Raw genomic sequence first — 178,791 nt, 5'->3', positions numbered from 1 at the left:
TCGAGGCGGCCTGCTGAGCACTGGTCCCGCACGGTCCGAGTTCGTCGGTCCCGTTGCCCGTGAGGAAGACTTCCCACTCGAACATCTCCACGGGCACCTGGCCGCCGTCGCAGTACAGGCAGTCCTCCCGCGACGAGGTCGCCAGCCCCAGCGACACGGCCGCCACCTGTCCGCGCCGGGTGACAATCTTCCAGCCGCGCCCGTCGCACGCGGTGCACTTAACTGGTGTGGTCATGCCGAAAAGAATGGATCGCCAAGGAATCCAGTCCTATTCCCCTGGGATATATCCATTGGAGATATAGGGTCTTCAGCAGACGCGATGCACCACCAGCCCGGGAGAAACGACCGGAGGCCGGAATGCACGGGAACGCTTTCGAACCGATCCAGCTACCCGACTGGGTGTGGGACCGCGACGAAAGCCGCGAAATCCTGAAGAAACGCGACATCGCAGGTCTGTTCGGTCTGGCGGTCAAGTACGCCGGGGCCAGCCAGGTCCGCCTCAGCGCCGCCACCGGCATAGCCCAGGGCCGCATCAGCTTGCACATGCGCGGGCAGCGCCAGGTCACCGACCTTGAAGTCTATGAGCGCATCGCCGCCGGCCTCGGCCTGCCCGACCACGCCCGCATGCTGCTCGGCCTCGCCCCGCTCGACATCGCCTCACCCACCGGCAACCACGGCGACGAGCACCAGGAGCAAACCGCCGAACTCACCGCCCGCATCGAAGCCGCCGCCGCCATCGACTCGACAATGGTGATGATCCTCAGCACCGACACCAACAACCTGCGCCTACTGGACCGCCGACTCGGCAGCGCCGCCATCGCCGACAAAATGCGCGCCCAAATCTCCCAAATAGAGCGCGCCCACCATCACGCCATACGACCCGGTATACGCGTCAAATTGGCGCATGTGCTCTCCGAGACGGCAGCTCTCGCCGGATGGCAGGCCATCGACACGTGCGCACTCAACGACGCCTGGGACTACCACGAGCGCGCCATAGCCGCAGCACGCGAAACCGACGACCCAGCACTACTCGCCTACGCCTGCGGCCAGCAGGCATACGTTCTGGCCGACCTCGGAAGGCCGGCAGAGGCCACCGAACTCCTCCAGTACACCCGGGCCTCATACGACCGCCGCGTCCCCAGCCACCTACGCACATGGCTCGCCGCCGCCGAAGCAGAGGCCGCCGCCGTCCTCGGGGACGAGACGACCTGCCGCACCGCTCTCGACCAGGCCGCCGCACTACTTCCCGAAGGAGACGCGGACCCGAGCCTGCCGTATGTCTCCCTCAACCGGCACCACCTCGCGCGGTGGCGCGGCAACTGCCTCGTCCGCTTCGGTGATCCCGAAACCGTCGAGGACCTACGCTCAGCTCTCGCAGGCATGGACGGCACCTATAACCGGGCCGAGGCCGGATTGCGCTGCGACCTCGCTCACGCCCTGCTCGCCATGGGCCAAGTGGACGCCGCTCAACCGCACCTCTACCGGGCCGAGCAACTCGCCACGATGATCGGCTCTCGCCGGCACGCCCGACGCATCGCTGAACTGACCCGGGCCGCTACCCGCGCGACCCGTTGAGCCGCTCCCGCGCGTACAGCAGCCCGATCAACACCCCGGAGTTCCAGACGTCCCCACGGGCGATCATGTCTGGAATCTCCTTCATCGGGATCCACTCCAGCCGATCGGCCTCCACCTCGCCGACCGGCTCACCGACCAGTTCGGCACCCCGTCCGAGGAACACGAGGTGTTCGGAGTCAACCATGCCGACCATGGGCTGAAAGGTGATCAGATGCTCGATTTCCTTGGGCCGGTAACCGGTCTCCTCTTCCACCTCGCGCACGGCGGTGTCCTTCGGGTCCTCGCCGACCTCCACCAGGCCCCCGGGCAGCTCCCAGCCCCACCGGTCGAAGAGGAAGCGGTGGCGCCACATCATCAGCACGCGATGTTCGTCGTCGACCAGCACCGTCATGGCCGCACGGCCCAGATGCACCGCGTGATGCTCGAAGCGCTCCCCGTCAGGGATCTCAACGTCGACCAGGCCCAGGCGGATCCACTCGTTGTCGTAGATCAGCCGCTCACCATGCACGACCCACCGCGACCGCTCTTCGTTGGTAGCCACACAGCGAAACTACAGCCCCGAGCTTCCGCCGTACATGCAGAAGATCGATTCGGGGCTTTCGGCTGGCTTCACCTAGTCGGGCCATCCGGTCAGGCTGTACACATCTAGCGCGGCCGAGGTCGCTGCCTGGACATCTCGCTTGCGAAAGGCGTCGATCAGCCGGGACCGCTGCTCGACGGTGAGAGTCTCAGGACGTGGCACAGGGATACGTCGAAGGTACTGAGCTTGGAATCGGAGCGTCTTTCCACGCATCTTCACCGCGTATGCGTCTACGAAGGCTTCCGCCACCTTGGAGAGTAAGAGCCCCCCGAGCACTTCTAGATCCCACGTCGCGGAGGTGATGAAGTACAGGTTGTGATGTGGGTAGTAGCCGCCCTTGTCGAGAACAGGATGGCTGCTTAGCTTCATGTCGGGGAACAGCAGCTTGGGGCGCTGAGCAAGGCCGGGCTCGACCTTGTCGATGGTCTTGTACCACTTCTCCGGGTTCTTCTTAGCAACGTAACGGCCTCTCAGTGCAGCGCCGTTCCTTTCGAAGTAGACCCGGAGCTTGGGATATTTGTCCAGATCGACTAGCTCACCGTCCGTACCCCAGGGATTGACGAGGTAGTGCCGGGACCACTCGAAGTTCCCGCTCGTGGTGTCGCGCACCATCGACAGCCGAAGCAGCCGCTCAGCCTCGACCACATCGGGATCACGGGTGATGAAAACCTTGTCCGCACCCGTCGCAACGCCGATGCCAACCCTGACGCCCGAGGCGCGGTCTCCCATGACTGTGAACCGCTCCGTCAGGTCTTCCAGTACGGCAAGGCGCGCCGGAGAGCCTGTCGGCCACAGGTCCGACCCTGAGAACCAATGGGGTAGGCGTGCGGCTTGGTAGGAGGCCGCCCGCGCTGGGCTGTCCTCACCGCCCCGGATCCATGCCGTGAGTTCGTGCGCGGCGGATTCACCGAAGTCTCGCGTTGTGTCCGCCGCTACCGCGGACTCCTGGCGGCCTTGTCGGATCACAGTCACCGCCGGATAGGCGGAAACCTGTTCTTCGAAGGCGTCCACATCGTGCATGGTCACGCACACGTCCACGGCGAACTCGTCGGCGACCAACCGGCGGAGCTCTCTGCCGTACTGGTTACGCATCCAACGATCAGCACAGATGAAGCCGAGCCGCCCGCCGTCACGCAACGAGCGTAGGCCGGCCTCGAAGAAGCCGATGTATATATCCGCCCTTCCCACCATGGTGGGATACAACGCGCGGTAGAGACTCGTCCGGTCCTCGGGTACATCCTCTAGTCGGATATAGGGAGGGTTGCCCACTACGAAATCAACCTGCTCTGAGTTTGTCTGCCCCAGCAGGTAGTCAGCCCGGTGAACCCACGCATCAGCCACCGTTTCGGCTTCCCCCCTGTCCCATCCCTCGTCGGACAGAACCCCGGTGACCAGGTCTCTCGCTTTGGCAACGTTCCTGGGCAGCAGGTCGAAGGCCCGGACAGCGCCCAACGCGTCAAGGAGAGGCCGCTCACGCTTGCGGCATGACTCGCTCACGCGCCGCGCGATGACGCCGAGGAAGGCCCCGGCTCCGCAGGCGGGCTCGACAAGGCGAAGCGCCGACAGGTCCCGATCGGGCCGGTAGTCCACGAGATCAAGGATCATCTCAACGATCCATCGGCGGGTGAACACCTCTCCGTGCTCTACCGCTTCGTCGGGGATCTCAGCGAGCGCCACCGAGGGAACGATGCCCGCATTTGGGACGAGAGGTTGCATATCGCCACCTTAGGGGGTTGTGGTGATCAACAGTCGCACAGGCACCTGTCGAACAACCAGGATCAGGGGTAAAGCGGCCCCGGTCACAGACTTGACTGTGGTTTGAGAAGACTGCCCGCCTGTACTCTTGATCGCCATCGAAACCCATGAGGTCGGGCCAAGGGGAACACCAGGCGTGCACAGAGAAGACGTTCAACGGGTAGTCGAAGCGTTCTGGACCACGCGAGGAGCACAGGAAGCCGCACTTGATGACCAGGGACGGGCAGGTGGTTCCGCCCGAGCCAATGGCCACATGAGCGCAATCACCAAACTAGTCGCACAAGAATTTATTAAAGCCGGAATTCCCGAGACTTGCATTATCGAGCGACAGCCATATCTTCCCGGCTACTACCGAGTACGCAAACAGTGGGACTTAGTTGTGGTTTGCGACGAAATCCTAGTTGCGGCGATCGAATTCAAGTCTCAAGTCGGCAGCGTCGGCAAGAATATCAATAACCGATTCGAGGAAGCGCTAGGCACGGCAACGGATACCCATGCCGCACAGACGAAAAACGAAGCGTTTGGGCAGGTCCCGCCGTGGCTAGGGTACGTGTTCGTGCTGCAGGAGACAAGCGAAACCGAGCAAGAGAACCGATCGGTCCGAGCTTTGTTCCCGACAGACCCCGCGTTCAAGGGCATGTCCTACAATCAGCGATATCAGGAGATGGTGAAGCGTTTTATCGGTGATGGCGTCTACCAAGCGGGATGGTTTATGGCCACGAAGCGCACCGAGGAAGGCATCACCTACACTGAGCCCCTTGCGACCGCCACCGCAGAGGCGTTCGGCGTGCAGATCAGAGGCCGCGTGGAGTACGTGAATGCCGTGCGCAGAGCCAGGTGACCCGCAGCACTGCCGAATAGCGCTAATAAGAATCAAGGCGGCGGCGCGTGCCGCGCCGCCGCAACGGCCCATCGTCGCGGCACCCGTCCGGGCATGCGGCCTGGGGGCCGGTCCCGGCCGGGGCCGCACTCGGGCCGCGCACCGCGTCACAACCGCGCCGTACCAAACGAACCCACCGACGATGGGCCCGCGCCACCGCCCAGCCTGCAAAACGCGCGGCGGCGGGGCCGGCGGAACTCGCTTCGCTCGCCCTTCGGGTGCCTTCGGCGTTCCGCCGTCCCCGCCCAACCGGTTGCCGAGCCTCAGCCATAGAAAAGGCCCTTCCATGCTCGACACTCCACATGGAGATGTCGGCGCCGGAAGAGCCGAGGAGACCTGGTAGCAATCTCGCGAAGAGAGTGTCACCTTCCCCGCGCGGATGAGGTGCCACCAATTCCTCTTTACTGTTCACAGCGTCTTCGAGACTCGATGAGATTGAGGCACACCCCATTACTCGAACAGCGCTCTTTGTACAGGCTGTCCCGGCTCATCGACAAGCCGCGCTGGCAGCGCACCCTCTGCTGACCTAGAGCGCGGACTTAGAGGCAGGCTCCCTAAGCTTGGCCCCATCGGACCGGCATGTACAATGCGTGGGGAAGTCTACGGGGGGAGAGAAATTGCGATAGTGATCCGACTTCTGATGCGCTACCGACTGCCGAGGTGACGACCGAAGAGGGATTCTTCAATTTCACGAAGAAGGCGAATGACCTCTCCCGCACTTTCCTCAAATGCACCTCTCGCTGTCGCTGGATCCCGATCACACCACTCCTTCACGTCTTCGAGTAGTTCCTTTTTCGCTACTCGCTTTTCTTTGTGCGGCAGGGCAAGAACTTCCGTCGCCTGATCGGTAAAGCGACTGGGATAGTAGAGCTCGAAATCGGACTCCTCGAACGTGCGGAAGTGATCAACCGGCCAAGAACCCTGATACTTGTCCCGAAGCTTTTCAATCACTGCTTGCCCTGTAGCGTCGCCATCCACAACCACCCATGCCCGCCCTCGGTACTGTGGTTCGAGGTGGGTGAAGAGAAACAGTCGACGGAAGTCATCGAAAGTGGCCTCAACCCTGCCTGTCCCGTTAGCCGATAAAGTCCTGAGCCGAGAAAGTTTAGGTGCGAACCAGGGAATGAGATAGTCTTTGATGATGACTTCCGCTGACGCCTCCTCCAGGATCAACCAGCCTTCCCAGAGGTCGAAGTCATACAGCTCGTAACCTAGATCGCGAAGAACGACCATGCGAGCTTCCGGAGTCGGCTCTATAGGCCGGATATGCGATTTCGGCAGCCCAGCACTGTCATAGCTAGAAGTAACGGACAGAATTTTGCTGCCAGGCGCAGAGCCTAGATACTTCACTACTATGTTGGAGTGAGTTGAGATAATGAATTGATTATTTCGAGACTTCGCAACTATAGCTTCGAGGATCGCCTTGAGTCCTTCGGGGTGGATATCATTTTCCAATTCCTCTATTAGGAATAGGTTGCCATCCGCCATACACAGATCCGCTATTAAACCCAGTAGGCTTGACACCCCTTCGCCCATCGCTTCAATCGGGATATGGTCGAACCTACCTATGGGAATTCCCGCCTGCATTCCACCCGTAGCAGCGTGAGCGCTTACTTCGAACCCGAGAACCTTACGGCACAAAGCGGAATACTCCCCCGACCTTTCATGGGAAGCATTCGCCAGTCTCGCAACCTTTGACACGAGGTAGCGTAGATCGTCTGGTACGCCCCGGGTTCTGTCAATATCTACTGTTCGATCAAACTCCACCACCTTTCGCTTCGCAAGGTACGTATAGAGAAAGTTTCTCGGCTCCTGCGCCGGCACAAGCCCGACGTTCGCCGCGCCTCCCTGCAAGAAGGTAAGCCTGGGCGCCGTCGGCATAACCGGATTCCTTGAGTCCGCCATCCTGTCTAACTGCAGCACAAGAGTCGCCTCGGGTGAATCAGGTAACTGACGAGACCAATCGAAGTACCTGCGGGACACATGTTCAAGCCTAAACTCCAAGGTGCATCCGCTTGCCCACAGGCGTATATCCCCCGCTTGGGCATTGTGGTTTTCCTGCATGAGGCGAATAGCCCGGATGAACGCAGACTTTCCCGCGTTATTCTTGCCCACTAACACATTGATTCGGTCAAGATCGATTGGCCCGCTACTTTCGAAGCTCTTGTAGTTCTCAATAGCGACGCTTGTGATAATCATGCTCGCAGATGGTAGCTAACGACAAGCCGTAGGTAAAGGCGTCCCGATTGGGACTACCTGTCTCACCCACGCAAGGGCCTATAGCCTCCGGCGGGGGCTCCGGCTCCGGGAGCGGCCCGCTCACGTTGCCGAAAGACCGTAGCGGGCTGAGGTGGGAGGCCGGTCGTCCCGCCAGCCGTCGCCCCTGGGCAAGCCGAGCAGACCGAGGGTCAGGGCGCAAGGTCGTTCGTCCGGTTGGGCGCTCCACCTTGCGCCCTGCCCCCCGGCCCGCTTGCCCTGAAAGCGGTGCGACGGCAGACGGGACGACCGGACAGGGGCGAGCTATGTGGGTTATAGCTTGACAGTCGGCTGCCCGACCTCGACGTGCCCCACCAGCTGTCCCCTTCCCGACTTCGCGGAGAGGCTACATGCCGCCTTCCAGGCCCGGCACTCCATTTTCGCGTGGCGTGCCGTCGCCGGATCGCCGTACCCGAAGGACGGACAAGACCGCACTCTCGCGGATTCACGCCTCGGGCGGCCGCCCACACAATGACGCTGGCATGTTCTCCAGCGGCAGGGGTGCGCGATGGGACGTACAACCGGTCACGCCGTGGTGCTCGGGGCGAGCATGGGCGGCCTGCTCGCCGCACGGGCGCTCACCGAGACGTACGCCCGGGTGACGCTGGTCGAACGGGACGAGCTCCCCGCGGAGCCGCTGAACCGGCGCGGCGTGCCGCAGGGCCGGCACGTCCACGTCCTGCTCCCGCGCGGTTCCCAGGTCCTCGGCTCGTTCTTCCCGGGTCTCGCCGGCGAGCTCGGCCTGGCGGGGGTGCCGCACACCCAGCTGGCCCGGCAGATCAGGTTCGTCGTCTCCGGCCACCGTCTGACCCGCGGCCGCCCCGGACCGGTCATGCTCCAGCCCACCCGCGCCACCCTGGAACACGCCGTACGCCGCCGGGTCGCCGCCCTGCCCGGTGTGGAGTTCGTCCAGGGCTGCGACGTCTCCGGCCTGGTCGCCTCCGCCGGCCGGGTCACCGGCGCCCGCTTCGTCCGCCGCTCCGGCGCGGGCGGTCAGGAGGAGACCGTCGAGGCCGACCTGGTGGTCGACGCCCTCGGCCGGTCGGGCCGGTCCGTCGAATGGGTCTCGCGGCTGGGCTATCCCGCCCCGGCGGAGGAACGCATCAAGGTCGGCATCAAATACGTGAGCTGTTTCTTCCGCACACCCCCCGGCGCTCTCACGCCCGAGCAGGGCGTCCTGGTCGGGCCGGTCCCCGGCCGCACGCGCGGGATGGCCTTCATGGCCTGCGAGGGAGATCGCTGGCTGCTCACCGTCGCCGGCATGGCGGGCGACCATCCGCCCACCGACCCCGACGCGCTGGTCGACTTCGCCGGGACCATCGCCCCACGCGACGTCCACGACGTCATCGTGAGGTCGGACCGCCTCTCCGACCCGGTCACCCACGCCTTCCCCTCCAGCGTCCGCAGACGGTACGAGAAGCTGTCCGCGTACCCGGAGGGTCTGCTCGTCTTCGGGGACGGCCTGTGCAGCTTCAACCCCATCTACGGTCAGGGCATGACCGTGGCCTCTCTCCAGGCCGAAGCCCTGCGGGCCTGCCTCGCCGCCGGGCGCGGCGACCTGGCCCACCGCTTCTACCGCGCGGCGGCGAAGGTCATCGATCCGGCCTGGCAGCTGTCCGCCGCGGGCGACCTGGCCCTGCCCGAGATCACCGGGCCCCGCCCGCTCCTCACCCGTCTGATCAACCGCTACGTGGCGAGACTGCACCGCGTGGGCGCGACCGACGTGGCCGTGGCCGACGCCTTCTGGCGCGTGGCGGGCTACCTCGACCCGACCCCGGCCCTGTTGCGTCCCCGCGTCGCCCTGCGTGTCCTCACCCGGGGGTAGGACGTGCGGCCGTGATTGGCCGCCGCCGGCGTGGGCACGATGGGGCGGAGGCGGCCCGTCTCGCGCAGTCTTTGCCCAGTACCGGATTTTCTTGACCCGGTGGCGAATCGCACGGAAATAGCCTGGCTTTTCAGGGCATTTTCAAGCCAAAGGGGCGGGATATGGCAACAGAACAAATCCTCGACTGCCCGCTCGATCAGGTCCCGGAGGGCCCGGAGTTCCTCGAGGCCGCCATGCGGTGGCATTTCAGCCCCGAGACCGGCTCGCCGTACTGGCTGGAGCGGGCGAAGACCCTTGGTTTCGACCCGCGCGAGGACGTGCGCACCTTCGACGACCTGCGCCGGTTTCCCAACGTGGCCAACGAGCTGCGCGACGTCCGGGTGGAGGACCTGATTCCCCGCGGCTACGGCCCGGACGCCGACGTCGTCGGCGTGTTCGAGAGCGGCGGGACGACCGGGCCGCCCAAACGCGTCGTGGTGCTGCGGGACTGGCTGGAACGGCTGATGCACCGGACCGAGCAGGACCTGCAGGCCAGGGGCTACCCCGAGAGCGGCCACTGGCTGTCGCTCGGGCCGACCGGGCCGCACGTCTTCGGCGAGCTGGTCCGCTGGCAGGCCGCGCGGCGGGGCGGCATCCGGTTCACCGTCGACATGGACCCCCGGTGGGTCAAGCGATGCATCGCCGAGGGCCGCGCCGACGAGGCCGAGCGCTACGCCGAGCACCTGATCGACCAGAGCGCCTACATCCTGGAGACCCAGGACGTGCGGGTGCTGGTGACCACGCCGCCGCTGCTGACCCGGCTGGCCCGCAGGAACGCGCTCGTCGACCTGGTCAACGCGAAGATCGCCGCGATCAGCTGGGGTGGGGCGCACATGGACCCCGACACCCGCTATCTGCTCCGCACCGAGGTGTTTCCCGGCGTCAAGCTGTACGGCACGTACGGCAGCACGATGATCCTCGGCGGCCTGGCCGAGCGCGTCACGTCGCCGGACGAGGACATCGTCGTCTTCGACACGTTCTCGCCCTACATCACGTTCTCGGTGGTGGACCAGGAGACCGGCGAGGTCGTCCGGTACGGCGACCGCGGTCAGGTGGTGATGCACCACGTCAGCAAGAGCTTCCTGCTGCCCAACAACCTCGAACGCGACCTGGCCACCCGCGTGGCGCCGCCGCCGGGACAGATGGGCGACTCCGTCGCCGACGTCGGCCCGCTCCCCACCTTCGACAACGAACCGGTCATCGAGGGGGTGTACTAGATGGAAGAGCTGATCCTGCTCGACGCCCTGGGCGCGGGCGGGCCGTACCACAGCCGCAGCCGGCAGACGATCACGGAGCTGACCGGTACGCCGGTCGCCGAGCTGAGCCTGGTGCCGCGCCTGTTCGTCCAGCGGACGATGGCGGCCCTGCGCGAGGCGCGGGCCCTGCCGCCCCACGATCGGGCGGGGGCCCTCGCCCGCGCGGGACGACTGTTCGCGACCGGCACGGTGAACGGCATTCCGGCGGAGGAGTACCAGCACATCGTCAGCCGCGTCTCGGGCATGCCGATCACCGTGGTCCGTTCGGCGACCGCGGGCATCGGGCGGCGCGCCGGCGAGGCGTACCGCACCACTCGGCACGCTCGGCCCCAGGGCGCGGTGGACGACTGGCGTGACCCGCTCACCTGCGACGGCCACGCGGTCTGGACCCGGCGCGGCGACGTCTTCGCCGTACACGCCGCGGGCAACCACCCGGGGGTGCACACGTTGTGGCTGGAGGCCCTGGCGCTCGGTTACCGGGTCGCGGTGCGCCCCTCGCGGCGCGAGCCGTTCACCCCGCACCGCCTGATCACGGCGCTGCGGGAGTCGGGGTTCGGCGAGGACCAGGTGGTGCTCCTGCCGACCGACTACGCGGTGGCCGACGACATCATCCGCGACGCGGATCTCGCCATGGTGTACGGCGGTGAGGAGGTCGTGAACAAGTACGGCAACGACGTCAGGGTGCTGCCGCAGGGCCCGGGACGGTCCAAGATCCTGCTCACCGGGGACGACTGGGAGCCCCACCTCGGCACGATCGTGGACTCGGTCAGCGCCTTCGGAGGGACGGCCTGCGTGAACACGACCGCCGTCTTCGTGGAGGGCGATCCCGCGCCGGTGGCCGAGGCCGTCGCGGAACGGCTCGCCGCGATCCCGAGCCTGCCGCCGGAGGACGACGGCGCGGTGCTGCCCGTCCAGCCGGTCGCCGACGCGCGCGCGATCGAGAAGTACCTGCTCGACCACGTGGACGGCGCGACGCCGGTGCTCGGCGGCGACGGCGTGGTGGACGAGCTCGGCGACGGCAGCGGGGTGCTGCGCCCGGCCGTCTTCCGGGTGGACCGGCCGGACGCGCCGCAGACGGGCATCGAGTTGTCGTTCCCCTGCGTGTGGTTCGCGCCGTGGAGCCGGGCCGACGGCATCGAGCCCCTGCGGAACACGCTCGTGCTGACCGCGATCACGAAGGACGACGGGCTGATCGACCGCCTCGTGGAGGACCCGTCGATCAGGAACGTCTACCTGGGCGACACCCCGACCTACCTGATGCCGCCGGGGGTCCCGCACGACGCCTATCTGGGCGAGTTCCTCATGCGCACGAAAGGAGTCATCCGCACCTGAACCACTACCGCACTTAAACAGGAGGAAAACGCCCAGTAGATTCTGGGCATGCTCAGGACGACACGATGGCGGCGCCGCCTGTTGTGGAGGCTCGCCGTCGTCGTGGTGCTCGCGGTGGCCGCCGTCGGCGGTGCGGGCTGGTACTACTCCGGGCTCGTGATCGACCCCGACCACACCTCCGGCTATCCCCTGGAGGTGACGGCCGTCAGCGGCGACCAGGTCACCATCAAGGGCGGCACCGACACGGGCGCGCCCGGCACGTACGGCCTGACCTGGGCCGACGGCAACGCCGTCCTGGGACCGGCGATCGTGGCCGGGCCGGGCACGGTGACCAGGAGGGTCACCGAGGTCGTCCGCGGTGAGCTGCGCCCCGGGGTGCGCGCCTACCTCGACCGCTGGATGTGGGGCCACGCGACCCCGGCCGCCGCCGGCGTGCCGTACCAGGACGTGAAGATCCCCTCACCGCTCGGCGACTTCCCCGGCTGGCGGACCGAGGGCACCTCGGCGACCTGGGTGATCGCCGTGCACGGCCGCAACGGCGGCCCGGCCGAGGCCCTGCGCGTGCTGCCGGTCTTCCACAGCCTGGGGATGCCGGTGCTGGGCATCACCTACCGCAACGACGAGGGCGCCCCGGCGAGCCCTGACGGCAAGTTCCACCTCGGCGCCACCGAATGGCAGGACGTGGCCGCGGCCATCACGTACGCCAGGACGCAGGGCGCGACCGGCATCGTCCTGTACGGCTGGTCGATGGGCGGAGGCATCGTGCCGATGGCCGTACGCAACCTGCCCGGCGAGCCGATCAAGGCCATGATCCTCGACAGCCCGGTCATCGACTGGCGGGCGCCGATCGCCCTCGGGGCCGAGCAGATGGGCGTGCCCGGCTTCCTCGTGACGGTGGGCGAATGGGTCGTCGAGCGGCGTACCGGCATGTCGTTCGACGACGTCGACCACCTGCGGCACGCCCGCGAGTTCAGGATCCCCACGCTGGTCTTCGTGGACGACGGCGACGCGACCGTGCCGGTCGGCCCGGCGCTCCGGTTCGCCGAGGCCCGCCCCGACATCGTCAGGCTCGTACGGACGAGCGGCGGCGGGCACACCGGCTCCTGGAACGCCGACCCCGCACGTTACGAGCGTGAGCTCAAGGAGTTCGTGACGGTCAACTCGGGATGACCACGGTCATCGAGCTCGAGACCAGGGTGAAGCCGAGCCGTTCGTACACGCGTCTGGCCGGGTTGCCCTCGCTCACGACCAGGCCCAGCCGCTCGCATCCGTCGGCCGCCGCCCTCACCCGTACGGCGGCGAGCATGCGGGCGCCGAGGCCCGCGGGCGTGTGCGCGGGGTGGCGGAAGACCTCGACCACCCAGGGCCGGCCGTGGAAGAGGGTGACCACGACGCCGCCGGCCACCGCGTCGTCCCCGTCCACGGCGAGCAGGCCCCAGGGCAGGATCTCGCCGGTGATCTTCCCGCCCAGCAGCGGGGTGAGGATGTCGCGCAACGCGGCGGCGTCGTCCACGCCCCGGTGGTCGGGGTGGCCCGGCGGGTAGGCCGCCCGCCACGCCGCGAACACCTCCTCGGGCGACCGGTCGCAGGGCACGAACCGGAAACCGTCGGGCGCTGTGGCCTCGGCGGGCGGCGCCGTACCCAGCTCACAGGTCATCTCGTGCGCGTGCCGCATCACGCGGGCGCCGCGCGCGACGAGCGCCTCGCCCAGGTCGACCGGCCCCGCCACCGCCCAGCCCGGCAGCTTCGTCATCACCGCGTCGGCCGCGCCCGGGCCCACGACCTCGATCAGGTCGGCGCACGGCAGCCCGTTCCGTCTGTCCTCGACATAACTGATGGCCGGGACGCCGTCCGCCCCGGCCAGAATCACTCGCTCCACAAGAGGGGAGGCTTTCGCAGCACCGGGGATGTGGCAAGGGATTTTCCCCAATTCGAATCGCGCTCAATCGCCACAATTCGATCTTCATGTGGATAAGGTGCCTCTGGTTTGTCGGGCGGACGGGGAGCGACGTCATGTGGCGGACACGGGGTTTCCGGCTCTGGGTGCTCGCGATCGTCATGACACTGCTGCCCCTGGCGCCGTCGGCGTTTTCCGAGAGCATGGTGTCCTTCGGATTCACGACGTACGGCGTGCCGGACTGCCCGGCGTTCGATTTCCAGACGACGTTGTTCTCCGCTCCGATCATGACCTACCTGCTCGGGTGGCATCTTTTCGCCGTTCCTCTCGCCTTCGCGTTCTGGCTGGTGACGCGCGGCGGGCGGGCAAGCCGGGTGACGGGCCGCGTCGCCGCCTGCTACGTGCTGCTCCTGGCGCTCGTGAACCCGGCGCTCGTCGCGTACGACGTGGTCACGGCCGGCTCCGGCTGCTGGCGGCTGTGGGAGCCGCTCGCCGTGTGGAACCTGGGCGTGAGCGCCTGCGACGTGACAGCCGCCGCCCTGGTCCTGTGGGCCGTCCGGCCCGCCGGGTCCCGTCCGCACGCCCGGCTGCGCCGTACGGCCGGGGTCTTCGGGGTGTGCTGCCTCCTGCTGGCGGCGCCCGTGGCCGACCGGGGCGCCGACGACCGCTACACCGGCCTCGACGTGGCCATGCGCGTCTACGCCCAGGACCCCGGCACGGACGGCTCGTCCGAGACGGAGCGGCTGTTCGCGGCCATATCCGCCTACGAGAGGGCCGCCGAGGACGAGGGTGGGCTCTCGGAGGGCGGGCTCTCGGAGGAGGACGACTGCGGCACGTGGACCGTGCTCCACCAGTCCTACGGCGACACCCCGCCTCGCGACCGTGAGCGCGCCTTCCTCTGCACGGCACGGGACGTCGCGGGATACGCGCCGCGGCTCGTGACGCTGCCCGACAGGGAACTGCTCGCCTTCGGCCGGGCGCTGTGCGGCGTCGCCGGACGGCCCTCCACCGAGCCACGCGTCCGCACCCTGCTCGACCAGGCCGGGGCGTACGACTGGAGCTGGTCGCTCATGAACGCGCTGGTGTTCCTGTGCCCGGACGCGGTCGCCCCGAAGTGGCCCGATCTGGTGCTGTCGGAGGCCGAGGGGCGGAAGAAGGAGGACGACTACCGGGCGAGGATGACCGCCCACTGCTCGGACCCCGCACGCCGCCTGCGGGCGGTGCGGCAGGCGACCACCGCCCTCTCCGTGGGCGAGGGCGGCGGCTACCTCGTCGAAGGCGATACGTACGGGAGCGGCGTGGGCGGACCACGTCGGCTGGACCGCGCGTTCGACCGCGTCATCGACTGGCTGACCACGACCGCCGTCTCGGTCGGCACGGCAGTGGAGAACTCCCCGATCTGCCTGACGGTCAAGGCGCTGAACCAGGCTCCTCGCTCACGGCTCAAGGGCTGGGACAAGGTGACCGAGACCGGGATCTCCAGTGTGGACGGCAGGATCGAGCTCCTCTGGGAGGGAGACGGCTCCCTGCCGAACCTCGCCGTCGCGGGGTCCGGCCGCTACCGCGTCCGCGTCTACGTGCGCGGACAGGAGAAGGCATTGGCGTACGCGTCCGAGGGACCGGTCGAGGAGCACTTGGTCCTCGTCTTCCCCGGCTCGTCCGGGAAGACCCTCTTCCTCCGTGGTTGAGCACCGGCTCCGAAGATCGGCCCGAAAAAGATGGCGTGGCCGGGGAACAACAGGGGCGGACACGTGGTTGGATGAAGCGTGGCCGGTGTGCAGGTGTCCCCGGGCCTCACCTAATTTGCCTTCGCGGACTACCGTTCGGCTGGAGCCGCGTTGTGCCTTTCGCCGAGAGGCGACCCGGCACCGGCACCACACGTGCGGGACCCCGGCAGGAGATCCTCCTGCCGGGGTCCTGGCGTATGCGGGGCCGTCCGGTCGGGTGAACGGTTCAGCTCCGCGGTCCCTCCGATCTCTGCGGATGCCGTCCGCCTTACTCTTCGCATCCGGTTTTGTCGGACGCTGGTGAAAAGATGCGTCCGTGCCCGATCTGGATCCCCAGTCGATCGCCTCCTACTGGGACGCGGAGGCCGACACCTTCGACCACGAGGCCGACCACGGACTGCGCGACCTGCGGGTCCGCGCGGCCTGGGCGGGACGGCTGCGGTCCTGGATGCCGCACCCTCCGGCCGACGTCCTCGACCTGGGCTGCGGCACCGGCTCTCTCACGCTGCTGCTGGCCGAGCAGGGACACCGGCCGGTGGGCGTGGACCTGTCCCCGAGGATGGCCGAGGCGGCCCGGCGCAAGCTCGCCGCCGCGGGCTTCACGCCCCCCGTCCTCACCGGTGACGCGAGCGATCCGCCGGACGCCGCCGGGACCTCCTTCGACGTCGTCCTGGCCCGGCACCTGCTGTGGACCCTGCCCGCGCCGGAACGGGCCCTCCGCACCTGGATGGGCCTGCTGCGCCCGCACGGCCGACTGATCCTCATCGAGGGCAACTGGCGGGCCTCCGGGGACGGCCCGCCGTACGTGCCGGGCGCCGGCTCCCTGCCCTGGCTCGGCGGGGTGAGCGCCGAGCCCCTCGTGGAGGTGCTGCGGCCGTACGCCACGAGCGTGCGGGCGGAGCCGCTGACCGATCCCGTGCTGTGGGGCAAACCCGTCCACGACGAGCGCTACGCCGTCATCGCCCATCGCTGAGCGGCTCTTTCCGGAACAACGCGCAATACCGAATTCGTAAACGTGTCGGCACGGTTGAAAGCCCATCGTGCACGGAACAGAGGGGCAAAACGGAGCATGGTCATCGGCCGCGCCGCCGATAGCCACCCCCATTGGCGCTCATGGAGTGCGACAGCGAACGTCCCGGGACGGGTCAACTCGCCTGGACGGGCTCCGGCCGCGGTGCCAACGATTGAGATACGACCCGATCGCTGATCGGAGAGGAGTATCTCTATGCACGGCACTCGATTCTCATTACTGCTGGGTCCGGCAGTCCTGTCCGCCGTCACGCTCTGGCCGGCCATCGCATCGGCCTCCACCGCCGCCCAGCCCTCCGGCCTCGCCGCCGCGCTCAGCGCGCCGCGGGCCGAGGAGCCGGGCACCAGCCTCGGCGAACAGTCGGAGGAGGCGGCCGAGCAGAGCAGGCGCGCGTACGAGGAGGAGAGCGGGTACGGGCGGGAGAGCGCCCAGGAGGGTTCATCGAGCGAAGAGTCGAGCGAGGAGTCGAGCGGCCAGTCCGGGAGCAACCTCGCCTACCACTCACGGTCCTCACTGGGCCAGTCGTCCCTGCACAGCCGCAGCAGCAGCCTGGCGCTCGGTGAGCAGGCCTCGTACAGCCGTCCGATCAGCTACACGCGGACGATCACCTACCAGCGGCCGGTCACGCAGACGCGCATGGTGACCGAGAGCCGTCCGGTCACGTTCACCCGGCAGGTCACCTTCCAGCGCCCGATCACCGAAACGCGGATGGTCACCCGGATGCGTCCGGTCACCGAAACGCGCCAGGTGTCCTACCAGCGCCCCGTGACCTACACGCGCATGATCACGGAAAGCCGGCCGGTCACCCGCCAGGTGACCTACCAGCGCCCGATCACCCAGACGCGGTTCGTCACCGAGTCGCGGCCGGTCACGCGGTACGTGACCTACCAGCGTCCGGTGGTGCGCTACGTCACCGAGAGCCGTCCGGTGACCCGTCAGGTCACCTACCAGCGGCCCATCACGGAAACCCGGTACGTCACCGAAAGCCGCCCCGTGACCCGTCAGGTCACCTACCAGCGGCCCATCACCGAGACGCGGTTCGTCACCGAAAGCCGCCCGGTCAGCTACACCCGGATGGTGCCGGAGAGCCACGCGGTGAAGTCCACGCGGTTCGTCACCGAGAGCCGTCCGATCAGCTACACACGCATGATGACCTACCAGCGTCCGATAACCGAGACGCGGTACGTCACCGAGTCGCGGCAGGTCAGCAGCTACAGCCGGCCCATGATGCACTCCAGTAAGGACTGCGACCCGTGAGCCGGGAAGCGAGGTCCTGACAGCCGGTGAGGGCCACGAGGGGCACGGGCGTTCCCGCCCGTGCCCCTTCCGCGCGTCCGCACGCGCTCAGCGTCCCCTCGGTCCGAGGGGCCGTTCGCTTCCGATCCTCGGTCGGCTCAGGCCTCGCCGGCGTGGGCCGCCAGCACGCGCCAGCCGTACTCGTCGGTGTGCACCCACGTGCGGGTGTAGCGCAGCCGGCCGGCGAACGGCTCCCCCGCGTAGGAGCCTTCGAGGGTGCCGAGGAAACACGTGACCCCGGTCGTCCCCGAGACGACGACGGTGAGGTCCTCCTCCGCCACCTTCGTCATCACCTGTGTACGTGAGCGGTGGTTGTGGAGATCGAGCTGCTTGGCCTCCGTGTGCAGCCGGCCGTCCGGCGGTCCCGTGAACACGAGCCGCTCGTCGAGCAGCCGGTCGAGCTCCTCCACGTCGCCGGTGAGCTGCGCGTTCTGCAGTCGCCGTTCGGCCTCGTACAGCTCGTCCAGGAGGGTGCGGCCTGCCATGGGGGTCCTCTCCGTCGTGGCGCGTCTTCGGCACGACGGTAGCCCCGGCGGCCGCCGTCCTGCCATGGGGCGCGGGCCACGGCAGGACGGCCACCGGTCTCAGCGGGTCACTTCTTGCCGGCGCCCTGCCTGCTCTCCGGCGTGCAGTACGGGCAGAACGGCTCGCGCTGGACGCAGACCTTGACCGCGTCGCTGTCGTTGTCCGGGTCGAGGTCGAGCTCCTTGCCGCCGACGGTGGCGGTGTTGACCGTCTCCCCGATCGCGGTGGCCTTCGCGTGGACGACCAGCGTGGCCGTCGCGCCACTGGCCAGCGTGCCCACGGTCCACGTTCCCCCGGCGTACGTGCCGGTCGAGGGCGTGGCCGACAGGAGAGCGAGGGTGGCCGGCAGCGCGTCCTTGACGGCGACGCCGGTGGCGTCGTTGGGCCCGGCGTTGGCGACCGTGACGCGGTAGGTGACGGTCTCCCCCACGGTGACCTCGGTCTTGTCGGCGGACTTGACCACGCTCAGGTCGACGGCCGGGTTCACCTTGGTGACGGTGTCACCGCTGGTGGAGGCCAGCGGCTCGAGGTCCGGGCCGAGCCGGTTCTCGTAGTCGACCGCGCTCTGGTTGACGAGTTGCTTCCCGGCGGCCGCCCTGCCGACCTTGACCCGGAACTCAGCGGTGGTGCCGTCCGGCAGGGCGGTGTCGTTGGGCAGCCGGCCCGCCGCCGCGCCGGTCGCGCCGTCTCCCAGCCTGAAGGAGACGACACCGGTGGCGGCGTCGAACTCGGCCTGGTCGTCGCCGGCCTGGTCGGTCATGGCGCCGCTGTTCGGGCCGTCCACGATGCGGAGCGAGCCGGGCACGTAGGTCGTCCCGGCCGGGATCCTGTCGGTGAGCCTGACGTTCTGCGCCACGTCGCCGCCCTTGTTGACGGCGGTCACCCGGTAGGTGATCTCGGCACCGACGTCGACCGGTCCCTGCGGGCTCGCGGACTTGCCGACGACGACGCACGGCGGGGTGCCGAAGAAGACGTCGTCGAGGAAGTTGCCGACCGCCGCGTTGCCTCCGGCAGCGGAGATGGAACGGAAGGCGAACCTGGTGGTCGTCTGCCCGGCGGGCACGGTGTAGGTGCCGTGGTAGGTGCCCCACTTCGCGGTGCCGTCGGACATCGTCCCCTGCTGGGCGGGGCCCGAGGGAGCGCCGATGTCCAGAGCCATCTGGTCCGTGCCGAGACGCCCGCGGTGGGACAGCCGCCAGTACAGCTTCTGCCCGGGGGTGGTCGGGCGGTCCTGGTAGAGGGTCGAGACCTGGTTGGCGTTCAACTCGGCGAACTGCGCGCCCTCGACCGCCGGAACGCCCATGCGGGGGCTCCAGATCTCGATCATGTGGTCGGTGGCGCTCGTCCGCCAGCCCGGCACCGCGTTCGGGTTGTTCTGCGAGGCGTCGGGGAACGAAGCCCAGGTTCCGGCGACGACGGGCTTCTCGAAACCGCCGTTGACCAAGGCCACCTGCTCGGGGCACGACGCGGGGTTCGGCGCCGCGGCCACCGTCTGCGCGGGGAGGGGCGCGGCGCCGGCCGGGACCGGCCCGGACAGCGTCAGCGGGACAGCCGCCGCCACCAGGGCGGCGACGGGATAACACATCCTGGGGATGTGCCTCATCATGAAGGTCCTCTCGTCGTGACGATCGACCAGGCCGTACGACCGGCGCTGGCACCGCAGGGAAGATTCGTCCGGCGGAGAGGCGTGGCGCGGGACGACACGTGTGGCCGTGCCGACAGTTGGCCGGATCTTGTTATCTCCCGACCCCGCACAGGGAAGATCTAAATCTAGGTCGAGCCCCCTCGCGGCCAGAACTGGGCCAGGAACTGCTCTCGCGGATGCGCTTCGTCGTCCGCCCGCGTGTACACGCGTACGTTCCAGGACCGCTCTGGCTCACCCAGGAGCAGAAATCCGTCCTGGACATCCGTCACGCGAGATCAGTGACATGCCGGTCGCCTTCCGTGTCGAACCTGCGAGGCCGGTGGCGTACGACCGCCGCGCCCAGCAGCCGGTCGTGCAGGACCTGCCCGTCGGCGTCGAAGAGCGCCGCCAGTCCGCCGGCGAACAGGAGCACCAGCCCGACGTCGGGAACGACGGCGAGGAAGGGGAAGGCCAGCGTACGGAGGGCGACCCTGCCCGCTCCCAGCCGTCCGCCCGTCCGCGCGTTCACGAGGCGCAGGCGCAGCAGCCACTTGCCGGGCGTCCGGCCCCACACGGTGTGCTGCAGCCAGAAATAGAGAAGCCATGAGGTCAGCGCGAGCACCTCCCCGGGCTTCACGGTGCTCTCGAACACCTCGTCGAGCCGTCCCAGGAGCCCTTGGCGGAACCAGGGAAACCAGAGGTAGTCCGACCCGATCAGGGCCCAGGCCGGTTCCACGACGACGCGGAGAGCCACGACGACGATCACGTAGTCGATGAATGCCGCCACCGGACGACGCCAGGCCGCCCCGGTCGCGGCCACGCCCGGCTCCGCGGCGCGCCGCCGCGTCCGGGACGCGGCGTATACCAGCGCCGCCGCCGGCAGGAGGCACAGCTGGTTCGCTCCCCAGTTGCCGAGCACCCGCCCGAACCAGTCGGCGCTGAGCAGCGGAACCGTCCCGCCGCAACCGCCCGGCTCGCTGTACAGCGGAATGAGAGGCTCGGCGACGGCGGTCAGGACGAGGAGTCCCGCCACCCGACCGCCGGCGACCTCGGGGTCTTTTCCTCGCACGTACGCGAGGAGCCCCAGGAACACGGCCAGAGCGGGGACCGCCCAGCTCTCGGCGGTCTCCACCACCCTCGACAGGTCATCACGGATCGCGGCGAGCGGCCATTCGTCGGCGCCGAACATGCGAACGCACCCGTAGATCTCGAAGGACCCCTCACCGCCCTCGAGGAATCTCTCCAGCTCCCATTTCTCCCGCCACAGTTCCCAGGTCGGCACGGCGGCCAGAGCTACCGCGGCCAGCAAGGCCGGGATGGCGAGTGACGACAACCGGCTCGGCGGCGGCACCGTGATCCTTTCGTCGGTCCGACGGCACCGATGACGCCCGGGCCCGCCGTTTCGCGGCCGAGTTCGGCGAGGGCGGCCGCGCTACGGAAGATCAGAGATTCGGGGATCACCGTAGGGGCCGGCGCGAACGTCGCGCCACCAGATCGGCCAGGTATCCACGAGATAGACGACGAAGGGGATCCACCAGATCAGGTCGTTGGTGACGACGAGGATTCCGGAGGAGATCGGCCACTGGCCGGTGGAGACGAGCCACAGCCAGCCGAGAGGGCCGAAGATCTTGCCCGCGAGCCCCACGGCCGCGATCAGGAAGCCCCGCTCGGGCCGCAGCGCCACGTCCAGGTACAGCACGCCGTACAGTGCCAGGACCATGCCGAGGGTCGTGAAGATCTGCGGATGGTTCTGGAGCGGCATGTCGGCGAACCGGAAAAGCCACTGCGCGTCCAGGGCCGCGTACGCGCCCCAGGCGATGTTGTAAACCCCGGCGGCGGCGAAGACGGCCCGATGCAGACGCCGGCGTCTCACCGCGATCTCACCCCGTGTCGCCTCGTCATCCGGCACGCCCCTCACCTGTCATCCCGCTTCCCGATGTCTCATACGGCGGCGAGCAGCGCGTCGAGCGGCCGAGGCAGGCGGTCCCGGCCGAGCGCCGCCTCGACGAGCAGCCGTGCGTACCGGAACTTGCGGCGCGCGCCGCTGCCCAGGAACCGCCGGATCTGCGCTTCCGGCTCCCGGCCGCGCCAGGCGGGCTGGCTCTGCAACGAGCGGAACGACCTGAGATCGCCGTGGGAGTCGAAGAGCGCCTCGATCTCCGCGCTGCCCACGGCGCGGATCAGCTCGTCCTCCAGGTCGTTCACGCAGACGAAGAACCCGAGGTGCTCCATGTCGGCGCGCGTGCGGGGCGAGCCGACCCGGTTCGCGACCATCGCGCGCCGGAATATCTCCTCCTCGTGCAGGTCGCACAGACCCGCGAGACGCACCCGGGTGTCCGGCGGGCCCAACCCCGCCAGGAATCGGCCGATCGCGTGCGCCCCGCCGATCGGCACGATCACGACCCGCTCCGCCTCGAGATCCCGGCCGCGGCCCACAGCGGCCGTTTCCAGTGCGATGTGGTCGCTTGGGCCCTCGACGAGCACCATGGTCACGGCGTCACCGGCCTTCGCCAGGGCCCGCTCCATCGCCCGGAGCGGAGCGTCAGGGCCACTCACACAGCCGTCGAGCACCCGGCCACGAAGAGCTTCGACCGGCATGCCGCGCTCGTCACCCATGCCGGTTCGCCGTGTCGTAGCCATGGCCGCATCATCGGCGACGCGCAAGGCGGCCGACAAACGATTAACGAGGGGCACAGCCAGACGAAAGCGTACGGACGGGAGCGCGGCGGCTCAGCGGCGGCTCAGCGGTCTGCGCGCACGACCTCCCGCGCCGCACGGGCGAGCTCCTCGTCGTACGGCCGGCCCAGCTCACGCGCGAGCCCGATGGCCCGGTCGAGCAGCGCCAGCGCCTCGTCATGGCGGCCCGCCACGCGGCACGTCTCGGCGTAGGTGTGCAGGCAGTCCATCTCCAGCTGCACCTCGGCCAGCGGTTCCAGCAGCTCGAAGGCCCTGTGGTGGTGTTCGAGCGCTTTGGCGGGCGAACCCGTGATCCGCAGAGCCACCCCGAGATAGTTGTGGCACCACGCCTGGTTGTGCTGGAGATTGTGCTGCTCGGACAGCTCCAACGCGTCGTGCAGCCTTCGCAGCGACTCCGCCGGGTCGTCGGGTGCCAGCGCGAGACCGAGGGTGACGAGCCCGGTGACCTGTGCGGGCCCGTCCGCCAGGGCGACGGACGCCCGGGCGAGTTCGACGGCTTCCGCGCGCCGCCCGAGGTGAAGTGTCACCCATCCGTCGAAGGCCAGCGCCTGGGACTGGCCCGTGCGGCGCCCGATCTTCTCGAACAGCTCGTGTGCCCGCCGGAAGTGCGCCTGTGCCGCTTCGAGGTCGCCGAGATCCCGGCGTACCAAGCCGATGCGCAGTGCCAGGCCGGCCGCGATGTCGTCGTCCGGCGGCCCCGACCGCTCGGCCAGTTCGTACGCGGACAGCGCCGCGGTGAGGCGTCCGGCGGCGGCGCGGGCGTAGCCGAGGTCCGCGAGCAGCGAAGCCCGCTCCTGGTCGCGGCCGAGACGTGCCGCGGCGGCCGCGGCGGCTTCGAGCAGGCGCGCCTGGTCGTCGGTCCCGCGATGCCGGAAGAACCAGACCCGCATGGCCTGCGGCAGCTCGGCCACCACCTCGTCCTCGCCGAGCCGTACGGCGGCGTCGAAGCAGGCCACCAGGTTGACGTACTCGAGGTCGAACCAGGCCATGGCCTTCGCCGGATCCCCCGGCGCGGGTTGCCCGCGCTGCGGCGAGGGCAGCGTCCGCTCGTGGGCGACGGCCCGCGCCAGATAGTGCCGCAGAACCCGGCGCAGGGCGTCTTCGGCCCGCGGCTCCTCGTCGGCGGCGATGTCCGCCGCGTACTGCCGGATCAGATCGTGCATCCGGTAGCGCCCGGGCGAGGGCTCCTGGACCAGATGGGCGTCGACCAGCTCCTCCAGCGCGGCGCCGGCCCGGTCCGGCGGCATGTCGGTGAGCGCGCCCGCCACCGCCGCGTCGAAGTCGGCCCCCGGCAGCACGCCCAGCAACCGGAACATTCGACGCTCGACCGCGTCGAGCTGATGCAGCGACATGCCGAAGACGGAGTCGAAGCGGCTGGGGGTGGCGCGCAGCCGCTCGGCCAGCACCCCCACCGTCCAGCCCGGGCGGTGGCGAAGCCGCGCGCCCGCCATCCGCAGCGCCAGCGGGAGCCCGCCGCACTGCCGCAGCACCTGGCCGAGCGCCTCTTCTTCGGTGAGCGCGAGCCCGGCCGCCCGGGCGAACAGGTGCACCGCGTCGCCGTTGGCCAGCGGCTCCAGGGACACCGGCGGCACTCCGTCCAGGCTGACCAGCCGGTGGCGGCTGGTGATCAGGACCGCGGACTTCCCCGCTCCGGGGAGCAGCGGGCGCACCTGCTCCGCGTCCACCGCGTTGTCGAGCACGACGAGAACCCGCCGGCGGGACAGCTCCGACCGCCAGAGCGCCGCGCGTTCCGCGGTGCCGGCCGGGGGGTGCGTGACGTCCAGCGCGTCCAGCAGCCGGCCCAGCGCGGCGTGCGGTTCCAGTGGCTCCTGACCCGGGGTGAAGCCCTGGAGGTCGAGGTAGAGCCCGCCGTCCGGGTACGAAGGAGCGAGCCGGTGGGCCACGTGCACGGCCAGGCTCGTCTTGCCCACGCCCGCCATGCCGTCGACCGCGGCCGCGCCGGTGGTGCGCAGCAGCTCTTCGACCAGCGCGGACTCCGCTTGCCTGCCGGTGAAGTCGAACAGGTCGGCCGGCAGGTCGTTGCGGCGCCGGGCGGGCGCCGCGCCGGCTTCGGTCGCCTCGGCCCACAGCGCGCGCAATGGCCGGGGATCGCGTCCCACAGCCCGGCACAGCGCCACGACGGCCTCCCACGGCGGCACGAGCTGTCCGGTCAGGTACCTGGACAAAGACGAGCTGCTCAGACCCGTCTGGCGGGCGAGGGCGCGCAGGCTGAGCCCGCTCAGCTCCTTGATCCGGGCGAGCTGGGCCACCAGTCGCTCCTGGGGGCTGGACACGTGCAACACCGTACCCGTCCCGGCCCACGGAGACGGATCAGCGATACGTTTGCCCTGCTCAGCCGGGTTCTGCCTGTCCCACGGTGTCCCACGGACCAGGCGGGCCCCGGCACGCCGATGGTCAGATGACTCCTGTCGGAAACACCCGCGACGAAGGAGAAACGATGTCGACCGAGCGCATGCCGAACCCGGCGGCTTTGATCCCCGAGGCGATGCAGGCCCTGATGGCGGTCAGCAGCGCCGTCGCGGGCGCCGGAGTGGACGGCAGGCTGCTGGCGCTGAGCCACCTGCGGGCCAGTCAGATCAACGGCTGTGCTCCGTGTGTGGCCGGGGGCGTCCACCAGGCCCAGCGGCACGGCGTGACCGCCGACCAGGTGCACGCCGTCGCCGCGTGGCGGGAGACGCCGTGGTTCAGCGACGAGGAGCGCGCCGCGCTGGCCCTGACCGAGGCCGTGACCCGGCTCGCCGACCGGCCGGACCCGGTGCCGGACCAGGTGTGGGACGTGGCCGCCAAGCACTTCGACCAGAAGGAGCTGGCCGCGCTGCTGCTCAACATCGCGATCGCCAACGCCTTCAACCGGCTCAACGTGCCGACCCGCCAGCAGGCGGGCAAGTGGTGACACCGCTCCCGTCCAGCACCGCCCGAAACCGTACGCAGCAGAGAGAGGAAGTCGTCATGCCGACCACGCCGAAGACCACCACCAAGGGCGCTTTCACCGAGCAGGAGCGCGACGCGATGAAGGAGCGCGCCAAGGAGCTGAAGAGCGCACGGCGGGGCGCCAAGGCCGACACGGAGAGCGAGGTGCTCGCGAAGATCGCCGAGATGCCGGAGCCCGACCGGGTGATCGCGGAGCGGTTGCACGCCGTGATCAAAGCCAACGTGCCCGCCCTCACGCCGAAGCTGTGGTACGGAATGCCGGCGTACGCCCACAACGGCAAGATGATCTGCTTCTTCCAGCCCGCGGCGAAGTTCAAGGCCCGGTACGCGACACTCGGCTTCAGCGACGCGGCGAACCTCGACGACGGCGCCATGTGGCCGGCCTCGTTCGCCCTGACCGAGCTGACCGCCGACGTCGAGGAGAGGATCGGGGCGCTCCTGCGACAGGCGGTGAGCTGAGGACCGGGCACTCCTCAGCGGACTACCGGCGGCCCTGCCCAGCCATCGCGACGCAGGGCCGCCGGTCCCGGTTCAGTCGGAAATCGGGCCGAGCCCGAGAACGGCGCGCAGAGCGTTCTCCAGGTCGGTGGCGCGATCGAAATCGCCGGCATGGCCGGTGAGGAAGGCGAAGGTGTAGCCGGCGGCCCCGGCGTAGTTGCCGCCCAGGCCGCCCATGCCGTAGTCGTCGCCGTCGATGCCGAAGCCCAGCCCCCAGGTCGCCTGCGTCCCGAGAACCGCGTCCACCCCCGAGCATTGGGCGGTGGTGGCCTCGGCGAGCAGGCCGGCCGACAGCAGCCGCGGCAACGCGGCGTAGAACCCGGCGGCCGCACGGGCGGTGCCGTGGCCGTTGACAGCGGGGATCTCGGCGGCCCGCCAGGCGGCGGAGTTGACCACAGCCGGGTCCTGGGCACCGGGCGGGTTGCCGATGGCCCGCCGGTAGAGGTCGGGCCTGCCGTCCAGCGCGGCGGCCCGGTAGGCCGCGGTCAAGCCGGTCAGTTCGATCGCCCGTGCCTGTTCTGCGGGGCCGAGGCCGATGTGGAAGTCCAGCTCGTGCGGGCCGCAGATCTCCTCGGCGAGGAAGCGGCCGAGCGTCCGCCCGTCCGTGCGCCGGACCAGTTCGCCGAGCAGGTGCCCGTAGAACAGCGCCGACTCGCCGTGCGCGGTGCCCGGCTCCCACGACGGCTCCTGCGCGGCGAGAAGCGCGCACATCCGGTCCCAGTCGTAGAAGGTCTCGGTGGGCACCGGTCGGTCCAGCGCCACCACGCCCGCCTGGTGCGACAGGACATGCCGTACGGTCGCCGGCGCGGTGAACTCGGGCCAGTAGCGCCGCATCGGAGCGTCCAGCTCCAGCACGCCCCGGTCCACGAGGAGCAACACGCAGACCGCCGCGAACGGTTTGGTCACGGAGTACGGCATGACGATGCTGTCGCGGGACCAGCCGGGCCCGCCCCACAGGTCGACCACCCAGCGGCCGTCCAGCCGCGCGGCGACCGCCGCCCCCGCTCCTGGGGCCTGCCGCTTGAGCACATCCGCGAAAACGTCCCGTACCTGCTCGAAACCAGGTTCAACCGTTCCATCGATCACGGCCACCCACCCTAGGAAGGCAGCTCAGCCAGAGGCAACCGGCGTTCGGCCCCGAGAGCGTTGTGACGCTGGGGCAGTCGGCGGCTCGATGCCCGTGGCCGTAGGGGCGGCTCGGCCGAACAGCGGCCACCCGCGATGGCGTTGTGCCGGGAATGTACGACTCCTATACGCGGCGCCCCTAATCTGCGGGAAGACCGGCAGGCCAGGATGCCCACGTCACGGGCGTGGTCCTCCCGGTCCCGCGACCCCGGGTCCCCGATCGAAAAGGGCTGGCGGCATGCCGTTCCCCGTCACCGCGCCACCGGCGTCCGCGTTCGCCGCCGCGACCCGCGAGGCGGAAGGCCGCGCGCGATGAGGGACGCGCTCGGTCTCGCCTGGCAGGCCGGCCGGTTTCGCCTGGTCCTGTTCGCCGCGCTCACCGTTCTCGCCGCCGCGGTCCCACTCGCCGTCGCCTGGCTGACCAAGGTGACGCTGGACCTGATCGCGCACGGCGACGCCACGATCGCCCTGGTGGTCACGCTGGGGACCGCCCTGGCGGTGTGCGGAGCGGGCGCCGCGGCGGTTCCCGCGATCACGCACTACCTGCGCGAGGAGACCGGGCGGCGGGTGAGCCGGATCGCCCAGGACCGCCTGTTCCTGGCCACGGAACGCTTCGTCGGTCTGGCCCGGTTCGAGGATCCCGCCTTCCTCGACCGGCTGCAGCTGGCCCAGCGGCACGGCGGGGCCACTCCCGCCCTGCTCGTCGCCGCTCTCCTCGGGATCGCCAGGAGCGCCCTGGTCGGGGTGGGTTTCGTGGCCTCGCTCGCGGCGATCAGCCCGTGGATGGCCGTCCTCGTGCTCGGCTCCGCCGCCCCCATGCTCCTGGCCGAGCTGTGGCTGTCCCGGCGGCGGGCGACCATGCTGTGGGACATAGGCCCGCATGAGCGGCGGGAGATCTTCTTCCGTGAGCTCCTCGTCAACGTGCGGGCCGCCAAGGAGATCCGGCTGTTCGGCATCGCCGGCCACCTGCGCCGGCTCATGATGGACCAGCGCCGGGCCGCGGACGCGGAACGCCGTCGTACCGACCGGCGCGAGCTGGCCGTGCAGACCTGCACCGGTCTCGCGGGCGCGCTGGCGGCCGGGGCCGGGCTGCTGTGGGCGCTGGTGGGCACCCTGGGCGGCGGCCGGACGATCGGCGACGTCTCGATGTTCGTCGCCGCCGTCGCGGGGGTGCAGGGCTCGGTCACGGGCCTGGTGACCGAGGTGGCCCAGGCGCATCAGCACCTCCGGCTGTTCTCCCACCACCTCGCGGTGACGTCCGACCGTCCCGACCTCCCGGTCGCGGCGAGGCCGCGGCCCGTCCCCGCGCTGAGGCGGGGCATCGAGTTCCGGGACGTGTGGTTCCGTTACTCCCCCGGACAGGACTGGGCGCTGCGCGGGATCAGCTTCGACATCCCGTACGGCGCGGCCCTCGGCCTCGTCGGCAGGAACGGGGCGGGCAAGAGCACAGTGGTGAAACTGCTGTGCCGGATGTACGACCCGGAGCGCGGCGCGATCCTGTGGGAGGGGGTCGACCTGCGCGACATGGCGCCGGACGAGCTGAGGCGCCGCGTCGGCGTGGTCTTCCAGGACTACATGGAATACGACCTGACCGTGGCGGACAACATCGGATTGAGCGATCTCGCCGTGCTGGGCGATCGAGACCGGATCGTCGCGGCGGCACGTGCGGCGGGTGCCGACTCCTTCGCCGAGAAGCTCCCCCGCGCCTACGACACCCTGTTGTCGCGCATCTTCCTCGACGGGGACGGCGGCGAGCACGGTGTCCACCTGTCCGGCGGGCAGTGGCAGCGCCTGGCCCTCGCCCGGGCGTACCTGCGCGGCGAACGCGACCTGCTCATCCTGGACGAACCCAGCTCCGGGCTGGACGCCGAGGCGGAACACGAGATCCACACCGGCCTGCGCGAGCACCGGGCCGGACGCACCAGCGTGCTGATCTCCCACCGGCTCAGCGCGGTGCGGGACGCGGACCTGCTCGTCGTCCTGGACCGGGGACAGGTGGTGGAGCAGGGGACGCACGAGGCGCTCATGGACGCCGGCGGCGTCTACGCGCGGCTGTTCACCCTCCAAGCGCGGGGCTACCAGTTCTCCGAGCCGGGGCATCGGGACTGACCATCAGCTATGCCGGATATGTCCTTTACTTGAAATACATTCTGTCGGAGTTTATATTTTCTGCGATTGCCCGAAAGTTTCCGGGGGCTTACGGGGTCTTCATGGGGTTTGAGTTCCGGTTATTGGGTCCACTCGAAATTCTCAATGGGGCACAACCGATTTCGCTGACCGCCCATAAGCCCCGGGCGCTGCTCGTGATGCTGCTGCTGAACTCCGGAAAGCTGGTGCTGTGGCACCGGCTGCTGGAAGAACTGTGGGACGGCGCCCAGCCCGCTTCGGCGATGTCCAACCTGCGGACGTACGCGACCGAACTACGCCGGGTCGTCTTCGACGGCGGGCCGCAGCTCGTCTCGGACCCCGACGGCCTCCGGCTGCAGGTCGACAGGGAACAGATCGACGTCGACGTCTTCGCCGACCTGTGCGCCCGGGCCAGGAACGACCAGATGAACGGCGACCTGCCGGCCGCCTCCTCGGCGTACGAGCGCGCGCTCCACATGTGGCGCGGGCCCGCGCTGACCGGGCTGCGCCGCGGGCCCATCCTCACCGCCACCGCGACCGCGCTGGACGAACGCCGCATCGGAGTGCTGGAGGACTGGTTCGACGTCCGGCTCGACCTGACCGCCACCGACCGGTGCAGCGGGTCCGCCCTCGCCGCCGACCTGCGCGGGCACCTCGCCGAGCACCAGGTGCGCGAGCGCCCGCACCGGCAGCTCATGGTCACGCTGTACCGGCTCGGCGACGTCGCCGGCGCGCTCCAGGCGTGCGCCGGCGCCCGTGAGGTGCTCCGGCGCTCGCTGGGACTCGATCCGGACGACCGCGTCGAGTGGCTCCAGGCCGCCATCCTCCGGCGCGACCCCGGCCTGCTCCGCCCGGGCGTCCAGAACAGAACAGGCGACGCGCTTCGGCTTTGAGCCGCCCGAACGGTCAGCGCGCGGTGTCGTCGACGATCCGGCCGTCCCGGATGCGGATGATCCGATCGCAGTGCGCGGCCACCCCGTCGTCGTGGGTGGCGACCAGCAGGGTCAGCCCCTGCTCGGCGACCAGGCGGTCGACCAGCTCCATCACCTCCCGGCCGGTCGCCGAGTCGAGGTTGCCCGTGGGCTCGTCGGCCAGGATCAGCCGAGGGTCGCCGATCAGCGCACGCGCGACCGCGACCCGCTGCTGCTGCCCGCCGGACAGCTGCGACGGCACGGCGTGCGCCCGGTCCAGCAGGCCCACGGCGGCGAGCAGCTGCCGGGCCCGTTCCGTACGGTCGAAGTCCACCCGGCGGGGCAGCACCGGGGCGAGGACGTTGTCCAGGACGGTGAGCGCGGGCAGCAGGTGGAACCGCTGGAAGACGAAGCCGACGCTGCGACGGTAGACCGACAGCTCACGGCGGCCGAGCGCGGTCACCTCCCGGTCCCCGACCGTGATCGTGCCGCCGTCCACCCGTTCCATGCCGCCGATCAGGTGGAGCAGGGTGGACTTGCCGGAGCCCGAAGCACCCACCACGGCGACCCGCTGCCCCGCCGGCACGTGCAGCGACACGTCGTCGGCGGCGACGATCCGGCCGTCTCCCTGACCGAAACGCTTGGTCAGTCCCCTGATCGTCACCTCGACACCGCGCCGGGTGCCGGTCGTACGCGCCTCCACCTTCACCTCTCCGTCCTCACTCCGCCCTCGCGGCGGGTTCCGGGAGCCGGTCCACTCCCGTGGCCACGGCCGCGACGCGCCCGTCCGCGTCCAGCACGCACATCGCCGGGAAGCCCCGTACGCCGAAGGCCCGCTGGACCGGGCCCTGATCCGGCTCGACCAGCACCCGCGCGACCGGATCGAACAGCGCGACCAGCTCGCCCACATCGTCCCGCGACCCGACCACGACCACCAGCGCCCGGTCGCGGCCCAGGGACCGCGCGCGTTCCGCGAAGGGCGACGCCTGCGCGCGGCACGGAGCACAGGTCGGCGTGAAGAACCCGAGCATCATGCCGCCGGTCAGGGAGTCCCTGTCCAGGTGTTCACCACCGGTCGTCGTGACCTCCCCGAAGTCCTCCGGCGCCGACCCGGGTCCGGTCATGACCTCCTCCGGATTCGACGGCAGGACGGCCCGCAGGGTCGCGAGTTCACGGTCCTGCCGGGCCAGGCGCCGGACGACGCCGTACGTGAACACCAGGTTGAGCACCGCCACGAGTCCCACGAGCACGAGGGCCGCGACCACGTATCCCACAACGCACCTCCGCACATTCAGTTCACTGGGCCGAACAGGTCGGCGACGTCGTCGAAGCGGATGACCAGGGCCGCCGCGAGCAGCGCGACCCCGGTGGCCAGCAGGACGCCGGGGCCGCCGATCCCGGCGCCGCCCGGCAGCACCGCCGCGGCCAGGCCCAGCGCGGCCACGCCGAGCAGGGCGAGATTGCGCACCACGTGCCGCGTGCCGAGGTCCGCCTCGCCGCCGCCGAAGCACCGGCACCGTACGGCGAGCCCCCGGCGGAGCACCACGACCACACCCGCCGTGAGCACGGCGACCGCTCCGGCCGCCAGCGCGAACCCCGCAGGCGGGGCCACGGCGACCAGCGCAGGGACCAGCGCCTCGGCGGCGCACAGGGCCGCGGCCGGCCAGGTGCCGCCTCCGGTCAGCGGCTCGATCGACCGGCGGAACCGCCGGAACGCCTCACGGGAGGCCAGCTTGCTCACCGCCGACCAGCCGAAGACCACGGCGAGCAGGATCTGGCAGCCGAGTTCCACGTGCCTCATCGACGGCCTCAGTCCTCTGCCAGCACGGCGGCGAGCGGCAGGCGGCGCATGAGCTGCGCGGGGATGGCGGCGGCCAGCACCGCGAACGCGGTTCCGGCCGCGGCGACCGGGAGCGTGGCGCTCACGGTCGCCCAGGTGAGGCCGCCCAGGAACGCGGCCAGCACGCCGAGGCCGAGACCGGCCCCGAGCACCGCGCCGGTCAGACCGAGCAGCGCGCCCTCGGTGACGATCAGGCGGCCGAGCTCCCCGTCGGACCACCCGCACGCGCGCAGCGCGGCCAGCTCGCCGCTGCGTTCCCGGACGCTCAGGTAGAGAGCGTCCGCGATGGCGAACACGCCGAGCGCCACCGTGGTGACGGCGGCGGCCAGATCGACCCCGCGTACCTGGAGCGAGACGGCGTCGCCCAGCAGCGTGCCCTGGGCCTCGCCGTGGAACCGCCAGGTGATCACCAGCAGTGTGGACACCGCCGCCACTCCGGCCGCGAGCGCCAGCACGCCGACCAGGCTGCGGGTCGGGACCCGGACCAGGTTGCCCACCGCCATGCCGTACACCGTCCGGGCCCGGCGTGCCCGGGTGCGGGTGACCACGGGGGGACGTATCGCCGCCATCGGGTGCGCCCGCCCGGCGCGCAGCGCGGGCACCAGCCCGCCGAGCAGGGCGATCCCGCAGGCGACCGGTACGGCCAGCAGCGCGTGTCCCGGGCTCACCTCGATGCCGGTGGCGGCGGCCAGCGGCAGGGACACGGCGGCGCCCAGGATCCCGGCGACCAGGCCGACCAGCACCACCTCCCCCAGCACCAGCGCGGCCAGCCGTCCGGCCGGCCAGCCCAGACAGCCGAGGACGGCCAGCTCGCGCCGCCGCACGCGGACCGACGCGGCCACCGCGTTGCCCAGGAACAGCACGCACACCACGAGGATGAGGCCGAACAGCAGCGCGCTCTTCTGGTCGACGGCCCTGGTCAGCGCGACCGCCACGCCCTTGGTCGTCCAGTTCTCCAGCAGCCGCAGCCCGGGGCGGCCGAACGAGCCGGCGGGCAGCTCGACCGGGCGCGGGGCCGGGGAGGAGCCGATGGTGATGTCCACCTCGAGCCCGGTCGTGGTGGCGATCTTCTCGGCGACCGCGCGGATCCGCTCCTGGGACAGATCGTCCAGCCCGGCGACCCCGGCGACCCGCACCCGGATCGCGGAGACCGGCGCCTCCTGCGCCGGGTCGTCGCCGCGGATGAGCATGGGCAGCGCGGTCAGCGTCGTCAGGAGCTGGGGCGGGGTGGCCAGGTAACCGCCGGGGTTGCCGTTGGGCAGCAGCGGGCGGCTCCCCAGCGCCGCCCGCGCGGCCTGGTCCGCGCCGGTCGCGCTCGCCGGCTGGTACGTCTCCAGCGGCACCGCGGACAACGCGGAGTACTCGGTCAGCCCGGCCGCGTCGAATCTGCCCACCACCTGCGGGAACGCGTATATGGATACGCCACCGGGGCCGGCCAGTTCGCGTTTGGTCAACGGCCGGAGCGCCCGATCGTGCGCGAACAACGGGGCCGAGGTGTCCACGAGGGAGTTCTCCTGCCGCCACACCTCGTCGAGGTCGACGGTGACGGGATCCGGCTTCAGCGCCCCCTCTCCGCCCCCATAGCGCGGGCGGCCGGACTGGATGACGCGGTCCACGTTGAGCCACGTGTCGCCGGGGTCGGTGATCGGGCGCTCGCTGACCTGCCGGTAGACGCTCTCCGCGTCGACGCGCACGGTCGACGTGCGCCGGGCCGGCTCCGCCCGTAGCCGCTTCCACAGCTCATCGCCGCGCAGGCTCGCGATGTCCGGCGGCCGGTCCAGCCGGGAGACTCCGGCGGTCAACTGCTCGTCGATGTGCGCGGTCGACGAGAGCAGCATGGGAACATCGGCGAACAGCGCCCACTTGGTCGGCGTCGGGCCGTCGTTCGCGCGCAGGTAGCGCCCGGTGACCACGGCGCGATCCAGCCCGACCAGTTCCGCCTCCTGCACGGGATCGACGGCCGCCAGCAACAGCGGCACGGGCCAGCTGACGGGGAGCGTCAGGCGCGGCAGCCGTACCTGCCTGGGAATGATCCCACCGCCCGCGTCGCCGAGCCGGGTGCGGAAACCGCCGTCCGGCAGCATCTGGTAGACGTCCACGCGGGACCGGTCCGCCGCCGTGAGGTAGGTGCGTCCGGGCTCTCGCTTGCGCGCGGTGGGACAGATCGGCCGGATCCGTCCGTCCGGGAGGACTTCGGCCGCCGGGTAGCCGGACGACATCCCCGGGCGGTCACATACCGCGTCGTCCACTCGCACCTTCCGGCCCTCGTAGCGGTAGCCGGCGAACTCCACGAAGTTCGCCTTGCTCGTCGTGAACCGCGGCCACAGCACGGGGTTGCGGGTCACGTACACGTACCTGTCACCCGGGTCGTCGATCGTCGACAGTCCCCGGTCGCTGGTCCAGGTCCTGTCCACCTTGAGCAACTGCTGTCGTGCCCCTCGGTCGAGCTGCTCCGTGAGGTCGATCTCGGCGGTCGCCGTCACGTCGACGTACCCCACCATCGCCACCGGAGCGGCCACCTCGACGCCGGGCAGCGTGAGTATCCGCCGCCACTGGTCGAGCGTGATGCCGCCGAACTGGCCGGACAGGAAGTTCGGGCGCACCTGCCCGTGCGTGAGCTCCTGCGCGTCCCGGCTCCCCTTGGGCCGCACCAGCACGTCGTACGTGCTCCGGTAGTTGTCGTCCACGGTCCCGGTCACGCGCAGGCGTGAGGTCTCCACCGAGCCGGTGAGCAGGGTGAACCCGCTCGTGGCCAGTAACACGCCGAGCAGCATCGTCATCGAGCGCACCGGCTGGCGGCGTAACTGGCCGATCATCAGCCTCAGCATGAATCCCCATCAGACGGTCACATTCGCCGGATCACAACACCCAGCAGACGCTCTCCTGCGACGTACCCGTAAAGGCGGGAGTCCCGGCTCACCACCGGGTTGTCCCCGAGCACCACCAGCCGGTCTGCGGGGACGGACGTGGTCCCCCCGGCCAGCACGGGCACGCGCATCTCGGGGACCGGGTCTCCGGGAACGGCTATCGCCCGTTTCACCACCCACACCGTGCGGGGGCCGTCGCTGTCCGCCGCCCCGGCAGGCACCGGCACGGGAGGCGCGTCGATCACGTCGGCGAAGACGACCAGGTCGTCGGGGCGGACCGCCGTCACACCGCGTCGCCGCACCAGCACCCGGTCACCGTCCCGGAGCGTGGGCTGCATGCTCCTGCCCCGTACGGTCACCACGACGAAGGCCCGGCGCATCCCCAAAGTCACCGCCGCCAGCGCGAGGGCCGTCATCGCCGGAACGGTGAGCAGAAGCGACAACCGCCATCCCCCTCGTGTGCCGCCGGACCCGATGGTCGCACCGGGTCCGGCTCGGTCACCCGGTCACGCGCCGCCCGTCAGCAGCCGGCGTGCGCGTAGTAGGTGCAGCGGCCGCAGTAGTAGAGATAGATGTCGCCGCCGACGCACTTGCAGTAGCCCTCCCACCCGCAGGCGCGGGCTTCGGCGTGCGGGACCACCTTGTCGACCATCCTGTCGGCGGCCCGTCTGATCAGCGCTCTCATGACCACTTCCTTTCACCGGACGTGATTGACCCCGATCGTAAAGAGCGGGGGTTCAGCGGGGATACAGGCTCCGTACAGCGCGCGGCCTTGCGGCGGTCGCCGAAGAACGAGTCATATTCCTCCACACCTCGCCGGCGATTGTTCTATAGATAGACAGGAGGCGAGGAGGACGGATGGGCGCGACGTTGTGGGCGGAGAGCGTCAAGGCAGTTCCCAACCTGGTTGTCGCCCTGTTAACCCTCGCCCTTGGATGGCTGGTGGGCAACCGGCTCACCGCTCGCTGGGACGAGCGGAAAAAACGCCGAGAGCTGGATCTTCTGGCTCTCGGCGTTTTCTATGAGATTTACGGGGAGTTCTTCGCCGTCTGGAAACTGTGGAACAACGCTCCGATGCGCGTTCGGGATGACGATGGCTTCCACCGCACACTCCTCGACCGCGCTGCGGAGACAGAAGGCAAGCTAGAGTCCTTACTCGTCCGGCTGGCGTCCGAGCGCAAGCTGTCCGATCGTGACTGCACTCTTCTCGGTTGCTTCAGACAGGCGGTCCAGAGCCTCCGCGAATCGGTAAGGGAGAAGGCGGATCTACGATCGCGGGTGATCTGGCGGGGTCAACAGGTGATCTCCATCCCCTGGTACGGCTCAGAGGCGCCGCCCTACCTCGCATTCAAGGCCCTCGCCGCCTTCGCCGCCGACCTTCTCTCCAAGAGCAGCGACCTCGACACCAGGGCCGAGACCGCCTACTCCGCCCTGAAAATGATCACAAGCAACAGACTGGAGCGCACCTGGCTTCAGGAGGCATCCGTTCTTCTCCCACTGGACGATCTGCCAGGATCAACGGCCTGACCCTGTTAGCAGGAGTGTCACCGAAAGGCCATCCCGGGTGGTCCGGGAGGGCCTCTGTAGTGGAGCCGCCTAAGGGAATCGAACCCTTGACCCCTTCATAACGAGCAATGCGGAAACGTTCCTCGTCCTGCTCGCGCGGGTGCGTGACCTCTCCAGACCGTCCATCGCCGATCGTGGGTGTCCACCATCGTCCGTGGGTGTTGTCACGCAGTTCGTCACGCGGAGACGCTTTGCCGACTGCGACCTCATCGCGCGGGTCAGATCGCCGAGACCTGATCCGTCCTGACGGCTGACCTGCGGGGACTGCCCAACTCATGCGCTGAGGCGGACTTTCAGCGTTCGCCGCTTTTCATCGTTTCGCGCTGCTTTTCGCGCTCATGTGCCCTGGCTGTGCCCGCCAGATACAACGCCCAACCTCGCAGGGTGACGGGACAACCCTGCCCCGCCCAACCTGAGTCGCCCCGGCTTCGGTGGAGACCAGACCTGGGTCGGTACTTCCGCTCTGAGGGCCGAGATGGAATGATCCTTCTTTGCATCGGTGATTAGAAGGATCAGGTATGTCCAGCAGAGCGATCGCGTTCATCGCGTTCATCGCCTTACTGTTTATTGGTGCCGGTGTGCTTGCTGGTGTGATGCCCCTCACCGAAGGCGGCTCGGAGTGCGGTTCGGCCTTCGTCTCGCCGTCACTTGCCGCCGGCCAGGACCATGTGAACGAGTGCGAGGATGTTCGCAATCTGGTTCAGATCCCAACGACGATTTTGCTGGCCGTCGGCGGTGTGTTGCTACTCGCGGCCTTCTTCTTGGATGTCCGTTCGACTGTGGAGAGACATCGAAGAGAAGAGCAGCAGCAAAGCGCAGCACCGGGGGATTCGTGAACCGCCGCTGCCCCCAGCCAAAGCCCTGATAGAGGCAACGTAGCCATGTGCGGCTCTGCATACTCGCCCCTGCCCTGATCTTCCCGTCTGCCTTCGACCCGCCTGCCGGGAAGCGCTGGCAGGAACACGGTCTCGTGTTCGCCTCGACGGTTGGCACACCGCTCGACGCTCACAACGTCCGGAGGGCGTTCCGTGCCGTGATCAGACAAACCGATCTCGACCCGAAGGAGTGGACTCCCCGGGAGCTTATTCAAGGAGTGATCGGGAACGGTAGTCACGTAGATAGACACGCAAAGGCCCTCGCCGGTGGTCCGGGAGGGCCTCTGTAGTGGAGCCGCCTAAGGGAATCGAACCCTTGACCCCTTCATTACGAGTGAAGTGCTCTGGCCGACTGAGCTAAGGCGGCACGCCGCGAGCGGCTTCGCACAGTCTACAGGGTCAGCGCGGTTCTCGTGCACCCGTCACCGTCCGGAGCGGCGTGCCCCTCGGAGCGGCTCCGGAGCCGGGCAGGTTCCATGGAGACCGGTAAAACTTCCCCAGCCGTCCGACGGCCCTCCCTTTACCGTACGACCAGCGGAAACGGGGCGTACCAGACGCATCTGTCACGGGAGAAGCGCCCTGTCCCGCCTGACGGCGCCGACGGGCCGCCAGACATTTGACCTCATCCTTCGCCACCGTGGCCGGTACGTCACCGCCCGTCCTCCGCAGGCGGCATGCTGGTCCTCGTCACGCAGGCGACGGCAGGGGAAACGACGGGTATGCGATCGGCCGGGCAGAAAGCGAAGGTCACACCGTCTCGTACGCGGTACGGCGGCGGTCCGAGCCGGCGAATGGCGGTCGCGGCGCTGGCCGCGCTGCTGCCGTTCACGGCGTGCTCCACCCACACACCGGCCACCTCCGATCAGCCGAGCACGGGCGCGCAGGCGCAGCCGCCGGTCGAGGCCCCCACGGCGGAGCTGCGGCCGTTCTACGCCCAGCGGCCCGCCTGGCGCGACTGCGGTGACGGCTTCCAGTGCGCCAAGATCCAGGTGCCCCTCGACTACGAGAAGCCCACCGGCGAGCGCATCGACCTCGGCGTGATCCGCCTGCCGGCCACCGGCAAGCGCGCCGGCTCCCTGCTGATCAACCCCGGCGGGCCCGGAGGCTCGGGCATCTCGTACGCGCGGGCGGCCCGGTCCGTGGTCAGCGACAGGGTGCGGGCCCAGTACGACGTCGTGGGGTTCGACCCCCGCGGCGTGGGCGAGTCGACCCCCGTCACATGCATGACGGCCTCCCAGCTCGACGCGTACATCGGGATGGACTCGAGCCCGGACACGCCGGCGGAGGTCACGGCGCTCGACAAGGCGTCCAAGGAGTTCGCCGACAGCTGCGGCGCCAAGGCGGCCCGGCTTCTCCCCCACGTCGGCACGGCCGACGCGGCCAGGGACATGGACGTCCTGCGCGGCGTCCTCGGCGACCCGGGTCTCACCTATCTGGGCAAGTCGTACGGCACCTTCCTCGGCGCGATGTACGCCGACCTGTTCCCCAAGCGCGTGCGGGCGCTCGTGCTCGACGGCGCGGTCGATCCGGCAGTGCCGTCGCTGAAGTCCAACGAGGTGCAGGCCAAGGGCTTCGAGCGGGCGCTGCGGGCCTTCGTCGAAGACTGCCTCCTCAGCCGTTCCTGCCCGTTCAAGAGCCGTACGGTGGACGGCGCGTTGCAGGAGATCAGCGACCTGCTGGTGAAGGCCGACCGGCAGCCGTTGAAGAACGTCCTCGGCGACGGCCGGAAGGTCAACGAGGCGTGGACGGTGATCGGCATCGCCACCCCGCTGTACGAGCGGGCGGCCTGGCCCCGGCTGCGGGAGGCCCTGGGCAAGGCGATCAACGAGGGCGACGGGACCGACCTGCTCCAGATGGCCGACCTGCTGGTCGACCGGCAGCCCAACGGCTCGTACTCGAACCAGACCGAGGCGAACATGGCCGTCAACTGCGTGGACCACCCCTACCCGAAGGCGCTCGACGCGTACCGGCGGGCCGCGGGTGAGGCCGCCAAGGCGGCGCCGCACTTCGGGCCGTTCGTGATGTGGGGCTCGCTGCCCTGCGCCTACTGGCCCGCGAAGTCGGTCGGCGCCGACAAGCCGCTCAAGGCCGAGGGCGCGCCGCCGATCCTCGTCGTCGGCACCCTGCGCGACCCCGCCACGCCGTACGAGTGGGCGCAGGGGCTCGCCAAGGAGCTGACCTCTGGCGTGCTCCTGGGGTACGACGGCGACGGGCACACGGCCTACCGCAGCGGCTCCGCCTGCGTGGACAGCGCGGTCGACGACTACCTGCTCGCGCTGCGCTCGCCCAAGAACGGCACGGTCTGCCCGAAGACGGGCTGAGCCCCCTCAGGGCCTCGAATGGTGCAGCTCGGTGATCTTCGCGGTCGTGTCGAAGCCGAGCACGGGATCGGGGGCGCCGGACAGCAGGCTCTCGTACAGCGGCCGGTGCCGCGCCGTCTTCCTGGGCGTGCGGCCGTCGTGGCCGTACGCCGCGAGCAGGGTGCCCGCCTGTGCGGCGAAGCCGGTGTTCGCCGTGTGGTCGATGACCACCTCGACGTCGGTCTCGCCGAGGGTGAGCGTCGTCCCCTTGCTGCTCTCGCCCGTGAGCCAGCTCGATCGCAGCGAGGCCAGGCCGGTCCTGCCGCGGGAGCGGAACTCGCACGTGGCCCAGGCGCTCGCGCCGCCGTCCATCTCGCGGAGTGAGGTCAGCGCGGCCGGTTCGGCGAAGCGGGCGAGCATGCTGAGCTGGTTCACCCCCGAGTCCGTCCAGCTCGACACGTAGGACGCGAAGGCCTGCTCGCCCCGCAGGACGTACGGGTCGTAGAAGGCCGAGGTGACCCGGGTGATCGGGCCCCACTCGGGATGCCCGGCGATCTGCTCGGCGGCCCAGCGGACCTCTGGCGCGAACGCGAAGTGGTGCGCGGTGAACACCCGGCCGCGTACGTCGGTCTTCCCGTCCAGTTCGCGGAGCCGGGCGAGCGCGGCGAGGTCGTGCACGAGCGGCTTCTCCACCAGCACCGTCGCCGACGACAGCGTCAGCGCCCGCACCGTCAGGTCCAGATGGGTCCGCGTCGGGGTGGCGATCACGAGCAGGTCCGGCTGGTGGGCGTCCAGCGCCTCGTCGAGGTCGGGGTAGTGCGCCGGCGTGGTCTCGCGGAACGCGGGCGGCTCGGTGACCTTGGGGTCGACGGTGAACTCCAGGGCGACCTCGGGCCGCTGCTCGAGCACCGCGAAGTGGCTGCGGGAGGTGATCCCTAGCCCGACGAACCCGACCCTGACCCGATCACCCATGAAGGCCGTCCTCCTCGCTCGACGCGGTCAACCGTACAGGTGAGTACAGATCCGTCCTCAACTCCTTTTTCGGGCGGGCCCGCCTGTCCGTGTCCCTACAATGCGGGCGCATGGAAGATCCTTACCGGCGCCGCTCACGCGGGCCGACCCTTCCAGCGACCATGGTCACGGCCCTGGCGGTGTCCGGATGCGGCCTGCTGGGCGGTCCTGCGACGGCCCCTCCGGCGTCCTCCCCGGCGGGCACACCACCGGCGCGGCCCTCGTCGTCCGTCACCGTCGCGGACACCGGCCTGGCCAAGGATGGATGGTTCGGCCTCACCCGGCCCCTGCACGCGCGGGTGGAGATACGCGCCGTGGAGCGGCTCGGCGACAGGTCCGTCCTCCGTCTCACGGTCACCTCGCTCGAGGGCGAGGCGCGCCACGCCGGGAACTCGTTCGGGACGGCGGCCGGCGACCTCGGCAGCTACCGCATCCCTCTCGTCGACCCGGTCGGCCGCAAGGTCTACCACCCCCTGACCGACCGAGTGGGGACGCTGGGCAGCAAGCCCGGGTACTACCAGCCCGGCGTGCGCTACGAGACCGTGGTCTACTATCCGCCGATCCCGGCGGACGTCCGTACGGTCACCGCGATCACGGCGGGAACGGCGGGCGAGTTCACCGGTGTGCCCGTCGTGGACGGGACCGGTTCCGGCGGTCCCCAGGCGCCGGCTGCCGCTCCCGGCGGTACGCCGGCGCCGGGCGCCACGGTGTCCTGGCCGGTGCGGGAGCCGTCCGGGCAGGTCACCGGCAGCGTCCAGGACCTGTACGGCATCGTCGAGGGCGCGGAGAGGACGACCGCCGCGAGCGGCAGCGACGAGACGGTGGGCCTGCGCACCGACGTGTTGTTCGCCTTCGACTCGGACAGGCTCACGGCGCGGGCCGAGGCCGTGCTCGACGACGTCGCGGCGGAGATCCGGGAGAAGGCCGACCCGGGCACGCCTCCCGTCCTCGTCGAGGGCCACACCGACGGCAAGGGCACACACGCGTACAACATGGCGCTGTCCCTGCGGCGTGCGCAGGCCGTACGCGGGGAGCTGGCGGCCCGCCTCGGCGGGGCGTACCGATACCGCACGACGGGCAGGGGCGAGACCGAGCCCGTCGCCCGGGAGGGCGGGGTGAACGACGAGGAGGCGCGCGCCAGGAACCGGCGCGTCGAAATCTCCTACCGGATCAGGCAGCGGACCGGCGGCCCCGCGTCCGCGGGAGCCGGCGAGACCGGCGCCGCCGGGGGACGGCCGGCTCCGTTCCACGCCGAGGACGGCGAGACGGTCGCCAGCCGGACCTCCACCGGGCGACCGTCCGGTCAGCGGCTCCGCATCGACGTGAAGCCCTTCTACCGCGACGGCGCCTATCTCGTCGCGGTGTTCGACATCGTCAACCTCGGCCCGGGGGACCTCGGCGCCGGGACGGGATACGGAGGGGACGTCGCCTACATCGGCGGCTGGTACACCGCCTTCTCCGTCGTCGATCCGGCGTCGCGCACCGTCTACCGCGCCGTGCGGATGGGACCGGACGATCCGCGAGGCCCCGACGACTACGTGGACCCGGGCTGGGCGACGTTCAACGTCAAGCCGGGCACGGGCAACCGCGGCTTCTTCTACGTGCCGGCACCGCCGCCGGGCGTCACGAGCGTGACCTTCGACGCCGGCCCCTTCGGCAGGATCGACGCCGTCCCCGTACGTTAACTCCGTCAGAGGGTGAAAGTTTCACATTCCAGCGGGGATCGGCGACTCGCCCGACGGGGATCCGGAGCCAGCTCAGCGCCACTGCGCGGATCGGCGCTCGCGCGCCCCACACAGGCCCGCACAGGTTCGCGACCTTGACCGTCCCCCGCGCCTGAGGTTGGCTCCGCCGCATGACCACGGTCGCCCACCATGAATTGTTAACGCTCACATTTCGATGAGACGTTAACGCTCACATGAGGGTGTCGACGGCCCGGCGTGCACGGTGAGCGACCATCACATCCGGAGGCGCATGTGAGATACGCGTTTTCACTGTCCAGGCGCACCGCGACCTGGATTGTGGGCCTGCTGTGCATGCTGGCGTTGCTCCCGGCCACCGCGGCCAGGGCGGACAACCCGATAATCCAGACCATCTACACCGCCGACCCGGCGCCGCTCGTCCACAACGGCCGGGTCTACCTCTACACCGGCCACGACGAGGACGGCTCGACGTGGTTCACGATGAACGAATGGCGGGTCTGGTCGTCGGCCGACATGGTGAACTGGACCGACCACGGCTCGCCGCTGAGCGTCGCCAGCTTCAGCTGGGCGAAATCCGACGCGTGGGCGGGCCAGACCATCTACAGGAACGGCAAGTTCTACTGGTACGTCCCCACCACCAGCCGGGCGAGCGGCAGGATGGCCATCGGTGTGGCCGTCTCCGACAGCCCCACCGGCCCCTTCAAGGACGCCCTCGGGCGCCCGCTGGTGGAGAACGGCGAAATCGACCCCACCGTCTTCATCGACGACAACGGGCAGGCCTACCTCTACTGGGGCAACCCGAACCTGTGGTACGTCAAGCTGAACGCCGACATGATCTCCTACTCCGGCAGCCCGACCAAGGTCAACCTCACGACCGCCGGGTTCGGCACCCGCACCGGTGACGCCAGCCGCCCGACTCTGTACGAGGAGGGCCCCTGGGTCTACAAGCGGGGCAGCCTGTACTACAACGTGTTCGCGGCGAAGTGCTGCTCGGAGTTCATCGCCTACTCCACGGCCCCCAGCGCCACCGGGCCGTGGACCTACCGGGGCACGGTCATGCCCACGCAGGGCGGCAGCTTCACCAACCACCCGGGGATCGTCGACTTCAACGGCGGATCGTACTTCTTCTACCACAACGGCGCGCTGCCGGGCGGCGGCGGTTTCACCCGCTCGGTGGCCGTGGAGAAGTTCAGCTACAACGCCGACGGCACGATCCCGACGATCAACATGACCACGACCGGGGCGCCCCAGATCGGCACGCTGGACCCGTACGTCCGGCAGGAGGCCGAGACCATCGCCTGGGAGTCCGGCGTCGAGACCGAGCCGTCCAACGAGGGTGGCATGAACGTCGGGTTCATCGACAACGGCGACTACATCAAGGTCAAGGGCGTCGCCTTCGGCACCGGCGCCAGCTCCTTCAGCGCGCGGGTCGCCTCGGGAGCCAGTGGCGGAAAGATCGAGCTACGGCGGGACGGCGTCAGCGGCACGCTCATGGGGACGTGCGACGTCCCGGGCACCGGCGGCTGGCAGACCTGGACGACCGTCTCCTGCCCGGTCACCAACGCGACCGGCACCCACGACCTGTATCTCAGGTTCACCGGCGGGAGCGGCTACCTGATGAACGTGAACTGGTGGCAGTTCAGCGGCAGCGGGCCGACGTCCTCGCCCTCTCCCACTCCCCCGGCTTCACCCTCTCCCACTCCCCCGGCTTCGCCGTCGCCCACGCCGCCGGCCTCACCGTCGCCGGCCGGCGGCGCCTGCAGCGCGACCTACCGCACCACCAACTCGTGGGGCGGCGGCTTCCAGGGCGAGGTCACGGTGACGGCCGGCGGTTCGCCGATCAACGGCTGGACCGTCAAGTGGAACCTGAGCAACGGCCAGACCATCAGCCAGGTCTGGAACGGCACGCTGAGCACCAGCGGCTCGGCCGTGTCGGTGAGAAACGTCTCGTACAACGGCTCGCTGGGGGCCTCCGCCTCGACGACCTTCGGTTTCACCGCCGGAGGCACGCCGTCGACGCCGTCCCTCACCTGCACGAGTCCGTGAGCACGACAGCGGGAGACCGCTGAAGGACGAGTGGCGAACCCGCGGACCCCGGCGAGCGCCGGGCGCGCGCCGGGCTGTGGGTTCGCCGCCGTCAGACACCATGGGGGAACCCCCGTCAGAGGAACCGCCGTCAGACGGGTTCGCCGCCGTCGGCCGGGCCGCCCCGGCCACGAAGACGACGGTGCTCGTCAGCTCTCGGAGGCGCCCTCGGCCGCCGGCTGCGCTTCGCCGTACATGGAGTCGTGGGCCTTGCGGGGCGCGCAGACGCTGGCCTTGGAACACGCGCAGCGGCGGCCGCCCTCGTTGAGGCGGACGATGACGGAGTCGGACGGCACGTTGTGGCCCACCACCGTGCCCGGGCCCTGTGGGGTGTCCACCGTGAGGCCCGCGCGCGGCGCCGACGCCCGGAACTCCTGATAGAGCGGGTGCTCGTACTTCAGGCAGCACATGAGCCGGCCGCAGGCGCCCGCGATCCTGAGCGGGTTGACCGGGAGGTCCTGGTCCTTGGCCATCCGCACGGAGACCGGCTCGAAGTCCTTGAGGAACGTCGCGCAGCACAGGTCGCGGCCGCAGGGGCCGATGCCGCCCTGGAGCCTGGCCTCGTCGCGCGGGCCGATCTGCCGCAGCTCGACCCGGGCCCGCAGGTTGCGGGCCAGGTCACGGACGAGCGCGCGGAAGTCGACCCGGTGAGGCGCGGAGAAGTACACGGTGTAGACGTTGTCGGCGTCCAGGTAGTCGACTCCGACGACCTTCATCGGCAGCTCGTGGCGCTTGATCAGGCGCTTGGACACGCTCCTGGCCTCCGCCCTGCGGCGGCGGTTGGCCTCGTCCCTGGTCAGGTGCTCCTCGGCCGCGATGCCCTGGCAGACGGGCAGGCCCTCGACGTCCTCGCTCACGTACTGCGGCGCCCACACGCACTCGGCGACCTCCGGGCCCGAGTCGGTCGGCACGAGGACCTTGTCGCCCACCTTGGGAGAGTGGCCGCCGGGATCGAGGTAGTAGAGCCGTCCGTAGCGGGTGAAGCTCACCGCCATCATCATGCCCAAGCGCCGGCCCTCCTCGATCCTGTACGGCTAACGCGTCCGAACCCACCATACGTGTCGTACGGCACCGGCAATCATGGCCTGTGGACAACCTCCGGAGGGCCAGGCGGACCCGGCCCGCCGGCAGACCGCCTACCAGACCGCCGTCGGCGGGCCCCCGGCGTCGTCCGCGAACAGAATCCGATATCCGGACCGTGTGATCCGGCCCAGCTCACCGGCCCGGGAGACCAGGACGTTGTCGCCGGTGCCGTCCACGTCGATCCACCTGACCGGCGCCTTTCCGCCTTCGCCGCGGTAGAGGACCTCGACCTGACGCCCCTGGAGGTCGTAGGCCACGACACCGTCGAAGCCGCCGTTCCTCGCGGCCTCCTTGGTCGTGGTCAGTCCGTAGGTTCCCTGCGCCGCGATCACCCGAGAGCCGTCGGGTGTGATCGCGACCCCGGCGACCAGCGCCGGGAACGTCCCGGCCGTGGGCACCAGTCTGATCACGCGGGCGTCGTCGAGCGTGCCGGCGAGCCCGGTGTCGAGCAGCAGCGGGTCGCGCGGACCCGAGCAGGACCATGTGACCGTCCCCCCCGATGGATCGGGGCTCTGGCGCCCCGAACTCGCCGGCCGCACGGTGCATCCCCACTCGGCCGGCAGCGACCGCGGGGGCGTGGACGAGCCGTCAGTCCCGGGACTGACCGGAGCGGCCGTCGCCGGCGCTCCCGTCTCCGGCTCTGCGGGCGCACCGGCTTCGGCCGGCGCAGGCGCCGCCGCGGGGGCGGCGGGGGTCGTCTCGGACGGCGTTCCCGGCGTGCCCGACGGACCCGTCCGCGGATACTCCCTCGGCGCGCCGTCCGGTGCCCGCACAGCGGCCGGGGCCGACGCGGGCTCCGCGGGCCGGGCCGGGGTGGCGCCGGGCGACGGCGCCTTCGAGACTCCCGTGATCACTCCCGTGGCCCTGCTGAGGAGCACGCGGCGCCCGTCGTCGGTCAGGGACAGATCCCGGACGACCTCCGGACGCGTGGACGTCCACGTACGGCTACCGCCGGTCGCGGTGTCCGTCACGACGAGGGACGCGCCCCGCCCCGGCTCACAGGAGGACAGGCCGTACGCGAGCGTGGCCCCGTTTCCGCTCACCGCGAGCGCGGTGACCCTGGCGCGCTCCGGCGGCGCGAACGGCAGCTCGGCACGCGAGGCGACCCGTCCTTCCCCGTCCAGGGTGAACTGGTACAGCCGCGAGCGGCAGCCGTCCCCTCCGGTGGCCGCGTAGAAGATCCGGTTGTCGCGCGCCGCCTGGACCGCGGCGAACGGCCCGTCCTCGGCGGGCCGCGGCACGACGTCCGTGATGTGCCCGTCGGCGACGCTTCTGATGGTGATGTCGCCGGGCCCGCGGATCTGGGCGAGGAAGGAGGGGGCGACGGCGGGGCCCGCGGCCGGGCCGGCGGCCGTGTCCACGGCCCCGCCTCCGTGGCGCGCGACGGCCGCGCCGCCCGCCACCGCGAGCGTCACGGCGGCCGCCGCCGCGACCGGCATCAGCCACGTCCTGCCCCGTCCAGTGCCCACGCGCGTACGGCGGCGGGCCGGGGTGGCCTCCGGGCCGAACGGCGGGACGGCGTCGACCGTCTCTCCCACCGCGTGGGCGGCGTCCTGCAACCGGCGGATGACGTCGTTCATCGGGTCTCTCCCAGGAGGCGGCCGAGCGCGTCGAGCGCCCGGGAGGTGGTGGACTTGACCGTGCCCCGGCTGATCTTCATGACCCGCGCCGTCTCCTCTTCGGACAGCTCGGCGTAGTAACGCAGGACCAGGGCCTCCCGCTGGCGCCGGGGCAGGCGGTGGAGGGCCTCCATGACCTCCCGCCGCTCGGCGCCGAGGATCGCGGCCGACTCGGCCGACCAGACGGGCGGGTCGTACGTGCCGGCGAACCAGGACGGCAGCCGCCGCCTGCGCAGCACGGTGCGGGCGTTGTTGAGCACCGCGGCGCGCACGTAGACGAGCGCCTTGTCCCGGTCACGCAGGCCGTCGAAGCGCCGGTGCAGACCGAGGAACGCCTCCTGCACCACGTCTTCGGCGCTCTCCCGGTCGCCCACCATGATCAGGGCCAGCCGGGTGAGGCCGAGGGCGTGCTCGGCGTAGAGACCGCTGATCGTGTCGTCGGCGCCCGCCGACAGGGGCGGGACGCTCACGGGCCCCCCGGGTTGCTGGTCGAGATCGAGCGTTTCGGCCTTCATGTACCAGAGACGCCGTACGCCCGCCGGGGTTGCTTGCGTCCTACGCGGGAGAGCGGAGGGCGAGGGTCATGGCCTCGACCGCGATCTGCGGGTTCACGTTGGCCGCCAGCCGCTCCCGGCACTGCATGATCGCGTCCGTACGGCGGACCGTCTGCTCGGGGGTGGACGCCCGCGCGACGGCCTCCACCTCGTGCCTGCGGTCCTCGTTGGCCAGCTCGACCGGCGCACCGAACTGCACGGCCAGCACGTCGCGGTAGAACGCCACGAGTTCGAGCAGCGCGAGGTCGAGGGAGTCGCGCTTGATACGGGTCGCCCGCGACTTCTGCATGGTCTCGAGCTCCTTGATCGCGCCCGCGCCGCCCCGGACGAGGCCCTTGTTGAGCCCCTTGCCTGAGGAGCCCTCGCCGTAGACCTTGCGCAGCTCGGCCGTCTCGGCCTCGTTCAGCGCGGTCGTGGCCGCGTCGGCGTCCTCGGTGGAGGTCTTCACCAGCCGCTCGGCGGCGGTGATGCACTCCGCCACACCCGTCAGCGACCGGGGGATCGACAGCACCTCGTCGCGCCGGCGCCGCGTCTCCTCGTCCAGCGCGAGCCGCCGCGCCCGGCCGATGTCCCCCTGGGCCGCCCGCGCGGCGTCGAGCGCCACGTCGTGGGGCACCCCGTCGCGGGTCACCAGCACGTTCGCGACGGCCTCGGTGGAGGGCGTGCCCAGCGTCACGACCCGGCAGCGCGAGCGGATCGTGATGATCATGTCGTCCGGGGAGGGCGCGCACAGCAGCCACACGGTCCGCGGCGGCGGCTCCTCGATGGCCTTGAGCAGGGCGTTGGCCGCCGCCTCCGTCACCCGGTCGGCGTCCTCGAACAACACGATCCGCCACCGGCCGAGCGTGGGCGCCCCCGCCGCCTTGAGCACGAGATCGCGCGTCTGCCGCACGCTGTACGACAGGCCCTCGGGCCGGACGAACGTGACGTCCGGGTGCGAGCCGACCTCGACCTGATGGCAGGCGTCGCAGTGGCCGCAGCCCTGCTGAGTGCAGAGCAGCGACGCCGCGAACGCCTTGGCGGCCGTGGACCGCCCCGATCCCGGCGGCCCGGTGAACAGCCAGGCGTGGGTCATGCCCGCGCCGCGGCCTCCGGCGACGACCTCCGCGGCGGCCGACGCGGCCCGCCGCATCACGTCGATCGCCCGGTCCTGCCCGATCAGATCCCCGAAAACGGTCATGTGCCGCTACCCGAAGTCGCGGATGGCGGGCATCGTGCCGGTGGCCTCCTCGGCCTCCTGCGGCACCGGGTCGGGCAGGATCTCCCGCACCCGGTCCTGGATCAGGCGCGTCACCTCCCGCTGGTCGAGCGTGCCGTCCACCATGAGGTAGCGGTCGGGGTCGGCCGCCGCCAGCGCCCGGAACTCCCGCCGCACCCGCTCGTGGAACTCCAGCGGCTCGGCCTCGATGCGGTCGGCGGGCGAGGCCATCCGCCGCAGCCCGACCGCGGGCGGCACGTCGATGAGCACGGTCAGGTCGGGGACGAGGCCACCCGTCGCCCACCTGTTGATCCTCGCGACGTCCTCCTGGTCGAGCGACCGCCCGGCGCCCTGGTAGGCCAGCGACGAGTCCACGTACCTGTCGGAGATCACCGTCGAGCCGTGCCGCAGGGCGGGCCTGATGACCTTCTCCACGTGCTCGGCCCGGTCGGCGGCGTACAGCATCGCCTCGGCCCGCGGGGACAGGCCCTGGTGGGCGGCGTCGAGCAGGATCGCCCGCAACCGCATGCCGACCTTGGTCGAGCCCGGCTCGCGGGTCTGCACGACGTCGAAGCCCTGGTCGCGCAGCCAGATCGCGAGCAGCCGCGACTGGGTGGTTTTGCCCGAGCCCTCGCCGCCTTCGAAGGCGATGAACAGACCGCGCTCGGGGTCGGTCTCCTCCGGCTCGAATCGCCGCCCGCGCAGGGCGGTCAGCAGGTCGACCGCGATGGGAACCCCCCGCCGGTCGTCCATGTGCCGCAGCGCGACCACCCCGACGGCGATCGCGAGCAGCGCCCCCAGGAGCAACACGAGGTTGGTGCCGTCGAAGCGGTAGCTGATCCCGGCGATCCGGACGACGTGCGCGCCGAACAACGCCGCGAGGGTGGAGGCCAGCGCCACGACCAGCAGCAGCACCACCCGGGCCAGCGACTGCAGGAAGGAGAACGTACGGCCGCGCAGCCCGTCCTCCACCTCCAGGCCGATCACCGTGTAACCGATGATCCAGGCGATGCCGGCGCAGGCGCCCAGCACCACGGTCAGCACGACGACGACCACGAGGTTCTGGATGAGCGAGACGGCGGCCAGCGTCAGCCCCGCGAGCACGATCGACAGCCCGAACAGCCGCCGCCTGGACAGCCCCTTCAGCAGCCGCAGGCCGAAGAACATGCCGAACGCCATGCCGAGGAAGACGGCGCAGAACACCGCGCCGTACCCCGCGTCGCCGCCGCCCATGGCCTGCACGTACGCCTTGGCCACTCCGACGACCGCGCCGCCGGCGGCGAAGGCGCCGAGCATGCCGATGATCAGGCCGCGCACGATCCGGTTGCCGCCGACGAACCGCCAGCCCTCGGTGATCTGCCGGAGCACGGACGGCGCGGACACGTGCCTGACGTGGTTCTTCGGGATGGCCCGCAGCGTGAAGACCATCGCGGCGGAGGCCAGGTAGGCCAGCGCGTTGGCGTACAGCGCCAGGCTGGTGGCCGCGACGGTGAACGACGGGACGGCCGCCGAGATCGTCGTCACCACGGCCGACACGATCGCGAACAGCGCCGCGGCCACGGGGGCCGTGCCGTACGTGACGAGAAGGTTGAGCTGGTTGGCCTCCTCGAGTCGCTCCTTGGGCACGAGGTTCGGCACGGTGGCGTCCTTGGCGGGCACCCAGAAGAGGTTCACGCACTCGACCAGGAACGTCGCGACGATCACCCACTGGTAGACGCCGACCAGCGGGATCGACAGCACCACCGCGAACCTCGCGAGGTCGGCGACGACCATCGTCAGCCTGCGGTCGAACCGGTCGGCCACCGCTCCCGCGAGCGGGCCGAGCAGGATCGCGGGCAGCATCTTGGCGACGAAGACGCCGCCGATGGCGAGGCTCTGCGCCTGGAAGCCGGATCCGGCGGTGAGGTTACCGGCCAGGGCGGTCAGCGCGATGATGTTGAGCCAGTCGCCGAGGCTGCACGTCGCCATCGCCGTCCAGAGCCGGCGGAACGGCGCGTTCGCCAGCACGTGCGGCTGCTTGCGTCGCGCGGCGGCGGCACGGCCAGGGATGCTCATGATGTCAGCGTATCCAGGTGCTCGCTGGGCTTGGGAGACGGACGAGCGGGCCACTGGGGCCTGCTCGTCGCCTGAGGGTATTACGTCCGCCTCGTCCTCGCTGTCGAGATGGCGCCAATGTTCTGCCCGATTCCCCCGTTCCGGGGGTGCGGTCAGGCCCGCAGCTCGACGAGGGTGATCTCGGGCGGCGCGCCGACCCGTACCGGCGGCCCCCAGAAGCCCGCGCCACGCGTGACGTAGACCTGGGTGTCGCCGCCGCCCGTGCGCGGCACGCTCGCCAGCCCCGCCACCATGGGCTGCTGCAGCGTCACCAGCAGGTTGAACGGCGCCATCTGACCGCCGTGGGTGTGCCCGGACAGCTGGAGGTCGACGCCGTGGGCCGCGGCCTGCGTCACCTGGACGGGCTGGTGGGCCAGGAGCACGACGGGCCGGTTCGCGTCGCGGCCCCCGAGGGCCCTGTCGAAGTCCGGGCCGTCGCCCGACGGCACGCCGTACAGGTCGTTGACCCCCGCCAGGTCGAGCACGGCTCCCGCGTGACGGATCTCGACCCGCTCGTTGCGCAGTGGCCGGACGCCCAGCGAACGCAGCTCCTCGATCCATTCCTGGGGGCCCGCCGCGGTGTAGTACTCGTGGTTGCCGGTCACGAAATACGCGCCATAACGGGATTCGAGGGACCTCAGGGGCGTGGCGAGACGGCCCAGCTCGGCGACCGTGCCGTCCACCAGGTCGCCCACGATCGCCACGGCGTCGGCCTCCAGACCGTTGATCATCCGGACGATCCGCTCGGTGTGGCCCCGGCCGGTCAGCGGGCCGAGGTGGATGTCGCTGACGACCGCGATGCGCAGGCCGCTCATCCGGGGGTCGAGCCGGGGCAGGCGGACCGGCACCCGCTCGATCACCGGGTCGCCGAGGGCGCGGCTCACGCCGTAGCCCACGGTCGCGACCGCACCCGCGGCCACGACCGCGGAGGCCGTACGGGAGATGAACAGCCGCCGGTCGATCTCCGGCACGCCCGCGCCGGCCCCTTCCGCCGCATGCCCGCCGGTCGTGGCCGTGCCGTGCGCGGGGGAGCCTCCCCCGGCCGCCGCACCCGCGAGGACCACCTCGTCCACCGGCGCCGCCTCCCCCTCGGCCCGCCCGCCCGCGGCCACGGCCGTCGTACGGCGCCGCCTGGACACGAGGAACGTCACGACCGCCCGGGGCACCTCCATGACCAGCCCGAACACGAACAGGTAGAACATCGTGGCCAGCCACAGGTAGCCGGGCCAGGCCACGACGTGCTCGACCTCCATGCCGATGCCGAGCCGGCTCCCCCCGAAGGTCACCACCATCAGGGCCGCCAGGGCCACGAGCACCCACGTCAGCACCCGGCGCGAACGCGATCCCGGCGTCGTCGACGCCCTGACCAGCCGCCGCCACAGATAGAGGTGCACGACGACCACGGCCGTAAGGATCATGCCCACGAACCCCACGAGAACTCCCCTCGACCGGCTGGCGATCAAGGGCCGGCTGACGACGATGCTACGAGCTCATACCGGCAGCCGCGTTTCCGCGTGCGACGGCGAGAATCGGCGCCCGCTGAAATTTTCACCGTCGAGTCGGCCTCATGCCGTACCACCACCGTTGATCTTTGCCCACCGCGGAGAACGGGCGGACGATCGCGGCTGGAAGCGTCCTGGAGACGATGCCTCCGGCAGATCTCCGGGGGCGGACGACACGAGGTGACACATGAGAAGCCCCCGGCATTTGGCATGGATGGCCGCAGGAGGGGTGGCCGTCGCGGCGATCGCGCTCCACGGCACGCCCGCCGCAGCGGTGGACGCCACGCCCTCCCCCACCCCGCGGACCAGCGTGAGCCCGTCGCCGAACAGCGATCCGGCTGTGCCGACCACGCCGCCGAACGTGCGGCTGTGCCCGCCGCCGGTGCCGGCCGGCACCACGGAGGGATACGTCGGCCTGTGCTGGAGCGCGTCCACCGACGACGTCGGCGTCACCGGCTACGAGGTCTACCGGCTCACGGCCGACGGCTTCGTCAAGACGACGTCGACCACCGGCACCACCGTCATGATGGGCGGCCTGGCGTACGGCCGGACCTACACCTTCTACATCGTGGCCAAGGACGCCGACGGCCACACCAGCCCGCCGACGGCGCTGATCAATGCGCAGGCGGTGACCGGCGTGGTGGTCAGCCCGAGCCCGGTCACCGGAGACACCACCTCGCCCAGCAAACCCGCCGGGCTGCACGACGGCTGCGTGTACGACTTCCCCGGCACGGGGTTCTGCTGGTCGGCGTCGACCGACAACGTCGGCGTCACCGGTTACGTCGTCTTCCGGCTGACCGCGACCGGATGGGTGCGGGCCGGCGCCACGTCCTCCCCCTACTTCACGGAGGGCAACCTGGTGACGGGCCACAAGTACACCTACGTGGTGGTCGCCAGGGACGCGGCCGGCAACCTCAGCCTGCCGTCCGACCCGATCACCACTGTGGCCCAGCAGGGGTTCCCCACGTACAGCCCGTCGCCGAGCCCCTCGGTGAGCCCCTCGGTGACTCCCGCTGCCACCTGCGAGGTCGACTACAGCCAGTCGGCGTGGAGCACGGGCCTCACGGCCGACCTGGTGATCAAGAACACGGGCACCACGCCGATTTCGGGCTGGACGCTGCGGTTCGCCTTCCCGTCCGCGGGCGAGCGCATCGTCCAGGGCTGGTCGGCCGACTGGAGTCAGGCGCCGGGGAACACGGTCACCGCCACCAACCTGCCCTGGAACGCCACCCTCGCACCCGGCGCGTCCGCGCGCATCGGCTTCAACGCCTCCCACACCGGCGTCTCCGCCCCGCCGAGCGCTTTCACGCTCAACGGCACGACCTGCACTACAGCCTGACCTGCGCAAGCACGGACAGCGCCCGGGTGGCGGCCGTCGGCCGCCACCCGGGGCCGTGGATCACGACTTCGTGGCGGGCTTCTTCGCGGCGGCCGTCCTGGTGCGGGTCGTGCGCTTGGCGGCGGGGGCCCGCTCCCGCCGCTCGGCCAGCAGCTCCGCCGCCCGCTCCAGCGTGATGTCCTCGACCGTGTCGCCCTTGCGCAGGGACGCGTTGGTCTCGCCGTCGGTGACGTACGGGCCGAAGCGGCCCTCCTTCACCACGACCGGCTTCTTGGAGTTCGGGTCCTCGCCCAGCTCGCGCAGCGGCGGAGCCGCGGCGGCACGGCCGCGTCCGCGCGCCTTCGGCTGCGCGAACAGCTCCCTGGCCTGCTCGATCGTGACCGTGAGCAGGTCCTCCTCCGAGGCGAGCGAGCGCGAGTCGGTCCCCTTCTTGATGTAGGGCCCGAACCGGCCGTTCTGCGCGGTGACCTCCTCGCCGTCGATCTCGCCGACGACCCTGGGCAGCTGGAGCAGCTTGAGCGCCTGGTCCAGCGTGATCGTGTCCAGCGACATCGTCTTGAACAGCGAGCTGGTCCGCGGCTTGGGAACGTCCGCCTTCTTCGTCCGCTTCTTGCCCTCCGCGGGCGCGGGCTCCTCGGGCAGGACCTCGGTGACGTACGGGCCGAAACGGCCGTCCTTGGCCACGATCGTCCGGCCGGTCGCCGGGTCGACGCCCAGCTCGCGGTCGCCGCTCGGGCGCGAGAACAGCTCCTCGGCCTTCTCGGCGGTCAGCTCGTCGGGCGCCATGTCCTCGGGGATGTTCACCCGGGCGCCGTCGCGGTCGAGGTACGGCCCGTAGCGGCCGACCCTGATCACGATGTCCGTCCCCTTGATCGGGAACGAGCTGATCTCCTTGGCGTCGATCTCCCCGAGGTCGGTGACCATCTCCTTCAGGCCCTCGTCGCCGTCCTCGCCGCCGAAGTAGAACCTGCGCAGCTCGGGCACCCGCTCGGCGCGGTCGTTGGCGATGTCGTCGAGGACCTTCTCCATATCGGCGGTGAAGTCGTAGTCGACCAGGTTGCCGAAGTGCTGTTCGAGCAGGTTGACCACGGCGAACGCGAGGAACGACGGCACCAGGGCGGTGCCCTTCTTGAACACGTAGCCCCGGTCGAGGATCGTTCCGATGATCGACGCGTACGTCGAAGGCCGCCCGATCTCGCGGTCCTCCAGCTCCTTGACCAGCGACGCCTCGGTGTAGCGCGCGGGCGGCTTGGTCGAGTGCCCCAGCGCGGTCAGCTCGGCCGCCGTGAGCCGGTCGCCCTCGGCCAGCGTGGGCAGGCGCTTCTCCGAGTCGTCCCGGTCGGTCGAGGGGTCGTCCGCGCCCTCGACGTACGCCTTGAGGAAGCCGTGGAAGGTGATCGTCCGTCCGGTGGCGCTGAACTCGACGTTCTCGCCGGCGCTGGACGCGCCGCCCACCTTGACCGACACCGACTCGCCGACGGCGTCCTTCATCTGGGAGGCGACCGTACGCTGCCAGATCAGCTCGTACAGCCGGAACATGTCCCCGGACAGGCCGGTCTCGCCCGGCGTGCGGAACTCCTCGCCGGACGGCCGGATCGCCTCGTGCGCCTCCTGGGCGTTCTTCACCTTGCTGGTGTAGACGCGCGGCTTGTCCGGCACGTACGCCGAGCCGTACAGCTTGATCGCCTGGCTGCGGGCGGCGGCGACGGCGGTCTCCGACAGCGTGATGCTGTCGGTACGCATGTAGGTGATGTAGCCGTTCTCGTACAGCCGCTGGGCCACCTGCATCGTGTACTTGGCGGAGAAGCCCAGCTTGCGGCTCGCCTCCTGCTGCAGGGTGGTCGTCCGGAACGGCGCGTACGGCTTGCGCGTGTACGGCTTGCGCTCGACCGAGCGCACCGCGTAGGAAACGCCATCGAGGCGGGCGGCGAGGGCCCTCGCGGCGGCCTCGTCGAGGTGGAGGACGTCGGAGCCCTTGAGCCTGCCGGTGGAGGCGAAGTCGCGGCCCTGGGCCACGCGCCTGCCGTCCACACCGGTGAGGGTGGCGGAGAACGTCCGGGGGTCGTCGCCGGCGCGGCCGGTGTCGAACAGCGCCTGCAGGTCCCAGTAGTTGGCGGCGGTGAACGCCAGCCGCTCCCGCTCGCGCTCCACGACCAGCCGGGTCGCGACCGACTGGACACGGCCGGCGGAAAGCCGCGGCTTGACCTTCTTCCACAGGACCGGGCTGACCTCGTAGCCGTACAGACGGTCGAGGATGCGCCGGGTCTCCTGGGCGTCGACCAGGCGGAGGTTGAGGTCGCGGGGGTTGGAGACGGCGTCCCTGATCGCGTGCGGAGTGATCTCGTGGAACACCATGCGGTGCACGGGGATCTTGGGCTTGAGCACCTCGCGCAGGTGCCAGGCGATGGCCTCGCCCTCCCGGTCCTCGTCGGTGGCGAGGTAGAGCTCGTCGGCTTCCTTGAGGAGCTGCTTGAGCTTGGACACCTGCGACTTCTTGTCCGGGTTCACGACATAGAGCGGCTCGAACTCGTGGTCGACGTTCACCCCGAGGCGGGCCCAGCCCTCGCTCTTGTACTTCTCCGGGATGTCATCCGCCTTTTCCGGCAGATCCCGGATGTGGCCGATGCTCGATTCGACGATGTAGCCGCGCCCGAGGTACCCGGCGATCGTCTTCGCCTTCGCGGGCGATTCCACGATCACCAGGCGGGTTCCGCCGGCGTTGCCGTTGTTGGCTGGCACGCTGCTTCCTACCTCGCTGTCCGCTGTCATTCCCCGTGCTGCCGGGCTTCGTGGTCCCGGCTCATGACACCCTCGTCGTCCGGGCCGGAGGCGATTACCCCCTTGGGGCGCCGAGGAGGCGCCGCTTTGAAGGTACCTGCCGCCGCACGTTCCTCCCCCTCGGGCTACCCGGTTATGTCCGGGAATGTAACCCGCCTGGCGCTGTTATCCACGGAGACGCAGAATAGAGCCCAACGAGTTCCCTAGCACGCCCCGGAGACCAATGGCTGTGCTCGACTACTCCTACCTGGACCTGTATCTCCCTCGGGACACCCCTCGTGAGGTGGCGAGGCAGATGCTCACCGAGCATGCCGAGCACGGGGACTGGGAACTGGAGCGGCTACGCCTTTATCCCGACGGCAGCAGGCGCGTCCGGCTGCGTCGGAAGATCATACGGGCCGCCAGGACCATGTGAGCCGCCGGGACGCGGACGCGCACGGTCAAAAGGGCTTTGCCCGTTCCCGGTCCGCCGGCGCGCGAATTGCTCGTGCGCCGACCCGTCTTTCGAAGACTACTCGGCAAATGAGCTTTGCCCGCCCCGGGCCGCGCCCCCGGAACGGGCAAAGCGTTGGTGCCTCCATCCACTGGCGGTGGTGAAGCGTCCTGGTCGCCCGCGCCGGGCGACACCGCGACGGCCGGTTCGCCGCCGCCGCGCCTGGCGCGGGCGAGTGATATCCCTCGCCTCCGTCAGCCGCGCGCCGCCGGATCACATCCGTGCGGCCGTCGCCGCCGGAGATGTTCCCGCGCTGACACGCGCGGCCGTACGGCTACTTGCGGCCGAACCGGAAGCGGCGGGTGACGGCGAACAGGCTCGCCGAAGCGGCGAACATGGCGCCGAGGGCCAGGGCGAGGAACGAGGCCGGGTTCATCCCGGTCAGGCCGACGGGCTGCTCGGCGCTCATCAGCTTGAGGCCGCTCAGCTTGCCCAGCGGCAGCACGTCGGTGCTCTTGCTCAGGTCGCCGGTCGGGAGGCTGCGCGCCGTGTCGGCGACGGGCAGCGAGGCGGTCGCGTCCTCCAGCGTCTGCTGGGCGGGCAGCGTACGGGTCGCGTCGCCGAGCACGCCGCCGGCCTTGGAGACGGCCGCCGGGGTGCTGCCGGCCTTGTTCCCGTTCTCGGCGGGGGCGCCGGGCAGGCTCGGCGTCTCCGGCAGGCCGAGCATGTTCGGCAGGTCGCCGATGACCGGAGCGGAGGGAGCGGCGGCGGCGCTCATCGGCTGCACCGTGTGCTTGCCGGACAGCACCGACGCACCCGGCATGGCGGGCATGACCGCGCCGCGGGCGGCCTTGTGCTGCGGGTGGGCCCAGTAGCCGTGGTGCTTCCAGCCGCCGCCCACCTGGGCACCGCCCAGGCACCCCGCGGCGGCGTCGCCGAGCACGGCGACCGAGTTGCCGCAGACGTTGATCGGCGCGGTGATCGGGGCGACGATCTGGTTGCCCGCGAGGATCCCGTGCCTGCCCGAGGTGATGTTGCCGCCCGCGCCGACCCCGCCGCCGAGAACCGAGGCGCCGCCCCGGCAGCCCGCCTGGGACCGGCCGATGACCGACACCGCGTTGCCGCAGACGTTGACGGGGGCCGTGATCGGGGCGACGATCTGGTTGCCCCCGAGGATCGAGCCACGACCGGACGTGACGTTGCCGCCGGCACCCCGGCCGCCGTGCTTGTTCCAGCCGCCGACCACCGTCGCGCCGCCGCGGCAGCCCGCGAAGGCGTCGCCGACGATCGCGACGGCGTTGCCGCAGACGTTGACCGGCACGGTGATCGGCGCGACCACCTGGTTGCCGCCGCCGACGCTGTGCACGCCGCTGGTGCGGTTGCCGCCCGCTCCGCCGCCGGACCAGCCGCCGTGACCGCCGTGGCCGCCGTGACCGTGGCCGCCGTAGCCGCCCTTGCCGCCGTGACCGGGCTTGGAACCGCCCTGGCAGTTGCCCGAGCCGTTGCCGCAGACGTCGGCCGGCGTGACGATCGGCGCGACCACCTGCGTGCCGCTGCCCACCGAGAAGCGGCCGTCGTTGTCGTGTCCCGTCGAGCCGGGGCGGTGCGTGTGACCGCCTCCGTGGTGACCGCCGTACCCGCCGTGGCCGCCGTGACCCCCATGGCCGCCGTGACCACCGTGACCACCGTGACCACCGTGACCACCGGAGCCGCCCACGGACGAGCCGCCGTGGCAGCCCGAGAACGCCTCGCCGATGACCGCGACGGAGTTGCCGCAGACGTTGATCGGCGCGGTGATCGGGACGACCACCTGGTTGCCGCCCAGGATCGAGCCGCGGCCGCTGGTGCGGTTGCCGCCGGCGCGGACGCCGTCACGGCCGCCGCCGACGAAGGCGCCGCCACGGCACCCGGCGGTGGCGTCGCCGAACACGGCGATCGAGTTGCCGCACAGGTTGATCGGCGCGGTGACCGGCGCGACCACCTGGTTGCCGCCCCCGATACTGTGCACACCGCTGGTGCGGTTGCCGCCCGCGCTCGAGCGCTGTCCCGAGCCCTTGACCGCCGCGCCGCCGCGGCAGCTCGCGTCGGACCGCCCGATGACCGACACCGCGTTGCCGCAGGCGTTGACCGGGGCGTTGATCGGCGCGACCACCTGGTTGCCGCCGAGGATGCTGCCCGCTCCGGAGGTCTTGTTCTGCCCGGCGCCCACGCCCGCGCCCTGCACGGCCGCGCCGCCCAGGGAGGAGGCCCGGGACTCGCCGACGACCGCCACCGCGTTGCCGCTGATGTCGATCGGCAGGGTCACCGGGATGTCGACCTGGTTGCCGCCGAGCACGGAATGGCTGCCGTCGGTGTCGGCGAAAGCCGTACCGCTGCCAAGGGCCATGACGCCGGCGGCCAGAAACGCCGCGGAAGCCGAGCCCTTCGCCCACGTTCGCATGATGAATGCTCCTAGTGGTTCTTCTAGGGGGTTACCTGACAGCTCGCGACGCATGTCCAGGCTGTATGAGCACAGCGGAGCCGTGGACGGTCACGAGGATGGAAGATTCCGCGTCACCCGCGGGAGCCTGCCGCCCGGGCACCACGAGCGAGGGCAGGCGGTGGCACCGGTCGCCGTACGACGGGGACCGGCACGAAGGCGGGATCAGTCAGGAGAGAAAGACGGGTCGTCCGCCGCTGTGCGGACCACCGGGGGAACAACCGCCGCCAGTGGGGCGGGCAGCTTGGTGAAGCGCGGTTCGAACACATCCCGCGCGACATCCCCGAACAGGATGTTTCCACCGCTCGACTGCGGGACCAGACCCTGGTCTGCGGGCGCGTGGTCCGCGGTGGAGGGCGGCGGGAGCAGAGGCTTCGACTGGCTCGTGAGCCCGTCGACCGTGCGCCCCGCCATCGCCTCGGCGTTCACCGAGACGTCGTCTGTCGCCGTGGGGAAACCGTCGGTGCTCTTCCCGTGAGACCCGGCCGCGCCCGGTGAGGACGTCAGGCCGAGGTCCGGACCTGTGAGACGGTCGGGAAGAACCGACCCGGCGACATCATGTGAGGGTGCGGCCCCGGCCACGGACGTCGCCGTGCCGAAGACGCCGAAGATCACGCCGAGCAGCCATCCGGCGGCGATCAGCCCGCCGATGACCAACAGGCGGCCCAGACGGGAACCGGCCGCGAACCGCGCCATCCGGCCCCGCTCGACGGAGCCGGGAGACGTGACGCGCACGCCGGGAGCGGCGGCGGGCCTGTCGGCCCCCCACTGCTCCTGCGACGTGCGCGTCACGCGACCTCCCCATACCGCTGAGTCGAACAGTCCGCCGGGTCAACCCGGAGCGGATCCAACCCCCAACGGAGAGTTACTGTAGCGGCACGGCACGTGATCGCAAGAGCTTTCTCAGCAGTATTCGAGGAAACGGTCAAGGACCCGGACGCCAAAGCGGAGCGAATCGACCGGAACCCGCTCGTCGACGCCATGGAACATCCCGGAGAAGTCCAAGTCTTCGGGAAGCCGCAGCGGCGCGAAGCCGTACCCGCTGATGCCGAGACGGCTGAACGCCTTGAGGTCGGTGCCGCCGCTCAGCGTGTACGGAACGGCCCGCGAGCCCGGGTCCTCCTCGTGCAGCGCGTCCGCCATCGCCTTGACCAGCGGGCCCTTGAAGGGGGTCTCGACCGCCACGTCGTGATAGACGAACTCCCGGGTCACGTTCGGCCCGAGCAGCTCGTCCACGGTCTGGAAGAACTCGTCCTCGTAGCCCGGCAGGAACCTGCCGTCCACGTGCGCGCTCGCGATCTGGGGGATGACGTTCGCCTTGTACCCCGACTGGAGCATGGTCGGGTTGGTCGTGTTGCGGAGAGTCGCGCCGATCATCCGGGCAAGCGGCCCGAGGGTGGCCACCGCCGCCTCCGCGTCCTCCGCCTTGACCTCCGTGCCGAAGACCTCCTCGAAGAACGCCTGCACGGTGGGCGTGAGCCTCACCGGCCACTTGTGGCGGCCGATCCTGCCGACCGCCTCGGCGAGCTCGGTCACGGCGTTGTCGTCGTTGAGCATCGAGCCGTGCCCGGCCCTGCCCTTGGCGGTCAGGCGCATCCAGGCGATGCCCTTCTCCGCCGCCTCGATCAGGTACAGCCGGCCCTTCTCGGTGGTCACACTGAAGCCGCCGACCTCGCCGACGGCCTCGGTGCAGCCCTCGAAGACCTCCGGGTGCCGCTCGGCCAGCCACTGGGCGCCGTAGTGCCCGCCGGCCTCCTCGTCCGCGGTGAAGACGAGCACGACGTCCCTGGGCGGCCTGCGCCCCTCGCTCAGCCGCCGCCGCACGACGGCGAGGATCATCGCGTCCATGTCCTTCATGTCGACCGCACCGCGGCCCCAGACACACCCGTCGGCGATCTCGCCGCTCAGCGGGTGATGGGTCCAGTCGGCGGCGTCGAACGGCACGACGTCCAGATGGCCGTGGAGGACCAGGGCGTCCCTGCTCGGGTCGGCGCCCTCGACACGGGCGACCACGTTCGCCCGCCCGGGGTCGGACTCGAGGATCCGCGGCTCCAGGCCGACCTCCGACAGCTTTCCGGCCACGTACTCCGCGGCCTCACGTTCCCCGGGCCCCGCGTTGTCCCCCGCGTTGACCGAGTCGATGCGGATCAGGTCGCGGCACAGCTCGACGACCTCGTCCTCCCCGTAGCGTGGGGTCATTGCGCCTCCTCCTGCCGGCGGATCCGTCCGAGGTCCGGCCCGCCCTTTCACGTCGTACGGCTCGCGCCTCCATCCTGCCGCCGTACGGGCGTGGCGTTCACCCCCGGGCACCCCCGGGCACCCCCGGGCCGCCGCGAGCCGCGCGGGGCGGATTCCCGGTATGAAGCAGGGCGGAGAGAGTGCTAACCTGTATCCGCCGACGCGGGATGACGATCCTGCGTAAGGCACCACGTCCGGGTGGCGGAATAGGCAGACGCGCTAGCTTGAGGTGCTAGTGCCCAGTGATGGGCATGGGGGTTCAAGTCCCCCCTCGGACACAAACCTCTCATCATGTGAGGGCTGAGAAGCATCTCGGCCCTCACTTTCGCTTTTCCGGGGTGATAGGTCAGCCGCAGACCGAGGCGCTGGTAGACCGGCGTCTTGAGATCGACCGGGGCCTCGCTGATGGCTCTGTCCTCGCGCGGGTAGACGTTGCGGAGGTGTTCCAGCTTGTTGCCGATCGCGTACTCGCGGGGGAAGGTGCAGCGGAAGATCCTCCGGACGACCGGAGCGGCATACGGTCGTCGCACGGCGGGCGGCTCATCTCCAGCACGAGCCGAAGCAGCGCCCTTCCCACCTCCGGCGACAGCTCGGCCGGCAAGTCCGGCAACTCGACGTCGACGTCCCGTCCCGGATCCTGCCGCCCCGTTTCCCGATCAGGCCGACCCAGCGGCGAATAGTCCTTCGCGACCCGCGTCCGCTTCAAGGGAGGCCGTGGACAACCTGCGAGTTCCCGATCGCAGGTCATCAGTGGCGGGCGACGCTCCGGCAATCCATGTGCCGGCCTTCTTCAGTCGCCGGCGGCCGGCGCCTCATCGGCGCCGAGAATCCGCAGGATGTCGACCAGCGTCGACAATTGCTCGGGAGTGAGGGGTCTGAACAGCTCTTCGGCCGCCAGTTCATAGCTGGTCGTCCAGTCCTGGGCCAGGGCGGCCCCTTGCTCCGTTACTCGGAGGAGTACGGACCGGCGGTCGTCCGCACTGGCCTGGCGTTCGAGCAGGCCGTCGCGGACGAGCGCGTCGACCAGGGTGGAGGCGGTCCCCTGGGCGATGCCGACCGCGAGAGCGAGTTCGGTCAGCCGGACAGGCTGCGAACGCGCCACCTCCACCACCAATCGGGACCGCGGCGTCGACACCCCGTGCTCGCCCAGACGCTCGTTGAAGTGACGTACGAGAACCTTCGCCGTACGGCTGAACTCGTCGGCGACCTGTGCCGCGGTCAGGCCCTGGTTCGCGTGTGGCATCGCCCACCTCCCACTTGACGCACCCATCGTACGAGGTTACATTGACGCCAATGCATTGATATCAAACCATTCGACGTCAATGTATGTACGCGGAGCGGCCGGTTGCGTGCCGAGCGACAGCGGAAACCGGGCTTGCACGAAGAGTGCGTTCTCAATCACCAGGAGTCGAAGAATGAAGATCTTCATCACCGGCGGCAGCGGATTCGTCGGCGGAACCCTCGTCCATCGCCTCGTCGCCGAAGGACATGAGGTCATGGCACTGGCCAGATCGGGCTCGAGCATCCAGCGGGTACGCGCCGCCGGAGCCGATCCCGTCCCCGGCGATCTCGCCGAGCTCAGCCGGGCCGGCTCCCCCGCGCCGACGTGGCTCGCCAAGCTGCGCGAGGTCGACGCGGTCGTGCACGTCGCGGCCCAGATGGAATTCTGGGGGCCCGACTCGCTCTTCGAACAGGCCAATCACGTGCCGACGGTCGCCCTGCACGCCGCGAGCGTCGCGGCCGGGGTGCGACGCTTCGTGCTCATCAGCGCCGCGTCCGTCTCCACGGGCAGCCAACGCCGCCCCGTCGTCGACGAGTCGACACCGGAAGGCCGGCCGAACATCGCCTACAGCCGCGTCAAGCTGGCCACCGAGCGCGCACTCCTGAACGCCCGCAGCGGGAAAACCGAGCTGGTGGTGCTGCGCCCGCCGTTCATCTGGGGCCGCGGCATGACGACGATCAACGAGATGGTCGAGGTCGCCGAGGCCGGACGGTTCGCCTGGATCGACAACGGCAAGCACGTCGTCGACTTCGTGCACGTCGAGAACCTGGCCGGTGCCGCGATCCTCGCGCTCACGCGGGGCCGCCACAAGGGGGTCTACTACGTGACGGACGGCACGCCGATGCCCATCCGGGACTTCCTCACTCCCCTGCTGGCGACCCGCGGCGTGGATCTGTCCAAGAGCCGCAGCGTCCCCCTGGCGATGGCGGCGCCCTTGGCGGCGATGATGGACCGCACGGCACGCCTGCTTCGCCGGAAGTCGGCGCCGCCGCTGACGAACTGGCTCGTGAGCTTCACCGGGCGTGACCGTTCCTACGACATCACCACCGCGAGGAAGGAGCTGGGCTACTCGCCTGACGTGACGCTGGAGAAGGGCCTGGCGGAGATGCGCTTCTCGTGAGGTGACGACCTCTCGGTCTCCCCGCCTTCGCCGTGGATGCGGTGCCTCGCGTTTCCCGTACGCGGTCCCTTGACGCACCGTCGTCCATGGCAGGCCCGGAGACGGCCGGATGTCGGCCGGGCTCAGTAGGTGTAGAAGCCCCCCCGGTCGTGGTGCCGAGCTTGCCCTTGTCGATGTACTGCTCCTTGAGCGCGGCGGCGAACGCCTGGACGTTCGGGTCCGGCGTGCCGGCGGCGACGTGGTAGGCGGTCTTCAGGCCGATGACGTCGAGGGTCTGGAAGGGACCGAACGGGCGAAAGGTGCGTTCAGCCTCGGTCACGATGCTTATGGAGATGCGGTGGTTGACGTCGGCCGCGAAGCCTGCTTCCCAGCCGGACAGCTTGCGCAGGAGCCGCTTGGCGGACTTGGTGCCCTTGCTTTGCAGGCGGGCGCGCAGGCGGCGGTTGCGGTGCCGTACCTGGTTCAGGTGCCTGCCCACGTGGACGGCGCCGTCGCTGGTGGTGGCGATGTTCGCGATCCCGAGGTCGACGCCGAGGAACCCGTCCGGCTCGATCAGTTCGGGCTCGGGAACCTCGCAGGCGGTCGCCCGTGTTGCCCGCATCCCAGCGGCACATCCACCGGCGGGAACCACAGATCACATTGCGCCAGCTCGCCGGGGAGATAGCTGGTCCGCGACGCCGGGTCCGGCGGCGCATACAGCGGCCGCAGTTCCCGGATGCGTTTCTTCAGCACGGTCAGCCCCCGCTGCCAGCCGATCCGCTCGGCGATCACCGTCTGCCTCATGGGCCTAGATCGGGAAGGTGCTGAGCGTGGAGGACTGGGCGGAGATACGCCGGCTGCATAGAGCCGAGCAGATGCCGATGCGGGCGATCGCCCGCAAGCTGGGCGTGGGTCGCAACACGGTGCGGCGGGCGCTGGAGTCGCAAGGACCCCCCAAATACGTGCGCAAGCCGTCCGGTCAGCCACGCTACATGCGAGCGCGGCCACGATCCGCCAGCTGGGCCGACAGTGACGGCGGCGCTCCAATACTGGACCAGTGTCGACGCTCGAAATGCATGTGCCTGAACGACACGACCGCCGCGATCAGCGCCAGTAGCGCGACACCCGCGATCGTCGTACGCCGGATGCGGCGAACAGCGTGAGTGCTTGGCTCTCCCACCACTCAGGCTTCCCGACCAGGGAGAACAAGAGTGGTGGACGTCCGCGCGTCCGGTCCGTTACATCCCCGCCATCCTGCGGTCGGCGCTTCAGGCCGCCGTCGATGCCGAGCCTGCCCTTCTCGCCAAGAACCCCGCTGACAAGGCACACCCGCCTTCTTTCTCCGACATCACATACAGCGCCGTGATCTTCGCGGAGGTGAGGGAAGCCAGAGGGATGCTGCCGATGTACGGCTTGAGGTGCAGCCGGATGTTCTTCTTGTACGAGGCGAGGGTGCTTTCCGCCTTCCGCAGACCGCTCACCCACTCGTTGCCTGGCCTGCTCCTGCGTCCGAGCGAGGGGCGCCGGTGATCTTCGAGGTTCCGCATGGCCCAGGGGCGTAGGGCGGCGCTTTCGGGGGTGAAGCTGCTAGCGGTCGAGGACTGTCAGGTGGCGGCGGGCGGTGCTGGCTGCGACGGGCTCCATGGAGTCTGGAGCGTAGGGGCGAACCAGGTTCTCGCCGGAGGAAGCAGGAGCAGAGTCACGATGAGCGCTGACCAGGGTGCGGTGAGGACCCAGTCAAGGGTGTCCTCAATCAGAAAGTGGATGAAGTCGAGCAAGGGGATGGCGAGCTGGACGGCGATGGTGGCGAGACGGACCCGCGGGCGTCGGGTGTGCCACTGATTCGCCAACCAGCCGGCAGCGAGTGGCGGGAGGTAGACGAGGGCGTAGAGCAGGTCCTCAAGGAAGTCGTTCGGGTCGAGAACCAGCCCCAGGATGAGCAGAACGACGCTGATCAGGGCGAGTGTCGCCTGGAACCAGATCAGGTTCCGGACGACCCTTACAGACAGGGGCATACTGGGGGATCTACTCTCAGTTCTCGGAAGCGCGGCGGAGGCGTCCGCGCGGACGGCTCGCCGTACCAATAGTCCCATTTCTTTTGAGGCGGTTGATCGCGTCCGCTCGGGGCAACGAGGAGCGGAATCCGGGGCCGCACCTGATACTTCGCGTGATACCGCCGCCTATGTATCCGGATGCTTTCCGGTGTGCACAGCAGAGATCGGAGAGTGCTCCGCAGCAGCTCACGGCGGTTGCGGGTGTAGCCGCATGGCCCCCGGAGTCCCCCAGGTGCCGAGAGTTCATGACGCCCTCGACGAAGCACGCCGCCCGGTTCTCGACAGTCTCTCGGGGATCGACCGCATGAGATTTACCGGCCTTGATCGGGAGCCGCGGGGCGGCTCAGCCGTACCGGAGGATGAAGTCCTTTTCCGAGTCCTCGCTGTCGCCCATCATTCGGCCGACCGCCCACATGCCGCTCGAACCGGGGATCGCGCCGATCGTCGCATTCCGCACCGGAAGCCCCAGCTTGGGGCCGTACGACGTGGTCCAGGCGCCCTGCACATACCGCATGAAGAGGACCTGCTTCGGGTGGGAGGGGTCGACGCCGCTCACCCAGATGTTTCCGGAGGCGTCGGCGGTGAGGCCGGTGATGCGGCCCTTCGACACCGGGAGGGGCACCTGGCTCCACGACTTGCCGTCGAAGTGCAGCGCGAGCGGCTTGAAGTCACTCCAGTCGTAGGGGTTGCCGATCTGACCGACCGCCCAGACGTCGTCGGCGCCGATCGCCCGCACCTGGTTGAGCTTCCCCTCGGGAATCGCCGGGGTCCGGCTCTCCTCCCAGCGGACCCGGCCGCCCCGCTCGGTCCCCCGCACGACCAGCGGTCCGGTCTTCTGCGAGCCCACCGCCCAGATCTCACCCGTCCCGGGACGGGCCGACAGCGCGGCGAGCGAGCCCTTGTGGATGTACTCCCTGGTGAACCCGGCGCTGCTGCTCCAGCTCAGGACGACCGCACGGTCACCGGTCTCGCTGAGACTTCCGGTGAACCACACCCGCCCCCGGCCGATCCCGACGTCGGACAGGCTCGTACTCCCGGCCTTCCCGAACGGCCGGTACATGCTCCAGCTCCTGCCGTTCCAGTGCCCGACCCGTACGCCCAGTCCGTTGCCGACCACCCAGACGTCGTGGGCGGAAGCCGCGCTGACGGCGTTGAAATGGTGGAGATCCGAGTCGTACCCCGTCGGCAGCCGGTAGGCGGGCATGGTCGCGCTCTTCCACTGGGTGCCGTTCCACCGTGCGATGGCGGGGCAGCTCACGGCCTTCTCCCGCCCGCAGCCGTACCCGACGGCCCACGCGTCCCGCGGGCCGGTCGCCGTCACGTCCATCAGGGCACTGCCGTCGGGCCCGAGGGCCGCACCCTTGACGACCCGCCACTGCACTGGGGCCGCCTGCACGGTGCCAGCCCCGATCGTGAAGCCGGCCACCGGGACGGTCACGACCGAGATGGCGACGGCGAGCGTGACGCGGGCCGAGGCGCGAGGGATGTCCATGGCAGGGGTCCTTTCGTCTGGAGTGGGACAGACGCAGTCTGAGACGGACCCCTTGCAGTCCCCTTGATCGGCGATTACCGCCACCCTCACGAATTCACCGGCACGCCGGCGATCGTCACCTGTCGTCACAAACGGCAGTGCACCGCTCCGGGCGACGACCTTCGTCAGCAGCCCCGTCCGGCTACCGCCCGCGGCTCCTGCTCCCCGGCGGTCCCGGGAGATGACATGAAGGCCTCCCGATAGCGCGGCACCGAAGCCGCTCGCAGGTGTCGCCGTCTACCTGAGCTACGGCAAGGGCTATCCGATCAGCCGCTACGAACCGGGCAAGGGGTTCATCAAGCTCGGCAGCGCACCGGATCTCACCTTCCAGGTCGCCGCCTCGCCCGACGGCACGAAGCTCGCCTGGGTCACGCTGGACCGCCTGCCGAAGGGCAAGCTCCACATCGGGGACGGGAGCACGTCGAAGGTCGTGGCCAAGGGAATCGCCGCCAACTTCCCCTGCTTCACCCCGGTCTGGTCCCCGGACTCCGCCCGGGTCGCCTTCTTCGGCAAGCACGTCAACGCCAAGAGCGGGACACCTCTCATGGTCATGAACGCGGACGGCACGGGCGTACGCAAGGCGGGCGCTCCGCTTGGCGCCTGCCACCTCGCCTGGTCCGCGGACGGGCGCCACCTCGCGGGGGCGGCCGGCGACGGCGTCTTCGTTTTCGATGTCAAGACCGGGCGGTCGGTCCGGGTCAAGGGCATCAAGTACGCGAACCACGTGCACAGCCTGTCGCCGGACGCCAGGAAGGTCGTTGTACACACGTTTTCGAGGAATGACCCGGAAGGCGACTACGTCTGGCCGATCGGGTCCACCCCGACGATCGTCGACACCGTCACGGGCAAGCGGGTTCCCATCCCGGTCAAGGGGACGAAGATGGGCGCGTTCTACCTCCCCGACGGCCGTCTGGTAGTCCGCGTCCGCGGCCGCACTCACAACACCCTGGTCGTGCTCGACTCGGCCGGCCGGGAACTGCAGCGGCTCGCCGAGCCGGCGAAGGCGCGGAACCAGGCCCTGCTCCAGATCGTGAGATGACCCCTGCCGCCTGTCCCCGGGGACGGGCGGGTCAGCGGGTGTCGTTCAGCCAGCGAAGCACCTGCCGAGAATGCTGGTCGGGCGGCGCCGGCGTGGAAGGCCGGCAGCTTGAGCGCGTCGGCGAGGCCGGCCTTCGTGACCAGGCGGCCCCAGCGGGGGCTACGGGCGCAGGCCTGAGCGATCGCAACGTCGCGGCTCGACACGCCGCATCAGAGAATGACCAGGACATTCAGCTAGAAATGCCGGGAGAGCGGACAGTTTCATGGCGCTCGGTCAATTGCTGAGCCATCCACGCCTACGACTGAAAGGCTATGGTGTGTTTCAGTTCGGAGAGGGGACGAGGCGTGACAACTGGTGATGAGGTATCCCTGCCAGTATGGACACTCGCCACTGAGGCCTTGAGCGTGCCGGACGTGCTGGGCGATGAGGGCATGACACCGGCCCGGCTCGCAGAACTGAGAACAGTCCTGGCGGCACTTGCGGATTCCCCCATCGCCACGCTGGAAGCGCATCCGATACCAACCAGGCGCGACCGGAACGGCGGAATTCCGCTCCATGCGGCCAGCCCGCTCGCTCAGCAGTTGTCGCACCTCGTGGCTCAGACAGCGAAGTCGGCGCCTCCGACACTGAACGTCGCCGCCACCGGTGACGTGCTCTACCGCATGGTGGTGCCAGCGAAGGTCGCCGCACAGGTCGGTAAGGGTCTCGTCCAGCCCATGAAGGCATCCGCCGGAGGTGTTCACAGCGCGCTGGTCAACTCCAGTGGCCGCATTACAGCCGGCGCCAGGTTTGTGCCCGTCAGCGCCGGCAATCCCGCTTTCGCAGGTGCTGCTGCTGGTGCTGCGACCGGCTCGGCCGGCACAGCCGGTGTGGCCGCGGCCACCGCCGGAGCGTTGACCGTGGCCGCGCCACTTGTGCTGATGGCCGTCTCGGTCGGCGTCAGCGCCTACGCCGATCAGCAGCGTCAGAAAGCGATCGAGCGGATCACCGACCTCCTGGAGCAGTTACACGAAGACAACCTCGAGGACGAACGCAGCGAGTTGGACGGTTGTCGTGACGCGATCGACAAGGCGACGTCGATCCTCCTCGACCAGGGCAGAATCGGCCTGTCGCTAGGGCTGGACACCTCGTCGTACGCGATCAGCACGGCGATCGAACGAGCCAGGCGTCGGCTCAAGAAATGGCAGGATGCGCTGGCCAAGCTGCCCGACGGTCCTGTCGAGCTTGACGTATTGGCGAAAGCAATCCCCGGTGTCAACGAGGAAGGCGGAGCATTCCGCGCGCACCTGGAGCTTGCACGACTCGCCATCGCCCTCAAACGCCGGGTGCTCGTGCTTCAGGCGGTTGAACACGCTCAACTGGCGGGCACGGACAATCCGTTCAAGAGCTTTGTCGCATCGCTGCACGACGACGAGCGTCGCGTCGACGAGTTGGAATCAGCCATCAACTCCGTCCTTCTTCGACTGTCGACTCTCGAATTGAAGCGTGACGGCGGTTTCCTGAGCATCATGTTCACGCAGCGCGAGGTCGACGACCTACTCAAGGCCGTATATCGACTTCGCGCCTTGGGCGACGGCCTCAACGTGGGAACCCACCAGGCTGATGTCGCGATCGAGATCGAACGAAGCAGCGACGGATCGCTCGTGGTGTTCCCGGCGATCGCTGCCTGACCGGACGCCACGCAACGCGACCATGCACCCCCATAGCACCAGGAAGGCCGAATCGGCTCGCCGCAGGGTCAGGCCGCCAGCTCGGCAGGGGTGACGGTGCGCAGGAAGGGCACGGTGAGCGCGGCGACCGCCAGGGCGAACACGGCGAACGCCAGGTGAAGACCGAATGCCTCGGCGAGGAGCCCGGCCAGGGCGGCGCCGAGTGGAAGGGTGCCCCAGCCGAGCAGGCGCGCGGCGGCGCCGTACCTGCCGAGGAGCCGGTCGGGAACAAGCGCCTGGGATATGGTCCGCGCGTTCACCGTCCACAGGGTTCCGCCCATGCCGCCGACGAAGGCGGCGGCGCCGACCGTCCACGCGGCCGGGAGCAGCGCCGGCACGGCCATCATCAGGAACGTGCCGACGAGGTCGGCGAACAGCGCCCAGCGCACCCCGAGCAGTCGGTTGACCGCCGACGTGAGCACGGCGCCGACGAGGCCGCCCACGCCGATGGCACTGACCAGCAGGCCGTACCCGGCCGAGTCCAGCTCCAGTACGGACGCCGCGTAGGACGGCAGTAGGGCGAGCCAGGCGCTCCAGCATCCCGCCAGGACGGCGATCGTCAGCGAAAGGGTGCGCAGCAGCCGATGGCGCCACAGGAAGGCCAGTCCCTCGCGGACGTCGTCGACGAGGCTCGCCCGGCTCACGTGCTCCTCACGCGGCCCCGTCCCGGCTGAGGGCCGGAACCGGCCGGCCAGCAGGGTCATCAGCATCGCACCGGCGGCGAACCCGGCGACGGTGGAGCCGAGCGCGACGCCGGCCCCGACGCCGACGAGCAGGCCCCCCACCGCCGGCCCGCAGAATTCGTTGGCGAGCGTCTCCACCCCCGCGATCCAGGCGTTGACTTTTGGCCGGCGCTCCGCCGGGACGGCCGCGGGAACGACGGCGCCGACGGCGGTGTTGGCCACCACCTCGGCGAGGCCGACCACAAGCCCCACGGCGTACAGAACCGGCAGCAACGGCGGCCCGGCCGTGCCCATGGCGAGCACCGCGACGAACAGCGCGGCGACGGCCGCCAGCCGGAGCAGGTTCGCGACGACCACCAGCCGGCGGCGATCGGTCCGGTCGGCGAGCAGGCCCACCGGGAGCGACGCCAGCAGCCATGGCAGCGTGAGCGTGAGCCCCACCCCCGCCACCTGCCCCACGGAGCCACCGGCCGCCACGGCGAGCATGGGAAGCGCGATCTTCACCACGCCGTCGGCCAGATTGGTGACCGCGGTGAAGCCCACCAGCACGGTCTCGTTCCGGCGGCTCGCCCGGTTTCGCGGTGCACCCCGTGTCACCGTCACAGCCACGCCACCTCCAACCATCTATCAGTTTAGATGGTTGGATATTAACCAGCTATCTCGGTAGATGGAACCAGTCGAGGTGACCAGGCGGATCCGCGACCTCGGAGCCGGCCGCCCACGCCCACCCGCGCGGTCGATTTCTACCCGTCTATGGTGGTAGGTGGTGATATTTCGGCCATCTATCCTGGTAGATGGAATACGGCGCAGGCCCCGAAGGAACGAGCAGAGCGATGACAGACCCATCGGCCCACGCGGCGCTGATCCGTGACTTCGCCAACACGATCGACGTCGAAGACGGCACGGACGCGATCGCCACGATGGAGGGGCTGACGACCTGGGCACGCGATCGGGGTCTGGCCGGCGACGTGGACGAACGGACGCACGCGCAGGCGATCGCGTTGCGCGCCGGTCTGCGCGCACGCCTGCTGACCAACAACATCGGCGCTCCCGACACCCCGGAAGCGGCCCGGGCCATCGGTCAGGCGCAGACCGTGCTGGATGCGCTGCCCCTCCGAGTACGGCTGGGGGCGGCATCGGAGCCCGGCGACCCGCTGATGGGCGAGGGTCCGCTTGCCTCGATCGGCGCCGCCTGGGCCCTGGTCGTGGCCAACGGGGAGTGGCGGCGCCTCAAGATGTGCCCGGATCACTCGTGTGAGTGGGTGTTCTGGGACGGCACCCGCAGCCGCACCCGGCGCTGGTGCACCATGAGCGTCTGCGGCAACCGGGCCAAGGCCCGCGCGTACGCCGCCCGCCGCAGGCCCGTACGCGACTGATCCGCAGACGGGGACCGCCCGCGTCACGCCTGCCTCATGCCGCCCTGGAGACTTCGTCGCCGGGTGCCCCGTCTGAGCTCGGCACGGGGGGAGGCAGGGCCTGTTCGCACCAGATGGTCTTGCCACTGGTCGTCTGCCTCGTACCCCAGCCCTGCGTGAGCTGTGCGACCAGCAGCAGTCCGCGCCCTCCCTCGTCGAAGACGCGGGCCCGGCGCAGATGCGGTGCGGTGTTGCTGCCGTCCGAGACCTCGCAGATCAGTGTGCGGTCGCGGATCAGTCGCAGCTGGATCGGGCCGGTCCCGTGGCGCATGGCGTTGGTGACCAGCTCGCTCACCACGAGGCCGGTGACGAACTCCATTTCGTCCAGTCCCCATACGAGGAGCTGGTCGATGGCGAGCTTCCTGGTGCGCGCGACCAGGGCCGGGTCAGCGGGGACCTCCCACATGGCGACCTGGTCCGGGGAGAGGGCTTCGGTGCGTGCGAGGAGAAGGGCCGCGTCGTCAGCCGCGCGGCCGTCGAGCAGGGCGCCGGTCACGGTGTCGCAGATGTCTTCCAGTGACGCCGTCGGCAGCGCCAGGGCACGGCGCAGCTCGGCGAGGCCCTGGTCGATGTCACGGTCGCGGGTTTCGACCAGGCCGTCGGTGAACAGGGCGATGACGGTGCCCTCGGTCAAGCGCAGCTCGGTGGTTTCGAAGGGCAGGCCGCCGACGCCGAGAGGAGGGCCGACCGGGCCGCGCACCAGTTCCGTGGTGCCGTCGGGAGTGAGCAGAACAGGCAGCGGGTGACCGGCGGTGGCCAAGGTGCATCTGCGTGAGACGGGGTCGTAGACGGCGTACAGGCACGTGGCGCCCAGCTCGGCGAACGCGGCCGTGTCGCCTTCCGCCATGCCGGGCTGTTCGTCGCTGGTGAGGTGGATGACCAGGTCGTCCAGGTGGGTGAGGAGCTCGTCAGGCGGCAGGTCGACGTCGGCCAGGGTGCGTACGGCGGTGCGCAGCCGGCCCATGGTGGCGGCGGCGTGGATGCCGTGGCCGACGACGTCCCCGACGACGAGGGCGACCCGGCAGCCGGACAGCGGGATCACGTCGAACCAGTCGCCGCCCACCCCGGTCTGCGCGCCCGCCGGCTGATAACGGAAGGCGATCTCCACCGCCGGCTGCACGGGCAGCCGCTGGGGCAGCAGATTGCGCTGCAGAGTCAGCGCGGTATTGCGTTCGTGGGCGTAACGGCGGGCGTTGTCGATGACGACGCCCGCCTTGGCGGTCAGCTCCACCGCGTGGGACAGGTCCTCCTCGTCGAATCTCCCGGGCAGACGCGAGCGCCAGAAGCTGACGACGCCCATCCGCACCCCCCGGGCACCTAGCGGGGTCGTGATCAGGGAATGGATGCCGTGGTCCAGGATCCGAGCGGCCGCTTCCGGATCCCGTGACCGCCACGCGGCGGAAGCCCGCAGATCGGGCTCGAGCAGGGCGAGGCCACCGTCGAAACTGCGGGCCTGAGGCGTGGGCGGGGCCCACGTGATCAGCACGCCGGGCGGGTGGAACGACCCGGTGTTCCGAATGCATCCGATGGCCACCCGGCACAGCATCTCGCCCTCGTCCGGCCGGTGGTCATCGCCCCGCAGGACGGCCACCGCCAGGTCGACCGTGACGAAGTCGGCGAACTCAGGGACCACTACCTTCACCAGTTCTTCCGCGGTCCGCCTCACATCGAGGGTGGTGCCCACCGCCGTGCTGGCGTCGTACAGCAGTTTGAGGCGCCTGTGCGCCTTCTCGGTCAGCTCGCGGCTCTCCTCCAGCGAGCGCCCCATGCTGTTGAACGCGACTTCGAGCTTGCCGATCTCGCCCGCACCGGTTTCGGGCATGCGCGCCGTGAGGTCTCCGTCGGCGAGCCGGGAAGCGACGGCGGCCGCTTTGCGGACCGGCCGGACGATCGACCGGATCAGGTAGGTGTCGAAGAGAAGGATGAGCAGGATCGATCCCGCTACACCGACCGACGTCGCCGCGGTGGCCCGGACAGCGGCATCGGCGGCACGCTCTTGCCGCGACGCGAGAAGTTGATTCTCAAAATTCACGAAGCGCTCGAATTGGCCCCTGATCGCGTCGACACGGCGCTTTCCTTCTGCCGTCACCGCCACGGTTCGGGCGGATGCCGGATCTCGCCGCGCGGCCTCCACGGTCGGCACCGAATAGTCACGGATGTAGGCCTCGACGGACTGCTTGATCTGGCGCGCCCGGTCTCCCTGCGCGGCGCTCTGGGCGCTTGCGAGCCGCTCCAGGGTGGCCGCCTGCTCGGGGATGGAGGCACGGGCTTGTCTCCATGGTTGCAGGAAGCTCTCGTCGCCGGCGATGACGAACCCCCGCTGACCGGTCTCAAGGTCGATGACGAGCCTATGGAGGTGGTTCGCGGTCGTCAGCACATGCCTGGAGTGGTTTGTGAGATGCACCGCCTCACGAAGACCCGAAATCGCCGGCAGGAGGAACGCGAAGGCGCCGCTGATGAGGCCCAAGATCAGCATGCTCACCACGATCGTCCGCCGGGTCAGTCCGCCTTTTCCCTCGGCCCATCGCGTACGACGCGAACCGCTCACCCGCATGGCATGCCTCGTGACCAGCAGGAATATCGTCTACTTCGTCATCCTACGACTATGACTCCTTCGCTCCGGGAAGGGAGCGGCCGCAGGCCCCACGACGGCCGGAGCGGGCGGGGTCAGCGGAGCGCCAGCTCGGCGACCCGGCGAGCGAGCAGACGGGCGGGGTCGACGACGGGGACGGGGACGCGCGAGGCGTCCAAGGCCAGGACGATCTCGGTGCACGCCGCGACGATCCGCTCGGCGCCGCGGTCCACGAGGGAGCGCGAGACCTCCTCGAGACCCAGCCGGTGGGCCGGGCCGGCGGCGCCGCTCTTGACCGCGCCGATGGCCGCCATGACCCGCGGCTGGTCGGGCTCGCCCGGCTCGATCACCGCGACGCCGCGCCGCCGCAGCGCCTCCGCGTACAGCCCCGCGCGCAAGGTGCCCGTCGTGGCGAGCACGCCCGCCGCGCGTACGCCGTCGGCGGCGAGGGCGTCGGCGGTGACCTCGATGATGCTGGCCAGCTCCAGCCCGGCCTCGTCCGCGAGGCGGGGGACGAACGCGTGGGCGGTGTTGCACGGCACGGCGAGCACCTGGCACCCGGCCCGTTTCAGGCCCTCGATGCCGCGTCGCAGGTACGGGGTCGGGTCCTCGCCGTCGCCGATCAGACTCAGGGATCGGTCGGGTACGCGGGGGTCGCCCCAGATGACGACGGGCACGTGACCCTGGTCGCAGGTCGCCGGCGTCTCCTCCACGAGCTTGCCGTAGAAGTCGACCGTGGCCGCCGGTCCCATGCCGCCCAGGACGCCGACCAGACGGGGCTCGCTCACCGGCCGCCTCCGGCCAGCTCGCGGACCCGCCGGGTGCCCCAGAACCGAGTCATCGAGATTCGTCCTCTCCCCGAATACGACGGGTGCCGCCGCACGGCCGCGGAAGCTTCCGCCGCCCCGTGGGCTCCCCGTGTCGTCCCTCGCGCCGCCCCGAAGGCCCGTCCGCCCCGAAGGCCCGTCCGTGCCGGAGGCCCGTCCGTGCCGCAGGCTTCGGCGCCGTACGGCCGGCCGGGGCGCACCGCGACGGCCGCGCGCACAAGGATCGGTCTATAAGGTGATCCGAGCACAAAAATGCAGCAAAGCGTCATTGAAGGGGTATGCGTGCAGGATTCCGACAGAGAGCAGCCTGGGTTGTTGTCGGAGGCCGACCTCGAACTGATCGACGCGCTCCAGATCAACCCGCGTGCGAGCTGGGTGGACATCGGGGCGGCGATCGGCGCCGATCCGGCGACGGCCGCGCGGCGCTGGCAGCGGCTGAACGCCTCGGGCGAGGCCTGGACCACCGTCGCCCTCGGCCGGCGCCAGATGCACGAGACGAGCATGGTGTTCCTGGAGATCGACTGCGAGGCCGGAGCCGCGGTCGAGGTCGCGGGCCGGCTCGCCACGGCCGGGCATCTCATCACCGTGCAGCACGTCGCCGCGGGCCACGACCTGTTCGTGATCGCCGTGGCCGCGTCGATGCCGGCGCTCGCGGACTACCTGCTCACGGACCTGCCGCGGATGCCGGGAGTGGCGAAGGTGCGCACCCACGTCGCGACGCGCGTCTTCGAGGCCTCGTGCCGCTGGCGGCTGCGCGTGCTGTCCCCTCGTGCGGCGGCCGCGCTGGCGCGGCGGCCCGGCCCGCCGGAGTCGACGAGGCGGATGGACGCACTCGACCGCCTGCTGTTCAAGGCCCTGCTGCCGGACGGCCGGGCCGGTTACTCCGAACTGGCCCGGACCGTCGGCGTGTCCGAGCGCACGGTGCAGCGCAGGCTCTCCCGGTTGGTCGCGACGGGCGACATCGACTTCCGCTGCGACCTCGCGCGCTCGCACGCGGGCTGGCACTCCTCGGCCGTCCTGTGGCTGCGGATGCCGGACGGCCTGCTGGAGGAGACGGGCCGGGCGCTGCTCGGCTGGCCGGAGACCCGCACCTGCGCGGCGCTCGCGGGCACCCGCAACATGCTCCTCACCGTGGGCCTGCACGAGGTCGCGGACCTGCACCCGCTGGTGGTCCGCCTGGAGGAGCGATTTCCGCACGTGACCGTGGCCGACCGGCAGATCGTGCTGCGGCAGGCCAAGCTGTACGGCCGGGTCCTCGACCGGCTCGGCCGCTGCACGGCCGTCGTGCCGGTGGACCCGTGGGCCCTGCCGCGGCACGCCTGAAGGGTCAGCGTGGCTCGGGGACGCCGCCGCCCCGCGCCTCCCGGCAGAGCCCGGCGCGCAGGACGTCCGCCTCGCGGCGTCCCACGACCTGCAGGTCGCCGACCGCCAGCGCGGGCAGGCCGAGCGCGGACACGACGGCGGTGACGCGGCCGACCTCGCCGCGTACGGCGGCCTCGTCGCACCCGAGCCGGGGCGCGGGGCCACCGAGCGTCGGCGTGATCAGGAGATCGATCCCGGACATCTCCGCGGAGAACCGGGCCCTGACCGCGTCGAGATCCTCGACCGCCCGGCGGTACTCCCGGTGGCCGATCCCGCCGGCGCCGTCCAGCTTCCGCCGCACCCCCTCGCTGTAGCTCCCGGCCGCCCTCGGATAGGTGGCCTCGTGCGTACGGCGAGCCTGCGCGCCCACGATCGTCCAGTACGGCGGGAGGATCTCGTACGGCAGGGCGATCTCGCGGACCTCGGCGCCGAGGTCCGCGAACTCCCCGGCCTGCGCGCACCCCTCGGCGACGCCGACGACCAGCCCCGCCAGCGAGTCCGGCGGCTCGACCGCCTCGCCGGAGAGCACCCGCCACACGTGGGCGCAGTCGGCGACCGAGGTGGTCATGGGCCCGACGACGTCGAACATGGGGGCGAGCGGCGCGACTCCCCCGGACGGGACGGCGCCGGCTCTTGGCCGCAGGCCGACCACGCCGCAGCAGGCGGCCGGGATCCGTACGGAGCCGCCGGTGTCGGTGCCGAGGCCGAACCTGGCGATGCCGGCGGCGAGGGCCGCCGCCGTGCCGCCGCTCGATCCGCCGGGGGACAGGTGCGGGTGACGCGGGTTGCGCACGTCGCCCCAGTGCGGGTTCTCGCTGGTGACGCCCCAGGCGAACTCGTGCTGGTTCGCCTTGCCGACCAGCAGCGCCCCCGCGCGTTCCAGCGCCTCGACACAGGGGGCGGTGGTCAGCGCCTCCTCGCTTCCGTACAGGGCGGAACCGCGGGTCGTGGGGAGCCCGGCGACGTCGATCATGTCCTTGACGACGAAGGTCCAGGCCCACAGCTCCGGCGGGACGCCGGGCGCGGGACGCTCCTGGCCGGCGAGCCGTTCGATGACCGGCTCGGCGCCGGCCTCGATGAGGATCGCGTGCCCGCTGTGCAGGCGGATCGCCTCGGCGGACCGGGCGATCGCCGCGTCGCGTTCCGCGACCGCCTCGGCGGACCCGATGATCTCCGGCTCGCGTTCCATGGTCGGGGGCCTCCTCAAACGCCTGCTCCGGCGGCGGGGAGCCGTCCGGCGGGGCGGCGCGGCGGGGTCGTCACCAGCCGCACCGAGATCCGGCAAATGGTGACATATCTCCCGTTTCACGTCGAACCTCGGAAGGCCTTCGCCGAGCCGGCGCGCGCCTCACCGGGGGCGACCCCCCATCGCGTACGGTCAGACCGCCAGGGCGTCCAGCAGGGACAGCAGGCGGGCGCTCTCCCGCTCCGGGCGGGCGAGGGCGAAGATGCTGCGGCTGGTGTTCAGCCACGGCACGTCGGCCACCACGACGCCCGGGCCGTGCCCGCGCAGCGCGAGGTCAGGGACGAACGCGGCGCCCATTCCCGCCTCGACCATCCTCAGTGTGATCTTGAAGTCGTCCGCGTGGCCGGCGATCCTGGGGTGCAGGCCCCAGCGCGCGAACACGCCCTCGAAGAAGGAGGCGTCACTGCTGCCCGGGTGGTGCGTGATCCACGGCAGATCGACGAGTTGCTCGGCCCGGTACGGCGCCAGGTCGCACCACCCGGCGGGCAGGACGATCTTGTAGCGATCCTCGGCGATCCAGCGGCGGCCCAGTGCCGACGGCCACGAGAGGCCGGAGTTCCCCACCTGGTAGACGATCGCCGCATCCATCTCGCCTCCGGCGCCGAGACGCGGGATGAGCTGGGAGGACTCGGCGACGGCGACCTTGACGCCGGCCCGGTCCCGGTCCTCCATCCGCCCGAGCACGCCGGTCAGCACATCGGCGAAGCTGGGGAAGATGCCCAGGTGGATCCGCCGCTCGCTGTTGCGGTGCACGGCCTGGACGGTGGCGATCATCCGTTCCATGTCGTCGAGCACGGCCGCCGCGTGCCTGGCCAGCACCTCGGCGGCGTTGGTGGGCAGCACGCTGTGCGCGGACCGCTCGAACAGGCGCACGCCGATCTGCCGTTCCAGCGCGGCCATCTGCTGGGAGACGGCCGACGAGGTGTACCCCAGCCGGTTCGCCGCGGCGGCGAAGGAGCCGAACTGTACCACCTCGCGCAGAGTGCGGAGATGTTCCGGCTTGAGCATTAGCGTTCCTTGCTCTCAGGGTTGCCAAATGTCGTGTTTATAGCGCTTCCTACTTCTTTTCGCCACTTCTACAGTGATGGGCCACCGTTCCCGAATCCTTCTGAAGGTCACATGAGCATCCGCGTGTACCGCAACGCCGCCATCCACACGGGAGCCGGCGGCGCCCCACCCGCCCAGGCCATGGCCGTGGACGGCGAGACGCTGCTCGCCGTCGGCACGGAGGCGGAGGTGCGCGAGGCCGCGGGCCCGGGCGCGGAGCTGATCGACCTGGACGGCGCAGCCGTGCTCCCCGGCCTCTACGACGCGCACATCCACACGGCGCAGTACGCCCAGAGCCTCGGCGCGGTGGACCTGCGCGACGTGCGGTCCCTGGACGAGGCCCTCGCCGCGGTGGCCGCGCACGCGGCGCGGCTGCGGCCGGGCGCCTGGCTGTTCGGCGGACGGTGGAACAGCAACACCTGGAACCCGCCCGCCCAGCCGGACCGGTACGCGCTCGACTCCGTGTGCCCGGACCTGCCGGTCGCGCTGCCCAGCGTGGACGGTCACACCGTGTGGGCCAACTCGGCGGCGCTGCGGCTGGCCGGCATCGACGCCGGCACGCCGGACCCCGTGGGCGGCGAGATCGTCAGGGACGCGAACGGAGAGCCCACCGGCATCCTGCGCGAGGCGGCCTCGTACCCGCTGCGCGACCTCATGGTCTCCCCCGACCTGCGCGACCTGCTCCGTGCGGCCCAGGATGAGCTGCTCGCGCTCGGCCTGACCAGCGTCCACGACATCGACGGCGAGGACTGCCGGGCCGCCTACCTGCAGCTGCGCGACGCGGGCGAGCTCAAGCTGCGCGTCCACAAGGCGATCCCGATGGTCCACCTGGAGGCGGCGATCGCCGAGGGCCGCCGCACCGGGCAGGGCGACGACTGGGTCCGCACCGGCCCCGTGAAGATCTTCAGCGACGGCGCCCTGGGTTCGCACACCTGCCACATGAGCGAGTCCTTCGCCGGCGAGCACGGCAACAATGGCATCGCCGTCACGCCGTACGAGGAACTGGTCGCGCTGTTCTCCCGGGCGGCGGGAGCCGGCATCGCCGTCGCGACGCACGCGATCGGCGACCGGGCCAACCACCTGGTCATCAACGCGTACGAGGCGGTCGGCCAGACGCCGGGGCTGCGGCACCGCATCGAGCACGCCCAGCACCTGCGGCCCGGCGACCTGGCGCGGATGGCGCGGCTGGGCATCGTCGCCTCGATGCAGCCCGTGCACTGCACCAGCGACATCGACCTGGTGGACCACCTGCTGGCCGGCCACGAGCTGGCCTCCTACGCCTGGCGGGGGATGCTCAACGTCGGCGTGGCGCTGGCATTCGGCTCCGACGCCCCCGTCGAGCACCCCAACCCCTTCGCCGCGCTGTACGCCGCGGTGACCCGCACCCGGACCGACGGCACCCCCGTCGGCGGGTGGCAGCCGGAGCAGCGGCTGAGCATGGCCGAGGCCGTCACCGCCCACACCCTGGGCGCGGCCTACGCCGCGGGCGAGGAGGAGCGCAAGGGCGTCCTCACGCCCGGCAGACTCGCCGACTTCATCGCAGTGGACACCGACCCCTACCTGGAGTCACCCGAGGCGGTGCTGCGCACCAAGGTTCTGACCACGGTCGTCGGCGGCGAGGTCCGCTGGCGGCGAATCTGAAGGAGCACCCCCTGTGAACACCCGGATCCTCACCACGCTCGCCGTCGGCGGCCTGCTCGCCGCGACCGCCGCCTGCGGCGCCCAGTCCCTGAACGCCGACGACTCCGGCGCGGCGGCCTCGGCTCCGCCGGCCGTCGTGCTCGACCAGGCCCCCGCCGAGGAGAAGGCGGCCGACGTCATCAACGCCATCACCCCCGACCAGGAGCTCGCGGCCAAGGCGCCGGCGAGCCTGAAGTCGAACGGCCTCAAGGTCGTCTCCTCGATCGGCTACCCGCCCATGGAGCTGTTCGCGAGCGACGGCAAGACCGCGATCGGCTTCGACCCCGCCCTGGCGCGCGCCATCGCGAGGAAGCTCGGCGTCAAGGTGACCATCACCGACGAGGAGTTCAACTCGCAGATCCCCGGCGTGCTCACCGGCCGCTACGACTTCGTCATCTCCTCGATGAGCGACACGCCGGAACGGCAGGAGCAGGTCACGTTCGTCGACTACGTGCAGGCCGGCGCCGCGCTGCTGGTCAAGAAGGGCAACTCGGCGGGCATCACCGGGCCCGCGGACCTGTGCGGCAAGACCGTCTCCGTCGTCGACAACGGCTCCTCGATGGACCTGGCCGAGAGCTACGACGAGGCCTGCAAGAAGGACGGCAAGCCCGCCGTGGACATCCTGAAGTTCCCCGGCGACACGGAGGCCATGCTCCAGGTGAGCAACGGCCGTGCGCAGGCGAGCGTCACCGACTACGTGGTCGCCGCGTACAAGGCGGCCGACCCCAAGCTCGAGATGGAGGCGATCACCCTCGACGGCACCGCGAGCCCCTGGGGCATCGGGATGAGGCCGGACAACAAGGAGCTCATCGACTCCGTCAAGGGCGCACTGGACTCCCTCATCAAGAGCGGGGAGTACGGCAACATTCTCAAGGCCTGGAACCTGGACGCACTGGCCGTCGAGTCGGCCGTGGTCAACGGCGGTAAGTGAGGTGCGCACCGAACCCATCGTCGACGGGGCCGGCACGCCGGTCCCCGTCGCCCGAGCCTGGCACTGGGGCCGCTGGGTCGCCGCGGCGGTCGCGCTCGTGGTCGCCGGCTGGCTGGCCTACCTGGTGGTGGTCAACCCGCGCCTGGACTGGGACAAGGTCGCCGAGTATCTGTTCAACGAGCGCATCCTGTCCGGGGTCTGGGTCACCATCGAGATCTCCGTGCTGGCGACGGCCCTCGGACTGGTGCTCGGCGTCCTGGTCGCGGTCATGCGCCTGGCGCAGAATCCGGTGCTGAGCGGGCTGGCCACGTTCTACATCTGGTTCTTCCGCGGCACGCCGGTGCTGGTGCAGCTCATCTTCTGGTACAACCTCGCGTTCCTCTTCCCCGAACTGGTGCTCAAGATCCCCTTCACGGCGATCGGTCTCAAGTGGGACACCAACCAGGTGATGACCGGGTTCACCTCGGCCATGCTGGGGCTCGGGCTGAACCTGGCGGCGTACTTCGCCGAGACCGTGCGCGCCGGGATCCAGGCGGTGGACCGGGGCCAGACCGAGGCGGCGTACTCGCTGGGCATGACGCCGGCCAAGCGGATGCGGGTCATCGTGCTGCCGCAGGCACTGCGCATCATCATCCCGCCGACCGGCAACGAGTTCATCTCCATGCTGAAGACCACCTCGCTGGTGTACGTCGTCGCCGGGCACGACCTGATGACCAACGCCAGCCAGATCTACAAGGCGAACAACCGGATCATGGAGCTGCTGATCGTGGCGAGCATCTGGTACATGCTCATGACCGCTGTGGCGACGTTCCTGCAGGGGCGGCTGGAGCGCCGGTTCGGCTCCGACGCCGTACGCCTGGTGCGCGGCGGCGGGGTCGCGGCCAAGGTCCTGCCGAAGGTGGCCGCGTGAGCGCCGGCAAGGACCGCGGCGCGGCCCCGGTCGTGGTCGCGTCCGATGTCCGGATGGGCTACAACGGCGTGCAGGTGCTCAATGGGGTGAACCTCACGGTGGCCCCCGGCGAGGTGAGCTGCATCATCGGCCCGTCGGGCTCGGGCAAGTCCACGTTCCTGCGGTGCGTCAACGGTCTGGAGCCCGTGCTGGGCGGCAGCCTGCGCGTGCTCGGGGAGGAGGTCGGCCACACGCTGCGCGACGGCAGATACCACCCCTGGACTCCGAAGGAGTTCGCCGCCTTCCGCAGGAACATCGGCATGGTGTTCCAGCGGTTCAACCTGTTCGCCCACCAGAGCGCGCTGGAGAACGTCGCGTGCGGGCCCGTCCACGTGCTGGGCATGTCCCAGGACCGGGCACGGACGCTGGCGATGGAGCACCTGGACCGCGTGGGCCTGGCCGACCACGCGCACAAGCGGCCCCACCAGCTCTCCGGCGGCCAGCAGCAGCGGGTGGCCATCGCGAGGGCGCTGGCGATGAAGCCCACCCTGATGCTGTTCGACGAGCCGACCTCCGCCCTCGACCCCGAGCTGGTGGACGAGGTGCTCGAGGTCATGAAGGGCCTGGCCGCCGAGGGGATGACGATGGTCGTGGTGACCCACGAGATCGCCTTCGCCCGGGAGGTCGGCGACCGGCTGACCTTCTTCGCCGACGGCGTGGTCGTCGAGGAGGGCCGTCCCCGCGACCTTCTCGCCGCCCCGGAGCACGAGCGCACCCGCGCGTTCCTGTCCAGCGTCCAGTGAGAGTCGGCCCCTGAGGCGTTCGGCAGCCGGCCGGCGGAGTCGCCGATGGGTGGTCCACCGGCGGACCAGGACCATCCATCGGAGACGGAACGCTCGCCGCAGGCCGCAGTCGGGCCGAAAGTCCCACGATCACGGGGACTTCGGGGCGGACGCGGCGTGCCGTACGGCTCCTGTGGCAGGGCCGGTGATCGCGGTTTGCTTGAGGTGTCAAAGAGAGAGCAAAGACGCGAACACGTTGAAAGGGGCCGGTCATGGCCACCATCGAAGGGCGCAACCAGAGGAAGCACCGCCTCTACGACGCCGCTCCCGCCGCCGCGGTCACCGTCCCCGCCCCCCGCGCGCACACCGAGACGACCCCCGCCGCCGGCACCGCGCCCCGGACGACCGCCGGCCCCGCCCGGTACGCCTGGGCCGCCGCCCGCGTCGCCATCGGCTGGGTGTTCCTGTGGGCCTTCCTGGACAAGATGTTCGGCTTCGGCTTCGCCACTCCCGCCGCCAAGGCCTGGATCAACGGTGGCAGCCCCACCACCGGCTTCCTCAAGGGCACCGCCGACAACACCTTCGGCGGCCTGTTCAACACCCTCGCCGGACAACCCTGGGTCGACTGGCTGTTCATGACCGGCCTGGCCGGCATCGGCACCGCACTCATCCTCGGCATCGGCATGCGCATCGCCGCCACCACCGGCACCCTGCTCCTGCTCCTGATGTGGGCCGCCGAACTCCCCCTGACCACCAACCCCTTCATGGACGAGCACATCGTCTACGCCATCGTCCTGATCGGCCTGGCTCTGGCGGGCGCCGGCACCACCCTCGGGCTCGGCAGGGTCTGGGCCGCCACCCCGCTGGTCCGCCGCCTCCCGATCCTCAAGTAACCCCCACCGACTCCGGCGCCCACCCCCAGCCCCCTGGGGGTGGGCACCGGCATGTCCGGCCGTGCATGGGATCGGATTCCCGGGGTACGCGAGAGCGGGAGAGTGCGCTACGGGGTCCACGCGGGGCGGCGGCGGGCTGAACGCCCGTCACGTCCCGCGTGGCCCCGTTCACCTGTCGTGGACGGTGACCACGTACCCGTCAGGGTCGCTGAAGGAGAACGTCCGGCCGAACGGCCCGTCGACCGGCGCGGACACGATCGGCACCCCGGCCGCGGCGAGCTCGTCGTGGAGCCGCTGGGCGTCGTCGGCCTTGAACCACAGCGCCACCCCGAGGCCGGGACGCGGGGCCGCCTCCAGGTCGACGCCGGGCAGCGGCTCGCGCACCGCGAACGGGATGGGCGTGGTGGCGAACACCACGGCGTGCGGCGGGCCGGCGGGGTCGCGCCGCAGCCCGAGGCGCTTCTCGTAGAACGCGGCCGCGGCCCCCAGGTCGCGCACCTGCAACGCCACGAAGTCCACTCCGGTGACGGTCATGATTCCTCCGATGTCAGGGATTTGACATAGGACTGTATGTCAGAATGCTGACATGGAGCAAGAGAGCGATGGCACGGACCTCGGCCGCCTGGTGGGCTACCAGCTGAAGAGGGTTCAGGCGGCGCTGCGCTCGGCCATGGACGCCGCGCTGCGCCGCCACGACCTGACCACTCCGCAGTACGCCTGCCTGGAACTGCTCGACCAGCGGCCCGGACTGTCCAACGCCGAGCTGGCCAGGGGTGCCTTCGTCACCCGGCAGTCGATGAACGTGCTGCTCCGCAACCTGGAGGACGCCGGACTGGTCGAACGGCCGGCGTCCGCGCCGCAGGGCAGAGCCCTGCCCACCACACTCACGGCGGAAGGCAGAGCCCGGCTCGGCGCCGCGCGCGGCGACGTGCTCGAGATCGAACGGCGGATGACCGCCCACCTCGACGCGGAGCAGGCCGAGCTCCTGCTGGGCCACCTGGAGCGGATGACCGACGCCTTGAACGGCCGGGCGGCCGCCGACGCGGAACGCCGGAAGCGCTAGCGCGGCCGCCTTCCCCGGGGCCTGGCCCTCGGGATTCGCCTACTCTGACGTCAGAGTAGGGTGATGCTGGTCACGTGGTTCTCCCGGCCGACGCGCCGCCGTGCCGCGGCACCCCACGCCCCGCGTCGTGGCCACCGGGAGGCCGGGGATCCAGGGCGGCCCGCACGGGAGCTTCCTCCGCGGCGGTCCGCCGGCACCGGAGACCGCACGCGAAGAGGGAGGACGATGTCCGTCTACCGCGTCAGGATGTACAGCGGGTTTCAGCGCACCCTCACGGCCGACCGCGTCGTCGTCAACGGCGACAACGTCTGTTTCGAGAGGAGCAGGAACGGGTCCTGGGTGGCGGCGCTCCAAGTGCCGACCCAACTGGTCACCCGGGTCCGCCGACGGTGCGTCCAGGCGGACGGCACGGTGACCTGGAACATCGAGAGACCGCGGCCCAGCGCCTACTGACCGGGACGCTCATCCCCGGCCACGGCCGTCATTGCTCTCTAACCTTCCGTGAGAGTAGAGTCTGCCCCGCTTGCGGTGGGACTCCGCTTCGCCGCGTGCCGCCCATCGCAGGCGTCAACGCCACCGCACGGCCCGCCCGGCCCCTTCCCCCTCGCTGGGCGCGCCGTCGCGGTGGGATGCGGCACGCGAACTCCCGGCGAGAGGTATGGTCACCGAGGCGTTCAGCGGGCCGTGCCGCGGAACAGATCCCTCACGCGAGGGGAGACGGCGGCACCGCGCACGCGCGGCGACCGCGGGGGCAGGAAGGGTGAGCGGAGCGATGCCTGAAGGTCTGGTGCGGATCGGCGAGGTCGCCGAACGGCTCGGGCTGTCCCTGCGCACCATCCGCCACTACGAGGAGGTCCGCCTGATCGTGCCCGCCCGCACGCAGGGGGGCTTCCGCCTCTACAGCGAGGAGGACGTGCAGCGCCTGGCGCTGATCAAGCGGATGAAGCCGCTGGGTTTCACGCTGGAGGAGATGCGCGACCTGCTGGAGATCACCGACCGGCTCACCCGTGGCGACGACGACGCCGGTCTGCTCGCCCGGTTGCGGCTGTTCGAGAAGGCGGTGGCCGAACGCGCCGACAGGCTGCGCGAGCAGCTCGCGATGGCCAGGGAGTTCGCCGAGCAGCTCCGCCGCCAGCGGGTCGACGCCCCTAGGGCCGCGGCCGTCCGCGCGGCGTCCGGGTAATGGTGCGTTATACGGATACCCGCCCTCGCCTTGGGGATAGCGGGCCCTCGGCCGGCCCGCATAGCCTGCGATAAGTGACGCTCTTTCCGACCGTATGGCGTGCCGCGTGCGGAGCGTAGGAGCGCTTCTCCACGTGAGTTCCGCCCGATGGTGACCAAGGAGCACTACACGATGAACGCGCAGACCATGGACCGTATGGACGCCTCCGCGGCCGAGGCGGTCACTTCCGTGTACACGTGTCCGGTGCCGCACTCTCCTCAGGCGGTCAGCGGCGTGCGGCGACGTGCGCTCGGCGTGCTGGCGGCCTGGGGAACGCCTGAGCCCGCCGCGCAGGAGGCCATTCTGGTGATCTCCGAGATGGTCACCAACGCCGTCCTCCACGCCATGCCGCCGGCCGAGCTCCGGCTCTTCGTCTACGCCGACGGCGACCGCCCGGTCATCCGGGTCGAGGTCACCGACGCCGGGTCGGCGCCGGTGTGGCCGGGGACCGAGCCGTCTCCGGACGAGAGCGGGCGCGGCGGCGTCGTCGTCGACGCCCTCGCCATCCGGCACGGCTCCCTGACCCGTTCCTCCGGCGCCACCACGTGGTGGGCGGACCTGCCGGCCCGCTGAGCCGTACGTCCGCCTTCAGCGACGCAGGGTCTCCGAGGGAGACTCCCCGAAACGCCGGCGATAGGCGAGAGCGAACCGTCCCAGGTGGGCGAACCCCCAGCGATAGGCGACGTCGGTGACCATGGTGGTGCCCGGGTCCCGCACCGTGAGTTCGGCATGGACCCGCTCGAGGCGCACCTCCCGCAGGTAACTCATGGGCGTCGTCTCCAGATGGCGCCGGAAGCCCTCCTGAAGCGCCCGCGCGCCGACGCCCACGGCCTCGGCGATCTCCTCCACGGTGAGCGGCTCCGCGGCGTGCGCCTCGATCAGGTCCACGGCCCGCCGCACGGCCGTCGGCGCGACACGGGACTGACCTTCCGTCAGCGCCTCGCTGTAGTTGCTGGGCTGGGCCAGCAGCAACTGCGTCATCAGCAGCCCCTCCAGCTGCCTGACCGCGACGGGCTGCTCCAGCATGGCGCCGCCGGTCTCCGCCTCCCGCCTCAGCAGGTCGACGACCGAGAGCCAGGACCGTGCGGGAGGCCGGGTCAGGTCCATGCCGAGGGAGAAGGTGAGCGGCCTGCGCGGCGTCCGCCCCATGAGCTTGCCGAGGTGGGCCTCGATCGTGGCCCGGTCGAATCGGGCGACCAGCTGAGCGTGCCCGGAGGCCCAGCGCATGGACACGGGCCGCGTCAGCGACAGTACGGAGGCGAACTCGGGCGTCGACACGATCCGTTCGCGGCCGTGGCACACCTCGGCGGCGCCGACCAGAGGGATCTCGACGAGCAGGTGTTCGTCCAGCGGCTGCGGCGTGATCAGCACCTCCGTGCCGTAGCCGAGCGAGTAGAGCGCGACCCCGTCGAAGGTCAGTCCGTTGAGGCAGGCGTCGAGCCGGATGCCCGGGTCCACCGGGCGCAGCCCGTGGACGCCGAGTTCGGCACCGACCCGCGTACGGGCCTCGTCGACGTCGTGCGTGCGCATTCGCCGGTGCGTGGCGAGTGGTAGCGACTGTTCGGCCATATCGCCTCCCCGAGTTGGGCAGGCCCCCCGTTCCCGCAGGTGGCGGGCGCGAAACAAGCCTATGTGCGCGGCCACGCGGACGGAACGCGGCCGCGGTGAGAACCGGGCCGGGTGATCGCCTCGTCGGGCCTACCGGCCCATGGGAGCGGCGGGGGCGGTCGAGCCGCGCACCACGAGCTCCGTGGCGAGCTCGACGTGGTGGGACTCGATCCGTTCCCCGGCCGCCAGGCGCAGCGCCGTACGCACCGCGACGGCCCCCATCTCCCGCAGCGGCTGCCGCACGGTGGTCAGGGGCGGTGAGGCCATCCGGGCGATCTGGGTGTCGTCGAAACCGACGATGCTCAGGTCCTCCGGCACACGCAGCCCCCGCTCCCTGGCCGCCTCCAGCACGCCGAGCGCGATGTCGTCACAGCCCGCGAAGACCGCCGTGGGCGCCTCGGGCAGGTCCAGCAGCGCGGCCCCGCCCGCCAGGCCGTCGTGGTAGTGGAAGTGCCCCGTCCGTACGTACCCGGGCAGGACGGGCGCGTCCACGGCCTCCATGGCGGCCCGGTAGCCGTGCAACCGCGCCTGGTTGCAGGTCGCGGTGGTCGGGCCGCCCAGGTAGGCGACACGCCGGTGCCCCAGCGCGAGCAGGTGCTGCGTCGCGGCCAGGCCACCGGCGAAGTTCGTCGAGCCGACGCTGATCACCCGGGTCCGCGGCAGGTTCAGCGGGTCGATCACGACCAGGGGCAGCCGCGCCCGGGCCAGCGCGGCGAGCTGCCCGGAGGTCAGTTCGCCGGTGACGGCGACCAGCGCCCGCCGTCCGGCCGCGACCAGTTCGCGCGCCCACCCCGCGGTGCGGTCGGCGTTGCGCCGGATGCTCACCACGACCGCCACGTCGAGATCGGCCCCGGCCTGCACCGCACCCTGGACGATCTCGGTGGAGTACGCGTTGAGGTCCGCGTCGAACTCCACCTCGATCGTGTCGGGCGCGGGCTCGCCCCGGCGTTGCGGCGGCGCGACGTAGTCGTGCTGCTCCAGCAGCGACAGCACCAGGGAACGGGTCTCCGGCGCGACGTCGCTGCGGCCGTTCAGCACCTTCGACACGGTCGCGACCGACACCCCCGCGGAGGCCGCGACCGTGGCGAGAGTGGCCCGCCTACGACTGGGCGGCATCTGTTCCTCCCTGCTCGGGACCCGCCGCCGGGCGTACCTCCGCGGGGGTGACCAGCCGCCGGCCGCGGCCGACTTGGCGCAGCGGGCCGGTCAGCCGTACGCGGCCCCGGCACGGCAGGTCCGACGCGGAGGTTCCGACGAACACCTCGACGTCTCCGGGCTCGACGATGCGGCGCAGGTCGCGGCCGGTGAAGGCGGTCCTGTCCGCGTGCACCGCGAAGGTCGCCCGCGCGCTCTCGCCGGGCTCCAGGCGCACCCGGGCGAACCCGGCGAGCTGCCGCACCGGCCGGGTCACCTGGGCGAGCACGTCGTGCAGGTAGAGCTGGACGACCTCCTCGCCCGCCCGGCCGCCGGTGTTGCGCACGCGCACCGACACGGTGAACTCCCCGTCGGTGGGCACCTCGTCGCCGCTGATCTCCAGGTCGTCGACCTCGAACGTCGTGTAGGACGTGCCGTGGCCGAACGGGAACAGCGGCGTCGGGTCGAGGTTGCTGATGCCGTGGCTGTCGGAGCCGAGCGGCGGCTGCAGGTAGGTGCCCGGCTGTCCGCCCGGGGTCCGCGGGATCTGCACCGGCAGCTTCCCACCGGGCTGCACCCGGCCGGACAGGACGCCGGCGATGGCCGCCCCGCCCTCCTCGCCCGGCATGAACGCCTGGACGAGCGCGGCGGCCCGGTCGCGCACCCGCCCCAGCGCGTACGGCCGGCCCGACACGACGACCACCACGACCGGCGTCCCGGTGGCGGCCAGCTCGATCAGCAGGTCCTCCTGCGCCCCGGGCAGCCGCAGGTCCTCGACGTCGCAGCCCTCGCCGGAGGTGCCGTTGCCGAACAGCCCGGCCAGGTCGCCGACGACGGCCACGCACAGGTCGGACTCGCGAGCCGCCCGGATCGCGGCGTCGAAGCCGGAGCGGTCCTCGTCCCGCCAGTCGCAGCCCCGCTCGTGGACGATCTCGGCGTCCGGCAGCTCGGCCCGCAGCGCGTCGAGCAGGCTGGGGGCCTCCAGGCCCAGCCCGAGCCCGGGGTAGCGGGGCAGCACGTGGTTGGGGAAGGCGTAGCAGCCCATGAACGTGCGGGGGTCGTCGGCGCAGGGCCCGACCACCGCCAGCCGCCGCGGTCCGGTCCGCCCCTCGTCCAGCAGCGGCAGCGCGGTTCCGGCGTCGAGCAGCACGATCGACCGCTCGGCCAGCTCCCGGGCCAGCGCCCGGTTGTCCGGCGAGTCGAGGTCCACGGCGTCCGCGCCGGCCACCGACTTCTCCGGCGTCCAGTCCGGGTCGAGCAGCCCGAGCTCCACCTTCTGCGTGAGCAGGCGGCGCGCGGCCCGGTCGATCAGCGACTCCGGCAGCTCACCCCGCCGCACCCGCTCGGCCAGGTGCTGGCCGAAGCCGAGCGTGTCGGGCAGTTCGACGTCGAGGCCCGCGGTCAGCGCGAGCACCCCGGCCTCCTCGTGGTCCGCGGCGACCTGGTGCATCTTCGCGAGGAACGCGATCGCCCAGTAGTCCGACACGACCGTCCCGGTGAACCCCCACTCGTCGCGCAGCACCTCGGTCAGCAGCCACGGGTCGGCGGCGGCGGGGACGCCGTCCACGTCGGAGTAGGAGTTCATGACCGAACGGGCGCCGCCCTCGGCGATGGCGGTCTCGAACGTCGGCAGGATCATGTCCATCAGCTCGCGCCTGCCCATGGGCACCGGGCCGTGGTTGCGGGCCGCGCGGGAGGCGGAGTAGCCGGCGAAGTGCTTGAGCGTGGCGATGACCCCGGCGCGCTCCAGGCCGCGCACGTAGGCGGCGCCGAGCGTCGCGACGAGGTACGGATCCTCGCCGATCGTCTCCTCGACCCGGCCCCAGCGGTAGTCGCGCACCACGTCCAGCACCGGCGACAGTCCCTGGTGGACGCCCACGGCGCGCATGTCCCGCCCGATGGCGGAGGCCATCCGCTCCACCAGTTCGGGGTCGAACGTCGCACCCCAGGCGATGGCGGCCGGGTAGACGGTCGCTCCATAAGTGGTGAAACCGGTCAGGCACTCCTCGTGAACCAGCGCCGGGATGCCGAGGCGGGAGTGCTTCACCACCTCCTGCTGCAGCCGCACGACCTCCGCCGCGCCCTGCGCCGCGGTCACCGGAGTGCTGCCGAAAACCCGCGTCAGATGCCCGAGACCGTGACGTGCCGCCTCCTCGATCGGCACCGTTCCGGCGGCGGCGAAAACGTCCTGCATCGGGGCGACGTTGTGCGCGCCGTCAGGCTCCACCTCCTGCTCGGGCTGCATGTCGTTCCCGATCCACCGGCTGCCGAGCTGGCCGATTTTCTCCTCAAGGGTCATTTCCGCGAGGAGGGCCTCGACCCGGTCGGCCACGGGAAGTGCCGGGTCCTGCCACGCCCGGAGCGTCCCGTCCGCCGTGTGCGTCCGATCTGGGGCCGTCATCTGCTCTCCTCAAGAAGTTTCGAAACATTTCGGCGTCTGCGGCGATTTCGGTCTCGTTGTTTCAGTCTGATCAAGATCACCCGGTAGACGCCTGTTCGCCGGTACTTTACACACGCCTCACGCTGAGCTGGAGGGGTCGTGAGAGCGCTCTTGACACTGAGGTACCGCAAATCTAGATTGGCGTGCCACGCGGCTTGTGTCGAAATGTTTCGAAACGAGCTGAATTCAAGAAGGAGTGGACAGTGGCACCGGGGTGCCGATCCACATCGCCCCCCGCCGCGTCCGAGTCGTTTTCAATGAGCCGCGGCCAGCCTCGGCATTCGACGTACGGAGATCAGCGTGGAGTCCAGGACACCATCCCGCCGCAACTTCCTCAGCCTTTCGATGGGCCTTCCCCTCGGTGCCGCGTTAGCGGCCTGCGGCACGTCCGGCCCGGCTCCGTCCGGCGGAGGTGCCTCGGGCGGCGCCGCCGGCGGCAACGGCGGCGGCGGGGGCAAGGCCAGCTACTGGTTCCTCCAGGGCCCGCCCGGTGAGGCCCCCCGCACCGCGGCCGTCGAGCGGTTCAACAAGGCCAACCCCAACGGCCAGATCGCGATCACCACGATCCAGAACGACGCGTACAAGACGAAGATCAAGACCGCGATCGGCGCGAACCAGGCGCCCACCATCATCTGGGGCTGGGGCGGCGGCGGTCTGCGCAGCTACGTGCAGGCCGGCCAGGTCGAGGACCTCACCTCGTGGTTCGGCGAGAACGCCGCCGTGAAGGACCGGCTGTTCCCCGGCGCCTTCGGCGCCGCGACGATCGACGGCAAGATCTACGCGATGCCCTGCGAGACCGTGCAGCCGATCGTGCTGTTCTACAACAAGAGGGTCTTCGAGAAGGTCGGCGTCCAGCCGCCGCAGTCGTACGGCGACATCCTAGAGCTGGTGAAGAAGTTCAACGCCGCGGGGATCGCGCCCTTCTCGCTGGCCGGCCAGTCGCGCTGGACGAACATGATGTGGCTGGAGTTCCTCTTCGACCGCATCGGCGGTCCCGAGGTGTTCCAGGCCGTCTTCGACGGCGAGAAGGACGCCTGGAACAACCCCGCCTCCATCGAGGCCCTGACCAAGATGCAGGAGCTCATCAAGGCCAACGGCTTCATCAAGGGCTTCTCCTCCGTCACCGCCGACTCCAACGCCGACCAGGCGCTGCTGTACACCGGCAAGGCCGCGATGATGCTGCACGGCAGCTGGTCGTACGGCATCCAGCAGGAGCAGGGCGGCGACATCGTCTCCAGCGGCGGCCTCGGCTGGATGAACTTCCCGGGTGTCGACGGCGGCAAGGGCGACCCGAGCAACACCGTCGGCAACCCCGGCCAGTACCTGTCGATCTCCTCCAAGGCGACGCCCGAGGAGAAGGAGATCGCCAAGAAGTTCTTCGCCAGCGGCGTGCTCGACGACGAAGAGCAGAAGCAGTGGGTCGAGACCGGCGGCGTGCCGATCGTCAAGGGCTCCGACAAGCTGTTCGCCGGCTCCAAGGACGCCGAGTTCCTGAACTTCGTCTACGGCGTCGCCAGCAACGCGAAGGTTTTCGCCCAGTCGTGGGACCAGGCGCTCAGCCCGACCGCGGCCGAGGTGCTGCTCGACAACATCGCCAAGCTGTTCCAGCTGTCGATCACGCCGCAGCAGTTCGCCTCGAACATGAACGCGGTCATCGGTAAGTAAACATGTCGGCTATCTCCGCTCGAAGGACGTCGTCCGCCGCCGCCACGCGCGGCGGCGGCGTCCTGCCATGGCTGGCCCTGCCGGCCCTGGTGGCCTTCGCCGTTTTCGCGCTGATTCCGCTCATCGGGGTCCTGCTGCTCAGCTTCACGTCCTGGGACACGCTGGGCGAGATCCAGCTGACCGGGCTCGAGAGCTGGAAATCCGTACTCACCGACCCCGGCCTGCCCCACGCGCTGTGGGTGACGTTCCTGATCATGCTGCTCTCCTGGGCCTTCCAGACCCCGGCCAGCATCCTGATCGGGGTGTTCCTGGCGGGCCGCCAGCGCTACCGCGAGCTGCTCGCGGTGCTGTACTTCATCCCGCTGCTGCTCAGCTCCGCGGCCATCGCGATCACCTTCAAGGCGCTGCTCGACCCGAACTTCGGGCTCGGCGCCGGGCTGGGCCTCGACTTCCTCACCCAGGACTGGCTCGGCGAGCCCGGCCTCGCCTTCGGCGTCGTGATCTTCGTGGTGTCGTGGCAGTACATCCCGTTCCACTCGCTCCTCTACCAGGGCGGCGTTCGGCAGATTCCGCGTTCGCTCTACGAGGCCGCGGAGCTGGACGGGGCGGGGCGCGTCCGCATGTTCTTCAGCATCACGCTGCCGCAGCTCAAGTACACGATCATCACGTCCTCGACGCTGATGCTCGTCGGCTCCCTGACCTTCTTCGACCTGATCTTCGTGCTGACCGAGGGCGGTCCCGGCGACGCAACCCGCGCGCTCGCCCTGGACATGTACAAGCGCGGCTTCCAGGCCAACCTCATGGGAGCGGCCTGTGTGATCGGTGTCATCCTCGTCCTCGTGGGCCTCGCTCTGGCGCTGCTGCTACGCCGTATCGGCGGCCGCGACCCCTACGCCAGTCAGTTGGAAGGGGTCTGACCGTGACCACGACCCACACCTCGAGGGCGGCCAAGCGCCCCGCCACGTCCGGGGCGCACGGACGCCATCCGGCGAAGAGCCGGCAGCGCCCGAACTGGCTGGGTGGGCTGGTGAGCTGGCTGTGGCTGGCCGTGGTGATCATCCCGATCTACTGGATCGTGGTCACCAGTCTGAAGACGCAGTCCAACTACTACTTGACCAACCCGTTCGCGCCACCCGCCGATCCGACGCTGGACAACTACCGGCTCGTGATCGAGATGGACTTCCCGCTGTACTTCCTGAACAGCATCGTCGTCGCCATCGGCACGGTGATCCCGTCGGTGCTGTTCTCGTTCATGGCGGCGTACGCGATCGTCCGGAGCAGTGGCGCCAACCGCTTCCTGCGCGGGGTCAACTCGCTGTTCCTCATGGGCCTGGCCATCCCCCTGCAGGCGACGGTGATCCCCGTCTACCTGCTGATCATCAAGATGCAGCTCTACGACTCGCTGACGGCGCTGATCCTGCCGTCGATCGCCTTCGCGATCCCGCTGTCGGTGCTGGTGCTGTCCAACTTCATCAGGGACGTGCCGAAGGAGCTGTTCGAGTCGATGCGGCTCGACGGCGCGACCGAGTGGAAGACGCTGTGGGGCCTGGCCTTCCCCCTCACGCGGCCCGCCGTGGTGACGGTGTCGATCTACAACGCGTTGCAGGTCTGGAACGGGTTCCTGCTGCCGCTGATCCTCACCCAGAGCCCCGACAAGCGCACGCTGCCGCTGGCGCTGGCGGCGTTCCAGGGGGGACCGTACGGCGTCAACGTGCCCGCCGTGCTCGCCTCCGTCGTGCTGACCATCCTGCCGATGCTGATCCTCTACACGGTCGGCCGCCGTCAGCTGCTCAGCGGTCTGACCGCCGGTTTCGGCAAGTAGGCCGGGCAGCGGTCTCACTCTCCGCCGTACAGGCGGCCCAGGTCGGCGAGTTCGACGTCGGGCCGTCTGTCGGCGAAGCGGACGAGGCAGGGGAACTCGTCGACTGTCAGCGGCTTGTGCCCTCGTCCCTCACAGGGTCTTGAACGGGCGTCTTTCCGGGGCTACGCTCACGCCAAAACTATTAGGAAACTTTCCTAAGCGAAGGGAAGGCCACGCGACCGGCCGTCGTGTCACCCGACGCCTCCTCGCGGACGCCGATCGGCACCCCGGAAGGACGGCATTGATGAAGAAACGGCTGCTCAGCGCGTTGTTGCTCGCGCTGGGTCTCTGTCTGGCAGGGGTCGGGACCGGCCCCGTCCCCGCGTCGGCGCGGTCCGGCGCCGTCCTCGCGTACGCGGCCTGGGCGCCGAACACCTGGTACGCCGTGGGCACACGGGTGACCTACAACGGCACCGACTACGAGTGCATCCAGGCGCACACCTCGCTGACGGGGTGGGAGCCGCCCATCGTCCCCGCGCTGTGGAAGCCGCTCGCGGGCGGGGGCGGCGACACCACGGCTCCGAGCGTCCCGGCCGGCCTGCGGGTGACCGGCACCACCTCCGGCAGCGTGTCGCTCGCATGGAACGCCTCGACCGACGACGTCGGCGTGACCGGCTACCAGGTCTACCGTGGCTCGCAGCTCGTCACGACCGTGGCGGGGACGACGTACACCGACGGCGGCCTGGCCTCGGGCACCACGTACACGTACACGGTCAGGGCACGGGACGCGGCGGGCAACGTGTCGGCGGCGAGCTCCGCCGTCTCGGCCACTACCGGCGCGGGCACCGGCACCCCCGGGCAGCCCGGCGCCCCCAGCGTGACCGGCAGCACCGACACGTCGATCTCACTGTCGTGGACCGCCTCCGGCGGGACCGTGACGGGCTACCGCGTCTACGAGGGCACGACCCAGCGGGCCCAGGTCACCGGCACCACCGCGACGATCGGCTCGCTCGGCGTCTGCACCACGCACACCTACACCGTCAGGGCGTACAACTCTGCGGGCGAGTCCGCGGCGAGCGCCGCCGTCACCGGCACCACCACCGGGTGCTCCTCGGGCGGGGCGCTGCCCAGGCACATCCTCACCGGCTACTGGCACAACTTCGTCAACCCGGCGGTCGAGCTCAAGCTGTCGCAGGTGCCGCGGGACTACGACGTGGTCGCGATCGCGTTCGGCGAGGCGACCACCACGCCGGGCCAGGTGAGGTTCGCCCTCGACCCCGGCCTGTCCACCGCCGTCGGCGGCTACACCGAGGCCCAGTTCAAGACCGACGTGCAGGCGCTGCGGCAGCGCGGCCAGAAGGTCATCCTCAGCGTCGGCGGGGAGGCGGGCCACGTGCAGGTGGCCGGTTCGGCGGCGGCCACGGCGTTCGCGAACTCGGTCTACTCGATCATGCAGACCTACGGGTTCGACGGCGTCGACATCGACCTGGAGAACGGCCTCAACGCCACCTACATGGCCCAGGCGCTGCGCGAACTGCGGGCGAAGGCGGGCTCCGGGCTGATCATCATGATGGCTCCGCAGACCATCGACATGCAGTCGACCGGCATGGAGTATTTCAAGCTCGCGCTGAGCGTCAAGGACATCCTCACCGTCGTCAACATGCAGTACTACAACTCCGGCGCGATGCTCGGATGCGACCAGAGGGTCTACAGCCAGGGGTCGGTGGACTTCATGACCGCGCTGGCGTGCATCCAGCTGGAGAACGGCCTGCGCCCCGACCAGGTCGGCCTCGGCCTGCCCGCGGGCCCCGGCGCGGCGGGCGGCGGCGTCGTCTCGCCGGCCACGGTCACCAACGCGCTGAACTGCCTGGCTCGGCGCACCAACTGCGGCTCGTTCGTCCCGTCGCGGACCTACCCGGACATCCGCGGCGCGATGACCTGGTCGATCAACTGGGACGCCTCGAACAACTGGAACTTCTCCAGGACCGTCAAGCCGTTCCTCGCCACCCTGCCCTGACGCCCTTCCGGACACGTGGACGCCCCGTACGCGAGTACGGGGCGTCCTTTTTCGCGGTGTCAGGCGTAGAGGAACCAGAAGTTGCCCCCGCCGGTTCCCCATTCGCAGCGGAACGAGGTCCACCAGCCCCACTGGATGCCGAGGTTGCCACCGTTGTAGCAGTCCGCCTGGTAGTAGTAGGCGTACCGGATGCTCTCGGCGTGCGCGGGCGCCGTGCCGACGGAGACCAGGCCGGCGGTCAGGGCCGCGGAGACGAGTAGAGCCCGTACCGTACGCATGCGATCCTCCCGGGATAGACGCCCACAGGGCGAGCGGCACCCGCACGATCGCATCGGCGATCAGGGGCGGCCAGGGGCGCCGGGAGAGCGCCGTCCCCGACCTGCTCGCCCAGCGGGACACCACTGAAAGCTTCACGACCCCCGCTTCCGTCGCGTCCGGCGGAGGGTCCTCGTACGACCATCCCACCGGTCTTCGCGCAGCACTCCAGGTCGAGCTGCGCGTTCTGTCGTCGCCTGGTGCGATGATCGGCGGCAGTGCACGGGACGCTGCCCCGCCTCTTCGCGGAGCTGAGCGGCCTCGGCGAGGCGGTGCGGAAGGTCCGGGACTGGGATCCCACGACGGTTGAGATCGTGTGCCGGCCGTCCGGGGAGTACGAACTGGTCGCGTTCGCGGACGCGATCACCAACCTGCGTGGACTGGGTGGCGGCTTTCAGGCCGTCCTGGACCCGAGCTACCGGCTGCCTCCGTCCGGTTGAGAACAGGAGGAGAGCCCGGCCGCCCCGGCGGGCGATCCGGACCTGGCGGTGACACGGTTCCGCGCGTACATGGAGCGGCGGGCCGCGATCTTGGGACGGTCCGAACCCCTGCCGCCGCCCGCGTCGGCCGCCGCACTCGACCGGGCGGAGCGCCGCATCGGCCGGCCGCTGCCCGCCGACCTGCGTGCGCTGTATCTGATCGCGAACGGCGACGCCGTCGACCACGAGCACCGCCACCTGCTCGGAGGCGACGCCTGGCTGGCGCTGGAGGACCTGGTCGCCGTCCACGCCGCCCTGCGCGAACCGGTCTGGTTCGGCTGGGACCTGGGGTGGACCTGGCCCCGGCCGGGAACGGCCGCCCGGACCAGGTCATCCGCGTCGGCCGCGACTACGACGAGTGTCCGTCGTACGTCGCCGACTCCGTGACCTCGCTGCTCGGCCGCCAACTGGAACTGCTGGAACAGGGCGCCTACGAGAAGCACGACGACGACATCGAACTGCTGGAGCCCGAGCCGAGGCGGCACTCCGAGAGGATCGTCGGCGAGATCCCCGGCGAGGTTCCGGCCGGCCTCCAGGCCATCCATGTCAACGACGCGGCGAGCCCGGTCGATCTGGCCCCGCTCACCGGCGCCGCGAACCTGCGGCTGCTGCACCTCAACCGCTCCGTCACCACGGATCTGGCACCGGTTCGCCGGCTGCCTGTCAAGTCTCTGCGCGTCACCCTGGACGGCGGCGACCTGACCCCGCTCGAAGGCCACCGCCACCTGACCTCCCTGGAGCTGGGGACCACCACCCCGATCGAGATCGGCCCGTTGCGCACCGTCCCGAACCTGCGCGGCCTCGACCTCTCCCGGGCCGTCGTCCGCGACCTGGCCGTCGTGGCCGACCTGCCCGACCTGCGCTACCTGGCCCTCACCGCGCGGCAGTGGACCGCCCTGCTCGACGAGGGCAAGGCGCCGCCCACTCTCGCGGCCGCCCGCCTGACGGACGACGACGCATCCCTCGCCGAGGCGCTGACCTGGGCGGCCCGCCTCGGCCTCGACACCGGGGGCGCGCTGCGCACCGCCGGCAGCCTCCCCATGTGACGCAGGCCGTTTCTTCAGAGAGCGACGGTTTCTTCAGAGAGCGACGGTGCGGAAGCCGGCGTTGGCCATGGAGGAGTCGGGGGTGTTCGACGAGCGCGCCGAGTTGCGGTAGCGGTTGCAGTAGGAGTCGTGGCACAGGAACGAGCCGCCGCGCAGCACCCGCGCACCGCCGCGCGACGGGCCGCGCGGGTCTGCCGAGGGCGAGTAGACGTAGTAGTCGGGGGCGTACCAGTCCGCGCACCACTCCCAGACGTTGCCGACCGTCTGCCACAGCCCGTACGCGTTGGGCTCGTACGTCCGGACCGGGGCGGTCGTGAGATACCCGTCGTCCAGGGTGTTGTCCGTGGGGAACACGCCCTGCCAGATGTTGACCCGCCAATCGGCCCCGGGAAGGTCACCGTGCAGGTCGTCTCCCCAGGGGTAGCGGGCGCCGTCGAGGCCGCCCCGGGAGGCGAACTCCCACTCGGCCTCGGTCGGCAGCCGCCTGCCCGCCCAGGAGCAGTACGCCATCGCGTCGTTCCAGCTCACGTGGACCACCGGGTGGTCGGGCTCGGCCTGCGACAGCCGCCCGGCGGGGTGCCGCCAGTCGGCGCCGCGCACGCCGGCCCACCAGGGCGTGCCGGGCGCCGGGCCCATCACGTCGTCCGGGTGAGCGCGCATCGCCAGGTGGAAGACGGCGGAGAAGCCGTACTCCTCCGCCTCGGTGCGGTAGCCGGTCGCCTCGGCGAAGGCCGCGAAGTCCGCGACCGTCACGGTCGTGGCGTCGATCGAGAACGGCGCCACGGTGACCGCGTGCACGGGCCCCTCGCCGTCGCCGGGGTTGCCGTCGCCGGTCGCGTCCCCCATGCGGAACTCACCGCCGGGCAGGCGCACCTGCTCGATCCCGTGGAGCCCGTGCGCCGTGAAGCGGACCGGCTCCAGCGGCTGCCCGGGCGTGGCGGGCGTGCAGCAGCTTCCCGACATGGTCAGATTCCCTCCGGCACCGGCTGGCTCGGGTGCGGCTCGTCGCCGAGGGCCGCCTGGGCGTGCCACATGCGGACCTTCATCTCCTCGCGGATCTCGCGGTAGGCCGGGTCGTCGTAGACGTTGCGCAGCTCCTCCGGGTCGGCCTCCAGGTCGTACAGCTCCCATTCGCCCGGATAGGTGAACGCGCCCGTGCCGGGGATGCCCATGCCGTCGTTGTAGAAGTAGATGATCTTGTAGCGATCGGTCCGGTAGCCGTAGTGGGCCGGCGCCTTGTGGAAGACGTCGTCGTGCTCCCAGTAGCGGTAGTACATGCCCTCCGCCGGCGGCGGGCCCGGCTCGCCGGTCAGGTCGGCGAGGAAGCTGCGGCCCTGCATCCGGGGGTGGTGCGGCACCCCGGCCGCGTCCAGCACGGTCTGCGCGAAGTCGACGTTGGTGACGATCCCGGTGTGCGCCTGGCCGGCCGGGATGCGCCGCGGATAGCTCAGCACGAGCGGCATCCGCAGCGACTCCTCGTACATGAACCGCTTGTCGAACCACCCGTGGTCGCCGAGGAAGAAGCCCTGGTCGGAGCAGTACATCAGCAGCGTGTCGTCGAAGTCGCCGCGCTCGCGCAGCCAGTCGACCACCCGGCCGACGTTGTCGTCGACCGACGCGACGACGGCCAGGTAGTCCTCCATGTAGCGCTGGTACTTCCACAGCGCCAGTTCCTCGTACGACAGCCCCTCGGGCGGGTCCTGCTTGAGGTCCTCGGCGTTCAGATGCTCGGCGATCCGCATGGCCGCCCGCCGGGCCGACGACGAGCGCGTCGCGTAGTCGTCGCCGAACGTCGCGGGCACCGGGATGGGGTCGGTGTACATCCCGGCGTGCTTGTCGTCGGGCTCCCACGGGCGGTGCGGCGCCTTGTGGTAGATCAGCAGGCAGTACGGATCGTCGCCGTCGAGTGAATCCGCCCAGCTCAGCGCCATGTCCGTGATGAGGTCCGTGGCGTAGCCGGGGACGGTCCGCAGGCCCTCCTCCGACAGGAACGAGGGGTCGAAGTACTCCCCCTGCTCGATCAGCACGTCCCAGTAGTCGAACCCCTGGGGGTTGTGCCCCGGGCCGTCCCCCATGTGCCACTTGCCGACGATCGCCGTCCGATACCCCGCGGCCTTCAACTGGCTCACGAACGTCGGCTGCGCCGCGTCGATCGGCGTGACCAGCGTCGACACGCCGTTGACGTGCGAATATGTGCCGGTCAGGATGCTGGCCCGGCTCGGCGAGCACAGCGCGTTCGTCGCGAAGCAGTTGTCGAACCGGACGCCGAGGTCCGCGATCTCGTCGATCCGCGGCGTCCGGTTGACGACCGAGCCGTACGCGCTGACCGCGTGCGACGCGTGGTCGTCGGTGAGGATCATGACGATGTTCGGGCGCCCGCTCATCGGTAGGTCGCCTCGTCCAGCCCGCTCAGAGTGGGGTCGTACGACACCTCGCCGACGTCGTACATCGAGGTCATCCAGTGGTAGAAGTTGTCGCCCCGGTCGCGCAGCACCTCGTAGAGCCGCCGCATGAGCCGCCCGCGCACCTCCGCCATCTCGGGATGGTTGTAGACGTTGAGCAGTTCGTCCGGGTCGGTGAACAGGTCGTACAGCTCGTTGGTCGAGTCGGGGTTGACGACCAGCTTGTAGCGGTCGGTCCGGATCATCCGCTGCGGGTACGGGAAGTGGTGCCCGTGGAACTCGCAGACGATGTCCTGCTCCCACGGCACCTCGTGGGTGGAGGCGAGCGGCACGAGGCTGCGCGAGTCGACCGCCGGGGCGGTGTCGATCCCGGCCAGCTCCAGGATCGTCGCCGTGCAGTCCAGCAGGCTGACGAACTCGGTACGGACGACGCCGGGCTCCTGGCCGGGGATCCGCAGCAGGCCGGGCGTGCGGTAGATGTCCTCGTACATCGCCGGGCCCTTGTCGTGCAGCCGGTGGGCGCCGGTGAACTCGCCGTGGTCGCAGGTGAAGAACACCGCCGTGTCGTCGTTCAGGCCGAGGCGCCGCATGGCGTCCATGACCCGCCCGATCTCCATGTCGATGAGCGCGACGTAGCCCCAGTAGACCGCGATGAGCTTGCGCGTCACCTCCAGCGGCATGGTGTCGAACGTCCAGTGCGCGCTGTAGTTGGCCTGCACCGGCGGCTTGCCGGCGAAGGTCTCGGCGATCGATTTGGGCAGCTCGACCAGTTCGGGGTCGAACATGTCGAAGTACTCGTCCGGCACGATGTACGGCAGGTGCGGGCCGAAGAAGTTGAGCTGCAGGAAGAACGGCTTCGGGTCGGCGGCGTACCGCTCCAGCATCTCGATCGCCCGGGTGGCGAGGTAGTGCTCGAACGTCGCCTCGACCGGCTGGCGCAGCCGCGCGGCGAGCAGGTTGCCCGGCCCGCCGTTCGGCAGCGTCCCGCGGATGCGGTCGTGGATCTCGTAGGGCGGCAGGTCGTTCGCCTTGAGATAGTCCAGGTAGTCGGGGTGGTCCACGGGATTGTGCCACCCCGGCAGGTCCGGCCCTTCGAACCCGAAGTCGGCCGCCCGCCGGTGGTGGCCGACGTGCCATTTGCCGATGAGCCCGCAGTTGTACCCGGCGTCGCGCAGGGCCTCCGAGAAGGCCCACTGGCCGTCGGGCAGGTCCTCGATGTAGCCGACGTTCCTCTCGTGGTTGGCGAGCAGCTTGTGCCGGAACGGCGCCTGCCCGGTGAGCAGGCTCGCCCGGGCCGGCGTGCAGATCGCGGTGGGGGTGTACCAGCGGTCGAACCTGGTCCCGGTCCGGGCCAGCTCGTCCAGCACCGGGGTGGCCGCGAGGCGGTTGCCGTACGCGCCCAGGGTGTCGGCCCGGTGCTGGTCGGTCATCAGGAACAGAATGTTCACTTGGCCGCGCCCGTGAACAGGTCGCCGGTGTAGTACGTCTTCGGGTCCACGGCCGAGGGCAGCTTGCCGGCGCCGACGAAGTAGTCGCCCATCCCGCTCAGCCACTTCTCGATCGTGCCGTCCTTGCTGTAGCCGTCCAGGTCGGCGAGCGACAGCACCTTGGAGTTGGCGGCGTCGGCCTTGACCTGGTCGGCCGGGAGCTTCAGCATCTCGGCGGTCGCGGCCACGGTCTCGTCGAGGTGCTCGCTGCGGTACTGGATGGCGTCGCGCAGCACCCCGATGACCTTCTCGGTCTTGTCCTTCTCGCCCGCGACGACGTCGTTGCCGCCGACGAACGCGGTCGGGAACGACACGGTGTCGGCGAAGTCCTCGTTCTTGGCCAGCTCGACCAGGTCGGGGACGGTCTTCTTGATCGTCGAGATGGCCGGGTACCAGAAGCCGGCCGCGTCGATCTGCTTGGAGGTGAACGCCGACACGATCGTGGACGCGTCCATCGGGACGATCTTCACGTCGTCCTTGGTCAGCCCGGCCTTCTTCAGCGCGAGCGTGAGGATCATGTCGCCGGAGGTGCCCTCGGGCACGCCGATCGTCTTGCCCTTCAGGCCCTCCAGCGAGGTGATGCCGGCCTGGGCGATGACGCGGTCGGCGTTGCCGAGCGTGTTCAGCGCGACGACCTTGGCCTTGCCGGAGGCGGGCAGCCACATGGCGCCGGGGCCGATGTAGCCGAAGTCGAGGTCGCCGGTGCCCAGCGCCTGGATCTGCAGCGGGCCGTTGGTGAACACGCTGACCTTGGCGTCGAGGCCGTGCTTCTTCCACAGGCCCTGCTTGTCGGCGACGGCGAGCAGGCTCGCGCCGTTGAAGTCGGCGATGTAGCCGAAGTCCACGTGCGTCGTGCCGCCGCCCGAGGCGCTCGAGTCGCCGGAGTCGTCCGACCCGCAGGCGGCCGCCGACAGCGCCACGACGACCGCCGCGGCGGCCAGGAATGTCTTCTTCATTGCGCGGGCTCCTTGATCTGCCGCTGGTGGTACACCGCATGCCAGACGCGGTTGCGCAGCGCCCCGAACTCGGGGCTCAGCCGCATGTCCTCGTCCCGCGGATAGGGGAGGTCGACCTCGATGACCTCGGCGATCCGGCCCGGCCGGGCGGCCATGACGACCACCCGGTTGGCGAGGAACACCGCCTCGTCGACGTCGTGGGTGATGAACATGACCGTCCGCCGCTCCTTGCTCCACGTCTCCAGGAGCTGCTCCTGCAGCCGCACCCGGGTCAGCGCGTCCAGCGCGCCGAAGGGCTCGTCCATGAGCAGGATCGACGGGTTCACCGCGTACGCCCGGGCGATCGCGCAGCGCTGCTTCATGCCGCCCGACAGCGTCTTGGGCAGCGCGTCGGCGAACTGCTCCAGCCCGACCAGGCGGATGAAGTGCTCGGCGCGCTCCCGCCGGTCCTGCTTGGGGACCTTCGCGGTGCGCATGCCGAACTCGACGTTCTCCCGGACGGTCAGCCACGGGAACAACGCGTACTGCTGGAAGATGACGCCGCGCTCGGGGCCGGGGCCGGTGACCGGCCTGCCGTCCACCAGCGCGGTGCCGCCGGTGGGCTGCTCCAGCCCGGCGAGGATGTTGAGCAGCGTGCTCTTGCCGCAGCCGGAGGGGCCGACGACGGTCACGAACTCGTTGTCGGCGATGTCCAGCGAGACGCCGCCGAGCGCGACGAACGGCTCCCTCCCGACGGGGAAGACCTTCTCGACACCACGTACGGAGATCTTGGGAGTGCTCATCGGTTCTCCTGCCATGCCGTCAGCTTGTTGCCGGCGATCATGAGCAGCCGGTCCATGATCAGGCCGAGGACCCCGATCGCGATGATGCCGACGAAGATCGTCGGAAGGTCGTAGTAGAGCTGCGCGCTCTGCATCCGGTGACCGAGCCCGGCCTGCGCGGCCAGGAGCTCCGCGGCCACCAGGGTGCCCCAGGCCGAGCCGAGCCCGACCCGCATGCCCACGAGGATGAACGGCGTGGAGGCCGGCACCACGACGCGGCCGAAGATGGTCCCGTCGCCCGCGCCGAGCACCCGCGCGGCGTTGATCAGCGTCTTGTCCACGTTCACCACGCCCTGGTAGGTGGAGATGACGCAGGACAGGAACGCTGCCAGGAAGATGACGAAGATCTTGGGGCTTTCACCGATGCCCATCAGGACGAGCACCAGGGGCAGCATCGCCAGCGGCGGGATCGTGCGGAAGAACTGGATCCACGGCTCGAACAGGCCGCGGGCCACGGTGTACCACCCCATGACGAAGCCGACGATCACCGCCGCGACCGAGCCGAGGGCGAACCCGGCCAGCACGCGCCCGAGTGAGGCGCCCACGTCGGTGGCGAGCGTGCCGTCCTTGATCATCTTCCAGGCGGCCGCGACGACCTCGCCCGGCGTGGGGAACTGGAGTCCCGCCAGGGACAGCCCCCACCAGATCGCGATTCCGGCCACGATCGAGATGATGTTGAGGACCAGGAAGGTCCTGTTCTTGCGCGGCCGGGCGGGGGCGTTGCCGTCCCTCGTGGCGCCCGCGGTGGTCACGGCCACTAAAGGCCTCCGTCCGTCGTGACGTTCGCTTCGTATCCGGCGAGCAGGGGGGACTCGTGGAACAGGGCCGCGATGGCCCCGCGCGCGCCGCCGTCGTCCGACAGCAGGGCGGGGCGGATCACGGGCGCCGCGTCGGTCCACCACGACAGCTCGTAGGTGACCGTGTCCGCGACCTGCCGCAGCAGGGCCGGAGCGATCTGGATGATCTCGCCGCCGAGCACGATCTCGTCCGGGTTGAGGGTCATGACCGCCGTGCCGAGCACCCGGCCGACCGTCGTGCCGGCCTCGCGGAGCACCTGGTCGACGACCGGGTGGGCGATCTCCACCGCGGCCTTCAGGTCCTCCAGCGTGTCCACGGGCACGCCGAGCTCCCGGCACCGCGCGAGGATCGCCGGCGCCGACGCGACGGTCTCGACGCAGCCCCGCTTGCCGCAGCGGCACTGCGCGCCGCCGGCCACGGCGGTCACGTGGCCGAGCTCGCCCGCGAAGCCCCGCGAGCCGCGCACCAGCTGGCCCCCCACCACAAGCCCGCCGCCGACCCCGTCGGACAGGCGCAGGTAGATGAGATCGCGCACGGAGTCCGACTGGGCGTGCAGCGCCTCGGCCAGCCCGGCGAAGCGCACGTTGTTGTCGACGGTCACCGCGGCGTGGAAGCGCTGGGCGAACACCTCCGCGACGCCGTCGGCCCGCGAGCGGTCGCCCCACCCCGGGACGCCGATCCCGATCGCCTGCAGCGCGCCGTAGTGGACGCCGGTCTCCGCGCTCAGCCGGTCGATCAGGGCGAGCCCGGCGTCGAGACGCTCGGGCCACTGCGCCGACTCCTCGTAGCGCGCGGTCCCGGACGCGATGATCTCGTGCGCGGCGTCGGCCACCAGGACGTTCACCCGGCGATGGCCGAAGTCGACGCCCATGTACTGCCCGGAGGCCGGGTCGAGCGCGAGCCGCTCGGCCGGCCGGCCGCTGCCCACGCGCTCCACGGCGTCGGTGTCGACGACGCGGATGGCACCCCGGCCGAGCAGATCGCTGGTGATCTCGGAGACCGTGGTGCGTGACAGGCCGACCCGGGCCGCGATCTCGTTGCGGCTCTGCGCGCCGTTCTGGCGGAGCACGCGCAGCACCCGCTCCTCATGAGAGCGGCGCACGAGGGCGTGCACGCCGTTGGGGGTCGTTGACACGCTGGCAACCTAAGGTTCGTCTGTTTTTTACGTCAACCATCCGACAAAAAGAATCGGTAAATTCGTCCGGGACCCTGACGAAACCTCTGACCAGCGTGGACACCCCCCGGCAAGCTCGCAGGCATCCTGCCGCATCCGCCGGTGCCTTTCTGTGACAGGTGGGACACGGGATTTCGACGGCGTCTCGACGGAAGAATTTGGCCTGTCTACGGTGCTCGCCGTGAGACAACTGGTGATCGGAGCCTTACTCCTCGCGTCCACCGTGGTCGCGTCGCCGCCCGCACAGGCAGCAGCAGTGCCGGCGACCGGGCCCACCTCCTCCACCCCCGCCACCTACTCCAACCCGGTCAGCGGCGACGCCGTGCAGACCTTCCCCGACCCCGCGATGATCCGGGGCAAGGACGGCCTCTGGTACGCCTACGGCACCACGAACCCGATCGACGGGAAGAACGAGCACATCCTGCCGATGCTCAAGTCCCCCGACATGGTCCACTGGACGTACGCGGGGGACGTCTACACCGGGGAGAACCACCCATCGTGGTGGCCGAACGGCACCCGGCCCTGGGCGCCCGACATCCGGTACGTCAACGGGACCTACCACCTGACGTACTCGCTCTCCACGAGCGGTGTCGGGCTCGCGACCAGCCCGCACCCGACCGGGCCGTGGACCGACCGCGGCCGGATCGTCCCGGCGGGCGGCAGCGGCTGCCCGACCAACAACATCGACCAGGCCGTCTACACCGACGTGAACGGCGACAACTACCTCTACTGGGGCAGCTACGACACGATCTGCGTCGCGAAGATGAACGCGGACGCGACCGAGGTCACCGGCGAGGTCAAGCAGATCGGCCGCGGGCGCCGCATGGAGGGCGGCTTCGTCGTCCGGCGCGACGACTGGTACTACCTCTTCTACTCCGACGCCGGGTGTTGCGACGGCGCGTTCAGCGGCTACACGGTCAAGGTCGGCCGTTCCGACAACCCGCTCGGGCCGTTCACAACCCCGACCGGCGTCGACCTCATGGACCTGACCAGCAAGGACGGCATCGTCCTCGCGGCCAGCGGCAACGGCTGGGTCGGCCCGGGCCACAACGCCATCCAGACCGACCTCAGCGGCCAGGACTGGCTCGTCTACCACGCGATCCCGTCGTCGGCCCCCGAGTTCGGACCGGTCACGACGACCTGGGGCACGACGATCGGCAATCTGGCCCGCCGCCCGCTGATGATCGACCGGCTCGACTGGATCGACGGCTGGCCGGTCGTACGGGCCGGGGCCGGGCCGTCCACGGGCGAGCAGCCGGCGCCGGTCACCACGTGGAGCGTGGGCAGCACGTTCAACTCCGGCACGGACGGGTGGAAGGGGCCGTGGAAGGCCGCCACCGACCCCGACTCGCTCGGCTACCTGACCACCAAGGGCTCCAACCGCGAGCTCAGCGACGACACCGTCCAGGGCGACGTGCGGGTGGAGGCCGACCTGCGGCTGGGCACGGGCGGCGAGGCCGCCGGGCTCGTCGTCACCCGCGCGAACGGCGCCGACGACGTGACCGCGTGGCTCGACCGCGAGCAGGGCGCGCTGGTCGTGACGGCCAAGGTGCGCGGGAAGACGACGACGGCGAGCAGCCCGCTGCCGGCCTCGTTCGACTACGGCTCCTGGCAGAACGTGGCCGCCGAGCGGCGCGGGAACGCGCTGGTCGTGTCGGTGTCGGCCGACCGGCTCGGGGACCCGGCGGCGACGGTCGCCATGACCCTGCCGGACGGCGCACCCACCTCGGGCTCCATCGGCGTGGCCGCGCGCGGCGCCGAGGACTCCGGCGGCGTGGTCGCCGACGCCGACAACGTGGGGGCCGCTCCGCTGTACCAGCCGGTGACCGAGCGGGTGCCCGACCCCGTCCTGGGCGAGCGGCTGCCGGCGTACTCCGACGAGTTCGACGGCACGGGCACGCCCACCGGCTGGACGCGGGTCCGCAACCCCTCGGCCACCCTGTCGAACGGCTCCCTGGTCTGGCCGACCCAGAACGCCGAGCTGTTCCAGGGCACCAACACCGCGTCGATCCTGCTGCGGGACGCGCCCGCGGGCGACTTCGCCGTCGAGACGAAGCTCACCTTCGACGGCACGCGCGGCAACCAGCAGGCCGGCCTGCTGCTGTACGAGAACGACGACCGGTGGCTCAAGCTGACGCACACGGTCCTGCCCCTCAGCCAGGGCAACGGCGCGGTGCTGCACCAGACCGAGTTCGGCAAGGAGGGCCCGCGCCCGGGCACCACCCCGCCCACCGCGGTCGCCAACGGGCCGATGTTCGGCGGCCCGGCCGCGCAGACCACCTGGCTGCGGCTGCTCTACCACTACGACGAGGAGAACGGCGAGCACGACGTCCGGATGGCGTCGAGCACCGACGGCACCCACTGGATCTGGGGCGGCAGCTGGTCGCTCCCGCGCACCGGGCCGGTGCGGATCGGCCTGATCTCGATGAACACGGCGGGCGCCACGGCCACGTTCGACTACCTGCGGACGTACGAGGTGACCAGCCGATGACCGGCGACCGGCCGCCCCTTCGCGCGAGGGGCGGCCGGTCAAGGGGCGGGCCATGATCCGGCCCGGTTTCCGCCGGGGCCGGGACGCGGGCCCACGAGCGGGGTAGAGGCACGTCGATGCCGATCACCCACGCCCTCACGCGATCCCCCGGCCGCCTGCCGCGACGCCCCGCGCCGGTCGCGGTCACGCTCGCCGCCGTACTGGCCCTCGCGCCGGTGAACGCGTATGCGGCGGTGGCCGGAGACGGCAACGGCAACCGCTCGGCCGTACGCGTGGGCAACGGCTCGGCCAACCGGACCATGGTGGCGATCGGCAGCACCCGGCTGCGCGGCGTCCTCCACCAGCTCTCGACGGGAGTCGGCGGGGTGAGCAGCGTGCAGGGCGGCCTGTGCAGGCAGCGCGCCCGGTTCTGCGCGCTGTCGCAAAACATCCGCGCCCGAAGCGACGGCCCCGGGGACCGCCGGGCGGCGGACCGCTGATGCGCGCCGGTCTCGCTCTGGCAGCGGTCACGATCGCGGTGGCGGGCCTCGTCGCGGCGCGGCCTCCAGCCGCCGGTCTCGCGGCGGTCACCCGTACGGCCGGCGACCGCAACGGCAACAGCACCACCGTCCGTGTGGGCAACGGAATGCGCAACGTCAGTCAGCTGACGGTGGGCAGTGCGAGGAACGGGACCGGCGGCCAGCAGAGGACGGTCGGCGTCAGCGGTGTCGCGAACGCGCAGAGCACGATCTGCGGGCGAAGGTCCCGCTTCTGCGACATGACGCAGCGGATACGGGCGTCGGACCGGCAGACCGAGCTGCTGAACCCTCAGGACGCGCGAATCCGGCGTGCCGCGAGAAGGGCCGCCATATCCCCACAGGGGGGTTAATCCTCGTTCAGCGACCGTGACGGGCGTGACCGTCCGGGGTACATGCCCGGCAGATCCGTACGGACGGATCTCCATGACGGACACCGGGGGAAGGCGCACAACCATGGCTCGTCACAGTGCTCGCCAAAGGGGGCGGCACGCGCTCACCGGCCCGGCGGCGCGACTGCTGGCGCTGACCGCGCTGGCCTTCACGGGCGCCGGCCTCGCGCTCGCCCCCACGACCGCGGACGCGGCGTCCGGCCGGGGCCACGGCGGCGGCGACGGGAACGGCGCCAACTCGAGATACGTGATCAACAACGGCCTGAACAACCTGAACTCCCTGCTCGTCGGCAGCCAGCGGAACATAGCGGGCACCCAGCAGGTCATCACCGGGGTGGACGCGTCGGTGAACACCCAGGCCGGCAACTGCGTGCACCGGCCCGGCTGCAGGGGCTCGCAGAACCTCCGGGGCCGCAACCAGAGCTCCCCCAGGACGAGCGGCACCGTGATCACGGGGCGGTGACGCGCACGCGGACGAGCGAGAACGTCACCGGACACGCACGCCGGTGACCGCCCGCGGGCCACCGCGGCGGCTACGGTGTGACCACGCGCGCCGACGGGCGGCGCATGGGCGAAAGGCGGGGGCGGATGCTCATCTCACGTGGCGCGTCCCGGCTTGCCCCGTTGTCCGCCGCCGTCATCGCCACCGTCCTGTCCACGGCGGCCGCCGCGCAGGTCGTCCTGTCCGCCCCCGCGAGCGCGCGGCCCGCGCGGGAGGCCGGGGACGGCCCGGCCGCCATCGGGAACGGCACCCGCAACCGGAACATCGTCCAGCTGGACAGCCCCACGAGGAACCGGGGTCACCAGCACACCGCGGCCAGCACCGCGGGCGGTGCCACCAGCGTGGCGGACGGTTTCTGCCGCCGGGTCAGGAACTGCGACATCAGGCAGAACATCGCGGTCGCCGTCGCCGCACCGCTGTAGGGCTTACCTGCTCAGGGCGCGTACGGCCTCTTCCGGGCTGTCGTAGAAGGCGAGCAGCCGGTCCAGGCCCATGATCTGGAAGACGCGGGTGATGTCCGAATCCAGACCGGCCAGGAGCAGGGCGGCGCCCGCGTCGTGGGCGCGCTGGTGGGCGGCGACCAGTGTGGCGATGCCGGTGGAGTCGCAGAAGGTCAGCCCGGACAGGTCGATCACCAGGTCGGCGCCCGGGCCGAACTCGATCTCCTCCAGGGCCGCCCGCAGGCGTGGAGTGGTGTGGTGGTCCAGGTCCCCGGCCACGACCAGCAGGTGCGGACCGGAGGCGTGCGGCTGAAGGGTGACGGTCAGACCGTTGTCATGCGGCACCGAGACTCCCGGAGAACGGCGTTCGAGTGGCGGGCGGAACGGACAGGGCGAGGACCGCGGTGTCGTCTGACACCCCCGTGCCCAAGGCCGTGATCAGGTCGTGCACGGTGGTCAGGAGGGAATCGGCACTCGTGGGTCCCGCGGCGGCGAGGTGCGCGGTCAGGCCGTCCTCGTCGAGCATCGAGCCGGTCGGCGTCCGCGCCTCGGTGAGGCCGTCGGTGTACAGCAGCAGCGCGTCACCGGCGCTCAGCCGCGCGCTCACCTGGGCGAACTGAGGATTGCGCAGGATGCCGATCAGCTGTCCCCCGGCCGGGTGGATGGGCTCGACGGTGCCGTCCGCCCGCACCGCCAGCGCCGGGGGATGCCCTCCGGTGGCGAGCGTGACGCCGAACCCGTCGCCGTCGGGCAGACGTCACCGAGGAAGAACGCCCACCGGTCGCCGTCGAGCGCGAAGAGGTCGTAGAAGTCGCCGCCGACCTCGTCGGCGGAGACCGGGTGGTAGGCGGCGGCCGCGCACAGTCCGGGCACCCGGGGCAGCGCCGGCGGAAGCAGGGTGCGCTGCAGGGTGCGGGCCAGCCGCTCGGCTCCCGCGCGCAGTTCCCTTTCCACCTCGACCGTACGGTGCGTGGTCAGCCGCACCTCCAGCTCGTCCATGACCAGCGCGGCCAGGTCCCGCAGGCAGGCCAGTTCCTCCTCGCCGGCCTGCCGGGGACGGGCGTCCATGACGTTGACGCTGCCCAGGGCCTCGCCGTCGGCCGTCGTGATCGCCGCTGCGGCGTAGAAGCGGATGCCGGGCTCGCCGCGCACCGCCGGGTCGCCGGCCGCCCGCGGGTCGAGTAGCACGTCGTCGACGACGTACGGCCCACTGTGCCGTACCGCCGCGGCGCACAGGCTCTCGAGGATCGCCCGGCGCGGTGGCGGCCCGTGCTCGGCGATGACGCGGACCGTGTCGTCGCCGACGATCGTCACGGTGGCGAATGGAGCGTGGAAGATCCGCGCCGCCAGGGCGGCCACCCGGTCGAACGCGGCGCCGGAGGCGGTGTCCAGGGCCGCGTAGCGGCGCACGGCCGCGAGGCGGCGCGCCTCCGTGGCGGAGGCGAGCGGCATCGGCATGCCCGGCGCTTCGTCGACGGTGCTGACCTCTGGCTCCTTCCCGTCCCTCGGCCGCGGCCCGGGGCCCCGTGGCCGGTCGATGATTTGCCCTATCCTACGAAACCGTTGAACTGTTCCTTGGCTTGGGCGGCTGAACAGCCGGGCGGCATGCCTCACAGCCGCAGCGGCAGCACCCCCGACCGCGTGGGCGCGTGCCGGTAGGTGCTGAAGTAGAACACTTCGAAGACCCAGGGTTCCCTGCGCGCGTGCTCGAACAGCTCGCCCGGAACGCCGACCCCGAACCGGCCCTCGTCCACTCCGCCGTCGAGCCAGATCACCTCGTCGGGGCGGTCCTCCGGGTGCGCGACGACGCGCACCTCGCCGAACGGGACCCGGTCGCGCGTGCCGTCGTGCTCGTACACCACCAACCCGTGGACGAGCTCGCCGTCGACGCCCACGTCCTCAAACCTGGTGCGCCAGCCCGCGCGCAGCCACAGGCCCGCACCGAAGCCGGGCAGGCCCGAGTCGTGGCGTCCCTCCGGCTGCACGAAGGTCCGCACCGAGACGTCCGAGCTGATCGCCTCGCCCTGCGACCGCTCGAACCGCTCCGCATAGCGCCGGCCGCGTCGCGGGTCGCCGGCGAACGACTCGTACGCGAGCCGCGTCGTGCCGGTCGCGCCGGCGTCGACCATCCGCCACCCTTCGTCCAGGAAGAGACGGAACTGGTCGCCTGTCTGCTCGACGACGTGCCGGTGCAGCGCCCGTGTCGGGAACGGGTTCGCGGCGATGATCGCGGTGGTCTCGCGCGACGACGGCGAGGACTGCGCGGTCGTCGAGGTGTTGAAGTTCGACTGCGCCCAGTTGTTGTGGACGACGATCTCGCTGCCCGCCGGATCCACCGGGTCGACGTACCGGTCGATGTCGACCCGCACGCAGAAGTGCTCGGCTTCGATCGCCGGACCCGACGCGGCGGGTACGGTGACGGACGCCGGCACCATCCAGTCGACCTCGAACACAGCGCTCGACTTGGCTCCGATGGTCAGCGGCGTCGGCGACGCGAGCGCCTGCCAGGCGCCGGGCGTCGTCGTGAACGGCAGCCACCCGACCCGGAGTGTCACCTGGTCCGCCGCCTTCGTCCCGGCGTTGCGCACCCGGATGCGGATCCGGTGCTTCTGCCCCTTCACCACGATGTTCGGCCCCGACGGGCCGTCGATGTCGATGTCGGGGCTCTTCCAGTGGCCGTTGCCGCGCGCGGGGGTGATCTGCAGCTCGGCACGGTGCGCGCCGACGTATTCGACGCGCACCCGCACGTCGTCGGCCGGATCGGTCAGGCCGGGCAGGAGCCGCGTCAGGCGGAAGTCGTTCATCCTGTCGGGGTTCGTGACGTCGCTCTCCTCGTAGTCCCTGCCGGCGGCCGCGAGGACGGGCCCGTCGCCGTCGACGTCGTTCGGCAGGAGCAGGATGAGCGGGCGCGCCATGTCGTCGGCGGTCGCCTGGAACACGTCGGTGCCCAGCACGGCGTTCTTCGGCAGCTGCTGGTCGCCGATCTGCCCCGGCTGCTCGCGCCGGTGCTCGAAGTAGTAGTTCCACCCGTCGCGCAGGCGGATCTCGATCCCGGCCTTCCTGCCGGCGCCGGGCCCGGTCCGCGACAGCGTTTCGAGCGCCTGCAGCGTGATCTCGCGGGTCGCGGGATTCTTCGAGAAGTCGCACACCTCGACCCAGGACGGGTCGATCCAGCCGAGCCGCATGCGGTGCGGCAGCGACAGGTGCGGCATCGGGACGTCGGAGTGCATCATGTCCCAGTCGCCCATGTAGCGCTCCCCGATCTCGGCCGGATACCCCGGTCCCTGGTACAGGTCCGGCATGCCGAGGGTGTGCCCGAGTTCGTGGACGATCGTCGTGACGAACTCCTTCTCGGACCACGGCGCCGGATGACCGGCCGAGATCGCCGCCGGCATGACCACCGCCGGCTTGCGGGTGAACGTGGTCGACCCGTCCGCGGGCTTCCAGTAGACCTGCGCGTCGCCGGCGTACGCCCACGTCCACTGCGCGCCCACCGTGGTCGCGCCGACCGTGACCGGATCGTCGGTTCCCGGCAGGACCGTGAAGACCACGGCGTCCGCGAACTCCATGACCGGCCGCGTCACTCCCCCTCCCAAGATCAGCGGCGTGTCGCGGACGAAGGATGAGAACGTGCCGCCGAGCACGTCCCACGTCCCGGGCTTCGGGGCCCAGGACCCCCAGGAGTCAGTGGGATCGCCCGGCTCGAAGAGCTCGGTGAAGGTGTACGGCACGTCGATCGGCCCGACCACGGCGCCGGTCAGAAGACGGATGCGGGTGCCCTTCGGTCCGGACGCGCCCGCCGGTGTGTCGGCGTACGACACCTCACGGAACCACCGGTCGGCGGAGTCGCCGGAGGTCGAGACGACGTCTTCGGTCAGCTCGTCACGGCGCCGGTCCGCCGCGCCGGCGGCGTTGACCGCCGCGGTCGAGCCCTTGCACCGGAGCACCGCGACGGCGATGCGGTATTCCTCGGGGGCCGGGTGAACGCGGATGTTCTGCGGCGACCCCGGTCCGCCGCCCCAGCCCGGCTTCGCGTACACCTCACGCCTGCCGCTGATGACCTGCGGCGGGCCGACCTCGTCGTCGGGCCACCGGTTCAGGACGCGTAAACGCCGCGTCGCGAGAACCTCCCCGGACGAGCGGTCGGTCGCGACGAGCGTCCGCTCGCCTGGCACGGGCCCGGCGAGCACGCGGTGCTCGTACCGCTCGGCGTCCTCGGCGCCGGAGCGGGCGACCGAGACGCACTCCTCCTCCTCATCGTCCGCGTCGTTCCAGAACCAGTCCACGTCGTCGGCGGAGATCCCGAGGGAGGCGTAGTCGACGATCATCGGCGCCCATCCCCCTGCCGCGAGGGGTTGCAGCGAGACCTCCAGCGCGAGGGTCTCGACGTCCGATCCCCAGTCCACAACGGTGATGCCGGCGCCGGATGCCGCGAACACGAGCGAGTGCCACCGCGCGACGGGCCCCGTGACCGGCCCGGGAAGCGCGACCTCCGCGGGGTCCTCCCCGCTGGCCCACGAAAGGTGGCGGACCACCCCCGCGTCGTCGACCGTCAGCGCCCCGCCGCCGGACGCCACGATCGAGACGACCGGGTGCGGCAGGGCGACGGTGGCGAGAAGCGCGCCGTCCGCGAGCGAGCGGCGCTCCAGGTTCACGCCGCCGCCGGCGGGCGTCACGAGCAGGAGCTCGTTCGCGGCCCCGTCGGCGCACATCGCGACCGCCGCGGCGGCGGCCGGTGCGGCGGCGGCCGGTGCGGCGACGAGGATCTCGAACGCTCCGAGGCCGAGGCGGACGACCGCTCCGTCGTCGTCGAGAAGCAGGAGCGTCCCGTCTTCGAGCCCGGCGGCGGCGCGCAGACCGGTCGAATGCGTCGCCGCCAACTCGGCGTCGGCGCGATCGGCCCGGTCCCGCGCGGCGACGTGGACCTCGCCCCCGGCCGTCACGATCCGGACGGAGACGCCGTCGACGCCGGGAAGAACGGCGACGGCGTCGGGCCATCCGGCGCCGAGGTCGGTGTGGACCTCCCCGAGAAGGCGCCAGGTGCCGAGGTGCCCGTCGCCGGTGGCGAACCAGACCGAGTTGCCGGGTTCGTCGAAGACGAGTCCCGTGACGACGGAGGAAGGGAGTGACGAAGTCTTCGAGATCACGATGGCTCCCGCACGAGAGGGGCTGCGCTGACCGAGCACCGGAGCCGGCCCCCTGAGAGGCCCTCCAGATGAGACTCCTGGCGACATCTCCGGCGGCGGTGGGGCGATCGAGCCCTCTGGTGGTGCACGTTCCCCCCGAGCACCGCCGCCTTTTCCTGACATAGGTTTTGCGAGCGGCAGCGTTACGAAGCGCCGATACGGGACCTGTTCAGGCGGGCGGCGGCCAGGCGTCGCCCCAGACGACGTCGCGTGCCTCGCGGTAGGTCTCGCCCTGCCGCTTGGAGACCGCGCGGTCGGCCAGCCCGTCCTCGGCCGTGCACAGGCGCAGCGTGACGAGCCCCTTGCGCTTGAGCGGATGGCGCAGGATCCGGCTCTCCGCGCGCGGCCACGGCCGGGCCGACGCCGCGACGTAGGAGAACTTCTCGTCCTCGAAGCTCAACGTGCCGTCCTTGACCCGCCGGTGCAGCGCGGTGCGGTTGAGGCGGACCGCGAAGTGACACCAGTCCCGGTCCGGGACGATCGGGCACTCGCCGTCGTGCGGGCAGGGCGCGACCACGTGCAGGCCCAGCCCGGCCAGCAGCCGCCGGGCCGCCGCGATCCGGGCGTACCCGCCGGGCGTGCCGGGCTCGACGATCACCAGCATGCCGGCGTCGCGGGCCGCCGACCCGACCACGTCCTCCTGGACGGCGGGCGACAGCTCGCCGAGCACGTAGGACATCGTGACCAGGTCGGCCGCGGGCGCGGGCACGCTCCGGTCGACGACCGCCTGCTGCCAGCGCGCGTCGCGTACGGCCGCCGCGGGCGAGCGACCGGCCAGCCGCCGCCCGAAGGCGATGGCGGAGGGGGACTGCTCCAGGACGGTCACGGTGCGCAGCGTCGGCCAGACCGCGCTCGCGGCCCACAGCGCGCTGCCCGTGCCGCCGCCCACGTCCACCTGGGTCTCCGGCGCGAAACCGGGTGCCAGCTGGGCGACCTGGCGCAGCGCGGCGCTCACGGCGCTGTAGGTCGCGGGCATGCGATACCCGGCGTACGCGGCGACCGCGACCTCCGAGCTCAGCACGGGCACGCTCCGGTCGAAGCCCTCCCGGTACTGCCGGATGAGCGTCTGCACGCTCCGCGTCAGCTCGGCCGTCGGGAATCGTCCGAGCGACTCCTCCAGCGCGCCGTCCAGGTCATCGGGCAGGGTGGACACGGCGTTCATGATGACACGGCGTTCATGATGACTCGCGCTCACGCTGCCGGAGCGGCCAGCCGTACGGTCACCGTGCAGGATGCGCCCTCGCGACCGGCCAGTGCGCCGAACGCGAGCGTGAGCCGGGCGCCGGTCTCCGCTCGGTCCAGGAGCGGGTGCTCGCGCGTGACCGCGGCCACCGGACGGTCCCACGTCACGGTCAGCCCGTCGAGGGCGCGCCGGGGATCGGCCACCGTCACCGTGGCCGTGCCGTCGCCGAGGTCGCGCACGAGGAGCGCGCACGGATCGGAGGCCGTCAGCGCGCCCGCCCGTCCCCCGACCCGTCCACCCGCCCAGAAGTTCACCGCGGTGACGCCCAGCGACGGGACCTCGACCCCCTGCTGCGCGGAGGTGTTGGCGAGCACCCGGGCCCAGCCGGGATCGGCGGCGCGGGCGGCGGTCCCGGCCCGGCTCGCCCCGGGCAGGAGGTGGTAGACGTAACCGGCCGCGTCCGGGTCGACGCCGTGGTCCAGCCACAGCGTGACGTAGGCCCGGGTGACCCCCGCGCCCGTGCGATCCTCGCGCAGCGTGCGCAGGAACTGCCCGGCGGGCACGACGTAACCGCCGTGGCCCTCCAGGTGCGCCCATCCCGTACCCGGGGTGAACCGGGCGCCGGTCCTGCGGTTGTCCACGACGGTCTCGACCGGCACGCCGTCCCGGCAGGTGATGCCCGCGCCGAGGCAGACCACGGCGTCGTCGAGGAAGAACCACGACTTGAACGCCTCCAGCGTGCTCTCCAGGCCGTACAGGTGCTGGCCCACGGCGGCGTACACGCCGTCGGTCGTGCCGCCCACCCACTCGGCCGGCGGGCGGGTGTCGCCCCACTCGCCGCCGGCGCCGCCGGGGAGGCGCCGCGTGGAGACCGTCGTGCCCGGCAGCCGGTACGGGTCCACGGTGGGCCAGAAGGCGTCGGAGTAGTGGTCGCCGTGTCCGCGCGCCCACCAGTAGAGCATTCCGGAGCCGGTGTGCCAGCCGCGCAGGTTCTCGCCGTTGCCGTACTCGTAGTGCGCGACGCGGGAGGAGGCCATGCTGAGCGCCGCGCACCAGCCGGCGGCGCGGTGGACGGCGCGGGCGCTCATGGGGAACAGGCGGTGCCCGGCGGGCTCGACGGCGGCCGGGACCGTCGCGTCGCGCAGCACCGCCGCGAGCCGCGCGTGGAACGCGAGGTCGCCGCCCTGTGCCGCCCCCTGTGCCGCCCCCTCGGCCGCCCCCTCGGCCGCCCGGAGCATGGGCTTGGCGGTGTCGCGCACGGCCCAGCCCTTGACCATGGCCCGCCATCGGACCCGCTCGGCCTCCGGGGCGGTCTCGGCCAGCAACAGGACCGCGGCGGCGATCTCCCTGCCCCTCCTGTGGTCGCCGAACGGCCGCCTGTCGACGCCGCGTCCGCGTACGAGGTCCATGCACGCGCCGTCGTGGACGAAGGGGGCGAACGCCCGGTCCACGGCGTCGAGGACGGTGCGCGCCGCCGGATCGGTGATCTCCCACGGCGTGCCGCGCAGCACCGCGAACAACGTCGCGAGGCCGGTCAGCAGCACCGCGCCGTACCCGCCCTGGTAGGGGACCGACCCGTGCTGGACGAACGAGCCGTCCCGATAGAAACCGTCGCCCTCGGTGACGTACCGGAAGACCGGGGAGAGCGCGGAGGCCGCGAGCGCGGCACGGCCGGGGTCCGCGCCGGCGATCGCCCGCAGCAGCGTCACCGTGCACAGGTCGACCCGGTTCGCCCCGGTGCTGTTGCCCTCGTAGTCGTCCAGGCGGCTCTCCGGGACGAACGTGTCCACCGCCTCGCACAGCGCCGCGCCCTGCGCGTCCGTGAGGTGCGGGGCGGCGAGCACGGCGGCGTCGAGCAGCGCCCTCGGCGTCCCGATCTGCCAGTCCCACCAGTTGCCGGTCTGCTCGGCGTCCACGGCGTACACGTGCCGCACGTAGTGCCCGATCCCGGTGGCGACCGCCGTGCCGAGGCCCGGCTCCGCGGTCAGCCCGGTGCCCGGCAGCGCGTACGCGCGGGCCATGGCCCGCAGCCGCGCCGGGGTGGCGCCAAGGGAGGGGAAGGGAAGGTCCGGCCAGAGGGATCTCGCGGTGGGCGCCATGGTGTCGCGGTGCCGGCGCGCCTCCGCTCCCAGCCGTGCCAGCCGGGTCCGGTACGGCTCCCGCTCCGCATCGAACGTGCCCGGATGGCCGAGCGTGATCTCCACCCAGCGGCGGCGCAGCACGGCGAAGGCGTCGCCGTGGGCCTTCCCGTCACGGGGAGCGCACGCCGCCACCAGCGCGGCGAGCCCGCTGAACTGGAGAAATAATCGCCGGGAAGGTCCTTTCACGCGTAGATTATCCGCGCGATCCGGCCCTTTCATCGATCTTCGGCACACCTCTTATGGGAGCGCTCCCAGTTGCCGTACCTTACGAGTGCCCTGTCACCGGGAAAAGGAGCGCGTCGTGCGACGACTGTTACCCGCGGCCTGCCTGGCCCTGCTGCTGCCGCTGACGGCGGCACCGGCCGCCTCCGCGTCCCCAGAGCCGGGTCACGGGCCGGGTCACGGGCCGGGGACCTGCGCGAAGGGCGGCACGCTGTTCTGCGAGGACTTCCAGGCGCTGCCGGTCGGCGGTGCGGCCAGCCTCGGGTGGGGCGTCGACACCAAGCACGGCACGCTCACCGTGGAGCGCGCCGAACGCGGGCAGAAGGTGCTGCACGTCCACACCGAGGGCAACGGGCGCGCGTTCCTCAAGGTGGACGACTTCACCCCGCCCGGCAACGGCTTCTACGGCCGCGTCCGGCTGCGCGTCAAGGCGTTCCCCACCGCGCCCGACTGGGCCCACTACACGCTGATCGAGGCCACCGGCGCGGGTCCGGAGATCGTCCGGCCGCTCGGCGGCCAGTACGTCCCCACGCTGCGCAAGGACCTGTGGGGGGTCGGCGCGGACGGCGGCCCCACGGGCGACTGGACCAACTGGCGCGAGTCGGCCCCCTCCCGGGCCGGCGTGTGGCAGTGCGTCGAGTGGCGGATGGACCCCGCCGACAACAAGATCTCGGTCTGGTTCGACGGCGTGGCCCAGCCCGACCTCACCGTCTCCACCCGCGCCCACGGCGGCAACGACGTCGACTTCGTCTTCCCCCGCTTCGACACCGTCAAGATCGGCTGGCAGCTCTACCAGCCGAACCCCTCCCCGGCGGCGTACGACCTGTGGCTCGACGACATCGCTCTGAGCACCGGCCGCGTGGGCTGCGCCTGACGTCTCACGCGGTCTCGGCGCGGCTCTCCCGGGGGCCGGTCAGCAGGCGCAGCGAGCCGGCCACCAGACCGGTCACGAGCACCACGTGGACGACCAGGTGGACGGCCATGAAGTACGCCGCGAAGACCGGCCCCCGCTGCCGCCGTACGAACCCGACCAGCTCCGGATCGGCGAGGACGAACCCGGCGACGAACGCGCCGGGGACGGCCGGCAGAAGGGGGTGGAACAGCCCGAACGGCAAGCTCAGCAGCACCAGCCCCAGGCTCGCCAGGGCCAGGGCGCAGGAGAGGATGCCCCCCGGGCTGTTGGCGTGCTCCGGCTTGGCCGCGCCGCGCCGGGTGGTGGTCAGCGCGAGCGGGATCAGCGGCAGGGCCCGCCGCCACTGCTCGGTCAGGATCGGCAGCAGGCGGCTGCCGTCGTCGTGGCGGCCGACGACCGTGTCGGTCAGCACGATCCGGCTGCGTACGGCGAGCCTGCTGCTGTATTCGACGTCCTCGCAGTCGCGCAGCCGCTCGTCGAGCCTGCCGACGGCGAGCACCACGTCGCGGCGGATGGCGGCGAGGGCGAACACGACGCTGTTGACCTCGCCGAGGTGGCGGCGGCGCCAGTGCACGGCGTGCAGGATGCGATACCACTCGACCGGCCCGTCGTCGATGAGCGGCACGGTGTCGTAGACCCCGTGGACGCAGCCGACCTCGGGGTCGTGCTCCAGCATCTCCGCCGCGTTCGCGACGGCGTCGGGCCGCAGCGCGACGTCGGAGTCGAGGAAGAAGATCACATCACCCGTGGTGGCGTCGATCCCGGCGTTCCTGGCGGCCGACACGCCCCGGTTCTCCGGCAGGCGGACGACCCGGCAGCCCAGTTCCTCGGCGATCTCCGCCGACCCGTCGGTGCTCGCGTCGTCGACCACGACGATCTCGTCGGGCACGCGCGTCTGCGCCAGCACCGACTCCAGGCACAACCGCAGGGTCCTGGCCGCGTTGTAGCAGGGCACGACGAGCGAGATCATCGCGCCGTCCCCGAGAGCACCTTCGCGTAGACGGCGAGCGTCTCCTCCGCGGCGCGGCTCCAGCTCAGCGTCTCCCGCACCAGCCGCTCACCCCGCGCGGCGAGCGCCCGGCGCAGGTCCGCGTCCGTCATGACCTCGATCACCCCGCCGGCGATGTCGCCGGGGTCGGCCGCCCGCACGAACCGTACGGCGGGCTCCGCGGGATCGCCGAGGAAGATCCGGGAGAAGCCGTCGCCCAGGATCACCGGCCGGGCCAGGGCCATCGCCTCGGTCGCCACCAGCCCGAACGGCTCGAAGAGCGAGGGGAAGACGCAGGCGTCGGCCATGGCGTAGTACTCCAGCAGCGCCTGCCCCGACACGAAACCGCCGGAGGTCAGCACCCGGTCGCCGAGCCCGGTCTCAGCGGTTATGCGTGCGACGCCGGCCTCGTCGCCTTCGCCCACGATCACCAGACGCAGGTCCGGCACCGCGGCGCGGATGCGGGGCATGGCCTCGAGCAGCTGGTAGATCCCCTTCTGCCGTTCGATCCGCCCGACGAACAGCAGCACCCGGTCCCCCTCGGCGATGCCGAGCCGGGCGCGCAGGTCCGCCGCGCCGAGGCGCAGCTTGTCCCGGTCGAACGCGGGGTCGGCGACCACCTGCTCGTAGGTGCCGCCCAGGCGGACGACGTCGATCGGCGAGCGGTCCCAGCCCGCCGCCAGCAGTTGCTCGCGCACTTCCGGCGTGGCGACCACGACCCGCCGGGAGATCCGCGCGAGCCACCGCTCCAGCGCGGCGAACAGGTTGAGCGGGTCGGCGATGCTGCGCTGCGGGGCGACGCCGTACTCGGTGGTGTGGACGTGGAACACGACCGGAAGGCGCAGCAGGTAGTGGCACAGCAGGCCGCACAGGAAGTTCGTCGAGTCGTGGACGGCGACGAGATCGGGCCGCCGGTCGGGGCGCAGCCGCCGCAGGAGCAGGAAGTAGCGCCAGTTGCTCACCACGACGGTCAGCGCGAGCAGGAGGAACTCCACGCCTCGGGTGCGGTTGAGCCGCCGGCGGCGGGCGATCGCGCCGAGCAGCCGCCCGCGCGGGCGGTACACCGTGATGCCGCCGGTCCGTTCCCACACCGGGAGGCGGCCGTCGTTCACGGTGAGGACCGCCATCTCGTGGCGCCGGGACAGCTGCGGAGCGATCAGCTCGGCGTACCGGCCGAGCCCCGCCGTGATGTTGGGCGGGAACTGGTTGATGACGTGGGCGATCCTCACCCGCGTACCTCCGATGCGCCGGCCGGCCGGTAGAGCCGGGTGGAGACGGCCGTCACGACGGCCACGAGGACGAGATTGCTCAGAGCGAAGGCCACCAGGCCGCCGACGAGCCCCTGCCAGGCGATCAGCGCCGCCTGGCAGGCGAGCGCGAGCGGGGTCCCGGCCAGCAGGCAGCCGATGAGCACCCGGGCGCCCCGCACGCCGTCCATGGTCAGCGCGACCTGCTGGAGGTTGAAGACCGTGTGCGCGCCGATCCCGATCGCCGACAGCGCCATCAGGCCGAGCGAGTACGGATACTCGCCCCCCACGAGCAGGAAGAACACCGTGCTCGCCGCGAACGCGAACACCGCGGTCGCCGTGAACACGGCCGGGGCGAGCCGGGCGATGCGCCGCATCACGGCCGGCTTGTCGGACGTCGCCAGCGTGGGCAGCAGCACCAGGCCGACGCCGTCGGTGAACACCACGCCGAGCAGCCGTTTGGGGAAGCCGTTGTACACGGAGTAGACGCCGACGTCGGCCCGGGGCGCCCAGTGGTTGAGGAAGATGACGTCGACCCCGAACACCACCGCCGTCAGCGCGCCGATGACGGTGACGTACGCGCCGTGCCGGTAGATCGAGCGGGCCAGCGCCCGTGACCAGGTCCGCGGCGCGACCTCGAACCCGGCGAAGGAGACCAGGGCGAAGACCAGGTTGGTGCCGATCAGCGCGACCAGGTACGGCTCGGCGTCCCGCAGGCCGAGGACCAGCAGGAAGAACGCGGCCCCGCCCAGATAGGCGACGGCCACGGCGAGCTTGAGCCCGGCGACGAGGCGGAACCTCTTCAGCCCGCGCAGGAAGCTCTCGGTGAGCTGGTTGAGCGTCATCGACAGCGCCAGCGCCAGCGCGAAGGCCAGCGTGCGGGTGTCCACGCCGAGCGCGCCGGTCAGCAGCGGAGCGGCCAGCATCCCGGCGGCGAACACCACCGCGCCGAGCACGAGCGTGCACAGCAGCGCCGTCGTCACCAGTTCCGCCTTCAACCGGGCCGGCCGCGCGGCGGACTCGGCCCGCGGCAGCTCCTGGAACATGACGGAGTTGAGGCTCATCAGCATGCCGACCGTGACGATCAGCGCGATCGACAGGACGACGGTGAAGTGGCCGAACGCCGCTGCGCCGACGCCCCTGGCGATGACGAGCGTGGTGGCGGCGGCCGTACCGCTGGCCACGGTGCTCACCAGAGTGGGCCCCGCGGCCCAGCGGTGGGCGGCCAGGAGCCCGGCCGCCCGCTCGGTCAGCGCGCCCACCCCGTCACGTCCACCGCAGGTATGCCCGCCGGGCGAACGCGAGGTCCTCAGCCGTGTTGACGCCGCGCGCCTCGTCGGGGTCGGTCACCGGCACCACCGTCAGCGGCCAGTTCCGCTCCCGCGACAGACAGGGCAGGAACGGCAGGAAGTTGACCTCTCCGGTGCGGGCGCCCGGGGCCGCCTCGTCGAGGTAACGCGTCCAGGCCTCGTGGAGCCCTTCGGTGCTCAGGCAGAACACGCCCACGTCGCTGAGCCCGCCGGGGCGGCACTCGTCGCCCTCCCGCGACTGGCGCACCCGCAGCAGCGTCCCGTCGTCGTCCAGTTCGTACTCCACGTACGGGTCGGGCATGGGCACCAGCGGGATCGTGAGCCCCTTCTCGTGCGCCTCGACGACACGGCCGGCCGTCACCGGGGACAGGCCCGCCTGGTCGCCCCAGACCACGAGGATCGCGCCGTAGGCGTCCCAGTGCGGGGCGGCGCCGAAGATCGCGCCGCCCATGCCGGTGGGCTTCTCCTGGACGCTCACCGAGACCACGCCGCTCGCGATCTGCTCGGCCGCCAGCGCGCGGAACGGCCCCTCCCCCTCGGGCGACATCACGACGTGGATGTGCTCGGCGAGCGGCCGCAGCCGCTGGTGGAGCACGTGCCACACGGTGACGCCGTCGGCGATCTCCACCATGATCTTGGGGATGCCGAGGCCCAGGCGGGTCCCCCGCCCGGCCGCCGGGATCACCGCGCACACGCGTTCAGCAGGCACCGCACACCTCCGGGTCCAGGAGAGACACGAGCTGTTCCAGGTCGCGCACCGCGACCGCCCCCGGAGCGGGCTCGGCGACGTGGACGTGCAGGGTCGGCAGGCCCGCGCCGACCGCCGACGCCACTCCGTGCGAGGAGTCCTCCAGGACCACCGCCGCGCCGGGGTCGAGGCCCCAGTGGTCGCACGCGTACGCGTAGAACGCCGGGTCGGGCTTGCTCGCCGGGACGTCGTCGCTGGTGAGCACGCCCCGGAAGTACGCGTCCAGCGCGCACGCCGCGAGCACCCGCTCGACCGACGCCCGGCTGCCGCTGGTGACGAGATAGGCGTCGCGCCCGCCCGCGGCCAGGCGGCCGAGCAGTCGCCGCGCGCCGGGGAACACGGCCACCGCGCCGGCCCGCTCGCGGTACAGCCGCTGTTTCAGGCCGGCCAGCCGGGCCGCCTCCCCGGTGTCGCCCAGCAGGCGCACCGCCACCTCGCGGGTGCTCGCACCCGCGTGGTCGGCGTACCGGAACGAGGCGAGGAGATCGGGCGCGACCTCGGCGATGGCCTGCCGGAAGGCCGCCTCGTGGGCGGGACAGGAGTCCACGAGCGTGCCGTCGAGGTCGAACAGCCAGACGCGCCGGGCGCACGCGTCCGCCAGGAGAGCCGTCATCGGGCCCGCGCCAGGGCCGCCTCGTCCCTGATGGCGAGCAGGGCCTCGGCCGTGCGCTCCGCGTGGTGCACACCGGGACGCCCCGGGTGTTCCATCACGGCGGTGACCCAGCGGGCTCCCGCCCACTCGCCCCGGTCGAGGATCTCCTCCGGCACCGCGGGGGCGTCCGGGCCCGGCGTGCGATGGCTGAGCACGTGGGTCACCAGCCGCCTTCGGTTGCGGGGGTCGCCGAGGTAGGCCAGCGTACGGTCCACGAGGTCGGGCGCGGTCAGCCCCCGGATGTCGTGGTCCTCTCGGGTGTTGACGACGAACACCTTGGCCGCCGCCCGGCTCCGCGCGACGGCGTCCGCCACGCCCGGCGTGAGATAGCTCGGCAGGAGCGAGGAGTGCGGGGTGCCCGGGCCGTAGACGACGAGGTCGGCGTCGCGGATCGCCTCGAGCGCCCGCGGGTTCGGCGTCACCTCGGCGCGCTCGCGGCCCAGGATCTCCCTGGTCCACTCGGGCGGCAGCGCCTCCAGCTCGGCCCGCCGCCGCGCCCCGACCGGCTCGCGCAGCAGGAACAGGTCGGTGATCGTGCCCGGGTCCTGCGGCGCGACGATGTCGGCCTCGTCGGCCAGCAGACTGCCGTCCCTCCTGAGCGCGGCCAGGAAGGCGTTCTCCCCGTCGGTCACGTTGAGCAGCCGTACGGGCGAGCCGAACGTGCGGACGCAGGCGTCGACGGCGGCGTTGAAGTCCCGGCCGAGCCGCAGGTAGGCCCCGGCGAACACGAGGTTGCCGAGTGCGCAGTCGGCGAGGTCGAGCCCGTGCGGGTGGGCCGCGAGCCGCCGGGCGAACACGCGCAGGTCCGCCGTGAGGGCCTCACGGGCCGCCTCGGGCAACGCGGCGAACGGGCCGCGCCGCAGGGCGATCGCCTCGATGACGGCGGTGAGCCCCGCGGGCGTCGTCCCGGCCGGCAGGCGGTGTTCGACGACGGCCGCGAGCGCCGCCTGCGCCGGGTCGGCGGGATCGAGGTGGAGCAGGAGGTTCTTGCGGAAGTCCGACGGCCCGAGCATCCCCGGCAGATAGCGGCGCAGCGCGCCGGTGGACAGGCCGTTGTCGTAGCCGTTGACGACCAGCGACAGGCCGACGCCCGGGGTGCCCAGCATGCCCCTCGCGATGCTGGCCGCCCCGCGGCCGCCGCTGAACATCGTCACCGCGACGTTCATCGGGCCTCCTCGGCGACCGCCGCGACCGCCTCCGGCACGTCCGGCGCCGCCGGCACCTCGGGCGTGGTCCGGCGCAGGACGCCCCGGCGCAGCAGCCAGTGGCGCAGGCCGAGATAGGCGACGAACAGGGCCCGGTCGCGGGCGCCGCGCCAGTATCGCCAGCCGCGGCTGCCGCCGCCGCGCTCCCGGTGCTCGATGGGCACCTCCACCCACGCGTGCCCGAGCTCGGCGACCCGCGCGGTGATCTCGGTCGAGCAGTTCATCCCGCCCGACTCCAGCGGCAGCGCGCGGAAGAGCGGGCCGTAGACCACCTTGAAGATCGAGTTGAAGTCGCGGTAGCGCGTCCCGTGGAGCAGGTTGCTGACCGCGCCGCTGGCCGCCGATCCCCAGCGGTACGCCAGGCCGTCGGCCTTCCTGATCCGGGCTCCGGAGAACGCGAGCGCCTCCCCGGCCCGGACGCGCGGCAGGACGCGGTCGAGGTTGGCGATCGGGAACTGGCCGTCGGAGTCCAGCAGCACGACCCAGTCGAGCCGGGTGTGGGCGATCGCGGCGGCGATGGCCGCGCCCGCACCGCGGTTGCGCTCGAACGTGACCACGACGAGCCGCGGGCACCGCGCCCGCAGCGCGGCCAGGATCTCGCCGGTCCCGTCACCGCTCCCGTCGTCGCAGACGACGATCTCCCAGTCGCCCACGGCCGGGTTGCCGTCCAGGTAGTCCTGCCACTCGCCCACCACCGCCGCGATGGTTTCCGCCTCGTTGTACGCGGGCGCGGCCACGGAGATGTTCACGGCAGTGCTCACGGGTCACCTGCCCCCAGCAGGCGGCCGATCCAGCGGTCCAGGGGAAGCAGGTTGAACCCGACGATGATCGGGACGTGCACGAGCGCGAACACGATCGTCGCGCCGAACGAGATCGGCCCCCCGGTGAACAGGTTGATGTGCGGCGCGTCGATGGCCTCGGGGATATCGACCGGATTGACGACGAACCACATGAGGTCGAGGAAGCCCGAGAACACGATGAGAACCCCGCTCACCATGATTTTCAGGCATCGGCCCGGGGTGCCCCCGCCGATGCGGTAGGCGGCGGCGACCGTGAGCACGATGCCCGGATAGAGCAGCAGGTAGAGGTGCGTGTAGAAGCTGTCGCCCTGGGCCCGCGCGCCGTCTCCGTAGTAGAACCAGCTGACGCGCGGGATCAGGTATCCGGTGAAGAAGACGAACGGGACGTAGAGCAGCCAGTTCAGCCGGGGCGACACCCAGGGGAAGACCGCGATCGCCACGCACAGGCAGGCGAAGGCGACCAGCTTGGCCACCAGTTCCCAGGGCGAGCCGATCTCCCTGGCGTGCGGCGTGGCCAGCCACACGAAGGCGAAGCCGGCCGCCCCGACCGCCAGGGCCATCCACCACAGGTGGGGCGCCCAGGGGCGGGAGCCGGCGCGGACCACGTCCGCCGAAACATTTCCGTCGATCTGCGGCCCGGACGGAGGACTTTTGCCGAATGCCGTCATGAAGACGCGGCACCTTCCTTCCAACGTGCCCCTTGGGCAGGCGTGCCGGATGGCGCTGCGGAGATAGCAGCCGATGGCGCGGGAGCGCTCCCACGCATTATGTCATCTACATCCGGAATTGCGTCCGGAATATCAGAGATTGAGTCCCAGGCACCGACATTTACGCCATAAGCGCTGGTCAGCGATGGCCCGAGGCGGAGAGGCAGTACTCACAGGTAATTGAATATCGCGCTATTCCCGGCGTTACGGTCACTGTCAATCCTGTTTGCGGCCCCGTGTCAATTTTGGACCGATCCTTTTTCGGTCCGGCTTGGATCGGCCGGCCATTCAACCGGAAAGGGCATCCCGGGCGAACGTGAGGTCCTCGGCCCGCAGCCCGGACTCCGCCGCCATCGCGCCGCTCACGCCCACTCCTCACGTCCGGGAGACGCCTCGCTTTCAAGTCCCCGGGTGGCGAAGGCGGCCGGCCCTATGGTCTGCGGCATGGCCGAGTCGCCCTTGGCGGTCGAGCCCTTGAACGTTTCATGAAACCTTGTCGCCACGCAGGCGGACGGGATAATTTGTTTGGCCAATTGACGAACTAACTGACGTCCATGAGACTCCGATGAAAAACTCTTCCCGGAAGGATCCCATCGATGAGCCAACCCCCCGGCGGCCCCCTGACCAGCCGCCGCGGATTCCTCGGGATCGTCGGCGCGGGCGCGCTCGCCGCCGCCGGCCTCACCGGCTGCGCGGCCAAGAAGGAGCTGCCCAAGGGCACCGCCGTCGCCGCCGACAAGCTCAAGGGCCTCGTGCCCACCCGTGTGCCGTTCCAGGTGCCGGGCCTGTCGCCCGACCTGCCCGCCGCCGAATTCGTCGAACCCGGCTTCCTGTCCAGGCCGGGCACGATGGTCCAGGCCGTCACCGCCAAGCCGATCACCAGCGGCACGGAGGTGAAGGTGATGACCCCGCTGTGGGGCACCGTCCCCCCGGGCCTCGGCGAGAACTCCTACTTCGACGCCGTCAACGAGCGGCTCGGCGGAGTCGTCCGGTTCAACATCTCTGACGGCAACACGTACGTCGACAAGCTGAACACCCTCCTCGCCAGCGGCGACGTGCCCGACATGATCCAGATTCCGGGCTGGAACCTGATCACGATCGCCCATTTCACCGAGGCGGCCAACAAGCTCTTCGCCGACCTGTCGCCCTACCTGGCCGGCGACAAGGCCAAGGAGTTCCCGCTGCTGGCCAACTACGACACCGCCGCCTGGGAGTACGGCGTGTTCGGCGGCGTCCTGCAGGGCATCCCGTGGCAGAACGCGCCCTACCCGTTCGCCACGGTCGTCCGCCATGACATCCTCGGCGAGTTCGGCCTGCCCCACCCCAAGAGCGCCGACGACCTGCTCACGCTGGGCAAGGAGCTGACCGACCCGAAGAAGAAGCGCTGGGCGTTCGGCGGCATGGACCAGGAGATCCAGCGGGCGTTCGGCGCCCCGCGCGAGTGGCGCAAGCAGCCCGACGGCACGCTGATCTACAAGTACGAGACGCCGGAGTGGCTGGAGTCCATCGAGCTCAATACCAAGCTGTTCGAGGCCGGATACGTCCACCCGGACGTGGTGGCCAACCAGTTCGCCGACCACAAGGAACCCTTCGGCGCCGGGCAGCTCGTCATGTACAAGGACGGGATCGGCGCGATCCACGAGCTGTTCGGGCGGTTCCTGCCCAGCAACCCGAAGTTCGACGTGCGGGCGGTGGACCCCTACCCGGCCCACCCGGGCGGCAAGGTCATCGTGTGGCGCAACGAGCCCGCCGGCATGTTCTGCTTCATCAAGAAGGGCCTCGGCGACGCCCGCACCCGCGAGCTGATCGGCATCGCCAACTGGTGCTCCGCGCCGTACGGCACCCAGGAGTTCGACCTGGTCAACAACGGCGTCGAGGGCAAGCACTTCACGCTGAAGGACGGGCAGGTCCAGCAGACCGCGCTCGGCCGCAAGGAGTTCGCCCCGACGTACATGTTCCTGTCCGGGCGGCCCGGCGCGATCACCGAGAACCAGTACCCCGGCTACGTCGAGGCGTACCACGGCTGGCAGATCACGGCCTCGAAGTACCTGGAGAACGACCCGTTCGTCGGCATCCGGGTCGAGGTGCCCTCCAAGATGGCCGGCCTGGTCAAGCCGACCGAGGACAAGATGAACGAGATCTTCCGCGGCAAGCGGCCGGTCTCGGAGTGGGCCCAGATCGTCAAGGACTGGCAGGAGCAGGGCGGCAACGAGGCCCGCGAGTTCTACATGAAGGTCGCCAGGGAGAACGGGCGGCTGTGAGCGCCGACGCGGACACGAGGAGTGTGACGGAGGTCCGGCCCGGGGCGACCCAGGCCGGACCGGCCGTCGCACGACGGGGCGCCTTCAGGGACCGGCTGCGCCGGGACTGGCCGCTGCTGGTCATGGCCACGCCGATGCTGGTGCTGGTCACCGGCTTCTGGTGGGTCCCGGCGCTGGGGAACGTCATCGCCTTCCAGGACTACAACCCGTTCACCGGCGGCATCCTGGGCAGCCCGATCATCGGTTTCACCAACTTCGCCCAGCTGTTCGGCGACCCGCAGTTCATCCGTGCGGTGGTGAACACGCTGGGCATCACCGCGTTCCAGCTCGTCTTCTACTTCCCGGTGCCGATCGCGCTCGCGCTGCTGCTCAACAGCGTGGTCTCCGGGCGGCTGCGGGCTCTCATCCAGGGCATCGTCTACCTGCCCCATTTCTTCTCGTGGGTGCTGGTGGTCGCGATCTTCCAGCAGATGTTCGGCGGCGCCGGGCTGCTCGCGCAGATCCTGCGCGACCACGGGCACTCCGGGATCGACTGGATGACGAACTCCGACACGTTCATCCTGCTGGTCACGGCGGAGACGGTCTGGAAGGACGCCGGCTGGGGCACGATCGTGTTCCTCGCCGCGCTCAGCACGATCGACCCCAACCTGTACGAGGCCGCCGCGGTCGACGGGGCCCGCCGGTGGCGCCGGATGTGGCACATCACGCTGCCGGGGCTGCGGCCGGTCATCGTGCTGCTGCTGATCCTGCGACTCGGCGACGCGCTCAACGTCGGTTTCGAGCAGTTCATGCTGCAGCGCAGCGCGGTGGGCAGCAAGGTGTCCGAGGTCTTCGACACCTTCGTCTACTGGTCGGGCCTGCGCACGGGAGACCTGGGGTACGGCGCGGCGGCCGGCCTGTTCAAGGGTCTGGTCGGGCTGGTGCTCATCCTGGCGGCCAACCGGGTGGCGCACGCCCTGGGCGAGCGGGGGGTGTATTCGCGATCATGAGCAGGAAGAAGGTGTCCGGGCTCGCGCCCTGGGAGGAGCCGGGCTCGGTCGCGGGCCGGATCGGCAAGGGCGGCGCGCTGGCGCTCATCGTGCTCGCCGTGCTGCTGCCGCTCTACACGATCGTGCTGACCAGCCTGTCGTCGGCCGAGACGGTGAACCGGGTGGGCGGCCTGGTGCTGGTGCCGGACGGCATCACGCTCGACGCGTACCGCCAGATCTTCTCCGACAGCGTGGTCAGCCGCGCGGTGCTGGTCAGCACCGGCGTCACCGTCGTGGGCACGGCGGTCAGCCTCGGCGTCAGCGTCCTCGGGGCGTACGCGCTGTCCCGGCCGGGGACGCTGTTCCACCGGCCGATACTGTTCTGCGTCCTGCTGATGTTCGTGTTCTTCCCCGGGCTGATCCCGACCTACCTGATGGTCGCCTCGCTCGGGCTGAAGGACACGTACTGGTCGCTGATCCTGCCGTCGGCGGTGTCGGCGTTCAACATCGTCGTGCTGCGCGCGTTCTTCATGAACATCCCGCACGAGCTGCTCGACAGCGCCCGCATCGACGGCGCCGGGGAGTTCCGCATCCTGTGGCGGATCGTGCTGCCGCTGTCGAAGGCGGTCACGGCCGTCATCGGCCTGTTCTACGCGGTCGGCTACTGGAACGCGTGGTTCAACGCGACGCTGTTCATCGACGACACCCGCAAGTGGCCGCTCGCGCTGATCCTGCGGCAGTACGTCGTGGACTCCAACCCCCTGCCGACGGCCACCGTGGGCGTCAGCGGCTTCGGCCAGGTCGCGCCCCCCACGCTGGCCATCAAGATGGCCATCGTCGCCATCGCCGTGCTGCCCGCCCTCCTCATCTATCCGTTCGTGCAGCGCCACTTCACCAAGGGCGTCATCATCGGCGCCATCAAGGGCTGAGCCCTTCCCCTGACCGACGCCCCGCCGCGCCTCCCACCGGCGGGGCGTCGCCACGCTCCGGTCAGTGATCCGCCGGCCGGGCGGTGCTCTGCCGGACGGTGAGAGTGGTGGCCAGTTCGAGACCGACCTGCGGCGTCCGCTCGCCGCGCCCCAGGGCGAGCGCCAGTTCGGTGGCGGCCGCCGCCATCTCGGCGAGCGGCTGGTGGACGGTGGTCAGCGGGGGGTCGACCAGGGCGGCCACGGGCAGGTCGTCGAAGCCGACCACGCTCAGGTCCGCCGGAATCCGCAGTCCCAGCTCCCGCGCGGCCTCGTAGACGCCGAGCGCCTGCAGGTCGTTGCAGGCGAAGACCGCCGTGGGAGGGTCCGCGCGGTCCAGCAGGGCGAGCGCGGCCGTCCGGCCGTCCTGCCTGGTGAGGTCGGCGCGCACCACGAGGCCCGGGTCCACCGCCAGGCCGGCGGCCTCCAGGGCGGAGCGGTAGCCGTCCAGCCTGGCCCGGCAGCACAGGACCCCGTCCGGGCCGGAGATCATCGCGATGCGGCGGTGGCCCAGCCCGATCAGGTGGCGGGTGGCGGACCGGCCGCCCGCCCAGTTCGTCGCGCCGACGAAGGGGACGCCGTCCGGCAGCTCGGTCGTGGGGTCGAAGACCACGAAGGGGATGTCGTTGGCGCGCAGCCGGTCGCGCTGCTCCTCCGACAACTGGGCCACGGTCACGACGCAGGCGGGGCGGCGGGCCAGCGTGTCGTCGATCGGGTGATCCCCAGTGTCAGGCCGCGGCCCGAACTCTGTCAGCACGACCCCTACGCGGTGCTCGCGAGCCACCCGCTCGACCCCGCGGATGATCTCGATCCCCCACAGGTCCTCCAACTCGCCGAAGACGAGTTCCAGCAGGTTCCTGCGGTTGGTCTTGCGGTACCCGTACTCGTGGATGAGCGCCTCGACGCGGGCGCGGGTGTCCGGCGACACGCCGGAACGGCCGTTGACGACCTTGGACACCGTGGGGATCGACACCCCGGCGGTCTCGGCGATGTAGGAGATGGTCACGGGCCGCGCGGGATCGCCTTTCGGACGCTCCCGGTCGGCAACGGGCCCGTCCGGCCCGGCATACGACAACTCGGCCCCCCTCCTCGCCGGCCCGGCGCCGCGTCCTGCCGTGCCGTTCCCGCCCCGTCGAACGTCGCGGGCCCGCTCAGGGCGAAAGGATAACCCGTCGGGCCGTGCCGAGGCCCGCGTGTGCGCCCGCCGGCGACAGTGAAAGTTTCAGCCTCGTTTTCCGCTGGTTATCCAAGAAATTATCGGCGCCATCGGGCATCCGCGTGCACGCCGACTCGGCCCCCTGAGCGGAACAGTGGCCCTCGATCTACCGGGCTGTTATGTTTCCGGCGAATTGCCGGAAAACTTTCCGGCCAATGAGCCGATTTGTTTCGCAGCCGAGATCGGCCGGCGCAGTCCACGGCTGACGCGCACAAGGGAGAGCAACGGTGAAGCTGCACAGGTTACGAAGAGCCCGGCTGCGGGCCGGCGCGGTCGCCGGCGCCGTGGTCGCGCTGCTGGTGGCGGGGATTCTGACGGCCGTGGGCGCCCAGGCGGCGGCCGGATGCCGCGTGGCGTACACCGTCTCGGCCCAATGGCCGGGCGGGTTCACCGCCGACGTGAACGTGACCAACCTCGGCGACCCGGTCAACGGCTGGCGCCTGGCCTGGACGTTCCCGTCCGGACAGCGGGTGACCCAGGCGTGGAGCAGTACGATCACCTCGTCGGGCGCGCAGGTCACCGCCGTGAACGAAAGCTGGAACGCGGCCATCGCGACCAACGCGACGGTCTCCTTCGGCTTCAACGGGTCATGGTCGAGCGCCAACACCGCGCCGGACACCTTCACCCTCAACGGCGTCACGTGCACCGGGAACGCCGGCTCGCCGTCGCCGTCGCCGTCGGCGAGCCCGTCGCGATCCCCCAGCCCTTCGCCGACGGCCAGTCCGTCGCGGTCCCCCTCGCCGTCGCCTTCGCCGTCGGTATCGCCCAGCCCGTCGCCGTCCCCCTCGCCGTCGGCGTCGCCGCAGCCGGGCGACGCGATGGCCAGGGTGGCCGCCATGCAGCCCGGCTGGAACCTGGGCAACACCTTCGACGCGATCCCCGACGAGACGTCCTGGGGCAACCCGCCGACGACCCAGGCCATGCTGCACTACGTGCGCTCCCAGGGATACAACAGCATCCGGATCCCGATCACCTGGAGCAACCACCACGGCCCGGCGCCGGACTACACCCTCGACGCCGCCTGGCTGAGCCGCGTCCGCCAGGTGGTCGACTGGTCCCTGGCCGAGGGCTTCTCCGTGATGATCAACCTGCATCACGACTCCTGGCAGTGGATCAACGGATACCCCGGTGACCGCACGACCGTGATGAACCGGTACAACGCGCTGTGGCGGCAACTCGCCGGCACGTTCCGCGACTACTCGCAGAAGCTGGTGTTCGAGAGCATCAACGAGCCGCAGTTCACCGGCACCTCGGGAGACAGCGAGAGCGACCAGGTGCTGAACGAGCTCAACACCGCGTTCGTCCGCCTCGTGCGCGCCTCCGGCGGCGGCAACGCCACCCGGCTGCTCGTGCTGCCCACCCTGTACACCAGCTCCGAGCAGGCCCGGCTGGACGCGTTGACGGGCACCTTCAACCAACTGCACGACCCCAACCTCGCCGCGACGGTGCACTTCTACGGGTGGTGGCCGTTCAGCGCCAACATCGCCGGCGGCACCCGCTATGACAGCAACGTCGAAAGCGACCTGGTCAGCGGCTTCGACCGGGTGTACAACACGTTCGTGTCCCGCGGGATCCCCGTGATCGTCGGAGAGTGGGCGCTGCTCGCCTACGACTACACCAGGCCCGGCATCATCGAACGCGGCGAGTTCCTGAAGTTCATCGAGGCCGTCGGCTACAACGCCCGCATCCGCAAGCTCACCACCATGCTCTGGGACGCGGGCTCGTTCCTGGAGCGCAACGCGCTGCGATGGCGGGACCAGGGCATCTACGAGATGATGAAGGCCAGCTGGACCATGCGATCCGGCACGGCCTCCTCCGACCAGGTGTATCTCCCGCGCAGCGGCACGATCACCGCCAGGACGCTCACGCTCAACCTCAACGGCACCTCGTTCCAGGGCCTGCGACAGGGCGGCACCAACCTCGCCAACGGCGCGGACTACACCGTGTCCGGCAACACGCTGACCCTCACCGCGGCGGCCCTCACCCGGCTGGCCGGGAACCGGGCCTACGGCGTGAACGCCACCATCGAGGCCCGCTTCTCCCAGGGCGCGCCCTGGCAGATCAGCGTCATCACCTCCGACCCGCCGACCCAGGCCGCCGCCACCGGCACGACCTCCTCGTTCTCCATCCCCACCCAGTTCCGCGGCGACCAGCTCGCCACGATGGAGGCCAAGTACGCCGACGGCAGCCCCGCGGGACCGGCCAACTGGACCTCGTACAAGGAGTTCTGGGCGTCCTTCCAGCCCGACTACACCGCGAACACCATCATCCTGAAACCCGAGTTCTTCGCCGAGGTCAACGACGGCCGCGTCACCCTCACCTTCCACTTCTGGAGCGGGACGAAGATCACCTACTACATCACCAAGTCCGGCGCCACCGTGACCGGAAGCACCACCTGACGAACCACGTACGGGTGCCGCGGCCACACCGGCCGCGGCACCCGTCGCCGTCAGCGGCGGGTCCGGGGGGTGGTGACGGTGAGGCGGCGGGAGGCGGCGCCGGCCAGGACGGCCTCGACGCCCTCGGGGGACCAGGTGAGGCGCTCGACGACGACTCCGCGCCGGGCGCGCAGGCCGCGCACCTCGCCGGACGGCCAGGGGCAGGCCGGGAGCAGGTCGAGGCGGTCGCCCTCGACCGGACGAGCATCGCGGCGACCAGCGCGGGGACCCCGCCGCACACGTCCACGTTGAAGATCGCGTCGCGGTTGTGGGTGGAGACCATGTTGGCCCGCCAGTAACGGGTGACCAGCAGGTCGAGGGCCTGCGACGCCTCCGCCGCCATGCCGAGGTTCGCGGCGGCCAGGCCCAGCTGGACCAGCCCGAAGGCCATCTCGTCCGACTCCGCTCCGCGCCACCACTCCAGCCGCCGGCGTACGGCCTCGGCGCCCGCGGCGCGCAGGGCCGGGTCGGCGGCCTCGCCGGTGTCGTACCAGAACGGGTAGAGGTGCGAGGCGTGCCGGTGGGCGTGGTCGTCCTCCAGCGTGAGACCGGGTGGCGGCGCCCACTCCGACAGCTCGCCCGTGGGCGCGATCCGGTACGCCGGCAGGCGGTCGCGCAGGGCCTGCCACCGGCGCGCGTCGAGCGACGACTCCCCATGTGCCCGGACGAGGTTGCGCAGCAGGTCGCGTACGGCGGCGATGTCCATCGTGGCGTTGACGCACGCCTGGGCGTCGCCGCCGGAAGGGGCGTTCTCCGGCGAGTACGAGGGCGCGAAGTTCCCGTGCTCGTCCAGGAAGTCCTCGTAGAACTCGGCCGCCTCGGTCATGAACGGCAGCGCCCGCTCCCGGAGGAAGCCGAGGTCGCCCGTGTGGTCGTAGTAGTCGTAGTAGAGCCGCGACAGCCAGGCCGCCCCCGCCGTCCAGAAGGTCAGGCACCACGTGGGGTGGAAGTGGTTGTGCCTGCCGTGGGTCGAGACGTGGGCCGGCACGAGGATCCCCCGGCAGCCGTACAGCCTGCGGGCGTTGTCCCGGAAGTCGGGCAGGAGGCGTTCGAGCAGGTCGAAGACCGGGAGCAGGAGCTCGGGCGTGCCGGTGACGAGCAGCCCGGCGACCGCCGCCTGCAGGTTGCCGTCGAGGGTGTAGCCGGACTGCCACGGCGGCCGGAACGTCCCGCTCCACACGCCCTGCAGGGTCGGCGGCAGCTCCCCCACGCTGGAGACGATCGCGTACCTCGCCGCCGCGAAGACGGCCTCGACCAGCTCGGGCCCGCCGCGCGCGAGCAGGTCCTCGCTCCCGGGGCGCGCGTCGCGTCCGCCGAGGCGGAGCCGTACGCGGCCGGACAGGTCGCCGTGGATCGCGGCGTGGTCCCGCAGGAGCCGGGCGGCGTCGGGGACGATCCGGTCCAGCGGACACGGCTCGGCCGGGGCGGGGCGGGGTGGACGACGGTCCGGGCGAGGATCGTGACCTCCCGCGCGCCGCACACCTCCAGCACGCCGCCACCCGCCCGCAGCCGGCCGTCCTCGGTGTGGACCCGGCACTCCACGGTGTATCCCGTGACACCTCCCTGCCGGGAGAACTCGGCGCGCAACTCCAGCCGGTCGGGGGCGACCTGTGTCGCGTACGCGACCGGCGCCGGGGGCTCCCCGCCGACCGGCGCGAGCGCGAGGGTCCCCGAGACGTCGCCCAGGAGGCGGATCACCACGACGTCGCGGGCGCGGGAGACGAAGGCCTCCTGCCTGAGGACCCCGGGCCATTCCTGGGTCACCAGCCCGGTCGTGAAGTCGCAGCTCCGCTCGTAGCCCTCCGGCGCCGTCCCGTGCGTGTAGGTCAGGGTCCCCGCGCCGATCAGCGGGTCGACCCAGCGCAGGTCCGCGTAGCCGGGATCCTGCTCGACGGCCACCTCCATCACCCGCTCGGCCGCCCGCCGGAACTCCCCCTCGTGGAGCAGCGCGCGCAGCTCCGGCAGGATCCTGGCGGTCTCCGGCGGGTCGATCGGCGGCAGCGTGGGCAGGAACAGCCGCTCGTGCGACAGCGCGACCCGCATCTCGGGGCCCGTCCCGTAGACCAGGGCGCCCTGCCGGCCGTTCCCGCTGATCAGCGCGTGCTCCCAGTCGCCCGTACGGGTGCGCGAGACGAAGCCGTTGACTCCTTGATCCACCCGAATTAGTTTGGCCTCCAGCCTAAAGAAGGGCAAGTGCATGCCGCTCTGGTACGGCGGGGACTACAACCCGGAGCAGTGGCCCGAAGAGGTCTGGGCCGAGGACGTGACGCTCATGCGCCGGGCCGGGGTCACCCTCGTGACCGTGGGCGTCTTCTCCTGGGCGCGACTTGAGCCGTCCGAGGGCCGCCACACCTTCGACTGGCTCGACCGCGTGCTCGGCCTGCTCGCCGACGGCGGGATCCGGGTGGACCTCGCCGTTCCGACCGCCTCTCCCCCGCCGTGGTTCTCCCTCTCGCACCCCGACGCCCTGACCGTCACCCGGGACGGCGTACGGCTCACGCACGGCAGCCGCGACACCTACTGCGTGAGCGCCCCGGCCTACCGGGAGGCGTCGCTGCGGATCACCCGCGCCCTCGCCGAGCGCTACCGCGACCACCCCGCGCTGGCGATGTGGCACGTGCACAACGAGTACGGCACGCCCTGCCACTGCGACCACGCCGCGACGGCGTTCCGGGCCTGGCTGCGGAAGCGGTACGGCGGCCTCGACGCGCTCAACGACGCGTGGACGACGGCGTTCTGGGGCCAGCACTACTCGGACTGGGCGCAGATCACCCCGCCCAGGGCGACGCAGTATCTCCAGAACCCCGCGCAGGCGCTCGACTTCCGCCGGTTCGTCTCCGACGAGATGCTCGCCCACTTCCGCGAGCAGCGCGACCTGCTGCGCGGCCTGACCCCCGGCGTGCCCGTCACCACCAACTACGTGCTGGCCGGGTGGGCCTCGGTCGACCACTGGAAGTGGTCGACCGAGGTCGACCTCGTCGCCGTCGACCACTATCCCGCGGGGCAGGGCATGGCGGCGGCCGAGCAGAGCGCGTTCGCCGCCGATCTGGCCAGGTCGTGGGCGCGCGGGCGGCCCTGGCTGCTCATGGAGCAGGCCACGGGGTATGTGACGGGCCCCCGCGTGGCGGCCAAGGAGCCCGGGGAGATCGCCAGGCACAGCCTGCAACACGTCGCCCGCGGCGCGGAGGGCGTGCTGTTCTTCCAGTGGCGCGCCTCCCGCGGCGGCGCCGAGCAGTGGCACCCCGGCATGGTCCCGCACGCGGGCCCGGACTCACGCGTCTTCCGTGAGGTCTGCGCCCTGGGCGAGGCGCTGAAGCGGATCCCCGCGCCACCCGGCGGGCCCCCCGTCGAGGCGGAGGCCGCGATCCTATGGGACGAGGAGGCGTGGTGGGCCGTCCAGCGGCCCGGCCTGCCGTCCACCGAGATCGACTACCTCGCGGCCGTCGAGCAGGCCCACCGGGTGCTGTGGCGGCAGGGCGTGACCGCCTGCTTCGCCCATCCGTCGCACGACCTGTCGGCGCACCGGGCCGTCCTCGTGCCGAGCCTCTACCTCATCTCCGACGAGGCCGCCGGCAACCTCGCGGCGTACGTCGAGGGCGGCGGCACGCTCGTCGTGTCGTACTTCAGCGGGATCGCCGACGAGCACACCCGGGTGCGGACGGGCGGCTACCCGGGGGCGTTGCGCGAGGTCCTCGGCATCCGCGTGGAGGAGTTCCGCCCGCTCGCCGGCCCGGTGGAGCTGCCGGAACTCGGCCGCGCGACCGCCTGGAGCGAGGTCGTCCACCTGGCCGGGGCCGAGGCGGTCGCCCGCTACCCCGGCGGCGGGCCCGCGGTCACCCGTCACCGCTTCGGCGAGGGCACCGCCTGGTACGTCTCGACGCGGCTCGACGACCCCGGGTACGCCCGGCTGCTGGCCGCCGCCGGCCTGGCCGGGGACGGCGTCCCCGGCGTCGAGATCGTGCGGCGGCGCGACCAGGTCGTCGCCCTCAACCACACGGCGGACGAGCAGCCCGTGCCGGTCCACGGCACCGACCTGATCACCGGCAGGCCCGTCACCGGCGCCCTGCGCCCCGGACAGTGCGTCGTGGTGCGGAGCGCGCGGTAGGACGAACCGTCAGTGGGTCACCGGAATCCGGGGCTCCGGGGCCTCGGCGGCCGGCCGGCGGTGCCGGGCGGCCTCCGCCGTCTCCTGCCGCGTCCCCTCCGGCCGCCCGGGCCGCGGCTCGTCCCGCGCCTGTTCCCGGGCGGGGCGGCCCTCGGCCTGCCCGATCTCCTTCTCCAGGTCGTCCGCCGTCGGCGCCTCCAGCATGCGCGGCACCAGCACCGTCGTCACCCGGGGGACGGCCCAGTAGCTTCCGGTGCGGTCGCCGTACCAGACCATCCAGCCGGGCGTCCTCGCCGCCAGCGCCCGCGCCGCGTTCCTGCCCTCGGCGATCTCGTCTGCCATGCCGATCCTCCCGTTCGCCGTACTTCCGGGAACGCGCCCTCTACCCGCGTACGGACGCCCCAAGCACCGGCGGTCCAAGGGGTGGACGACGGGATCGGCACGGCCGGTAATGGGTTCGCCAAGAGGGACCAGGAAAGGTGAGCATTATCGGAGAAATTCTGGATAGGTGTCATTTGACTGGCCGACTGGTATGTTTGAAGGAGTCCAGTCTCCACCCCCGAGAGACCGGGCGGCCCGCACCGGCATCGCGCCCGGATGCCCGCCTCCGGCGATCATCCACAGGCCGGAAACCCCTGAAGGACAGTGGTTTCCCGCGACCCCGGGACGATCGGGACACCTCGCCAGAGATCATCACGTAGCCCTACATCTTTACCTATTTGCCACATTCTGGCGTACAGGTGGGATTGCCGGACGGACTCGCATACCGCCGACCGTCGCGCATTACCGGGACCTGACACTCCGCCGGGTAGCGTCGTTCACGACAGTACGCCCGAAAAATATGGATGAAGGCGCGTATATGACAACGCAGCAGCTCGAGATTACTGTGAGCGATCACCAGCCGGCCGTCGTGGTCGCGCTGCGCGGTGAACTCGACATCGCCAGCGGAGACACGTTCCGGAGGGCGATCGGGAATCTTGTCCGCCAGGGTCGCGTGAAGATCGTGGTGGATGCGTCCGGTCTGCGGTTCTGCGACTCCAGTGGCCTGGAGGCGCTGCTGGACGCCCGGGACGACATCCAGAAGGCCGCCGGTTCGATGCGGCTCACCGGAGTTCACGGCATCTTGAAGATCGTCCTTGAGGCGACCCGGCTGCGCGACACGTTCATCATCGACGGCACGCCCGTCGAGGCGGTCGCCGCCATGGTGGTGAGCGCCTCGCGCGACGTGTCCATGGTCTGACCGTTTGACCACCGGCCCCCGCCCTCGCACCGAGGGCGGGGGCCTCTGACCGCCCGCCGCGGTCGTTTGTGCCGGTCAGGTCCGGGTACGCGCGGACGAGGGGAACGGCCCCGTCGTTCAGGGGGAGGAACACGGACATGGATCAGTCCCGCGCACCCGTGCTGGAGGCGCTCACCGCCTATCGCCGGCGGGGAGACCTCAGCTTCACTCCTCCCGGCCACAAGCAGGGGCGGGGGGTGGACCCACGGGTTCTGGAGATCCTGGGCGAGGATCTCTTCCGGGACGACGTCATGGTCATGAACGGCCTGGACGACCGGCTGCAGAGCAACGGCGTGCTCCAGAACGCGCAGCAGCTCATGGCGGAGGCCGTCGGCGCCGAGAAGGCGTTCTTCTCCACCTGCGGCAGCTCCCTGTCCGTCAAGAGCGCCATGCTCTCCGTGGCCGGTCCCGGGGAGAAACTGCTGGTCGCTCGCAACTCCCACAAGTCGGTCATCTCGGCGCTGATCCTGAGCGGCGTCGAGCCCGTCTGGGTCCACGGGGACTGGGACGGCGATCTCCACATGTCGTATCCGCCCACACCACGGGCGATGGAGGAGGCGTTCAAGGCCGCCCCCGACGCCAAGGGCGCCATCGTCGCCAGCCCGGTGGACTACGGCACCTGCGCCGACCTCGCGAGCATCAGCGAAGTGTGCCGCAGGTACGACCGGACCTTCATCGTGGACGAGGCGTGGGGCGCCCACCTGCCGTTCCACGAGGACCTGCCCACGTGGGGCATGAACGCCGGGGCGGACGTGTGCGTGACGAGCGTTCACAAGATGGGCAACGGGCTGGAGCAGAGCTCGGTGTTCCACCTCCAGGGCAACCGGGTGGACCCGGCCGTGCTCAAGGCGCGTGAGGACCTGCTCGGCACGACCAGCCCCTCGACGCTGATCTACGCGGCGCTCGACGGCTGGCGCAGGCAGATGGTGGAGCGCGGCAAGGACCTGCTCGACCGTGCGCTGGAGCTCGCGGAGTCGGTCCGCGGGGAGATCGACAAGATGCCCGGCCTGTGGGTGCTGAGCAAGGAGAACACCGGGGCCTTCGACGTCGATCCACTCAAGATCGTGATTGACGTGTCGCAGCTCGGCGTCGACGGCTACCACGCCTGCGACTGGCTGCGCGAGCGCTGCCACGTCAACTTCTCGCTGAGCGACCACCGCCGGGTCAGCGCCGAGATCACCGTCGCCGACAGCGAGGAGACGGTCGGCGTGCTGCTCGACGCGCTGCGCGCCCTGTCGTCGGCCTCCGACCTGCCGCCGGCGGCCAGGATCGACGTGCCCGAGCCGGGCGAGCTGGAGCTGGACGTCGCCATGCTGCCCAGGGACGCGTTCTTCGGGCAGGTCGAGATCGTGCCCACCGGTCAGGCGGTGGGCCGGATCGTGGCCGAGATGGTCACGCCGTACCCGCCCGGCGCGCCGGCCCTGTGCCCGGGCGAGCGCATCACGAAGCCGGTGCTGAGCTACCTGACCAGCGGGCTCGAAGGCGGCATGGGCATCCCGGACGTGAGCGACCCCAGCCTGAAGACGCTGCGCGTCGTCGCGGAGTGAGGATCAGGCCCAGCAGGAGGCGGCCGTCTGCGTCATGAGCAGCTCGGTCACCTCACGCAGGCGGCCGTGCCGGGCGTACGCCGCCCGCTGACGCGCCGCCCCCGACCCGCTGTGCCGTACGCGGTCGAGCTGGAGGGTCAGCGGCGTCCAGTCGCCGTTCTCCTCCAGCACCGGCCGCACGTGCTCGAGCAGGCGGTCCACCAGGCGCCAGGCCGGCACGCGAGCTCCGGTGAGCAGGTCGAAGGCTTCACCGTCCACGCCGTCACGGGCGGCCCGCCAGTAGGCCGCCCGTAGCAGGGTGTCCTCGACGTCGGGGGCGGGCACGCCGGCCCGCGCGTCACGCAGCGCCGTCTCGGCCAGCCCCCGCACGAGCCCGGCCAGCATCACGGCCTCGCCGGCGGTCGGGCACACGTCGGCAGCGCGGATCTCCAGCGTCGGCACGTGGTCGGACAGGCGGACGAGCCAGTAGATCATTTTCCGGTCCATGATCACGCCCCCGGCCAGCATGCCGTCGACGAGGCTCTCGTAGTGCCGGAGCGACCGGAAGAACGGCGGCGGCTCCGCGCTCGGCCATCGGCCCATCATCAGCGCCCGCCAGCTCGCGTAGCCGGTGTCGCGGCCGTCCGCGATCGGCGAGTTGGCCGCGAGCGACTGCACGGCCGGGAGCCAGGGCCGCAGGTGGTTGCTGACCCGCAACGCCTCCTCGCGGTCCCCGATGCCCACGTGGACGTGGCAGCCGCACACCCCCTGGCCCTCCATGACGGCCCCGAACTCGCGGTGCATGGCGTGGTAGCGGGGGCACGGCGACAGGGGCGGCACCCCCGCGTTGCCGTCCAGTGCCGTGCCGCACGCGAGGAGCCCGAGCCCCGCGCTCGCGGCGGCCCCGGCGGCGGCGCGCCGCATCTCGAGCAGGTCGCCGTGCAGGTCCTCCAGGCTGACGTGCACCGCGCTGTTGCTCTCCAGTTGGAACTGTGTCAGTTCGAACACCAGCCGGTCCGCCCCCGGCCCGGCCGCCCGCTCGCGGATCTCCCGCGCCGCCGGGACGACCCGTCCGGTTCGCGGGTCGACGAGCAGGAACTCCTCCTCCACCCCGAGCGTGAGCGTCGCCGAACTCGCGGTTGCCTGCGCGACGAGGGAGGGTCCGTGCACGGTGTCGAACTGGACCTCCCTTGTCACGTCCGGCATGAGCGATCTTCTTTGGAGGAGGGTCCAGTCGGTCAATCCCCCACTCCCCCGGACCATGAGGCGAAAAACCACAAATGGCGTTTCTTGACCCTCCACTCTTGACCCTCCACACGGGGCGAAGGACCCTCCGCGAGCCGTACGCCCCGGTCCCGCGGCGTCGCTGCCCTAGACTGACACCGTCTCCCCCCGCCCCGCCGTCCCCCGTTCGCAGCGTCCGCCGAGGTGTGCTCGTGACCGCCGCCGTCGTAATGACCCCCGTGTCCGCCCCTGTCGCCGACCACGTGCTGGTCGTCGCGCTCGACGGCGCCTTGGACTACACGAACGCCGAGCGGCTGCGCCAGGACGTCGAGGCGGCCCTCGGCGGGGAGCGGCGCGAACTCGTCCTCGACCTGAGCCTGCTGAGCTTCTGCGACTCCACGGGCATTCGCATCCTGCTGGCGGTGCGGAAGCTGCTGCAGGAGCGGAACGGCGCGGTGACGCTGGCGGGCCTGAATCCGCGGCTCACGAGGATCTTCACGACCACCGGGCTGATCAACGGCTTCGCCGTCGCGCCGGGCCTCGCGGAGGCCGTCGACATGGTCGTCGCGCGGTCGACCCCCAGGTGAAGGCATCGGACGAGTAACGAGACGGTAGCCTCGGAGATACCGGGCGGCAGACCCAGCCGGAAGGCAGCGGCGAGGAGGACAGGTGGTGGATCACCGCCGGCAGTGGCCGATTACGGATGATCTCGCGGCACTGCGCGAGAACATCCAGCGGTACGCCGTGCAGGCGGGCCTCACCGGCCCCCGGCTGGACGACCTCGTCATCGCCGCCAACGAGGCCGCCATCAACGTGCTGGAGCACGGTGGGGGAGCCGGCACGCTGGCGATCTCGTGCGACGGCGGCGTGGTCGCCGTCGACATCGCCGACCACGTCGGCGCCCTGCCGCCGGGCGCGGTGCCGGGAGAGCGGCCCGGCGGCCGCGCCGACCGCGGCTTCGGCCTGTGGCTCATGGGCGAGCTGTGCGACTCGGTGACCATCGACCAGATCCCCGGTCAGTCGACCGTCCGGCTGTTCATGCGGGTGGACGGCGGAGATCCGCCCGCCGGTGGGGGCGCCGCCTCCCTGCGCGGCGCTCACTGGGCCTGAGCGGGCGGCGGCCCGTCGCGGACCCAGGAAAGCACCCTGGCCGGCCCTGGTCGAGCCTTGGTTGAGCCCCGGTTGGCCCAGGGCATCGTCCCGATCCCGTAAACCCGGCCTTCAGGGCTCTCCGGCCGCCTTAACCTGGGTCCGCGACCACCTCCTCACGGCTGCTGGACGGCTACCTGAGGAATGCCCATGACGCGGCGGCAACCGCGATCAGGGCGCAGAGGCGGATGGTCCGGGGTGTGCTGTCCACCACGTCCCGGACCGCTCTGGCCACCTCTCCGATCCACGAGCCGAACTCCGGGTCGTGAATCCGCCCTTCGATACGGCGTCCCGCGCTCCCGCGGGGCCTGATAGCAGTCATCGGGGCCCCCTCCCCATATGCGCTGTCCGAAAGCGATGTCTCGGACGTTCGATCGGCCCGATCAGGAATCCGTTCCCGGCCGGTCGGTAGCGCGCCATGGGCGGAATCCCCGCCGCCGTCGCGTCGCCGACCCGGTAGGAGGGATTCCGGACCATTTCCCCGATGTTCACAGGTGACCCACCGTGTACGCAACGAGAACGAGCGGCATTCGAGGTTCCGTACGAAGAGTGACGATCAGATCACAGCTTGCGATAGCCTTTGATCCTGATTTGTCCCGCGATGAGTAGTTGTCTGTCCGATTTGTCCGCGGCCCTTTCCGGAATTTTGGGTCAGCGCGCGACACGCCGTCATTTGTCTCAGAGGACGGCATCGGGCGGCATATCCGGGCGCCCGCGACACCTGGGCAAGGCGCCCGGAACCGCATGCCAATTGGGGATGCCAGAGACGATGTTACCGAAAGTGATGCCGTCGTCACACACCCGGGAGTGGGTGGCGCGGTCAGGCGCCGAGGTCGCGCACGGCGTTCTCGAGGCAGCGGGTGAGTATCTCCACCCGCTCCTCGGTCACCGGCTCGTCGCTGTGGGCCTCGGGCAGGTCCGCGCGGCGCACCACCACGAGCTTGCGGTGCCTCTCGTCGATCTCGTCGATCGGCAGCACGAGGCACTCGCCCCGGACGAAGACCAGCGCCACGTCCGGGTCGGCCGACTCCAGCAGCCGGCGTACGCAGTCGGGGTCGAGCAGCGCCATCGTGCCTCCCTCTTGGCCGGCGTTCACGGACGCGTGCCCACGCCCGTCGTGACCTCCTTGAGCCGCTCCCGGCCCGAGCCGGGCGCGAGCGGTGGAGTCTCCATGCCCGCACCGCGCCGCATGCCCTCGATCACCGCGCGCAGGGCGTCCACCGCGCTGTGCCGCGGCTGCCAGCCCAGTTCCTCACGGGCGCGGGTGGTGTCCATGATCGGGATCTGCAGGACCATCTCCACCATGCCGGGCGAGGCCGGGATCAGCCGCAGGTGCCAGCCCGCCGACACCGCCGTACGCACCACCGCGGCCGGGAGGGGCACCCGCCGGGCGCCGAGCAGGTCCGCCAGCACGGAGGCGTCGATCAACGGGTCGGCGGCCAGGTTGAACGCCCCCCGCACGTCGCGGGTGAGCGCCAGCCGGAACGCCTCGCCGGCGTCCCGCGAGTGCAGCGCCTGGAACCGCAGGCGCGGCATGTCCGGCACGAACGGGATCAACTCCGGCCGCATCAGGCGCTGCGGCAGGAACGGCCCGGCGAACAGCCGTCGCTGCTCGGTCGCGGCCTCCTCCTTGAAGATGAACCCCGGGCGCATCCGCACCACGCGGATGTCCGGGTGGTCGCGCTCGAAGATGTCGAGCACGCGCTCGACGTAGGCCTTCTCCCGGCCGTACGCGGCGTTCGGCCAGCCGTGGGTCGGCCAGGACTCGTCGACGGGCGGGTCCTTGGGCCCGGGCGAGTACGCCCCCACGGACGAGGAGTGGACGAGGACCGAGACCCCGGCCCGGGCGGCGGCGTCGAAGACGCGCGCGCTCCCGAGCACGTTGGACCTCCACGTGGTGACCGGGTCGTGGGTGGGCTGGAACAGCCAGGCCAGGTGCACGACCGCGTCGGCGCCGGCGAAGATCGGGTCGAGGTCGTCCCGGAAGACGTCGGCCGTACGCCATTCGGTCTTCGCCGGACGCCAGCCCGGCATCCGCCTGGCCACCCCGACGATCGAGGTCACGCTGGTCTCGGACTCGAGGGCGGTGAGCACGCTCGTGCCGACGTTCCCGCTCGCACCAATCACGACAACTCGCATGAAATACTCCGTTTCCGGACACTCGCCGGTGCAAACCGGTTACCGGCCGACGTACGGCCCCCTCCCCGGCGCGGTGGCGATCAAGCGGGAGCTCCAGATTTCCCCTGGGACAATGCGGGGGAATCAGTGGTGGCGCGGGAATACCGCTACCTAGGAGGATTAAGTTCTCAATCTGGTCAGAGAGGCGGAGTAGCGGAGATGGCTCAGATCGTCGGTGGCGGACGCCCCGTCAATGACGCCGAGCGAAGGGTCATCGCGCACCTGCGGGACAACGCCCCTGACGACTGGCTGCTGCTGCACAACATCGAGGTGCCGCGCGGCGCCGACCTCTTCGAGGTGGACGTGGTCGTGCTCACCGGCCACTCCCTCGTGGTGATCGACGTGAAGGGAGCCAGGGGGCGGTTCGAGGTGTCGGGTACCCGCTGGTTCCCCCAGCACCGGGAGGCGTTCGGATCGCCGGTGGCCAAGCTGCGCGGCACCGCACGGGCGCTGAAGGGCCTGCTCATCGAGGAGCATCGCGAGCTGGAGCGGTTGTACGTCGACAACGTGGTGGTGCTGACCGCCCCCGGTGCCGTCCTCGTCGACCCCGGCGGCCGCGACGCCCGCCACGTCACCACCATCGCCGGGCTCATCCCCATGCTCAGCGACGTGTCCCGGGTCAGGCACGGATGCAGCCGGGACGCCGGGCCGTACCGGACCGCGATCATCGAGGCGCTGAACGGCACCGTGCGCCGCTCGACCGCGCCGCCGCGCTTCGGCAACTGGGAGGTGGAGGAGCAGCTCGGCGGCGACAGCCGGGTCACGGAGTATCGCGCCGTCAACGCGACCGCCCCGACCAGCGGGACCGTGCTGCTGCGGGTCTACCGCGCCGACCCGCTGGCCGAGCAGCGGCGGCGGGTGGCCGAGCAGCGCCGGATCGCCAACGCCTACCAGTCGCTCGCCAAGATCCCGCCGCATCCCTGCGTCGTACGCTCGCGGGACTTCTTCGCCATCGACGACGAGAGCCGGTTCGTGCTCGTGCTCGACGACGTGCACGGGCAGGCCCTGCACCTGCATCTGACCGGGCGGAAGCTGGGCATCGACGCCAAGCTCGGCGTGATGGAGGACATGCTGGACGGCCTCGCCCACGTCCACGCCAACAACGTCATCCACCGGGCGCTGACCCCCGCCTGCGTGCTCGTCACCGACGACGGCAACGGGATGCTGACCGGTTTCGACTACGCCAAGCCCGGCCCGCGCAAGCACACCGTGGCCAACGAGCTGCCGAACATCCTCGACGTCCACTACGTCGCCCCCGAGTGCCGGGCCCGCCCCGAGCGGATGACCCCCGCCGCCGACGTGTACTCGGCCGGGGTGATCGCCTTCCAGCTCCTGACCGGCGAGCTGCCCATGCCCGGCGTGGACGCCGAGCCGGACGCCGGCGGCGTCGCCCCCGAGGTCATGGACCTCGTGCGGCGGATGCGCGACCCCACGCCGGCCAAGCGCCCGGACGCGGTCACGGCCCTCGCCGAGCTGCGGGTGGCCCGCGACGCCCAGCCCCGGCGGCGCGCGCCGTTCGGCGGCAGGCTCAGGAACGCCCTGCGCCGCCTGTCCCGTCCCGCGCACCGATGATCCTGGGGTTGTTCCGGCCTCCCGGCCCGGGCCGGGAGGCCGATCGACGTCGATGACGGGACCTTCGTCCCTAACCCGCCCGCCGGTCGATCCCGCAGGCTTGCAGACATGAAGCTCGACTCGGCCGGCCTGGAGATCCTCAGCGGAGGAGAATGCCTGGACCTGCTGGCCTCCGCCCCCATCGGCAGGATCGTCTTCACCGATCGTGCCCTCCCCGCCGTCCAGCCGGTCAACTTCTGCCTGCTCGACGGGAACATCGTCATCCGCACCGCCGCCGGTTCCAAGCTCGCCGCCGCGGCACGCAACGCCATCGTGGCCTTCGAGGCCGACGACTTCGACGTGTCGTGCCGTACGGGGTGGTCGGTGACCGCGGTGGGTCCCGCCCGAGCGGTCTCGGAACCGGAGGAGATCGCCCGCCTTTCGGCGCTGCCGCTCACGCCGTGGGTGCCCGGAAACCGCGACCACTTCATCGTCATGGCCCCCGAGCAGATCTCCGGCCGCCGGCTCAACAGGTAGCGCCCATGCGCGAAACGCCCGCCTCGTTCCCCGAGGCGGGCGTTCTCGCGTGCGTCAGCGGGTGACCGTCAGGCGGCGGCGGAACACCCAGTAGGTCCATGCCTGGTAGGCGAGGACCACGGGGGTGAAGATCGCCGCGACCCAGGTCATCACGCCCAGCGTGTACGGCGTGGACGCCGCGTTGTGGACGGTCAGGCTGTTGGCGGGGTCGAGCGCGGGCATGACGTCCGGCCACAGGCCGCCGAACAGCGTGACGGTGACCGCGACGATCGCGGCGGCGTTGGCGGCGAAGGCCCAGCCGTCCCTGCCGCGCAGCGTCGCGACGAGCGCGCCGGCGATCCCGGCGGCGGCGGCCGCCACGCTCACCCAGGTGCCCGGGGTGCCGGTCATGAACTGCGTGACCAGCAGGAACGCCCCGCCCAGCACGAGGGCGGCCAGGCCGGTCCACCGGGCGGCCGTCCTGGCCCGGTCGCGCAGCTCGCCGGTCGTCTTCAGCGCCGTGAACACGGCGCCGTGCAGGGTGAACAGCGCCAGCGTGGCCAGGCCGCCCAGCAGCGCGTACGGGTTGAGCAGGGTGAGCAGGCCGCCGGTGTACTCGTGCGCGGCGTCCAGCGGGACGCCGCGCACGATGTTGGCGAAGGCCACGCCCCACAGGAAGGCCGGGCCGAGCGAGCCCCAGAAGAACGCGCGGTCCCAGCCCCGGGTGCTGTCGCTCTTCGAGCGGTACTCCAGGGCGACCCCGCGCACGATCAGGGCCAGCAGGATCAGGAAGAGCGGCAGGTAGAAACCGCTGAACAGGGTTGCGTACCACTCGGGGAAGGCGGCGAACGTCGCGCCGCCCGCGACCAGCAGCCAGACCTCGTTGCCGTCCCAGACGGGGCCGATGGCGCGCACGAGCGTGCCGCGCTCGGCCTCGTCGCGGCCGAGGACCGGCAGCAGGACGCCGACGCCGAAGTCGAACCCCTCCAGCACGAAGTAGCCCGTCCACAGGACGGCGATGAGCAGGAACCAGACGGTGGTGAGTTCCATGACGGCGGTCCTTCAGTAGGAGAGGGCGGGGAGAGCGGGCCCGTCCTCGTGGACCGCGTCCTGCGGCTCGGGCCCCTTGCGGATGAACTTCAGCAGCAGGCGGACCTCGATGACCGCCAGCACGGCGTAGACCACCGTGAAGCCGACCAGGGTGGTGGCCACCTCGCCGATGTCGGAGCCGGGGGAGACGGCCGCGGCGGTCCGCATCATGCCGAAGACGGTCCACGGCTGGCGGCCCATCTCGGTGAAGATCCACCCGAGCGTGTTGGCCAGGAACGGCAGGCCGATGCCGAACACGGCGGCCCGGTAGAACCAGGGGCCGGCCGGCAACCGTCCGCGCCGGGTCAGCCACAGCCCGGCCAGCGCCAGCAGCCCGGCCAGCGCGCCGAACCCGATCATCAGGCGGAACGACCAGTACGCGAGGCCGACGACGGGGCGGTAGTCGCCGGGGCCGTACGTCTTCTCGTACCTGGCCTGGATGTCGTTGATGCCCTCCACCTTGCCGTCCAGGGTGTTGGTGGACAGCAGGCTCAGGCCGTAGGGGATCTGGATGTTGATGTGGTTGCGGCCGTTCTCCACGTCGCCGACGGCGAAGATGGAGAAGCCGGCGGAGGTCTCGTCCTCCCACAGGGCCTCGGCGGCGGCCATCTTCATGGGCTGCTGCTGTGTCATGATCTGCGCCTGCCAGTGGCCGCTCAGCGCGACGCCGGCCGACGCGGCCAGCGTGACCACGAGCGCGGCGCGGGCCGACTTCCGGAACAGGTCCGTCTCACGCTTGCGGGCGAGCTGCCAGGCGCTCACGCCGATGACGAACGCCCCGGCCGTCACGAACGCGCCGAAGATGACGTGGGGGAACGCCGCGAGGGTGGTCGAGTTGGTCAGCACGGCCCAGATGTCGGTGAGCTCGGCCCGCCCGGTGGCCGGGTTGAGCCGGTAGCCGACCGGGTGCTGCATCCACGAGTTGGCGGCGAGGATGAAGTACGCCGAGATGTTCGTGCCGATCGCGGCCAGCCAGATCGTGGCGAGGTGGACCCTCTTCGGCAGCTTGTCCCAGCCGAATATCCACAGGCCGAGGAAGGTGGACTCCAGGAAGAAGGCCATCAGCCCTTCCATCGCCAGCGGCGCGCCGAACACGTCCCCGACGAACCGCGAGTAGGCGCTCCAGTTCATCCCGAACTGGAACTCCTGGACGATGCCGGTGACGACGCCCATCGCGAAGTTGATCAGGAACAGCCTGCCCCAGAACTTCGTCATCCGCAGGTACGCCGCGTTGCCCGTACGGTGCCAGGCCGTCTGGAATCCGGCCACGAGGACCGACAGGCCGATCGTGAGGGGCACGAACAGGAAGTGGTAGACGGTCGTGATGCCGAACTGCCACCGGGACAGATCCAGGACGTCCATGGGGGCTCCACAATCATGAAGGGACGTCTGAAGCCTGGCCGAGACGCGATCACGCCCCCAGGGCTACCGGACCCGGCCGGAAAGGACCTTCGTCACCATCCTCCCGGGACTGTTGGCGATGATTGAGATGATTGAGGGGTGCGCGCCCGTCCCGTCTCCCCGTCCCTGCTCGTGGAGGAACTCGCCGATCTGATCGCCGCCCGGCCGCGCGACGCGTGGGTGCGCGTCGCCGTCGACGGCGCACCCCCCACCGAGCCCGGACGGCTGGCCGACGACCTGGTGGAGCCGCTGCGCCTGCGCGGCCGGGACGTCCTGCGGGTGCCCGCGGCCGGGTTCTGGCGCCCGGCCTCGCTGCGGCTGGAGTTCGGCCGGACCGACCCCGACGTGTTCCACGACGAGTGGCTGGACGTGGGCGGCCTCCGCCGTGAGGTGCTCGGGCCGCTGGAGGCGGGCCGTACGGGCCGGGTGCTGCCCTCGCTGTGGGACAGCGTGCGCGACCGGGCCACCCGCGCGGACTACGTGACGCTGAAGCCGGGCGGGGTGGTGCTGGTCGACGGCGCGCTGCTGCTCGGGCGCGGCCTGCCCTTCGACCTGACCGTCCACCTGTCCCTGTCGGCCGCCGCGCTGGCCCGCCGCACGCCTCCCGGGGAGCGGTGGACGCTGCCCGCCTACGAACGGTACGAACGCGAGGCGGACCCGGCGCGGGCCGCGGACGTGGCCGTCCGCGTCGAGGACCCGCGCCACCCCGCCCTGGTGATCCGATGACTCAGACCCCGACCTCCTCCGCGACCTCGGAGGATGGAGCCGGGGCCGGCTTCGGTGCCCGGCGCCCGGGCATCCACCAGTTGGCCTTGCCGCACAGTTCCATCACCGCGGGGACGAGGACCAGCCTGATGATGGTGGCGTCGATCAGCACGGCCACGGCCATGCCGAGACCACCCTGCTTCACCGCGACGTCGGAGCCGAGCAGGGATGTCGTGAAGACGGCGATCATGATGGCGGCCGCGGCCGTGATGACCTTGGCGGTCCGCGCCATCCCGCGGGCGACGGCCGCCCGGGTGTCGCCGGTGCGCTCGTACTCCTCGCGTACCCGCGAGATCAGGAAGACCTCGTAGTCCATGGACAGGCCGAACAGGACCGGGAAGATCATCATGGGCACCCACGTCGTGATCGGCATGGTCGTGGGGAAACCGAGGGCCGAGCCCAGCCATCCCCACTGGACGACCGCGACGAGCACGCCGTAGGCGGCGCCGATCGACAGCAGGTTCATGACGGCGGCCTGCAGCGCGATCGTGACCGACCGGACCAGTGCGATCAACAGCAGCAGTGACACCGCGACGACGACCGCGATCATCAGGGGCAGGCGCGAGCTGACGTCATCGGCTGTGTCGATCGTCGCGGCGTTCGGACCGCCGACGTAGACCCCCTCGCCGCCGGGTGCCTCGGGCAGCACGTCGTCGCGGAGCCGGTGCACCAGGTCCGCGGTCGCCTCGTCCTGGTATCCGGTCGTGGGGAAGGCCATGAAGATCGCGGCCTGCCCGTCCTCGCTGACCTGAGGAGGCATGGCGTAGGCGATGCCCTCGGTCGCGCCGACCGCTGCGACGAGGGGACGCAGATCGGCCTGGCCGGATCCGACCTCGGCGGCGAAGATCAGGGGTGCGCCGTAGCCGGGACCGAAGCCCTCGGAGAGGATCTCGTACGAGAGGTAGCTGCTCCTGTCGCGGGGCTGGACACTGGCGTCGGGGTTGCTCAGCCGCATCGACAGCGTGGGAGCGGCCAGCACCACCAGGACCGCGCCGGCCAGAGTGGCGGAGGCCAGCGGCCTGCGCTGGACCACGCCGGCCCAGCGCTCGGCGAGGGTACGGCGCTCCCGGGACGTGCGGCGGGGCAGGCGCAGCGCGTTGATCTTGTAGCCGGTGAAGCCCAGGAACGCCGGCAGCAGAGTCACCGCGGCGATCATCGTCACCAGCACGATCACCGATGTGGCGACGGCCACTCCGGTCATCAGCCGCTGTCCCATGACGATCAGACCCATCAGCGCGATCACGACGGTCGTGCCGGCGAACAGCACCGCGTGACCAGCGGTGGTGATGGCCTTGACCGTGGCGCTTTCGGGGTCGTCGCCGTCCTGCAGGCCGTCCTTGTAGCGGGTCACGATGAACAGCGCGTAGTCGATGCCGACGCCGAGCCCCACCATCGCGGCGATGATGACGGTGAAATCCGGCGCGGGGACCAGATAGCCCACCAGCTTCATCAGGGCGATTCCGGCGGCGATCGCCAGCAGTGCGGTCACGATCGGCAGACCCATCGCCACCAGTGACCCGAAGGCGACGAACAGGATCACCGCTGCCGCCAGGATGCCCACGCTCTCCGCCGAGCCCTGTGGGGGCGTCTCGGCCTTCTCCGCCTGAGTCCCGCCCAGCGCCAGCGTCACGCCGTCGCCGGAAGCGTTCCTGACCATGTCCACCAAGGGCTTGATCTCGGTCTTGTCCACCTCCTTCCGGGTCAGCGGGATGGTCGTGCGGGCGATGCGGCGATCCGCGGTCACCAGGCTCTTGTCCTGGTAGGGCGAGGTCACCGGTCCTACGACCGGTGCGGCCGTCAGATCGGCGAGTGTCTTGTCGATCTTCTGACGGGCGGCGGGGTCGTCGACTCCCCGCTCTGCCCTGATGGCGAGAGTCAGCGTGTCCCCCTGCCGCTCGGGGAAGTGCCTCTCGATCAGCGCCTGCGCCTTGGCGGAGTCGGAGTTTCCGCCCGAGAAGTCGTTCTCGGGGGCGGCGCCGTAGCCGAAACCGGCGAACGCCACGGCGATCACCCCGACGATCCAGGTCAGGACGACCAGGCGGCGCCGCCGATAACAGAACCGGGCCAGTCTCGCCAGAGCTCCGTCATTACGGGGAGTCTCGATCGACACCAATTTCTCCTCACGTCGTTGAGCCATGGCCCGGGCTCGCGCCGTGCGAGCCGCCGAACGGCGTGGTGACGCCGTCGTAGCGGAGGCGCAGCATCATGCCCTGATGCGCATGGGGCAGGTTGTGGCAGTGGTTCATCCAGATGCCGGGGTTCGCGGCGCGGAACGCGACTTCCCATGTCTCGCCCGGGCGGACGTCGAACGTGTCCACCCACAGCGGGCTGCCCGTCGCCGGCGTCCCGTCCCTGGACAGGATCAACACGGCATGGCCGTGCAGGTGCCAGGGATGTGTTTCCAGGCTTCGGTTGACGACGGTGAATCGGACGATGTCGCCTTCGGCGACGAGCTGGTCGGGGATGGAGGGGTGGCCCCGGCCGTTGACGGTCTGCGCGTACGCCGGCCGGCCGTCGACCATGGCCACGCCTCGATCGAGGACCATGGTGAAGTGCCGGTCCGCATCGCGGGCGTCGAAGGGCACGGCGGCCGGTGCCCCGTAGCGCAGCAGGTCGAGCTCCGGCAGGCCGGAGGTGTCCTCGGCGCGGGCGTCACCGGCGTCGGCATGCGGGCGCAGGAGCAGTCCGCCGTCACGATCGTCGTCCACCACGAGTGCCACGGGCGTGTCCGGCATGACGAACACCAGGTCGTATCGTCCGCCGGCGGCCAGGCGCAGGCCGACGTCCTCGACCTCGCCGGGTCTGTTGAGGTCCCGTCCGTCGACGGCCGCCACCCGGAACGGGGTTCCGGCGAGGACGATCCGATGCGGGACCGAGTCGGTGTTGATCAGTCGCAGCCGCACGGGTTCACCGGGTGACACGTCGTGCACGGTCCGGCCGTCCCTGTCCGCGATCACGACGGTGCCCTCGAAGGTGTGCACGGGCAGCGTCAGGTCCGTCCGCTCCGCCGGGAGGTGGTCGCCGGTTCCTCGCCCGTCGCGCGGTCTCACGACGAGGGTTCCGTACAGCCCTTTGTGCACCCCGACGTGGGACGCGTGATGCGTGTGGTACCAGTAGGTGCCCACTTGGTCGGCGCGGAACCGGTAGACGAAGTCCGCACCCGGGCCCACATCCTTCTGGGTCACACCCGGCGCGCCGTCGTCACCGCACGGCACGTCGTAGCCGTGCCAGTGCAGGGTCACGCTGTCCTCGATGTCGGCGTTGCGCAGCCGCACTTCGATCAGGTCGCCCTGGGTCGCCGTGATCGCCGGACCCGGGACCTCGCCGTTGTAGGTCCACGCGTCGATCTCCCGTCCGGACGCGAGCCGTACCGTGGCCTTCTTCGCGGTGAGCACGTGCCGCCGCACGGCGCCACCCGGCGCCGGTGCGCCGGAGAACCGCAGGCCGGCCACCGACGCTGTCGCCCGGGACGAGCGTCCGGGACCACCGCCCAAGGCCACCGACGGCGTGGACAGGAGCGACAGCCCGGTGCCGGCGCCGGCCGCGGTCGCCACGACCGCGCCACCGGTCCAGGCGACGAACCGGCGGCGCGAGACCTCCCGCCCGTCCTCCGGCGCCCGTGCGGCACCCGCCGCAGCGGCGTTCCGGGCGGGAGGCGCGACCACGCGCGCGGTCAGCAACGCACCGGCGCACACGAGCGAGATCGTGATCAACGCCGTGCTCGGAGTGAGCGGGTACCCGCCCAGGAAGGTCACCGCGAAACCGGCCAGCGCGGCGTACGCCGCGGTGAGCACCGCGACCACGCCGGCCGCGGAGCCGCCGTCGCCCCGCCCCCGCCTCGCGGCGAGCAGTCGTGGTCCGGCGAGCAGCACGGCGCCGGTCGCGGCGGCCCCCAGCAGCGGCAGCCCCAGCAGCACCTTCTCCTGGACGAACCACCAGCCACGGCCGGCCAGCATCGCCACGGTGACCACCCGGACGAGCGTCACGAGCACCGCCGCGGCGAGGGCGGCGAGCGCCGTCCGGACGCGCCGCAGCGCCAGTGTGACGCCCGCCGCGAACCACGCCACGCTGCTCAGCAGCGCGACGACGTGGTCCGAGACGATCAGCGGTGTGGTGCTCACGGAGCCGGTCGCACGGGTGTGCCGGGCCCGGACATCCGCCGGGCCTGCCGGACGATGGTCATGGCCACCGCCATGATGGCGAGACCGCCGACGGCGTGCAGACCGAAGACGAGCTCGCCGGCGGTCGTGCTGCCGCCCGCGTCGTCGAACGCCGCGGCGATCACCCGGATCACGGCCTGGAGAACCGCGAGCCCGGCGACCAGGCCGCTCATCCCGATGAGCCGCCCGGGCATCCGGGCCACCGCGGCGACGACGGTCACCAGGACCGCGAGCAGGACGATTCCGGCCCCCAGCATGCGGTGCGTCTGGAAGGACTCGTCGTTGGACGCCGTGGCGAACGCACCACTGGCGGCCAGGAAGAACTGTGCGACGACGGCCAGCACCTGCAGGATGGCCAGGCCGGCGAAGAATTTACGCATGGCGCGCTCCTCCAGGTTGGGGAGGGTGATCGTTCATGGCGGAAATCGTCGCGCCGGTGAGGTGCCGTGCCCTCTGACAGCGGACGGCCGCGTCTACGCAATCGGACGTAGAGGATCCCTGTCCCGCTACGTCCGTCGGCGTAGCAGGTCGCGCGTCCGGGCGGAGCGTCGTCCGGGTACGGGAACAGTACGATCACGGCATGGAGCACCGTGCCGCGTCGTTGCGCCTTCCTGTGCCGGCGCAGGAGGTGTCGCTCGCGGTCTTCATCACCGTGATGCAGATTCAGGGCACGATCATCCGCACCACCGGCGAGGTGGTGCAGCGTCCCCTCACCGATCTCGGGAACCTCGGATTCGCGCTGCTCGCGCTGAACGGCCTGATCCTGACCGTCCGCCGCCGGTGGCCGGTGCCGGTGTTCGTCATCGCCGGGCTCGCCAGCCTGGTGTATTACGGTCTCGACTTCCCGGACGGGCCCGGCTGGCTCGGGCTCTTCGTCGCCCTGTACACCCTCGCCGCTTACGGTGACGGGCGCCGGTCGTTGCTTATCGCCGGCGTGGGCACCGCCGTGCTCGCCGTCTGGTGGCTGGTCGCCGCGGCCGACATACAGCCGCACGCCGCCATCGGCTGGGTGTACTTCCGCATCGGCGCGTCGGTCATGAGCGTGGCTCTCGGTGAGTCCGTGCGATCGCGGCGGGTCATCGCGGCCGAAGCGGAGGCGCGTGCGGAACTGGCCGAACGGACCCGCGAGGACGAAGCCCGTGCGCGGGTCGACGCCGAGCGGCTCAGGATCGCCCGCGAAGTCCACGACACCGTCGCGCACGCCATCGCGATCATCAACGTGCAGTCCGGGGTCACCGCGCACGTGCTCGACAAGAGACCGGAACAGGCCCGCGCAGCGCTGCAGGCCATCGAGCAGACCAGTTCCCGGGCGCTGCGGGAGATGCGCGCCATCCTCGGTGTGCTCCGTGACGACGACGACGGCCGCGCGCCACACCCCGGCCTGGAACAGATCGGCGAACTCACCGCCAAGGCACGCGACGCCGGGCTGGACGTCACGCTCGAAGCGCCCTCCCCCGCGACGCCGCTGCCGAGCGCGGTGGACAGTGCCGCCTACCGGATCCTGCAGGAGTCGATCACCAATGTGATCCGCCACGTCGGTCCGACCCGGGTGACGGTCGCGCTGAATCCGGGCGTCGACATCCTGGAGATCCGCGTGGCCGACGAGGGCCGCCGCACCGGGTCCGGCGGCGACTCCGCGAGTCGAGCGGCCGGCGACGGCACGGACACGCCGGGTGGGGCCGGCCGCGGCATTCTGGGCATGCGCGAGCGCTGTCAGCTGCTCGGCGGAGACCTCGACGCCAAGCCGACTCCGGGCGGAGGGTTCGAGGTCACGGCCCGCCTGCCTCTCGTGCCGACCGGGTCGCGTCTATGAACACGGCATTCGTGTCACCGCCGGCTTCCCCTCCGATCAAGGTGCTGCTCGCCGACGACGAGGGGCTCGTGCGATCGGGGTTCAGACTGCTGCTCGACCTCGAAGACGACATCACCGTGGTCGGCGAGGCGACCAACGGGGCCGAGGCCGTCGAGCGCGCCCGCGCGACCCGCCCCGACGTCGTCCTCATGGACATCCGCATGCCGAAGCTGGACGGGATCCGGGCCACGGCCGAGATCACCCGGATACGCGGACTGGAGCGCGTCCGGGTTCTCATCCTCACCACCTACGACACCGACGCCCACGTTTTCGAGGCACTGCAAGCCGGCGCCAGCGGCTTTCTGCTCAAGGACGCCGGACCGGCCGAGCTCCTGCACGCCATCCGGGTGATCGCCGCGGGAGAGGCCCTGCTGGCACCGCGGATCACCAGACGCCTCATCGGCCGGTTCACCGCGCTACAGACGGCGGCCAAGGCCGCGGAGGACCGGCTCGCGGTGCTCACCGAGCGCGAGCGGGAGGTCCTGGCCCTGGTGGGCCGGGGCCTGAGCAACGACGAGATCGGCGCCGAGCTGTCCCTCAGCCCGGCCACCGCCCGCACCCATGTCAGCCGCGCGATGACGAAGCTGGGAGCGCGTGACCGCGCGCAGCTGGTCGTCATCGCCTACCGGACAAGACTGGTCAGCCCCGACGGGTGACCACGCGACGGACCACGACGCCAGTTAGAGCCCGTACGCCTCAAGCAGGCGCAGCCACACCTCGCTGACGGTCGGGTAGGCCGGTACGGCGTGCCACAGGTCGTCGAGGGTCACCCCCGCGGTGACCGCGATCGTCGCGGCGTGCAGCAGCTCGGCCGCCGCGGGGGCCACGAAGGTCACGCCGAGCAGCACCCGGCGGCGCTCGTCGACCACCGCCTTGGCCCTGCCGCGATAGCCGTCGCCGAGCAGGTAGCCGCCGGCCACCTGCTCCATGTCGTACTCCACCACCCGCACGTCGAAGCCCTCCGCGCGGGCCTGCGCCTCGGTGCGGCCCACCGCGCACACCTGCGGATCGGTGAAGACCACCTGCGGCACCCCGGCGCGGTCCGCGCGGTCGCGCATCCCGGGCCGGTCGTCCGCCTCGCCGCGGGCACGGGCGGCGATCACGTCCGCGGCCACCCGCGCCTGGTACTTGCCCATGTGCGTGAGGAGCGCGAGGCCGTTCACGTCCCCGATCGCGTAGAGCCAGCCGTCCGCCACGCCGGCGGCCCGCATGCTCTCGTCCACCTCTATCGGGCCGGACTCCGGCAGCCCCACCGAGGCCAGGCCGAGGTCGTCCGTGGCGGCCCGGCGGCCCGCCGCGACCAGGATCTCGTCGGCCGTGACCGTTGCGCCGCTCGCGAGCCGCACCGTGACCTCGCCGTCCGGCTCCGGCCGTTCGACCTTCTCCGCGCTCTCGTGCATGCGGACGTCGATCCCCTGGTCGGCCAGCGACCGCGCGACCATCTCCCCGGCGAAGGGCTCCATACGCCCGAGCAGCTGACCGCCCCGGACGAGCATCGTGACCTCCCTGGCGCCGAGCCCGCGCATGGCCTGGGCCATCTCGCACGCGACCACGCCGCCGCCGATCACGACGAGCCGGTCAGGTACGGCACGCACACCGGTGACCTCACGGTTCGTCCACGGCCCGGCCGCGGCGAGACCGGCCACGGGCGGGATCACCGGGCGGCTTCCGGCGGCCAGCATGACGGCGTGGTTCGCGACGAGCGTGCGGGTGCCGCCGTCGGCCGTCGTGACCTCGACCCGCCGGGGGCCGGTGAGCCGTCCGGTGCCGCGTACGAGCGTCACGCCCGCCGATTCGAGCCAGCGCACCTGCCCCTCGTCGTCGTAGTGCGAGACCACGGCGTCACGCCGGGCCAGCACCGCGGCGGCGTCGATCGGGCCGCCGAGCCGCAGCCCCGTGACCCGGCCCACCTCACCCGCGAGGTCCACCGGCCGCAGGAGCGCCTTGCTCGGCATGCAGGCCCAGTAGGAACACTCCCCTCCCGCCAGCTCGCTCTCCACGATGACGGTGCTCAGGCCGGAGGCGGCCACCCGTCCCGCGGCGACCTCACCCGTCGAGCCCGCACCCACCACGATCACATCGAAGACGTCCACGGCTCCACCCTGTCACCCCTGCGGCCGTGAGGTGGAGACGAGCCCCCCTTCGTAGGCGGCGATGACCAGCTGGGCCCGGTCCCGCGCGCCGAGCTTGGCGAGCAGGTGGCCGATGTGGGTCTTCACGGTGGCGGTGCTGACGTGCAGGTTCGCGGCGATCTCCAGGTTGGACAGGCCGCGTGCGACGAGGGTGAGCACCTCCCGCTCACGGCCGGTCAGCCCGTCGAGCGGTCCCGTGGCCGCCCGGTTCGGGGCAGCGGCCGGGCCGCAGGCGAACTGTGTCGACTGGGCGAACTGGGCGATCAGCCGCCTCGTGACGCTCGGCGCCAGCAGTCCCTCCCCCGCGGCGATGACGCGGATCGCGGCCAGCAGGTCGGCGGGCGGGGTGTTCTTCAGCAGGAACCCGCTCGCCCCGGCTCGCAGCCCCGCGTAGACGTACTCGTCGAGGTCGAACGTGGTGAGGATCAGCACCCTGGTGCCGAGGCGTTCGGCGCAGATGCGCCGGGTCGCCTCGATGCCGTCCATGCCGGGCATGCGCACGTCCATCAGCACGACGTCGGGGCGCTCCGTGCGGGCCAGTTCGACGGCCCGCGTCCCGGTGCCGGCCTCTCCGACCGCCACCAGTCCCGGCGTGCTGTCGACCAGCAGGCGCAGGCTGCCGCGCAGCAGTTCTTGGTCGTCGGCGAGCAGCACCCGGATCGGACCCGGCTCGTTCACCTCCCCTCCCCCCGCAGCGGCAGGCGGGCGCGCACGCGGAAACCACCGCCGGGCAGCGGACCGGCCGTGAAGTCCCCGCCGTGCGCCGTGACGCGCTCACGCATGCCGATCACACCGTGTCCGGGCGGGCCGGGGGGCAGGACCCGGCGGCCTGGCCCGTCGTCGGTCACCTCGACGCGCAGCCGTCCCTCCTCCTCGTCCACCCGGACCCGGCACCGGGCCGGGGCCGCGTGCCTGACCACGTTGGTGACGGCCTCCTGGACGATCCGGTGGACCGCGAGCTCCAGCGCCTCGGACAGGCCGCCCGTCACCCGGACGTCCAGGTCGACCCGTACGCCCGCGGCCGCCGCGCGCTCGGCGACGTCCGGCAGCGCCGCGAGGCCGGGCGCCGGGGACAGGCCCTCGGACACAGCGCCGGGAGCGGTGCGCAGGACGCCGAGCATGTGCCGCATCTCGGTCAGCGCCTGCCTGCTCGTGCTCTCGATGACCCGCAGCGCCTCCAGCGCCTCCTCCGGCCGCCGGTCGGCCACATGCGCCGCGACCCCGGCCTTGACCCCGATGAGGCTGAGCGTGTGGGAGACCACGTCGTGCATCTCCCTGGCGATGCGCAGCCGCTCCTCGGTGACGGCGCGCTCGGCGGCCTGCCCGGCCAGGCGGGCGGCGTAAGCCCGGCGCTCCCGCACCGCCCGGCCGATCGTCCAGGCACCGCCCAGCGCGAGCGCGGCCAGCACGACGGTCTCCGCGATCCGCCTGACCTCGGGCTCGGCCGACACGCCGCCGAACGCCGCGAGCAGCAGCGCCCCGGCGGTCAGCACGCCGATCGCCGCCGTCGGTTCCCACCGGCGCCGCCGCGTCGTGAGCGCGACCGGATAGAGCGCGTACGCCGCGGCGGCCAGCGGTTCCCGCACGACGCCGAGTGCCATGGCCGCCACGGACGCGGCCGCGACGACGCAGAAGATCGGCAGCGGCCACCGCCGCCTCGCCGCGAGCGGCAGCGTCATCGCGGCGATCAGGGCCCAGGCCGCCGGGTGGTGCACACCTGGAGGGTTGACGACCAGCACGAACGCGTAGCCCAGCCCGGCCAGCACGTCGAGCGCGACCAGCTCACGGGGGCGCAGCGGCCGGGGGAACAACGGCCGCACGTCCGGATCGTCCACGCGCCCACGCTAGCCATACGTGCGCACGCTCGCCTCCTGCCCCGGTCTGTCATGCCACGGTCTGAGACACGTCCCGCGGATCGCACGCCGCTCCGACGCGAAGAGCGGGGGCTCCGCGAGACCGTCGGGAGATGATCGAAGTCAGAGAGCTGACCAAGCGCTTCGGGCGCACGGTCGCCGTGGACGGGCTGACGTTCCACGTGAAACCAGGCCGGGTCACCGGGTTCCTCGGGCCGAACGGCGCGGGCAAGTCCACCACCATGCGGGTGATCCTCGGCCTGGACCGCCCGGCGAGTGGCGAGGCGCTGGTGGATGGCCGCCGCTACGACCGCCTCCGTCACCCGATGCGGGAGGTGGGCGCGCTCCTGGACGCCGGCGCCGTCCAGGGCGGCCGTACGCCCCTGGGGCACCTGAGCTGGATGGCCCGCGCCAACCGCATCGGCCAGGACCGGGTCGTGTCCGTCATCGAGCAGGTGGGGCTGGCCGGAGTGGCACGCAGGCGGATCCGGGGCTTCTCGCTCGGCATGCGGCAGCGCCTCGGGATCGCCGCCGCGCTCCTCGGCGACCCCGGAGTGCTGCTGCTGGACGAGCCGGTCAACGGCCTCGACCCGGACGGCGTGCGCTGGATCCGCGAACTGCTCCGCGGCCTCGCCGCGGAGGGGCGGACGGTGCTCCTGTCGAGTCACCTGATGAGCGAGATGGAGCTCACCGCCGACCATCTGGTCGTCATCGGACGCGGGCGCCTCATCACGGACACCTCGATGCGGGAGCTGACCGCCGTACGGGACGTCTTCGTCCGCAGCAGCCGCGCCGCGGACCTCGCCACGGCGCTGTCGGCCGCGGGCGGGACGGTCGCGGCCGAGGACGGCGGGGGCCTGTCGGTGCGCGGCCTCGACCCGGTGGAGATCGGCGACCTCGCCGCCCGGCACGCGATCCCTCTCCACGAGGTCACCCCGCGCGGCGCCTCCCTGGAGGAGACCTACATGCGGCTCACGGCTGAGCTCACAGCGGAGGAGGCGAACCGGTGATCGACGCTCTCGCCGCCGAATGGCTCAAGCTCCGCACTGTCCGATCCACCTCCGTGGTTCTCGCCGTCGTCGCCGTCGTCGTCGGTCTCATGGCCCTGCTGGCCTGGTACGCCGCCCACCTGTGGGACGGCCTGCCGCCCGGTCGGCGCGACCACCTCGAGGTGTCGTCGCTGCCCGAGGTGACGCACACGCTCGCCTCGCTGTGCCTGGCCGTGCTGGGCGTCCTCGCCTTCTCCGGCGAGTTCGGCACCGGGATGATCCGCACCACGTTCACCGTGCTGCCGTCACGCGGCCGGGTGCTCGCCGCCAAGGCGGTCGTCGTCGCGGTCGTCGCCTTCTGCACGGGCCTCGCGGCCGTGCTCGCGACGTACGCCGCCGGGCGGCTCATCATCGGTGACCGGCCCGTTCGCGGGCAGTCGGCGGAGGCGCTGAGCGGGCAACTGCCGCTCTTCCTGGCGATGAGCCTGTCCATCGCGATGTTCGCGCTCCTCGGACTGTGCCTGGCCGCGCTCACGCGCTCCGCCGTCGCCGCCGTCGCCACCCTCGTGGCGGTCTGGTACGTGCTGCCCATCATCGGCTTCAACCTGCCGGCGCCCTGGAACGAGCGTGTCGGCTCGATCCTGCCGGGCGCCCTGGCGGGCCAGCTGGCCGGCACCGGCAACCCCCAGTCGGTCGGCGGCGCGCTGCTGTCGCCACCCGCCGCGCTCGCGGCGATGGTCGCCTGGGTGGCGGTGCCGTACGCGGTGGCCGCCGTCCTGCTGGCCCGCAGGGACGCCTGACGGCTCAGGAGGCGGTCTGCGGCAGGCAGGCGGCGTCGGTGGCGGCCCCGGTGGTCGCCCCGGTGGTCGCCCCGGTGGGGGCGGCCTCCGGCTTCGCGTCGAGGGACACCGCGGCCGTGAGCGAAAGGGTCAGGGGCAGGGTGAGAGTGGGCGTGCAGGCGGGAGCGCACGCCGCGGGCTTGACGACCGGCTGCGGCACGGGCTTCTCAACCGGCTTCACCACGGGCTTGACGACCGGCTGCGGCACGGGCTTCTCAACCGGCTTCGCCACGGGCTTGACGACCGGTGCCGCGGCCGGCTGCGGCGTGGAGGTGGCGGGCCGCGTGACGGGGTCCACCTGTGGCCGGGGCGACGGAGCGTCCGGCTTCGCCTTGCCGCCCGCCTTGCCCTCCTCCTTGCCCTTCTCGTCGCCCTTCACCTCGACGGACCGATCCACTTCGGTCTCGTGCTCGTCCACCCGCGGGGAGGCCGTCGTCTTGCTGTTGTGCTCCTCGCCGTCGCGGTTGATCTCGACCGCCTCGGGCGCGTTCTCCTGCGTGTACAGCCGGTCCTGGTTGCCGTACTGCTGCGCGACGGTGCTGTCGTTCTGCCAGTTGTACGGCAACGCCTGCGCGTCCGTCGTCTCCTTCTGGTAGGGGACGAGGACCAGCGTGAGGTCACGCATCAGGAACTGGTGCTGGCGCTGCTGCTCCCGCAGCCGCTGGTTGTGCCGGTGCCCGTTCTTCTGGCGGTTGCGCTGCCCCCGTGCGTGCGGATGGCCGAACCGGACGAGGCTGTGCTGTGCGGACATCGTGGCGGACATCGTGGCGGACATCGTGGTGGGCAGCGTGGCGGCCCCCGCCGGTGTGGCGACGAGAGGAGCCCCCGCGATCACGGCGCCCCCGGCGATGACGGCGCCGATCGCGAGGATCCCGGCGACGCTCGTGCTTTTTGCCATTTCGTTTCCCCCTAGAACTACCGCAGCACAATCACGGAACAAGCGCCGTGCTTACCGATCTCGGGGTTTCCACGTCGATCATCGGACAAACGGGCCAAGGGCCGGTTTTTCCCTTCCCCTGCGCTTTGTTGGGGCCGCTGCCCGTTTGAATGTCCGCTTTCTGCGGGAAATGTCCCGACACCGCCCAAGTGAGGGCTGACCCCCTCCGGGTACGGCTCAGGCATGACCTCAGCACGGGACGAACTGGCGGGGCTCGACCCCTTCGACATCTTCGACACCGAGGCGGCACGGCTGGAGCGCTTCTTCTCCTCCCTCGACGACGACGGGTGGAGCCGCCCCTCCCGGTGTGACGGCTGGACGGTACGTGACGTGCTCGCGCACCTGGCCGGCGAGGAGTTGTACAACCACGCGTGCCTGGACGACGACATCGACGGGTTCTTCGAGCTGCTCGACCACGAGGGCGTGCGCGGCGGCTTCGACGGCTTCAACGAGTGGTGCGTGCGCAAGCGGCGCACCCTGCCGGTGGAGCAGGTGCTCGACGAGTGGCGGACCAGGAACAGGGAGACCCGCGCGCGCATGCGCGCCCTCGGCCGCGACGGCACGCTCCACACGTCGGCCGGCCCCTACCCGGCGGGCCTGCAGACCTTCCACTACGACTCGGAGTACGCCACGCACGCCGACGACGTCGGGGCGCCGGTGACACAGGACGAGGCCGGCGACCGCCTCGACTGGCGGGTCCACGTCGGCGTGTCCGTACTGGAGAAGCAGGGGCCCAAGGCGCGGGTCGAACGCGCATGCGGCCGGGTTCAGGTGCAGGTGGACGGCGGCCTGACCGCCGACCTGTCCCCCGAGGAGTTCGTCGAGGCGACCGTCGGCCGTCTGCCCGCCGGGCATCCTCTCGACGCCCGCGTCCGCGGCGCCCTGCGCTGCCTCGCCTGAGCGACGAGGAGACGCCGGGCGCCCCCGCGGGCGCCCGGCGTGCGGGACATAAGGGATCGGACCGTGCCCTCGGCACCGGTGGTAATAAGCCGCTCGTCTCCCGCCTCGGCGGGACCGCCGCCCACAACCGGGTGCGCCCGGGAGCGGGCCGTACGAGCGTGATCGTGCGGACGGTCACGACGATCGCGCCGGCCGGTACGGCGGAGCCGTGGATGCCCGCCCCGCCGCCCACGCGGCATCGGTACGGCGGGCTGACCGGACGTCTGCGGCCGGGCGGCCGGGTGGGCCCCCCTGGCCGGCGGTCGACGGCGGCGCGCCGGCGCGCCGGATATGGAATGCGTGTCGATAAACGCCTCATGCGAATTCCCCGAATGAAAAATGCGGCCAGGACAGGCCGGTTTTGCCCGGGGGGATCCAGACGTGCGGCGGCCCGTCAACGATGCACCGGGATCGGGCCCAAATCAATCAGGCACGCCGGAGAGAACGCATTCCGCCCGATTAGACAGGAGATCAGGGCAGCCAGGAGACGCGGCCGCGCAGCAGTCCGTACCCGACGAAGGCGACCACGTCGATCAGCGTGTGCGCGGCGATCAGCGGCATGGTCCGGCCCCAGCGCTGGTAGAGCCGGCCGAAGACCACGCCCATCGCGATGTTGCCGACGAAGCCGCCGAAGCCCTGGTAGAGGTGGTAGGACCCGCGCAGGACGGCCGACGCCCCGACCGCGCGCCACGGCGACCAGCCGCGCTGCCCCAGCCGGTGCAGCAGATACCCGGCGACCAGCACCTCCTCCAGCACGCCGTTCTGGGCGGCCTCGGCGACGAGGACCGGGATCCGCCACCAGGTGTCCGGCAGGCTGTCGGGCACGACGTTCAGGTTGATCCCGGAGCGGAAGGCGAACAGGTAGAACACCAGACCGGTGCCGCCGATCGCCGCCGCCAGCACGGCGCCGCGCAGCGTGTCGCGGCCGGGCTCGCGCCAGTCGGCCCCGATCGTGCGCATGGACTCGCCCGATCGGGCCAGCAGGTAGGCGACGAGCCCCACCGGCGCCACGTTCACCGCGATCCCCGCGAGGTGCAGCGTGAGATCCAGCCACGGGCGGCCCGGGGCCAGCGAGCCGACGAGCACGGCGTGCTGGTCGCCCAGGTCCTTCGGCGCGGTCAGTGCGCCGACGAGGCGGATGAGCGACAGCAGGGCACTGGCGCCGAGCGAGACCGCGAAGACCGCGATGATCTCCGGGCCGATCAGCCGCGGCGTGAGACCGCGCAGGGCGGTGGCGTCGGCGGTGGCGTCGTCCATGCTGGCAGGGTAGCCGCCCCCGCACGCTCACCCGTCCCGTCAGGCCCGCCCCATCAGTACGGCAGCGCACGGGACGTGAACGACGGTGCGACGAACGCCGCCTTGAACTTCGGGAAGGCCACCGTGTTGGGGTTGCCGTCCGAGGTGTAGCGGTCCGTAGGGTTGGCCTTGAGCCAGTCGAGCCACGCCATCGAGCAGAACTTCTTACAGTCGCCCACCTTGTTCTCCTTCGACCTGATCCGTGGGATGCCCACCGGGTCGAAGTCCTTGGTGAACGGCGACGGCGCCGGCGTGTAGCCCGCGAGGAACACGCCCTTGTAGTCGTAACGGGTGCCACCGGACGCCCCCTGCAGCGCCCACTTCTTCTCGTGCGGCTGGTTGCCGTACGGCAGGGCGAGCGTGACCGGCGGCGTCTTGACCAACGAGGTGATCAGCGTCTGCCCGGCCGCGATCTCCTTCTCCACCTGGTCCTTCGGCTTGCCCAGCAGGTTGAGGTGGTTGCGGGTGTGGTTGCCGATGTCGAAGTTGTGGTCCTTGAGCCACTGCAGGACCTGGATCTGCTCCTCCTGGCGGGCCTTGCCGAACAGGTCCTTGATCACATACATGGTCGCCACCGGCCGGAAGCCCGGATGCTTCTTCGCGACGTCCATCAGGATGCCGACCGCGCAGTCCGGCGACGGGTTGCCCATGCCGTCGAGCGTGAGCTGGGCGGGCGAGGAGTCGTCGAAGGTCAGCACCACCGGGTGCTTGCCCGCCGGGATGTCGATCTTCCCGGTGACGTACTCGGCCGCGGTGACCGGCACGTAGTCCTCCGCCGCCAGCCGCTCCAGCTCGTCGCGGAAGTCCTTCGGACTGCGGTCGTCGCCCGGCGGCGGGTTGTTGACGATCCGGTGATACATGATCACCGGAATCTGCCCCAGCTCGTTGGCCTTCGCCTGGGCGGCGGCGGCCGTCTCGGACTTGCGAAGCGTCGCATCGGCGGCCGCTCTGTTCTGCCGGTGGCCGGCCGGGCTCGCCTGTGTGGCGTGCTTGCCCCCGCCGGCCGCGCAGGCGGAGAGCGCCACCGCCCCCAACGACACCACGGCGATGCCGGCAACCCTGAAGCGCCCCATGGATCCCCCTCGTCGGGCCGCGCTTGACGATGAGGGGCTCCTACCCGCGCGACGTCTTCACGTCACGCCGAGTAGGACAAACATCACGCTAAGTACGTCATATCTGGGGCTGCGCGCAGAAGGCGACGCCGTCGCCGCCGATCTCGGCCGGGCCCTCGGACGCGTCGGCGAACACCGACTCGCCGGAACGCAGCTTCACCTCCGAGCCGGAGGCCGTACGCACGTTGACGACGCCTTCGGTGCACAGCACGATCCGGGGAAGACCCCCGGGGAGCACCTCCACCGCGCCGGACTCGACCCTGCGGAGCAGGAACTCCGGGACGGGCGGCACGTACGCACCGCCGACCGGCTCCACCGCCAGGGGCTGCGCCGCGGCGTCGGTGATCCGCAGCAGTTCCTCCACGTCGATGTGCTTGCCGGTCAGGCCCGCCCGCAGCACGTTGTCGGAGCAGGCCATGATCTCCACGGCGAGGCCGTCGAGGTAGCAGTGCAGCACCCCGGCCCCGAGGAACAGCGCCTCGCCGGGGGCCAGCGTGTGGCGGCGCATCAGCAACGGCGCCAGCACGGCCGGGTCCTCCGGGTAACGCCGCGCCAGCCGCACCACGAGCGCGTAGTCGGGCGTGTGGCAGGCGGAGGCCGCCCACACCACCGACTCGACCAGCTCCCGCCGGGAGCCGGGCCACTCGAGCAGCGCCCGCAGCGCGGCGAGCACGTCGCCGTCGCGCAGCGCCGCGACCACCGGCTGCAACGCGTTCACGTGCAGCCGCTCGACCAGCATCGACGCCTGCTCCGGCGGCCGGAACCCGGCCAGCCCGGTGAACGGCGTGAGCGCGCAGACCAGCTCCGGCTTGTGCCAGGGGTCGGTGTAGTTCGCGTCGCCCCGGGCGTGGCCCGCGGCGGCCTGATCGGCGTCGGGGTGGACCTGCAGCGACAGCGGCGCGTCCACCGCGATCACCTTCATCAGGTACGGCAGCCGCTGCCCGAACCGCCCGGCGACCGCCTCGCCGAGGGTCCCCACGGGGTCGGCGGCGACCGCGTCGGCGAGCGTGATCTCGGCCCCGTTCCTGGTCAGCCGGGAGGACGCGGCCGGGTGAGCACCCAGCCACATCTCGGCCTCCGGCCCCGAGGCGGGCCGCCCGGTCAGCTCGGCGATGGCCGTACGGGAGCCCCAGGGGTAGTCCTTTATGGGGTTGGTGAGCAGGTCCACGTGCGTCCTTCGGGCGTCAAAGGGGGAGTTCCGAGACTAACGGGGTTCGTTGACGCATCGGAGCACCGGGTGACGTACGAGCGCGCCGGGGTCGGGACTGCCGCCGGTGACGTGGAAGACCGCGGTCTCCCCCGGCAGCAGCGTGACGAGCTGGTCGTCCACGGTCGCGCGGGGATCGAGCCGGTCGGGGAAGAGCGCCAGCTCGCGCACGATCGTCCGCGCCGTCACGCGCACCCGCAGCCCGCCCTCGAACTCCTCGACCACCGTGTCCATCTCCGCCGGAGGGTAGTCCATGGCCGGGTCCTCGCGGGGGAACCGCAGCGCGCGGGCGTCGCCTAGGGTCGCGACCAGCACCTCACCCGCCGGATTCCCGGCCCGCGCCACCCCTTCGGGCAGCTCCACGGACGCCGTGCCGCGCGCCGGGACCGCCACGTCGAAGCGCTCCTTGGCCAGGATGTCCCCCGCCAGGCTGAGCCGTTCGACGGCGAGCTCGCCCGACCACGGCTCGCCGGTGTCGTTCACCACCGCCACCGCGTCGCCCTGGAAGGTCAGCAACCGGTCGGCGTACACCCGGCGCAGCGCGTACCACAGCGGCTTGCGCCGCCCGCCGCCGTCCACCGCGGCCCAGGAGGTGACCGGCCAGCAGTCGTTGAGCTGCCACGCGATCGTGCCCATGCAGTACGGCGCGAGCGCCCGGAACCGCTCGATGCCGAACGCCATCGCCCTGGCCTGGTTGACCTGCGTGTAGTAGTGCCAGTCGTCGAACCCGTCCGGCTGCGGCAGATGCTCGCCGAGGCCGCGCAGCAGCTTGAGGTTGCCGTCGATCGCCTTCTGGTGGTGGGTCACGCCCGGGGAGACCGGCGTCAGCGGGTCGTCGGAGACCGCGGCGCGCAGCGTGGCGTACGTCGGCGGGCCCTGGAAGCCGAACTCGGCCACGAATCTCGGCGTGTAGGTCCCGTAGTGCGTGTAGTCGTGGGTGTTCCAGACGGTCCAGATGTGGACGGTGCCCTTCGACGGGTCGTTCGGCGGCAGGTCGGGCGCCCCGGAGTACGGACTGCCCGGCCAGTAGGGCCGGGTCGGGTCGAGCTCGGCCACGACCCGGGGCAGCACGTCGTAGTAGAAGCCGGCGCCCCAGCTGCGGCCCTCCAGCGTCTCCTGCCAGCCCCAGTCGGCGTGGCCCTCGATGTTCTCGTTGTTGCCGCACCACAGGACGAGACTGGCGTGGCGGGTCAGGCGGGCGACGTGCTCGCGGGCCTCGGCCTCGACCTCCGCCGCGAAGCGGCCCTCCTCCGGGTAGGCCGCGCAGGCGAACGGGAAGTCCTGCCAGACGAGCAGGCCCATCTCGTCGGCGAGGTCGTAGAAGTCCTCGCTCTCGTACATCCCGCCGCCCCACACCCGCAGGCAGTTGGCGCCCGCGGCGGCCGCCTGGGCGAACCGCTCGGCGAGGCGCTCGCGGGTGATGCGGGAGGGGAAGCAGTCGTCGGGGATCCAGTTGAAGCCCTTGACGAAGACCGGCGTGCCGTTGACGACGAACGTGAACGCGTCGTCCGTGCGGTCGAGTTCGACGGAGCGAAAGCCGATCCGGCCGGTCCATTCGTGGTCGTCGAGCCGGACGGTCAGGTCGTACAACGGCTGCTCGCCGTACCCGCGCGGCCACCACAGCTCCGGGTCGGGCACGGTCAGCGTGACGACGGCCCGGCGCTGCCCGGCGCCGACGGTGACGGTCCCGGTCACGCCCCCCGCCGAGGCCGTGAGCGTGAGCGGCCGCTCGGCGGCGCGCTCGACCGCCACGTGCACCTCGACCCTGCCGTCTCCGTGGACGAGCGGACGCACCTCGGCCAGGCGGGCGGTGCTCCAGGTCTCGATGCCGATGGGCCGCCAGATCCCGGCCGTGACCAGCGTCGGTCCCCAGTCCCAGCCGAAGTTGCAGGCCATCTTCCTGATGAACTGGTACGGCTCGGCGTACGCGCCGGGGCGGTCGCCGAGGGCCGCCTTCTGCGTCTCCGCGTACCCGTACGGCGGGTCGAACAGGATCTTCAGCGTGTTCTCGCCCGCACGCAGCAGGTGCCGTACGGAGAAGCGGTACGACCGGTGCATGTCGGCCGTCGTGCCGATCTCGATGCCGTTGAGCACGATCGTGGCGGCCGTGTCGAGCCCCTCGCAAACGAGGTCCGCCCGGTCGTCCTCGGTGCCGTCCCCCGCTGAATCCCACGTGAAGGTGGTCTCGTACGCCCATGCCGTGCGGCCGATCCAGGTCAGCCGGTCCTCGTTGTCGTCCAGGTACGGGTCCTCGATCAGCCCGGCGGCCAGGAGGTCGGTGTGGACGCAACCGGGAACGATCGCGGGCAGGCCCGCGACCACCGGCCGGAGCTGCCCGGTCGACGACACTGCGGTGACGGTCCACCCGTCGCGCAGGGGACGGTACGAGCTCACGCTTGCTCCTTCGCGAGAAGATCAGCGGCCGGAGGCCGGCTGGAGTTCGGTGAGCATGAGCGTGCCGCCCATCTCCATCCAGTTGCGCCACATCGTCGGCGGGTACTTCGGCGTGCCCTGCCCACTGGTCGGCCAGTTCGTCCAGACCGCATCGGTGGTCTGAGACCACAGGCCGTTGTACCAGAGCGGGATGACCGGCATGTCGTCGAGCTGGATCTTCTGCAGCTCCGAAGTGATCTTCTTCATGCCCGCCAGGTCCTCGGGCCTGACCTGGTCGAGTTGCCGGGTGAGCTCCCACGCCCGCTTGTTCTCGTACCGGCCGAAGTTCCTCGTGGTCTGCAGCTTCCGCACCGGGAGGCGGAACAGGTAGTCGTAGTACAGCCAGGGGGTGTTGGCGAGCCCGTTGTCGTTGTTGAGGACCATGTCGTACTTGCCGGAGCTGCGGAGGTCGACGAGCACGTTGTAGTCGGGGAAGTCGGCCTCGACGTCGATGCCGGCCGCCTTGGCGCTGGAGCTGATGACCCGCGCCGCCTCCATCCAGTCGGTCCACCCGGCGGGCACGATGAGCTTCAGCGAGATCTTGGCACCGCTCGGCGACTCGACCAGCCCGTCGCCGTCGCGGTCCTTGTAGCCGGCGTCGGCCAGCAGTTGCTTGGCCTTGTCGGGGTTGTAGGAGAAGCCGAGCCGGGAGGTGACGGCCTTGTCGATGTACTTGTCCCACTGCGGCAGCAGGCCGGTCGGGTCGGAGACCTTGACCAGGTTGCCGTAGACGCCCTCGATGATCCTCTTCGTGTCGATCGCGTAGGCGACCGCCTTGCGGAACTCCTTGTCGTCCATCGGCTTCTTCGTCGTGTTCAGCCACAGCCAGGCCGTGGTCGCCGGCAGCATGTACGGCGGCCGGTCGTAGTAGGTCTTGATGCCGAAGTCGCCCTTGACCAGGTTCCCGATGCCCGGCAGGAAGTTCACGCCGAGGTCGAGGTCCTTCTGCAGCAGCATGCCCATCGCGACCTCGTTGGTGGAGTTGACGATGTCGACGACGTACTTCGGCTTGACGTCCTTGCCGAGCGCCTTGGTGGCCCACCAGCCGCCGCGCTTGGCCCAGACCATGCGGTCCTCGTCATGCGACCGGTAGGCGTACGGGCCGGTGCCGACAGGCTCCTCGTTGGCCCCGTTCATCACCTCGTCCTCCGACCGGTTCGCCCACAGGTGCTTGGGGACGATGGCCCGGCTGTAGAGGTGGTTGGCCCACTCCTGGTAGTTGGCGGTGGTGAAGGTGAACTTCACGGTGTGGTCGTCGACCTTGTCGGCGGACCTCAGCCACGACCACAGGGGGTGATAGGGGACGGTCTCGAACTTGCCGAGCTCGAACGTGAAGATGACGTCGTCGGCGGTGAAGGGCTTGCCGTCCGACCAGGTGACGTCCTTGCGCAGCTTGAGCGTGTACTCCAGGTCGCCGGTCCAGTCACCGCCCTCGGCCAGCCAGGGCAAGAACTTGTCGGTGTTCCCGTCGTACATGAACAGCGTCTCGTAGACCAGGCCCTTGGTGCCCGTGGCGGAGTCCCACTCGCGCAGGGGGTTCCAGTTCGTCGGTGGTCCCCACTGGGTGCCGCTGGTGTAGAGGGTCTCGTTGCGGGGGAGGTCTCCGCCGCTGCCGCCCGCCGCCGGGGCCTCCGCAGGACCGGTCGGCGTGGGCGCCCCCCCGCCTCCCGAGCAGGCCACGCTCAACAGGCCGGCTGCCAGCACCGGTATAAGAAACCGCGTTCGGTTCCGCATGGTGAAATCTCCTTCCCCCACGCGACACCGCGCGGGGTCTGCATAGGTTGCCAGGCCCCGATCATGCTCGGTCCGCTACCGCTGAACCGGATAAGTGCCGAAACCGTAAAATCCCAATATAGGTGGTGTCAATAGCGAGAAGATGGAGGCAAAGTAACGGTAGTAAGCTAACAGCCACTGGACCGGTTCAGCCCGAGGGGATACGTGAGAAGACCGACCATCGCGGACATCGCACGCCAGGCGGGGGTCTCCAAGGGCGCGGTCTCGTACGCCCTGAACGGCCAGCCCGGGGTGTCCGAAGCGACCAGGGCCCGCATCCTGGCGATCGCGAACGAGATCGGCTGGCGGCCGAACATCGCGGCCCGGGCGCTCAACGGCGCCCGCGCGCACGCCGTGGGCCTCGCCCTGTGCCGGCCCGCCCGTTTCCTCGGCGTGGAGCCGTTCTTCATGGAGCTGATCAGCGGCATCGAGGCGGAGCTGTCCGCCCGCTCGTACGCCCTGCTGCTGCAGGTGGTCGGCGACCACGAGGCCGAGATGGGCGTCTACCGCCGCTGGTGGGGAGAGGGCCGGGTGGACGGCGCGATCCTCGTCGACCTCCACCTCGACGACCCCCGCGTGCCGCAGGTGGAGGAGATGGGCATGCCCGTCGTCGTCCTCGGGCACCCCTCGGCCGCCGGGTCGCTCGTGCCGGTCTGGGCCGACGACAGCGCGGCCGTACGCGAGACGGTGGAGTATCTCGTCGCGCTCGGGCACCGGCGGATCGCCCGCGTCGCCGGGCTGCCCCGGCTGTCGCACACGGCGATCCGCGACCGCGCGTTCGGCGACGTCTGCGCCGGTCTCGGCCTGGACGGCTGCCCGATCGTGCACACCGACTACACCGGCGAGGAGGGCGCGCGGGCCACCCGGCGGCTGCTCAGCTCACCCGAACGGCCCTCGGCGATCGTCTTCGACAACGACATCATGGCCGTGGCCGGCCTGTCGGTCGCCCAGGAGATGCGACTCGACGTGCCGGCCGAACTGTCCGTCGTCGCCTGGGACGACTCCCCGCTCTGTCAGGTCGTCCGCCCGCCGCTGACCGTGCTCACCCGGGACATCCCGGCGTACGGCGCGCACGCGGCGCAGCGGCTGCTCGCGCTGATCGACGGCGTGGAGGCGAGGCCGCTGGAGGACCGGGCCCCGCGCCTGACCACCCGCGGCAGCACCGCGCCGCCCGCCTAGTCTTCAGGGTCTTCAGGGTCTTCAGGCCGCCGCGGGGAGCGCCGACCAGTCGATCACCAGGCGCTGCGGGTCCGCGGGGTCGGTCCACACCTGGACCGTCCGGCCCGGCAGCACGGCGCCCATCAGCAGCCGGGGGAGGATCTGCCGGTGCGCGACCACGTACGGCGCGCCGGAGGCGGGCTGCACCCGCAGGTCGAATGCGACGACCACCTGGTCGTTCACCATCGTGCCCGTGTCCCGCATGCTCGCGACCAGGGCGGTCGCCGGCAGGCCGGTGCCGACGAGGTCCTGGTTGCCGGTGCCCAGGAAGCTCTTCATCTGGCCGAAGACGCCGGTGGAGGGGCCACCGCCGCCGACCAGCTTGGTGGCCAGGATGACGACGTCGCCGATCACCAGGAACATCCCGACGACGAAGGCGGGCATGCCCCACGACATGGTGTCGATCGAGCCGATCCCGTAGATGCCGGCGAGCAGCATGGCGAGGCCGGTGCCGGCGCCGATGACAAGGACAGTACGCGACATTGTTCTCAACCCTTCGGATTTCTCGTACGTCCTAGAGATAGGCGGACGGGCTTGATCGGTACTTGCAGGGCGGTTACCTCGTTTGAAAGGTGACGTTCAGGGGAGATCGCTACACTTGGCCCCGTTTGCCGCTACTGGCTTGCGACCTGGCGAGAAACGCCTGGTCCGACCCCCTCAGGAGCACGACAGTGGGTCACGTCGACGTCCGTCCCGCGCCCCCGGCGGAGGAGGACCTCCCGGCGCCGCCGCCGCCCCGGACGCCCCCCAAGTGGCGGGCATGGCTGTGGGTCACGTTGTCGGGAGCGCTGGGCGTGCTCACGGGCGCCGCCACGTTCGCCGTCGGCGGGTACGTCAAGCTGACCGGCAACGTCAAGCACGAGACGGTGACCAAGCAGGATCTCGGCGAGGCACGCCCGCAGAAGATCAGCAAGGCGCTCAACGTGCTGATCGTCGGTTCGGACCAGCGCAACGGCGCGAACGCCAAGTACGGCAGGTTCCCCGGCGAGCGCACCGACACGATCATCCTGGCGCACATCTCACCCAACCGGGACGGCGCGGTGCTGATCAGCTTCCCGCGCGACTCGCTCGTCCGGCTCCCCGCCTGCCCCGCGAAGGGCACCCTGCCGGGCCAGCGGCCGCACGTCGGAATGATCAACGAGTCGTTCAACTCCGGCGGCATCGGCTGCACCTGGAAGACGATCGAGGGCCTCACGAACATCCACATCGACCACTTCGTGAAGGTCGACTTCACCGGCTTCAAGGCGATGGTGAACGCGCTGGACGGCGTGCAGGTCTGCCTGCCGCAGGCCGTCCACGACAAGAAGGCGCTGCTCGACCTGCCCGCCGGCAGGCAGGTGCTCAAGGGCGAGCAGGCGCTCGGATACGTCCGCGCGCGCTACAGCCTCGGCGACGGCTCCGACATCGGCCGGATCCAGCGCCAGCAGATGTTCCTCGCCTCGATGGCCAAGAAGGCCATGAGCGGCGAGACGCTGACCAACCCCGCCACGCTGTTCGGCTTCCTCGACGCGGTGACCAAGTCGATCACCACCGACCCCGACCTCACGATCGGCGTGATGAAGGACCTCGCGACGAGCGCGCAGGGCCTGACCGCCGGGCAGATCCGCTTCGTCACCACGCCCTGGCGCTACTCCATCACCAACCCCGGGCGGGTCGAGTGGGTGCAGCCGCAGGCCCAGCGGCTGTTCAGGATGGTCGCCGCCGACCAGATCGCCAAGAACGTCAAGAGCGGCGAGCAGAAGATCCCCAAGTCGCAGATCCACATCCTGGTCCGCAACGGCAGCGGGCAGCAGGGGCTCGGCACCCAGGTGGCCGCGGAGCTGGAGCAGCGCGGCTACCACATCGTCAAGGTCGAGCAGGCGCCCCAGCCGTACGCCAAGACCGTCGTGGCGTACTCGAAGAACGGCGAGAGCCGGGCGTCCCGGCTGTACCGCGAGCTCAAGAAGTCACGGTCCCGCCTGGTGCCCACGGCCACCACGCAGACCCTCGTGCTGGGGATCGGGGCCGACTGGAACGGGATGAAGCCCCCCAGGACGCTCGACGACGTGGAGGGCTTCGACGCCACGCAGGACAGCTGCACGGCCTCCTAGAAGAGCCAGTCCAGCAGTCCGCCGCCGTGGCGCGGCTCCTCCTTCGTGGGGGCGGGCGCGCTGGTCGGCTGTTCGGTGGCCGCGTCGGCGGTGGGGGCCGTGGCCGCCTGTTCCTCGGCCGGGCCCGCGTCCGTCCCACCGGCCTGCTTGCCGGTCTGGGCGTCGACCGACACGCGCGACGGACGCGGGGAGGCGGTCGCCCGGGAGCCGGGGTCCTGTGTACGAGGCCGATCGGCGCGCGAGGGCGCGGGCGACGCGGCCGGCGCCTCGGTCCCGGACGTCGCGGGCCGGGTCCGTTCGGGCCGGGCGCTGGGAGGCTCGCTGGGCGCCTGGCTCGGCACGTCGTCGGGCACGTCGCTCACCTCGTCGGTGGGCACGTCCGTAGGCTCTCCGGCCGGTGAGGCCGGCGCCGTCGTGGCCGTGCCGGCCCCGGCGGCGCAGGTCGCTCCGTCAGCGCAGTCCGCTCCGGACGGCTGCCCGACCCACAGCGCCAGCGCCCAGATCGCGCCCAGGACCCCGGCGGCGATCAGGCCGGTCCGCAGCAGCAGCCCGCCGCGCCGCGACCCCTCGGCCTCGTCCTCCTCCGGATCGGGGGCGTTGCGCCAGCCCGAGCCGAGGAAGCCGCGCGGATCGGTGTCGCCGTCGCTCACCTCCTCGTCGCTCACCAGGCCCTCGGACCGGAGCCGAGCCGTGCGTCCGGCGGCGTAGTCATCCTTGTCGGCGTGGTCGGCGGGGGTCAGCGCGGGCT

General features: G+C 71.0%; 153 protein-coding genes, 2 tRNA genes and 6 pseudogenes (1 of these 161 only partly in view). 69 read left to right on the top strand and 92 right to left on the bottom strand.

All coding sequences use genetic code 11. From position 1 onward, the window contains the following. Positions 1–235 (bottom strand): annotated as a pseudogene (locus HHX30_RS21830) (hypothetical protein); the annotation flags it as partial. Between the two features lie 122 nt (positions 236–357). On the opposite strand from HHX30_RS21830, the gene HHX30_RS21825 reads away from it, so the two are divergent. After that, entirely contained in the window at positions 358–1,575 is a 1,218-nt protein-coding gene (locus HHX30_RS21825) for an XRE family transcriptional regulator (protein WP_169983805.1), read from the top strand. On the opposite strand, the gene HHX30_RS21820 is transcribed toward HHX30_RS21825, so the two are convergent. After that, on the bottom strand, positions 1,556–2,116 hold the full coding sequence (locus tag HHX30_RS21820; RefSeq protein ID WP_169983804.1) for an NUDIX hydrolase: 561 nt from the start codon (positions 2,114–2,116) through the stop codon (positions 1,556–1,558). The two genes, HHX30_RS21825 and HHX30_RS21820, sit on opposite strands and share 20 nt — an antisense overlap. Positions 2,117–2,188: 72 nt before the next feature. Continuing rightward, a complete protein-coding gene (locus tag HHX30_RS21815) occupies positions 2,189–3,832 on the bottom strand; it encodes an Eco57I restriction-modification methylase domain-containing protein (protein ID WP_211592319.1) in 1,644 nt (547 codons plus the stop codon). Positions 3,833–3,998: 166 nt separating this feature from the next. Between HHX30_RS21815 and HHX30_RS21810 the strand changes: the two genes are divergently transcribed. Then, the gene (locus tag HHX30_RS21810) at positions 3,999–4,751 is read left to right on the top strand and encodes a PaeR7I family type II restriction endonuclease (RefSeq protein WP_169983802.1); all 753 of its coding nucleotides are present in this window, start codon (positions 3,999–4,001) and stop codon (positions 4,749–4,751) included. 684 nt (positions 4,752–5,435) lie between these two features. Here HHX30_RS21810 and HHX30_RS21805 read toward each other — a convergent pair. Then, entirely contained in the window at positions 5,436–6,989 is a 1,554-nt protein-coding gene (locus HHX30_RS21805; RefSeq protein ID WP_169983801.1) for an ATP-dependent endonuclease, read from the bottom strand. A 565-nt stretch (positions 6,990–7,554) separates the two neighbouring features. Between HHX30_RS21805 and HHX30_RS21800 the strand changes: the two genes are divergently transcribed. From HHX30_RS21800 to HHX30_RS21785, 4 genes are all read left to right on the top strand, one after another. Continuing rightward, a complete protein-coding gene (locus tag HHX30_RS21800; protein ID WP_169983800.1) occupies positions 7,555–8,871 on the top strand; it encodes an NAD(P)/FAD-dependent oxidoreductase in 1,317 nt (438 codons plus the stop codon). 161 nt (positions 8,872–9,032) lie between these two features. Further along, positions 9,033–10,127 carry a phenazine antibiotic biosynthesis protein gene (locus HHX30_RS21795; RefSeq protein WP_169983799.1) on the top strand — a complete coding sequence of 365 codons (1,095 nt, stop codon included), beginning with the start codon at positions 9,033–9,035 and terminating at the stop codon, positions 10,125–10,127. Beyond that, the gene (locus HHX30_RS21790; protein WP_169983798.1) at positions 10,128–11,498 is read left to right on the top strand and encodes an aldehyde dehydrogenase family protein; all 1,371 of its coding nucleotides are present in this window, start codon (positions 10,128–10,130) and stop codon (positions 11,496–11,498) included. It begins immediately after the preceding gene. 48 nt (positions 11,499–11,546) lie between these two features. Then, complete coding sequence (locus HHX30_RS21785) at positions 11,547–12,668, top strand: S9 family peptidase (RefSeq protein WP_169983797.1); 1,122 nt, start codon at positions 11,547–11,549, stop codon at positions 12,666–12,668. On the opposite strand, the gene HHX30_RS21780 is transcribed toward HHX30_RS21785, so the two are convergent. Beyond that, a complete protein-coding gene (locus HHX30_RS21780; protein ID WP_169983796.1) occupies positions 12,655–13,377 on the bottom strand; it encodes a GNAT family N-acetyltransferase in 723 nt (240 codons plus the stop codon). The two genes, HHX30_RS21785 and HHX30_RS21780, sit on opposite strands and share 14 nt — an antisense overlap. Before the next feature lie 134 nt (positions 13,378–13,511). Here HHX30_RS21780 and HHX30_RS21775 point away from each other — a divergent pair, with 134 nt between their 5' ends. The 3 genes from HHX30_RS21775 (at position 13,512) to HHX30_RS21765 (ending at position 17,409) form a co-directional block, all read left to right on the top strand. Then, positions 13,512–15,083: a hypothetical protein gene (locus HHX30_RS21775; RefSeq protein ID WP_169983795.1), complete on the top strand. Its 1,572-nt coding sequence runs from the start codon at positions 13,512–13,514 to the stop codon at positions 15,081–15,083. A 355-nt stretch (positions 15,084–15,438) separates the two neighbouring features. After that, positions 15,439–16,095 carry a class I SAM-dependent methyltransferase gene (locus HHX30_RS21770; RefSeq protein ID WP_311922689.1) on the top strand — a complete coding sequence of 219 codons (657 nt, stop codon included), beginning with the start codon at positions 15,439–15,441 and terminating at the stop codon, positions 16,093–16,095. Between the two features lie 252 nt (positions 16,096–16,347). Continuing rightward, entirely contained in the window at positions 16,348–17,409 is a 1,062-nt protein-coding gene (locus HHX30_RS21765; RefSeq protein ID WP_169983794.1) for a hypothetical protein, read from the top strand. A gap of 137 nt (positions 17,410–17,546) precedes the next feature. Here the strand turns inward: HHX30_RS21765 and HHX30_RS21760 are convergent, their stop codons facing one another. From HHX30_RS21760 to HHX30_RS21735, 6 genes are all read right to left on the bottom strand, one after another. After that, positions 17,547–17,933 carry a nuclear transport factor 2 family protein gene (locus tag HHX30_RS21760; protein WP_169983793.1) on the bottom strand — a complete coding sequence of 129 codons (387 nt, stop codon included), beginning with the start codon at positions 17,931–17,933 and terminating at the stop codon, positions 17,547–17,549. A gap of 107 nt (positions 17,934–18,040) precedes the next feature. Further along, entirely contained in the window at positions 18,041–19,579 is a 1,539-nt protein-coding gene (locus HHX30_RS21755) for a CARDB domain-containing protein (protein ID WP_211592318.1), read from the bottom strand. Positions 19,580–19,883: 304 nt separating this feature from the next. Beyond that, the gene (locus tag HHX30_RS21750; protein ID WP_169983792.1) at positions 19,884–20,948 is read right to left on the bottom strand and encodes an RDD family protein; all 1,065 of its coding nucleotides are present in this window, start codon (positions 20,946–20,948) and stop codon (positions 19,884–19,886) included. An 81-nt stretch (positions 20,949–21,029) separates the two neighbouring features. After that, positions 21,030–21,470, bottom strand: coding sequence for a hypothetical protein (locus tag HHX30_RS21745; RefSeq protein WP_169983791.1), 441 nt, complete (start codon positions 21,468–21,470; stop codon positions 21,030–21,032). Between the two features lie 68 nt (positions 21,471–21,538). After that, positions 21,539–22,237, bottom strand: a complete 699-nt coding sequence (locus tag HHX30_RS21740; RefSeq protein WP_249350270.1) for a TOPRIM nucleotidyl transferase/hydrolase domain-containing protein — start codon at positions 22,235–22,237, stop codon at positions 21,539–21,541. 101 nt (positions 22,238–22,338) lie between these two features. Next, the gene (locus HHX30_RS21735) at positions 22,339–24,588 is read right to left on the bottom strand and encodes a helix-turn-helix domain-containing protein (RefSeq protein ID WP_211592317.1); all 2,250 of its coding nucleotides are present in this window, start codon (positions 24,586–24,588) and stop codon (positions 22,339–22,341) included. Between the two features lie 164 nt (positions 24,589–24,752). Here HHX30_RS21735 and HHX30_RS21730 point away from each other — a divergent pair, with 164 nt between their 5' ends. Both HHX30_RS21730 and HHX30_RS21725 read left to right on the top strand, forming a co-directional pair. Next, the gene (locus HHX30_RS21730; RefSeq protein ID WP_169983789.1) at positions 24,753–25,208 is read left to right on the top strand and encodes a carboxymuconolactone decarboxylase family protein; all 456 of its coding nucleotides are present in this window, start codon (positions 24,753–24,755) and stop codon (positions 25,206–25,208) included. A gap of 56 nt (positions 25,209–25,264) precedes the next feature. Further along, the gene (locus HHX30_RS21725) at positions 25,265–25,705 is read left to right on the top strand and encodes an iron chaperone (protein ID WP_169983788.1); all 441 of its coding nucleotides are present in this window, start codon (positions 25,265–25,267) and stop codon (positions 25,703–25,705) included. Positions 25,706–25,777: 72 nt separating this feature from the next. On the opposite strand, the gene HHX30_RS21720 is transcribed toward HHX30_RS21725, so the two are convergent. Continuing rightward, entirely contained in the window at positions 25,778–26,830 is a 1,053-nt protein-coding gene (locus HHX30_RS21720) for a serine hydrolase domain-containing protein (RefSeq protein ID WP_211592316.1), read from the bottom strand. Positions 26,831–27,181: 351 nt separating this feature from the next. Between HHX30_RS21720 and HHX30_RS21715 the strand changes: the two genes are divergently transcribed. Beyond that, complete coding sequence (locus HHX30_RS21715; protein ID WP_169983786.1) at positions 27,182–28,978, top strand: ABC transporter ATP-binding protein; 1,797 nt, start codon at positions 27,182–27,184, stop codon at positions 28,976–28,978. A 197-nt stretch (positions 28,979–29,175) separates the two neighbouring features. Further along, positions 29,176–29,889: an AfsR/SARP family transcriptional regulator gene (locus HHX30_RS21710; RefSeq protein WP_249350309.1), complete on the top strand. Its 714-nt coding sequence runs from the start codon at positions 29,176–29,178 to the stop codon at positions 29,887–29,889. A 13-nt stretch (positions 29,890–29,902) separates the two neighbouring features. Here the strand turns inward: HHX30_RS21710 and HHX30_RS21705 are convergent, their stop codons facing one another. The 6 genes from HHX30_RS21705 to HHX30_RS21680 all read right to left on the bottom strand — a co-directional run bounded on the left by HHX30_RS21705 (position 29,903) and on the right by HHX30_RS21680 (position 35,299). Further along, the gene (locus HHX30_RS21705) at positions 29,903–30,616 is read right to left on the bottom strand and encodes an ABC transporter ATP-binding protein (RefSeq protein WP_169983784.1); all 714 of its coding nucleotides are present in this window, start codon (positions 30,614–30,616) and stop codon (positions 29,903–29,905) included. 10 nt (positions 30,617–30,626) lie between these two features. Next, positions 30,627–31,181, bottom strand: a complete 555-nt coding sequence (locus HHX30_RS21700) for a TlpA disulfide reductase family protein (RefSeq protein ID WP_169983783.1) — start codon at positions 31,179–31,181, stop codon at positions 30,627–30,629. 17 nt (positions 31,182–31,198) lie between these two features. Continuing rightward, positions 31,199–31,708 carry a MauE/DoxX family redox-associated membrane protein gene (locus HHX30_RS21695; protein WP_169983782.1) on the bottom strand — a complete coding sequence of 170 codons (510 nt, stop codon included), beginning with the start codon at positions 31,706–31,708 and terminating at the stop codon, positions 31,199–31,201. Between the two features lie 8 nt (positions 31,709–31,716). After that, the gene (locus HHX30_RS21690) at positions 31,717–34,575 is read right to left on the bottom strand and encodes an ABC transporter permease (RefSeq protein WP_169983781.1); all 2,859 of its coding nucleotides are present in this window, start codon (positions 34,573–34,575) and stop codon (positions 31,717–31,719) included. Positions 34,576–34,592: 17 nt separating this feature from the next. Then, a complete protein-coding gene (locus HHX30_RS21685; RefSeq protein WP_211592315.1) occupies positions 34,593–35,057 on the bottom strand; it encodes a S26 family signal peptidase in 465 nt (154 codons plus the stop codon). A 77-nt stretch (positions 35,058–35,134) separates the two neighbouring features. Beyond that, positions 35,135–35,299: a hypothetical protein gene (locus HHX30_RS21680; protein ID WP_169983780.1), complete on the bottom strand. Its 165-nt coding sequence runs from the start codon at positions 35,297–35,299 to the stop codon at positions 35,135–35,137. 173 nt (positions 35,300–35,472) lie between these two features. On the opposite strand from HHX30_RS21680, the gene HHX30_RS21675 reads away from it, so the two are divergent. Both HHX30_RS21675 and HHX30_RS21670 read left to right on the top strand, forming a co-directional pair. Then, positions 35,473–36,141, top strand: a complete 669-nt coding sequence (locus HHX30_RS21675; protein WP_169983779.1) for a hypothetical protein — start codon at positions 35,473–35,475, stop codon at positions 36,139–36,141. Positions 36,142–36,698: 557 nt separating this feature from the next. Continuing rightward, positions 36,699–37,016 carry a hypothetical protein gene (locus tag HHX30_RS21670; RefSeq protein ID WP_169983778.1) on the top strand — a complete coding sequence of 106 codons (318 nt, stop codon included), beginning with the start codon at positions 36,699–36,701 and terminating at the stop codon, positions 37,014–37,016. Positions 37,017–37,345: 329 nt separating this feature from the next. Here the strand turns inward: HHX30_RS21670 and HHX30_RS21665 are convergent. Continuing rightward, positions 37,346–37,422, bottom strand: a tRNA-Thr gene (locus HHX30_RS21665). Between the two features lie 424 nt (positions 37,423–37,846). Between HHX30_RS21665 and HHX30_RS21660 the strand changes: the two genes are divergently transcribed. Further along, entirely contained in the window at positions 37,847–39,376 is a 1,530-nt protein-coding gene (locus HHX30_RS21660) for an alpha/beta hydrolase (RefSeq protein ID WP_169983777.1), read from the top strand. Between the two features lie 6 nt (positions 39,377–39,382). Here the strand turns inward: HHX30_RS21660 and HHX30_RS21655 are convergent, their stop codons facing one another. Beyond that, positions 39,383–40,327, bottom strand: a complete 945-nt coding sequence (locus HHX30_RS21655; protein WP_169983776.1) for a Gfo/Idh/MocA family protein — start codon at positions 40,325–40,327, stop codon at positions 39,383–39,385. Positions 40,328–40,437: 110 nt separating this feature from the next. Here HHX30_RS21655 and HHX30_RS21650 point away from each other — a divergent pair, with 110 nt between their 5' ends. Both HHX30_RS21650 and HHX30_RS21645 read left to right on the top strand, forming a co-directional pair. After that, positions 40,438–42,051 carry an OmpA family protein gene (locus tag HHX30_RS21650; protein WP_169983775.1) on the top strand — a complete coding sequence of 538 codons (1,614 nt, stop codon included), beginning with the start codon at positions 40,438–40,440 and terminating at the stop codon, positions 42,049–42,051. Positions 42,052–42,342: 291 nt separating this feature from the next. After that, the gene (locus tag HHX30_RS21645; protein WP_311922686.1) at positions 42,343–44,115 is read left to right on the top strand and encodes a family 43 glycosylhydrolase; all 1,773 of its coding nucleotides are present in this window, start codon (positions 42,343–42,345) and stop codon (positions 44,113–44,115) included. Positions 44,116–44,303: 188 nt separating this feature from the next. On the opposite strand, the gene HHX30_RS21640 is transcribed toward HHX30_RS21645, so the two are convergent. The 6 genes from HHX30_RS21640 to HHX30_RS21615 form a co-directional block, all read right to left on the bottom strand. Then, positions 44,304–45,155: a regulatory iron-sulfur-containing complex subunit RicT gene (locus tag HHX30_RS21640; protein ID WP_169983833.1), complete on the bottom strand. Its 852-nt coding sequence runs from the start codon at positions 45,153–45,155 to the stop codon at positions 44,304–44,306. 135 nt (positions 45,156–45,290) lie between these two features. Continuing rightward, positions 45,291–46,817, bottom strand: coding sequence for a hypothetical protein (locus HHX30_RS21635; RefSeq protein ID WP_169983774.1), 1,527 nt, complete (start codon positions 46,815–46,817; stop codon positions 45,291–45,293). Beyond that, complete coding sequence (locus tag HHX30_RS21630) at positions 46,814–47,371, bottom strand: SigE family RNA polymerase sigma factor (RefSeq protein ID WP_169983773.1); 558 nt, start codon at positions 47,369–47,371, stop codon at positions 46,814–46,816. Before HHX30_RS21630 ends, HHX30_RS21635 begins: the two co-directional genes overlap by 4 nt. A 40-nt stretch (positions 47,372–47,411) precedes the next feature. Further along, complete coding sequence (locus HHX30_RS21625) at positions 47,412–48,590, bottom strand: DNA polymerase III subunit delta' (protein WP_169983772.1); 1,179 nt, start codon at positions 48,588–48,590, stop codon at positions 47,412–47,414. Between the two features lie 6 nt (positions 48,591–48,596). Continuing rightward, complete coding sequence (gene tmk / locus HHX30_RS21620) at positions 48,597–50,663, bottom strand: dTMP kinase (protein WP_169983771.1); 2,067 nt, start codon at positions 50,661–50,663, stop codon at positions 48,597–48,599. A 152-nt stretch (positions 50,664–50,815) separates the two neighbouring features. Next, positions 50,816–52,135 carry a metallophosphoesterase gene (locus HHX30_RS21615; protein ID WP_311922685.1) on the bottom strand — a complete coding sequence of 440 codons (1,320 nt, stop codon included), beginning with the start codon at positions 52,133–52,135 and terminating at the stop codon, positions 50,816–50,818. A 256-nt stretch (positions 52,136–52,391) separates the two neighbouring features. Here HHX30_RS21615 and HHX30_RS21610 point away from each other — a divergent pair, with 256 nt between their 5' ends. Beyond that, positions 52,392–53,543, top strand: a complete 1,152-nt coding sequence (locus tag HHX30_RS21610; RefSeq protein ID WP_169983770.1) for a cellulose-binding domain-containing protein — start codon at positions 52,392–52,394, stop codon at positions 53,541–53,543. Between the two features lie 60 nt (positions 53,544–53,603). On the opposite strand, the gene topA is transcribed toward HHX30_RS21610, so the two are convergent. After that, the gene (gene topA / locus HHX30_RS21605) at positions 53,604–56,312 is read right to left on the bottom strand and encodes a type I DNA topoisomerase (protein WP_169983769.1); all 2,709 of its coding nucleotides are present in this window, start codon (positions 56,310–56,312) and stop codon (positions 53,604–53,606) included. Positions 56,313–56,544: 232 nt separating this feature from the next. Here topA and HHX30_RS21600 point away from each other — a divergent pair, with 232 nt between their 5' ends. Next, positions 56,545–56,736, top strand: a complete 192-nt coding sequence (locus HHX30_RS21600) for a DUF5703 family protein (protein WP_211592314.1) — start codon at positions 56,545–56,547, stop codon at positions 56,734–56,736. A gap of 352 nt (positions 56,737–57,088) precedes the next feature. On the opposite strand, the gene HHX30_RS41845 is transcribed toward HHX30_RS21600, so the two are convergent. The 3 genes from HHX30_RS41845 to HHX30_RS21585 all read right to left on the bottom strand — a co-directional run bounded on the left by HHX30_RS41845 (position 57,089) and on the right by HHX30_RS21585 (position 61,432). Then, positions 57,089–59,194 (bottom strand): chaplin family protein, encoded by a 2,106-nt coding sequence (locus HHX30_RS41845; RefSeq protein ID WP_169983768.1) that lies wholly within the window; start codon positions 59,192–59,194, stop codon positions 57,089–57,091. A gap of 204 nt (positions 59,195–59,398) precedes the next feature. Next, complete coding sequence (locus HHX30_RS21590) at positions 59,399–60,025, bottom strand: hypothetical protein (protein WP_310742328.1); 627 nt, start codon at positions 60,023–60,025, stop codon at positions 59,399–59,401. Between the two features lie 111 nt (positions 60,026–60,136). Further along, complete coding sequence (locus HHX30_RS21585; protein ID WP_169983767.1) at positions 60,137–61,432, bottom strand: M20/M25/M40 family metallo-hydrolase; 1,296 nt, start codon at positions 61,430–61,432, stop codon at positions 60,137–60,139. 231 nt (positions 61,433–61,663) lie between these two features. Here HHX30_RS21585 and HHX30_RS21580 point away from each other — a divergent pair. Beyond that, positions 61,664–61,749, top strand: a tRNA-Leu gene (locus HHX30_RS21580). A gap of 512 nt (positions 61,750–62,261) precedes the next feature. Here HHX30_RS21580 and HHX30_RS21575 read toward each other — a convergent pair. Then, positions 62,262–62,714, bottom strand: a complete 453-nt coding sequence (locus tag HHX30_RS21575) for a MarR family winged helix-turn-helix transcriptional regulator (RefSeq protein WP_169983766.1) — start codon at positions 62,712–62,714, stop codon at positions 62,262–62,264. A 172-nt stretch (positions 62,715–62,886) separates the two neighbouring features. Here HHX30_RS21575 and HHX30_RS21570 point away from each other — a divergent pair, with 172 nt between their 5' ends. Then, the gene (locus HHX30_RS21570; RefSeq protein WP_169983765.1) at positions 62,887–63,873 is read left to right on the top strand and encodes an NAD(P)-dependent oxidoreductase; all 987 of its coding nucleotides are present in this window, start codon (positions 62,887–62,889) and stop codon (positions 63,871–63,873) included. Here HHX30_RS21570 and HHX30_RS43780 read toward each other — a convergent pair. Next, positions 63,794–64,474: a transposase gene (locus tag HHX30_RS43780; protein ID WP_211592313.1), complete on the bottom strand. Its 681-nt coding sequence runs from the start codon at positions 64,472–64,474 to the stop codon at positions 63,794–63,796. The two genes, HHX30_RS21570 and HHX30_RS43780, sit on opposite strands and share 80 nt — an antisense overlap. Next, a pseudogene (locus HHX30_RS21560) lies at positions 64,465–64,656 on the bottom strand (IS21 family transposase); the annotation flags it as partial. The gene HHX30_RS43780 and the pseudogene HHX30_RS21560, both read right to left, overlap by 10 nt. Before the next feature lie 17 nt (positions 64,657–64,673). Between HHX30_RS21560 and HHX30_RS41830 the strand changes: the two are divergent. Beyond that, positions 64,674–64,832, top strand: a pseudogene (locus HHX30_RS41830) (helix-turn-helix domain-containing protein); the annotation flags it as partial. A gap of 288 nt (positions 64,833–65,120) precedes the next feature. On the opposite strand, the gene HHX30_RS21550 reads toward HHX30_RS41830, so the two are convergent. The 3 genes from HHX30_RS21550 to HHX30_RS21540 all read right to left on the bottom strand — a co-directional run bounded on the left by HHX30_RS21550 (position 65,121) and on the right by HHX30_RS21540 (position 67,398). Next, positions 65,121–65,333: an N-terminal phage integrase SAM-like domain-containing protein gene (locus tag HHX30_RS21550; RefSeq protein ID WP_169983764.1), complete on the bottom strand. Its 213-nt coding sequence runs from the start codon at positions 65,331–65,333 to the stop codon at positions 65,121–65,123. A gap of 123 nt (positions 65,334–65,456) precedes the next feature. After that, positions 65,457–65,867 carry a hypothetical protein gene (locus HHX30_RS21545; RefSeq protein WP_169983763.1) on the bottom strand — a complete coding sequence of 137 codons (411 nt, stop codon included), beginning with the start codon at positions 65,865–65,867 and terminating at the stop codon, positions 65,457–65,459. Positions 65,868–66,249: 382 nt separating this feature from the next. Next, positions 66,250–67,398: a hypothetical protein gene (locus tag HHX30_RS21540; RefSeq protein ID WP_169983762.1), complete on the bottom strand. Its 1,149-nt coding sequence runs from the start codon at positions 67,396–67,398 to the stop codon at positions 66,250–66,252. Between the two features lie 469 nt (positions 67,399–67,867). Between HHX30_RS21540 and HHX30_RS21535 the strand changes: the two genes are divergently transcribed. Then, complete coding sequence (locus HHX30_RS21535) at positions 67,868–68,476, top strand: hypothetical protein (RefSeq protein WP_169983761.1); 609 nt, start codon at positions 67,868–67,870, stop codon at positions 68,474–68,476. A gap of 404 nt (positions 68,477–68,880) precedes the next feature. Continuing rightward, the gene (locus tag HHX30_RS21530; protein ID WP_211592310.1) at positions 68,881–70,146 is read left to right on the top strand and encodes a hypothetical protein; all 1,266 of its coding nucleotides are present in this window, start codon (positions 68,881–68,883) and stop codon (positions 70,144–70,146) included. Positions 70,147–70,214: 68 nt separating this feature from the next. Here the strand turns inward: HHX30_RS21530 and HHX30_RS21525 are convergent, their stop codons facing one another. Further along, the gene (locus HHX30_RS21525; RefSeq protein WP_211592309.1) at positions 70,215–71,471 is read right to left on the bottom strand and encodes an MFS transporter; all 1,257 of its coding nucleotides are present in this window, start codon (positions 71,469–71,471) and stop codon (positions 70,215–70,217) included. Between the two features lie 230 nt (positions 71,472–71,701). Between HHX30_RS21525 and HHX30_RS21520 the strand changes: the two genes are divergently transcribed. Then, entirely contained in the window at positions 71,702–72,244 is a 543-nt protein-coding gene (locus HHX30_RS21520; protein ID WP_169983758.1) for a CGNR zinc finger domain-containing protein, read from the top strand. A 34-nt stretch (positions 72,245–72,278) separates the two neighbouring features. Here the strand turns inward: HHX30_RS21520 and HHX30_RS21515 are convergent, their stop codons facing one another. Further along, entirely contained in the window at positions 72,279–74,759 is a 2,481-nt protein-coding gene (locus HHX30_RS21515) for a SpoIIE family protein phosphatase (protein ID WP_169983757.1), read from the bottom strand. 191 nt (positions 74,760–74,950) lie between these two features. Next, positions 74,951–75,643, bottom strand: coding sequence for an aspartate/glutamate racemase family protein (locus HHX30_RS21510; RefSeq protein ID WP_211592308.1), 693 nt, complete (start codon positions 75,641–75,643; stop codon positions 74,951–74,953). 321 nt (positions 75,644–75,964) lie between these two features. On the opposite strand from HHX30_RS21510, the gene HHX30_RS21505 reads away from it, so the two are divergent. After that, positions 75,965–77,005, top strand: a complete 1,041-nt coding sequence (locus HHX30_RS21505; protein ID WP_169983756.1) for an Lrp/AsnC family transcriptional regulator — start codon at positions 75,965–75,967, stop codon at positions 77,003–77,005. A gap of 4 nt (positions 77,006–77,009) precedes the next feature. Here the strand turns inward: HHX30_RS21505 and HHX30_RS40765 are convergent, their stop codons facing one another. Next, positions 77,010–78,233 carry an amidase gene (locus HHX30_RS40765; protein WP_211592307.1) on the bottom strand — a complete coding sequence of 408 codons (1,224 nt, stop codon included), beginning with the start codon at positions 78,231–78,233 and terminating at the stop codon, positions 77,010–77,012. 189 nt (positions 78,234–78,422) lie between these two features. Then, positions 78,423–79,298 carry a LysR family transcriptional regulator gene (locus HHX30_RS21495; RefSeq protein ID WP_169983755.1) on the bottom strand — a complete coding sequence of 292 codons (876 nt, stop codon included), beginning with the start codon at positions 79,296–79,298 and terminating at the stop codon, positions 78,423–78,425. 111 nt (positions 79,299–79,409) lie between these two features. Between HHX30_RS21495 and HHX30_RS21490 the strand changes: the two genes are divergently transcribed. The 5 genes from HHX30_RS21490 (at position 79,410) to HHX30_RS21470 (ending at position 84,512) form a co-directional block, all read left to right on the top strand. Then, complete coding sequence (locus HHX30_RS21490; RefSeq protein ID WP_169983754.1) at positions 79,410–80,978, top strand: amidohydrolase; 1,569 nt, start codon at positions 79,410–79,412, stop codon at positions 80,976–80,978. A 13-nt stretch (positions 80,979–80,991) separates the two neighbouring features. Continuing rightward, positions 80,992–81,948 carry an ABC transporter substrate-binding protein gene (locus HHX30_RS21485; RefSeq protein WP_169983753.1) on the top strand — a complete coding sequence of 319 codons (957 nt, stop codon included), beginning with the start codon at positions 80,992–80,994 and terminating at the stop codon, positions 81,946–81,948. Position 81,949: 1 nt separating this feature from the next. Then, complete coding sequence (locus tag HHX30_RS21480) at positions 81,950–82,858, top strand: amino acid ABC transporter permease (protein ID WP_169983752.1); 909 nt, start codon at positions 81,950–81,952, stop codon at positions 82,856–82,858. Between the two features lie 53 nt (positions 82,859–82,911). Next, positions 82,912–83,640: an amino acid ABC transporter ATP-binding protein gene (locus tag HHX30_RS21475; RefSeq protein WP_169983829.1), complete on the top strand. Its 729-nt coding sequence runs from the start codon at positions 82,912–82,914 to the stop codon at positions 83,638–83,640. A 251-nt stretch (positions 83,641–83,891) separates the two neighbouring features. Beyond that, positions 83,892–84,512 (top strand): hypothetical protein, encoded by a 621-nt coding sequence (locus HHX30_RS21470; protein WP_169983751.1) that lies wholly within the window; start codon positions 83,892–83,894, stop codon positions 84,510–84,512. 168 nt (positions 84,513–84,680) lie between these two features. Here HHX30_RS21470 and HHX30_RS21465 read toward each other — a convergent pair whose 3' ends face one another. Next, a complete protein-coding gene (locus HHX30_RS21465) occupies positions 84,681–85,046 on the bottom strand; it encodes a VOC family protein (RefSeq protein WP_169983750.1) in 366 nt (121 codons plus the stop codon). A 52-nt stretch (positions 85,047–85,098) separates the two neighbouring features. Between HHX30_RS21465 and HHX30_RS21460 the strand changes: the two genes are divergently transcribed. From HHX30_RS21460 to HHX30_RS21445, 4 genes are all read left to right on the top strand, one after another. Continuing rightward, on the top strand, positions 85,099–85,575 hold the full coding sequence (locus HHX30_RS21460; RefSeq protein WP_169983749.1) for a MarR family winged helix-turn-helix transcriptional regulator: 477 nt from the start codon (positions 85,099–85,101) through the stop codon (positions 85,573–85,575). A 225-nt stretch (positions 85,576–85,800) separates the two neighbouring features. Next, a complete protein-coding gene (locus HHX30_RS21455) occupies positions 85,801–86,028 on the top strand; it encodes a hypothetical protein (RefSeq protein WP_169983748.1) in 228 nt (75 codons plus the stop codon). A gap of 319 nt (positions 86,029–86,347) precedes the next feature. Then, a complete protein-coding gene (locus HHX30_RS21450) occupies positions 86,348–86,758 on the top strand; it encodes a MerR family transcriptional regulator (protein WP_169983747.1) in 411 nt (136 codons plus the stop codon). A 171-nt stretch (positions 86,759–86,929) separates the two neighbouring features. Further along, on the top strand, positions 86,930–87,370 hold the full coding sequence (locus HHX30_RS21445; protein ID WP_211592306.1) for an ATP-binding protein: 441 nt from the start codon (positions 86,930–86,932) through the stop codon (positions 87,368–87,370). Between the two features lie 15 nt (positions 87,371–87,385). Here the strand turns inward: HHX30_RS21445 and HHX30_RS21440 are convergent, their stop codons facing one another. The 3 genes from HHX30_RS21440 to HHX30_RS21430 all read right to left on the bottom strand — a co-directional run bounded on the left by HHX30_RS21440 (position 87,386) and on the right by HHX30_RS21430 (position 91,940). Continuing rightward, complete coding sequence (locus HHX30_RS21440; protein WP_211592305.1) at positions 87,386–88,327, bottom strand: AraC family transcriptional regulator; 942 nt, start codon at positions 88,325–88,327, stop codon at positions 87,386–87,388. A 168-nt stretch (positions 88,328–88,495) separates the two neighbouring features. Beyond that, a complete protein-coding gene (locus HHX30_RS21435; RefSeq protein ID WP_169983745.1) occupies positions 88,496–89,521 on the bottom strand; it encodes a LacI family DNA-binding transcriptional regulator in 1,026 nt (341 codons plus the stop codon). Further along, entirely contained in the window at positions 89,505–91,940 is a 2,436-nt protein-coding gene (locus HHX30_RS21430; RefSeq protein ID WP_169983744.1) for a glycoside hydrolase family 3 N-terminal domain-containing protein, read from the bottom strand. Before HHX30_RS21430 ends, HHX30_RS21435 begins: the two co-directional genes overlap by 17 nt. A gap of 339 nt (positions 91,941–92,279) precedes the next feature. Here HHX30_RS21430 and HHX30_RS21425 point away from each other — a divergent pair, with 339 nt between their 5' ends. The 4 genes from HHX30_RS21425 to HHX30_RS21410 all read left to right on the top strand — a co-directional run bounded on the left by HHX30_RS21425 (position 92,280) and on the right by HHX30_RS21410 (position 97,462). Beyond that, on the top strand, positions 92,280–93,644 hold the full coding sequence (locus HHX30_RS21425; RefSeq protein ID WP_310741759.1) for an extracellular solute-binding protein: 1,365 nt from the start codon (positions 92,280–92,282) through the stop codon (positions 93,642–93,644). A gap of 2 nt (positions 93,645–93,646) precedes the next feature. Further along, positions 93,647–94,561, top strand: a complete 915-nt coding sequence (locus HHX30_RS21420; protein ID WP_169983743.1) for a carbohydrate ABC transporter permease — start codon at positions 93,647–93,649, stop codon at positions 94,559–94,561. Between the two features lie 2 nt (positions 94,562–94,563). Beyond that, positions 94,564–95,466: a carbohydrate ABC transporter permease gene (locus tag HHX30_RS21415; protein ID WP_169983742.1), complete on the top strand. Its 903-nt coding sequence runs from the start codon at positions 94,564–94,566 to the stop codon at positions 95,464–95,466. Positions 95,467–95,749: 283 nt separating this feature from the next. Beyond that, positions 95,750–97,462 (top strand): fibronectin type III domain-containing protein, encoded by a 1,713-nt coding sequence (locus HHX30_RS21410; protein WP_169983741.1) that lies wholly within the window; start codon positions 95,750–95,752, stop codon positions 97,460–97,462. Positions 97,463–97,521: 59 nt separating this feature from the next. Here the strand turns inward: HHX30_RS21410 and HHX30_RS21405 are convergent, their stop codons facing one another. Further along, positions 97,522–97,740, bottom strand: a complete 219-nt coding sequence (locus tag HHX30_RS21405) for a hypothetical protein (protein ID WP_169983740.1) — start codon at positions 97,738–97,740, stop codon at positions 97,522–97,524. A gap of 255 nt (positions 97,741–97,995) precedes the next feature. On the opposite strand from HHX30_RS21405, the gene HHX30_RS21400 reads away from it, so the two are divergent. From HHX30_RS21400 to HHX30_RS21390, 3 genes are read left to right on the top strand one after another with little or no spacing between them, the layout of a single operon-like run. Next, on the top strand, positions 97,996–98,217 hold the full coding sequence (locus HHX30_RS21400; protein WP_169983739.1) for a hypothetical protein: 222 nt from the start codon (positions 97,996–97,998) through the stop codon (positions 98,215–98,217). A gap of 48 nt (positions 98,218–98,265) precedes the next feature. After that, positions 98,266–98,643, top strand: coding sequence for an SMI1/KNR4 family protein (locus HHX30_RS21395; RefSeq protein WP_169983738.1), 378 nt, complete (start codon positions 98,266–98,268; stop codon positions 98,641–98,643). Continuing rightward, on the top strand, positions 98,547–99,302 hold the full coding sequence (locus HHX30_RS21390) for a hypothetical protein (protein WP_169983737.1): 756 nt from the start codon (positions 98,547–98,549) through the stop codon (positions 99,300–99,302). Before HHX30_RS21395 ends, HHX30_RS21390 begins: the two co-directional genes overlap by 97 nt. 33 nt (positions 99,303–99,335) lie before the next feature. Here HHX30_RS21390 and HHX30_RS21385 read toward each other — a convergent pair whose 3' ends face one another. From HHX30_RS21385 to HHX30_RS21355, 7 genes are read right to left on the bottom strand one after another with little or no spacing between them, the layout of a single operon-like run. Then, a complete protein-coding gene (locus tag HHX30_RS21385) occupies positions 99,336–100,265 on the bottom strand; it encodes a formylglycine-generating enzyme family protein (protein ID WP_169983736.1) in 930 nt (309 codons plus the stop codon). Positions 100,266–100,267: 2 nt separating this feature from the next. Continuing rightward, on the bottom strand, positions 100,268–101,686 hold the full coding sequence (locus HHX30_RS21380) for a sulfatase (protein ID WP_169983735.1): 1,419 nt from the start codon (positions 101,684–101,686) through the stop codon (positions 100,268–100,270). Further along, the gene (locus HHX30_RS21375) at positions 101,683–103,152 is read right to left on the bottom strand and encodes a sulfatase-like hydrolase/transferase (RefSeq protein WP_311922680.1); all 1,470 of its coding nucleotides are present in this window, start codon (positions 103,150–103,152) and stop codon (positions 101,683–101,685) included. Before HHX30_RS21375 ends, HHX30_RS21380 begins: the two co-directional genes overlap by 4 nt. Continuing rightward, a complete protein-coding gene (locus tag HHX30_RS21370) occupies positions 103,149–104,147 on the bottom strand; it encodes an aliphatic sulfonate ABC transporter substrate-binding protein (protein WP_169983733.1) in 999 nt (332 codons plus the stop codon). The genes HHX30_RS21375 and HHX30_RS21370 overlap by 4 nt, the downstream gene beginning before the upstream one ends. Beyond that, a complete protein-coding gene (locus tag HHX30_RS21365; RefSeq protein WP_211592304.1) occupies positions 104,144–104,929 on the bottom strand; it encodes an ABC transporter ATP-binding protein in 786 nt (261 codons plus the stop codon). The genes HHX30_RS21370 and HHX30_RS21365 overlap by 4 nt, the downstream gene beginning before the upstream one ends. Then, complete coding sequence (locus HHX30_RS21360; protein ID WP_169983731.1) at positions 104,926–105,726, bottom strand: ABC transporter permease; 801 nt, start codon at positions 105,724–105,726, stop codon at positions 104,926–104,928. Before HHX30_RS21360 ends, HHX30_RS21365 begins: the two co-directional genes overlap by 4 nt. Further along, positions 105,726–106,901, bottom strand: coding sequence for an ROK family transcriptional regulator (locus HHX30_RS21355; RefSeq protein WP_211592303.1), 1,176 nt, complete (start codon positions 106,899–106,901; stop codon positions 105,726–105,728). The genes HHX30_RS21360 and HHX30_RS21355 overlap by 1 nt, the downstream gene beginning before the upstream one ends. A 220-nt stretch (positions 106,902–107,121) precedes the next feature. Between HHX30_RS21355 and HHX30_RS21350 the strand changes: the two genes are divergently transcribed. The 5 genes from HHX30_RS21350 to HHX30_RS21330 all read left to right on the top strand — a co-directional run bounded on the left by HHX30_RS21350 (position 107,122) and on the right by HHX30_RS21330 (position 111,262). Then, entirely contained in the window at positions 107,122–109,431 is a 2,310-nt protein-coding gene (locus tag HHX30_RS21350; protein WP_211592302.1) for a family 43 glycosylhydrolase, read from the top strand. A 116-nt stretch (positions 109,432–109,547) separates the two neighbouring features. Further along, entirely contained in the window at positions 109,548–109,910 is a 363-nt protein-coding gene (locus tag HHX30_RS21345; RefSeq protein ID WP_169983730.1) for a hypothetical protein, read from the top strand. Next, positions 109,910–110,299: a hypothetical protein gene (locus HHX30_RS21340; RefSeq protein WP_169983729.1), complete on the top strand. Its 390-nt coding sequence runs from the start codon at positions 109,910–109,912 to the stop codon at positions 110,297–110,299. The genes HHX30_RS21345 and HHX30_RS21340 overlap by 1 nt, the downstream gene beginning before the upstream one ends. Positions 110,300–110,402: 103 nt before the next feature. Continuing rightward, positions 110,403–110,801, top strand: coding sequence for a hypothetical protein (locus tag HHX30_RS21335; protein WP_169983728.1), 399 nt, complete (start codon positions 110,403–110,405; stop codon positions 110,799–110,801). A gap of 125 nt (positions 110,802–110,926) precedes the next feature. Further along, positions 110,927–111,262: a hypothetical protein gene (locus HHX30_RS21330; RefSeq protein ID WP_169983727.1), complete on the top strand. Its 336-nt coding sequence runs from the start codon at positions 110,927–110,929 to the stop codon at positions 111,260–111,262. A 3-nt stretch (positions 111,263–111,265) separates the two neighbouring features. Here the strand turns inward: HHX30_RS21330 and HHX30_RS21325 are convergent, their stop codons facing one another. The 6 genes from HHX30_RS21325 to HHX30_RS21305 all read right to left on the bottom strand — a co-directional run bounded on the left by HHX30_RS21325 (position 111,266) and on the right by HHX30_RS21305 (position 119,976). After that, positions 111,266–111,625 (bottom strand): STAS domain-containing protein, encoded by a 360-nt coding sequence (locus tag HHX30_RS21325; protein WP_310741761.1) that lies wholly within the window; start codon positions 111,623–111,625, stop codon positions 111,266–111,268. Further along, complete coding sequence (locus HHX30_RS40760; protein ID WP_211592301.1) at positions 111,615–111,971, bottom strand: PP2C family protein-serine/threonine phosphatase; 357 nt, start codon at positions 111,969–111,971, stop codon at positions 111,615–111,617. The genes HHX30_RS21325 and HHX30_RS40760 overlap by 11 nt, the downstream gene beginning before the upstream one ends. After that, positions 111,920–112,738, bottom strand: coding sequence for a PP2C family protein-serine/threonine phosphatase (locus HHX30_RS21320; protein WP_211592300.1), 819 nt, complete (start codon positions 112,736–112,738; stop codon positions 111,920–111,922). Before HHX30_RS21320 ends, HHX30_RS40760 begins: the two co-directional genes overlap by 52 nt. A 152-nt stretch (positions 112,739–112,890) precedes the next feature. Next, positions 112,891–116,427, bottom strand: coding sequence for a hypothetical protein (locus HHX30_RS21315; RefSeq protein ID WP_169983726.1), 3,537 nt, complete (start codon positions 116,425–116,427; stop codon positions 112,891–112,893). A 208-nt stretch (positions 116,428–116,635) separates the two neighbouring features. Next, positions 116,636–117,628 (bottom strand): small ribosomal subunit Rsm22 family protein, encoded by a 993-nt coding sequence (locus HHX30_RS21310; protein ID WP_169983725.1) that lies wholly within the window; start codon positions 117,626–117,628, stop codon positions 116,636–116,638. A 29-nt stretch (positions 117,629–117,657) separates the two neighbouring features. Continuing rightward, positions 117,658–119,976 carry a polysaccharide lyase 8 family protein gene (locus HHX30_RS21305; protein ID WP_311922678.1) on the bottom strand — a complete coding sequence of 773 codons (2,319 nt, stop codon included), beginning with the start codon at positions 119,974–119,976 and terminating at the stop codon, positions 117,658–117,660. Positions 119,977–120,091: 115 nt separating this feature from the next. Between HHX30_RS21305 and HHX30_RS21300 the strand changes: the two genes are divergently transcribed. After that, a complete protein-coding gene (locus HHX30_RS21300) occupies positions 120,092–120,886 on the top strand; it encodes a hypothetical protein (protein ID WP_169983723.1) in 795 nt (264 codons plus the stop codon). Between the two features lie 4 nt (positions 120,887–120,890). Here HHX30_RS21300 and HHX30_RS21295 read toward each other — a convergent pair whose 3' ends face one another. The 9 genes from HHX30_RS21295 to HHX30_RS21255 form a co-directional block, all read right to left on the bottom strand. Next, entirely contained in the window at positions 120,891–121,895 is a 1,005-nt protein-coding gene (locus HHX30_RS21295; protein ID WP_169983722.1) for a glycosyltransferase family 2 protein, read from the bottom strand. Continuing rightward, the gene (locus HHX30_RS43330; protein WP_169983721.1) at positions 121,892–123,142 is read right to left on the bottom strand and encodes a glycosyltransferase family 4 protein; all 1,251 of its coding nucleotides are present in this window, start codon (positions 123,140–123,142) and stop codon (positions 121,892–121,894) included. The genes HHX30_RS21295 and HHX30_RS43330 overlap by 4 nt, the downstream gene beginning before the upstream one ends. Continuing rightward, positions 123,139–124,422 (bottom strand): oligosaccharide flippase family protein, encoded by a 1,284-nt coding sequence (locus HHX30_RS21285; RefSeq protein WP_169983720.1) that lies wholly within the window; start codon positions 124,420–124,422, stop codon positions 123,139–123,141. Before HHX30_RS21285 ends, HHX30_RS43330 begins: the two co-directional genes overlap by 4 nt. Positions 124,423–124,426: 4 nt before the next feature. After that, on the bottom strand, positions 124,427–125,179 hold the full coding sequence (locus HHX30_RS21280; protein ID WP_311922676.1) for an NTP transferase domain-containing protein: 753 nt from the start codon (positions 125,177–125,179) through the stop codon (positions 124,427–124,429). Further along, complete coding sequence (locus HHX30_RS21275; protein ID WP_169983719.1) at positions 125,169–125,831, bottom strand: HAD family phosphatase; 663 nt, start codon at positions 125,829–125,831, stop codon at positions 125,169–125,171. The genes HHX30_RS21280 and HHX30_RS21275 overlap by 11 nt, the downstream gene beginning before the upstream one ends. Then, positions 125,828–127,036: a 2-phospho-L-lactate transferase CofD family protein gene (locus HHX30_RS21270; RefSeq protein ID WP_169983718.1), complete on the bottom strand. Its 1,209-nt coding sequence runs from the start codon at positions 127,034–127,036 to the stop codon at positions 125,828–125,830. Before HHX30_RS21270 ends, HHX30_RS21275 begins: the two co-directional genes overlap by 4 nt. Beyond that, complete coding sequence (locus HHX30_RS21265) at positions 127,033–127,836, bottom strand: glycosyltransferase family 2 protein (RefSeq protein ID WP_169983717.1); 804 nt, start codon at positions 127,834–127,836, stop codon at positions 127,033–127,035. The genes HHX30_RS21270 and HHX30_RS21265 overlap by 4 nt, the downstream gene beginning before the upstream one ends. Continuing rightward, a complete protein-coding gene (locus HHX30_RS21260) occupies positions 127,833–128,543 on the bottom strand; it encodes a hypothetical protein (protein WP_249350269.1) in 711 nt (236 codons plus the stop codon). The genes HHX30_RS21265 and HHX30_RS21260 overlap by 4 nt, the downstream gene beginning before the upstream one ends. Before the next feature lie 401 nt (positions 128,544–128,944). Then, complete coding sequence (locus HHX30_RS21255; protein ID WP_169983716.1) at positions 128,945–129,085, bottom strand: hypothetical protein; 141 nt, start codon at positions 129,083–129,085, stop codon at positions 128,945–128,947. 93 nt (positions 129,086–129,178) lie between these two features. Here HHX30_RS21255 and HHX30_RS21250 point away from each other — a divergent pair, with 93 nt between their 5' ends. Genes HHX30_RS21250 through HHX30_RS21240 form a run of 3 tightly spaced genes read left to right on the top strand, consistent with a single transcriptional unit; the run spans position 129,179 to position 132,740 of the window. Then, positions 129,179–130,843, top strand: a complete 1,665-nt coding sequence (locus HHX30_RS21250; protein ID WP_169983715.1) for an extracellular solute-binding protein — start codon at positions 129,179–129,181, stop codon at positions 130,841–130,843. After that, positions 130,840–131,832, top strand: a complete 993-nt coding sequence (locus HHX30_RS21245) for an ABC transporter permease subunit (RefSeq protein WP_311922673.1) — start codon at positions 130,840–130,842, stop codon at positions 131,830–131,832. The genes HHX30_RS21250 and HHX30_RS21245 overlap by 4 nt, the downstream gene beginning before the upstream one ends. Next, entirely contained in the window at positions 131,829–132,740 is a 912-nt protein-coding gene (locus tag HHX30_RS21240) for a carbohydrate ABC transporter permease (RefSeq protein ID WP_169983714.1), read from the top strand. Before HHX30_RS21245 ends, HHX30_RS21240 begins: the two co-directional genes overlap by 4 nt. 61 nt (positions 132,741–132,801) lie before the next feature. Here the strand turns inward: HHX30_RS21240 and HHX30_RS21235 are convergent, their stop codons facing one another. Next, complete coding sequence (locus HHX30_RS21235; protein ID WP_169983713.1) at positions 132,802–133,782, bottom strand: LacI family DNA-binding transcriptional regulator; 981 nt, start codon at positions 133,780–133,782, stop codon at positions 132,802–132,804. A gap of 437 nt (positions 133,783–134,219) precedes the next feature. Here HHX30_RS21235 and HHX30_RS43775 point away from each other — a divergent pair. After that, positions 134,220–134,624, top strand: a pseudogene (locus HHX30_RS43775) (cellulose binding domain-containing protein); the annotation flags it as partial. An 83-nt stretch (positions 134,625–134,707) separates the two neighbouring features. On the opposite strand, the pseudogene HHX30_RS43770 reads toward HHX30_RS43775, so the two are convergent. Further along, positions 134,708–134,830 (bottom strand): annotated as a pseudogene (locus HHX30_RS43770) (hypothetical protein); the annotation flags it as partial. On the opposite strand from HHX30_RS43770, the gene HHX30_RS21230 reads away from it, so the two are divergent. After that, entirely contained in the window at positions 134,811–136,391 is a 1,581-nt protein-coding gene (locus tag HHX30_RS21230) for a cellulase family glycosylhydrolase (RefSeq protein WP_396704782.1), read from the top strand. The pseudogene HHX30_RS43770 and the gene HHX30_RS21230 sit on opposite strands and share 20 nt — an antisense overlap. Here HHX30_RS21230 and HHX30_RS41820 read toward each other — a convergent pair. Beyond that, complete coding sequence (locus tag HHX30_RS41820; protein ID WP_249350268.1) at positions 136,351–137,910, bottom strand: glycosyl hydrolase family 95 catalytic domain-containing protein; 1,560 nt, start codon at positions 137,908–137,910, stop codon at positions 136,351–136,353. The two genes, HHX30_RS21230 and HHX30_RS41820, sit on opposite strands and share 41 nt — an antisense overlap. A gap of 29 nt (positions 137,911–137,939) precedes the next feature. After that, positions 137,940–138,629, bottom strand: a pseudogene (locus HHX30_RS43765) (glycoside hydrolase N-terminal domain-containing protein); the annotation flags it as partial. On the opposite strand from HHX30_RS43765, the gene HHX30_RS21220 reads away from it, so the two are divergent. Further along, a complete protein-coding gene (locus HHX30_RS21220) occupies positions 138,628–140,535 on the top strand; it encodes a beta-galactosidase (protein WP_169983711.1) in 1,908 nt (635 codons plus the stop codon). The pseudogene HHX30_RS43765 and the gene HHX30_RS21220 sit on opposite strands and share 2 nt — an antisense overlap. Positions 140,536–140,544: 9 nt before the next feature. Here HHX30_RS21220 and HHX30_RS21215 read toward each other — a convergent pair whose 3' ends face one another. Further along, positions 140,545–140,877 (bottom strand): hypothetical protein, encoded by a 333-nt coding sequence (locus tag HHX30_RS21215; RefSeq protein WP_169983710.1) that lies wholly within the window; start codon positions 140,875–140,877, stop codon positions 140,545–140,547. Between the two features lie 499 nt (positions 140,878–141,376). On the opposite strand from HHX30_RS21215, the gene HHX30_RS21210 reads away from it, so the two are divergent. Together HHX30_RS21210 and HHX30_RS21205 are read left to right on the top strand one after the other, a co-directional pair. Next, a complete protein-coding gene (locus HHX30_RS21210; protein ID WP_169983709.1) occupies positions 141,377–141,775 on the top strand; it encodes an STAS domain-containing protein in 399 nt (132 codons plus the stop codon). A gap of 137 nt (positions 141,776–141,912) precedes the next feature. After that, the gene (locus HHX30_RS21205) at positions 141,913–143,361 is read left to right on the top strand and encodes an aminotransferase class I/II-fold pyridoxal phosphate-dependent enzyme (RefSeq protein ID WP_169983708.1); all 1,449 of its coding nucleotides are present in this window, start codon (positions 141,913–141,915) and stop codon (positions 143,359–143,361) included. 3 nt (positions 143,362–143,364) lie between these two features. On the opposite strand, the gene HHX30_RS21200 is transcribed toward HHX30_RS21205, so the two are convergent. Continuing rightward, a complete protein-coding gene (locus HHX30_RS21200; RefSeq protein WP_169983707.1) occupies positions 143,365–144,546 on the bottom strand; it encodes a glutamate--cysteine ligase in 1,182 nt (393 codons plus the stop codon). Between the two features lie 230 nt (positions 144,547–144,776). On the opposite strand from HHX30_RS21200, the gene HHX30_RS21195 reads away from it, so the two are divergent. Then, positions 144,777–145,151, top strand: coding sequence for an STAS domain-containing protein (locus HHX30_RS21195; protein WP_311922669.1), 375 nt, complete (start codon positions 144,777–144,779; stop codon positions 145,149–145,151). 82 nt (positions 145,152–145,233) lie between these two features. Next, the gene (locus tag HHX30_RS21190; protein ID WP_169983706.1) at positions 145,234–145,674 is read left to right on the top strand and encodes an ATP-binding protein; all 441 of its coding nucleotides are present in this window, start codon (positions 145,234–145,236) and stop codon (positions 145,672–145,674) included. Positions 145,675–146,533: 859 nt separating this feature from the next. Here HHX30_RS21190 and HHX30_RS21185 read toward each other — a convergent pair. Further along, positions 146,534–146,782, bottom strand: a complete 249-nt coding sequence (locus HHX30_RS21185; protein WP_169983705.1) for a hypothetical protein — start codon at positions 146,780–146,782, stop codon at positions 146,534–146,536. Positions 146,783–146,805: 23 nt separating this feature from the next. Then, positions 146,806–147,852, bottom strand: coding sequence for an NAD-dependent epimerase/dehydratase family protein (locus tag HHX30_RS21180; protein ID WP_169983704.1), 1,047 nt, complete (start codon positions 147,850–147,852; stop codon positions 146,806–146,808). A 198-nt stretch (positions 147,853–148,050) separates the two neighbouring features. Between HHX30_RS21180 and HHX30_RS21175 the strand changes: the two genes are divergently transcribed. After that, a complete protein-coding gene (locus tag HHX30_RS21175; RefSeq protein ID WP_169983703.1) occupies positions 148,051–149,463 on the top strand; it encodes a methylation-associated defense system protein kinase MAD6 in 1,413 nt (470 codons plus the stop codon). A 108-nt stretch (positions 149,464–149,571) separates the two neighbouring features. Beyond that, entirely contained in the window at positions 149,572–149,979 is a 408-nt protein-coding gene (locus HHX30_RS21170; protein ID WP_169983702.1) for a pyridoxamine 5'-phosphate oxidase family protein, read from the top strand. A 54-nt stretch (positions 149,980–150,033) separates the two neighbouring features. On the opposite strand, the gene cydB is transcribed toward HHX30_RS21170, so the two are convergent. Both cydB and HHX30_RS21160 read right to left on the bottom strand, forming a co-directional pair. After that, positions 150,034–151,008: a cytochrome d ubiquinol oxidase subunit II gene (gene cydB / locus HHX30_RS21165; RefSeq protein WP_169983701.1), complete on the bottom strand. Its 975-nt coding sequence runs from the start codon at positions 151,006–151,008 to the stop codon at positions 150,034–150,036. Between the two features lie 12 nt (positions 151,009–151,020). After that, positions 151,021–152,409, bottom strand: a complete 1,389-nt coding sequence (locus HHX30_RS21160; protein WP_169983700.1) for a cytochrome ubiquinol oxidase subunit I — start codon at positions 152,407–152,409, stop codon at positions 151,021–151,023. Between the two features lie 138 nt (positions 152,410–152,547). Here HHX30_RS21160 and HHX30_RS21155 point away from each other — a divergent pair, with 138 nt between their 5' ends. After that, on the top strand, positions 152,548–153,174 hold the full coding sequence (locus HHX30_RS21155) for a uridine kinase (protein ID WP_169983699.1): 627 nt from the start codon (positions 152,548–152,550) through the stop codon (positions 153,172–153,174). 1 nt (position 153,175) lies between these two features. Here HHX30_RS21155 and HHX30_RS21150 read toward each other — a convergent pair whose 3' ends face one another. The 3 genes from HHX30_RS21150 to HHX30_RS21140 are packed head-to-tail and all read right to left on the bottom strand — an operon-like array spanning position 153,176 to position 157,753. Then, positions 153,176–155,323, bottom strand: a complete 2,148-nt coding sequence (locus HHX30_RS21150) for an MMPL family transporter (RefSeq protein ID WP_311922667.1) — start codon at positions 155,321–155,323, stop codon at positions 153,176–153,178. Positions 155,324–155,333: 10 nt separating this feature from the next. Next, positions 155,334–157,334, bottom strand: a complete 2,001-nt coding sequence (locus HHX30_RS21145) for a multicopper oxidase family protein (protein ID WP_169983697.1) — start codon at positions 157,332–157,334, stop codon at positions 155,334–155,336. Beyond that, a complete protein-coding gene (locus HHX30_RS21140) occupies positions 157,331–157,753 on the bottom strand; it encodes a DUF6220 domain-containing protein (protein ID WP_169983696.1) in 423 nt (140 codons plus the stop codon). Before HHX30_RS21140 ends, HHX30_RS21145 begins: the two co-directional genes overlap by 4 nt. Before the next feature lie 200 nt (positions 157,754–157,953). On the opposite strand from HHX30_RS21140, the gene HHX30_RS21135 reads away from it, so the two are divergent. Further along, entirely contained in the window at positions 157,954–159,186 is a 1,233-nt protein-coding gene (locus HHX30_RS21135; RefSeq protein WP_169983695.1) for a sensor histidine kinase, read from the top strand. Continuing rightward, positions 159,183–159,881: a response regulator transcription factor gene (locus HHX30_RS21130; protein WP_169983694.1), complete on the top strand. Its 699-nt coding sequence runs from the start codon at positions 159,183–159,185 to the stop codon at positions 159,879–159,881. The genes HHX30_RS21135 and HHX30_RS21130 overlap by 4 nt, the downstream gene beginning before the upstream one ends. A gap of 24 nt (positions 159,882–159,905) precedes the next feature. Here the strand turns inward: HHX30_RS21130 and HHX30_RS43325 are convergent, their stop codons facing one another. Genes HHX30_RS43325 through HHX30_RS42770 form a run of 3 tightly spaced genes read right to left on the bottom strand, consistent with a single transcriptional unit; the run spans position 159,906 to position 163,192 of the window. After that, the gene (locus HHX30_RS43325) at positions 159,906–161,318 is read right to left on the bottom strand and encodes an NAD(P)/FAD-dependent oxidoreductase (RefSeq protein ID WP_311922666.1); all 1,413 of its coding nucleotides are present in this window, start codon (positions 161,316–161,318) and stop codon (positions 159,906–159,908) included. A 12-nt stretch (positions 161,319–161,330) separates the two neighbouring features. Continuing rightward, the gene (locus HHX30_RS21120; protein ID WP_169983693.1) at positions 161,331–162,035 is read right to left on the bottom strand and encodes a response regulator transcription factor; all 705 of its coding nucleotides are present in this window, start codon (positions 162,033–162,035) and stop codon (positions 161,331–161,333) included. After that, positions 162,032–163,192, bottom strand: a complete 1,161-nt coding sequence (locus HHX30_RS42770) for a sensor histidine kinase (protein ID WP_169983692.1) — start codon at positions 163,190–163,192, stop codon at positions 162,032–162,034. The genes HHX30_RS21120 and HHX30_RS42770 overlap by 4 nt, the downstream gene beginning before the upstream one ends. Positions 163,193–163,323: 131 nt before the next feature. Here HHX30_RS42770 and HHX30_RS21110 point away from each other — a divergent pair, with 131 nt between their 5' ends. Together HHX30_RS21110 and HHX30_RS21105 are read left to right on the top strand one after the other, a co-directional pair. Next, entirely contained in the window at positions 163,324–164,220 is an 897-nt protein-coding gene (locus HHX30_RS21110) for an ABC transporter ATP-binding protein (RefSeq protein WP_169983691.1), read from the top strand. Beyond that, entirely contained in the window at positions 164,217–164,999 is a 783-nt protein-coding gene (locus HHX30_RS21105) for an ABC transporter permease (RefSeq protein WP_169983690.1), read from the top strand. Before HHX30_RS21110 ends, HHX30_RS21105 begins: the two co-directional genes overlap by 4 nt. 4 nt (positions 165,000–165,003) lie before the next feature. Here HHX30_RS21105 and HHX30_RS21100 read toward each other — a convergent pair whose 3' ends face one another. Beyond that, complete coding sequence (locus HHX30_RS21100) at positions 165,004–165,936, bottom strand: hypothetical protein (protein ID WP_169983689.1); 933 nt, start codon at positions 165,934–165,936, stop codon at positions 165,004–165,006. Between the two features lie 222 nt (positions 165,937–166,158). Here HHX30_RS21100 and HHX30_RS21095 point away from each other — a divergent pair, with 222 nt between their 5' ends. Next, positions 166,159–166,875: a maleylpyruvate isomerase family mycothiol-dependent enzyme gene (locus tag HHX30_RS21095; RefSeq protein ID WP_169983688.1), complete on the top strand. Its 717-nt coding sequence runs from the start codon at positions 166,159–166,161 to the stop codon at positions 166,873–166,875. A 510-nt stretch (positions 166,876–167,385) separates the two neighbouring features. Here the strand turns inward: HHX30_RS21095 and HHX30_RS21090 are convergent. The 5 genes from HHX30_RS21090 to HHX30_RS21070 all read right to left on the bottom strand — a co-directional run bounded on the left by HHX30_RS21090 (position 167,386) and on the right by HHX30_RS21070 (position 174,696). Next, a complete protein-coding gene (locus HHX30_RS21090; RefSeq protein ID WP_169983687.1) occupies positions 167,386–168,171 on the bottom strand; it encodes a CPBP family intramembrane glutamic endopeptidase in 786 nt (261 codons plus the stop codon). A 53-nt stretch (positions 168,172–168,224) separates the two neighbouring features. Next, positions 168,225–169,283: a polysaccharide deacetylase family protein gene (locus HHX30_RS21085; protein WP_169983686.1), complete on the bottom strand. Its 1,059-nt coding sequence runs from the start codon at positions 169,281–169,283 to the stop codon at positions 168,225–168,227. A gap of 97 nt (positions 169,284–169,380) precedes the next feature. Further along, positions 169,381–170,490, bottom strand: coding sequence for a mannose-6-phosphate isomerase, class I (manA, locus tag HHX30_RS21080; RefSeq protein ID WP_169983685.1), 1,110 nt, complete (start codon positions 170,488–170,490; stop codon positions 169,381–169,383). Between the two features lie 36 nt (positions 170,491–170,526). Beyond that, entirely contained in the window at positions 170,527–172,923 is a 2,397-nt protein-coding gene (locus tag HHX30_RS21075) for a glycosyl hydrolase 2 galactose-binding domain-containing protein (protein ID WP_169983684.1), read from the bottom strand. Positions 172,924–172,944: 21 nt separating this feature from the next. After that, on the bottom strand, positions 172,945–174,696 hold the full coding sequence (locus tag HHX30_RS21070; RefSeq protein ID WP_169983683.1) for an ABC transporter substrate-binding protein: 1,752 nt from the start codon (positions 174,694–174,696) through the stop codon (positions 172,945–172,947). 204 nt (positions 174,697–174,900) lie between these two features. Here HHX30_RS21070 and HHX30_RS21065 point away from each other — a divergent pair, with 204 nt between their 5' ends. After that, on the top strand, positions 174,901–175,914 hold the full coding sequence (locus tag HHX30_RS21065) for a LacI family DNA-binding transcriptional regulator (RefSeq protein WP_169983682.1): 1,014 nt from the start codon (positions 174,901–174,903) through the stop codon (positions 175,912–175,914). 21 nt (positions 175,915–175,935) lie between these two features. Here HHX30_RS21065 and HHX30_RS21060 read toward each other — a convergent pair whose 3' ends face one another. After that, a complete protein-coding gene (locus HHX30_RS21060) occupies positions 175,936–176,436 on the bottom strand; it encodes a hypothetical protein (protein ID WP_169983681.1) in 501 nt (166 codons plus the stop codon). A 188-nt stretch (positions 176,437–176,624) separates the two neighbouring features. Between HHX30_RS21060 and HHX30_RS21055 the strand changes: the two genes are divergently transcribed. Continuing rightward, positions 176,625–178,043: an LCP family protein gene (locus tag HHX30_RS21055; protein WP_169983680.1), complete on the top strand. Its 1,419-nt coding sequence runs from the start codon at positions 176,625–176,627 to the stop codon at positions 178,041–178,043. Here the strand turns inward: HHX30_RS21055 and HHX30_RS21050 are convergent. Continuing rightward, positions 178,040–178,791 carry the 3' portion of a hypothetical protein gene (locus HHX30_RS21050; RefSeq protein ID WP_169983679.1) on the bottom strand. Its footprint extends 187 nt past the window's final position, so only the last 752 of its 939 coding nucleotides appear in the window; its start codon lies beyond the right edge, outside the window — the gene reads right to left on this strand; it ends in the stop codon at positions 178,040–178,042. The genes HHX30_RS21055 and HHX30_RS21050 overlap by 4 nt on opposite strands.

Source organism: Microbispora sp. H10836 (genome assembly GCF_012999525.1).
Taxonomy (GTDB): Bacteria; Actinomycetota; Actinomycetes; order Streptosporangiales; family Streptosporangiaceae; genus Microbispora.
Note: the sequence above shows the minus strand (reverse complement) of the source record. Positions and strands in the feature narration are given on the sequence as shown.

What these genes read in the sequence shown, in the direction of transcription:
- HHX30_RS21270 (WP_169983718.1), bottom strand. Translation starts at nt 127,036, where the DNA reads ATGAACGTCGCGGTGACGATGTTCAGCGGCGGCCGCGGGGCGGCCAGC.
- HHX30_RS21060 (WP_169983681.1), bottom strand. Translation starts at nt 176,436, where the DNA reads ATGTCGCGTACTGTCCTTGTCATCGGCGCCGGCACCGGCCTCGCCATG.
- HHX30_RS21600 (WP_211592314.1), top strand. Translation starts at nt 56,545, where the DNA reads ATGGCTGTGCTCGACTACTCCTACCTGGACCTGTATCTCCCTCGGGAC.
- HHX30_RS21515 (WP_169983757.1), bottom strand. Translation starts at nt 74,759, where the DNA reads ATGCTGATCTTGGGCCTCATCAGCGGCGCCTTCGCGTTCCTCCTGCCG.
- HHX30_RS21450 (WP_169983747.1), top strand. Translation starts at nt 86,348, where the DNA reads ATGCCTGAAGGTCTGGTGCGGATCGGCGAGGTCGCCGAACGGCTCGGG.
- HHX30_RS21465 (WP_169983750.1), bottom strand. Translation starts at nt 85,046, where the DNA reads ATGACCGTCACCGGAGTGGACTTCGTGGCGTTGCAGGTGCGCGACCTG.
- HHX30_RS21385 (WP_169983736.1), bottom strand. Translation starts at nt 100,265, where the DNA reads ATGTCGGGAAGCTGCTGCACGCCCGCCACGCCCGGGCAGCCGCTGGAG.
- HHX30_RS21200 (WP_169983707.1), bottom strand. Translation starts at nt 144,546, where the DNA reads ATGCCGGACGTGACAAGGGAGGTCCAGTTCGACACCGTGCACGGACCC.
- HHX30_RS21695 (WP_169983782.1), bottom strand. Translation starts at nt 31,708, where the DNA reads ATGAGGCACGTGGAACTCGGCTGCCAGATCCTGCTCGCCGTGGTCTTC.
- HHX30_RS21805 (WP_169983801.1), bottom strand. Translation starts at nt 6,989, where the DNA reads ATGATTATCACAAGCGTCGCTATTGAGAACTACAAGAGCTTCGAAAGT.
- HHX30_RS21755 (WP_211592318.1), bottom strand. Translation starts at nt 19,579, where the DNA reads ATGATGAGGCACATCCCCAGGATGTGTTATCCCGTCGCCGCCCTGGTG.
- HHX30_RS21765 (WP_169983794.1), top strand. Translation starts at nt 16,348, where the DNA reads ATGCACGGCACTCGATTCTCATTACTGCTGGGTCCGGCAGTCCTGTCC.
- HHX30_RS21545 (WP_169983763.1), bottom strand. Translation starts at nt 65,867, where the DNA reads ATGCCCCTGTCTGTAAGGGTCGTCCGGAACCTGATCTGGTTCCAGGCG.
- HHX30_RS21365 (WP_211592304.1), bottom strand. Translation starts at nt 104,929, where the DNA reads ATGAGCACTCCCAAGATCTCCGTACGTGGTGTCGAGAAGGTCTTCCCC.
- HHX30_RS21440 (WP_211592305.1), bottom strand. Translation starts at nt 88,327, where the DNA reads ATGCGCACGCACGACGTCGACGAGGCCCGTACGCGGGTCGGTGCCGAA.
- HHX30_RS21785 (WP_169983797.1), top strand. Translation starts at nt 11,547, where the DNA reads ATGCTCAGGACGACACGATGGCGGCGCCGCCTGTTGTGGAGGCTCGCC.
- HHX30_RS21410 (WP_169983741.1), top strand. Translation starts at nt 95,750, where the DNA reads ATGAAGAAACGGCTGCTCAGCGCGTTGTTGCTCGCGCTGGGTCTCTGT.
- HHX30_RS21570 (WP_169983765.1), top strand. Translation starts at nt 62,887, where the DNA reads ATGAAGATCTTCATCACCGGCGGCAGCGGATTCGTCGGCGGAACCCTC.
- HHX30_RS40765 (WP_211592307.1), bottom strand. Translation starts at nt 78,233, where the DNA reads ATGGAACGCGAGCCGGAGATCATCGGGTCCGCCGAGGCGGTCGCGGAA.
- HHX30_RS21180 (WP_169983704.1), bottom strand. Translation starts at nt 147,852, where the DNA reads ATGCGAGTTGTCGTGATTGGTGCGAGCGGGAACGTCGGCACGAGCGTG.
- HHX30_RS21330 (WP_169983727.1), top strand. Translation starts at nt 110,927, where the DNA reads ATGCTCATCTCACGTGGCGCGTCCCGGCTTGCCCCGTTGTCCGCCGCC.
- HHX30_RS21710 (WP_249350309.1), top strand. Translation starts at nt 29,176, where the DNA reads ATGCTGCTGCTGAACTCCGGAAAGCTGGTGCTGTGGCACCGGCTGCTG.
- HHX30_RS21625 (WP_169983772.1), bottom strand. Translation starts at nt 48,590, where the DNA reads ATGACCGTTTTCGGGGATCTGATCGGGCAGGACCGGGCGATCGACGTG.
- topA (WP_169983769.1), bottom strand. Translation starts at nt 56,312, where the DNA reads ATGACAGCGGACAGCGAGGTAGGAAGCAGCGTGCCAGCCAACAACGGC.
- HHX30_RS21630 (WP_169983773.1), bottom strand. Translation starts at nt 47,371, where the DNA reads ATGAAGGCCGAAACGCTCGATCTCGACCAGCAACCCGGGGGGCCCGTG.
- HHX30_RS21715 (WP_169983786.1), top strand. Translation starts at nt 27,182, where the DNA reads ATGAGGGACGCGCTCGGTCTCGCCTGGCAGGCCGGCCGGTTTCGCCTG.
- HHX30_RS21100 (WP_169983689.1), bottom strand. Translation starts at nt 165,936, where the DNA reads ATGGCAAAAAGCACGAGCGTCGCCGGGATCCTCGCGATCGGCGCCGTC.
- HHX30_RS21310 (WP_169983725.1), bottom strand. Translation starts at nt 117,628, where the DNA reads ATGAACGCCGTGTCCACCCTGCCCGATGACCTGGACGGCGCGCTGGAG.
- HHX30_RS21690 (WP_169983781.1), bottom strand. Translation starts at nt 34,575, where the DNA reads ATGCTGAGGCTGATGATCGGCCAGTTACGCCGCCAGCCGGTGCGCTCG.
- HHX30_RS41845 (WP_169983768.1), bottom strand. Translation starts at nt 59,194, where the DNA reads ATGCGAACGTGGGCGAAGGGCTCGGCTTCCGCGGCGTTTCTGGCCGCC.
- HHX30_RS21170 (WP_169983702.1), top strand. Translation starts at nt 149,572, where the DNA reads ATGAAGCTCGACTCGGCCGGCCTGGAGATCCTCAGCGGAGGAGAATGC.
- cydB (WP_169983701.1), bottom strand. Translation starts at nt 151,008, where the DNA reads ATGGAACTCACCACCGTCTGGTTCCTGCTCATCGCCGTCCTGTGGACG.
- HHX30_RS21295 (WP_169983722.1), bottom strand. Translation starts at nt 121,895, where the DNA reads ATGATCTCGCTCGTCGTGCCCTGCTACAACGCGGCCAGGACCCTGCGG.
- HHX30_RS21430 (WP_169983744.1), bottom strand. Translation starts at nt 91,940, where the DNA reads ATGACGGCCCCAGATCGGACGCACACGGCGGACGGGACGCTCCGGGCG.
- HHX30_RS21160 (WP_169983700.1), bottom strand. Translation starts at nt 152,409, where the DNA reads ATGGACGTCCTGGATCTGTCCCGGTGGCAGTTCGGCATCACGACCGTC.
- HHX30_RS21470 (WP_169983751.1), top strand. Translation starts at nt 83,892, where the DNA reads ATGGCCACCATCGAAGGGCGCAACCAGAGGAAGCACCGCCTCTACGAC.
- HHX30_RS21380 (WP_169983735.1), bottom strand. Translation starts at nt 101,686, where the DNA reads ATGAGCGGGCGCCCGAACATCGTCATGATCCTCACCGACGACCACGCG.
- HHX30_RS21640 (WP_169983833.1), bottom strand. Translation starts at nt 45,155, where the DNA reads ATGATGATGGCGGTGAGCTTCACCCGCTACGGACGGCTCTACTACCTC.
- HHX30_RS21800 (WP_169983800.1), top strand. Translation starts at nt 7,555, where the DNA reads ATGGGACGTACAACCGGTCACGCCGTGGTGCTCGGGGCGAGCATGGGC.
- HHX30_RS21740 (WP_249350270.1), bottom strand. Translation starts at nt 22,237, where the DNA reads ATGGCTACGACACGGCGAACCGGCATGGGTGACGAGCGCGGCATGCCG.
- HHX30_RS21675 (WP_169983779.1), top strand. Translation starts at nt 35,473, where the DNA reads ATGGGCGCGACGTTGTGGGCGGAGAGCGTCAAGGCAGTTCCCAACCTG.
- HHX30_RS21335 (WP_169983728.1), top strand. Translation starts at nt 110,403, where the DNA reads ATGGCTCGTCACAGTGCTCGCCAAAGGGGGCGGCACGCGCTCACCGGC.
- HHX30_RS21610 (WP_169983770.1), top strand. Translation starts at nt 52,392, where the DNA reads ATGAGAAGCCCCCGGCATTTGGCATGGATGGCCGCAGGAGGGGTGGCC.
- HHX30_RS21475 (WP_169983829.1), top strand. Translation starts at nt 82,912, where the DNA reads ATGGGCTACAACGGCGTGCAGGTGCTCAATGGGGTGAACCTCACGGTG.
- HHX30_RS21790 (WP_169983798.1), top strand. Translation starts at nt 10,128, where the DNA reads ATGGAAGAGCTGATCCTGCTCGACGCCCTGGGCGCGGGCGGGCCGTAC.
- HHX30_RS21095 (WP_169983688.1), top strand. Translation starts at nt 166,159, where the DNA reads ATGACCTCAGCACGGGACGAACTGGCGGGGCTCGACCCCTTCGACATC.
- HHX30_RS21185 (WP_169983705.1), bottom strand. Translation starts at nt 146,782, where the DNA reads ATGGCGCTGCTCGACCCCGACTGCGTACGCCGGCTGCTGGAGTCGGCC.
- HHX30_RS21140 (WP_169983696.1), bottom strand. Translation starts at nt 157,753, where the DNA reads ATGCGTAAATTCTTCGCCGGCCTGGCCATCCTGCAGGTGCTGGCCGTC.
- HHX30_RS43780 (WP_211592313.1), bottom strand. Translation starts at nt 64,474, where the DNA reads ATGCGGGCAACACGGGCGACCGCCTGCGAGGTTCCCGAGCCCGAACTG.
- HHX30_RS21725 (WP_169983788.1), top strand. Translation starts at nt 25,265, where the DNA reads ATGCCGACCACGCCGAAGACCACCACCAAGGGCGCTTTCACCGAGCAG.
- HHX30_RS21175 (WP_169983703.1), top strand. Translation starts at nt 148,051, where the DNA reads ATGGCTCAGATCGTCGGTGGCGGACGCCCCGTCAATGACGCCGAGCGA.
- HHX30_RS21405 (WP_169983740.1), bottom strand. Translation starts at nt 97,740, where the DNA reads ATGCGTACGGTACGGGCTCTACTCGTCTCCGCGGCCCTGACCGCCGGC.
- HHX30_RS21680 (WP_169983780.1), bottom strand. Translation starts at nt 35,299, where the DNA reads ATGAGAGCGCTGATCAGACGGGCCGCCGACAGGATGGTCGACAAGGTG.
- HHX30_RS21320 (WP_211592300.1), bottom strand. Translation starts at nt 112,738, where the DNA reads ATGCCGATGCCGCTCGCCTCCGCCACGGAGGCGCGCCGCCTCGCGGCC.
- HHX30_RS21520 (WP_169983758.1), top strand. Translation starts at nt 71,702, where the DNA reads ATGACAGACCCATCGGCCCACGCGGCGCTGATCCGTGACTTCGCCAAC.
- HHX30_RS21460 (WP_169983749.1), top strand. Translation starts at nt 85,099, where the DNA reads ATGGAGCAAGAGAGCGATGGCACGGACCTCGGCCGCCTGGTGGGCTAC.
- HHX30_RS21495 (WP_169983755.1), bottom strand. Translation starts at nt 79,298, where the DNA reads ATGCTCAAGCCGGAACATCTCCGCACTCTGCGCGAGGTGGTACAGTTC.
- HHX30_RS21585 (WP_169983767.1), bottom strand. Translation starts at nt 61,432, where the DNA reads ATGACCCCACGCTACGGGGAGGACGAGGTCGTCGAGCTGTGCCGCGAC.
- HHX30_RS21730 (WP_169983789.1), top strand. Translation starts at nt 24,753, where the DNA reads ATGTCGACCGAGCGCATGCCGAACCCGGCGGCTTTGATCCCCGAGGCG.
- HHX30_RS21110 (WP_169983691.1), top strand. Translation starts at nt 163,324, where the DNA reads ATGATCGAAGTCAGAGAGCTGACCAAGCGCTTCGGGCGCACGGTCGCC.
- HHX30_RS21205 (WP_169983708.1), top strand. Translation starts at nt 141,913, where the DNA reads ATGGATCAGTCCCGCGCACCCGTGCTGGAGGCGCTCACCGCCTATCGC.
- tmk (WP_169983771.1), bottom strand. Translation starts at nt 50,663, where the DNA reads ATGAGCATCCCTGGCCGTGCCGCCGCCGCGCGACGCAAGCAGCCGCAC.
- HHX30_RS21660 (WP_169983777.1), top strand. Translation starts at nt 37,847, where the DNA reads ATGGCGGTCGCGGCGCTGGCCGCGCTGCTGCCGTTCACGGCGTGCTCC.
- HHX30_RS21490 (WP_169983754.1), top strand. Translation starts at nt 79,410, where the DNA reads ATGAGCATCCGCGTGTACCGCAACGCCGCCATCCACACGGGAGCCGGC.
- HHX30_RS21825 (WP_169983805.1), top strand. Translation starts at nt 358, where the DNA reads ATGCACGGGAACGCTTTCGAACCGATCCAGCTACCCGACTGGGTGTGG.
- HHX30_RS21650 (WP_169983775.1), top strand. Translation starts at nt 40,438, where the DNA reads ATGGAAGATCCTTACCGGCGCCGCTCACGCGGGCCGACCCTTCCAGCG.
- HHX30_RS21070 (WP_169983683.1), bottom strand. Translation starts at nt 174,696, where the DNA reads ATGCGGAACCGAACGCGGTTTCTTATACCGGTGCTGGCAGCCGGCCTG.
- HHX30_RS21435 (WP_169983745.1), bottom strand. Translation starts at nt 89,521, where the DNA reads ATGCCGCCCAGTCGTAGGCGGGCCACTCTCGCCACGGTCGCGGCCTCC.
- HHX30_RS21795 (WP_169983799.1), top strand. Translation starts at nt 9,033, where the DNA reads ATGGCAACAGAACAAATCCTCGACTGCCCGCTCGATCAGGTCCCGGAG.
- HHX30_RS21135 (WP_169983695.1), top strand. Translation starts at nt 157,954, where the DNA reads ATGGAGCACCGTGCCGCGTCGTTGCGCCTTCCTGTGCCGGCGCAGGAG.
- HHX30_RS21655 (WP_169983776.1), bottom strand. Translation starts at nt 40,327, where the DNA reads ATGGGTGATCGGGTCAGGGTCGGGTTCGTCGGGCTAGGGATCACCTCC.
- HHX30_RS21345 (WP_169983730.1), top strand. Translation starts at nt 109,548, where the DNA reads ATGCCGATCACCCACGCCCTCACGCGATCCCCCGGCCGCCTGCCGCGA.
- HHX30_RS21250 (WP_169983715.1), top strand. Translation starts at nt 129,179, where the DNA reads ATGAGCCAACCCCCCGGCGGCCCCCTGACCAGCCGCCGCGGATTCCTC.
- HHX30_RS21275 (WP_169983719.1), bottom strand. Translation starts at nt 125,831, where the DNA reads ATGACGGCTCTCCTGGCGGACGCGTGCGCCCGGCGCGTCTGGCTGTTC.
- HHX30_RS21130 (WP_169983694.1), top strand. Translation starts at nt 159,183, where the DNA reads ATGAACACGGCATTCGTGTCACCGCCGGCTTCCCCTCCGATCAAGGTG.
- HHX30_RS21445 (WP_211592306.1), top strand. Translation starts at nt 86,930, where the DNA reads ATGAACGCGCAGACCATGGACCGTATGGACGCCTCCGCGGCCGAGGCG.
- HHX30_RS21220 (WP_169983711.1), top strand. Translation starts at nt 138,628, where the DNA reads ATGCCGCTCTGGTACGGCGGGGACTACAACCCGGAGCAGTGGCCCGAA.
- HHX30_RS21260 (WP_249350269.1), bottom strand. Translation starts at nt 128,543, where the DNA reads ATGACGGCATTCGGCAAAAGTCCTCCGTCCGGGCCGCAGATCGACGGA.
- HHX30_RS21215 (WP_169983710.1), bottom strand. Translation starts at nt 140,877, where the DNA reads ATGGCAGACGAGATCGCCGAGGGCAGGAACGCGGCGCGGGCGCTGGCG.
- HHX30_RS21760 (WP_169983793.1), bottom strand. Translation starts at nt 17,933, where the DNA reads ATGGCAGGCCGCACCCTCCTGGACGAGCTGTACGAGGCCGAACGGCGA.
- HHX30_RS21455 (WP_169983748.1), top strand. Translation starts at nt 85,801, where the DNA reads ATGTCCGTCTACCGCGTCAGGATGTACAGCGGGTTTCAGCGCACCCTC.
- HHX30_RS21240 (WP_169983714.1), top strand. Translation starts at nt 131,829, where the DNA reads ATGAGCAGGAAGAAGGTGTCCGGGCTCGCGCCCTGGGAGGAGCCGGGC.
- HHX30_RS21210 (WP_169983709.1), top strand. Translation starts at nt 141,377, where the DNA reads ATGGATGAAGGCGCGTATATGACAACGCAGCAGCTCGAGATTACTGTG.
- HHX30_RS21540 (WP_169983762.1), bottom strand. Translation starts at nt 67,398, where the DNA reads ATGGACATCCCTCGCGCCTCGGCCCGCGTCACGCTCGCCGTCGCCATC.
- HHX30_RS21340 (WP_169983729.1), top strand. Translation starts at nt 109,910, where the DNA reads ATGCGCGCCGGTCTCGCTCTGGCAGCGGTCACGATCGCGGTGGCGGGC.
- HHX30_RS21670 (WP_169983778.1), top strand. Translation starts at nt 36,699, where the DNA reads ATGTCCAGCAGAGCGATCGCGTTCATCGCGTTCATCGCCTTACTGTTT.
- HHX30_RS21775 (WP_169983795.1), top strand. Translation starts at nt 13,512, where the DNA reads ATGTGGCGGACACGGGGTTTCCGGCTCTGGGTGCTCGCGATCGTCATG.
- HHX30_RS21090 (WP_169983687.1), bottom strand. Translation starts at nt 168,171, where the DNA reads ATGGACGACGCCACCGCCGACGCCACCGCCCTGCGCGGTCTCACGCCG.
- HHX30_RS21635 (WP_169983774.1), bottom strand. Translation starts at nt 46,817, where the DNA reads ATGAACGACGTCATCCGCCGGTTGCAGGACGCCGCCCACGCGGTGGGA.
- HHX30_RS21085 (WP_169983686.1), bottom strand. Translation starts at nt 169,283, where the DNA reads ATGGGGCGCTTCAGGGTTGCCGGCATCGCCGTGGTGTCGTTGGGGGCG.
- HHX30_RS21370 (WP_169983733.1), bottom strand. Translation starts at nt 104,147, where the DNA reads ATGAAGAAGACATTCCTGGCCGCCGCGGCGGTCGTCGTGGCGCTGTCG.
- HHX30_RS21575 (WP_169983766.1), bottom strand. Translation starts at nt 62,714, where the DNA reads ATGCCACACGCGAACCAGGGCCTGACCGCGGCACAGGTCGCCGACGAG.
- HHX30_RS21420 (WP_169983743.1), top strand. Translation starts at nt 93,647, where the DNA reads ATGTCGGCTATCTCCGCTCGAAGGACGTCGTCCGCCGCCGCCACGCGC.
- HHX30_RS21230 (WP_396704782.1), top strand. Translation starts at nt 134,811, where the DNA reads ATGGCCAGGGTGGCCGCCATGCAGCCCGGCTGGAACCTGGGCAACACC.